The sequence below is a fragment of the Vulgatibacter sp. genome, assembly GCF_041687135.1.
Lineage (GTDB): Bacteria > Myxococcota > Myxococcia > Myxococcales > Vulgatibacteraceae > JAWLCN01.
Genome location: NZ_JAWLCN010000004.1, coordinates 1 through 222,021, shown reverse-complemented (window position 1 = coordinate 222,021; position 222,021 = coordinate 1). Strand labels below are relative to the sequence as shown.

At 70.7% G+C, this 222,021-nt stretch carries 223 protein-coding genes and 1 tRNA gene (1 of these 224 only partly in view); 138 read left to right on the top strand and 86 right to left on the bottom strand.

What is annotated here, in order from left to right:
* A protein-coding gene (locus ACESMR_RS12090) for a metallophosphoesterase (RefSeq protein ID WP_373047334.1) crosses the window boundary here: on the bottom strand, nt 1-1,186 show its 5' portion. It extends 47 nt beyond the left edge of the window; the window shows 1,186 of its 1,233 coding nt (coding positions 1-1,186); its start codon is at nt 1,184-1,186; the stop codon falls past the left edge of the window.
* Between the two features lie 94 nt (nt 1,187-1,280).
* Between ACESMR_RS12090 and ACESMR_RS12085 the strand changes: the two genes are divergently transcribed.
* A complete protein-coding gene (locus ACESMR_RS12085) occupies nt 1,281-2,282 on the top strand; it encodes an NAD(P)H-dependent glycerol-3-phosphate dehydrogenase (protein ID WP_373047333.1) in 1,002 nt (333 codons plus the stop codon).
* A complete protein-coding gene (locus ACESMR_RS12080; RefSeq protein ID WP_373047332.1) occupies nt 2,282-3,919 on the top strand; it encodes a choice-of-anchor D domain-containing protein in 1,638 nt (545 codons plus the stop codon). Before ACESMR_RS12085 ends, ACESMR_RS12080 begins: the two co-directional genes overlap by 1 nt.
* Here the strand turns inward: ACESMR_RS12080 and hflX are convergent.
* Nucleotides 3,838-5,667: a GTPase HflX gene (hflX, locus tag ACESMR_RS12075; RefSeq protein ID WP_373047637.1), complete on the bottom strand. Its 1,830-nt coding sequence runs from the start codon at nt 5,665-5,667 to the stop codon at nt 3,838-3,840. The two genes, ACESMR_RS12080 and hflX, sit on opposite strands and share 82 nt — an antisense overlap.
* Before the next feature lie 116 nt (nt 5,668-5,783).
* Here hflX and proB point away from each other — a divergent pair, with 116 nt between their 5' ends.
* Nucleotides 5,784-6,896, top strand: a complete 1,113-nt coding sequence (gene proB / locus ACESMR_RS12070; RefSeq protein ID WP_373047331.1) for a glutamate 5-kinase — start codon at nt 5,784-5,786, stop codon at nt 6,894-6,896.
* On the opposite strand, the gene ACESMR_RS12065 is transcribed toward proB, so the two are convergent.
* On the bottom strand, nt 6,893-8,800 hold the full coding sequence (locus tag ACESMR_RS12065) for an ATP-binding protein (RefSeq protein ID WP_373047330.1): 1,908 nt from the start codon (nt 8,798-8,800) through the stop codon (nt 6,893-6,895). The two genes, proB and ACESMR_RS12065, sit on opposite strands and share 4 nt — an antisense overlap.
* A 111-nt stretch (nt 8,801-8,911) precedes the next feature.
* Here ACESMR_RS12065 and ACESMR_RS12060 point away from each other — a divergent pair, with 111 nt between their 5' ends.
* From ACESMR_RS12060 to gpmI, 4 genes are all read left to right on the top strand, one after another.
* A complete protein-coding gene (locus ACESMR_RS12060) occupies nt 8,912-10,180 on the top strand; it encodes a glutamate-5-semialdehyde dehydrogenase (protein ID WP_373047329.1) in 1,269 nt (422 codons plus the stop codon).
* A 124-nt stretch (nt 10,181-10,304) separates the two neighbouring features.
* Nucleotides 10,305-11,000, top strand: a complete 696-nt coding sequence (rsfS, locus tag ACESMR_RS12055) for a ribosome silencing factor (RefSeq protein ID WP_373047328.1) — start codon at nt 10,305-10,307, stop codon at nt 10,998-11,000.
* Nucleotides 10,997-11,464 (top strand): 23S rRNA (pseudouridine(1915)-N(3))-methyltransferase RlmH, encoded by a 468-nt coding sequence (gene rlmH, locus ACESMR_RS12050; protein ID WP_373047327.1) that lies wholly within the window; start codon nt 10,997-10,999, stop codon nt 11,462-11,464. The genes rsfS and rlmH overlap by 4 nt, the downstream gene beginning before the upstream one ends.
* A gap of 30 nt (nt 11,465-11,494) precedes the next feature.
* A complete protein-coding gene (gene gpmI / locus ACESMR_RS12045) occupies nt 11,495-13,054 on the top strand; it encodes a 2,3-bisphosphoglycerate-independent phosphoglycerate mutase (protein ID WP_373047326.1) in 1,560 nt (519 codons plus the stop codon).
* Nucleotides 13,055-13,105: 51 nt separating this feature from the next.
* Here gpmI and ACESMR_RS12040 read toward each other — a convergent pair whose 3' ends face one another.
* Entirely contained in the window at nt 13,106-14,422 is a 1,317-nt protein-coding gene (locus tag ACESMR_RS12040; protein ID WP_373047325.1) for a hypothetical protein, read from the bottom strand.
* Nucleotides 14,423-14,538: 116 nt separating this feature from the next.
* Between ACESMR_RS12040 and ACESMR_RS12035 the strand changes: the two genes are divergently transcribed.
* Nucleotides 14,539-15,516, top strand: a complete 978-nt coding sequence (locus tag ACESMR_RS12035; protein WP_373047324.1) for a hydrolase — start codon at nt 14,539-14,541, stop codon at nt 15,514-15,516.
* 46 nt (nt 15,517-15,562) lie between these two features.
* Here ACESMR_RS12035 and ACESMR_RS12030 read toward each other — a convergent pair whose 3' ends face one another.
* On the bottom strand, nt 15,563-17,038 hold the full coding sequence (locus ACESMR_RS12030) for an NAD(P)-binding protein (RefSeq protein WP_373047323.1): 1,476 nt from the start codon (nt 17,036-17,038) through the stop codon (nt 15,563-15,565).
* A gap of 75 nt (nt 17,039-17,113) precedes the next feature.
* Nucleotides 17,114-17,680, bottom strand: a complete 567-nt coding sequence (sigZ, locus tag ACESMR_RS12025; RefSeq protein WP_373047322.1) for an RNA polymerase sigma factor SigZ — start codon at nt 17,678-17,680, stop codon at nt 17,114-17,116.
* A 157-nt stretch (nt 17,681-17,837) separates the two neighbouring features.
* Here sigZ and ACESMR_RS12020 point away from each other — a divergent pair, with 157 nt between their 5' ends.
* The 18 genes from ACESMR_RS12020 to ACESMR_RS11935 all read left to right on the top strand — a co-directional run bounded on the left by ACESMR_RS12020 (nt 17,838) and on the right by ACESMR_RS11935 (nt 37,305).
* A complete protein-coding gene (locus ACESMR_RS12020) occupies nt 17,838-18,215 on the top strand; it encodes a hypothetical protein (protein WP_373047321.1) in 378 nt (125 codons plus the stop codon).
* 60 nt (nt 18,216-18,275) lie between these two features.
* Nucleotides 18,276-18,995, top strand: a complete 720-nt coding sequence (locus tag ACESMR_RS12015; RefSeq protein WP_373047320.1) for a ComF family protein — start codon at nt 18,276-18,278, stop codon at nt 18,993-18,995.
* Nucleotides 18,996-19,148: 153 nt separating this feature from the next.
* Entirely contained in the window at nt 19,149-22,853 is a 3,705-nt protein-coding gene (locus ACESMR_RS12010; RefSeq protein ID WP_373047319.1) for a DUF3857 domain-containing protein, read from the top strand.
* A 167-nt stretch (nt 22,854-23,020) separates the two neighbouring features.
* Nucleotides 23,021-23,767: a hypothetical protein gene (locus ACESMR_RS12005; RefSeq protein ID WP_373047318.1), complete on the top strand. Its 747-nt coding sequence runs from the start codon at nt 23,021-23,023 to the stop codon at nt 23,765-23,767.
* 111 nt (nt 23,768-23,878) lie between these two features.
* Nucleotides 23,879-24,097 carry a translation initiation factor IF-1 gene (gene infA / locus ACESMR_RS12000; RefSeq protein ID WP_373047636.1) on the top strand — a complete coding sequence of 73 codons (219 nt, stop codon included), beginning with the start codon at nt 23,879-23,881 and terminating at the stop codon, nt 24,095-24,097.
* 234 nt (nt 24,098-24,331) lie between these two features.
* Nucleotides 24,332-24,982, top strand: a complete 651-nt coding sequence (locus tag ACESMR_RS11995) for a cytochrome c3 family protein (RefSeq protein ID WP_373047317.1) — start codon at nt 24,332-24,334, stop codon at nt 24,980-24,982.
* The gene (locus ACESMR_RS11990; protein ID WP_373047316.1) at nt 24,979-27,873 is read left to right on the top strand and encodes a 4Fe-4S dicluster domain-containing protein; all 2,895 of its coding nucleotides are present in this window, start codon (nt 24,979-24,981) and stop codon (nt 27,871-27,873) included. The genes ACESMR_RS11995 and ACESMR_RS11990 overlap by 4 nt, the downstream gene beginning before the upstream one ends.
* Nucleotides 27,873-29,276, top strand: coding sequence for an NrfD/PsrC family molybdoenzyme membrane anchor subunit (nrfD, locus tag ACESMR_RS11985; protein ID WP_373047315.1), 1,404 nt, complete (start codon nt 27,873-27,875; stop codon nt 29,274-29,276). The genes ACESMR_RS11990 and nrfD overlap by 1 nt, the downstream gene beginning before the upstream one ends.
* The gene (locus ACESMR_RS11980) at nt 29,266-29,793 is read left to right on the top strand and encodes a DUF3341 domain-containing protein (RefSeq protein ID WP_373047314.1); all 528 of its coding nucleotides are present in this window, start codon (nt 29,266-29,268) and stop codon (nt 29,791-29,793) included. Before nrfD ends, ACESMR_RS11980 begins: the two co-directional genes overlap by 11 nt.
* Nucleotides 29,790-30,398, top strand: coding sequence for a c-type cytochrome (locus ACESMR_RS11975; RefSeq protein ID WP_373047313.1), 609 nt, complete (start codon nt 29,790-29,792; stop codon nt 30,396-30,398). The genes ACESMR_RS11980 and ACESMR_RS11975 overlap by 4 nt, the downstream gene beginning before the upstream one ends.
* Entirely contained in the window at nt 30,395-31,552 is a 1,158-nt protein-coding gene (locus tag ACESMR_RS11970) for a hypothetical protein (protein ID WP_373047312.1), read from the top strand. Before ACESMR_RS11975 ends, ACESMR_RS11970 begins: the two co-directional genes overlap by 4 nt.
* Complete coding sequence (locus ACESMR_RS11965) at nt 31,549-31,908, top strand: hypothetical protein (protein ID WP_373047311.1); 360 nt, start codon at nt 31,549-31,551, stop codon at nt 31,906-31,908. The genes ACESMR_RS11970 and ACESMR_RS11965 overlap by 4 nt, the downstream gene beginning before the upstream one ends.
* A complete protein-coding gene (gene coxB, locus ACESMR_RS11960; RefSeq protein WP_373047310.1) occupies nt 31,905-33,026 on the top strand; it encodes a cytochrome c oxidase subunit II in 1,122 nt (373 codons plus the stop codon). The genes ACESMR_RS11965 and coxB overlap by 4 nt, the downstream gene beginning before the upstream one ends.
* Complete coding sequence (locus ACESMR_RS11955; RefSeq protein ID WP_373047309.1) at nt 33,023-34,606, top strand: cbb3-type cytochrome c oxidase subunit I; 1,584 nt, start codon at nt 33,023-33,025, stop codon at nt 34,604-34,606. Before coxB ends, ACESMR_RS11955 begins: the two co-directional genes overlap by 4 nt.
* A 1-nt stretch (nt 34,607) precedes the next feature.
* Entirely contained in the window at nt 34,608-35,252 is a 645-nt protein-coding gene (locus ACESMR_RS11950) for a cytochrome c oxidase subunit 3 (protein WP_373047308.1), read from the top strand.
* Nucleotides 35,249-35,566, top strand: a complete 318-nt coding sequence (locus tag ACESMR_RS11945) for a cytochrome C oxidase subunit IV family protein (protein ID WP_373047307.1) — start codon at nt 35,249-35,251, stop codon at nt 35,564-35,566. The genes ACESMR_RS11950 and ACESMR_RS11945 overlap by 4 nt, the downstream gene beginning before the upstream one ends.
* 200 nt (nt 35,567-35,766) lie before the next feature.
* On the top strand, nt 35,767-36,369 hold the full coding sequence (locus ACESMR_RS11940; protein WP_373047306.1) for an RNA polymerase sigma factor: 603 nt from the start codon (nt 35,767-35,769) through the stop codon (nt 36,367-36,369).
* 54 nt (nt 36,370-36,423) lie between these two features.
* Entirely contained in the window at nt 36,424-37,305 is an 882-nt protein-coding gene (locus ACESMR_RS11935; protein WP_373047305.1) for a tetratricopeptide repeat protein, read from the top strand.
* A gap of 9 nt (nt 37,306-37,314) precedes the next feature.
* Here the strand turns inward: ACESMR_RS11935 and ACESMR_RS11930 are convergent, their stop codons facing one another.
* The 4 genes from ACESMR_RS11930 to ACESMR_RS11915 form a co-directional block, all read right to left on the bottom strand.
* A complete protein-coding gene (locus ACESMR_RS11930; RefSeq protein ID WP_373047304.1) occupies nt 37,315-37,932 on the bottom strand; it encodes an MBL fold metallo-hydrolase in 618 nt (205 codons plus the stop codon).
* Between the two features lie 138 nt (nt 37,933-38,070).
* Nucleotides 38,071-38,730 carry a 2OG-Fe(II) oxygenase gene (locus ACESMR_RS11925; RefSeq protein ID WP_373047303.1) on the bottom strand — a complete coding sequence of 220 codons (660 nt, stop codon included), beginning with the start codon at nt 38,728-38,730 and terminating at the stop codon, nt 38,071-38,073.
* Nucleotides 38,731-38,780: 50 nt separating this feature from the next.
* Nucleotides 38,781-39,194, bottom strand: a complete 414-nt coding sequence (locus ACESMR_RS11920) for an acyl-CoA thioesterase (protein ID WP_373047302.1) — start codon at nt 39,192-39,194, stop codon at nt 38,781-38,783.
* Between the two features lie 11 nt (nt 39,195-39,205).
* Nucleotides 39,206-40,384: an acyl-CoA dehydrogenase family protein gene (locus ACESMR_RS11915; RefSeq protein ID WP_373047301.1), complete on the bottom strand. Its 1,179-nt coding sequence runs from the start codon at nt 40,382-40,384 to the stop codon at nt 39,206-39,208.
* 200 nt (nt 40,385-40,584) lie between these two features.
* On the opposite strand from ACESMR_RS11915, the gene ACESMR_RS11910 reads away from it, so the two are divergent.
* From ACESMR_RS11910 to ACESMR_RS11890, 5 genes are all read left to right on the top strand, one after another.
* On the top strand, nt 40,585-41,493 hold the full coding sequence (locus ACESMR_RS11910) for an aldo/keto reductase (RefSeq protein WP_373047300.1): 909 nt from the start codon (nt 40,585-40,587) through the stop codon (nt 41,491-41,493).
* 132 nt (nt 41,494-41,625) lie between these two features.
* Nucleotides 41,626-43,653 (top strand): WD40/YVTN/BNR-like repeat-containing protein, encoded by a 2,028-nt coding sequence (locus ACESMR_RS11905; RefSeq protein ID WP_373047299.1) that lies wholly within the window; start codon nt 41,626-41,628, stop codon nt 43,651-43,653.
* Nucleotides 43,654-43,747: 94 nt separating this feature from the next.
* Nucleotides 43,748-45,436, top strand: coding sequence for an ABC1 kinase family protein (locus ACESMR_RS11900; RefSeq protein WP_373047298.1), 1,689 nt, complete (start codon nt 43,748-43,750; stop codon nt 45,434-45,436).
* A gap of 100 nt (nt 45,437-45,536) precedes the next feature.
* Nucleotides 45,537-45,995 (top strand): hypothetical protein, encoded by a 459-nt coding sequence (locus ACESMR_RS11895; RefSeq protein WP_373047297.1) that lies wholly within the window; start codon nt 45,537-45,539, stop codon nt 45,993-45,995.
* A gap of 71 nt (nt 45,996-46,066) precedes the next feature.
* Nucleotides 46,067-47,182 carry a GTPase gene (locus ACESMR_RS11890; protein ID WP_373047296.1) on the top strand — a complete coding sequence of 372 codons (1,116 nt, stop codon included), beginning with the start codon at nt 46,067-46,069 and terminating at the stop codon, nt 47,180-47,182.
* A gap of 88 nt (nt 47,183-47,270) precedes the next feature.
* Here the strand turns inward: ACESMR_RS11890 and ACESMR_RS11885 are convergent, their stop codons facing one another.
* Nucleotides 47,271-48,290: an NAD(P)/FAD-dependent oxidoreductase gene (locus tag ACESMR_RS11885; protein WP_373047295.1), complete on the bottom strand. Its 1,020-nt coding sequence runs from the start codon at nt 48,288-48,290 to the stop codon at nt 47,271-47,273.
* 27 nt (nt 48,291-48,317) lie between these two features.
* The gene (locus ACESMR_RS11880; protein ID WP_373047294.1) at nt 48,318-50,054 is read right to left on the bottom strand and encodes an ABC transporter ATP-binding protein; all 1,737 of its coding nucleotides are present in this window, start codon (nt 50,052-50,054) and stop codon (nt 48,318-48,320) included.
* Nucleotides 50,055-50,087: 33 nt separating this feature from the next.
* On the opposite strand from ACESMR_RS11880, the gene ACESMR_RS11875 reads away from it, so the two are divergent.
* Complete coding sequence (locus ACESMR_RS11875; protein WP_373047635.1) at nt 50,088-51,461, top strand: phosphatidylglycerol lysyltransferase domain-containing protein; 1,374 nt, start codon at nt 50,088-50,090, stop codon at nt 51,459-51,461.
* Nucleotides 51,462-51,529: 68 nt separating this feature from the next.
* Entirely contained in the window at nt 51,530-51,718 is a 189-nt protein-coding gene (locus ACESMR_RS11870; protein ID WP_373047293.1) for a hypothetical protein, read from the top strand.
* Nucleotides 51,719-51,752: 34 nt separating this feature from the next.
* Here ACESMR_RS11870 and ACESMR_RS11865 read toward each other — a convergent pair whose 3' ends face one another.
* Nucleotides 51,753-52,358 carry an isochorismatase family protein gene (locus ACESMR_RS11865; protein ID WP_373047292.1) on the bottom strand — a complete coding sequence of 202 codons (606 nt, stop codon included), beginning with the start codon at nt 52,356-52,358 and terminating at the stop codon, nt 51,753-51,755.
* Nucleotides 52,359-52,602: 244 nt separating this feature from the next.
* Nucleotides 52,603-52,983 carry a hypothetical protein gene (locus ACESMR_RS11860; protein ID WP_373047291.1) on the bottom strand — a complete coding sequence of 127 codons (381 nt, stop codon included), beginning with the start codon at nt 52,981-52,983 and terminating at the stop codon, nt 52,603-52,605.
* A gap of 224 nt (nt 52,984-53,207) precedes the next feature.
* Here ACESMR_RS11860 and ACESMR_RS11855 point away from each other — a divergent pair, with 224 nt between their 5' ends.
* The 11 genes from ACESMR_RS11855 (at nt 53,208) to ACESMR_RS11805 (ending at nt 67,488) form a co-directional block, all read left to right on the top strand.
* Nucleotides 53,208-55,058: a M2 family metallopeptidase gene (locus ACESMR_RS11855; RefSeq protein WP_373047290.1), complete on the top strand. Its 1,851-nt coding sequence runs from the start codon at nt 53,208-53,210 to the stop codon at nt 55,056-55,058.
* A gap of 145 nt (nt 55,059-55,203) precedes the next feature.
* Nucleotides 55,204-56,385, top strand: coding sequence for a hypothetical protein (locus tag ACESMR_RS11850; protein ID WP_373047289.1), 1,182 nt, complete (start codon nt 55,204-55,206; stop codon nt 56,383-56,385).
* A gap of 186 nt (nt 56,386-56,571) precedes the next feature.
* The gene (locus tag ACESMR_RS11845) at nt 56,572-57,354 is read left to right on the top strand and encodes an SDR family NAD(P)-dependent oxidoreductase (protein ID WP_373047288.1); all 783 of its coding nucleotides are present in this window, start codon (nt 56,572-56,574) and stop codon (nt 57,352-57,354) included.
* Nucleotides 57,351-57,785 (top strand): RidA family protein, encoded by a 435-nt coding sequence (locus ACESMR_RS11840; RefSeq protein WP_373047287.1) that lies wholly within the window; start codon nt 57,351-57,353, stop codon nt 57,783-57,785. The genes ACESMR_RS11845 and ACESMR_RS11840 overlap by 4 nt, the downstream gene beginning before the upstream one ends.
* The gene (locus ACESMR_RS11835; protein WP_373047286.1) at nt 57,782-58,624 is read left to right on the top strand and encodes an enoyl-CoA hydratase family protein; all 843 of its coding nucleotides are present in this window, start codon (nt 57,782-57,784) and stop codon (nt 58,622-58,624) included. Before ACESMR_RS11840 ends, ACESMR_RS11835 begins: the two co-directional genes overlap by 4 nt.
* Before the next feature lie 3 nt (nt 58,625-58,627).
* Nucleotides 58,628-59,758, top strand: coding sequence for an acyl-CoA dehydrogenase family protein (locus ACESMR_RS11830; RefSeq protein ID WP_373047285.1), 1,131 nt, complete (start codon nt 58,628-58,630; stop codon nt 59,756-59,758).
* A gap of 169 nt (nt 59,759-59,927) precedes the next feature.
* Nucleotides 59,928-61,490 carry a benzoate-CoA ligase family protein gene (locus ACESMR_RS11825; protein ID WP_373047284.1) on the top strand — a complete coding sequence of 521 codons (1,563 nt, stop codon included), beginning with the start codon at nt 59,928-59,930 and terminating at the stop codon, nt 61,488-61,490.
* A 212-nt stretch (nt 61,491-61,702) separates the two neighbouring features.
* Complete coding sequence (locus ACESMR_RS11820) at nt 61,703-64,639, top strand: choice-of-anchor D domain-containing protein (RefSeq protein ID WP_373047283.1); 2,937 nt, start codon at nt 61,703-61,705, stop codon at nt 64,637-64,639.
* A 167-nt stretch (nt 64,640-64,806) separates the two neighbouring features.
* On the top strand, nt 64,807-65,553 hold the full coding sequence (locus tag ACESMR_RS11815; protein WP_373047282.1) for a creatininase family protein: 747 nt from the start codon (nt 64,807-64,809) through the stop codon (nt 65,551-65,553).
* 3 nt (nt 65,554-65,556) lie between these two features.
* Entirely contained in the window at nt 65,557-66,471 is a 915-nt protein-coding gene (locus tag ACESMR_RS11810; protein ID WP_373047281.1) for a LysR family transcriptional regulator, read from the top strand.
* Between the two features lie 48 nt (nt 66,472-66,519).
* Entirely contained in the window at nt 66,520-67,488 is a 969-nt protein-coding gene (locus ACESMR_RS11805) for a COX15/CtaA family protein (RefSeq protein ID WP_373047280.1), read from the top strand.
* A gap of 33 nt (nt 67,489-67,521) precedes the next feature.
* On the opposite strand, the gene ACESMR_RS11800 is transcribed toward ACESMR_RS11805, so the two are convergent.
* The 3 genes from ACESMR_RS11800 to ACESMR_RS11790 all read right to left on the bottom strand — a co-directional run bounded on the left by ACESMR_RS11800 (nt 67,522) and on the right by ACESMR_RS11790 (nt 71,313).
* Complete coding sequence (locus tag ACESMR_RS11800; protein WP_373047279.1) at nt 67,522-69,189, bottom strand: HNH endonuclease; 1,668 nt, start codon at nt 69,187-69,189, stop codon at nt 67,522-67,524.
* Between the two features lie 107 nt (nt 69,190-69,296).
* Complete coding sequence (locus tag ACESMR_RS11795) at nt 69,297-70,487, bottom strand: vWA domain-containing protein (protein ID WP_373047278.1); 1,191 nt, start codon at nt 70,485-70,487, stop codon at nt 69,297-69,299.
* A 7-nt stretch (nt 70,488-70,494) separates the two neighbouring features.
* On the bottom strand, nt 70,495-71,313 hold the full coding sequence (locus tag ACESMR_RS11790) for an AAA family ATPase (protein ID WP_373047277.1): 819 nt from the start codon (nt 71,311-71,313) through the stop codon (nt 70,495-70,497).
* Between the two features lie 34 nt (nt 71,314-71,347).
* Between ACESMR_RS11790 and ACESMR_RS11785 the strand changes: the two genes are divergently transcribed.
* Complete coding sequence (locus tag ACESMR_RS11785) at nt 71,348-72,442, top strand: saccharopine dehydrogenase family protein (RefSeq protein WP_373047276.1); 1,095 nt, start codon at nt 71,348-71,350, stop codon at nt 72,440-72,442.
* Between the two features lie 4 nt (nt 72,443-72,446).
* On the opposite strand, the gene cyaY is transcribed toward ACESMR_RS11785, so the two are convergent.
* A complete protein-coding gene (gene cyaY, locus ACESMR_RS11780; protein WP_373047275.1) occupies nt 72,447-72,779 on the bottom strand; it encodes an iron donor protein CyaY in 333 nt (110 codons plus the stop codon).
* 57 nt (nt 72,780-72,836) lie between these two features.
* Between cyaY and ACESMR_RS11775 the strand changes: the two genes are divergently transcribed.
* The 5 genes from ACESMR_RS11775 (at nt 72,837) to rsgA (ending at nt 77,311) form a co-directional block, all read left to right on the top strand.
* Nucleotides 72,837-73,679 carry a lysophospholipid acyltransferase family protein gene (locus ACESMR_RS11775; RefSeq protein ID WP_373047274.1) on the top strand — a complete coding sequence of 281 codons (843 nt, stop codon included), beginning with the start codon at nt 72,837-72,839 and terminating at the stop codon, nt 73,677-73,679.
* A gap of 47 nt (nt 73,680-73,726) precedes the next feature.
* Nucleotides 73,727-74,110: a Co2+/Mg2+ efflux protein ApaG gene (apaG, locus tag ACESMR_RS11770; RefSeq protein WP_373047273.1), complete on the top strand. Its 384-nt coding sequence runs from the start codon at nt 73,727-73,729 to the stop codon at nt 74,108-74,110.
* 85 nt (nt 74,111-74,195) lie between these two features.
* A complete protein-coding gene (gene yedA, locus ACESMR_RS11765) occupies nt 74,196-75,212 on the top strand; it encodes a drug/metabolite exporter YedA (protein WP_373047272.1) in 1,017 nt (338 codons plus the stop codon).
* Between the two features lie 129 nt (nt 75,213-75,341).
* A complete protein-coding gene (locus tag ACESMR_RS11760) occupies nt 75,342-76,166 on the top strand; it encodes a PhzF family phenazine biosynthesis protein (RefSeq protein ID WP_373047271.1) in 825 nt (274 codons plus the stop codon).
* A 119-nt stretch (nt 76,167-76,285) separates the two neighbouring features.
* Nucleotides 76,286-77,311: a ribosome small subunit-dependent GTPase A gene (gene rsgA / locus ACESMR_RS11755; protein ID WP_373047270.1), complete on the top strand. Its 1,026-nt coding sequence runs from the start codon at nt 76,286-76,288 to the stop codon at nt 77,309-77,311.
* Nucleotides 77,312-77,318: 7 nt separating this feature from the next.
* Here the strand turns inward: rsgA and ACESMR_RS11750 are convergent, their stop codons facing one another.
* A complete protein-coding gene (locus ACESMR_RS11750; protein WP_373047269.1) occupies nt 77,319-77,891 on the bottom strand; it encodes an Lrp/AsnC family transcriptional regulator in 573 nt (190 codons plus the stop codon).
* Nucleotides 77,892-77,980: 89 nt separating this feature from the next.
* Here ACESMR_RS11750 and ACESMR_RS11745 point away from each other — a divergent pair, with 89 nt between their 5' ends.
* The 9 genes from ACESMR_RS11745 to murJ all read left to right on the top strand — a co-directional run bounded on the left by ACESMR_RS11745 (nt 77,981) and on the right by murJ (nt 87,917).
* Nucleotides 77,981-79,165, top strand: a complete 1,185-nt coding sequence (locus ACESMR_RS11745) for a trans-sulfuration enzyme family protein (RefSeq protein WP_373047268.1) — start codon at nt 77,981-77,983, stop codon at nt 79,163-79,165.
* A 119-nt stretch (nt 79,166-79,284) separates the two neighbouring features.
* Nucleotides 79,285-79,761 (top strand): Spy/CpxP family protein refolding chaperone, encoded by a 477-nt coding sequence (locus ACESMR_RS11740; protein WP_373047267.1) that lies wholly within the window; start codon nt 79,285-79,287, stop codon nt 79,759-79,761.
* Nucleotides 79,762-79,767: 6 nt separating this feature from the next.
* Nucleotides 79,768-80,496 carry a response regulator gene (locus ACESMR_RS11735; protein WP_373047266.1) on the top strand — a complete coding sequence of 243 codons (729 nt, stop codon included), beginning with the start codon at nt 79,768-79,770 and terminating at the stop codon, nt 80,494-80,496.
* Entirely contained in the window at nt 80,493-81,815 is a 1,323-nt protein-coding gene (locus tag ACESMR_RS11730) for a sensor histidine kinase (RefSeq protein ID WP_373047265.1), read from the top strand. The genes ACESMR_RS11735 and ACESMR_RS11730 overlap by 4 nt, the downstream gene beginning before the upstream one ends.
* Before the next feature lie 41 nt (nt 81,816-81,856).
* Nucleotides 81,857-82,441 (top strand): YqgE/AlgH family protein, encoded by a 585-nt coding sequence (locus tag ACESMR_RS11725; RefSeq protein ID WP_373047264.1) that lies wholly within the window; start codon nt 81,857-81,859, stop codon nt 82,439-82,441.
* Between the two features lie 94 nt (nt 82,442-82,535).
* Complete coding sequence (locus tag ACESMR_RS11720; protein ID WP_373047263.1) at nt 82,536-84,020, top strand: HD domain-containing phosphohydrolase; 1,485 nt, start codon at nt 82,536-82,538, stop codon at nt 84,018-84,020.
* Between the two features lie 202 nt (nt 84,021-84,222).
* The gene (locus tag ACESMR_RS11715) at nt 84,223-85,977 is read left to right on the top strand and encodes an LTA synthase family protein (protein ID WP_373047262.1); all 1,755 of its coding nucleotides are present in this window, start codon (nt 84,223-84,225) and stop codon (nt 85,975-85,977) included.
* 42 nt (nt 85,978-86,019) lie between these two features.
* Nucleotides 86,020-86,262 (top strand): DUF1450 domain-containing protein, encoded by a 243-nt coding sequence (locus tag ACESMR_RS11710; RefSeq protein WP_373047261.1) that lies wholly within the window; start codon nt 86,020-86,022, stop codon nt 86,260-86,262.
* Nucleotides 86,259-87,917: a murein biosynthesis integral membrane protein MurJ gene (murJ, locus tag ACESMR_RS11705; protein WP_373047260.1), complete on the top strand. Its 1,659-nt coding sequence runs from the start codon at nt 86,259-86,261 to the stop codon at nt 87,915-87,917. Before ACESMR_RS11710 ends, murJ begins: the two co-directional genes overlap by 4 nt.
* On the opposite strand, the gene ACESMR_RS11700 is transcribed toward murJ, so the two are convergent.
* A complete protein-coding gene (locus tag ACESMR_RS11700) occupies nt 87,886-88,506 on the bottom strand; it encodes a hypothetical protein (RefSeq protein ID WP_373047259.1) in 621 nt (206 codons plus the stop codon). The genes murJ and ACESMR_RS11700 overlap by 32 nt on opposite strands.
* A gap of 11 nt (nt 88,507-88,517) precedes the next feature.
* Nucleotides 88,518-89,198 (bottom strand): hypothetical protein, encoded by a 681-nt coding sequence (locus ACESMR_RS11695; RefSeq protein ID WP_373047258.1) that lies wholly within the window; start codon nt 89,196-89,198, stop codon nt 88,518-88,520.
* A 71-nt stretch (nt 89,199-89,269) separates the two neighbouring features.
* On the opposite strand from ACESMR_RS11695, the gene ACESMR_RS11690 reads away from it, so the two are divergent.
* From ACESMR_RS11690 to ACESMR_RS11630, 13 genes are all read left to right on the top strand, one after another.
* Nucleotides 89,270-90,136: a phosphatase PAP2 family protein gene (locus ACESMR_RS11690; RefSeq protein ID WP_373047257.1), complete on the top strand. Its 867-nt coding sequence runs from the start codon at nt 89,270-89,272 to the stop codon at nt 90,134-90,136.
* Nucleotides 90,137-90,227: 91 nt separating this feature from the next.
* Complete coding sequence (locus ACESMR_RS11685; RefSeq protein ID WP_373047256.1) at nt 90,228-90,863, top strand: DNA-3-methyladenine glycosylase; 636 nt, start codon at nt 90,228-90,230, stop codon at nt 90,861-90,863.
* The gene (locus ACESMR_RS11680) at nt 90,860-91,486 is read left to right on the top strand and encodes an RNA polymerase sigma factor (protein WP_373047255.1); all 627 of its coding nucleotides are present in this window, start codon (nt 90,860-90,862) and stop codon (nt 91,484-91,486) included. The genes ACESMR_RS11685 and ACESMR_RS11680 overlap by 4 nt, the downstream gene beginning before the upstream one ends.
* Nucleotides 91,483-91,725, top strand: a complete 243-nt coding sequence (locus ACESMR_RS11675) for an anti-sigma factor family protein (RefSeq protein ID WP_373047254.1) — start codon at nt 91,483-91,485, stop codon at nt 91,723-91,725. The genes ACESMR_RS11680 and ACESMR_RS11675 overlap by 4 nt, the downstream gene beginning before the upstream one ends.
* Nucleotides 91,722-92,759 (top strand): radical SAM protein, encoded by a 1,038-nt coding sequence (locus ACESMR_RS11670; RefSeq protein ID WP_373047253.1) that lies wholly within the window; start codon nt 91,722-91,724, stop codon nt 92,757-92,759. Before ACESMR_RS11675 ends, ACESMR_RS11670 begins: the two co-directional genes overlap by 4 nt.
* 290 nt (nt 92,760-93,049) lie before the next feature.
* Nucleotides 93,050-96,145 (top strand): response regulator, encoded by a 3,096-nt coding sequence (locus ACESMR_RS11665; protein ID WP_373047252.1) that lies wholly within the window; start codon nt 93,050-93,052, stop codon nt 96,143-96,145.
* Complete coding sequence (locus ACESMR_RS11660; protein WP_373047251.1) at nt 96,145-96,963, top strand: CheR family methyltransferase; 819 nt, start codon at nt 96,145-96,147, stop codon at nt 96,961-96,963. The genes ACESMR_RS11665 and ACESMR_RS11660 overlap by 1 nt, the downstream gene beginning before the upstream one ends.
* A complete protein-coding gene (locus ACESMR_RS11655; protein ID WP_373047250.1) occupies nt 96,960-98,759 on the top strand; it encodes a chemotaxis protein CheB in 1,800 nt (599 codons plus the stop codon). Before ACESMR_RS11660 ends, ACESMR_RS11655 begins: the two co-directional genes overlap by 4 nt.
* A gap of 261 nt (nt 98,760-99,020) precedes the next feature.
* The gene (ahcY, locus tag ACESMR_RS11650) at nt 99,021-100,499 is read left to right on the top strand and encodes an adenosylhomocysteinase (RefSeq protein ID WP_373047249.1); all 1,479 of its coding nucleotides are present in this window, start codon (nt 99,021-99,023) and stop codon (nt 100,497-100,499) included.
* Nucleotides 100,500-100,680: 181 nt separating this feature from the next.
* The gene (locus tag ACESMR_RS11645) at nt 100,681-101,997 is read left to right on the top strand and encodes a M18 family aminopeptidase (RefSeq protein WP_373047248.1); all 1,317 of its coding nucleotides are present in this window, start codon (nt 100,681-100,683) and stop codon (nt 101,995-101,997) included.
* A 182-nt stretch (nt 101,998-102,179) separates the two neighbouring features.
* Nucleotides 102,180-104,468 carry an aldehyde dehydrogenase family protein gene (locus tag ACESMR_RS11640; RefSeq protein ID WP_373047634.1) on the top strand — a complete coding sequence of 763 codons (2,289 nt, stop codon included), beginning with the start codon at nt 102,180-102,182 and terminating at the stop codon, nt 104,466-104,468.
* A complete protein-coding gene (locus ACESMR_RS11635) occupies nt 104,449-105,804 on the top strand; it encodes a M20/M25/M40 family metallo-hydrolase (protein WP_373047247.1) in 1,356 nt (451 codons plus the stop codon). The genes ACESMR_RS11640 and ACESMR_RS11635 overlap by 20 nt, the downstream gene beginning before the upstream one ends.
* A 36-nt stretch (nt 105,805-105,840) precedes the next feature.
* Nucleotides 105,841-106,263 carry an HIT family protein gene (locus ACESMR_RS11630; protein ID WP_373047246.1) on the top strand — a complete coding sequence of 141 codons (423 nt, stop codon included), beginning with the start codon at nt 105,841-105,843 and terminating at the stop codon, nt 106,261-106,263.
* A 102-nt stretch (nt 106,264-106,365) separates the two neighbouring features.
* Here the strand turns inward: ACESMR_RS11630 and ACESMR_RS11625 are convergent, their stop codons facing one another.
* The 3 genes from ACESMR_RS11625 to ACESMR_RS11615 all read right to left on the bottom strand — a co-directional run bounded on the left by ACESMR_RS11625 (nt 106,366) and on the right by ACESMR_RS11615 (nt 108,619).
* Complete coding sequence (locus tag ACESMR_RS11625) at nt 106,366-106,674, bottom strand: putative quinol monooxygenase (RefSeq protein WP_373047245.1); 309 nt, start codon at nt 106,672-106,674, stop codon at nt 106,366-106,368.
* Entirely contained in the window at nt 106,671-107,483 is an 813-nt protein-coding gene (locus ACESMR_RS11620) for a helix-turn-helix domain-containing protein (protein ID WP_373047244.1), read from the bottom strand. Before ACESMR_RS11620 ends, ACESMR_RS11625 begins: the two co-directional genes overlap by 4 nt.
* Nucleotides 107,484-107,638: 155 nt before the next feature.
* A complete protein-coding gene (locus ACESMR_RS11615; protein WP_373047243.1) occupies nt 107,639-108,619 on the bottom strand; it encodes an AraC family transcriptional regulator in 981 nt (326 codons plus the stop codon).
* A gap of 34 nt (nt 108,620-108,653) precedes the next feature.
* Here ACESMR_RS11615 and ACESMR_RS11610 point away from each other — a divergent pair, with 34 nt between their 5' ends.
* The gene (locus ACESMR_RS11610; RefSeq protein WP_373047242.1) at nt 108,654-109,772 is read left to right on the top strand and encodes an alkene reductase; all 1,119 of its coding nucleotides are present in this window, start codon (nt 108,654-108,656) and stop codon (nt 109,770-109,772) included.
* A gap of 22 nt (nt 109,773-109,794) precedes the next feature.
* Here the strand turns inward: ACESMR_RS11610 and ACESMR_RS11605 are convergent, their stop codons facing one another.
* Nucleotides 109,795-110,664: a zinc-dependent peptidase gene (locus ACESMR_RS11605; RefSeq protein WP_373047241.1), complete on the bottom strand. Its 870-nt coding sequence runs from the start codon at nt 110,662-110,664 to the stop codon at nt 109,795-109,797.
* A gap of 58 nt (nt 110,665-110,722) precedes the next feature.
* Here ACESMR_RS11605 and mutM point away from each other — a divergent pair, with 58 nt between their 5' ends.
* The 4 genes from mutM to ACESMR_RS11585 all read left to right on the top strand — a co-directional run bounded on the left by mutM (nt 110,723) and on the right by ACESMR_RS11585 (nt 114,293).
* Entirely contained in the window at nt 110,723-111,541 is an 819-nt protein-coding gene (mutM, locus tag ACESMR_RS11600) for a bifunctional DNA-formamidopyrimidine glycosylase/DNA-(apurinic or apyrimidinic site) lyase (RefSeq protein ID WP_373047240.1), read from the top strand.
* Between the two features lie 242 nt (nt 111,542-111,783).
* Entirely contained in the window at nt 111,784-112,278 is a 495-nt protein-coding gene (locus ACESMR_RS11595) for a hypothetical protein (protein WP_373047239.1), read from the top strand.
* A gap of 12 nt (nt 112,279-112,290) precedes the next feature.
* Nucleotides 112,291-113,166 (top strand): phage holin family protein, encoded by an 876-nt coding sequence (locus ACESMR_RS11590; RefSeq protein ID WP_373047238.1) that lies wholly within the window; start codon nt 112,291-112,293, stop codon nt 113,164-113,166.
* Nucleotides 113,163-114,293, top strand: coding sequence for a hypothetical protein (locus ACESMR_RS11585; RefSeq protein WP_373047237.1), 1,131 nt, complete (start codon nt 113,163-113,165; stop codon nt 114,291-114,293). Before ACESMR_RS11590 ends, ACESMR_RS11585 begins: the two co-directional genes overlap by 4 nt.
* Before the next feature lie 95 nt (nt 114,294-114,388).
* On the opposite strand, the gene ACESMR_RS11580 is transcribed toward ACESMR_RS11585, so the two are convergent.
* Genes ACESMR_RS11580 through ACESMR_RS11560 form a run of 5 tightly spaced genes read right to left on the bottom strand, consistent with a single transcriptional unit; the run spans nt 114,389 to nt 119,263 of the window.
* Entirely contained in the window at nt 114,389-115,189 is an 801-nt protein-coding gene (locus ACESMR_RS11580) for an inositol monophosphatase family protein (RefSeq protein WP_373047236.1), read from the bottom strand.
* On the bottom strand, nt 115,186-115,743 hold the full coding sequence (locus ACESMR_RS11575; RefSeq protein ID WP_373047235.1) for a TlpA family protein disulfide reductase: 558 nt from the start codon (nt 115,741-115,743) through the stop codon (nt 115,186-115,188). The genes ACESMR_RS11580 and ACESMR_RS11575 overlap by 4 nt, the downstream gene beginning before the upstream one ends.
* Nucleotides 115,740-117,188 carry a UDP-N-acetylmuramate--L-alanine ligase gene (locus ACESMR_RS11570; protein ID WP_373047234.1) on the bottom strand — a complete coding sequence of 483 codons (1,449 nt, stop codon included), beginning with the start codon at nt 117,186-117,188 and terminating at the stop codon, nt 115,740-115,742. Before ACESMR_RS11570 ends, ACESMR_RS11575 begins: the two co-directional genes overlap by 4 nt.
* Nucleotides 117,189-117,206: 18 nt before the next feature.
* Nucleotides 117,207-118,418 (bottom strand): serine hydrolase domain-containing protein, encoded by a 1,212-nt coding sequence (locus ACESMR_RS11565; protein ID WP_373047233.1) that lies wholly within the window; start codon nt 118,416-118,418, stop codon nt 117,207-117,209.
* Complete coding sequence (locus ACESMR_RS11560; protein WP_373047232.1) at nt 118,415-119,263, bottom strand: LD-carboxypeptidase; 849 nt, start codon at nt 119,261-119,263, stop codon at nt 118,415-118,417. The genes ACESMR_RS11565 and ACESMR_RS11560 overlap by 4 nt, the downstream gene beginning before the upstream one ends.
* Nucleotides 119,264-119,459: 196 nt before the next feature.
* Here ACESMR_RS11560 and ACESMR_RS11555 point away from each other — a divergent pair, with 196 nt between their 5' ends.
* On the top strand, nt 119,460-119,960 hold the full coding sequence (locus tag ACESMR_RS11555) for a cupin domain-containing protein (protein ID WP_373047231.1): 501 nt from the start codon (nt 119,460-119,462) through the stop codon (nt 119,958-119,960).
* Here the strand turns inward: ACESMR_RS11555 and ACESMR_RS11550 are convergent.
* Nucleotides 119,957-120,418: a hypothetical protein gene (locus tag ACESMR_RS11550; protein WP_373047230.1), complete on the bottom strand. Its 462-nt coding sequence runs from the start codon at nt 120,416-120,418 to the stop codon at nt 119,957-119,959. The genes ACESMR_RS11555 and ACESMR_RS11550 overlap by 4 nt on opposite strands.
* Nucleotides 120,419-120,581: 163 nt before the next feature.
* Nucleotides 120,582-122,381 (bottom strand): phosphoenolpyruvate carboxykinase (GTP), encoded by a 1,800-nt coding sequence (locus tag ACESMR_RS11545; RefSeq protein ID WP_373047229.1) that lies wholly within the window; start codon nt 122,379-122,381, stop codon nt 120,582-120,584.
* 253 nt (nt 122,382-122,634) lie between these two features.
* Here ACESMR_RS11545 and ACESMR_RS11540 point away from each other — a divergent pair, with 253 nt between their 5' ends.
* The 5 genes from ACESMR_RS11540 to ACESMR_RS11520 all read left to right on the top strand — a co-directional run bounded on the left by ACESMR_RS11540 (nt 122,635) and on the right by ACESMR_RS11520 (nt 126,764).
* The gene (locus ACESMR_RS11540) at nt 122,635-123,132 is read left to right on the top strand and encodes a DUF4920 domain-containing protein (protein ID WP_373047228.1); all 498 of its coding nucleotides are present in this window, start codon (nt 122,635-122,637) and stop codon (nt 123,130-123,132) included.
* Complete coding sequence (locus ACESMR_RS11535; protein ID WP_373047227.1) at nt 123,113-123,637, top strand: GNAT family N-acetyltransferase; 525 nt, start codon at nt 123,113-123,115, stop codon at nt 123,635-123,637. Before ACESMR_RS11540 ends, ACESMR_RS11535 begins: the two co-directional genes overlap by 20 nt.
* Before the next feature lie 42 nt (nt 123,638-123,679).
* Nucleotides 123,680-124,846: a small ribosomal subunit Rsm22 family protein gene (locus ACESMR_RS11530; RefSeq protein WP_373047226.1), complete on the top strand. Its 1,167-nt coding sequence runs from the start codon at nt 123,680-123,682 to the stop codon at nt 124,844-124,846.
* 102 nt (nt 124,847-124,948) lie between these two features.
* Nucleotides 124,949-125,677 (top strand): dienelactone hydrolase family protein, encoded by a 729-nt coding sequence (locus ACESMR_RS11525; protein ID WP_373047225.1) that lies wholly within the window; start codon nt 124,949-124,951, stop codon nt 125,675-125,677.
* A 34-nt stretch (nt 125,678-125,711) separates the two neighbouring features.
* Nucleotides 125,712-126,764: a zinc-binding dehydrogenase gene (locus tag ACESMR_RS11520; protein WP_373047224.1), complete on the top strand. Its 1,053-nt coding sequence runs from the start codon at nt 125,712-125,714 to the stop codon at nt 126,762-126,764.
* Here the strand turns inward: ACESMR_RS11520 and ACESMR_RS11515 are convergent.
* The gene (locus tag ACESMR_RS11515; RefSeq protein WP_373047223.1) at nt 126,745-128,532 is read right to left on the bottom strand and encodes a sensor histidine kinase; all 1,788 of its coding nucleotides are present in this window, start codon (nt 128,530-128,532) and stop codon (nt 126,745-126,747) included. The genes ACESMR_RS11520 and ACESMR_RS11515 overlap by 20 nt on opposite strands.
* A gap of 176 nt (nt 128,533-128,708) precedes the next feature.
* Here ACESMR_RS11515 and ACESMR_RS11510 point away from each other — a divergent pair.
* Nucleotides 128,709-128,785 (top strand) — tRNA-Pro (locus ACESMR_RS11510).
* Nucleotides 128,786-128,810: 25 nt separating this feature from the next.
* Here ACESMR_RS11510 and ACESMR_RS11505 read toward each other — a convergent pair.
* The 17 genes from ACESMR_RS11505 to ACESMR_RS11425 all read right to left on the bottom strand — a co-directional run bounded on the left by ACESMR_RS11505 (nt 128,811) and on the right by ACESMR_RS11425 (nt 136,165).
* Nucleotides 128,811-130,013 (bottom strand): tyrosine-type recombinase/integrase, encoded by a 1,203-nt coding sequence (locus ACESMR_RS11505; RefSeq protein ID WP_373047222.1) that lies wholly within the window; start codon nt 130,011-130,013, stop codon nt 128,811-128,813.
* A 5-nt stretch (nt 130,014-130,018) separates the two neighbouring features.
* Nucleotides 130,019-130,351, bottom strand: coding sequence for a helix-turn-helix domain-containing protein (locus tag ACESMR_RS11500; RefSeq protein ID WP_373047221.1), 333 nt, complete (start codon nt 130,349-130,351; stop codon nt 130,019-130,021).
* Nucleotides 130,348-130,755: a hypothetical protein gene (locus tag ACESMR_RS11495; RefSeq protein ID WP_373047220.1), complete on the bottom strand. Its 408-nt coding sequence runs from the start codon at nt 130,753-130,755 to the stop codon at nt 130,348-130,350. The genes ACESMR_RS11500 and ACESMR_RS11495 overlap by 4 nt, the downstream gene beginning before the upstream one ends.
* Nucleotides 130,748-131,059, bottom strand: coding sequence for a hypothetical protein (locus ACESMR_RS11490; RefSeq protein ID WP_373047219.1), 312 nt, complete (start codon nt 131,057-131,059; stop codon nt 130,748-130,750). The genes ACESMR_RS11495 and ACESMR_RS11490 overlap by 8 nt, the downstream gene beginning before the upstream one ends.
* Nucleotides 131,056-131,280 (bottom strand): hypothetical protein, encoded by a 225-nt coding sequence (locus ACESMR_RS11485; RefSeq protein WP_373047218.1) that lies wholly within the window; start codon nt 131,278-131,280, stop codon nt 131,056-131,058. Before ACESMR_RS11485 ends, ACESMR_RS11490 begins: the two co-directional genes overlap by 4 nt.
* The gene (locus ACESMR_RS11480) at nt 131,277-131,567 is read right to left on the bottom strand and encodes a hypothetical protein (protein ID WP_373047217.1); all 291 of its coding nucleotides are present in this window, start codon (nt 131,565-131,567) and stop codon (nt 131,277-131,279) included. Before ACESMR_RS11480 ends, ACESMR_RS11485 begins: the two co-directional genes overlap by 4 nt.
* The gene (locus ACESMR_RS11475) at nt 131,560-131,949 is read right to left on the bottom strand and encodes a hypothetical protein (RefSeq protein ID WP_373047216.1); all 390 of its coding nucleotides are present in this window, start codon (nt 131,947-131,949) and stop codon (nt 131,560-131,562) included. Before ACESMR_RS11475 ends, ACESMR_RS11480 begins: the two co-directional genes overlap by 8 nt.
* A complete protein-coding gene (locus ACESMR_RS11470) occupies nt 131,942-132,541 on the bottom strand; it encodes a hypothetical protein (RefSeq protein ID WP_373047215.1) in 600 nt (199 codons plus the stop codon). Before ACESMR_RS11470 ends, ACESMR_RS11475 begins: the two co-directional genes overlap by 8 nt.
* On the bottom strand, nt 132,534-132,857 hold the full coding sequence (locus tag ACESMR_RS11465) for a hypothetical protein (protein ID WP_373047214.1): 324 nt from the start codon (nt 132,855-132,857) through the stop codon (nt 132,534-132,536). Before ACESMR_RS11465 ends, ACESMR_RS11470 begins: the two co-directional genes overlap by 8 nt.
* Nucleotides 132,835-133,044 carry a hypothetical protein gene (locus ACESMR_RS11460; RefSeq protein WP_373047213.1) on the bottom strand — a complete coding sequence of 70 codons (210 nt, stop codon included), beginning with the start codon at nt 133,042-133,044 and terminating at the stop codon, nt 132,835-132,837. Before ACESMR_RS11460 ends, ACESMR_RS11465 begins: the two co-directional genes overlap by 23 nt.
* A gap of 5 nt (nt 133,045-133,049) precedes the next feature.
* A complete protein-coding gene (locus tag ACESMR_RS11455; RefSeq protein ID WP_373047212.1) occupies nt 133,050-133,310 on the bottom strand; it encodes a hypothetical protein in 261 nt (86 codons plus the stop codon).
* Nucleotides 133,307-133,981: an ERF family protein gene (locus ACESMR_RS11450; protein WP_373047211.1), complete on the bottom strand. Its 675-nt coding sequence runs from the start codon at nt 133,979-133,981 to the stop codon at nt 133,307-133,309. Before ACESMR_RS11450 ends, ACESMR_RS11455 begins: the two co-directional genes overlap by 4 nt.
* A complete protein-coding gene (locus ACESMR_RS11445; RefSeq protein ID WP_373047210.1) occupies nt 133,981-134,229 on the bottom strand; it encodes a hypothetical protein in 249 nt (82 codons plus the stop codon). Before ACESMR_RS11445 ends, ACESMR_RS11450 begins: the two co-directional genes overlap by 1 nt.
* Nucleotides 134,226-134,519: a hypothetical protein gene (locus tag ACESMR_RS11440; protein WP_373047209.1), complete on the bottom strand. Its 294-nt coding sequence runs from the start codon at nt 134,517-134,519 to the stop codon at nt 134,226-134,228. Before ACESMR_RS11440 ends, ACESMR_RS11445 begins: the two co-directional genes overlap by 4 nt.
* Nucleotides 134,519-134,947, bottom strand: a complete 429-nt coding sequence (locus ACESMR_RS11435; protein WP_373047208.1) for a DUF4406 domain-containing protein — start codon at nt 134,945-134,947, stop codon at nt 134,519-134,521. Before ACESMR_RS11435 ends, ACESMR_RS11440 begins: the two co-directional genes overlap by 1 nt.
* Nucleotides 134,944-135,225 (bottom strand): hypothetical protein, encoded by a 282-nt coding sequence (locus ACESMR_RS11430; RefSeq protein ID WP_373047207.1) that lies wholly within the window; start codon nt 135,223-135,225, stop codon nt 134,944-134,946. Before ACESMR_RS11430 ends, ACESMR_RS11435 begins: the two co-directional genes overlap by 4 nt.
* A 496-nt stretch (nt 135,226-135,721) precedes the next feature.
* Nucleotides 135,722-136,165: a helix-turn-helix domain-containing protein gene (locus tag ACESMR_RS11425; RefSeq protein WP_373047206.1), complete on the bottom strand. Its 444-nt coding sequence runs from the start codon at nt 136,163-136,165 to the stop codon at nt 135,722-135,724.
* 30 nt (nt 136,166-136,195) lie between these two features.
* On the opposite strand from ACESMR_RS11425, the gene ACESMR_RS11420 reads away from it, so the two are divergent.
* The 34 genes from ACESMR_RS11420 to ACESMR_RS11255 all read left to right on the top strand — a co-directional run bounded on the left by ACESMR_RS11420 (nt 136,196) and on the right by ACESMR_RS11255 (nt 162,743).
* Complete coding sequence (locus tag ACESMR_RS11420; RefSeq protein ID WP_373047205.1) at nt 136,196-136,504, top strand: helix-turn-helix domain-containing protein; 309 nt, start codon at nt 136,196-136,198, stop codon at nt 136,502-136,504.
* A gap of 119 nt (nt 136,505-136,623) precedes the next feature.
* On the top strand, nt 136,624-136,911 hold the full coding sequence (locus ACESMR_RS11415; protein ID WP_373047204.1) for a hypothetical protein: 288 nt from the start codon (nt 136,624-136,626) through the stop codon (nt 136,909-136,911).
* Entirely contained in the window at nt 136,908-137,558 is a 651-nt protein-coding gene (locus ACESMR_RS11410) for a hypothetical protein (protein ID WP_373047203.1), read from the top strand. Before ACESMR_RS11415 ends, ACESMR_RS11410 begins: the two co-directional genes overlap by 4 nt.
* The gene (locus ACESMR_RS11405) at nt 137,555-138,100 is read left to right on the top strand and encodes a DNA N-6-adenine-methyltransferase (protein WP_373047202.1); all 546 of its coding nucleotides are present in this window, start codon (nt 137,555-137,557) and stop codon (nt 138,098-138,100) included. The genes ACESMR_RS11410 and ACESMR_RS11405 overlap by 4 nt, the downstream gene beginning before the upstream one ends.
* Nucleotides 138,097-138,897, top strand: coding sequence for a Bro-N domain-containing protein (locus tag ACESMR_RS11400; protein WP_373047201.1), 801 nt, complete (start codon nt 138,097-138,099; stop codon nt 138,895-138,897). Before ACESMR_RS11405 ends, ACESMR_RS11400 begins: the two co-directional genes overlap by 4 nt.
* Before the next feature lie 72 nt (nt 138,898-138,969).
* Nucleotides 138,970-139,221, top strand: a complete 252-nt coding sequence (locus ACESMR_RS11395) for a hypothetical protein (RefSeq protein WP_373047200.1) — start codon at nt 138,970-138,972, stop codon at nt 139,219-139,221.
* A 43-nt stretch (nt 139,222-139,264) separates the two neighbouring features.
* Nucleotides 139,265-140,386, top strand: coding sequence for a hypothetical protein (locus ACESMR_RS11390; protein ID WP_373047199.1), 1,122 nt, complete (start codon nt 139,265-139,267; stop codon nt 140,384-140,386).
* Nucleotides 140,383-141,090, top strand: a complete 708-nt coding sequence (locus ACESMR_RS11385; RefSeq protein ID WP_373047198.1) for a nucleoside triphosphate pyrophosphohydrolase family protein — start codon at nt 140,383-140,385, stop codon at nt 141,088-141,090. Before ACESMR_RS11390 ends, ACESMR_RS11385 begins: the two co-directional genes overlap by 4 nt.
* A 26-nt stretch (nt 141,091-141,116) precedes the next feature.
* A complete protein-coding gene (locus ACESMR_RS11380; protein WP_373047197.1) occupies nt 141,117-141,857 on the top strand; it encodes a hypothetical protein in 741 nt (246 codons plus the stop codon).
* Between the two features lie 224 nt (nt 141,858-142,081).
* A complete protein-coding gene (locus ACESMR_RS11375; protein ID WP_373047196.1) occupies nt 142,082-142,444 on the top strand; it encodes a hypothetical protein in 363 nt (120 codons plus the stop codon).
* Entirely contained in the window at nt 142,444-144,276 is a 1,833-nt protein-coding gene (locus tag ACESMR_RS11370; protein ID WP_373047195.1) for a hypothetical protein, read from the top strand. The genes ACESMR_RS11375 and ACESMR_RS11370 overlap by 1 nt, the downstream gene beginning before the upstream one ends.
* A gap of 12 nt (nt 144,277-144,288) precedes the next feature.
* Nucleotides 144,289-144,930 (top strand): hypothetical protein, encoded by a 642-nt coding sequence (locus ACESMR_RS11365; RefSeq protein WP_373047194.1) that lies wholly within the window; start codon nt 144,289-144,291, stop codon nt 144,928-144,930.
* Between the two features lie 3 nt (nt 144,931-144,933).
* A complete protein-coding gene (locus ACESMR_RS11360) occupies nt 144,934-145,539 on the top strand; it encodes a hypothetical protein (RefSeq protein WP_373047193.1) in 606 nt (201 codons plus the stop codon).
* Nucleotides 145,536-145,790, top strand: coding sequence for a hypothetical protein (locus tag ACESMR_RS11355; RefSeq protein WP_373047192.1), 255 nt, complete (start codon nt 145,536-145,538; stop codon nt 145,788-145,790). Before ACESMR_RS11360 ends, ACESMR_RS11355 begins: the two co-directional genes overlap by 4 nt.
* A 50-nt stretch (nt 145,791-145,840) precedes the next feature.
* A complete protein-coding gene (locus ACESMR_RS11350; RefSeq protein WP_373047191.1) occupies nt 145,841-146,164 on the top strand; it encodes an HNH endonuclease in 324 nt (107 codons plus the stop codon).
* Between the two features lie 169 nt (nt 146,165-146,333).
* Entirely contained in the window at nt 146,334-146,852 is a 519-nt protein-coding gene (locus ACESMR_RS11345; RefSeq protein ID WP_373047190.1) for a phage terminase small subunit P27 family, read from the top strand.
* Nucleotides 146,853-148,592 carry a terminase large subunit gene (locus tag ACESMR_RS11340; protein WP_373047189.1) on the top strand — a complete coding sequence of 580 codons (1,740 nt, stop codon included), beginning with the start codon at nt 146,853-146,855 and terminating at the stop codon, nt 148,590-148,592.
* Nucleotides 148,589-148,768: a hypothetical protein gene (locus ACESMR_RS11335; protein ID WP_373047188.1), complete on the top strand. Its 180-nt coding sequence runs from the start codon at nt 148,589-148,591 to the stop codon at nt 148,766-148,768. The genes ACESMR_RS11340 and ACESMR_RS11335 overlap by 4 nt, the downstream gene beginning before the upstream one ends.
* Nucleotides 148,768-149,979, top strand: a complete 1,212-nt coding sequence (locus ACESMR_RS11330; protein ID WP_373047187.1) for a phage portal protein — start codon at nt 148,768-148,770, stop codon at nt 149,977-149,979. The genes ACESMR_RS11335 and ACESMR_RS11330 overlap by 1 nt, the downstream gene beginning before the upstream one ends.
* 21 nt (nt 149,980-150,000) lie before the next feature.
* Entirely contained in the window at nt 150,001-150,948 is a 948-nt protein-coding gene (locus ACESMR_RS11325) for a S49 family peptidase (RefSeq protein ID WP_373047186.1), read from the top strand.
* An 86-nt stretch (nt 150,949-151,034) separates the two neighbouring features.
* Nucleotides 151,035-152,294 carry a phage major capsid protein gene (locus ACESMR_RS11320; protein ID WP_373047185.1) on the top strand — a complete coding sequence of 420 codons (1,260 nt, stop codon included), beginning with the start codon at nt 151,035-151,037 and terminating at the stop codon, nt 152,292-152,294.
* A 29-nt stretch (nt 152,295-152,323) separates the two neighbouring features.
* Nucleotides 152,324-152,536, top strand: coding sequence for a hypothetical protein (locus ACESMR_RS11315; RefSeq protein ID WP_373047184.1), 213 nt, complete (start codon nt 152,324-152,326; stop codon nt 152,534-152,536).
* A 3-nt stretch (nt 152,537-152,539) separates the two neighbouring features.
* The gene (locus tag ACESMR_RS11310) at nt 152,540-153,085 is read left to right on the top strand and encodes a head-tail connector protein (RefSeq protein WP_373047183.1); all 546 of its coding nucleotides are present in this window, start codon (nt 152,540-152,542) and stop codon (nt 153,083-153,085) included.
* Nucleotides 153,085-153,429 carry a phage head closure protein gene (locus ACESMR_RS11305; protein WP_373047182.1) on the top strand — a complete coding sequence of 115 codons (345 nt, stop codon included), beginning with the start codon at nt 153,085-153,087 and terminating at the stop codon, nt 153,427-153,429. Before ACESMR_RS11310 ends, ACESMR_RS11305 begins: the two co-directional genes overlap by 1 nt.
* Nucleotides 153,426-153,959, top strand: a complete 534-nt coding sequence (locus ACESMR_RS11300; RefSeq protein WP_373047181.1) for an HK97 gp10 family phage protein — start codon at nt 153,426-153,428, stop codon at nt 153,957-153,959. Before ACESMR_RS11305 ends, ACESMR_RS11300 begins: the two co-directional genes overlap by 4 nt.
* Nucleotides 153,956-154,375 (top strand): DUF3168 domain-containing protein, encoded by a 420-nt coding sequence (locus ACESMR_RS11295; protein WP_373047180.1) that lies wholly within the window; start codon nt 153,956-153,958, stop codon nt 154,373-154,375. The genes ACESMR_RS11300 and ACESMR_RS11295 overlap by 4 nt, the downstream gene beginning before the upstream one ends.
* Before the next feature lie 11 nt (nt 154,376-154,386).
* Nucleotides 154,387-154,806 carry a phage tail tube protein gene (locus ACESMR_RS11290; protein WP_373047179.1) on the top strand — a complete coding sequence of 140 codons (420 nt, stop codon included), beginning with the start codon at nt 154,387-154,389 and terminating at the stop codon, nt 154,804-154,806.
* A 5-nt stretch (nt 154,807-154,811) separates the two neighbouring features.
* Nucleotides 154,812-155,249, top strand: a complete 438-nt coding sequence (locus ACESMR_RS11285) for a hypothetical protein (RefSeq protein ID WP_373047646.1) — start codon at nt 154,812-154,814, stop codon at nt 155,247-155,249.
* Entirely contained in the window at nt 155,210-155,527 is a 318-nt protein-coding gene (locus ACESMR_RS11280) for a hypothetical protein (RefSeq protein ID WP_373047633.1), read from the top strand. Before ACESMR_RS11285 ends, ACESMR_RS11280 begins: the two co-directional genes overlap by 40 nt.
* A gap of 3 nt (nt 155,528-155,530) precedes the next feature.
* Nucleotides 155,531-157,744, top strand: coding sequence for a hypothetical protein (locus ACESMR_RS11275; protein WP_373047178.1), 2,214 nt, complete (start codon nt 155,531-155,533; stop codon nt 157,742-157,744).
* A 2-nt stretch (nt 157,745-157,746) separates the two neighbouring features.
* On the top strand, nt 157,747-158,556 hold the full coding sequence (locus tag ACESMR_RS11270) for a hypothetical protein (protein WP_373047177.1): 810 nt from the start codon (nt 157,747-157,749) through the stop codon (nt 158,554-158,556).
* A gap of 1 nt (nt 158,557) precedes the next feature.
* Nucleotides 158,558-159,424 carry a hypothetical protein gene (locus tag ACESMR_RS11265; RefSeq protein WP_373047176.1) on the top strand — a complete coding sequence of 289 codons (867 nt, stop codon included), beginning with the start codon at nt 158,558-158,560 and terminating at the stop codon, nt 159,422-159,424.
* A 2-nt stretch (nt 159,425-159,426) separates the two neighbouring features.
* The gene (locus ACESMR_RS11260; protein WP_373047175.1) at nt 159,427-161,955 is read left to right on the top strand and encodes a hypothetical protein; all 2,529 of its coding nucleotides are present in this window, start codon (nt 159,427-159,429) and stop codon (nt 161,953-161,955) included.
* The gene (locus tag ACESMR_RS11255) at nt 161,955-162,743 is read left to right on the top strand and encodes a hypothetical protein (protein WP_373047174.1); all 789 of its coding nucleotides are present in this window, start codon (nt 161,955-161,957) and stop codon (nt 162,741-162,743) included. Before ACESMR_RS11260 ends, ACESMR_RS11255 begins: the two co-directional genes overlap by 1 nt.
* Here the strand turns inward: ACESMR_RS11255 and ACESMR_RS11250 are convergent.
* A complete protein-coding gene (locus tag ACESMR_RS11250) occupies nt 162,740-163,315 on the bottom strand; it encodes a hypothetical protein (protein WP_373047173.1) in 576 nt (191 codons plus the stop codon). The two genes, ACESMR_RS11255 and ACESMR_RS11250, sit on opposite strands and share 4 nt — an antisense overlap.
* Before the next feature lie 83 nt (nt 163,316-163,398).
* On the opposite strand from ACESMR_RS11250, the gene ACESMR_RS11245 reads away from it, so the two are divergent.
* Genes ACESMR_RS11245 through ACESMR_RS11230 form a run of 4 tightly spaced genes read left to right on the top strand, consistent with a single transcriptional unit; the run spans nt 163,399 to nt 165,125 of the window.
* Nucleotides 163,399-163,938, top strand: a complete 540-nt coding sequence (locus ACESMR_RS11245) for an N-acetylmuramoyl-L-alanine amidase (protein WP_373047172.1) — start codon at nt 163,399-163,401, stop codon at nt 163,936-163,938.
* The gene (locus ACESMR_RS11240; protein WP_373047171.1) at nt 163,935-164,282 is read left to right on the top strand and encodes a hypothetical protein; all 348 of its coding nucleotides are present in this window, start codon (nt 163,935-163,937) and stop codon (nt 164,280-164,282) included. The genes ACESMR_RS11245 and ACESMR_RS11240 overlap by 4 nt, the downstream gene beginning before the upstream one ends.
* A complete protein-coding gene (locus ACESMR_RS11235; protein WP_373047170.1) occupies nt 164,279-164,605 on the top strand; it encodes a hypothetical protein in 327 nt (108 codons plus the stop codon). The genes ACESMR_RS11240 and ACESMR_RS11235 overlap by 4 nt, the downstream gene beginning before the upstream one ends.
* A 55-nt stretch (nt 164,606-164,660) precedes the next feature.
* Nucleotides 164,661-165,125, top strand: a complete 465-nt coding sequence (locus ACESMR_RS11230; RefSeq protein ID WP_373047169.1) for a hypothetical protein — start codon at nt 164,661-164,663, stop codon at nt 165,123-165,125.
* On the opposite strand, the gene ACESMR_RS11225 is transcribed toward ACESMR_RS11230, so the two are convergent.
* The 8 genes from ACESMR_RS11225 to ACESMR_RS11190 all read right to left on the bottom strand — a co-directional run bounded on the left by ACESMR_RS11225 (nt 165,122) and on the right by ACESMR_RS11190 (nt 174,177).
* A complete protein-coding gene (locus ACESMR_RS11225; RefSeq protein ID WP_373047168.1) occupies nt 165,122-165,889 on the bottom strand; it encodes a hypothetical protein in 768 nt (255 codons plus the stop codon). The two genes, ACESMR_RS11230 and ACESMR_RS11225, sit on opposite strands and share 4 nt — an antisense overlap.
* Before the next feature lie 98 nt (nt 165,890-165,987).
* Nucleotides 165,988-166,227 (bottom strand): YHYH domain-containing protein, encoded by a 240-nt coding sequence (locus ACESMR_RS11220; RefSeq protein WP_373047167.1) that lies wholly within the window; start codon nt 166,225-166,227, stop codon nt 165,988-165,990.
* 45 nt (nt 166,228-166,272) lie between these two features.
* Nucleotides 166,273-166,743: a hypothetical protein gene (locus tag ACESMR_RS11215; protein WP_373047166.1), complete on the bottom strand. Its 471-nt coding sequence runs from the start codon at nt 166,741-166,743 to the stop codon at nt 166,273-166,275.
* 358 nt (nt 166,744-167,101) lie between these two features.
* Nucleotides 167,102-167,611 carry a hypothetical protein gene (locus ACESMR_RS11210; protein ID WP_373047165.1) on the bottom strand — a complete coding sequence of 170 codons (510 nt, stop codon included), beginning with the start codon at nt 167,609-167,611 and terminating at the stop codon, nt 167,102-167,104.
* Complete coding sequence (locus ACESMR_RS11205; protein WP_373047164.1) at nt 167,608-168,108, bottom strand: ImmA/IrrE family metallo-endopeptidase; 501 nt, start codon at nt 168,106-168,108, stop codon at nt 167,608-167,610. Before ACESMR_RS11205 ends, ACESMR_RS11210 begins: the two co-directional genes overlap by 4 nt.
* A 488-nt stretch (nt 168,109-168,596) precedes the next feature.
* Nucleotides 168,597-170,006 carry an efflux transporter outer membrane subunit gene (locus ACESMR_RS11200; RefSeq protein ID WP_373047163.1) on the bottom strand — a complete coding sequence of 470 codons (1,410 nt, stop codon included), beginning with the start codon at nt 170,004-170,006 and terminating at the stop codon, nt 168,597-168,599.
* Complete coding sequence (locus ACESMR_RS11195; RefSeq protein ID WP_373047162.1) at nt 170,003-173,170, bottom strand: efflux RND transporter permease subunit; 3,168 nt, start codon at nt 173,168-173,170, stop codon at nt 170,003-170,005. Before ACESMR_RS11195 ends, ACESMR_RS11200 begins: the two co-directional genes overlap by 4 nt.
* A gap of 5 nt (nt 173,171-173,175) precedes the next feature.
* Nucleotides 173,176-174,177 carry an efflux RND transporter periplasmic adaptor subunit gene (locus ACESMR_RS11190; protein ID WP_373047161.1) on the bottom strand — a complete coding sequence of 334 codons (1,002 nt, stop codon included), beginning with the start codon at nt 174,175-174,177 and terminating at the stop codon, nt 173,176-173,178.
* A gap of 234 nt (nt 174,178-174,411) precedes the next feature.
* Between ACESMR_RS11190 and ACESMR_RS11185 the strand changes: the two genes are divergently transcribed.
* Both ACESMR_RS11185 and ACESMR_RS11180 read left to right on the top strand, forming a co-directional pair.
* Nucleotides 174,412-175,860: a sensor histidine kinase gene (locus tag ACESMR_RS11185; RefSeq protein ID WP_373047160.1), complete on the top strand. Its 1,449-nt coding sequence runs from the start codon at nt 174,412-174,414 to the stop codon at nt 175,858-175,860.
* Nucleotides 175,861-175,883: 23 nt separating this feature from the next.
* Nucleotides 175,884-177,242, top strand: a complete 1,359-nt coding sequence (locus ACESMR_RS11180) for a sigma-54-dependent transcriptional regulator (protein WP_373047159.1) — start codon at nt 175,884-175,886, stop codon at nt 177,240-177,242.
* Between the two features lie 248 nt (nt 177,243-177,490).
* On the opposite strand, the gene ACESMR_RS11175 is transcribed toward ACESMR_RS11180, so the two are convergent.
* Genes ACESMR_RS11175 through ACESMR_RS11160 form a run of 4 tightly spaced genes read right to left on the bottom strand, consistent with a single transcriptional unit; the run spans nt 177,491 to nt 180,720 of the window.
* Nucleotides 177,491-177,892: a hypothetical protein gene (locus ACESMR_RS11175; RefSeq protein WP_373047158.1), complete on the bottom strand. Its 402-nt coding sequence runs from the start codon at nt 177,890-177,892 to the stop codon at nt 177,491-177,493.
* Nucleotides 177,889-178,686: an ExeA family protein gene (locus ACESMR_RS11170; RefSeq protein ID WP_373047157.1), complete on the bottom strand. Its 798-nt coding sequence runs from the start codon at nt 178,684-178,686 to the stop codon at nt 177,889-177,891. The genes ACESMR_RS11175 and ACESMR_RS11170 overlap by 4 nt, the downstream gene beginning before the upstream one ends.
* Complete coding sequence (locus ACESMR_RS11165) at nt 178,686-180,047, bottom strand: DDE-type integrase/transposase/recombinase (RefSeq protein ID WP_373047156.1); 1,362 nt, start codon at nt 180,045-180,047, stop codon at nt 178,686-178,688. The genes ACESMR_RS11170 and ACESMR_RS11165 overlap by 1 nt, the downstream gene beginning before the upstream one ends.
* A gap of 52 nt (nt 180,048-180,099) precedes the next feature.
* On the bottom strand, nt 180,100-180,720 hold the full coding sequence (locus tag ACESMR_RS11160) for a hypothetical protein (protein WP_373047155.1): 621 nt from the start codon (nt 180,718-180,720) through the stop codon (nt 180,100-180,102).
* Nucleotides 180,721-181,800: 1,080 nt separating this feature from the next.
* On the opposite strand from ACESMR_RS11160, the gene ACESMR_RS11155 reads away from it, so the two are divergent.
* Nucleotides 181,801-183,990, top strand: a complete 2,190-nt coding sequence (locus ACESMR_RS11155) for a chitobiase/beta-hexosaminidase C-terminal domain-containing protein (protein ID WP_373047154.1) — start codon at nt 181,801-181,803, stop codon at nt 183,988-183,990.
* A gap of 70 nt (nt 183,991-184,060) precedes the next feature.
* Here the strand turns inward: ACESMR_RS11155 and ACESMR_RS11150 are convergent, their stop codons facing one another.
* Together ACESMR_RS11150 and ACESMR_RS11145 are read right to left on the bottom strand one after the other, a co-directional pair.
* Nucleotides 184,061-184,558: a methylated-DNA--[protein]-cysteine S-methyltransferase gene (locus ACESMR_RS11150; RefSeq protein WP_373047153.1), complete on the bottom strand. Its 498-nt coding sequence runs from the start codon at nt 184,556-184,558 to the stop codon at nt 184,061-184,063.
* The gene (locus tag ACESMR_RS11145) at nt 184,555-185,901 is read right to left on the bottom strand and encodes an Ada metal-binding domain-containing protein (RefSeq protein WP_373047152.1); all 1,347 of its coding nucleotides are present in this window, start codon (nt 185,899-185,901) and stop codon (nt 184,555-184,557) included. Before ACESMR_RS11145 ends, ACESMR_RS11150 begins: the two co-directional genes overlap by 4 nt.
* A gap of 213 nt (nt 185,902-186,114) precedes the next feature.
* On the opposite strand from ACESMR_RS11145, the gene ACESMR_RS11140 reads away from it, so the two are divergent.
* Nucleotides 186,115-186,972: a bile acid:sodium symporter family protein gene (locus tag ACESMR_RS11140; RefSeq protein ID WP_373047151.1), complete on the top strand. Its 858-nt coding sequence runs from the start codon at nt 186,115-186,117 to the stop codon at nt 186,970-186,972.
* A 16-nt stretch (nt 186,973-186,988) separates the two neighbouring features.
* Here the strand turns inward: ACESMR_RS11140 and ACESMR_RS11135 are convergent, their stop codons facing one another.
* From ACESMR_RS11135 to ACESMR_RS11110, 6 genes are all read right to left on the bottom strand, one after another.
* Nucleotides 186,989-187,465 (bottom strand): MgtC/SapB family protein, encoded by a 477-nt coding sequence (locus tag ACESMR_RS11135; RefSeq protein WP_373047150.1) that lies wholly within the window; start codon nt 187,463-187,465, stop codon nt 186,989-186,991.
* A gap of 9 nt (nt 187,466-187,474) precedes the next feature.
* Complete coding sequence (locus tag ACESMR_RS11130) at nt 187,475-187,912, bottom strand: MgtC/SapB family protein (protein ID WP_373047149.1); 438 nt, start codon at nt 187,910-187,912, stop codon at nt 187,475-187,477.
* A gap of 88 nt (nt 187,913-188,000) precedes the next feature.
* Nucleotides 188,001-190,367: an arylsulfatase gene (locus ACESMR_RS11125; protein WP_373047148.1), complete on the bottom strand. Its 2,367-nt coding sequence runs from the start codon at nt 190,365-190,367 to the stop codon at nt 188,001-188,003.
* Nucleotides 190,368-190,494: 127 nt separating this feature from the next.
* Nucleotides 190,495-190,881: a type II toxin-antitoxin system VapC family toxin gene (locus ACESMR_RS11120; protein ID WP_373047147.1), complete on the bottom strand. Its 387-nt coding sequence runs from the start codon at nt 190,879-190,881 to the stop codon at nt 190,495-190,497.
* Complete coding sequence (locus ACESMR_RS11115) at nt 190,878-191,096, bottom strand: type II toxin-antitoxin system Phd/YefM family antitoxin (protein ID WP_373047146.1); 219 nt, start codon at nt 191,094-191,096, stop codon at nt 190,878-190,880. The genes ACESMR_RS11120 and ACESMR_RS11115 overlap by 4 nt, the downstream gene beginning before the upstream one ends.
* Before the next feature lie 18 nt (nt 191,097-191,114).
* Complete coding sequence (locus ACESMR_RS11110; protein WP_373047145.1) at nt 191,115-192,176, bottom strand: GlxA family transcriptional regulator; 1,062 nt, start codon at nt 192,174-192,176, stop codon at nt 191,115-191,117.
* A 305-nt stretch (nt 192,177-192,481) separates the two neighbouring features.
* Here ACESMR_RS11110 and ACESMR_RS11105 point away from each other — a divergent pair, with 305 nt between their 5' ends.
* Complete coding sequence (locus tag ACESMR_RS11105; RefSeq protein ID WP_373047144.1) at nt 192,482-193,357, top strand: MBL fold metallo-hydrolase; 876 nt, start codon at nt 192,482-192,484, stop codon at nt 193,355-193,357.
* A gap of 45 nt (nt 193,358-193,402) precedes the next feature.
* Here the strand turns inward: ACESMR_RS11105 and ACESMR_RS11100 are convergent, their stop codons facing one another.
* A complete protein-coding gene (locus ACESMR_RS11100) occupies nt 193,403-194,032 on the bottom strand; it encodes a carbonic anhydrase (protein WP_373047143.1) in 630 nt (209 codons plus the stop codon).
* Nucleotides 194,033-194,153: 121 nt separating this feature from the next.
* On the opposite strand from ACESMR_RS11100, the gene ACESMR_RS11095 reads away from it, so the two are divergent.
* The 5 genes from ACESMR_RS11095 to ACESMR_RS11075 all read left to right on the top strand — a co-directional run bounded on the left by ACESMR_RS11095 (nt 194,154) and on the right by ACESMR_RS11075 (nt 199,445).
* On the top strand, nt 194,154-195,071 hold the full coding sequence (locus tag ACESMR_RS11095; RefSeq protein ID WP_373047142.1) for a bestrophin family protein: 918 nt from the start codon (nt 194,154-194,156) through the stop codon (nt 195,069-195,071).
* A gap of 302 nt (nt 195,072-195,373) precedes the next feature.
* Nucleotides 195,374-196,618, top strand: a complete 1,245-nt coding sequence (locus ACESMR_RS11090) for a glycosyltransferase family 2 protein (RefSeq protein WP_373047141.1) — start codon at nt 195,374-195,376, stop codon at nt 196,616-196,618.
* A 15-nt stretch (nt 196,619-196,633) separates the two neighbouring features.
* Nucleotides 196,634-197,743 (top strand): hypothetical protein, encoded by a 1,110-nt coding sequence (locus ACESMR_RS11085; protein WP_373047140.1) that lies wholly within the window; start codon nt 196,634-196,636, stop codon nt 197,741-197,743.
* A complete protein-coding gene (locus tag ACESMR_RS11080; protein ID WP_373047139.1) occupies nt 197,740-198,813 on the top strand; it encodes a hypothetical protein in 1,074 nt (357 codons plus the stop codon). The genes ACESMR_RS11085 and ACESMR_RS11080 overlap by 4 nt, the downstream gene beginning before the upstream one ends.
* Nucleotides 198,814-198,872: 59 nt before the next feature.
* Nucleotides 198,873-199,445 carry a hypothetical protein gene (locus ACESMR_RS11075; protein WP_373047138.1) on the top strand — a complete coding sequence of 191 codons (573 nt, stop codon included), beginning with the start codon at nt 198,873-198,875 and terminating at the stop codon, nt 199,443-199,445.
* Nucleotides 199,446-199,449: 4 nt separating this feature from the next.
* Here ACESMR_RS11075 and ACESMR_RS11070 read toward each other — a convergent pair whose 3' ends face one another.
* A complete protein-coding gene (locus ACESMR_RS11070) occupies nt 199,450-199,794 on the bottom strand; it encodes a translation initiation factor (protein WP_373047137.1) in 345 nt (114 codons plus the stop codon).
* Between the two features lie 118 nt (nt 199,795-199,912).
* Between ACESMR_RS11070 and ACESMR_RS11065 the strand changes: the two genes are divergently transcribed.
* Nucleotides 199,913-200,635, top strand: a complete 723-nt coding sequence (locus ACESMR_RS11065; RefSeq protein ID WP_373047136.1) for a c-type cytochrome — start codon at nt 199,913-199,915, stop codon at nt 200,633-200,635.
* Nucleotides 200,636-200,733: 98 nt separating this feature from the next.
* Here the strand turns inward: ACESMR_RS11065 and ACESMR_RS11060 are convergent, their stop codons facing one another.
* The 9 genes from ACESMR_RS11060 to ACESMR_RS11020 form a co-directional block, all read right to left on the bottom strand.
* Nucleotides 200,734-201,540, bottom strand: a complete 807-nt coding sequence (locus tag ACESMR_RS11060; RefSeq protein WP_373047135.1) for an SDR family oxidoreductase — start codon at nt 201,538-201,540, stop codon at nt 200,734-200,736.
* A 34-nt stretch (nt 201,541-201,574) separates the two neighbouring features.
* Entirely contained in the window at nt 201,575-202,321 is a 747-nt protein-coding gene (locus tag ACESMR_RS11055) for a ZIP family metal transporter (RefSeq protein WP_373047134.1), read from the bottom strand.
* A gap of 314 nt (nt 202,322-202,635) precedes the next feature.
* Entirely contained in the window at nt 202,636-202,893 is a 258-nt protein-coding gene (locus tag ACESMR_RS11050; RefSeq protein ID WP_373047133.1) for an acyl carrier protein, read from the bottom strand.
* Nucleotides 202,890-204,026 carry a dihydrolipoamide acetyltransferase family protein gene (locus tag ACESMR_RS11045; RefSeq protein ID WP_373047132.1) on the bottom strand — a complete coding sequence of 379 codons (1,137 nt, stop codon included), beginning with the start codon at nt 204,024-204,026 and terminating at the stop codon, nt 202,890-202,892. The genes ACESMR_RS11050 and ACESMR_RS11045 overlap by 4 nt, the downstream gene beginning before the upstream one ends.
* The gene (locus ACESMR_RS11040) at nt 204,019-205,011 is read right to left on the bottom strand and encodes an alpha-ketoacid dehydrogenase subunit beta (RefSeq protein ID WP_373047131.1); all 993 of its coding nucleotides are present in this window, start codon (nt 205,009-205,011) and stop codon (nt 204,019-204,021) included. Before ACESMR_RS11040 ends, ACESMR_RS11045 begins: the two co-directional genes overlap by 8 nt.
* Nucleotides 205,008-205,982 carry a pyruvate dehydrogenase (acetyl-transferring) E1 component subunit alpha gene (gene pdhA / locus ACESMR_RS11035; protein WP_373047130.1) on the bottom strand — a complete coding sequence of 325 codons (975 nt, stop codon included), beginning with the start codon at nt 205,980-205,982 and terminating at the stop codon, nt 205,008-205,010. The genes ACESMR_RS11040 and pdhA overlap by 4 nt, the downstream gene beginning before the upstream one ends.
* Nucleotides 205,979-207,718 carry an acetate--CoA ligase gene (gene acsA, locus ACESMR_RS11030; RefSeq protein ID WP_373047129.1) on the bottom strand — a complete coding sequence of 580 codons (1,740 nt, stop codon included), beginning with the start codon at nt 207,716-207,718 and terminating at the stop codon, nt 205,979-205,981. Before acsA ends, pdhA begins: the two co-directional genes overlap by 4 nt.
* An 86-nt stretch (nt 207,719-207,804) precedes the next feature.
* Complete coding sequence (locus ACESMR_RS11025; protein WP_373047128.1) at nt 207,805-208,635, bottom strand: DUF4397 domain-containing protein; 831 nt, start codon at nt 208,633-208,635, stop codon at nt 207,805-207,807.
* Nucleotides 208,636-208,658: 23 nt separating this feature from the next.
* Nucleotides 208,659-210,227, bottom strand: a complete 1,569-nt coding sequence (locus tag ACESMR_RS11020) for an AbgT family transporter (RefSeq protein WP_373047127.1) — start codon at nt 210,225-210,227, stop codon at nt 208,659-208,661.
* Nucleotides 210,228-210,331: 104 nt separating this feature from the next.
* Between ACESMR_RS11020 and ACESMR_RS11015 the strand changes: the two genes are divergently transcribed.
* Genes ACESMR_RS11015 through ACESMR_RS11005 form a run of 3 tightly spaced genes read left to right on the top strand, consistent with a single transcriptional unit; the run spans nt 210,332 to nt 212,054 of the window.
* Nucleotides 210,332-210,826, top strand: a complete 495-nt coding sequence (locus ACESMR_RS11015; RefSeq protein ID WP_373047126.1) for an RNA polymerase sigma factor — start codon at nt 210,332-210,334, stop codon at nt 210,824-210,826.
* Nucleotides 210,823-211,374 (top strand): hypothetical protein, encoded by a 552-nt coding sequence (locus tag ACESMR_RS11010; RefSeq protein ID WP_373047125.1) that lies wholly within the window; start codon nt 210,823-210,825, stop codon nt 211,372-211,374. Before ACESMR_RS11015 ends, ACESMR_RS11010 begins: the two co-directional genes overlap by 4 nt.
* Nucleotides 211,375-211,412: 38 nt before the next feature.
* Complete coding sequence (locus tag ACESMR_RS11005; protein WP_373047124.1) at nt 211,413-212,054, top strand: hypothetical protein; 642 nt, start codon at nt 211,413-211,415, stop codon at nt 212,052-212,054.
* On the opposite strand, the gene ACESMR_RS11000 is transcribed toward ACESMR_RS11005, so the two are convergent.
* Entirely contained in the window at nt 212,051-212,806 is a 756-nt protein-coding gene (locus ACESMR_RS11000) for an acetoacetate decarboxylase family protein (protein WP_373047123.1), read from the bottom strand. The genes ACESMR_RS11005 and ACESMR_RS11000 overlap by 4 nt on opposite strands.
* A 245-nt stretch (nt 212,807-213,051) precedes the next feature.
* On the opposite strand from ACESMR_RS11000, the gene ACESMR_RS10995 reads away from it, so the two are divergent.
* Nucleotides 213,052-215,274 carry a hypothetical protein gene (locus ACESMR_RS10995; RefSeq protein WP_373047122.1) on the top strand — a complete coding sequence of 741 codons (2,223 nt, stop codon included), beginning with the start codon at nt 213,052-213,054 and terminating at the stop codon, nt 215,272-215,274.
* Between the two features lie 67 nt (nt 215,275-215,341).
* Here ACESMR_RS10995 and ACESMR_RS10990 read toward each other — a convergent pair whose 3' ends face one another.
* From ACESMR_RS10990 to ACESMR_RS10980, 3 genes are all read right to left on the bottom strand, one after another.
* Nucleotides 215,342-218,065: a cation-translocating P-type ATPase gene (locus ACESMR_RS10990; RefSeq protein ID WP_373047121.1), complete on the bottom strand. Its 2,724-nt coding sequence runs from the start codon at nt 218,063-218,065 to the stop codon at nt 215,342-215,344.
* An 81-nt stretch (nt 218,066-218,146) separates the two neighbouring features.
* Entirely contained in the window at nt 218,147-219,649 is a 1,503-nt protein-coding gene (locus ACESMR_RS10985) for an SLC13 family permease (protein WP_373047120.1), read from the bottom strand.
* A 64-nt stretch (nt 219,650-219,713) separates the two neighbouring features.
* Nucleotides 219,714-220,619, bottom strand: coding sequence for a methyltransferase (locus tag ACESMR_RS10980; protein ID WP_373047119.1), 906 nt, complete (start codon nt 220,617-220,619; stop codon nt 219,714-219,716).
* A gap of 187 nt (nt 220,620-220,806) precedes the next feature.
* On the opposite strand from ACESMR_RS10980, the gene ACESMR_RS10975 reads away from it, so the two are divergent.
* Complete coding sequence (locus ACESMR_RS10975) at nt 220,807-221,634, top strand: hypothetical protein (RefSeq protein ID WP_373047118.1); 828 nt, start codon at nt 220,807-220,809, stop codon at nt 221,632-221,634.
* Nucleotides 221,635-222,021: the final 387 nt, after the last annotated feature.

The following is a 222,021-nucleotide window of genomic DNA, read 5'->3' as shown; positions in this document are numbered from 1 at the left end:
CGACGTTGCGGAGTCGCAAGGTCGGGCCGTCGAAGTCGAGGAGCACCGAGCCGTGCTCCTCGCGGTTGACCACGTTGAGCGGGTGGTCGAAGTCGCCCCCGGTGCCCCGCCCGCCGTGGCCGGCGGTGACGTAGATCGTGCCCGGGCCGCCGCGCTCCTTCTCGTAGGGCGCCTCGCCGTCGAGCACCTCCGCCTCCAGCGCCGGCGTGGCGTAGGCGCCGCGGATCAGCGCCGTCCGCTCGTAGCCGTGGGAGTGGCCGGTGAAGACGAGGTCCACGCCTGCAGCCTCGAGGATCGGCAGCGCGTTCTCCCGCATCGCCGTGGGGCCCTTCTCCGTGTCGGAGTCGTGGCTCCCCTTCGAATAGGGCGGGTGGTGGAAGACGGCGATGGTCCAGGTGGCGTCGCTGCTCGCGAGATCCGCGCGCAGCCACTCGAGCATCGGCCCGTCGGAGGCCTTCGAGGATTTCGAGGAGTCGAGGACCACCCAGTGGGTGTCGCCTGCGTCGAAGGAGTAATACGCCTCGGTTCGCGAGGGCAGGCCGCCTGCCTCGCCTTTCGTCGGCAGGGTGAACGCGTCGAACCAGGGGCCGCTGCCCTTCGCTGCGTCGACGCTCTTCGCTTCGTGGTTGCCGAGGGCGGGCCACACCGTGAGGCCCGGGAGCTGCTTGCGGTAGGCGTCGAAGAAATGCTCCTGCATCTCCTCCTCCGTCCCGCTCTCGTAGGCGATGTCGCCGACGTGGACGAGGAGGTCTGCAGGCTCCTCGCCCAGAAAGTCCACCATCGCGTCGCGCACGTTCCGCTGGGCCCAGCCGCCGGTGCCCGAGTCGCCGAGGACCCAGACCCGGAGCGCGCCGCCGTCACCACGCGCAGGCAGGGTGCGGAAGCTGCCCTCGGCCCAGCCGCCGTCCGGATTGCGGACCCGGTACCAGGCGCGGGTGCCGGGCGCGAGCCCGTCGAGGCGGACCACGTGCTTGCGGGAGACGGTGCCGTCGCCGGCGACGCGGTCGTAGACCCCGGGGGCGAGGCCCCACTCCACCCGGCGGGCGGTCATCGGGGCGGTGTGCCAGCTCACCAGCGTCGAACGCTCGGTGGTCTGCTGGAGCATCGGGCCGCGGACCACACCCGTGGGCGCGGAGCAGCCGGCGACGAGGGCGCCGGCCAGCGGCGCGAGAACGAGAAGACGCATGCCATTTCCCCAAGGCGGCATTTGACCATGCCTCTGCACGGCCGTACGCTCGCCTCCTTCCAGACTCGAACCCGTGTGGGCGGGGTACTTATTCATGCGCGCAGCGGTCATCGGTGCCGGCAGCTTCGGCACCGCGCTCTCCTACATTCTCGGCGGCAAGGGCATCGACGTTCGCCTCTGGGCCAGGGAGGAGGCGGTCTGCACCGGGATCAACGAGCAGCACCACAACCCGCACTACCTCACCGACGTCCGGCTCCCGGACACGATCGAGGCCACCTCCTCGTTCCAGGAGGCCCTCGAGGGCGCGGAACTGGTGGTCTCGGCGACGCCGTCGCAGGTGGCCCGGCAGGTCTTCGAGCACGCGGCCCCCTTCCTGCCGAGGGACGTCCCGATCGTCACCGCCTCCAAGGGGATCGAGGAGGAGACCCTCCGCACGCCGACCGAGGTGCTGGAGGACGTGCTCCCGCCCCACTACCACCCCTACCTCGCGGTGCTCTCCGGCCCCTCCTTCGCCAAGGAGGTGGTCCACGGCGCCCCCACCGCGGTGACCGCCGCCGCCAACTGGATCCGCGTCGCCGAGCAGGTGCAGGAGGCGTTCTCCGCCCCGACCTTCCGCTGCTACACCTCCCACGACGTGGTCGGCGTGCAGCTGGGCGCGGCGCTCAAGAACGTGATGGCGATCGGCAGCGGCATCGTCGACGGCCTCGGTTTCGGCCACAACGCCCGGGCGGCGCTGATCACCCGCGGCCTCGCCGAGATGACGCGGATGGCAGTGGCCCACGGCGCCAACCCGATCACCTTGATGGGACTCGCCGGCCTCGGCGATCTGGTGCTGACCTGCACCGGCGAGCTCTCCCGCAACCGCACGGTCGGCTTCGAGCTCGGCCGCGGCCGCAAGCTCCCCGAGATCCTCGAGTCCCTCGGCCAGGTCGCCGAGGGCGTGAAGACCTCCCGCTCGGCGCTGGCCCTGGCGCGGAAGCTCGGCGTCGATGCGCCGATCACCGAGCAGGTCCACGCCATCCTCCACGAAGACAAGGACCCGCACCAGACGGTCGTCGAGCTGATGACGCGGGTGCCCAAGCCGGAGTTCCGATGATGAAGCGATTGGTCGTTGCCCTCTTCCTGGCGCTGGCTGCAGGTGGTTGCAGCTGCGGCGGCGAGAAGACCGCCGTCCTCGAGTCCGAGCTGGCGGTGAGCCCCGCCTCCCTCGCCTTCGGCGAGGTGACCATCGGCGCCACCTCCGATCCCAAGAGCTTCGTCGTCTCCAACGCAGGCTCCGGCCCCCTCTCGGTGCAGGTGGCGAGCAACGAGGCGGTCTTCGCGGTGCAGCCGGAGGGCGCTTCGGTGCCGCCGGGCGGGCAGGCCACCTTCGAGGTCACCTTCTCCCCCGAGGCGCTCAAGGAGATCACGGGCACGATTCTCGTCACCTCCAACGCCGGCGAGGCGAGCATCACCCTCTCCGGTGAGGGCATCGCCGCCTCGGTGGTGGTGAGCCCGAAGAGCGGCATCGATTACGGCGACGTGGCCCGGGATCGCCTGGATACGCCGAAGGACGACCGCACCCGCGCGGCGCCCAAGGAGACGATCCGCGTGACCAACGCGGGCAACGACGTCTTCGAGGTGCTCGCCGCCGAGGTGATCGAGTCGGCGGACGGCGCCTTCGAGGGGGACCTCTCCGGCCTCCTCGGCACCTACGCCAAGGCCGAGGCCCGCGAGGCGGAGGTCTCCTTCGATCCCGCCGTCCTCGGGCAGCTCGAGGGCGCGGTGAAGATCACCACCAACTCGCCCGCGAACCCCGAGTTCACGATTCCGCTCACCGGCCGCGGCGTGGCGCCGGTGATGAAGGCCTGCAGCTCCTTCGACGACGCCCCCGGCGAGGAGGTCTGCACCCCTGAGCTCCCGAACGCAGGGCAGGGGAGCGCGAGCTACCCGGGCTGGGAGTTCGGCTTCTTCCCCGAGCTCCAGGGTCGCAGCGGCAGCCTGGTGATCCACAACGAGGGCAACATCCCCCTGCAGATCACCACCTTCAGCTACCAGCCCAGCTCCCCGGACGTGCGCTTCTGGCGCAACCCGGAGCGCACCGACGCGCTGCCCTTCGGCGAGTTCCAGCCGGTGATCTGCCCCGCCGGCGTCGAGGACGAGTCCTGCACCCATACCTCGCCGATGACCGTGTGGGTCGACTACATCGCCCGCGGCTCGCTCTGCTGCAGGGACGGCGTGCTCGAGTGCACGGAGCTGGCGCCGGAGGGTGATTGCTCGCAGATGGCCAACAGCGACGTAGGCCAGCTCAACGTCCTCACCAACGACAAGATCTGGAGCTCCTTGAGCCTCGTCGGCCGCGGCCGCTCGCAGATCGGCGTGGCCAACGTTGGCGACTACAGCGGCTCCCGCTACCAGGGGGACACGGTGCGGGTGCGCATCTCCAACGTGGGCGGCGCGGTGCTCACCGTCGATTCCCTCTTCCTCGCCGACCCGGACGACACCTCCTGCGGCGCTGCGCCCTGCGCCTGCGGGCCCACCAGCGGCGGCAGCTGCGCGGCCTTCCAGATCGATCCGGGGCTCGATCTGCCCTTCAGCCTCGAGCCCGACGAGGAGGGGAGCGTCTACCTCGACTACCTCGACGGCGAGATCACCACCCACGAGATCGACCTCTACTGGCTGACGGACGATCCGATCCAGCCGCTCCGGCAGTCGGTGATCCACGTGGTCGGCAACGGCACCATCACCGAGTAGCCGCGGGGCCTCGAGGAACGAAGAAGGGGCCGGTCGGGATCGACCGGCCCCATCGCTGTGATCCGGCCCCGCGAGCAGGGCGACCAGGTGGTCCTGGCGTTGGCGGCGGCGCGCTCCTTGGCGCCCTCCGCCCAGAGCACCTTGTCGGCCCTCACCAGCAGCTCGTCGAAGCCCTGCCGCGTCAGCGCCGAGACCAGCACCGCGTCGTGCAGGTGCGCGCCGCCGTCGCCCATGCCGGCGCCCAGCTTGTCCGCCTTGTTGAAGACGAGGATCTTCGGCGTCTGCGAGAGCCCGAGACCGTCGAGGATCTTGTCGACGGCGGCGATGTGCTCGTCGCGCTCCGGATCCGCCACGTCGACCACGTGGAGGAGGAGGTCCGCGTCCTCGAGCTCCTCGAGGGTGGCGCGGAAGGCGGCGACGAGATCCTTCGGCAGGTCGCGGATGAATCCCACCGTGTCGGTGATGATCACCTCGCGATCCATCGGGAAGCGCAGGCGGCGGCTGGTGGGGTCGAGGGTGGCGAAGAGCTTGTTCTCCGCGAGCACCTCGCTCTGGGTGAGCCGGTTGAGCAGCGTCGACTTGCCGGCGTTGGTGTAGCCGACGATCGAGATCACCGGCAGGCCGCGGCGGTTGCGCTCCTTGCGCCGCACGCTGCGGCTCGAGGAGAGCGCGTCGATCTTCCGCTCGAGGAACGTGACGCGGTCGCGGACGCGGCGGCGGTCGGTCTCGAGCTTGGTCTCACCGGGGCCGCGGCCGCCGAGCCCGCCGGCGAGGCGCGACAGGCCCGGATCGGCGCGGGTGAGCCGCGGCATCATGTATTTGAGCTGCGCCAGCTCGACCTGGAGCTTGCCCTCGGCGCTCTGCGCCCGCTGGGCGAAGATGTCGAGGATGAGCTGGGTGCGATCGAGGATCTTGAGCGAGGTCGCCTCGGCGATGTGGCGCGCCTGCGAGGGCTGGAGATCCTTGTCGAAGACGATCATCGTCGCGCCCATCTGCATGGACTTGAGCACGATCTCCTCGAGCTTGCCCTTGCCGATGAGGAACTTGGGGTCGTGCTCGCGGCGGAGCTGCAGCACCGTGTCCAGCACCTGGACGCCGGCGGTGGCGGCCAGCTCCTCGAGCTCGCGCAGCGAGGACTCGGCGCGGGAGCGGTTGCCACCCACCGAGACGCCGACGAGGATCGCCCGCTCCCCGTCCCCGACCTCGCGGGCGGAGGTAGTGGCGGCGAGCTGCTCCTCGAGGGCGCGGATCTCGGCGCCGAAGTCGTAGTCGAGCTCGTGGACGCTCCTGGCTTCCTCGATCTTCCAGAGGTCGCCCTTGGGGTTCTCCGGGAGGAGATAGGCGAATTGGAGCGAGCCCGGGAGCCCGTCGCCCTGCGCCTGGACCTCGCAGACCATGTCGAGCCGGAGCAGCGCGAGGTCGGTGAGATCGTCCTTGGTGAGGGGCTCGTCGCGCAGGTGGGTGTGGACGAGGCGCAGGCCACGGAGGCGCACCTGTCCCGCACGGGCGCGGCCGATGTCGGGGAGCTCGAGCTTGTGGGCATCGCCGACGATCACGTGCTCCACCTCGCCCTTGCGGGAGAGGAGGACGCCGACCTGGCGGCCGATCTCGCGGCTGATCTCGGTGAGGTGGCGGGCGAGCTCGGGGCTCACCACTTCGTTGGCCCGCAGGCGGCGGCGGTAGGTGTTGCGAAGCCGCTGCAGCTGCGAGGGCTTGAGGCCCAGGGTGTTGCCGTGGATGTCGTGGATGACCGTATCCCTCCGGTATTGCTTTGCCTCTTCGCCCCGAGTTTAAGACCGGGGCAGGCTGGGGACAAACACAGAAAGCGGGCGGAAGTTTCCCCCCCCCCGCTGCAGGGTGATCCATGGAACGGAGCGGCCTCGCCGGGGCCCGCAGGGTGGTGGTGAAGATCGGCTCCGGCGTGCTGGCGCCGGCCGGCCGCTTCGACAGGGCCCACCAGCAGGCGCTGGCCCGCGCGCTCCTCGCGGTGGGTGAGCGGCGGGAGCTGATCGTGGTCTCTTCCGGCGCCATCGCCCTCGGCGTGGAGCGCCTCGGCTGGCGGAGCCGCCCGAAGGACATTCCCCGCAAGCAGGCGGCTGCTGCGGTGGGCCAGGCCCTGCTCATGCGCACCTGGGACGAGGCCTTCGGCGATCGGGTGGCGGGGCAGGTCCTCCTCACCGGCGAGGTGGTCGGCGACAGGCGGCGCTTCCTCCACGCCCGCCACACCTTCGCCGCGCTCCTCGCCGCAGGGGCGATCCCCGTGGTCAACGAGAACGACACCGTTGCGGTGGAAGAGATCAAATTCGGCGACAACGACGCCCTCGCCGCGCTGGTGGTCCAGGTGGTCGACGCCGACCTGCTCGTGATCCTGAGCGACGTCGACGCGGTCTACGACGCCGATCCCCGCAGGAACCGGAACGCCCGGCCCCTGCGCACCGTGCGCCGGGTGACGCCTTCGATCCTCGAAGCGGCAGGGGGCGCCGGGAGCGCGGTGGGCACCGGCGGCATGGTGACCAAGCTCCGGGCAGCCCGCCGTGCAGGGCAGCTGGGCGTTCCCTGCGTGATCGCCTCGGGGCGCGATCCCACCACGCTCGCCAGGCTCTTCGGCGGCGAGGAGGTGGGCACGCTCTTTTCGCCCAGCGATCCGCTCCGGGGGCGGCGCCGGTGGATCGCCCACGCAGCGAAGCCGAAGGGCAGGCTCCTCGTCGACGAGGGGGCGGAGGCGGCCCTCGTCCGCGGCAGGAAGAGCCTCCTCGCCACCGGGCTCGCAGCGGTGGAGGGGCGCTTCGCCGTGGGGGACGTGGTGGAGATCGCCGGCCTCGACGGCACGCCCTTCGCGCTGGGGCTCGCCCGCTACGGCGCCGACGAGGCTGCTCGGATCGCGGGGCTGCGCACCGCGGCGATCGAGGCGGCGCTGGGCTACAAGGACAGCGACGAGGTGGTGCACCGGGACGACCTGGTGCTGCTCGAAAATTAAGTGGGCCGTGCTGCCGCGGGGTCGTGGCGGGGCAGCTCGACGCTGAAGACGGTGCCGCGCTCCCTGCCGTTGCGGACCGCGATTGTCCCGCCGTGGGCCTCGACGATCTGCCGGGAGATGTAGAGGCCGAGGCCGAGGCCGCCGGCGTGGTTGCGCTCGCCGAGGCGCTCGAAGCGCGCGAAGAGGCGCTGCCGATCGGCGACGGTGATCCCGGCGCCGCGGTCGGCGACGTGGACCCGGACCCGTCGTTCGTCCCCCTCCACGTGGAGCTCCACCGGCTCGCCGCCTCCGAACCGGAGCGCGTTGTCGAGGAGGTTGGTGAGGACCTGCTCGATGCGGAAGCGATCCCAGGCGCCACGCACCTCGCCGTCGGTCCGCAGCACGATCGCGGGCCCGGTGCCGTCGAGGTGGCTCTCGAAGCGGTCCGCCACCTCCCGGGCCACCTCCGCGAGGTCCGCCGGCTCCACCTCGAGGTGGAGCCGGCCGGCGCTGATCCGGGTCACGTCGAGGAGCCGATCGATGAGGCGGCCGAGGCGGTCGAGCTGCCGCTGGATGGTGTCGATGCGCGCGCCGATCTCCCGGCCCGAGAGGCCCGCGGCGCCGGCGCGCAGCTGCGCCCTGGCGAAGAGCTGGACCTGCATGCGCAGGCTGGTCAGCGGCGTCTTCAGCTCGTGGGAGGCGATGGAGAGGAACTCCTCCCGGATCCGGACCGCTTCGTTCGCCTCGCGGAAGAGGCGGGCGTTGTCGAGGGCCAGCGCCGCCCTGCGGGCGATCTCCTCGCCGAGGGGAACGTCCGCAGGGCCGTAGCACCGCCGCGCATCCGAGATGCAGAAGGTGAGCACGCCGAGGACCCGGCCCTGAGCCCGCAGGGGCAGGAGGAGCGCCGAACGTGGCCTGGTGACGTCGAGGAGGCGGCGGTGCTCCGGCGTGAGCGCCGCCCGATCGAGCCACGCGTCGTCGATCGCCGGGACGAGCAGGGTCTCGCCGGCGAAGACGCGGAGGATCGGGCTCTCCAGCCCCTCGGGCACGAAGCTCTCGAGGCGGCGCAGTTGCTCCTGCCGCACCGGATCCACGTGGGCCGCGGCGATGCGGCGGACCTGCCCCTGCTCCAGCACGTCGACCACGCAGCTGTCGGCGAAGCGGGGGAGGGTGAGGCTCGAGACCGCCTGCAGCGTCGTCTCGAAATCGAGGGAGGAGCCGAGGATCTCGCCAGCCTCCGCGAGGAAGCGCGCGCCCCAATCCGCCCGCTCCTGCTCGGTGCGATCGGTGACGTAGAGCGCCAGCCCCTGCTGCGAGGGGTGGGCGCGGATCTCGAGGCGCCTGCCCTCTGCGCCCTCCACCCGCAGGGTGCAGGTGGCGTCGCTGCGCAGCGCCGCAGCCAGCGAGGGGATCGCGGCGGAGCCGAGCACCGCGGCGGCATCGGCGCCGAGGAGGCTCTCGGCGCCATGGCCGAAGAGCCGCTCCGCCTCGCCGTTGACGAAGCTGAAGCGGAGATCGCGGTCGAGGCCGGCGAAGCCGTCGGTGATGCTGGCGAAGACCGCGGCGAGGCGGGCGGCGCTCTCCTCCGCTGCGGTCCTGGCGCTGCTGGCGCTGCTGGCGAGCTGCGCCACGGCGAAGCCGGTCAGCGAGAAGAGGACCGCGATGAGGGCACCTTCCGGCTGATCGAGCTCGACGCCGTAGCGTGGGGTGAGGTGGAGGAAATGGGTGCCGGTGCCGGTGAGGAGCACGGTGAGGAGCCCGGGCCCGCGACCGGCGAAGAGGCTGATCACCACCACCGCCAGCGTCACCAGGAGGAAGGGGGCCCGGGCGAGGACGGGCCAGGCCACCGTCTGCAGCCCCAGGATCAGGGCGGACGTAGCCACGGCGAGGGCGTAGCGGGTCACCGGCAGGCGGAGCAGCTTCATCGAAGGGGCGCTCGAGCGAGAGGGGTCCCCGATGGTCGCACGGAAACGGTGAAGCCTTCCACTCGCAGCGAAATGCCGCCGCGCGCCCCTCAGCGCCCTTACGATACGGGGATGGATCGCGCCGAAATGCTCGCAGCCGAATTGACCGCCAGGGCCCGGGTCGCAGCCCGGCGCCTCGCCACCGCCCCCACCGGAAAGAAGGACGAGGCCCTTCTCGTCACCGCAGCGCTGCTGCGGCAGCGGCGGGAGGCGATCCTCGCCGCCAACCGCGAGGATCTCGAGGCGGGCAGGGCGGCGGGGCTCGGGCCGGCGCTCCTCGATCGCCTCGCCCTCGACCCGGCGCGGATCGAGGGGATGGCGCAGGCGGTGGAGGCGATCGCGCGCCTGCCCGATCCCGTCGGCGAGGTGGCCGCGGTGTGGCGCAGGCCCAACGGCCTGCGGGTGGAGCGGGTGCGGATCCCCCTCGGCGTGATCTTCGAGATCTACGAGGCCCGGCCCAACGTCACCATCGACGCTGCCGCCCTCTGCCTGAAGAGCGGCAACGCCTGCATCCTCCGTGGCGGGAAGGAGGCGCTGCGGAGCAACCTCGCCCTGGCGGAGATCCTCGTAGAAGCGCTCGCCACCGCGGAGCTCCTGCCGGACACGGTGCAGATCCTCGACCGGCCCGATCGCGAGCTGCTGCTGGCGCTGCTGCAGCGGAGCGGCGGGATCGACCTCGCCATTCCTCGCGGGGGCGAGGGGCTGATCCGCTTCGTCTCCGAGAACGCCCGGGTGCCGGTGATCCAGCACTACCGCGGGGTCTGCCATCTCTACCTCGACGAGAGCGCGCCGCTGGATCGCGCGGTGGCCCTGGCGGTGAACGGCAAGTCGCGTCCCGCCGCCTGCAACGCCACCGAGACCCTGCTGGTCCACGCCGGCGCCGCGGCGCGGCTGCTGCCCGAGGTGGGCAGGGCCCTCGCTGCAGCGGGGATCGAGCTCCGCGCCGACCCACGGGCCCTTGCGATCCTCGCCGCCGCCGGGATCGATGCCCGCGCCGCACTGGCCTCGGACTTCGGCAACGAATTCCTCGCTCCCATCCTCGCGGTGCGGGTGGTGGACGGCTTCGACCAGGCCCTCGAGCACATCGCCACCTGGGGCTCGCTCCACACCGAGGCGATCTGCACGTCGGACACCGACGCGGCGCTGCGCTTCCAGCAGGAGGTCGACGCCTCCTGCGTGGTCGTGAACGCCTCCACCCGCTTCAACGACGGCGGCGAGCTGGGGCTCGGCGCGGAGATCGGCATCTCCACCAGCAAGCTCCACGCCTTCGGTCCGATGGGGCTCGAGGCCCTCACCACCCTGCGCTTCGTGGTGGTGGGGCAGGGGCAGATTCGCCCCTGAGGGGAGCTGCAGCCACGGGCCGCAAGGGCCAAAGAGGCGATCCCCGCGGAGAACCCTGTGCTAAGTTCCCCGCGATCGGCGGCCCAGCCGTGCAAGAGACGAGGGCCGGCCACGAGGAGTTACCTTGGCTTCCCGCAAGACCGCAGCGACCGACAAGCCCGCCACCCGCACCACCGCGAAGAAGGCGGCAGGCTCGGCAACGACGAAGAAGGCCCCGGCCCGCAAGAGCACCGCCGCAGGCGGCGCCCGTGCCTCCGCCTCGCGCAGCAGCACCGCGAAGAAGGCGCCGGCGAAGAAGGTACCGGCCAGGGGCGCGAAGCCCGCGGCGAAGAAGCCCGCGGTGCGCAAGAGCGCCACGACCGCAGCCGTGAAGGCGAAGGCGGTCGCCGCGATCACCGGCAAGCCGTCGGCCCGCGCCTCGAAGAAGGTGCTCTCCACGCCGGCCCGGGCGCCGAAGAAGGAGGTCGCCCTCGAGCACGGCGCCTCCTTCGAGACCGCGAAGATCGCCGCCAACGCCGCCCTCGACAAGAAGGCGGAGAACGTCGTGATCCTGGACGTGCGCGGGCTCACCTCCTACGCCGACTACTTCGTGGTGGCGAGCGGCAGCTCCGACCGGCAGGTCACCGCCATCGCCGACTCCATCGAAGAGAAGATGAAGAAGAGCGGCCACCGCACCATCGGCGTCGAGGGCTACACCCGCGGCCACTGGGTGCTCCTCGACTTCGGCGACGTCGTGGCCCACGTCTTCTACGAGGAGGCCCGCGCCTTCTACGACATCGAGGGGCTCTGGGCAGACGCCCGCCGCATCCCGATGGAATGAAGGTTCGCGTCCTCGCCATCGGCACCGACAAATCGGGCCTCTTCGAGCCGGCGATCGCCGAGTACACGAAGCGAATCGGCAGATATGCCCAGCTCGAGCTGCTGGAGCTGCCTCCCTCGAAGAAGGGGGGCAGCGACGCGCTCCGGGCGAAGGAAGAGGAAGGCCAGTCCCTCCTCGGCAAGCTCAAGGGCACGGAGCTCGTGGTGGTCCTCGACGAGCGGGGCGAGGATCTGACCTCCGAGGCCTTCTCCAGGCAGGTGGTCCAGGAGGCGATGAACCGGGGACGGGATCTCGCCTTCCTCATCGGCGGCGCCGAGGGGCACGCCGATGCGGTGCGCCGGAAGGCGGACCGGGTGCTGGCCCTCTCCCGCATGACCCTCGCCCACAGGCTCGCGCGCCTGGTGCTGGTGGAGCAGATCTACCGGGCCTTTGCGATCGCGCGTGGCGAGCCTTACCACAAGTGACGCGTCCGCCCGGGACGCCCGGAGAACGTGATGGCAAACGGCAAGGTGAAGCCCGTCCTCCTCTGCATCCTCGACGGCTGGGGCCTGCGCGAGGAGCGGGAGAACAACGCGATCAAGCTCGCGCCCACGCCATCGGTCGACCTCTTCGACGAGCGCTTTCCCCACACCGCGCTGCGCACCTCCGGCCTCGCGGTGGGCCTGCCCGAAGGGCAGATGGGCAACAGCGAGGTGGGCCACACCAACCTCGGCGCCGGCAGGATCGTCTACCAGGATCTGGTGCGCATCAACCGCGCCATCGAGGACGGCTCCTTCTTCCGCAACGAGGTGATCTGCGGCGCCGTCTCCCAGGCGAAGCACAACGGCAGGGCGCTCCACCTCCTCGGCCTCGTCTCGCCGGGCGGCGTGCACTCGCAGCAGGCGCACCTCGAGGCGCTGATCAAATTCGCCGAGAAGGAGGGCGTCGCGCGGATCTTCGTCCACGCCTTCCTCGACGGCCGCGACACCCCGCCCCAGAGCGGCCTCGAATACGTCGAGAACCTCACCCGCTTCCTCCAGCGCGAGGCGCCCCACACCCAGGTCGCCACCGTCATCGGCCGCTTCTACGCGATGGATCGCGACAAGCGCTGGGATCGGGTGAAAGCCGCCTACGACGGCATGGTGCGGGGCGAGGGCTACGGCGCCCCGTCTGCCATCGACGCGGTGAAGCAGGCCTACGAGCGCGGCGAGACCGACGAGTTCGTGAAGCCCACCGTGATCAAGGACGGCACCGGCAAGCCGCTGGGCTGCATCCGCGACGGCGACGCGGTCTTCTTCTTCAACTTCCGCGCCGACCGCGCCCGCGAGATGACCCAGATGCTCGCCTTCGACGAGGCGCCGCCCGAGTCCGAGCGCGGGGCGCGGCCGCACCTCTCCTTCTACGGCACGATGACCCAGTACAAGGCGGAGTTCGGCCTGCCGGCGGCGTTCCCGCCGGAGCAGCCCGCGGAGATCCTGCCGCAGCTGGTGAGCGAGAAGGGGCTGCGGCAGCTCCGCTGCGCCGAGACGGAGAAATACGCCCACGTCACCTTCTTCTTCAACGGCGGGCGCGAGGTGGTCTTCCCCGGCGAGGAGCGCGAGCTGGTGCAGAGCCCGCGCGACGTGAAGACCTACGACGAGAAGCCGGAGATGGCGGCGCGGGAGGTGACCGACAAGCTGCTCAAGGCGATCGCCTCGAAGCAGTACGGGCTCATCGTCTGCAACTTCGCCAACCCCGACATGGTGGGCCACACCGGCAGGCTCCAGCCGACGATCGAGGCGATCAAGGTGGTCGACGAATGCCTCGGCAAGCTGCAGCGCGCCTGTGCCGCTGCGGGGATGGCGATGCTCGTCACCGCCGATCACGGCAACGCCGAGCAGATGGTCGATCCGCAGACCGGCCAGCCCCACACGGCGCATACGCTGCTGCCGGTACCCTTCTGGCTCCTCGACGAGGATTTCAAGGGCGTGAAGCTGCGGGAGGGGATCCTCGCCGACGTGGCGCCGACGGTGCTCCAGGTGATGGGGCTGCCGATCCCGAAGGAGATGACGGGCAAGGGGCTGGTGATCGGCTGATCCACCGGCGTGTGCCGGCGCCCCTCGCGAGGCGCCGGCAGCGCGCAGTGGCTACTCGGCGGTGACGTCGAGCTCGTAGAACCTGCCGCTCTGCACCCAGCCGACGTGGCTGCCGTCGATCGCGACGACCTTCTCGTCGTCCCAGGGGAGCGACGCCATCGAGCGCTCGTCGATCACTGGCTGCCAGCATCCCTCGGCGCTGGCGGCGACATAGCCGTCGTACGCGAGGACCACCGCTGCGCCGGGGCCGGTGGGGACGATGACCCGCCCGAAGTCGTGGGGCGGAGGCCCCGCTTCGGTGCGGAGCTCGCTGCCGTCGAAGTGCACGAGCTCATCGCCGGCGAAGCCGAAGACGTCGTCCCAGCCCAATCCCGCCAGGCTGGAGACGTCGACGCCGGGAAGGACGACGAAGCCGTCGACGTCGGGCCCAACCACCGTCTCGCCGCTGCAGGTGCCGTAGAAGCCGCGCTCGCCCAGGGGGCCGCGCACGACGCAGGCCTGGGTCCCGGTGGTGCGGTCTGGCAGGCGCTCCACCGTGAGGTCTTCCTGCACCACCGCTTCGCGCGTCGCGCCGCCGCTCAAGGTAAGGCGCCCGTCGCCGTCGACGAACCAGGTGTGGACGCGATCCTCGAGGTCGCCGGACTCGACGCTGCCGTCGCGGAGGCGGTAGAGCCTGCCGTGGAGCGGGCTGGCCCATTCGTCGAGGACGTTGGCGAGCACGAAGAGATCCGTTCCGACGCCGATCATCCCGGAGCGCGGTGCCGTGGTCGGGATCGAGAACGAGGTCCAGCTGCCGTCTGGCCTGCGCTGGTAGACGCGGTCGGAGTCGTAGTTCATCCACCAGGTCGAGCCGTCGGTGGTCCGGGTGTGCCAGTCGGCGGAGCCGAGCTGCGGCACCGCATCGTCACGGACGACGAGCCGATCGATGGTCGGGAGCGAGGTGCGCACGCAGACGGCAGTCTCCTCGCAGCCGTCGAGCTGGCAGCTGAAGCCGGCGGGGCAGCTGGTCTCGTCCGCGGCATCGCAGGCGACGGTGCAGTAGGCCTTTCCTTCCGCCGGATCGTTCGCATCCCAGAGGCAGAGGCTGCTCTCGCAGGCTTCGGTGGAATCCATCAGGCAGAGCGCCAGGTTCGAGCCGGCGGTGCAGGCGGAGCCGAGGTCTTCCGGGAAGGGATCGACCGGCCATTCGCAGGCGCCCGGCTCCGAGCCGCCGCTCCCGCCGGCGCCACCCGAGCCGCCGCTGCCACCGCTGCCACCGCTTCCGCCGGCGGCGCCGCTTCCACCGCTGCCGCCCCTGCCTTCCGCATCACCGCCGCCGCAGGCCACGAGCCCTGCAGCGAGCCACACGATCATAGCGAGCTTCTTCATCCCCACCGAAGGATCCTCCCTCTTGCCCGGCAGCCGGGCCAGGCGAGGGACGGCGGCGCAGCGCCTCTATTCACGGCCCGGTTGCGGGAGGCTGCGCCCCACGGTAGGCAGCAGGCGTGGATCCCCGCTCGATCAGCTTCTCGCCCGCCCGCGGCCTCGCCTCGCCCCACGCGCAGACGATCTTCGCGTCGTTCTTCCGGCCGAAGCAGACGCCGCCGCTGGTGCGGCAGCGGATCCTCACACCGGACGGCGACTTCCTCGACCTCGATCGGCTCATGGCCGACAGGCACGCGCCGCACCTGCTCGTGCTCCACGGCCTCGAGGGTTCCTCGAAGGCGGGCTACGTGGCGGCGATCCTTCGCGGCGCCGCAGCGCGGGGGTGGGGCGCCGTGGCCCTCAACTTCCGCTCCTGCAGCGGCGAGCTCAACCGGCAGCCGCGCTTCTACCACTCGGGCGAGACCGGCGACGCGCTCCACGTGCTCGCGCAGCTCCGCGAGGAGATCCCGGGCCCATGGGCGGGGGTGGGCTTTTCACTGGGCGGCAACGTGCTCCTGCGCCTCCTCGCGGAGACCGGCCCGGAATCGCCGCTCGTCGCGGGTGCCGCGGTGAGCGTGCCCTTCGACCTCCACCGCTGCGCCCGCGCCCTCGACGCGCCCGGCAGCGGGATGATGGCGATCTACCGCAGGGTCTTCCTGCGATCGCTCAAGGCCAAGGCGATCGCCAAGGCCCGCTGCCACCCGGGCGCCCTCGACGTGCAGCGGATCGCAGCGGCTCGAGGGATCGAGGCCTACGACGACGCGGTGACCGCGCCGCTCCACGGCTGGTCCTCCGCTGCGGCCTACTACGCCGCCTGCTCCTCCGCACCGGTGCTCGGCCGGATCGCCAGGCCGACGCTCCTGCTCTCCGCGATCGACGATCCGCTCGTCCCGCCGGCGTCGCTCCCCGCCGACGCCTTCGAGAACCCGCAGCTCACCGTGGTGCGCACGGCGCGGGGCGGCCACGTCGGCTTCGTCGAGGGCTCCATCACCCGCCCCCGCTACTGGGCGGAGGAGCGGGTGATCGACTTCCTCGCACCGCATCTCGCCTCTGCTTGAGCCGCCACGGGCTCGCAGCTGCAGCCTCGTGGCAGCGGGAGGCGGATCATGCGGCAGCGCAGCAGGACGATCGGGCTTCCGCCGTCGGGGGCGCGTCGCAGCAGGGCGCGCCGGCGGGCACCGTGTCGAGGGGCCGGCAGCAGCGCCCCGCGGCAAGCTCCGCGGGACCCGCGGGGTTGCAGCAGGTGGCGGGCTGACCGGCGATAACCTCGGCCTCCGCCTCGTCGTCGATCGTGGCGTCGGCCTTCGCCGCGCAGCAACCGCCCACAGAGCCGATACCGCAGACGCCGGTCTCGGGCAGGTCCAACTCCACGGCGCGCGCTGCAAGCTCGTCGCCCGCGATCGCCGCTGCGATCGAGCGCACCTGCTCGTAACCGGTGGCGAGGAGGAAGGTCGGCGCCCGCCCGTAGCTCTTCACGCCGGCGATGTAGAAGCCGCGCTCCGGGTGGCGCAGCTCCGCCTCGCCGTGGGGGCGCACCGTGCCGCAGCTGTGGACGTTGGGGTCGATGAGCGGGCCCAGCGCCGCTGCGCTCTCCAGCGCCGGATCGAGGGCGAGGCGCAGCTCCGCGAGCGGGCGCAGATCCGGCCTGCCGCCGGTGGCGCCGATCACCTCGTCGACGGGAGCGAGCTCGACCGCCGCTCCGTTGCGGCTCCCGCGGAGGCGGAGCGCGCCACCCTCGCGCTCGATCGCCTCGAGCCGGAAGCCCGCCTCCACCTCCACGACGCCCGCCTCCACCGCAGCACGGAGCCTCGCGCCCAACGCGCCGCGGGCGGGCAGGGCGTCTGCTGCACCGCCACCGTAGGCAGTGGCGGGATCGCCGCGGCGCAGGATCCACACCGCCGTGGTCGCAGGCACCGTGTCGGCGAGGGCGACCAGATCGAGCAGCGCGTTCAGCGCCGAATGGCCGGCGCCCACCACGGCGGTGCGGCGGCCGGCGTAGCGGGTGCGATCACCGCCCCGGACGTCGGGGATCCCCGCGAATATCCGATCCTGCGCCTCTGCCTCGCCGATCGCCTCGAGCCCGTCGGCGCCGAGCGGCGAGGCCCGGACACCGGAGGTGTCGATCACCGCGCTGGCGAGCACCCGCCGCGTCGCGCCATCCGGGCCGCGGACCTGGAGCGAGAAGGGCGCCTCGCTCCTGCCCGCGTCCTTCATCTTGTCGAGGCGGTGCCTGCCGACGGCCACCACCCGGCTCCTGGTGTGGAGCCGCCCGGCGATCGCCGGGAGGGCCGCCAGCGGCGTGAGGTAGCGATCGAGGAGCTCGCCGCCGGTGGGCAGATCGTCCGCCGCCGGCGCCTGCCAACCGTGCCGCTCGAGGAGCCGCGCCGCCGCGCGGTCCACGTCGTAGCGCCAGGGCGAGAACATGCGCACGTGGCGCCACCTGGCGATGCCGGCGCCCGCCCGGTCCCCTGCCTCGAAGAGGATGGGCTCGAGCCCGCGCTCGAGCAGGTGGGCTGCTGCGGCGAGGCCCACGGGCCCAGCGCCGATGATCGCTACGGGAAGGTGCTGCTTCGTCTCCATGACCGTTCCTCCGGCGGGCCCTCGGATGGCCTCGCATCCGGGATGACGGAGGGGTCTGGAAAAGGACGCAGGTGATCAGCAGGTGGTGCTGCAGAAGCCGCAGCTGCCCTCGGTGCGCTCCATGGCGGTGAGCTGGCCCCGGTGGTCGAACTCGAGGTGGCAACACCGCTCGAACATCCGCCGCAGCTGCTGCCGCCCCCGCTGCACCCGGGATTTCGCGCCGGAGAGCCCGAGGCCGAGGCGCTCGCCCACCTCCCGCTGCGAAAGACCCTCGATCTCCGAGAGGCGCACCGCCTCCCGGTAGCCCTCCTCGAGCCGTTCGATCATCGGGCCGAGGCAGCTGACCAGATCGTCGCGGAGGGGATCGCGCTCCGCCGCCGGAATCGTCGTCGCATGTGTTTCGTCGAGGGACGCGGCAGCGCCCTTTCCGCGGCGGAGGTGGTCGACCCAGACGTTGCGGGCGATGCGGTGGATCCAGCCGGCGATCCGCTCCTCGTCCTCCACCTGCCCGAGGCGCTGGTGCACGCGGAGGAAGACGTCCTGCACGAGATCCTCGGCGAGCGCCGCATCGCGGGTCCGCGCCAGGAAGAAGCGGAGGAGTCCGTCGTGGAAGCTGCTCCAGAGAGGGCCGATGTCGCTCATCACCGCTCCATAAGCCGCGGCCGCGGCGCGGGCAACTCGCGGTCCCCGGGGGGCTCCACCGGAGGCGGACCGTGCGGCGGGGCGCCGCTTGCCCGGCGAGCGCCCGCACGAACCTTTGGCCCGCTGGCGGCGCCCTTCGCGCCGGAAGGGGGAACGAATGGAGCGGCATCTCTGGTGCGGAATCCTGGCGGCGGCCCTGGCGACGGGCTGTGCGAGCGCGCAGAAGAACGAGCGGACGGAGACGATCCTCACCGCAGCGGGCTTCGAGATGCGGCAGGCCGATACACCCGAGAAGGAAGCGCACCTGCGGCAGCTGGAGCAGCGGCGCCTCGTCGAGCACATGCAGGACCACATCCCCTTCTACGTCTACGCCGACGCGGAGGGCTGCAACTGCATGTACGTCGGCGACGAGGCGGACTACCGCAACTACCAGCAGCTCGCGGCGCAGGAGGAGCTCGCCGAGGAGCGGCGCGAGGCGGTGCAGGCGGAGCAGGCGGCGGCGATGGATTGGGAGCTCTGGGGCCCCTGGTGGTGACGCCGTCCATCCGCCACCTGGCCGATGCCGGCGGGCCGCTGCCGCTGCTCGGCTGGGCGGATGTTCGCAGGCCTCTTCGAGCTCCTCTTTCCCCGTAGCTGCTGCGCCTGTGGGGCGCGGCCTGCCGCCGGCCCCTTCTGCGGCGACTGCAGCTGCCGCCTCGAGGTGCCGCCGCAGTGGCGGTGCCCGCGTTGCGGCGGACCGATTGCGCTTCCACCGGCGCTCCGCGGGCTCGCGCCCGGCGCCGACGAGCGCCCGGCGCCCTGCGCGGCTTGCGAGGCGGCAGCCTACGATTCGATCCGCGCGCCCTTCGTCCACGGCGGCGCCGCGTCGGAGGCGGTGCATCGCCTCAAATACCGCGGCAGGCGGGAGATCGCCCGGCTCCTCGCCCCGCTCCTCGCCACCGCCGCCCGAAGCTGCGCGCTCGCCGCCGACGTGATCGCGCCAATCCCGCTCCACCCGCTGCGGCGCAGGGAGCGCGGCTACGACCAGGCGGCCCTCCTCGCCAGGGCCCTCGCCGGCTGCCTCGGCCTCCGCCACGACGAGCGCCTGCTCGAGCGCCTGCGCCCCACCACACAGCAGGTGGGCCTCGACAGGCCCGCGCGCCTTCGCAATCTCGAAGGTGCCTTCCGTGCTGCGCCGCGGGCGGAGGGGCGACAGGTCCTCCTCGTGGACGACGTGGTCACCACCGGCGCCACCGCCGGCGCTGCTGCCAGCGCCCTCCGCGACGCAGGCGCACACGCGGTGCACGTGATCGCCGTGGCCCGGGCGGGTTTCTAGCCCGGGAAGGGGGGCGCTCCACCGGCGATTGTCCCTCGCCCCTGCAGCCGATTCGCCGCAGACTCGGCCGGTACGCCGTCCGCTGCGAAGAACACGGCGCTCGTCCACCAACGGGCCGGGAATCCTCCCGGTCACCGAACGTTCTCTGTCTCGATGCGAAGCCCCTCCTGCACCTTCCGCCCGCCGCTCCTCCGCCTGCTCCCCGTGCTGCTCGCGGTGGCCCTGGCAGCTCCCTCGATCGCCACCGCCGCGGAGACCGACCCGGTCCCCGCTGCGCCCGTCGGCTTCGACGCGCGGCTCCAGTCGGTCCGTTCGCGGATCCTCTCGAGCTTCGGCTCACCCGCCCTCGCAGCCGACCTCTACGAGTACGAGGAGCTCGTCCGCGTCGGCGGCTCCCTCGAGCGGGCGGCGGATACCCTCCGCCAGGTGGCCCGGAGCGGCAGGAACGGTCCCGAGGTCCGGGCGCTGGCCTGGCGGCTGCTCGCCGACGTGGAGCGGCAGCGGGGCAGGCTGCCCCGCATGGACGAGAGCCTCGACGCCATCGGCTCGATCCGCGAGGTGGCGCTGATCGGGCCCTTCGACGACGAGAACAAGAGCGGCTACGACATCGCCTTCGGACCCGAGGTCGACCTCGATCTCGCGAAGAAGCACCCCGGCCTGCGCGGCGAGGTGCAGTGGCGCGTCGCCGAGGGGATCGGCCGCACCGGCACCCTCGTCCTCCACCAGGCGATCCGCCCGGCGAGCGAGGTGATCGCCTACGCGCTCGTCACCCTCGACGCGCCGTCTGCGACCAACGCGCAGCTCTACCTGGGGACGCCGGGCGCCACCAAGGCCTGGATCAACGGCAAGCCGATCCTCGCCGACCCCGACTACCACCCGGCCGCCTTCGATCAGCGCTCGGTGCGGCTCCCGTTGAACCGCGGGCGCAACGTCCTCCTCCTCAAGGTCGCCGCAGGCACCTCGGGCCCCTTCGAGCTCCATGCCCGCGTGGTGGGCGCCGACGGCAGGCCGGTGCGCGGCCTGCGCATCACCGCGCCGACGGCAGGCAAATTCGCGCAGCCCGCGCCCATCGCCGCCGGCAAGGTGATCCGCGGCGCCAGGCCCATCGTCGACGTGCTCGAGAAGCAGGGGAACGCGCTCTACGCCTGGGCCCGCGTGCTCGCCGAGCGCCATCCCTTCGACGAGAGCGCGAAGCTCCACGAGGCGGCAGCGGCGAAGGCGGCGAAGGCGCTGCCCCGTAGCGTCGACGCGCAGATGCTCGCGGCCCGCACCGCGGACGACGGCAACGAGCGCCGCACCTTCCTCGAGCAGGCCGCCGCGGTGGAGCCGCCCGGTGAAGCCCGCGCCCACGCGGCGCTGGCCCGCTTCTGGCTCGGCCGCGGCGACGCCACCCGCGCCCTCCAGATCCTCGGCAGGCAGGCAGCAGGCGCCCCTGCGGACTGGCCGGCGCAGCTCGTCCTCGCCGACGCGCTCGACGCCCAGGGCTTCCAGGCCCGCTCCCTCGCGCTGGTGGAGCAGCTCACCCGGGATCGCCGTGACGAGCCGCGCCTCCTCGAGGCCCTCGCCCGCCACAAGCGCCGCGACCAGCGGGTGGACGAGGCGGTCGACCTCTACCGGGTGATCCTCGGGCTGCGCCCTGCCTCCCGCGACGCCGCCGCGGCGCTCGCCTCGATCCTCGTCGATCGAGGCCGGATCGAGGAGGCCGACCGCGTTCTCGTCAACGCCTTCCGCCTCGGCGAGGTGGACGTGAGCCTCCTCCTCCGCAGGGCCGACCTCCTCGCCGCCAATGGCAGGGCGAAGGAGGCGCGGGTGCTCTACGAGAAGGCGGCGGCGCTGGCTCCCTACGAGGGAGAGGTCTTCGAACGCGCCGGCAAGAGTGTGCTCCGCGACGGGGACCACGAGGGGGCCCTCGCCTTCTTCCAGCGCTCCCTCGAGGTCCATCCGCAGAACGCCCGGCTCAAGGAGCTGGTGCAGGCGCTGCGCCCCGGCGCCACCTCCTTCGCCGCGCCCTTCCTCCACGACCTGCGCGAGGCGGCGGCAAAGGCCGGCGCCCACGAGGGGGAGGATGCGGTGAAGCTCGTCGACCTCGCCGCCACGCGCGTCCTCCCGTCGGGACAGGCCTCGCGCACCCTGCAAACCATCGTGCGGGTCCAGAACCAGCGCGGCGTGGAGCGCTACCGCTCCTTCCCGATCCGCTACGCCCCCGACCGCGAGGAGATCCAGGTGGAGCGCGCCCGGATCCTCAAGGCGGACGGCACCATCGTCGACGCCCACAACGAGGGCGAGCGCTCGATGAACGAGGCCTGGTCGGGGATGTTCTTCGACACCCGCACCCGCGTGGTGAGCTTCCCCTCGCTGGCCCCCGGCGACACGGTGGAGCTGGTCTACCGCACCGACGACGTGGCCCGGGACAACCTCCTCGGCGACTACTTCGGCGACGTGGACTACGTGCAGGACACCGTGCCCACCGAGCATTGGGAGTACGTGCTCCAGATGCCGGCGGGGCGGCAGATCTTCGCCAACCGGCTGCCCGGCGCGCAGCACGAGGAGACGACGGTGGAGGGCGGCGCCACGCTCCACCGCTGGACCGCAGGCAACGTCTCGAAGCTCGTCCCCGAGGCGGGCATGCCCGGCTGGTCGGAGGTGGCGAGCTACCTCCACGTCTCCACCTACCGCGACTGGGAGAGCGTGGGCCGCTTCTGGTGGGGGCTGATCCAGGATCAGATCCAGCCGACCCCCGCCGTCGAGCAGGTGGCCCGGGAGATCGTCGCCGGCATCCCCGCAGACGACACCGAGGCCCGGGTACGCGCCGTCTACAACTACGTGGTGAAGAACACCCGCTACGTCGGTCTCGAGTTCGGCATCCACTCCTTCAAGCCCTACAAGGTGGAGCAGGTGCTGCGGCGCCGCTTCGGCGACTGCAAGGACAAGGCCTCGCTCACCTACGCGCTGCTCGCGTCGATCGGCATCGACTCGAAGATGGTGCTCCTGCGCATGCGCCACCTCGGCGAGATCGGCGAGGTCCCCGCGAGCCTCGCGGTCTTCAACCATGCCATCCTCTACGTGCCCGGCCTCGACCTCTGGCTCGACGGCACCGCCGAGTGGTCGGGCTCCCGCGAGCTTCCCGATTCCGACCGCGGCGCCGAGGTGCTGGTGGTGGAGCCGAAGGGCGGGAGCGTCTTCCGCCAGATCCCCGAGGCCCCCGCGTCGCTTTCGATCAACGACTCGCGCCACGAGATCGTCCTCGCCGCCGACGGCGCCGCGACCATCGACGGCAAGAGCACCATCGGCGGCCTGCCCGCACCGGGATACCGCCGGGCCTACGCCTCGCCCAACGGACGGAAGTCCTCCTTCGAGCAGGCCTGGGCCCGGACCTTCCCCGGCGTCTCGGTGACCCGGCTCGAGATGAACGACCTCACCGAACTCGAGGAGGACGTCCGCCTCGACTTCGGCCTGCAGGTGCCCGGCTACGCCGAGCGGCTCGGCGGCGGCCGCCTCGGCTTGCGCCCCTTCGGCGCCAACGCTTCCTGGGTGGAGGGCTACGCGCCGATCTCCTCGCGGCGCCTGCCGCTCGTGCTCAAGCACGCCTTCGAGAATCACTTCGACTACCGCTACACGCTGCCGGCGGGCTACGAGGTGGAGCGGCTGCCCGAGGCGAAGCGGATCGAGTCGCCCTTCGGCACCGCCGCGCTCACCTTCGAGCGGGACGGGGCGAAGCTGGTGGCGAAGGGATCGATCGCCCTCACCAGTCCGCGGGTGGAGCCGGCGGATTACCCCGCCTTCCGGGCCTTCCTCGGAAAGGTCGACGACCTCTTCGGGGCGAAGATCGTCCTCGCCCCGGGGGCGCCGGAGACCTGACCTGCCTGGGGCGTCGGCCCCCCGACGCTCCAGACCTCCGAAATCATTGGCTTCCTCGGCCCCTCGGTCCACCGCAGCACACGACCCCCCTCCTGGCCGGCGGCCAATGTCGGTGCCGCCGGTAGAATCCGCCTTCGGTCCGGAATCCGGGGACCTGAGGAGGGCGCATGTCGGCGGTGCCGAAGAAGGGGACGAGGGTTCGTTTCCAGGTGGAGACCGAGGAGCAGGTCGAGGGGGTCACCGGCGTGGTGACCTACCAGCGGGGGAGGACCATCCGCCTCGTCGACTCCCACGGCCGCCGCTACACCAACGCCCGCTCCAAGGGCGCGAACATCGCGCTCACCGCGGTGCGCCCGATCCGCTTCGGTCTCTTCGTCTTCGACACGCGCCTCGATCGCTCGCTCGCCTCGCAGCGGCAGGCGGGACGCTTCTGGCAGGAGTATTGCGACTGCGCGGGATGGAGCCAGGGCTCCGAGCGCGTCCACTCCCTCGAGGATCTGCGCTACTTCCTCGGCCGCGCCATCCCCGGCGACGTGCTCATCTTCTCCGGCCACGGCCACGAGAGCCGCGGCTTCCGCCTCTCCAACGGCGAGCTCCTCGACGGCAGGAAGAAGCTGGAGATCAACCCGGCCAACCACGACAAGGTGGTCCTCTTCTCCTCCTGCCAGGTGGGGCGGACGGAGAAGATGGCGCAGCGCCTGCGCGAGTCGCTCCAGGCCAGGGCGATCATCGCCTACAGCACCGACGTCCTCGACGACATCGCCTTCGTGGCGGAGCCGCTCCTCCTCCAGCTCCTCGCCGCGGGGAAGTCGCCGACGGTGGCCACCGAGATGGTCGCCGCCGCGCTCGATCCCTGGAAGACGCTCAACCAGCGCAGGGCCCGCCGCTTCCCGCTGGTCTGCTACGAGCGGTAGGGCGGGACAGGGGGCCGACCGGCCGGGTCATTGCTTGCAGTCTGGGGCCGATGCGTGCATTTTCCCGGCGAACTTGCGGGTACTGCACCGCACGTCCTGAAGGAGGACCCTCTGGCTCGCGAAGATCTCATCGAACTCGAAGGCACGATCACCGACGTGCACCCCGGCGGCCTCTTCACGGTCAAGCTCGACCAGGGCCCCGACATCCAGGCGCGCGTGGGCGGCAAGATGCGCCAGCACTTCATCCGCATCGTGCTCGGCGACCGCGTGAAGGTCGGCGTCTCGCCGTACGATCCCACCCACGGGATCATCACCTACCGCACCAAGTAGTCTCCGCCGCAAGGCGCTGCCCCGCAGCGCCCCGACGCGGATCTACCAACGAACGGCGGCTCGCCCGTCGAGCCGCGGGGCGGTCGTGTGTGCAGCGCTCCCGGCGCGCGCCCCTGCCCCCGACCCACCAGCCAGCCGGCAGCCAGACCCACCGGGGTCATTCGATCCAGCGGTAGCGGTGCCTATGGTCGCTCCTTCGACCACGACTGCACCTCTTCGGGAGCCGCCGCGCCGATGCGTGCCCTCTTTCCCCGCTGGAGCAACTCCGCCCTTCCGGCGGTGTTGATCCTCGGGGCCGTCGGGCTCCTCGGCGTGCCGATCGCGCTGATGACCTGGGTCCGCACGCCCTATTCGACCGACCGCCTGGCGCCCGTCGAGCAGCCGGTGCAATTCGATCACCGCCACCACGTGATCGACGACGGGATCGACTGCCTCTACTGCCACTACACCGCAGGCGAGGCGGCGACGGCCTCGGTGCCGCCCACCGAGCTCTGCATGAACTGCCACGCGCAGATCTGGAACGAGAGCCCGCTCCTCGAGCCGGTACGGCGCAGCATGTTCACGGGCAGGCCGATCCCCTGGAAGCGCGTTCACGACCTGCCGGACTTCGTCTTCTTCCACCACGCGGTCCACGTGCGCAAAGGCGTCGGGTGCTCCTCCTGCCACGGGCAGGTGGAGACGATGCCGGTGGTCTACGCGGTGGAGTCGATGTCGATGGGCTGGTGCCTCGACTGCCACCGTCGCCCCGAGAAGCACCTGCGCCCGCCGGAGCGGGTCACCGACATCGCCTGGCGACCGCCTCCCGATCAGGAGGCGCAGGGGCGGCTCCTGGCCGAGCGGCTCCAGGTCGCGCCGCCGACCCATTGCACGGGGTGCCACCGATGAGCGAAGGCCACCAGCTCCCGCTCCTCGGCGACGAGAGATGGAGCCGCCGCGGCGTCCTGCACCTCCTGGGGCTCGGCGCGCTCGCAGCCTGCCAGCCGCCACGGGAGCGGATCCTGCCCTATACGGTGCAGCCGGCGGAGGTGGTGCCGGGCAAGCCGCTCTTCTACGCGAGCTCGATGACCATCGACGGCTACGCCACCGGCCTGCTGGTGGAGAGCCACGTGGGCAGGCCGACCAAGATCGAGGGGAACCCGGAGCACCCGGCGAGCCTCGGCGCCACCGGCCTGCAGCACCAGGCCTCGATCCTCGAGCTCTACGACCCGGCGCGGGCGCGCTACCCGCGGAACCGCGGCGGCCCTGCGGGCTGGGCGGAGTTCGTCCGGCTCTTCGGGCCGCTGCCGCCTGGTGCCGGTGTCACTGGGGCGGGGTTGCACTTCGTGCTCGAGCCCACCTCCTCGCCCCTCACCATCTCGCTGATCGAGGCGGTGCGGCGGCGCTTCCCCGAGGCACGCTTCCACTTCCACGCGCCGCTCCACGCAGTTGCAGCCGACGAGGCGTCGCGCCGCACCTTCGGGCGGGTGCTCGCCCCGCAGCCGCGCTTCGACCGGGCGGCCCGGGTCCTCTCCGTCGACGGCGATTTCCTCGGTGACGGCCCCTTCGGCGTACGCTGGGCCCACGACTTCGCCGCGCGGCGCCGGGTTCGCTCGGCCGAAGCGGAGATGAACCGGCTCTACGTGGTGGAGCCCGCGGTGAGCATCACCGGAGCCGTGGCCGATCATCGCCTGCGGGCGCGGCCCTCCGAGGTGCCGCTGGTGCTGGCTGCGGTGGCGGCAGCGGTGGTGGAGGGCGCGCCTGCTGCACCGGAGGCGCTGCGCCGCATCGTCGGAGCCCTGCCTGCAGCGCTGCCCCACCGGGCCTGGGCCGAGGCGGTGGCGCGGGATCTGCTGGCCCACCGGGGCGAGAGCCTGGTGATCGCCGGGGCGGCCCAGCCTGCAGCGGTGCACGTCCTCATCCACGCGCTCAACGACCTCCTCGGCAACGTCGGCGCCACGATCGACTACACACCACCTGCGCTCTACGAGGCGGGGGAGGCGTCCCACGGTCTGGGGCCGCTGCTGCGGGCGATCGACGCGGAGGAGGTGGGCACCCTGGTGCTCCTCGACGTCGATCCCGCCTACGATTGCTTCGCGGAGGATCGCTTCGTGGAGCGGCTCCGCACCGTGCCGCAGTCGGTCTGCGTATCGCTCCACGAGACGGCCACGGCGAAGGAGGCCGGCTGGTTCATCCCCGGCCTCCATTGGCTGGAGCAATGGGGCGATGCCCGCGCGTACGACGGCACGCTCTCCTTCCGCCAGCCGCTGATCCGGCCGCTCTTCGACGGGCACGGCGCCCTGGAGGTGCTCGCGGTCTTCGGCGGCGCAGCGGATCCCGGCCCGCACCGACTCCTCCGCGCGCTCTACCGGGAGCGGGAGGGGATCGCCTTCGAGCAGGCGCTGCAGCGCGGCTTCCTGCCAGGCACCGCCTTCGAGCGGGTGGAGACGACGCCGCGCGAAGGGGCTGTCGCTGCAGCGGTCGATGCGCTGGCTGCCCTGGCGGCGCAGCCTGCAGCGCCTGGGCTCGAGGTCAGCCTCCGTCCCGACCCGAAGCTGCGCGACGGCCGCTTCGCCCACAACGAATGGCTGCTCGAGCTCCCCGATCCGATCACGCGGATCAGCTGGGACAACGCCGCGCTGCTCGCACCCGCCACCGCCGAGCGCCTCGGCCTCGGGGCCGGCGACGTGGTCGAGCTGCGCGTGGGCGAACAGCAGGTGACGACGCCGGTCTTTCCCCATCGCGGTGTCGCCGCGGAGACCATCGCGGTGGCGCTGGGGTGGGGTGGCTGGCAGACGCGGGATGGCGAACCGGTGGGCGCCGACTTCTTCGCGATCCGCTCCAGGCAGTCGCCCTGGCGCCGCGAGGGGGCGTCGCTGGAACGCGCGCGCCGGACGACCGACACCGGCGAGCAGGAGTGGGCGCGGGCCGAGCTCGCCTCGGGCCAGCCGCACATCGAGATGCACGGCAGGCCCATCCTCCTGCACGGCACCCTCGAGGCCTTCCGGAAGAAGCCCGACTTCGTGGAGCCGCACGATGCGCCGCGCCCCTCGATCTACGGCGACCCGTGGCCAGCCGCGGGGCAGCAGTGGGGCATGAGCATCGACCTCGGCACGTGCACCGGCTGCGCCACCTGCGTGATCGCCTGCCAGGCCGAGAACAACGTCCCGACGGTGGGGAAGGTCGGCGTGGCCAGGGGGCGCGAGATGCACTGGCTGCGCATCGATCGCTATTTCCTCGGCACCGACGAGGAGACGGTGCAGCTGCTGCCGCAGCCGATGCTCTGCCAGCATTGCGAGAAGGCGCCGTGCGAGTACGTCTGCCCGGTCAACGCCACGGTCCACAGCCCCGACGGCCTCAACGAGATGATCTACAACCGCTGCGTCGGCACGCGGTTCTGCTCGAACAACTGCCCCTACAAGGTCCGGCGGTTCAACTACTTCGAGTACAACGACCCGCCTGGCGAGACGCAGAAGATGCAGAAGAACCCCGAGGTCACCGTGCGGGCGCGGGGCGTGATGGAGAAGTGCACCTATTGCGTGCAGCGGATCCGCACGACGCAGATCGAGGCACGGATCGAGGGGCGGCAGGTCCGCGAGGGGGAGGTGCGGACCGCCTGCCAGGCGGCGTGTCCCACCGGCGCCATCGTCTTCGGCCTCGTCTCCGATCCGGCGAGCGAGGTCTCCCGCCTGCACGCGGATCCCCGCTGCTACGGCGTGCTCCAGCACGAGCTCGGGACCGCCCCGCGGACCCGCTACCTGGCCCACCTCCGCAACGTGAACGAAGAGGTCCCGGCCTGATGGATCGGCGCGCGGCGGCGGCGGCCTACGCCAGGGCGATCGACGAGCCGCCGGTGCTGCGCACCAGCGCGCCGGACGGCCCGATGACCCGCAGGCTGCTGCGGCCGATCTGGGTGGGCGGCCCGACCTGGAAAGTGCTCTTCGCGCTCACCGCTTTCGGCACCGCCTCGATGGCGACGGCGATGCTCTATACCGCGGCGGCGGGCATCGGCGTCTGGGGCAACGACGTGCCCGTGGCGTGGGCGTACGCGATCACCAACTTCGTCTGGTGGATCGGCATCGGCCACGCCGGCACCTTCATCTCGGCGATCCTGCTGCTCCTCGAGCAGCCCTGGCGCACCTCGATCAACCGCTTCGCCGAGGCGATGACGCTCTTCGCGGTGATCAACGCGGCGCTCTTTCCCGTACTGCATCTGGGCAGGCCCTGGTTCGCCTATTGGCTCTTCCCCTATCCCTCGACGCTGGAGCTCTGGCCGCAGTTCCGCAGCGCGCTCCCCTGGGATGCAGCGGCGATCACCGCCTACGGTACGGTCTCCTTCCTCTTCTGGTACCTCGGCCTCGTCCCCGATCTCGCCGCAGCCCGGGACACCGCGCCGACCCTGTGGAAGCGGCGGATCTACGGGATCTTCGCAGGGGGCTGGCGCGGCTCCTCGCGCCATTGGAGCCACTACCGGGTCGCCTACGGCCTGCTCGCGGGGCTGGCGACGCCGCTGGTGATCTCGGTGCACACGATCGTCAGCTTCGACTTCGCCACCTCGAACCTGCCCGGCTGGCACTCGACGATCTTCCCGCCCTATTTCGTGGCGGGCGCGATCTACTCGGGCTTCGCGATGGTGATCACGCTGATGGTCCCGATCCGCAGGCTCTTCCGGCTGGAGGACGTCGTCACCGCGCGCCACCTCGACGCGGTGGCGAAGATGACCCTCGTCACCGGATCGATCCTGATCTACTCGTACATCGTCGAGAGCTTCCTCGCCTGGTACGGCGGCAGCGAAGCCGAGATCTACGTGGTCCTGCGGGACCGGCTCACCGGGCCCTACGCATGGATGATCTGGACCGTCTACGCGGTCAACCTCGTGGTCCCGAACCTGCTCTGGTTTCGGCGCATCCGGCGCAGCCCCTGGATCCTCTTCGCCCTCTCGATCGCCATCAACGTGGCGATGTGGCTGGAGCGCCTCGGGCTCATCATCACCTCGCTCCATCGGGATTACCTCCCGTCGAGCTGGGGCCTCTACCTGCCGACCTACGTCGACGGCGCGATCTTCGTGGGCACGCTCTCCTTCTTCTCGTTCCTCTTCCTCCTCTTCCTCCGCTTCGTGCCCTTCGTCCCGATCTCGGAGCTGAAGGAGCTGCGCCACGAGCTCGACGCCGAGGCTGCAAGGGAGTCGGGCGATGGGGCCTGATCTGCTCGTCGAATTCGGGGCTGCCGACGCGCTCCTCGATGCGGTTCGCGCCTGCAGGGCGCTCGGCCTCCGGCGCCTGGAGACCTTCACCCCCTATCCGATCCGCGACGTGCAGGAGGCGCTCGCGCTGCCGCGCTCCCGGATCCCCTGGCTCTGTCTCGTCGGCGGTCTCGTCGGCGCGTCGCTGGCCTACCTCGCCCAATGGTGGATGAACGGCGTCGCCTGGCCGCTCAACGTAGGCGGCAGGCCGCTCCACTCGGCGCCTGCCTTCGTCCCGATCACCTTCGAGAGCGGCGTCCTCGGCGCAGCGCTGGGGGCGGTGGTCTCCTTCCTCGCCTTCGCCGGCCTCCCCCGGCTCTGGCATCCGGTCTTCGAGGTGGAGGGCTTCGAGCGCGCCAGCGTCGATCGCTTCTTCCTGCACGTCGATGCGGCGGAGGTCGATGCACCGGGGCTCCGGGAGGCGCTTCGGCGCGCACGGGCGCTGCGGATCGTCGAGATGCAGGAGGGCAAGCGGTGAGCATTCGCCGCCACGCCCTCGTCGCTCTGCTCGTCGCCGGATGTGACGACCGGGACAACCTCGTGCCGCCGGATTGGGACCTCAACCGGATGATCGAGCAGCCCCGCTACGATCCCTTCGAGCGGAGCCCCTTCTTCGCCGACGGCAGGACGATGCAGGCGCCGCCGGCGGGGACGGTCCCCAGGGAGCGGGTCCTCGGCCCGCCGGCGCGCACCCTCGGCCTGGTGGACGGCGAGCCGGTGGAGACGATCCCGCTGCAGCTCACCGCCGATCTCCTCGAGCGGGGCAGGAAGCAGTACGGCGTCTTCTGCGCGCCCTGCCACGGCGCCGACGGCAGCGGCGAGACGGTGGTCGCCGACAACATGCCCCTGGTGAAGCCGGTCTCTTTCCACTCGCCGACGATCCGCGCCAAGCCACCGGGACACCTCTACCGGGTGGTGAGCGAGGGTTATGGCATGATGCCGCGCTACGCCTACCAGCTCGACATCGAGGAGCGCTGGGCCGTCGTCGCCTACATGCAGGCGCTCCAGCGCAGCCGATCCGTGCGCCTCGCCGATCTGCCATCCGATCTCCGCCGCAAGGCGATCGAGGAGCTGCCGCCGTGAGCAAGCGCTGGATCCCGGGATCTGCTGCAGCGCTCGCGATCGGCGTGCTCCTGCTGGCGATCGGCCTCGCCCTCGAACCGCGCCGCGCCCTCTTCTCCTGGCTCGTCGCCTGGCTCTTCGTCGTGACCACCGCCACGGGAAGCCTCGTCCTCCTCATGGTGACCCACGCAGCCCGGGCCCGGTGGTTCGCCGTCGTCCGCCGCCTCGCCGAGGTGGCGGCCTCCGCGCTTCCCGTCCTTCTCCTCCTGGCGGCGCCGATCTTCCTCGGCGTTGGGGAGCTCTATCGCTGGGCAGCGCCGCTCGACGGCCTCGGCGCCGAGGAGCGGGAGCTGATCGTCCACAAGCGCCCCTGGCTCGACGAGCCGCTCTTCGTGGCCCGGGCGATCTTCTTCCTCGGCAGCTGGTCGATCGCCGCGTGGCTCCTCGGGCGCTGGTCGCTGGCGCAGGACCGCACCGGCAGCGCAGCGCTCCAGATCCGGATGCAGCGCTTCTCCTCGGGCATGCTCCCGTTCATGGCGCTCTCGGTGACCTTCGCCTCCTTCGACTGGGCGATGTCGCTGCAGCCGAGCTGGCTCTCCACCGTCTTCGGCATCTACTTCCTCGTCGGCGGCTTCGTGGCGGCGCTGGCCCTGCTCTGCGCCGCGGCGATCGTCGCCGGGCGGCGCCCCCTCGACGAGGTGATCTCCACCGCCCACCGGCACGCCCTCGGCAAACTCCTCTTCGCCGCTGTTGTCTTCTGGGCCTACATCGCCTTCGTCCAATTCCTCCTCCAGTGGATCACCGACATGCCGCGGGAGGTCGAGTTCTGGCTCCACCGCACCGAGGGGGGCTGGCGGACCGTCACCCTGCTGCTCGTGGCGGCCCACTTCGTCGTGCCCTTCTTCTTCCTCCTGCCCCGGCGGACGAAGCGCCGCCCCCTTCCCCTGGCAGCGGCGGCGGCGTGGCTCCTCGCGGCGCATTGGCTCGACCTCTACTGGCTGGTGATGCCGGCGCTCTCGCCCCACGGCCCCATGCCCCACTGGCTCGATCTCGCGGCGCTGCTCGCCACCTGCGGCGCCACCTCGCTCTTCGTCGCCCTGCGCTGGAGGAACCGTCCCCTGCTCGCCACGGGCGACGTCCACTTCGAGCAGGCGCTCCGGTACCGCGGGTCATGAGCGAGCCCCGTCGCCCAGCGGTGCGCCTCGCGGAGGATCACGTCCCGGCCAGGGTGGCCTACGGCGCGCTCGCGTTCGTCGTCGTCTTCGGCGCGCTGCTCGTGTTCTGGGCGTGGATCCTCTACAGCGGCTCGCTGCGCGAATTCCGCGCCGAGCGCGATCTGCCCGCAGCGCCTGCGCGGCGCTCCGCGGTGGGCGAGCGGCTCTTCGGCACGAGCGGGTCGGGATGGGAGCGGCTCCGCCTCCAGGAGGAGGGGCTCTCGCGCTGGCGCTGGGCGGACCGCGAGGCGGGAATCGTGGACATGCCCATCGAGGAGGCGATGCGGCTCCTGGTCGAGGAGGCCGAAGGGCGATGAACGAGTTCCTGCGCATCCTCCTCTTCCTGCCGGAGCAGGGTTCGACCGTCGCCGACGAGGTGGACCGTCTGCATTTCGTCGTGATCGCCACGACGATGATCGGCGCCACCGCCGTCTTCGCGGTCGCGCTCTGGTTCACCTTCCGCTACCGCCGCAGGGACGAGGCGGCGCTCACGCCGCGGGTCACCGCACCCACCGTGATCGAGGTCGGGGTCGTCCTCGGCCTGCTCTCGCTCTTCCTGCTCTTCTGGGTGGTCGGCTTCCAGCAATACATGCGGCTGCGCGTCGCGCCGGCCGACACGATCGACGTCTACGTCACCGCCAGGAAGTGGATGTGGTCGTTCGCCTATCCCGACGGGAAGCGGAGCAACGCCGTGCTCGTGGTGCCGGCGGGAAAGCCGATGCGGCTGATCATGACCTCCCGCGACGTGATCCACAGCTTCTACGTCCCGGCGTTCCGGCTGAAACAGGACGTGTTGCCCGGCCGAACCACCACCCTCTGGTTCCAGACCACCGCCCCCGGCGTCTACCGGGTCTTCTGCGCCGAATATTGCGGCACGAGCCACTCGCGGATGTGGGCCGACGTGGTGGCCCTGGCGGACGAGGGCTGGGAGGAATGGCTCGCCGGCGAGGAGCCGCCCAACCTCGTGGCGGGGCTGCTCCGCGGCGAGGCCGGGGACCGGGGCAAGTCGAGCCTGGTGGCGGTGCGCGAAGCGCCGCGCGGGGTCGCGGAGACAGGGGAAGTGCAGTCGCTGGCGGAGCAGGGGCTGGAGGTCGCCGCGCGCAGGGGCTGCCTCTCCTGCCACAGCCTCGACGGCCAGCCGCATCTCGGCCCCTCGTTCCGCGGGCTCTACGGGAGGTACGAGCAGCTGCGCGACGGGAGCGTCTTCGTCGACGAGGCCTACCTCACCCGGTCGATGATGGAGCCGATGGCGGAGGTCGTCGCCGGCTACCAGCCGATCATGCCGACCTACCAGGGGCAGCTCCAGCCCGCGGAGGTCGGCGCGCTCCTCGAGCTGATCAAATCGCTGCGCCAGCCGCTGGCAGTCCCGCAGCGCATCGACTACCCACAGCTTCCCCCCAGGCAAGCGCCCGGCCCGGACGCGGAGGCGCCATGAAGAGCTACCTCGACCACCGCACCACCGTCGGCTCCTGGCTGGGCACCACCGACCACAAGCGGATCGGTCTGATGTTCCTGGTGGCGACTGCGGCGATGCTGCTCCTCGGCGGCGCCTTCGCCATCCTGCTGCGGCTCGAGCACCTCACCCCCGGGCCCACGATCATGGGCGCGCCGGCCTACAACCGCGTCTTCACGCTCCACGGCGTGATCATGGTCTGGCTCTTCATGATCCCGTCGATCCCGGCGACCTTCGGGAACTTCCTGCTCCCGGTGATGCTGGGTGCGCGGGACGTCGCCTTCCCCCGCCTCAATCTGGCGAGCTTCTACATCTACCTGCTCGGCGCCGCGATCACCCTGGGCGGCGTCGTCGCCAGCGGCGCGGACACGGGTTGGACCTTCTACGTTCCCTACTCGTCCACGACCTTCACGCCGGTGATCCCGATCCTGATCGGTGTCTTCATCCTCGGCTGGTCGACGATCATCACCGGGATCAATTTCATCGCCACGACCCACACGCTGCGCGCCCGCAACATGGGCTGGATGGACATCCCGCTCTTCGTCTGGGCGATCTACGCGACGAGCGTGATCCAGGTGCTGGCGACGCCGGTTCTCGGCATGACGCTGCTGCTCGTCACCATGGATCACGGCTTCGGCTGGGGCTTCTTCGATCCGGCGAAGGGGGGCGACGTGGTCCTCTTCCAGCACGTCTTCTGGTTCTACTCCCACCCTGCGGTCTACATCATGATCCTTCCCGCGATGGGGGTGGTGAGCGAGGTGATCTGCACCTTCGCCCGCAAGGATCCCTACTCCTACGTCGCCATCGCCGCGTCGAGCGTCGGCATCGCCTTCACCGGCTTCCTCACCTGGGGCCACCACATGTTCACCGCGGGGATGTCGACCCTCGACGCGGGGATCTTCGGCGCGCTCTCGATGTTCGTGGCGATCTTCTCGGCCATCAAGGTCTTCACGTGGACGGGCACGCTCTACCGCGGCCAGATCCAGCTCCGCTCGCCGCTCGCCTACGTCTTCACCTTCCTCTTCCTCTTCGTCTTCGGCGGGATGACCGGCGTCGCCGTCGCCACCACCAGCCTCGACGTGCACTGGCACGACACCTACTTCGTCGTGGCGCACTTCCACTTCATCATGGTGGGCGGCACGCTCACGACCTACCTGGCGGCGCTCAACTACTGGTGGCCGAAGATCACCGGCAGGCTCTACCCGGAGAAATGGGCGATGGTGGCAGCGGTGCTCACCTTCTTTGGCTTCTTCTCCACGTTCTTTCCGCAATTCCTGCTGGGGAACGGGGGCATGCCGCGCCGCTACTACGACTACGCGGAGCAATTCCAGGCGCTGCACCTGATCTCGACCGGCGGCTCGTGGATCCTCTCGGCGGCGTTTCTGGTGACGATCGCCTACCTGGGGTGGTCGCTCGTCTACGGCGAGAAGGCAGGTCCCAATCCGTGGGGTTCGCGGAGCTACGAGTGGTTCACCAGCTCGCCGCCACCGCCCCACAACTTCGAGGAGACACCCGAGTTCCGGCACCGGCCCTACGACTACCACGAGCGGATCGGGACCTGAGATGTACGAGCCCGCGCTCGAGGAGCACTTCGACGATTTCGCCAGGCAGCGCCACGCGGCGCGCTTCGGCATGTGGATCTTCCTCGCGAGCGAGCTGCTCCTCTTCGCGGCGCTCTTCGTCCTCTACTTCGGCTACCGCGCCCACTACCCGCAGGTCTTCAGCGAGGGCGTGGGGCACAACGCCAGGGCGATCGGCACCCTCAACACCTGCATCCTGCTCCTCGGCAGCATCGCGGTGGCGCTGGCGGTGAACGAGCTGCGGCGGAGCAGGACCCGCAGCGCCGTCCTGCTGCTCGCCGCCACCACCCTCGCCGCGATCGCCTTCCTGATCCTCAAGGGCTCCGAATACGCCGCGCATCTCCAGGAGGGGATCCGGCCCGGCGGGCAGGGACATTTCTTCCTCGAGCACCAGGAGCCGGGCTGGCCGATCTTCTTCACGCTCTACTTCGCGATGACGGGGCTCCACGCGATCCACGTGGCGGTGGGCGGCGTGCTGCTCGGGGGGATGACGTGGTGGGTCGCCAGGCGCCGGGTGGGCGCCGCCGGCGCCTACCGCGTCGAGATGGGCGCGCTCTACTGGCACCTGGTCGACCTGATCTGGGTCTTCCTCTGGGCGATGTTCTACCTGATGGGAGGGCACGGATGAGCGAGCGGCCGCAGCCGACGGCGCTGCTCCTCGTGGTGGGGGCGCTGGCCCTCGCCCTCGTCGGGCTGAGCTGGCTCCTCGCCGGGCTCGATCTCGGGGCCTGGGGGACGCCAGTGGCCCTGGGCATCGCGGCGATCAAGGCGCTGCTCATCGCCTGGTATTTCATGGAGCTGCGGGAGGCGCGGACCTCGCTGCGCGTGGCGGCGCTCGCGGCGCTGCTCCTCTTCGTGCTCCTGGTCGGCCTCTCCACCGTCGACGTCGCCACCCGGGAGCCGCCGCCCCCGGCGCCGGGAGAGCCCCGGGGCTTTCCGTAGGGGCGCGCCCATCGAGGGCATCGGGATTGCCGCGCCGGCGCCTCGCCGCTGCGCTACTCTGCTCGTTCCGCGCGCCACCCCTATCCAAAAAGGGGGAGGGTCGAACTCTTGCCTCCCGCACGTGTGTGGTTGGCGTACCGTTTCCTGCTCGTCCGAACCGATGTAGATCCGTCCTGGCTCTCGTACCTCCGGTGAAACGCTTGCCCGCCCCCTCCCTCATCGCCCGCTGCCTCGCCAACGACTCCGCCGCCTGGGCCGAGCTGGTGGGCCTGCACCGTGCGCTGGTGCTGCGGGTGCTGGTCCGGACGGTTGGGGTGGACGGCTGCGTGGGGCTCGAGGACCTCGAGCAGGAGGTCTGGAGCAAGCTCCTCGCCAACCGGGGGGAGGCGCTGCGGGGGCTGGTCGAGGCCGAGCCGCCGGCGATCCGGGCCTTCCTCTACCGCACCGCGCTCAACGTGGGCCGGGACCACGGGCGGCGGCTCTCCGTCCGCAAGGTGGTCCACCCCGGTCCCCTCGAGGAGATCGCCGGCAACGTGCCCGATCCCGCGGAGCCCCTGGAAGGGGCCTACGAGCGACTCGAGCGTCGGCAGTCGATCTTCGACGCCCTCGAGGAAGTCCTCACCCCGCCCCACATCGAGCGGGATCGGCTCGTCTTCCGGGCCCACTACGTCGACGGCCTCACCGCGGGAGAAATTTCGGCGATGGGGGTGGGCCTCGCCCCCAAGGGTGTGGAAACATTGCTGCTTCGCATGGTCCAGAAGGTCCGAACACTCCTCCACTCCAGAAAGGAGGATGCCGCTTGAAGGGTTTTTCCGAGCTCGTGCGTCCTCCATGTGTGGAATGGGGAGGAACCCTCCGTGACTGACGCCTGCGTGCCCTACGAGTCCCTGGAGCGTTACGCCACCGGCGTCGCGTCCGCCGTCGAGCGGAGCGCGGTGGAAACCCACGCGGCGGGCTGCGAAACCTGCCGCCTCACCCTCGCCGCGGTGGGCCTCGCCTTCGAACCAGGCTCCGCGGAGGAAGAGGCCCTGGTGGCCTGGATGGCGAGTGCGCGGCCCGTCTCCGCCCTCCTCGCCGACCTCGGGGTCCACGCCGGCTCCCAGCCCGAGCCCATCCCCGGCAAGCCGATGCGCCCCCACCGCGATCGGGGCGGCAGCCGCAGCCGCTGGGCAGCGGTACGGAGCTGGCGGGTGGTGGCAGGAGGGGCGGTGGTCGCCCTCGCCGCCTCGCTGGCGCTGCTCCTTTTCGTCCCGGCCGAAGGCCCTCTGTCGTTGCCGCACCGCTCGCTCCAGGGCAGGCCCGCAGCGCTCGTCCACCACGCCCCCTTCGTCGCCATCCGCGGCAGCGGAAGCGTCGGGGGCTGGGAGAAGGTCGAGGCCGCGCTGGCGACCGAGGGCAAGGGGGCGGGTCCGGTGGCGGTGCTTCTCGCCCGCGGCGGGCCCGGCGACTGGGAGCGGGCGGAGATGCTGCTGGCCGAGGAGGCGGATGCCGCGGTGCGTGCCAACGACCGCGGCGTGCTCCTCCTCGCGGAGGGCCAGGCTGCCGCTGCGCTCCGTTCCTTCGAGGAAGCGATGCGGCTCGACGCCGGGCTGGTGGCGGCGCGCTTCAACCGCGCCCTGGCCCTCGAGGCCCTCGGCCGCAAGGGCGAGGCGCGGAAAGCGTGGGAGGCCTACCTCGGCGCCGCAGGTGAGGACGATGCAGGCTGGCGCGAAGAGGCCCGCCGCTACCTCGTTCCGTAAGGCCGCCGCTTACAACTGCAGGCCGGCGCCCAGGTGCTCCGGGTCCTCCGCGAGGGCCCGTTCCAGCGCGCCCCTGCCGTCGTTGCAGATCGGCATGCCGTGGGCGAAGCAGACGACCTCGATCGGCAGGTGATCGACGAGGCGCTGCACGCTGGCGCGGGTGCGCTCGGGCTGCTCCTGGAACCGCGATGCGACGAAGCGGGGCGTTCCCTCGCCGTCGTGGGTGAGGATGTCCGAGAGGAAGACCACGCTGCGGGGCCTGTCGAGCCAGAGGGCGAACATCGCCTCGGTGGGGCCCGGCGTGTGGAAGGCGGTGAGCCCGTTGGGGAGCGCGTCGCCGCCGGTGTAGCGGTAGTCGGGCTCCTCTTCCAGCTGGCCGGGCTCGCTCCCGACGCTCGGTCCCTCCGGTGCATAGACCGGGGCGCCCAGCGATTTCCGGAAGCGCCACGCCGAGCGCTGGTGGTTTGCAGCGGTGAGGATGATCGAGGTCACCCGGCCCAGCTTGCGGATCTCGTTCTCGTCGATGGGCAGCGGATCGATCAGCGTGACCCGACCCTCGTTGACCACCGCGTAGGCGTCGCTCGATCCGCCTCCGATGCGATCGTCATGCACACGCCACCGGTGCACGGTGGGCACCACCCGGATGATTTTGCGCGCAATTCCGCTCGGCTCGCTCATGCGCAAACGATGGTCACGCCCCGGCGTGCGGGCGACCCCTGTCCTCCCGGCCCGTCCCCACCCGATCCGGGGAGGTGCGCGCGGGTGCTACCGGGGGAGATCCTCGCGGCCGTAGAACCACGCGGTCACCGCCAGGCGCTCCGCCCAGGAGGGGCAGACCTCGTGCTCCAGGTCGGCGCTGCGGAAGACCACGAGGCGGTCGAGCAGCGGCGCCAGCTCCAGCGGCTCCCGCCCCGTGGGGAAGAGGCGGAGGGCGCCGCCGTGGGCGGGGATCCAGCCGTCGTTCAGGTAGTAGATCGCGGTGAGGGTGCGGTTGGGGCCGCCGGGAAAGGCGTCCCGGTGCCGCACGTAGCCGGCGCCCCGGTCGTAGCGGGCGACCTGCACCTCGTAGCGTCGCAGCCCGAGGTAGGCGCCGCGGTTCACCTCGTCGCGCACCGACTCGAGGCGTCCGAGGAAGGCGCGCAGCGCCGGCGGCGATTCCTGTGGATCGAGCCAGGCGATCTCGTCGCCGCGGGCGGCGCGCTCGAGGCGGAGGGCGTCGCCCCGCCCCAGGCCGGCTGGGCGGAGCGTCCCTGCGTGGGAGAGGGCGAGGGCCTCGCCGCGGATCGCGAGGGCGGCCTCCGTGCCGAGGAAGCCGTCGACGACGAAGAAGCCGTCGCTGCCGAGGCGCTCGATGCGCTGGTCGTCGAGGAGATCGAGCGCCGGCTGGCGCTGCTCGATGGGGCGGGGGGCCGGTGGAGGCTGCATGCGGCGACGAAGCTACGTCGGCGCCGCATCCTTGGTGTAGCAAGCGACCTTCAAATTCCGGGGTAGCGGGCGAGGGCTTCCCGGACCACCTGCGGCAGCTCCATCGACTCCAGCCGGTCGAGCTGGGTGGTCACCGAGGTGATCTCCGCCACGCAGCAGAGCCTGCCCTCGGTGCTCGCCTCGTAGCGGGCGACGATCGAGCTCCTGCCCACCTTCGGGAAGCTCACCGCCACCTCGACCGTGTCGCCGTAGCGCAGGGGGGAGCGGAAGTCGGTGTCGATGTGCACCGTGGGCCAGCCGATCCGCCGCTCCTTGATCCACACGTGGTAGGGCGTGCCCGTGGCCGCGCCGAAGAAATCCTCGAAGGCCATGTGGAAGTAGTCGAAGAAGCGGGGATAGTAGACGATCCCCGCCGCGTCGATCTCGTTGAAGCGGACCGGCAGCCTGGTGACGTAGCGGCTCATCGATACCGCGCCTAGCCGAACGCCGGGATCCCGGTGAGCTCCTTGCCCAGGATCAGGGTGTGGATGTCGTCGGTGCCCTCGTAGGTGTAGACCGACTCGAGGTTCGTCATGTGGCGGATCACCGGGTAGTCGTCGGTGATGCCGTTGGCGCCAAGGATCTCCCTGGCGACGCGCGCCGCCTCCAGCGCCACGCGGACGTTGTTCCGCTTGGCGAAGGAGATGTGCATGTAGTTGGCCTGGTCGAGATCCTTGAGCTGGCCGAGGCGCCAGTTGACCAGCTGCGCCTTCACCAGCTCGCCGTAGATGTCGGCGAGCTTCTTCTGCACCAGCTGGAAAGAGGCGATCGGCTTGCCGAACTGCACGCGGGAGAGGGCGTACTCCCGGGCCGACTCGAAGACCGCGCGGTGGGCGCCGGTGGCGCCCCAGGCGATGCCGTAGCGCGCCTGGTTGAGGCACATCAGCGGCCCTTTCAGCCCCTCGATCTTCGGCAGCACGTTGGTCGCGGGTACGCGCACGTCGTGGAAGGAGAGCTCGGCGGTGACCGAGGCGCGCAGGGAGACCTTGCCGTGGATCTCGCGGGCTTCGAAGCCCGGCATCCCCTTCTCCACGAGGTAGCCGCGGATCGAGGAGGCGCCGCCCTCGTCGGTCTTCGCCCAGACCACCGCCACGTCGGCGACGGTGCCGTTGGTGATCCAGAGCTTGGTGCCGTTGAGGACGTAGTGGTCGCCGTCCTTCCGGGCGCGGGTCTTCATGCCGCCCGGATCCGAGCCGTGGTCCGGCTCGGTGAGGCCGAAGCAGCCGATGAGCTTGCCGGCTGCCATGCCGGGGAGCCACCGCTCCTTCTGCTCCTCGGAGCCGAAGGCCCAGATCGGATACATCGCCAGCGAGCCCTGCACCGAGCAGAAGGAGCGCAGGCCGGAGTCGCCGCGCTCGAGCTCCTGCATCGCGAGGCCGTAGCTCACGTTGTCGGTGCCGGGGCAGCCGTAGCCCTGCAGGTTCATGCCGAGCAGGCCCATCTCGCCCAGCTTCGGCGCGAGCTCGGTGGGGAAGGTTCCCGCCCGGAAGTGCTGCTGCACCGTGGGGAGGAACTCCTCGTCCACCAGGCGGGCCACCGCGCGGCGCATGAGCTTCTGCTCGTCGGTGAGGAGATCGTCGAGACGGTAGAGATCGGTGCCGAGCAGCTCGCCCACTTGTGGCCTCCCGCCGCGCGCTCCTGCGCGCCCCACGTTGATGTCGAAGGCGTTTGGCGTAGCACGCGCCGGAGCGGGCGGGCAAGGCGGCTCGTAGCGACGCGTGGTGTCAGATTGGATCCGGCGGAAGGGGCCGGCCTGCCCCGCCGCCAGGTGGACGGGGCGTTTGCCTCCACCGCCCCAGGCGATAGGAGTGGGAGATGAAACTCGCATCGGCGCTGCCTTCCTTCACCCCCCGGCGCGCGCTCGGTCGCACCGGCTTTCACGCGACCGTCCTCGGGATCGGCGACCTCGCCGACCGCTCCCAGCCGCTGGAGAGCTGCGTGCGCACCGTGCGCCGGGCCCTCGACGCCGGCGTGAACCTCATCGACACGGCGCCCGCCTACGAGAACGGCTACGGCGAGGAGATCGTCGGCGCCGCGCTGCAGGGCAGGCGGGAGGGGATCTTCGTCATCGACAAGATCGACGACCTCCGCGACCCGGTGGCGCCGCAGGTGGAGGCGAGCCTCGGGCGGCTGCGGATGGAGCGGGTCGATCTCATCGCCTTCCACGACGTCTCCCGGATGGACGATTGGGAGGCGATCGCCGCGCCTGGCGGCGGAATGGAGCAGCTCGCCGCGTTGGTGCAGGCGGGGAAGGTCTCTTTCCGGGGGATCTCGAGCCACCGCCCGGACGTGCTCGCTGCGGCGATCCGCTCCGGGCTCTGCGACGTGGTGATGCTGCCGGTCGGCCCCTTCGTCGACCTGCGCTACGTGGAGGAGATCCTCCCGCTCGCGAAGGCGCTCGGCGTGGGCACGGTGGCCTTCAAGACCTTCGGCGCAGGCAAGCTGCTCGAGGACACCAGCGGGTACAACGAGCCGCTCCCCGGCGCGGTGCCCGGCAAGCCACGACTGCCCCGGCTCTCGGTGGAGGAATGCGTGCGCTACACGCTCACCGTCGATCCCGACGTGGCGCTGCTCGGCCTCAGCCGTAACGAGGAGCAGGACGCCGCCTTCGCAGCGGCCCACGCCTTCGCGCCCCTCTCGCCAGCGGAGATGGAGGAGGTCCGCAGCAGCGCGGAACGGGCGGTGGCGGGCAAGGGCGCCTGCTGGTGGAATCCCCCGGCGTAGCGCTTCCCCGGTGCGGCAAGGCCTGTTCGGGGGTGTGCGGAAAACCGCACCTGCCGCCGGGCAGCGAATCTGTTGCAGATGGAGGAGCCGCTCCCCGGAGGCCCCATGCTGCGACACGGTTGGATCCCGTTGTTGACCCTCTTGGCCTGCACGTCCGAGCCGCCTGCCGCTGGCGGCGGTGGCGAGGCGGCCTCCTGCTCGGCGCAGCGGCCCTGCGCCGAAGGCTTCGACTGCATCGAGGGGCGGTGCGTCGAGGAGACGCGCACCCCCGAGCCCCTCACGTGGCTGCCGACCGAAGGACCCGAGGGGCTCGGCCTCCTCTCCGCGCTGCTGGTCGACGAGGAGCGGATCTTCCTTGGGGGCTACGGCAGCATCGCCGTCTCCGCGGATGGTGGCTCCACCTGGCGCGAGTCGGAGCCCCTGGCCCGCGTCGAGGAGTTCGTACAGGCGGGGAGCGCGGTCTTCGCCCGCACCATCGACGGCGTGCTCTCGGTGACCCGGGACGGCGGCAACGGCTGGAACGCGCCCGTCGTCCCGCTCACGGTCTCCAGCGTGCACGCGGACGGCACCACGGTCTACGTCGTCGGTTTCGACGGGACGGGCAGCTTCTCCTTCCTGCGGGGCAGCAACGGCGGGCTCTCCTGGGAGGCGATCCCGGACCTCCTCCCGTCGCACCTCGCGGTGGGCGAGGGCTGGCTGGTGGTGCAGGCGCAGGACGGCAGGCTCCTCCGCTCCGAGGATCGCGGCACGACGTGGGAAGAGCTCTCCGATCCGCCCTTCACCAGCGCCGGCTCCGACGTGGTGCTGCAGGCCTGGGGGGAGGCGGTGGTGGCCCTCACCGACAGGCCCCTGCAGGCCTTCGTCTCCCTCGACCGCGGGGCGACGTGGAGCTCGCAGGTCCTCGACGACGCCTCGTTCGCCTCCCAGCGCTGGCTCCTGCCCGCGGCGGACGGCCTCTTCGCCGTGACCAACGGCGGCGCCTTCCACCGCCTCGCGACGCCGGACGGCAGCTGGCAGGAGGTGGAGGAGGGGCTTCCCGCCGGGGCCTTCGTCGAGGCGGCGTCCGGCGGCAGCGCCGGGGCCTGGGTCGCGTACCAGGGGATGCTCTACCGCTTCGACCCGGCGACCTCTGCCTGGGCGCCCGGCTCGTTCCGCGCGGTGCGCACCACCGTGGACGCGGTGGCGGTGGACGGCGAGACCGTCTGGGCCCTCGTCGAGGGCAAGATCGTCCACCGCTCGGACGACGGCGGCAAAAGCTGGGAGCGGGTCGCTTCGCCGGGCGCCGACGTCCTCGCCATCCGCTCCATCGCCGCCGGCGACGGCAAGGTCTGGATCGGTACCTGGTACCACGGGGTCTTCCGCTCCGACGACGGCGGGGCGAGCTGGATCGCGCTCGACTCGTTCCCCAGCATGATCGGCCAGCCCGGCGTGCAGCCCTGGGGCGTCGAGGATCTCCTCTACAGCGAGGGCACGCTCTACGCCGGCACCTGGGCGATGGTCTCGATGGGCGGCGACGACGGCAACTTCGCCTATGCGGGGATCGGCCTCGCACGCTCCGGCGACTTCGGAGCGAGCTGGACCATCGGCGACGGGGGGCTTCCCTCCATCGGCAGGGACTCGCGGGGCGAGACGCTGCGCGACGGCGTCAACCGAATCGTGAAGGCGGACGGCAAGCTCTTCCTCTCCACCTACGGAAGCGGGCTCTTCCGCTCGAGCGACGACGGCGCGACCTGGGAGCCGGCGAGCAGCGGCCTGCCAGGCGGCGTGCTCGACGCCACCGCCTTCCTCGTCGATCTGGTGGAGCAGGATGGCGTGCTCTTCGCGGCGGTCGGCGTCGCCCGGGACACGGCGAGCGGCGTCGTCGAGTCGCGGGACGGTGGGCTCACCTGGCGTGCCCCCGCCTCGGTGCCACCCGGCGCGTGCAGCGCCCGCGCCCTCGCTCGCGTCGGCGACCACCTGGTCTTGAGCTGGGACCGCTTCGGCGAGATCGAGGCGAACGAGGGGATCTGGGTGAGCAGCGACGGCGCCGGTACCTGGGAGCGTCTCGGCACCGGCCAGCCCGCACTCCCTGCGGACAACCTCACCGCGACGGGCGACGCGATCCTCGCGGGAACCGAGCGCAACGGCGTCTGGCGCCTGCCCACCGGGCTGCTCGAGTAGCGCACCGGGCACAAATGCGCGGCCCGCAGGGTTCCCTCGCCAGTCGCTCGCCGGCGGAGTAGGGTCGGCGCGAACTGCCCGGGGTGAAGACGTCTTGCCGCTCGTACGCACCGCAGCCCGCACCGCCATGGGCGCCCGCCAGGTCGTCAAGGACCTCGGGCGCCTCCAGCAGATCGTCCAGGTCCTCGCCCGCCACGGCCTCGGTTGGCTCGTGGCCCGGATCGAGGTGCCCGGCATCGGCCTGCTCCGCAAGGCGCCCGCTGCAGGCGAGACGGAGAGCGCTCCGACCCCGGACCGCCTGGCCGCGGTGTTGCGCGAGCTCGGGCCGACCTTCGTCAAGATCGGCCAGATGCTCTCCACCCGGGCGGACATCATCCCCGCCGCCTACGCGGAGGCCTTCCAGTCGCTGCAGGACGACGTGGGCCCGATCCCCTTCGCCGAGGTGGAGGAACAGATCCGCGCTGCCCTCGGCGCAGGGCCCGACGAGCTCTTCTCGCAATTCGAGCGGGAGCCACTGGCCACCGCCTCGATCGCGCAGGTCCACCGGGCCCGGCTCCCCTCCGGCGAGGAGGTGGTGGTCAAGGTGCAGCGCCCCCGGGTGCGGGAGCTGATCTACACCGACCTCTCGCTGCTGCAATTCATCGTGCGGCAGGCGGAGGCGCAGGTCCCCGAGGTGAAGCTCGTCGACTTCCCCGGGATCCTCGGCCAGCTCCGCAAGGCGATCGGCGACGAGACCGATTTTCGGGTGGAGGCGGGGCACCTCGAGCGCTTCGCCGAGAATTTCGCCGGCAACGACCACATCGTCGTGCCTGCGGTCTTCGCCGACTATTGCAGCGAGCAGGTGCTCACGATGGAGTACCTGGCCGGCGTGAAGATCAGCCGCGCCCGCGCCGCCGGCTGCGACATGCGCCAGGTCGGCGAGCGCTACCTCCAGGCCGCGTTCCAGATGCTGCTGGAGGACGGCTACTTCCACGGGGATCTCCACCCCGGCAACGTGCTCGTCCTCCCCGGCAACCGCCTCGGCCTCCTCGACTTCGGGATGGTGGGGCGGCTCACCGAGGAGATGCGCGAGAACCTGGTCACCCTCTTCTTCGCCATCCAGCGCCGCGACTTCCGCACCATCGCCCGGGTCTATTGGGAGATCGCGATCAAGGGCGAGCACATCGACTACGGCGGCTGGGAGGCCGACGTGCAGGAGATGATGGAGCGGCAGGTGGTGGGCCGCTCCATGGCGGAGCTGCACCTCGAGGATTTCGTCCGGGAGATCACCGAGCTCGCCTTCAAGCACAAGGTGCGGATGACGCCGGCCTACACGCTCTTCTTCAAGGCGGTGATCACCACCCAGGGCCTGGCCAAGCAGCTCATCCCCGAGGTCGATCCCCTCGAGGAGATGATGCCCTACGTGCAGCGGATGACCCGCGAGCTCTACAGCCGCGAGCGCATGCAGGAGGAGATGTTCTACCAGCTCACCTCCCTGCGCTACACGCTGCGCCGCCTGCCGGTGGTGGTGGGGCAGGCGGTCTCGGATCTGCAGGAGGGCAAGCTGCGGCTCAAGCTCCTCGCCGACGAGGCGCCGGAGGTGCGGGCCCGCCGCGACCTGCAGATCAACCGCGTGGTCCTCGCCGTGCTCTTCCTCGGGCTGGCGGTAGCCTCCAGCGTCGCGCTCCATGCGCCGGGGCCGACCCTCCTCGGCTTCCCGGCGCCGGCGACCATCGGCTTCGTCCTCGCCTTCGGCGTGCTGGGGCTGGCGCTCCGCGGGATCTGGCGCAGCGGGGGGCGCTGACGTCCGCCCGCTCGCTTCGGTCCTGCCCGGCTGCCGTTCATAACTTTCCCGCAAGTCGGGCCGTGGGCATTCCCGCGCCCGAACCACGAGGGAGGCTTCGATGGTGACCCAGCCCGATTCGATCCGGCTCTTCTTCGAGGCGCTCGAGCGCCACGACATCCGGGAGGCGATGCGCTGGACGGGTGAGGGCTTCTCGGTGGAGGCGCCCGGCCATTTCCCGCTCTCCAACAAGGATTTCTGCGCGATCCAGCAGGCGGTGTGGCGGGCCTTTCCCGACCTCCGCTACGACGCCGAGGCGATCCGGCAGAGCCTCTCCCTCGGGGAGGCGACCGTGCGGATCTCCGGCACCTTCCTCCACGACCTGGCCCTTCCCTGGCCGGAGATCCCGGTGATCGTGGCCACCGGCGAGCGGATCGCGCTCCCGCCGGAGCGGCTCGGCTTCACCCTGGAGTGGGGTGAGATCCTCACCGTGCGCACCGAGTCGCTCTCGGCGATGGGGCTCCTCGGCGTGCTCCAGCCGGTTGGAGTGACGGTGCCGCCGCCGGGTATCATGGGCTGATTCCGGAAGGCGCGGCGCGAGCCGGCGGTTGTCCGGACCCTTCGGGCAGGTTCGAAGCCCGGGAGCAGCCAATGGTCTCCGAGCAGGCACTGGAAGAGGTCCTCGCCGACGTGCGCCGCAAATTCGAAGAGAAGCCGAGGGTCGCCTTCGCCGGCTTCGGCAAGGCCGGGAAGTCCTCGCTCTTCAACGCCATCTACGGCGAGCAGATCGCGCGGGTGAGCATGCGCACCGACGAGACGGTGGCGCCCGATACCCGCGAGCGCTTCGGCATCGACTTCACCGATACGCCGGGGATCGGCACCGCGCGCTTCTCGCTCGAGAAGGTGCTCGAACTCCACGTCTTCGAGAAGCAGCACCTGGTGATCCACGTGCTCAACGGGACCGCGGCGATCAGCGCCGAGGACGAGGCGCTGCAGCGCTTCCTCGAGGAGAAGCGGGTCGCGCGGATCACCGTGGTCAACAAGGTCGATCTGCTCGACGACGGGGAGAGGGCCGAGTTCGCCGAGACGCTGCGCGAGAAGCTGGGGATCGGGGCGGAGGGGTTCCTCTTCGTCTCGGCGAAGCGCGGCGCCGGCGTGGGTGAGCTGGTGGAGCGGATCGCCGACCGGCTCCCCGCGGCGATGCAGGACGCGTTCGTGGCACAGCAGCAGGCCTCGGTCGAGTCCAAGGACGTGCGCGTCCGCAAGCTCATCTATTCGAAGGCCACCGTCGCCGCAGCGGTGGGGGCGGTGCCGCTGCCCTTCGCCGATGCGGTGGTGATCATGCCGCTGCAGGTCTCGATGGTCGCCTCGATCGGCTACTTCTACGGCGTCGAGGTGACCCGGGAGCGGGCGCTGGAGCTCCTCGCCACGCTGGGCGCCGGCTACGGCTTCCGCGAGGGGGCGCGGCACCTGGTGAAGCTCATCCCCGGCTACGGATCGGTGGTCTCCGCCGGCGTCGCCTTCGCCGGGACGGTGGCCCTGGGCGAGGCGGCGCGGGCGTGGTTCCGGGGCAAGATGGAGGCGAGCCCCGAGGATCTGCGCGAGACCTTCAAGAAGGCCGCTGCCCGGGCGAAGGAGGAGTTCGCCGGGGGCAAGGCGGTGCGCCACGCTGCAGCGGTGGCGGCGCTGCGCAAGATGCTCGAGTCGGGCGAGATCACGCAGGAGGAGTTCCAGCGCCGAATCGCCCGACTGGACGAGGCGGCCTGATCGCGGCGCGCCACGAGAATTACAGAGGTGGCTTGTAAACTCTGCTTAGCTGCCGATAGTTCGGCAGCGGCATGGGGCCTGGCTGCCGTCACCCAAGCAATGCGGCGAGGCGGCGGCCGGAGAGGAAGGCTGCCTCGACGCCGCCCATCGGCGCGAAATTCTCGCCGCAGATGCCGATGCGGGCGCCGCCGGGGAGGGTGAGGAGCGTGGGCTCGGCCTGCTCGGTGCCGGGGACCGCGCGGGCGTAACACCAGCGGTGGGCCTGCTTCCACCGGGGCCGCGCCACCCACGGGCCGACCTGCGCCGCCGCTGCGGCGAGGAGCTCCTCCGACCAGGCGTGCGGATCCGTGTGGAGCCTGGTGCGGGCGAAGGCGGGGTTCGACTGGATCACCAGCACCCGCATCGCGGGGCCCACGCGTTTGCTCGAGTCGACGAAGATCGACTGGATCGGCCCCGTCTCGCTGGGGTGCAGCGCCTCGAAGTCGACCGCCGTTCCCTCGAGCGGATAACCGGCGAGGACGGTGAGCGAGGGATCGGTGCCCACCCGCAGCGCGAGGCGGCGCAGGGGATCGATCGGCGCTGCCGGTGGCAGGGCCTTCAGCAGCTTCCACACCTGATCGAAGGCGAGGGCGAAGACGACGGTGCGGGCGCGCAAGGTGCGTGGGGCGGTGGTCCGGCCCGCCACCTCGAGCCCGACGTGGTCGTCGCCCAGGGCGATCGCGCGCACCTTGCTGTCGAAGCGGACCTCGAGCCCTTCGGCAAGGCGCCGGGGCAGGGCGGCGACGCCCTCGCTCGGGACGACGCGCGTCTCGCCGTCGGTGTAGGCCCGCGGCTGGCACGGCGGACCGCTGCCGACGATCCGGCGGGGCCAGCCGCCGTACGTGCCCGGCAGCGACTCGAGCAGCGCGACGAAGTCGGGATCGCTGCCGTGGAGGAAGCAGGCGCCGTGGTCCACGGGTTGCCCGTCGACGTGGCGGGTGGCGCAGCGGCCGCCCACCCGCAGCGCACGTTCGAGGATCACGGCCTCGCGTCCTGCGTCGCGCAGGGCGCTGGCGCAGGCGAGGCCGGAGACACCGGCGCCGACGATCACGATCTCGTTGTTGTCCACGGCGGCGACGCTACCACGCTGGCGCGATCAGGCTGCCGCGAACTGCCGCTCCACCAGCCGCTTGTAGAGGCCGTCCGCCTCGAGGAGTTCGGCGTGGGTGCCCGACTCCACCACGCGGCCGCCCTCGAGCACGAGCACGCGATCGGCGTCGCGCACCGTGGAGAGCCGGTGGGCGATGATGAGCGTGGTGCGTCCTTCGAGGAGCCGGTCGAGGGCCTCCTTCACCAGGTGCTCGCTCTCGGCGTCGAGGGCGCTGGTGGCCTCGTCGAGGATGAGCAGCTTCGGATCCTTGAGCATGGCGCGGGCGATGGCGATCCGCTGCTTCTGGCCGCCGGAGAGCTGCACGCCCCGCTCGCCCACCTCGGTGTCGTAGCCGTCGGGGAAACCCTCGACGAAGGTGGCGGCGTTGGCTGCCTGCACCGCTGCGCGCACCTGCGCGTCGGTGGCCTCCGGCCTGCCGTAGCGCACGTTCTCCGCGATGGTGGTGGAGAAGAGGAGCGGCTCCTGCGCCACCACGCCGATCTGCCGGCGGAGCCAGGCGGGATCGAGCTGGCGCACGTCGATGCCGTCGATGCGGACCACGCCCTCGCCCGGATCGTAGAGGCGGCCGAGGAGCGCGGCGATGGTGCTCTTTCCCGCGCCGGAGGGACCCACCAGCGCCACCCGCTCGCCGGGGCGGATGGCGATATCGATCCCCTGCAGCACCGGCACGTCCGGCCGCGAGGGGTAGGTGAAGGAGACGTGATCGAGGCGGACCTCGCCCTCGACCGCCACCGGCGCGAGGCCGCCGCGGGGCGGGATCGCCGGCGCGCGGTCGATGAGCTCGAAGATGCGCTCGCTGGCGCCGGAGGCCCGCATGAAGTCGGTGAAGAGCTCGCCGAGGGCTCCCAGCGAGAAGGCCACCAGCAGCGAGTACATGAGGAAGGAGGTGAGCTCGCCCACCGTCATCGTGCCGCCGAGCACGAGGCGGCCGCCGTACCAGAGCACCGCCGCCGCTGCTGCGTAGGCGGCGAACGACGCGCCGCCGAAGAAGAGCCCCGCCACCTTCGCCCGGCGCCGGGCCACGTCGAAGGAGGCCTCCACCGCTGCGCCGTAGCGGGCCACCTCCTTCTCCTCCGCGGTGAAGGAGCGCACGGTGCGCACGCCGGAGAGGCTCTCCTCGGCGACTTCGCTCGCCTTCGCCAGCGCGTCCTGCACCTCGCGCGAGAGCTTGCGCACCCGCTTGCCGTAGACCACGGCGCCGAGGGCCACCGGCGGCACCACCGCCAGCATCAGCCCGGTGAGCAGCGGCGAGGTGGCGAAGAGGAGGACGAGGCCGCCCACCACACCGGCGCCGTTGCGCAGGAGCATGGAGAGGTTCGCGCTCACGGTGTTCTGGAGCACGGTGGTGTCCGAGGCGAGGCGCGAGGTGAGCTCGCCGGTGCGCCGGAGATCGAAGAAGGCGATCTCCTGATCCAGCAGCCGCGCGAAGAGATCGGTGCGGAGCCGCGCCACGATCCGCTCGCCGGCGGTGGTGAAGAGCACGTAGCGCAGCGCCACCGCCGCGCCCTGCACGAGGAAGAGCGCCGCCATGATCAGCGCGGCCCTGTCGAGGCCGCTGCCGTCGCCGCCGGCGAGGGCGTCGTCGATCAGCACCCGGACCAGCTGGGGCCAGGCGAGCCCCGCAGCGGAGCCGACGAAGAGGCACAAGGTGCCGACGAGCAGGGTCCGCCGCTCGGGACGGGCGAGGGCGAGGAGGCGGCGGAAGGGGATGGGGCTGCGCATGGTGGCCCCGTGTATAACGCTTCGCCCGTGTCGATGCAGAACGAGCCGCCAGCCGAGCGCCTCCGGGCCCGCCAACAGGCGCGGGTGCTGGGGCTCTTGCGCCGCTACGGCTGGAACGCCACCTCGTTCCAGGTCCTCGAGCCGGGGCTCCGCTACTGGTTCTGCGGTGCCGACGCCGCCGTCGCCTACGTCGATACCGGCAGGGCCTTCGTGGTGGCGGGGGCGCCGATCGCGCCTGCGGCGCGGGTCGGCGAGGTGGCGGCCCGCTTCGGTGGGTTTGCCGCCCGCTGCAGGCGGCGGGTGCGCTTCTTCGCGGTGGTCGATCGCTTCCTCGAGGCGGCGCCCTTCGACGCGGTGCAGGTCGGCGAGCAGCCTGCCTGGGATCCGGGGGAGTGGCCCCGGATCCTGCGGGAGAGCCGGAGCCTGCGCGAGCAGCTGCGGCGGGCCCGGGCCAGGGGGGTGGTGGTGCGGCAGCTCGCCGAGGCCGAGGCGGCGGAGGGGCCGGTGCGCGCCCACGTCGAGGCGCTCGTCGCGCGGTGGCTCGGCAGCAGGCACATGGCGCCGATGGGCTTTCTGGTCGAGGTCCATCCCTTCGGCTTCGCCTCCGAGCGGCGCTACTTCGCCGCGGAGCGCGACGGCAGGATCGTGGGCTTCCTCGCGGCGGTGCCGATCTACGCCAGGGGCGGCTGGTTCTTCGAGGATCTGCTCCGCGATCCCGCCGCTCCCAACGGCACCGCCGAGCTCCTCGTCGACGCGGCGATGCGGGCGGTGGCGGCGGAGGGGAGCCGCTACGTCACCCTGGGCCTCGCGCCGCTCGCCGGTGTCTCCGGGTGGCTCGCCTCGGCGCGTCGCCTCGGGCGGCGGCTCTACGACTTCGCCGGCCTCGCTTCGTTCAAAGCGAAGCTCCGGCCCCAGGCGTGGGAGCCGATCCACCTCGCCTATCCGCGGGGCGAGCGGGGGATCGTGGCGCTGGTCGACGCCCTCGCCGCCTTCTCGCGGGGCGGCCTCTTCCGCTTCGGGCTGGAGACCCTGCTCCGCGTGCCCACGGTGGTGATCGAGGCGCTCGCGGTGGCGCTGGTGCCGTGGACGATCGCGTTGGCGCTCACCGACCACCGCTGGTTCCCGGCGCCGTGGATGAAGTGGTTCTGGGTCGCCTTCGACGTCGGGCTCTTCGTCGGCCTGCTCGCGCTGGCGAAGCGCTGGCGCCACGGCCTCGCCACCGCGCTGGCCGTGCTGGTCACCGCCGACGCCGTGGTGAGCTGGGTGCAGGCGCTCGTCTTCAACCTGCCCAGGCTGCGGGGCGCAGGCGATGCGGTGGTGGTGGCCGCCGGCGTGCTCGCCCCGACGCTCGCTGCGGTGCTCCTCTGGCGGGCGCGCTGGCACCGGCGCCGCTATCTGCCGCGCTGATCCCGGGGCGCGCTGATCCTGGCCGGGGCGCTCCTTACGTTTGGCTCAGGTCGACGCGAGGAGGAGCGATGGCACGGGAGAAGTACGAAAAGGCGGGCGAGAACGAGGAGAAGCTGGAGTACGAGCGCACGCATCCGGGATGGCTGCAGGACGTGCCGGCTGCACCGCCGGAGGTGACCGCGAGCCAGTACGAGCATACCCGGCCCGAGGAGGCGGGGCACCTGCCGGACGAGGAGCGGGGGCCCGAGCGCAAATGATCACGGGGTGCCGCCCGGGCCGCCGGCGGCGCCCTCAGAAGCGGGCCTCGCCCGCGCTGTAGAGCGCCATGATCGCCTGGCCCGAGGAGACCACCTCGGCGCCGGCGAGGCGAACACGGGTCAGGGTCTCGAGCCCCGCCCGCACGTCGAGGGGCGCGATCCCGTCCTGCACAACCGAGACCTCGAGGCCGCGGCGCAGCGCGTCCAGGGCGGTGGCCTGGATCTCCCGCTCGGTGGCGATCCCGCCGAGGAAGAGGTGGCCGACGTGCTCGTTCGCCAGGAGCTCGGCGAGGGAGGCGCCGTGGCGATCCACCGCGCGGAACGCCGACGGGCCCACCTCCCGGGGATCGCCGTTGCGGAAGACGAAGCGCGCCCGCCGCGAGAGGTGGAGATCGCGGTGGAAGGCGGCGCCCTGCGTGCCCGCGACGCAGAAGGGCCGGAGATCGCCGCCCTGCCCGGTGAAGTAGCCGCTGCGATCGCTGTGCCATTCGCGAACGGCGACCACCAGGCCGCCAGCGTGATCCACCGTGTTGGCGAGAAACGAGAGGGGGCCCGCGACTTCGTCCCCGTGGGCCACCGCTGCGGCGCCCCCCGGGCAGAAGTCGTTCTGGACCCCGACGATCACCATCGCTCTGCGCATCGGTCCCCCGTGGTCGGGGATCGCGAGCGCCCGCCCCCCGGACGCACCGCCCCCGTCCGCGGAGGGTGGACACCGCCCGACGGCGCTGCCACCTCTCGGCTCGTTGGGCTCGGGTCGCCATCTGAACGGTAGCAGTCCGATGGTCGATCTCCTTTGCGGCTCGGCAGCTCGTCTCGACCGATACACGGGATTGCCCGGGGCGACGAGCCCGGCGCCGGGCCGTGTCGCCTGCCGTGCGATCGATTCACGGACACGCCGGCAGGCCAACCAGCTGGACAGGGGCCCACGTCGGCGGCGGCGGGGGCGCCTCTTCCGTGGGGCAGAAGGCGAGGGTCTCGTTCCCGAGCCAGAAGAATCGGTAGCCGGGATCCATCGCTTCCGCCGCGAAGAAGACCGCATCGTCCTGCCCGGGTAACTCCACCACCGCTGAGACGCGAGCATCCCCGAGGGCGCCGCAGTCGCTCTTCCAGAGGACGACGGCTCGCAGGCCGTCCGGCGCGGGAATCCGCGCCGCGACCCATCGATCACACATCCCCGAGAAGATCGAGAAGACTACGACCAGCCCCAGGGCGGAGAGGGCAAGCGATACGCCCACGGACAGCAGCAGGCCGACGTACCAACGCATGTCTGCGTGGACAGCAAGCGCAGTGCCAAAGGCTCGGAGGATGCGCTGGAGGCCGGTTGATCGCCGAGCGGTGCGTAGCGCCGTCCGCGCGGCGCGGCCGCTTTGCAACGCCGGGAATGGCTCGCCCTCCGAGCGCCTTTCCCTCCATCGTCAGCTTTTTTCAGGCAGCTCTGGCCCGGCTTCCTGCTTGGGTCACGCGCCGCCATCCCCTAGGATGCCCGCCCATGATTCGCAACCTCCTGCAGAAGCTGCCCGCCGTCGCAGCCAGCCTGGCGCTCCTCGCACCGGGCGCGGCCCTCGCCGGCGAGACCTCGAAGACCACCGTCGCCTCGAAGGCGAAGCCCACCGCCGCCGAGGCGAAGGCCTTCGCCACCCGGGTGAACGACGAGCTCAAGGCCCATTGGATCCGCTCCTCCACCGCCGAGTGGATCAAGAGCACGTACATCACCGACGACACCGAGCGGAACGCCGCCCTCGCGAACGAAGCGCTGATGGAGTACCTGTCGCGCACCATCCGCGAGAGCCGCCGCTTCGACGGCGTCGAGGCCGATCCAGAGACCAGGCGCATGCTCTCGCTGCTGCGGCTGGCGAGCTCGCTGCCCGCCCCCAGCGACGAGAAGAAGCGCGCGGAGCTCGCGGGCATCGCCGCGAAGCTCGAGGGCATGTACGGCAAGGGCAAGTGGTGCGGCGAGGACGGCAAGCAGAAGTGCCGCGATCTCGGTGAGCTCTCCGAGACCCTGGCCCAGAGCCGCGACTACGACCAGCTCCTCGACGCGTGGACCGGCTGGCGCTCCATCTCCCGCGAGATGCGCCCGCTTTACCAGCGGCAGGTCGAGCTCGCCAACGAGGGCGCGCGCGAGGTGGGCTTCTCCGATCTCGGCGAGCTCTGGCGCGCCGGATACGACATGAGCCCCGCCGCTTTCGAGGCGGAGACCGAGCGCCTCTGGCAGCAGGTGAAGCCGCTCTACGAGGACCTCCACTGCTACGTCCGTGGCAAGCTCGCCGAGAGCTACGGCGAGAAGCGGATCCCGGAAGACGGCGCCATCCCGGCCCACGTGCTCGGCAATATGTGGGCGCAGGAGTGGACCAACGTCTACCCGCTGGTGGAGCCGTACAAGGGCCAGCCCTCGCTCGACGTCGACAGCGCGCTCAAGAAGCAGAAGTACGACGCGACGCGGATGGTGAAGCTCGGCGAGAGCTTCTTCACCTCGCTCGGCCTCGATCCGCTGCCGGCCTCGTTCTACGAGCGCTCGCAGTTCGTGAAGCCCCGGGACCGCGACGTGGTCTGCCACGCCAGCGCGTGGGACGTGACCCTCTCCAACGATCTGCGCATCAAGATGTGCATCAAGCAGACCGAGGAGGATCTGGTCACGATCCACCACGAGCTCGGGCACAACTACTACTTCATGTACTACTGGCAGAAGCCGGTGCTCTTCCAGAACGGGGCACACGACGGCTTCCACGAGGCGATCGGCGACGCCATCGCCCTCTCGATCACGCCGGGCTACCTGAAGCAGGTGGGCCTGCTCTCCGAGACGCCGAAGGACGACAAGGGGCTCATCAATTTCCAGATGAAGATGGCGCTCTCCAAGATCGCCTTCCTGCCCTTCGGCAAGCTCATCGACCAGTGGCGCTGGGACGTCTTCAGCGGCAAGGTGAAGCCCGCCGACTACAACGCCCATTGGTGGAAGCTGCGCGAGCAGTACCAGGGCGTGAAGGCGCCGGTGGCACGGAGCGAGAAGGATTTCGATCCGGGCGCGAAGTTCCACATCCCCGGCAACACGCCCTACACCCGCTACTTCCTCGCCCACGTGCTGCAGTTCCAGATGCACAAGGCGATGTGCGACGCAGCGGGCTTCGAGGGCGACCTGTCGAAGTGCTCGATCTACGGCAGCAAGGAGGCCGGAAAGAAGCTGCAGGCGATGCTGGCGATGGGCTCGAGCAAGCCCTGGCCGGACGCCCTCGAGGCGCTCACCGGCAGCAGGCAGATGGATGCCACCGCGATGCTCGCGTACTTCGCGCCGCTGCGCACGTGGCTGAAGGAGCAGAACGCCGGCCAGAAGTGCGGCTGGTAGCTTTCGCTTCCGCCTCATGCTTCCCGGACCCCGGTGCTCCCCGCGAGCGCCGGGGTTTTTTGTGGGCCGCGGCGCATTGCCCGGGGGCTGCGCTCCCGCATATCGTTCGCTTTTCACATCGGCATCGGTGACTGGGAGGGAACCCATGGTGGCAAAGCGCGTGCTCGCCGCACTCTCTGCAGCAGCACTCCTCTGGGCTTGTGGTTCGTCCGACGGGGGCTCGGGCGGCAGCGGCGGCAGCGGGGGGGTGGGCGGTTCCGGGGGAACCGGCGGCGCAGGTGGCGCGGGTGGCGCCGGCGGCATGGGGGGCGCTGGCGGTGCGGGGGGCGCAGGTGGTGCCGGTGGCGCTGGCGGCGGCGGCGGGACCCTGCCCGAGCCCGATCCCTTCCCGCATGGCGCGTGCGACACGCCGCGTCCCACCGAGACCCCCTTCACCGAGACGGCGGAGGTGATCGCCAACCAGGGCAGCCGCTTCACCGCTGCCGGCGCCGACTCGAAGGGCAACTCCTATTACGCGACCGTCCTCGGCAAGGTGGTGTGGCGCAAGCCCGACGGCAGCTTCACCGTGCTCGGTCAGTTTGGCAACGGCATGTCCCAGGTCCGCGGCCTGACCATGGTGGGCGATACGGCGTGGGTCTACGCCGGCGACACCTTCGGAGCTGGCTGGCTCCTCAAGATCGTCGACGGCGTGCCCACGCCCCACGATCCGCAGAAGAGCGTGATGGGCATCTTCCGCGACCGGGAGGGCCGGGCCACGGCGCAGCTCTGCACCGGCGTCGACCAGTGCGCCTTCTACCTGCTCGGCGACGACTTCTCGGTGGAGGAGACCACCGGCTACGAGGCGTCGCTCGGTTCCTGCACGATCCTCGAGGCCTTCGATCGCTACGGCTTCGCGGCGCGGTGCTGGCGCGGCGGCGAGCAATATTTCGCGGTGGGCGACGACGCCGCCGACCTGAACGAGATCGCCGTGGGCGAGCGAATCGACATGGCCCGCTTCCACGGCCGCGATCCCGAGGACATCTGGGCCTTCGAGCAGATCGAGTCGGGGGTCTACGGGCTCTCCCATTGGGACGGCACGGGCGAGTGGGTGATGGAGTCGGTGGAGCGCCTCAACGGTGGCGGCATCCACGCGTTGGCGCCGGCGGAGGCGGTGGTGATCACCCCGGACATGACGTGGCGCTTCGACGGCAGCTGCTGGGCGCAGATGATCCCCGAGGGCGTGCTCGTGCCCGTCTTCGACCACGAGTCGGCCGGGCCGGTGCGGCTCGGCGCGAGGAAGCTCGGCTGGCTGCGGGGCACGACGTTCACCGAGCTCGAGATGCCTTGATCGGCCGCTGGCCGCTGCGGGGTCCGGCGCCGCATCGTTCGATTCGACGCGATGCGGCGGGACGGTGTCGTTGACCGCGTGGGAAGCCGCTCGGTACCGTAAGGGCTTCATCGTCGCTCGAACGCCGCAAGAGGTCTGTGCGCAGCGCATCCCGCGCCTGCAGGCGGCGCGCATGGGGAGGGCTGCGTGGCAGGTACGCTCGACGGGCAGGTGGCATTGGTCACCGGCGCCAGCAGGGGCATCGGCAGGGCGTGCGCGGAGGCGCTCGGCGCCGCAGGCGCTGCGGTGGCGGTCTGCGCCAGGGATCTTCCCGCATGTGGCGAGGTGGTCGCGGCCATCCACGCCGCAGGGGGAAGGGCGCAGGCCTTCCGGCTCGACGTGGCGGATCCCGCCTCGGTGCAGGCCTGCGTGGGCGCGGTGACCTCCGAACTCGGCGCCGTCGACATCGTCGTCAACAACGCCGGCATCTCCTTGAGCGCGCCGATGCACCGCACCTCGCTCGACGATCTGCGGCGGGTGATGGACGTGAACCTGACCGGCGCCTTCGCCGTCACCCAGGCGGTGCTCGGCGGGATGCTCGAGCGCAAGCGCGGCCGGGTGATCAACATCGCCTCCACCGCGGGGCGCACCGGCTTCCGCTACACGACGGCCTATTGCGCGAGCAAACACGCGCTGGTCGGCCTCACCCGCGCGCTGGCCCACGAAGTGGCGGGGAAGGGGATCACGGCCAACGCCGTCTGCCCGGGCTGGACGGAGACCGACATGCTCGACGCCTCGGCGAAGAAGATCTCCGAGGTGACCGGGCGCTCCTACGACGAGGCGGTCGATTCGCTGGCGCGGATGAACCCGATCGGCAGGCTGATCCGTCCCGAGGAGATCGCGCGGATGGTGGTCTTCCTCGCCGAGCCTGCTGCTTCCGGGATCACGGGCCAGCTCTTCAACGTCGACGGCGGCGAGGTGATCGCGTGAGCCTGCTCCAGGTGATCCAGCCCGAGGGGTGGAAGCGGCCGAAGGGGTACAGCAACGGCGTCATCGCCGAGGGGCGGATGCTCTTCGTCGGTGGGCAGATCGGCTGGGATGCGGACGAGGCCTTCCACTCCGACGACTTCGGCGCGCAGTGGGACCAGGCGCTCTCCAACGTGCTCGCGGTGGTTCGGGCCGCAGGCGGCGGGCCGGAGCACATCGTGCGAATGACCATCTACGTCGTCGACAAGCACGAATACCTGGGCTCGATCGCCGAGGTCGGTGCTTCGTGGCGCCGGTGGATGGGCAGGAGCTACCCCGCGATGGCGCTGGTGCAGGTCGCCGCGCTGGTGGAGGATCGCGCCCGCGTGGAGATCGAAGCGACGGCGGTTCTGCCGCACGTCTCGCGCGACCTCTCGGGCGGCGGCAGCGGATGAGCATTCTTTTCATGGAGACGGTTCCGATGCAGCAGGCGAGGCCCGCACCGAAGAGCTTCCGTTACGACGAGCGCGACGACGGGGTCGCGGTGATCACCCTCGACCGGCCCGACAAGCTCAACGCGCTCACCTTCGAGGTCTACGCGGAGCTGCGGGATCTCTTCGCCGCGCTCAGCTTCCGGGAGCCGGTGCGGGCGGTGGTGATCACCGGCAGCGGCAGGGCGTTCTGCTCCGGTGGCGACGTGAACTCGATCATCGGCGAGCTCTTCGCCCGCGACACGCGGGGGCTGCTCGAGTTCACACAGATGACGTGCGACCTGGTGCGCAACATGCGGCGGCTGAAGAAGCCGGTGGTCGCCGCTTTGAACGGGACAACCGCCGGTGCAGGGGCGGCGATCGCGCTGGCCTCCGATCTCCGGATCGCGGCGGCGGGCACGAAGATCGCCTTCCTCTTCGCGAAGGTGGGCCTCGCCGGCGCCGACATGGGCGCCGCGCACCTGCTGCCGCGCTACGTCGGCCTGGCGAAGGCCACCGAGCTGTTGATGTTCGGCGACGCGGTGGTCGCCGAGGACGCGCTGGCGATGGGGCTGCACAACGCGGTGGTACCCGTGGATGAGGTGCTGCCCACGGCGATCGCCTGGGCTTCGCGGCTCGCTGCCGGGCCGACCTTCGCGCTGGGCGTCACCAAGGAGCTGCTCGACGAGGAGCAGGACGGCTCGCTCTTCTCCGCCCTCGACAACGAGGCCCGGGCGCAGGCGATGTGCATGCAGACCAGCGATTTCCGCGAGGCCTACGACGCCTTCGTGGAGAAGCGGCCGGCCCGCTTCACCGGGAGGTAGGTCTTGTTCCTCGAAGAACGGCATGTGGCGCTGGGCCGTGCGGTCCGCGCCTTCGGCGACGAGGTGCTGGCGCCGATCGAGCACCGGGAAGACGGCGTCGACGATCTGGCGCGCTCGATTCTGCGCAAGCTGGGCGAGGCGGGCTTCACCCGGCACGCGGTGCCTGCTGCGTGGGGCGGGGTGAGCGAGTCGCTCGACGTCCGTTCGCTCTGTGCGATCCGCGAGGCGCTGGCGTGGCGGATGGGGCTCGCCGACTTCTGCTTCGCGATGCAGGGCCTGGGCAGCTACCCGATCGTGCTGGCAGGCAGCGAGGAGCAGAAGCGGCGGTTGCTGCCTGGCGTCGCGTCGGGTGAGCTCGCCGCCGCCTTCGCCCTCACCGAGCCCGATGCGGGCTCCGACGCTGCGGCGCTCTCGTGTTCCGCACGCCGTGTCGGCGACGAGTGGGTGGTGAACGGCAGGAAGCGCTTCATCTCCAACGCGCCGATCTTCGGGGTGATGAGCCTCTTTGCTCGCACCGGCGAGGGGAACCGGGGCGTCTCGGCCTTCGTGGTCGAGCCGGGGACGCCGGGGGTGCGGGTGGAGGCGCAGGAGCCGATCTCGCCCCATCCGATCGGCGAGGTGATCTTCGAGGACGCGCGGCTGCCTTCGTCGGCGTTGCTCGGCGCCGAGGGGACGGGGTTCAAGGTGGCGCTCGGGACGCTGGACGTCTTCCGCACCACGGTGGGCGCCGCTGCACTCGGGATGGCGCAGCGGGCGCAGGACGAGGCGGTGGCCCACGTGAAGGGGCGTAAACAATTCGGCGCACCGCTGGCGGAGCTGCAGGGCGTGCAATTCCTGCTGGCCGACAACGAGGTGGAGCTCGAGGCGGCGCGGCTGCTGGTGCACCGGGCGGCGTGGGTGAAGGACGGCGGCGCGGCCCGGGTGACGCGGGAGGCGGCGGTGGCCAAGCTGGTGGCCACGGAGAACGCGCAGAAGGTGATCGACCGGAGCCTGCAGCTGCACGGTGGTCTCGGGGTGATGCGGGGCACGCCGGTGGAGCGGCTCTACCGGGAGATCCGGGCGCTGCGGATCTACGAGGGCGCGACCGAGGTGCAGAAGCTGGTGATCGCGCGGGAGCGGCTCAAGGAGGCGTAGGGCGGCGGGGTTCCTGGGGCGGGGTTCTGGGGCGGGGTCGCGGTCGGGTCGGTCGGGCAGTTCGGCGATTGGGCTTTGCGGGTCCGGGCGGCGCGGGGTGGCCGGCGTGGCGCGGATTCCACCACGAATATCGGCCGCGAGCTTTGCCGCGGCGTTGCTGGGGGTGCGAATGGCAGCGATCGAGTTTCCCGAAGCGCTCAACCTCTGCGTGGAATACGTCGACCGGAACGTGCGGGAGGGGCGCGGCGACTCGGTAGCGCTGCTCTACGGGGACGAGCGGTACACCTACCGCGAGGTGCTCGACCACGTGTGCCGAGCGGCGAATCTGCTCGAGCGGATCGGCGTGCAGCAGGAGCAGCGGGTGCTGCTCGCCCTCTCCGACCACCCCGAGTTCGTCTTCTTCTGGTTCGCCGCGGTGCGGATGGGCGCGGTGGTCTCCGCGGTCAATCCCGACTGCAAGGGGGAGGAGCTCGCCTACTACCTCGACTACACCCGTTCGCGCGTCGTGGTGGCAGAGGAGCGGCTGCTGGGCGACACGCTCCAGCCGGCGGCGGCGCCGTGGCTCCGCGCCGCGGTGGTCTGTCGGGGGGGCGGGTCCGCGGCGCTCGGACCGAAGGTGGTGCGCTGGGAGGACGAGCGGGCGTCCCTCTCGCCCGACCATTCGCCCGCGCCGACCCTGGCGGAGGACGTGGGGGTTTTGCTCTACACGAGCGGCTCCACCGGCTTTCCCAAGGCGGCGGTCCACCGGCACGTGGACTTCCTCTTCAGCACCCACACCTATGGGTTGCCGGTGCTGGGCCTTGCGCCCGGGGACGTGAGCGTTGCGGTCTCGAAGCTCTTCTTCGGCTACGCGCTGGGCAACAACCTGCTCTTTCCGTTCCGCGCCGGCGCGACGGTGGCCCTTTTTCCGGACAAGAGCACGCCCGAGCGCGTTCTCGACGAGGTGACCCGGCGGAAGGCGACGCTCCTCACCAGCGTGCCCACCGCGATCAACGCGATGGCCAACCTGGCGGTACCTGCCGGGCGTTGGGATTGGTCCTCGCTGCGGCTCACCACCTCGGCGGGCGAGGCGCTGCCGGCGGAGATGCACCGGCGGTACACGGAGCGCTTCGGCCACGAGGTCCTCGACGGGATCGGCTCGGCGGAGCTCTTCCACGTCTACATCACCAACCGGCCGGGCGACGTCACGTTCGGGTCGCTGGGCCGGGTGGTCGACGGCTACGAAGCCCGGATCTGCGACGACGACGGGCGGGAGCTGCCGCATGGCGAGCTGGGCTCGCTGTGGATCCGCGGGCAGTCGGTGGGCCTCGGCTACTTCATGCGGACCGAGGCGAGCCGGCAGAGCTTCCGGGGGGAGTGGTTCGTCTCCGCCGACAAATTCCGCCGCGATGGCGAGGGTCGCTTCTGGTACGGCGGCCGCACCGACGATCTGCTCAAGGTGGGGGGCCGGTTCCTTGCCCCGATCGAGGTGGAGAACTGCCTGCTCTCCCACCCGGCGGTGGCGGAGGTGGCGGTGGTCGGGTTCGAGGACGAGAAGGGCCTCGTCAAACCGCGGGCCTTCGTCGTGCCCCGTGCGGGGATCGTGCCCAGCGACGCCCTCGCCTCGGAGCTGCAGGAGCTGGCGAAGCGGGAGCTGCAGCCGTGGAAATACCCGCGGCAGATCGTCTTCCGCTCCAGTCTGCCCAAGAGCGATCGCGGCAAGGTGCTCAAGAAGGAGCTCCGGGCGATCTAGCTGCAGGGCTCCCGCCCCCCCCGGGGCGGCCCTTCGTGCTGTGCGCACCCCGTACCGTTGCACGAACGGGGCGGGGTGCTTCGTTCCTGCGCACCGCCTGCTTGTCCCCCGACGCCACCGCTCCCAACTTCTCCGGGACTGGGAGCGACGTCCGCCACCTCGGCACGCAGCTTGGGCTGCATCGGGGGCGGGCATCGGAGGTTGGCGTGGGCATGCGCAGGTGGTTCCCGAGCGTCTCCGCGACGCTCGCATTGTTGTTGGCCGGCTGTGGGACGGAAATGGTCTTTCCCGTCTCCGGCGTGGCGGAGGTCGAACCGGCGGTCCTCGATTTCGGGCGCGTCGCGCTCGGCTCGACCGCTACCCGCGAGCTGAAGGTCCACAACCGGGGACGCGCGCCGCTCCAGCTCAAGGAGATCGCGATCGAGGGCCTCGGTGAGGACATCGAGATCGTGAACCGGGGGACGGAGCAACTCGGTGCCGGGCAGAGCACGGTGCTGGCGGTGCGCTTCTCGCCACAGGAGGAGGCGATCCTCGAGCGGCAGCTCGGCCTCGAGCTCACCGATGAGGAGCGCCCCGAGGTGGCCGTGCCGGTGACCGGCATCGGCGTTCGTCCGCGGGTGTCGCTGGAGCCGGCGTCCCTCGACTTCGGCCGGATCGAGCTCAACGTCCCGGAAGACCGCACCGTGACGCTTCGGAACGAGTTCGACATGCCGGTCGACGTGCGCCTGGGGCGGCGGGGTGACGTCCAGTACTCGTACGGGTCGGGCGACGTGGTGACCGTGCCGCCGCTGGGGTCCCTCGACGTTCCGGTGACCTTCCTCCCCGAGCGCACCGGCAGGGCCGATGCCCAGGTGGCGGTGATGCCGTGCCCGACCTGCGTGGAGCAGGTGGTGCCGATGACCGGCGTGGGCATCGATCAGGCGCTGGTCGTCAACCCGCCGGTGATCGACTTCGGCTTCGTCCCCGTCGACCGGGGCGCCACGCGGCAGTTCACCGTGACCAATGCCGGCTCGAAGGTGCTCGAGGTGCGCTCGATGCAGCTCGCGAGCGAGGCCGCCGGGCGGGGGAGCGATTTCCGGATCGAGCCCAAGACCGCGCAGCTGGCGGAGGGCGAGCAGATCGCCGTCACCATCCACTTCACCCCGGGGTCGAAGGGCGAGCGGACCGATACGCTGCACATCGAGTCGTCGTCGGAGCGGATGCCGACCTCGGCGGTTGCCGTGCGCGGCGTGGGTGGCGGGCCCGAGATCAAGGTCACGGTCCGGGACGGCACCGATTGCATCGACTTCGGCCGGGTTCCTTTCGGATCGCGTCCCTACCGCTACATCACCATCAGCAACATCGGCGCCGATCCGGGGGCACCCGACCTCCAGGTGACCAACATCTTCCCGGTGCCGGGGGCCTCGCCGCTCTTCGGGACCGACGTGGAACTGCCCATCAACATCCCGACGGGGCAGGCCGTCGACGTGGCGATCTGGTACGAGCCCAACGAGCTGAGCATCGGCAACGTCGACGAGGGGATGATCGCCGTCACCTCGAACGACGGATCGCAGCCCGAGATCCGCGTCTGCACGAGTGGCACCGCCGGGGAGCCGCCGCCTTGCGACGGGCTGGAGATCACGCCCGGTGTGGTGGATTTCGGTTCCATGGACGAGCGCCGGGGCGCTGCGCTCAGCGTGAAGATCCGCAACGTCGGCAGCGATGCGTGCATCATCCGGGACCTGAACGTGGCGGAAGGGTCCGACCCGGTCTTCTGGACCACGCCGATTCCGAGCCACACCATCCTCGGCGGCACGTGGTTCGGCTGGGACGTCTACTTCGATCCGGCCCGGGCGAACGCGGGGCTCGGCGACTGGACGGGGGAGCTCGAGGTCTTCGCCATCAACCAGGGGAACACGCGGTATGCGGTTCCGCTCGTGGCGAAGAGCGCCGACGGCTGCCTGGTGCCGGAGCCGCGCTTCATCGACTTCGGCGACGACCCCGCCGGCTGCGGCACGCGCAGCGATGCGGTGACCTTCACCAATGTCTGCTCGGTGCCGGTGACCGTGACCGACATCTCCCTGGGGGAGCCGACGAGCGAGGACGAGTTCCAGATCACCGATGCGCCCGCGACACCCTTCGTGGTGGCGCCGACCGAGGGCTTCCCGGTGGCTGTCGAGTGGCTCAGCCAGAACCGCGGCCTGAACAGTGTTCCGCTCTACGTGAGCGAGGACAGCAGGGATGGTCCGCTGATGGTGCCGCTCCGCGGCGAGCTCACCGAGGAGGGCCGGGTGCAGGACGAGTTCGTCCAGCACGCTCCGAACAAGACCGACATCCTGCTCGTGGTCGACAACTCCGCGACGATGCGGGAGGAGCAGGGCCGGCTCCTGACCTCGGTGGGCACGCTGGTCGACGAGGCCGCGTTCCGCGGGATCGACTACCGCATCGCGGTGACCACCACCGGCATCCGGCCGCCCAGCGATCCGACGCTGCCGGCCTGCCCGGGCGGCGCCAACGGCGCGGAGGCGGGGCGCTTCTTCCCGGTGGACGGTTCGCGGCCGCGGATCATCACCGGGGCCACGCCCAACGGGCGGCAGGTGCTGGCGGAGAACACCCAGGTGGGTCTGTGTCACCAGCAGGAAGAGGGCATGCAGGCGATGCGGCTTGCGCTGACCGAGCCGCTGCGGAGCGGCAGCAACGCCGGCTTCCTGCGGGACGATGCGAACCTCTCGGTGATCTTCATCAGCGAGGAGGACGACCACTCGGGCTTCCCCGTGAACGAGTACGTGACCTTCTTGAACGGGCTGAAGGGCGTCGGAGGCGCGCGGGCCAACGCGATCGTCGACGTGAACAACCTCTGCTCCCAGACCTCGGGCGTGGCGCACCGCTACCTGCAGCTGGTGGGTGCGACGGGCGGGATCCCGTCGTCCATCTGCGCGCCCAACTTCGCCGGCACGTTCTCGGGGATAGCGACCCAGGCGTTCGCCCCGCGCGACGGCTTCACCTTGAGCCAGACGCCGGATGGGACGGGGCTCGAGGTGCTGGTCAATGGGGTGGTCAGCCCGCAATCCGCGTGGACGTACGATGCGGGTAGCAACACGATCCGCTTCGCGAATCCCCCGGCAGCGGGATCGCGGATCCGGGTGAACTACACCGCGACCTGCCGGTAGCTTCTGCCTCCGGGAGGCCGGGACGGGGAGGGGGCGGGCCTTCGGGCTTCGCCCCCTTCGCCTTTGCGGGCTTTCTCACGCCCGGCCGGTCGGTGGGCGTGGGGCACCTGCAAATGCTTGCGGCGCCGCTTGCACCGCCGGGGTGAACCGCGGTACCGCTTTCCGGCATGAGCCGCCTGTTTGCCGCCGAACTTACCTGGGAAGAGGCCCGGGATGCCGCCGCTGCGGGCGCCGTGGCGCTCGTGCCGGTGGGATCCACCGAGGCGCACGGTCCCCACCTGCCTCTCGGCACGGACGTGGTGATCGCTGCGGAGGTCGCCACCCGGGCCGCCGACAAGCTCGCGGCGGAGGGCCTTCCGGCCGTGATCTTCCCGCCCCTGGCGTACGGGGTGACGGAGTTTGCCGCCGGCTTCACCGGGACGGTTTCGGTGCGGGCCGAGACGCTGCGGGCGCTGCTCGTGGACATGGTCCGCTCGATCGCCGGGCAGGGCTTCGGGCCGGTGGTGCTGGTGAACCACCACCTCGAGCCCGACCACTTCGCGGCGCTGCACGCCGCCGCGGAGGAGGCGCTTCCGGCTCGGGTGATCGTGCCGGACCACCGCCGCAAGCCCTGGGCATTGCAGCTCGGGGAGGAGTTCTGCCGGGGTGGCAGCCACGCGGGCTGCTACGAGACCTCGCTCATGCTCGCCGCCGACCCGGCCCGGGTGCGGGTGGCACGGGGGGCGCTGCCCCGGTTCGAGGTCGACCTGGGGAAGGCGATCCGCGGCGGGGCGCGGACGTTTCGTGAAATTGGCGGCGACCGGGCCTATTTCGGCGACCCTGCCGCGGCGACCGCGGCGGAAGGGGAGGCGCTCTACGCGGCGCTGGCCGATCACGTGGTGGCGCTCGTTCGCGGCGACGCGCCGCAGGGGTGACCTGTGCAGCTCGAAACCCTCAAGGTCTTCTGCGACGTGGTGGAGACGCGCTCGTTCTCCAAGGCGGCGCGACTCAACCGGGTGACCCAGAGCGCGGTCTCGCAGCAGATCCGCACGCTGGAGAAACGCTACGACCGCAAGCTGCTCGACCGGGCGCCGCGGGCGATTCATCCGACGCCTGCCGGTGAGCGGCTCTACGAGGCGGCGCGCGAGGTGCTCGCGCGTTTCGACGACCTCGAAACCCAGATGCGCGAGGAGAGCGCCGACGCCGCCGGTCCGGTGACGCTGGCGACGATCCACTCGGTGGGCCTGCACGAGCTGCAGCCGCACCTCAAGGAGCTGCTCCGCCGCCACCCACGGGTCAACGTGCGGGTGGTCTACCGCCGAAGCGACCAGGTCTACGACGAGGTGGCGGCCGGCGATGCGGACCTCGGGATCGTGGCCTATCCCAAGGAGCGGCGCGAGCTGATCGGCATCCCCTTCAGCGAGGACCGCCTGGTGGTCGTGGTCGCTCCGGATCACGGATTCGCCAAGCGGCAGTCGGTGAAGCTCTCCGATCTCGACGGAATCAACTTCGTGGCGTTCGACCGCGACATCCCCACCCGCCGGGCCGTCGACAAGCTGCTGCGCGAGGCGGGGGCGCAGGTCCAGCTGACGACCGAGCTCGACAACGTCGAGACGGTCAAGCGCGCCGTGGAAATCGGCCTCGGTATCTCGATCCTCCCCCGGGCGGCGGTAATGCAGGAACTCAACTCCGGCTCGCTGGTGGCCATCCCGATCGCCGATGGCGTCTTCACCCGGCCGATCTCGGTGCTCGTGCGCAGGGGGCGATCGCTGTCGCGATCCGCGGAGGCGTTCCTCGATGTTCTGGGCGGCGACAAGGCGCTGCAGGCTGCTGCCGAGGGAAGCAGTCGCTAGCCGGTTCGCGGGGCGGAAAGGTTGGGGTAGATGAGCAGCAGGACGGCGGTGGCGGACGTGGCCGAGGGCGGCGTGAGCGCGGGGTTGCGTCGGTTCGCCTGGGCCAACGTGCTCTACAATCTCGCGGTGATCCTCTGGGGGGCGTACGTGCGCGCCACCGGGTCGGGTGCTGGTTGCGGGGACCACTGGCCTATCTGCAATGGGCAGGTGATTCCGCGGGATCCCTCCCTCGAAACGATCATCGAGTTCACCCACCGGCTCACTTCGGGCGTCGCGCTCGTCGGCGTCGTCGTCCTCTTCATCTGGGCGCGAAAGACCCTCCCGCGCCACCACCTGGTGCGCAGTGGCGCCAAGGCGTCCGTGGTGCTGATGATCATCGAGGCGCTGCTCGGGGCAGGACTCGTCCTCTTCCGACTCGTGGCCGACGACACCTCTACTGCGCGGGCGGTGGCCATGGCGCTTCATCTCGCGAATACGCTGCTGCTCGTCGGCGCGATGACGCTCACCGCGTGGTGGGCATCCGGTGGCAAGGCGATTCGACTCCGAGGCCAGGGCCTCGTCGGCGGCCTGCTCATCGGCGCCCACGCTGGCGTGATGCTCCTCGGAACCAGCGGCGCCCTGGCGGCGCTCGGGAGCACGCTCTACCCCGAGGTCGCTGGCCTCGAGGCACATCTCGCACCGACCGCTCACATCCTGCTCAAGCTGAGCGTCCTCCACCCGATGCTGGCGCTCGTCGTCGGCGGCTACCTGCTTGCTGCGGTTGTCATCGTTGCCCTGGCCCGCAATTCGGCTACGACCCGGCGGCTCGCTGCCGCCGTGATCGGTCTCTATCTGCTCCAGGTCGGAGCAGGCGTCACCAACATCTACCTGCAGGCGCCGGTCTGGTTGCAGCTCGTGCACCTGCTTCTTGCCGATCTCATCTGGATCGCGCTCGTGTGCCTTGCGGCGGACGCGCTGGCTCGCACCGAGGGCAGCGCTGCCCCCCACGAAGTGGTGCATCCGGTCGCCGCACTGTAGGCGCGTGCGCGGCGCAGGTTCGCGCGGGAGCGCTCAGCTCGGCCCCGCCTCTGGCGTCCGGCGGCCGCGCGGCGGGTGACCGTCCGGATCGGGCATCCGTGGCTCGACCTGGCCGGGGTCTCCCAGCAGGACGTTCGGACCATAGGTCGCGCGCGATACCGCACAATGCCACAGGCTCCACTCGGCTCTGGTGGCGTGGCGCGCCGGGATCGGCAGCGCAATCCCCTCGCCGCCGCCGTGCTCGAGGAGCCAGGCCATGAGCTCCTCGGAGGCATCACCGTTGGGGAGCAGCGGCGGCGCCTCCTCGATCAACTGGCCACGCGGATCGTAGAACCGAAACCGGCCGTCTTCGCGTCGGACCGAGCAGCCGCCCTCGTGCACCCACCAGTGGTGGTGCCCGCAGAGGAGGACGAGGTTGTCCACCTTCGTCTCGCCGCCTTGCGACCAATGCTGGGCGTGGTGGGCTTTGAGCCAGGCGTCGTGCGTGCAGCCGGGGAAGCGGCACCTGCCGTCGCGCATCACAAGCGCCCGCCGCATCGACTTCGGGATCACCCGGCTTCGTCTGCCGATGTCGAGCGCGTTGCCCTCGGCGTCGACGGCAACCGGAATGACGGCCGCGTCACAGCAGAGTCGCCGCACCGTATCGAGACCGAGCGGCGTTCCGTCCGCAAGCAACCCCGGTTCGTCGCTTCGGCCCGCCAGCGACTCTGCCGGCACCTGCACGATCACCTCGTGCGTCGTCTCGCCCTCCACCGGAACGGACGGGCGCTGCAGAAAGGCCGCAGCAATCGCGAGGAGCGCGTCCGCACGGTTGAACGTCGAGAGCTGCTCCTCCTCCGGCTCCGGGGCCGTGAGCGCATGGGCGAGTGCATCGACCTCGCCTTCCTCCACCGGCGTTCCCCGGAGGCCTGCCGCGACCACTTCTGCGACGGAGCCTGCCGCCGCCCCGTCCGCGCGGTGCTTCCCCGCAGCGAGACCCGCGGCACACGCCGCCGCCAGCTCCCGCTCCCGGGCGCTGCCTTCGCTCCGGTGCACGAGCCACGACAGTCGCATGGCGAGGAGGAGGTCCGCCCCCTCGTCGGCGTGGAACTGGCCCTCGACCCGGACCATGCCGTTCTCGGCATCCACGATGCGGAAATAGCGTGTCTCCCGGCGAGCGAGCTCCGTCCGGCCCTCGATGACTTCGAGCGCGGTTCGCCGGTGCTTCCTCGAGCGACGTTCGACTTCGTGGGCCGACTGCGTCGCCGCGAGCGTGAGCAGCTCCGCCTCGTTCTCCGGCGTCGCCAGCCGCGTCAGCGCGCGGACCTTGGTGTAGCTGATCGTCCCCTTCCGCAGCGCCTCGGCCATCTGCGGCAGCCGCCCCAGGGCGCGGGCTACCCGCACCCGCTCGCGTGCCACGATCACCGACAGCCCGATCCGCCACGCGAGCCACGCCGCCGTGCTCGTGTGTGTGGTGACCTTCCAGCCGCGCTTCTCGTCGAACTCCCGCACCAGGATCAGCTGCTGGTAAATCGCCGTCGATTCGATCGCCGCGAACCGCGCCACCTCTCTTTCCAGTCGCTCGACAACCGCCCGCAATGCCCGCTTCTCGGCGGCCTCGTCCCCTTCGCGCTCCCCAACCCCTGTCGATGTCTGGCTCTCGGTGGTGTCGCTCGTGACCGGGGCGGGAAGCACGCCATCGGTGCTCCCGTCCGCTGCCATGTTCACTCCCCTCCTGACCACGCGAACGTAGCAGAGGGGTCTGACATTGGCTCAAATCCTTGGTAACCACGGGTGCTTACGATGCATCCCACACGGCGGCGCCTCGCTCAGGCCGCCGCAGCCCCGTGCCCGCGCAGCAGCCGCCGCACCGCGCGCTCGAGCCCGTCGAGCGTCAGCGGAAACATCGGGAAGTGCCGTCCGAGCAGCTCCGCCGTCAGCGTCTGCGCCCAATACGACGGCGGCTCCGGGTTGAGCCACGCCCGCCTTGGGAAGTGCTCCGCCAGCTCCCGCATCCACTCGATCCCCGGGCGCTCGTTCTGATCGTAGAAGTAGATGTGGCCGCCCGGCTGCAGGAGCTCCGCCGGGTGCATCGCCGCATCACCCACGATCACCAGGATCTCGTCCCGATCGCTCGAGCCCAGAAGCTGCGGCAGCGGCACCGGTCTGCGGAAGCGCGCGTCCTCGTAGACCGCCTCGTAGACGCAATTGTGGAAGTAGTAGGGGCGAAAGCGCGCGAAGCGTCCGGCCCGGGAGGCTGCGCTGAAGAGCTGCTCCACCAGATGCGCATGCGGATCCATCGATCCGCCCACGTCCATGAGCAGCACGACCTTCGCCCGGTTCCGCCGTCGCGGCCGGACGACCACCTCGAGCTCGCCCGCGTTGCGCGCGGTCTGCTCGATGGTGGCGTCGATGTCGAGTTCCTCCGGCGCACCCTCCCGTCCGAGGACCCGGAGCATCCGCAGCGCCACGTCCATTCGGCGCACGTCGAGCACGCGATCGGTGCGGTAGTCGCTGTAGCGCCGCTCGTGCGCCACCTGCATCGCCGACCGCCTTCCGCCGTCGCCGATCCGCACCCCCGAGGGATGGTAACCGCCGCTCCCGAAGGGCGAGGTGCCCCCGGTGCCGATCCACTTCGAGCCGCCCTCGTGCCGCTTCTTCTGCTCCCGCAGCCGCTCCTCGAAGAGGCGCCGGAGCTCCTCGAGATCGAGCCCCTGGAGCATCGCCCGCTGCGCCGGGGTGAGGCCCTCGAGCTGGCGGGGGTTGGCGAGCCACGACTCCAGCGCCGCCGTGAAGGCGAGACCGTCCTTCTCGATCCCTTCGAAAACCGCAAGGAACGCAGCATCGAATGCGTCGTAATGCGCAAGATCCTTCACGCAGATCGCGCGGGCGACGTCATAGAAGCCATCGAGTGACGCCTCGTGCAGGCCCAGCGCGAGCGCCCGCATCAGGGTCATCCACTCCTGCAGTCCCACCGGCACCCGCCGGCCGCGCAGCTCGAAGAAGAAGTCGAGAAACACGTTCCCTTCAAGCCTTCGCGAACCGCGCGAGGTCCTGCTCCGTCTTGAGCAACGTACCGAGGAAGGGGATCCCACCCGCAGCCCGGGAGATGTCGACACCGCTGCGCCGCAGCGCGCTCAGCCAGTCGATCAGCTCGGAGGTGGAGGGGCGCTTGCGCAGGCCCTGGACCTCCCGCAACCCGTAGAACGTCTCGAGCGCCTGATCCACGATCCGCGCCTCGAGGTCGGGGTGGTGGACCCGCACGATCTCCCGCATCAGCTCCCGCCCGGGGAACTCGATGTAGTGGAAGATGCAGCGGCGCAGGAAGGCGTCCGGGAGCTCCTTCTCGTTGTTCGACGTGATCACCACGAAGGGGCGCTCGCGGGCCGCGACCTCCTCGCCGGTCTCGGCGATCGAGAAACGCATCGCGTCGAGCTCGTGGAGCAGATCGTTGGGGAACTCCACGTCCGCCTTGTCGATCTCGTCGATGAGCAGCACCTTGCGCTCCGACGAGGCCAGCGCCACACCGAGCGGCCCCAGCTTGATGTAGCGGGAGACGTCCTGGACGTCGCCGTCCCCGAACCGGCTGTCATGGAGCCGCTGCACCGCATCGTAGACGTAGAGGCCATCCTGGGCCCTGGTGGTCGATTTGACGTGCCACCGGATGAGCTCGAGCCCCAGCGCCCGCGCCACGTGCTGGGCGAGCAGCGTCTTGCCGGTGCCCGGCTCGCCGCGGACCAGCAGCGGCCGCTCGAGGGCGAACGCCACGTTTACCGCGTGACGGAGCTGCTCGGAGGCGATGTACTCATCGGTTCCCTGGAACTGATCGAACGTCGGGTTGCGCATCGGGGCGGACCTTAGCACAGCATCGGGAGAGCAGATGGCAGGCCCCTGGATGATTTACGGCGCCAACGGCTACACCGGCAGACTCATCGCCCAGGAGGCGCTGGAGCGCGGCCACAAGCCGATTCTCGCCGGCCGCTCCCGCGATGCCGTCGAGCAGATGGCCACCGCGCTCGGGCTCGAGTGGCGCGCGTTCGGTTTGCAGGACGAGGTCGCGCTCGCCCGCGCGATCCGCGGAATCGACCTCGTTGTCCATTGTGCCGGCCCCTTTGTCCACACCAGCGCGCCGATGGTCCGGGCCTGCCTGCGCACGAAGGCCCACTACGTCGACATCACCGGCGAGATCCCGGTCTTTCAGAACACCTTCGCCCACGACGAGCAGGCCCGCAGCAGCGGCGTCGCGCTCCTCTCCGGTGCCGGCTTCGACGTGGTCCCCTCCGACTGCCTCGCCCGGCACGTCGCCAGCCGCTGCCCCGAGGCGAGCCGCCTCGGCATCTTCATCGCAGGCGGCGAGCGCACCAGCGCCGGCACCACCCGCTCGATCATCGAGTTCCTGCCGACCGGTGGCCTCGCCCGCCGTGCCGGCACGCTCATGCCGCATCCGCTCGGCCACGGGGGAAAGACGGTCCGCTTCCACGACCGGGAGCGACACGTGATCCCCATCCCCTGGGGCGATCTCGAGACCGCGTACCGTTCCACCGGGATCGGCGACATCACCACCTACATGGCGCTGCCGCCAGGCGCCGATGTCCTCCTCCGCCTCTTCGGCGGATCGCTGCAGCGGGCCCTTCGGAGCGACCGCTTCCGCAACGCCGCCGCCCGGCTGGCAGGCGATCTCGCCCGCCCCCCGGACGCCGGGGAGCGCCGCACCGGCCGCTCCCACTTCTATGCCCGGGCGAAGAATGCGCGGGGCCACACCGTCGAGGCCTGGCTCGAGGCGCCGGAGGCCTACGGCCTCACCGCCGCAACCGCGGTCCGCAGCGCCGAGCGCATCCTCGCCATGCAGCCAAAGGGCGCCCTCACGCCCTCGATGGCCTTCGGCGCCGACTTCATCCTCGATATCCCCGGCGTCCGCCGCTACGACGAGCTGCCCGGCGGCGGCCCGGGCACAACCGAGGACGAAGAGGCCTGAGCAACTACAGCCGGATCGTCGCCCCGGCGTTCTCCTGCACGATCCGCTGCAGCAGCCCGAAGAGATCGTCGCCGCTGCCCTTGTCGTCCATCCACTTGCCCGCGCCCTCGTCCCACGAGAAGTGCCAGGCCCGGGCCTTCGCCGCGAGCCAGATCTGCCGGGCGGGCCGCTGCGTGTTGATCACGCACTTGACCCCGTTGGCGAATCCGATGGTCAGGACGTCGCCGTTGAACTCGTAGTCGGCGTCGTCCGGATCCACCGGCTCCAGCGCATCCTGGATCCGGCGGAAGGCCTGGTCGGCGAGCTTCAGGTACTGCGGTTCGGTCAGATCGCTCATGGCCGCGGAAGATAGCGGCAGGCCCGGGTGCGGGCCACCATGGTAGGAAGGGAATCCGTGCGCAATCCCCACCCCACCGTCACTGCCCTGGTCGAGGCACTCCTCCCCCACGAGGAGCTGGAGCGGATCCGCAACCTTCCCCTGCGGGACGAGGGCTTCGGTTACGACCCCTACGGCATGGAGCGCGACCACATCGCCCTCGGCATCGCCCTCACCCGGCCGCTCTACGAGAAGTACTTCCGGGTGATCTCCTCCGGCGCCGAGAAGGTCCCCGGCTCGGGACCCGCCATCCTCGCCGCGAACCACTCCGGCACGCTCCCCTTCGACGGCGCGATGCTCTGGGCCGACGTGGTGCGGAAGGTGCACCGGGTGCCGCGCCCGGTCGCCGACTTCTTCGTCTCCAACCTCCCCTTCGTCTCCACCCTCTTCACCAGGGGCGGGGTGGTCGGCGGCGCCCGCGGCAACGTCCGCAGCCTCCTCGAGGCAGGCGAGCTGATGATGATCTTCCCCGAGGGCGTGCCCGGCATCGGCAAGCCCTTCTCCGAGCGCTACCAGCTCCAGGAGTGGCGCGTCGGGCACGCGGAGCTCGCGATCCGCCACCGCGCCCCGGTGGTGCCCGTGGCGATCATCGGCGCCGAGGAACAGATGCCCCAGCTCGGTCGCCTGCGGCGCCTCGGCCGCCTCTTCGGCGCCCCCTACGTGCCGCTCACCCTCACGCCGCTCCCCCTTCCGGTGCGCTACCACATCCACTACGGCGCCCCGATCCCGCTCCACGAGGATTACCGACCCGGCGATGCCGACGATCCCGAGCTGGTGAAGGAAGCCGCCCGCCGCGTCCGCGATGCGGTCGAGGAGCTGATCGAGAAGGGCCTGCGCGAGCGCAAGAGCGTCTTCGCCTGATCTCCACCCTTTGCGCCGAGGCCGACACCCGGTTAGAAGGCCCACCCATGTCCGTCGCCACCACCGAAGGGATCCGCGTCGAGGTCCAGCCCGAGTACTGGGAGGAACGCTCCGCCCCGGAGCAGGGCCGCTTCGCCTTCACCTACAGCGTCACGATCTCCAATACCGGCAGCGAACCCGCCCAGCTCCTCCGCCGCCACTGGAAGATCCAGGACGGCACCGGCGAGGTGCAGGAGGTGGAAGGGGAGGGTGTCGTCGGCAAGCAGCCGCGCCTCGGCCCCGGCGAGTTCTTCGAGTACACGAGCTGGGTGCCCCTCGCGACGCCGATCGGCACCATGCGGGGCACCTTCCTCATGGAGCGACCCGATGGGACCCAGTTCCGCGCCGAGGTGCCCGAGTTCGTGCTCACCGTGGCCCACGCGCTCCACTGAGCAGCGCGGGCCCGAAGAGCCGCTGGCTACCCCTGCAAGGCAAGTCGTGCTACGAGGCGCGCCGCAGCAAGCGGTGAGGTAGAAGATGGTCTCGCAGCAGCACGTGCAGGCGTCCCGGTGGCAGGTCGCGTTGGCCCTCGCCCTGGTCTACGTCGTCTGGGGCTCGACCTACCTCGCCATCCGCTTCGCCGTGGAGACCCTCCCGCCCTTCGGGATGGCCGCAGCCCGATTCCTCGTTGCAGGCGCGGCCCTCTACCTCTGGGCCCGCGCCCGCGGCGCCGCCCGCCCCACCGCCGGACAGTGGCGCAGCGCCGCCACCGTGGGCCTGCTCCTCCTCCTCGGCGGCAACGGCGCGGTGGTGTGGGCCGAGCAGGCGATCCCTTCGAGCCTCGCCGCGCTCCTCGTCTCCACCGTGCCGCTCTTCATGGCGCTCCTCGAGTGGCTGCACGCAGGCCAAAGGCCCACCCTCCCCGTGGCTGCAGGCCTGCTCGCCGGCTTCGTCGGCGTCGTCCTCCTCGTCGATCCCACCGGCCTCGCCGGCGCCAGCGTCCCGCTCGTCCCCGCCCTCGTCACCACCGCGGCGGCGCTCTCCTGGGCAGCGGGCTCCCTCTACGCCCGCAAGGCGCCCGCCCCGGCCTCGCCCCTGCTCGGCAGCGCGATGCAGATGCTCGCCGGTGGCGTCGCCCTCCTCTTCGTCTCTGTCGCCTCGGGAGAGGCCGCCCGCTTCGATCCCGCGGGATCGTCCGCGCAGTCGGTGGCGGCGCTGCTCTACCTCGTGGTCTTCGGCTCGCTCATCGGCTTCACCGCCTACGCCTGGCTCCTGCGCAACGTGCAGCCCGCCCTCGCCTCGACCTACGCCTACGTGAACCCGGTGGTGGCGGTGCTTCTCGGCTGGGCGCTCGCCGGCGAGGCGGTCGGGCCGCGCACGCTCTTTGCCTCCGCGCTCATCGTGGGCGGGGTCGGCCTCATCACCGCGATGAAGGGCCGCAAGCCCGCCAAGGTCGAGGAACCTGCCGCCTCCTGGCCGGTCCTGCCCGGGATCCACGCCGAGGGCGAAGAGGTGGAGGCTGCCGAGGCGCTCCCCGTCACCCGCAGCGCCTGACACCGGGCGCAGCTCCGCGCTGCGTCGCTGCAGCGGCGCGTCCGACCCGAGGGCGTTAGGACCGGGACGGAAAAAACGCTTCCGCGGATCGTCCCCCCCTGCCCGATCGGGGAAGCGAGGAGCCAGCGCATGTCCCAGCCGATCCACGTCGTCGACGCCTTCACCTCCGCCCCCTTCCGTGGCAATCCCGCCGCGGTCTGCCTCCTCGACGCGCCGGCGGAGGCGCCCTGGATGCAGCAGGTCGCCGCGGAGATGAACCTCTCGGAGACCGCCTTCGTCCATCCCGCAGGCCCCCCCGGCACCTGCGGCCTGCGCTGGTTCACCCCGACCACCGAGGTGCCGCTCTGCGGCCACGCCACCCTCGCCGCCGCCCACACCCTCTGGGCCGAGGGCTGGCTCCCGCAGGAGAGCCCGGCCCGCTTCGAGACCGCGAGCGGCCTCCTCACGGCGCAGCGCCACGGCGGGAAAATCGAGCTCGACCTCCCCGCCCTGCCCGTCGAGCCCGCCCCTCTCCCGGCGGCCCTCACCGCCGCGCTCCAGGACCTGCAGCCCGTCGCCTCCGGAAGGAGCGGCGCCCATTGGCTCGTCCAGCTCGCCACCGCAGCGGACGTCCGCGCCTTCCGCCCCGACCACGCCGCGCTCCGTCCCCTACTGCCCGAGCTGCTGATCGTCACCGCGGCGGGGCAGGGCGATCCGGAACCCGCCCCCGACATCGTCTCCCGCGTCTTCGGCCCCGCGATCGGCATCGACGAGGATCCGGTCACCGGCGCCGCCCATTGCATCCTCGCCCCCTGGTGGTCCGAGCGCCTCGGCAAGGAGATCCTCCTCGCCCACCAGGCCTCCGCCCGCGGCGGCGAGCTCGAGGTCGAGCTCCGTGGCCCCCGCGTCCTCCTCCGCGGCAGCGCCGTCACCGTGCTCCGCGGCGCCCTCACCCCGCAGGCCGCAGCAGGCTGACGAGCCCCGCGGGCAGTCCCGGCCGCAACGGTGCGTTGTCGTGGCGATCGACCGGGCCTGCGCGGTACATAGGCTGCGCCCGCGAAAGACGAGCCGCCCTGGGAGGAGCGAGGAGGCGCATGCCGGATCTGGCGCACTACGGTTGGGACGAGGAGCTGGCGGAAGCTTTCCGCGCGAGCAAAAGCACGGGCACCGCCCCGGGCCGCATCGCCGTCGACTACGCCCAGGACTTCCTCGTGATCACCGGCGGGGGCGAGGTCCGCGCCGAGCCCACCGGCCGCCTCCGCCGCGCGGTGCAGCGGGGCGAGGCCCTCAAACCCGCTGTCGGCGACTGGGTCTCCGTGGAGATCCTCCAGTCCGGCCGCTCCGTCGTCCACGGCGTCCTCCCCCGTCGCTCCAAGCTCTCCCGCAAGGTCCCCGGCCGCACCACCGAGGAGCAGGTGGTCGCCGCCAACGTCGACGTGATCTTCCTCGTCGCCGCCGCCACCGGCGACGTGAACCTCCGCCGCCTCGAACGCAACCTCACCCTCGCCTGGGAGAGCGGTGCGGCGCCGGTGGTGGTGCTCACCAAAGCGGATCTCTGCCCCGATCCCGTCCAGGTCGGGGAGGCGGTCCGCGGCATCGCCGGCAAGGCCCCGGTCCACCTCGTCAGCAACAAGACGGGCCACGGCCTCGACGATCTGCAGCAGCACCTCGCCCCCGGCCGCACCGTCGTCCTCGTGGGCTCCTCCGGCGTGGGGAAGTCGAGCCTCGTCAACCGCTGGCTCGGCACCGAGCGCCAGGTGATCGCCGAGGTCCGCGAGGCCGATCAGAAGGGCCGCCACACCACCACCCACCGCGAGCTCTTCATGCTTCCCGGCGGCGCGCTGGTGATCGACACCCCCGGCGTGCGCGAACTCGCCCTCTGGGAAGCGGAGCAGGGGATCGCCGACACCTTCCCCGACGTGCTCGAGATCGCCCGGACCTGCCGCTTCCGCGACTGCGTCCACGAGCAGGAGCCCGGCTGCGCGGTGCGCGAGGCTGCCGCAACCGGCGCCCTCGACCCCGAGCGCTTCGCCGCCTACCGCAAGCTCGCGGCGGAGCTCGCGGCGATCGAGAAGAAGCAGGCCGAGCGCAGCCGCAAGAGCCCGCCCCGCCGCCGCTGAAAGAGCCCTACCGCCGGCGCACCCGCTTGCCCGCCGCCGCAGCAGCAGGCTTCCTCTTCCGGCGCGGCGCAGCTGCAACAGGGGCAGGCACAGCAGGCAGAGGCGCCTCCGGCAGGTAGAGCGGCATCTCCGGCGCCCGCGCGTGCTCGAAGACCAGCGACGTCTGCAGATGCGCCACCTCGTCCCGCCGCGTGAACGCGTCGAGCGCCAGATCCCGCAGGTGGTTCGCGTCCCGCACCACCACGTGCACGAGGAAATCGTCCGCCCCGGCCACGTGGAAGAGCGAAAGCACCTCGTGCAGCGAGAGCACGTGCTCCCGGAACGACTCCACCAGATCCCGCGAATGCTGCTTGAGCCGCACCGCGATCAGCGCCTGCAGCCCCACCCCCACCGCCGCAGGCTCGAGCTCCGCGTGGATCCCGCGGATCACCCCGATCGCCCGCAAACGCCGCATCCGCTCGTGGCAGCTCGAGGGCGCGAGCCCCACCGCGGCGGCGAGCTCCTTGTTCGAGAGCCGGCCATCCTTCTGCAGCGCGGCCAGCAGGGCGCAGTCGATTCGGTCGAGGTCGGTCTTTGCCATGGTGCTCCGAAGTCTATTCGGAACACCGAAGCCCACGCCAGCGCGAGAATGGGAAACGGCAACGAATCACGAACGAGGTTCGACACACCATGCGCCCCCACTTCGAGACCCTCGCCGTCCACGCCGGCCGCGACGACCTGGCAGCCCTGGGCGTCCACGCGCCGCCCCTCGATCTCTCGACCACCAACCCGCTCTCCGATCCGGAGGCAGGCGGCGAGAGCCTCGAGGCCATGGCCCTCGGCGGCACGCCGCAGGGCAGCGCGGTCTACGCGCGCCTCCACAACCCCACCGTCGCCCGCTTCGAGAGCGCCCTCGCCCAGCTCGAGCAGGCAAAGGCCGCGGTGGCCTTCGGCTCCGGCATGGCGGCCCTCTCCGCAGCGCTCCTCGCCGCCCAGCAGCGCGCCACCAAACACGTGGTGGCGGTACGCCCGCTCTACGGCGGCTCCGACCACCTCCTCGCCAGCGGCCTCCTCGGCACCGAGGTGAGCTGGGCCAATCCCGGGACCATCTCGCAGCACGTGCGCCCCGACACCGGCCTCGTCCTCGTCGAGACCCCGGCGAACCCCACCCTCGATCTCCTCGACATCGAGGACGTCGTCCGCCAGGCGGGCAGGGTGCCCGTCCTCGTCGACTCCACCTTCGCCACGCCGGTGCTCCAGCAGCCCCTGCGCCACGGCGCCACCCTCGTCCTCCACAGCGCCACCAAATACCTCGGCGGCCACGGCGACGTGCTCGGCGGCGTGATCGCCACCGCGGACGAGGAGTGGGCGAAGCTCCTGCGCCAGGTCCGCATCGCCACCGGTGCGGTGCTCCACCCGCTCGGCGGCTACCTCCTCCACCGCGGCCTGCAGACCCTCGCCCTGCGCATCCACGCCGCGCAGGCGAATGCCGAGCAGATCGCCCGCAGGCTCGCCGACCACCCGGCGATCGAGGTGGTCCACTACCCCGGCCTGCCTGGCGGCGATCCGAAGGGCCTGCTCGGCAAGCAGCTCGCGGGTCCCGGCGCCATGCTCTCCTTCGTGCTGAAGGGCGGCTACGAAGCGGCGGTGAAGCTCCTCGGCACGGTGAAGCTCTGCACGCCGGCGGTGAGCCTCGGCTCCGCCGACACGCTGATCCAGCATCCCGCCTCGATGACCCACCGCGTGGTCGACGCGGCCGCCCGCGACGCCCACGGGATCACCGCCGGCCTCGTCCGCCTCTCGGTAGGCGTCGAGCACGAGGCGGACATCTGGGCGGACCTCGCCCGGGCCCTCGACCGCGCCGGCACCCCGTAGCTACATACTTCTTCACGAGCGGCCAAAACCCGAGCAACGTGGCCGACGCATCCTCACCCTCGCCACCCACTGCCGGGTGGCGAAGGCCTGCACGCAACCAGGCCAAAGGAGATGCGCAGATGAAGAAGAACAAGCTCGTGGTCCTGGTCGGCCTGGCGGTCGCCTCCTTCCTGCTCCTCACGGGCTTCCGCCACGCCGGCGGCCCCCACCATGGCGCCTTCCTCGACAAGAAGATCGAGCGGGCCCTCGACGAGATCGAGGCGACCGAGGAGCAGCGCGCCCAGATCCTCGCGATCAAGGAGCGCGTCGTCGCCAGCATGCAGGCCCGCAAGGGCGAGCGGCAGGCGATGAAGCAGGAGATGCTCTCCATCTGGACCGAGGAGAATCCCGATCCGGCGAAGGTGCACGCGAAGGTCGACGAGCGCCTCGACGCCCGCCGCGCCGCAGCCCACGAGATGGCGGACGCGATGATCGAGGTCCATCGCATCCTCACGCCCGAGCAGCGGGCGGAGCTGGCGCAGCTCATCGAGAAGCGCCACGAGAAGCGCGGCAAGCGCCACGGCTACGTCAAGGAAGGCGCCCCCGCGCAGGAGTGATCCCCGATGTCCGGCACCGAGCCCACCATCACCGCGCTGCTCATCGAGGACGACGACCGCCTCGCCTCCCTGCTCGCCGAATACCTCGGCGGGCACGGGGTGGTCGTCGCCCGCGAGGCGGACGGCCTGCGTGGGCAGCGCGAGGCCCTCGCCCGCCCCTGGGACGTGATCCTCCTCGACCTCATGCTCCCCGGGCGCGACGGCCTCACCATCTGCCGCGAGATCCGCGCCCGCTCGGACGTGCCCATCATCGTGCTCACCGCCAGAGGGGAGGAGGCGGATCGGGTGATGGGGCTCGAGCTCGGCGCCGACGACTACCTCTCCAAGCCCTTCTCGCCCCGCGAGCTGCTCGCCCGGATCCGCGCGCTGCTGCGGCGGGCCCGGGGCCAGGCGGGCCCCGCGCAGCGCACCATCGAGGTCGGCCCCCTGCGCCTCGATCCCGGCGCCCACCGCGCCACCCTGGGCGGCACCGAGCTCGAGCTCACCGCCTACGAGTTCACCCTGCTGCGCGTCTTCGCCGAGCGGGCGGGGCGTGTCCTCGCGAGGGAGCAGCTCCTCGATCTCGCCAGGGGAAGCGCGGAGGAGGCCTTCGATCGCTCCATCGACGTCCACGTCTCCCGCCTGCGCCAGAAGCTCGGCGACGACGCCCGCCACCCCCGCTGGCTGAAGACGGTCCGCGGTGTCGGCTACCTCTTCGCAGCGCCGGAAGCCGACACGTCGGACGAGACCCGATGAAGCGCGGCACCTTCTGGCGGGTCTACCTCCACGGCCTGCTCCTGCTCCTCCTGGTGGCGCTCGCCATCTTCGCCGTGGGCAAGGCCTTCGGCCGCCCGCCGCACCAGCCCGAGCGCTTCGCCGGCTGGCTCGCCGCGAGCCACGCGCCCTACCTCCACGACCGTGCCGCCCTGCAGCGTGAGCTCGACGCCACCTTCGAAACCTTCGGCATCGACATCGCCATCTACGCCAGAGACGGCACCCGCCTCGCCGCAGCCGGCGAAGATCCGCCGGCCCTCCCGCCCCACCACCGCGGCCCGATGCGCCCCCGCCACCTGCGCAAGGCCGATCTCCTCGTCGCGCCGATCGGCCGCCCCCCCGAGGCCTTCCTCGTCGCCCGCCGCCCGCGCTGGAGCGGCGATCTCACCAGGCCCGCCGCGATCCTCGGCGCGGTCCTCGCCGCCCTCGCCCTCGGCTCGATCCCACTCGCCCGCTCGATCGCCTCGCCCCTCGAGCGACTCACCGGAACGGTGCGCCGCTTCGGCGGCGGCGATCTCTCTGCCCGCACCGGCCTCGCAAGAGGCAGGCGCAGGGGCAGCGAGGTGATCCAGCTCGCCGCGGCCTTCGACGAGATGGCCGACCGGATCGAGACCCTGATCCGCAGCGAGAAGGAGCTCCTCGCCAACGTCTCCCACGAGCTGCGCACGCCGCTCGCCAGGATCCGGATCGCCCTCGAGCTGGCGGAGGAGGGCGACACCCGCGGCGGCCGCTACCTCCGCGAGATCGAGACCGATCTCGCCGAGCTGGAGGCGATGATCGGCGACGTCCTCACCGTCGCCCGCCTCGACCTCACCGCCGCAGCAGGCGCAGCCCCCTCCGGAACGCCGCCGCTGCGCCGCGCCCCCTGCAGCGGTGACGCGCTCGTGGAGGCGGCGGCGGAGCGCTTCCGCGCGCTCCATCCCGATCGCCACCTCGACGTCGAGATCACGCAACCCCTGCCGGCCATCGACTGCGATGCCGCCCTCGTCCGCCGCGCCCTCGCCAACCTCCTCGACAACGCCGTGAAATACTCGGACGAGGCGATCCTGCTCCGGGCGCTGCCCCGCGAAGGCAACCTCGTCGTCGAGGTGATCGACCGCGGCATCGGCATCGAGCCCGAGGATCTGCCCCGGCTCTTCACCCCCTTCTTCCGCACCGACCGCAGCCGCGCCCGCGGCACCGGCGGCGTGGGCCTCGGCCTGCTCCTCGCCCGGCGCATCGTCGAAGCCCACGGCGGCAACCTCGCCGTGCAGAGCGAGCCGAACCGGGGAACCACCTTCCGGCTCACACTCCCTGCCTGACCCGGGGATGCACCTCGGGGAAGTCGGGTTACTATCGGGACATGGCAACGCAGTCGCTCGCTCCCACGCTTCTTCTCGCCGCACCGCGCCTGGCGGATCCGAACTTCGAGCGGCGGGTCGTCCTGCTCGGCAAGCACGAGCCGGACGGCGCGCTCGGTTGGGTCCTCAACGGTCCCGCCCTCGATCCGGTGGGCCAGCTGCTCCAGGCGGCGGACCTGGTGCCGGCGGGGGTGCAGGTGCCCAGGACCGCACCCTTCCGCAAGGCGGCGCGGGTCGGTGGACCCGTCACCCCGGAGAGCGGCTGGCTCATCTACCCCAACGGCGGCCCCCGCTTCGACGGGGAGATCGAGGTGGGCGAGGAGCTCCTCGTCTGCTCCAATGCCGCGGCCCTCGATGCGGTGGTGCGGGGCAGGGAGCCCAGGCAGTTCCGCCTCGTCCTCGGCTACGCGGGCTGGGACGCAGGGCAGCTCGAGGCGGAGCTGCGCGAAGGCGTCTGGCTCCCCGCGGCCCTCGAGCCCTCCCTCGTCTTCGAGACCGACCCCGATTCACTCTGGGACGTCGCCTTCCAGCAGGCCACCGGCGGGATGGCGACCACCTTCAACGGCAAGACCTGGGGGCTCGCCTGAGCGCGAGGTAGCAGGCGAGCAGACGCCTGCGCCTATCTGCCCACACCCATGGGCATGGTATGGCTTCGTGTCCCGCTGGACGAATGGAGACGGAGTGTACGGCCGCCGCGTCGCAAAACTGACCTCGATCCTCGACGTCGCCAAGGCGATGATCGCCGAGCGCGATCTCGACGCCCTGCTGCGGATCATCGTCGGCGAGGCCGCCGAGGTGGTCGACGCGGACCGCTGTTCGCTCTTCCTCGTCGACCGCGACCGGCGCGTTCTCTGGTCGAAGATCGCCCAGGGGATGATCGGCGGCGAGGAGATCCGCGTCCCGCTCGACAAGGGGATCGCCGGCTGGGTCGCCACCAGCGGCGAGGTGATCAACCTTCCCGACGCCTACGCCGATCCCCGCTTCCACCGCGAGGTCGATCAGGCCACCGGCTACCGCACCCGCGCCCTGCTCTGCGTGCCGATGCGCAACACCCGGGGCGAGGTGGTGGGTGTCCTCCAGGCCCTGAACAACCGCTCCGGTGGCGCCTTCTCCGACGAGGACGCCGAGCTCCTCGAGGTCCTCGGCGGACAGGCCGCTGGCGCGGTGGAGAACGCGCTCCTCCACGACGAGATCCAGCGCCTCTTCGAGGGCTTCGTGAAGGCGGCGGTGGTGGCGATCGAGTCCCGCGACCCCAGCACCGCCGGTCACTCCGAGCGCGTCGCCCACCTCACCCTCGGCCTCGCCGACGCGGTGGAGCAGGGCGGCCGCGGTCCCTGGGCCGGGATCCGCTTCACCGGCGACCAGCGCATGGAGATCCGCTACGCCGCGCTCCTCCACGACTTCGGCAAGGTCGGCGTGCGCGAGCACGTGCTCGTCAAGGCGAACAAGCTCTACCCGGAGGAGCGGCGCACCCTCGAGCAGCGCGTCGCCTACGCCCGCAAGAGCATCGAGGCCGACTCGCTCAAGAGGCGCCTCGACATCCTTCTGCGCGGCGGCGCCAAGGCCGATCTCGAGCGCGAGGAGCTCGCCTGCGCCCAGCAGATCGCCGCGCTCGACGAGGCCTGGGAGTTCGTGCTGCGCTGCAACAAGCCCACCGTCCTTCCCGCCGGCGGCTTCGAGCGTCTCGCCGAGATCGCGCAGCGGACCTTCCCCGGCGTCGCCGGGACGCCGGAGCCGCTGCTCACGCCGGACGAGGTGCGCGTCCTCTCGATCCCCCAGGGATCGCTCTCGCCGGAGGAACGGCAGGAGATCGAGAGCCACGTCGAGCACACCTTCCGCTTCCTGAGCCAGATCCCCTGGACCCGGGGCCTGCGCGGCGTGCCGCACATCGCCGGCGCCCACCACGAGAAGCTCGACGGATCGGGCTACCCGAACCGCCTCCGCCCCGACGAGATCGGCGTCGAGGCGCGGATGATGGCGATCGCCGACATCTACGACGCCCTCACCGCCAGCGACCGCCCCTACAAGAAGGCGGTGCCCCACCAGATGGCGCTCACCATCCTCGGCGACGAGGTGAAGTCGATGAAGCTCGACGGCCACCTCTACGAGCTCTTCGTCGAGGCGGACATCGCCGCCCGGGTCCACGCCCCCGCCCGCGCCCGCTGAAATTGCGCCTTCCGGTCGGTAGCGATTCGATGGCGGCCGTGTTGCGACCTGCGCCCCGCCGTGTTAGCCACGGGACATTCGGGCCCGGCGCGGTGGCCGTGGCCGACTGCTGCCGGGCGCCACCTTGACCCCCCCAAGAATTGATTTCCTGCGGCCAGGCCTCTACTTCGCGGTCCTCACCGCCAAGCAGATCGTCGTAGCCATGCAGCTTGGAAGCGCCGCCCTCCATGGCGCGCGCTTCGTCCTGGCGACCGCCGGCACGAGCCTCGTCCTCGTCGGCATCGCCACCCTGGCCACCGGCCGTTCGCAGCGCTTCCTCTTTGCGGCGCTCGACCTCGCGCTGACGCTGCTCCTCTGCGTCGATCTGCTCCACTTCCGCGCGTTCGGCGATCTGCCCACCGTGGCGTCGCTGCGCTTCGTGGGGATGGCGGCTGCAGTGGGCGGGGCGGTGGTCGACCTCTTCCGCCCGATCGATCTGCCGCTCTTCGCGGGCCTGCCCCTTCTCCTCCTGCCCCCGGGCACCGGCAGGCGCAGCTCACCCCGGGCGGCGATCGCCCTGGCCACCGTCGGTGTCGTGCTCCTCCTGGCGACCTTCGCCACCGCCAAGCACCGGCGCCGCTACAAGGGCAACGCCTGGTTCGCTTCCTACGTGGGGTTCGCGGGCTACCACGCCACCGATCTCCACGCCTACGCCAGCAAGCTCTCCCGGCGGCTCGCCGGCAGGGAGGAAGCGGCAAACCGCGTGCGCGAATTCCTTGGCGCCCGTACCGCGCAGCCGCTGTCCGAGCGCTGGGCCGCCGCCGCCGGCAGCAATGTGATCGTGGTGCAGCTCGAGTCCTTCCAGGGATTCGGCGTTGGAAGAACGGTGGGCGGCCAGCAGGTCACGCCCCACCTGGACGCCCTCGCCCGCGAGAGCGTCCACTTCACCGGGTTCTTCGAGCAGACGGGGTTCGGGCGCACGTCTGACGCGCAGTTCACCGCCAACTGCTCGCTCTTCGCGGTGCGGGACGGCGCCGTCGTCTTCGAGTACCCCCAGAACGACTTCCGCTGCCTGCCTTCGGTGCTGAAGGAGGCGGGCTACCACACCGCGCTCTTCCAGCCGCTGGGTCGCGACTTCTGGAACTCGGCGGTCTTCGATCCCCGCCTCGGCTTCGAGGAGGTGGTAAGCGCCCGGGACCTCGAGCCCGACGAGATCATCGGCCTCGGGCTCTCCGATCGCGCCTTCTTCCGGCAGCTGGCGTCGCGGCTCGAACGGCTGCCCGAGCCCTTCTACGCCTTCGCCCTCAGCGTCACCAGCCACACGCCCTACGCGGACCGGAAGCTGCCCCGCTCACTCGAGCTGGGCGAGCTCGAGGGGACGCGGGTGGGCTGGTACCTGCACGCGCTCCACTACACCGACGCGGCGTTCGGGGAGCTGGTGGGCGCGCTGGGCCAGAGCGGGCTGCTCGACCGCTCGCTCCTCGTGGTCTACGGCGACCACGACGGCGTTACTCGCCAGACCGGCAACCTCGGGGACCTGCTGCCGCTGGCAGACGACGACGCCTTCGCCTGGGCCCGCGAGGAGCAGCGGGTGCCGCTCTACGTGCGCCTGCCCGGCGGCACGGTGGTGGAGCAGCGGGACGAGGCGGGCGGGCAGCTCGACCTCGCGCCCACGATGCTGGGCCTGCTCGGCGTGCCTGCAGACGGCACGGTCTTCCTCGGCACCGATCTCTTCGCCCCGGTTGCCGGCACGCGCAGCGTCGCCTTCCTCGACGGGTCGGTGATCACCGCGGACAGGCTGGCCGTGCCGGGGGGGGACTGCTATGGACCCGGCACGGCCTTGCGCAGGGAGGAATGCGCCGGGCTTCTCTCCACCTGGGAGCCGATGCTGCGGGCCTCGGCGGAGATCCTCGACAGCAACCTCGTCCCCATGCTGGTGGAGCGCCAGGAGCTGCTCGTCGACGCGGAGGCCGAGTAGGCGAGCAGCCGGGCGCACGCTCGTGGCGATGCGAAGCGCGCCGTGGCAGACTGCGCCGCCGTGAAGGCCCAGCTCTGCAAGACCAACCTGATGCGCCTCGGTGGCGCCGCCGCCAAAGCGATCCTCGATGCCTGCAAGGGCGCCGGGATCGAGGTCGAGCGCCGCGACTGCCTCCAGCGCTGCCCCCAGTGCAACGTCGCCGCCATCGCCATCGTCGACGGCATGCCCGTCGGCGCCGCCACCGGCGAGGAGCTCGCCGAGCAGATCGCGAGCCTCACCCCTTGAGCGAGCAGCCGCAGCGCAAGCTCCTGCCGGACGCCCCAGCGCCGCCCCTCGCCGCAGGCACGCCGCCGCCGAAGACCGCTGCGCCGAAGATGGGCGCCCGGGCGCTCCTCGTCTCCGCGGCGACGATGCTCTCCCGGATCCTCGGCCTGGTGCGCGAGCAGATCTTCGCCGTGCTCCTCGGCGCCTCGGCCTTCGCCGACGCCTTCGTCGTCGCCTTCCGGATCCCGAATCTCCTCCGGGATCTCTTCGCCGAGGGCGCGCTTTCCGCCGCCTTCGTCCCGACCTTCACCGACGCGATGAGAAACCGGGGCCGCGAGCAGGCGATCCGCCTCGCCAACGTGGTGATCGGCGCGCTGCTCCTCATCGTCGGCGCGCTCACCCTCCTCGGCATCGTCTTCGCCCCGCAGCTCATCGCCTTCATGGCGCCGGGCTTCGAGCAGGTGGCCGGCAAGCAGGAGCTCACCGAGCTCTGCACCCGGATCATGTTCCCCTTCCTGCCGCTGGTCTCGCTGGCGGCGGTGGCGATGGGGCAGCTCAACGCCCAGGAGAAGTTCGCAGCGCCAGCGCTGGCCTCGGCGATGTTCAACGTGGTGGCGATCGCAGGCGGCGCCTTCCTCTTCCTCGCCGGCTTCCGCGAGGAGCAGGCGGTGATCGGCTGGTCGATCTTCACCCTGCTCGGCGGCGCCGCGCAGCTCGGCGTGCAGCTCCCCTCGCTCTTCGCCACCGGCTTCTCGTTCCGGCCGGCGCTCGACTGGGCGGAGCCGGGCCTGAAGCGCATCGGCCGCCTCATGGGCCCTGCGACCATCGGCCTCGCCGCCACCCAGGTGAACATCTTCGTCAACACCATCTTCGCCTCGCAGGTGCCCGGCGCCCCCTCCTGGCTCAACTACGCCTTCCGCCTGATGCAGCTGCCCATCGGCGTCTTCGGCGTGGCGGTGGCCACCATCGCCACCACCAGCCTCGCCAAGCGCGCCGCCGAGCGGGATCTGCCGGGCATGCAGGCGACGCTCTCGAGCGGCCTGCGCCTCGTCGCCTTCCTCACCGTGCCGTCGATGGTGGGGCTCGCGGCGCTGGCGGTGCCGATCGTGCGGCTCCTCTTCCAGCACGGCGCCTTCCTGCCCACCGACACGGTCGCCACCGCCTGGGCCACGCTGATGTACGCCACCGGCCTCTACGCCTACGCCGCGGTGAAGGTGGTGGCGCCGGCCTTCTACGCCCTCGACCGCTCGCGGATCCCGCTCTACGGATCCCTCGCCGCGGTGGGCGGCAACGTCTTCCTCAACGTCACGCTCTTCCCCTACCTGTCGTACAAGGGCCTCGCCCTCGGCACGGCGGCGGCGGCGACGCTCAACTTCGGCGTGCTTCTCTTCATGTTCCGGAAAGTCGCGGGCGCCCTCGACCTCCCCGGCCTCGTCACCCACTTCCTGCGGGTGCTCGCCGCGGCGGTGCCCTGCGGCCTCGCCGCCTACGTGGTCAACGAGCAGCTCGCCCAGCGCCTCGGCACCGAGACGCTCCTCGCCCGGATCCTCGAGGTCGGCCTCGCCGTCGCAGCGGGCGGCCTCGTCTACCTCGCCCTGTGCCGGCTCTTCCGCGTCGCCGAGCTCGACGAGGTGCTCGCTTTCGTCAAGCGCCGCCGCGCCCGCCGCCGCGCCTGATGCGGCGACGCAGCGCCAGGAGCACGACCACCGCACCCGCGAGCGTCAGCCCCCCGCCCCCCACGCTGCAGCCGACGCCTTCGTCGTGGACCCGGAACGGCTCGCTCGGCGGGCCGCGGTTGCCGGCCTCGTCCACGGGCACGAGGCGCAGCTGGAAGTCGAGAACCTCGTCGTCGTCTTCCTCGTGGAGCGGCAGGACGAGCGTCTCGCCACTCCACTCGTCCAGGACGAAAGCCGGCTGCGGCAGGACGAAGCTCCCAGGCACGCGCCCGCTCACGTGCTCCACCTCGTAACCGATCGCGTGGACCGGGCTCCGGTCGTCGGTCGCCGGCGCGACCTCGACGCGAATGCTGCCGCCGACGCCGCCTCCGACGGCGCAGCCATCGAGCCTGTCGCCGAAGACCGGCTCGATCCGCCGGCGCACCTCGACCTTCCGGACCGACGTGCCGGTGGGCGCGACGTGGTCGATCTCGGCCAGCGCCGGATTTTCGCGGTAGGTCTGCGGCAGCGCGTCGGAGCAGGCAGCGGCGCCGCGAGGCACCAGCAGTCCGACGAGCGCAATCGAGAGAGCGAGGAGCAGCGTGTGCATCGACACACCTCTTAGCGGAAGGAAGGCTGCGTCCCGAAGCTGAAGGCGAGACCGAAACGGTGGTGGGCGTAGAGGGTGTCGAGCTCCACGGTGGTGGAGGCGACCGGTTGCACGGAGAAGGTGTCCGCCACGCGAAGGTAGAGTCCGAGGCCGCCCCCGGCGGCGGGGCTGTGGCGCAGCTCGCTCGAAGCCTCCTCCTTCGCAGCGAGCCAGCCCACCGAGGCCTGTGGCACCAGCACCAGCCACGGTGCCACCACCACGTCCGCCAGCACCGGCAGGTGCACCTCGCCGCCGAAGCTGGGCGCCGTCCGCCCGAGCCACGACATGCTGGCGCCAGGTGCAACCGCGAGGTCGATCGCGCCGCCGCGGTAGAGCTCGACCTTTACGTCGGCGCCGAGCGTCCCCGGCAGCCCGAGATCCAGCACCAGCTCGGTACCTGGCGCGAGGCCGCGGTTGTGCCGGAGGTGCGGGGCGACGAACGAGGTCACGTCGGCCTGCTCCATCCCCGGGGCTGTCGCCAGCATCGCGTCGAAGGTGACGGAGGTGTTGGCCTCGCCCGCCGGCAGCGTCCGCGCCGTGCCGTAGCGGTTCATCGAGACGCAGCCGCACAGGAGCAGCAGCGGAAGCAGGAGGCGAAGCGGCATCCCCGGATGGTCGCAGCTCACCTGCTCGCCGGGCAAGCGACGAGGCATACGCTCCGTATTCCGCCAGGGATACGGCAAGTCCGTCGCCCTCCGCCCCCCCGCAGCCCGAGCGCCCGCCGATGCGCACCTTGAGCCCCATGGGGATCACGAGGCGCAAAGACCACGCACCCCGCCGCTGGTGGTTCTGGCGAACCGGCCTGCCGGGGCATCTCGAATTCCTGCCGCTGAAGCATGGCGTGCCCCTGCTCGCCTGCACGGCGATCTGGCTGGGCACCCACTTCTGGCGCGTCCGCCGGCCGCCGATGTCGGTGGTCTGGAACGAGGTCGACGAGCACGGCGCCGAGCGGGTGAACGACGCCGACCGCTGGGCCCGCCGCACCCTCAAGTGGAACGACACCCTCCGGGCCCGCCACCTCTCCAACGTGCTCGCCCACGGCGTGGTCCCGGGCGGGACCCTCTCCCTCGCCGTGCTCGCGGGCCTCAAGGGCGGCGGCGGCCCCTTCGCCGACGTGCTCGTCGCCAACGAGGCGATGGTCTACGCGGGCACCTTGAGCCAGATCGCCAAGCTCCTCTTCCGGCGCCAGCGCCCCTTCGGCCGCTTCGCGCCCCAGGGCTCCACCGCGCCCGCCCGCCAGCCGGACGACGACAACCTGAGCTTCTTCTCGAGCCACACGGCGACCACCACCGCCTTCGCCTTCGCCGCCGCGGAGATCGTCACCCGAAGGGCGGTGCGCACGCCGCTGGTGCTGCTCATGGCCATCGCTGCCGGCGCCACCGGCTACCTGCGCATTGCCTCGGACCGCCACTACCTCACCGACGTGCTCACCGGCTACGCGGTGGGCGCGGCGGTGGGCACGCTCACCCCGCGGCTCCTCCACCCGGTCCGCACGCCGAAGCGCAGGCTCGACCGGTTGCGCCGCCGCCTGCTGCGCTGGGAGGCGGAGCACAACCCGAGCTGGTACCCCGCCGCGCTCCTGCCGGTGTGACGCCGCCGCAACCGACCGTGCCCTCCCGCATCTACTCCGGGCAAACCGCAAACCCCGGCAGGAGGAGCGAGGCTGTGCTGTTCTCGTGGGGATGAGCCACGAACCCCTCCCCAGAGACTTCTACGACCGTGACACCGTGCAGGTGGCCAGAGACCTGCTCGGCTGCAGGATCTACCGGCACGTGGGCGAAAGGCTCTACGTCGCCCGGGTGGTGGAGACCGAGGCCTATTGCGGCCCCCACGACCTCGCCTGCCACGCGTCGAAGGGACTGACGCCCAGGACCGAGCCGATGTACGGCCCGCCGGGGCACGCCTACGTCTATTTCATCTACGGCCTCCACCACTGCCTCAACGTGGTGACCGAAGGGCCGGGCATCGGCTCGGCGGTCCTCATCCGCGCCCTCGAGCCGATCGGGGGCTTCGCGGAAGCCACGAGGACCGACGGTCCGGCGCGGCTGACGAAGGCCCTGTCGATCGACAGGGCCCAGAACAAACTCGATCTCACCAGCGGCACCGACCTCTGGTTCGCCGGTCCGGAGCGGCCCGCCGGCGAGATCTCCACCGGAAAACGCATCGGCGTCGACTACGCCGGTGAATGGGCAGAGCGACCATGGCGGTTCTGGCTTCACAGTCCCTGCGTATCCGTCCAGCCTCGCCGGAGGCGGAGCGCCGTGCTAGAAGGCACCCCCACCCGGCCCACCGGAGGGGAGGGCACCCGAGGCCTATGAGCACTGAAGCCGCCGCCAAGCTGCACTCCGACGACGAGCTGGTCGCCCGGTTCCGGGATGGGCAGGACCGCGCCTCCTTCGAGGAGCTCGTCCGCCGCCACCGGAACCGCGTCTTCGCCCTCGCCCTGCGCATGGTGAAGAACGAGGAAGAGGCGCTGGAGATCGTCCAGGAGACCTTCCTCTCCGCCTTCCGCAAGCTCCCCGACTTCCGCGGGGAGGCCCAGTTCGGTTCCTGGGTCCACCGCATCGCCGCGAATTTCGCGCTGATGAAGATCCGCCACCAGAAGGTGGTCGACGGGGTGGAGGAACCGATCGAAACCACGGACGGCAAATTTCGTCCGGATGGCCATTGGGACGTCTACCCGACCGGCATGTGGGGCCGGCGCGCGGACGATCTCGTTCTCGATTCCGAGCTCCGGGACCGCCTCGTCAGCGCGGTCGAAAAGCTCCCCGAGGTCTATCGGGCCGTGTTCATGCTCCGCGACTTTGACGGGCTCTCCTACGATGAGATCGCCAACACCTTGCAGACCACCGTCCCCGCGGTGAAGAGCCGCCTCCACCGCGCCCGTCTCGCCCTCCGCGAAGACCTCTCCTCCTACTTCGATGCGAAGGAGGGCGCATGAGCTTCCACGGCGTCTCCTGCAAGCATTGCGTCGATCTCCTCGTCGACTACCTCGAGGGCCAGCTCGCCCCCGAGCACGAGAAGGCCCTGGACGACCACTTCATGGCCTGTCCGCCCTGTCTCGATTTCCTCGATCAGTACCGCGCCTCCTCCCGGCTCTGCCGCCGGGCGCTCGAGACCGAGATCCCGCAGGTGATGGCGGACAAGCTCGACGAGTTCCTCTCCAAGCACTGCAAGTGAGCACCGGGCCCCTCATCCTCAAGAACCTTCCGGAGCCCCGCGCCCTGGAGGTGCTGGGTTCCTTCGGCGCCTCCGAGAAGGAGGCGCGGCGGATCTGGGCGGCGTCGGTGAAGAACCGGGCCCACGTCCACGAGCTCAAGGGGCTCGAGCAGATCCGCCGGGTGGTGATGGATCAGGTGCAGGCGCGCTGCGAAGCGCCGCGCCTCGAGGTGGTCACCCGCCGCACGGATCCGGCGGACGGCTTCACCAAATACCTCTTCGCCCTGCCCGACGGGCAGCGGGTGGAGACGGTGCGGATCCCGATCTTCGACACCCACTACGTGGTCTGCGTGAGCTCGCAGGTCGGCTGCGCGCTGGCGTGTGATTTCTGCGCCACCGGCCGCATGGGCTTCAAGCGCAACCTCGAGCCCTGGGAGATCGTCGAGCAGGTCCTCGCCGTGCGCGAGGAGGCAGATCGGCCGGTGCGCGGCGTGGTCTTCATGGGCATGGGCGAGCCCCTGCTCAACTACCGCAACGTCATCGCGGCGGCGCAGATCCTCTCCCATCCCGCCGGCGGGGCGATCGACGCCAAGGCGATCACGATCAGCACCGCGGGCTGGGTGCCGATGATTCGCCGCTTCACCGAGGAGGGGCACAACTTCCGTCTCGCGGTGAGCCTCACCTCGGCGATCCCGGAGAAGCGCGTCGAGGTGATGCCGGTGGAGAGGCGCTGGCCTCTCGATGAGCTCATGGCCGCGGTGCGCGATTACGCCGCCAGCCGCAAGACCCGCGCGATGCTCGCCTACGTGGTGATCAAGGGCTTCAACACCGGCCGCGAGGACGCGGCGGCGCTGAAGGAGCTCATCGGCGACGTGCCGGTGAAGATCGATCTCATCGACGTCAACGACGCCACCGGCACCTACCTGCCGCCGGACGCCGACGAGCTCGAAGCCTTCCGGGATCACCTCCAGATCCTCGGCTGCCCGGTGGTGCGCCGCTACAGCGGCGGCAAATCGATCGAGGGCGCCTGCGGCATGCTCGCCAACGTCGGCTGAAGCTCCGACCGCCCGTGCGGCGAGCTGGCAGAATATTGTCGGGTGCTTATCTTCGCTTCTATGCACGTCGTGATCGGGGGGCGCCGCCGACACGGCCGCTCCGGGCGCGATCAGTCGCGGCGACCCCGTGCATTTCCGAAGATTCGACAGCAAAACCGCTCGGAATGAAGGCCGGCGCGCCCCGGGCCCGCGCCGAGTGTTGACCGCCAATCCTCCCGCAACGCCGCGATCGCCCAGCCCTACCTCATCCGGGTTGCGTGCAGGTTCACTCCCGGGCGATTCCTACGCCCATGGTCTTCCGCCCCGCCACCGCGCCGTCGAAGCAGGAGCGCTTCGGGACCGATCCCCGCGTCCTCGTCGCCCTCGCCCTCTTCCTGCCGGCGATCTTCATCGTCGATCTCGAGGTGCCGCGCGGCTTCTCGGCCTGGGTCCTCTATCTGATCCCGGTGGGGCTCGCCGCCTTCAGCAGGCTGCCGACGGTGCCCCTCGTCACCGCCCTGGTCGCCTCTGCCTGCATGGTCACCGATTTCTACTTTTCGGCGAACTCGGACGTGCCGCTCGACAAGGCGACGATCAACCGCTCCACCGGCTTCGTCGCCCTCTGGTTCGTCGCCGGCATCGGCTACCTCTTCGCCCGCACGCGGCAGGCGCTCCACCGCCGCGACTGGCTGCAGACCGCGCAGGCCTCCCTCGCCACCCGCCTGCAGGGTGGCCAGGCGGTGGGGCCCCTCGCCCGCAACACCCTCGATTTCATCGGCGACTACCTCGACGCACCGGTGGCGGTGCTCTACGTCACCGACGGGGCCCAGGGCCTCGAGCGCAGGGCGACCCGCGGCATCCTCCCCGAGGATGCCGCCCCCGCCTTCTTCCGCCTCGGCGAGGGGCTCGTCGGCCGCGCCGGCGCGGAGCGGCAGATCCTCCCCGTGCGCGACGGCGCGACCGACTACCGGCAGATCGCCTCGGGCCTCGGATCGATGCAGCCCCGGGAGCTGGTCCTCGTGCCGATGGCGATCGACGACGAACTCCAGCTGGTGGTCGAGCTCGGCTTCGTCCGGCCGGTGGAAGCGGACGATCTCGAGCTGCTCGAGCGGCTGCGGGGCAATATCGCCGCGTCGATGCGGGCAGCCCTCGACCGGACGCGGCTGCAGGAGCTCCTCGTCCAGAGCCAGCGGCAGGCCGAGGAGATGCAGGCGCAGCAAGAGGAGCTCCGCGCCGCCAACGAGGAGCTCGAGACCCACTCCCGGGCCCTGAAGGAGTCGCAGGAGCGCCTCGAGCAGCAGCACACGGAGCTCGAGCAGAGCAACGAGCGCCTCGAGGCGCAGCGCGACGAGCTCGCCCGCGCCCGCGCCGATCAGGAGACCAAGGCGGCGGAGCTGGAGCGGGTGAACCGCTACAAATCCGAGTTCCTCGCCAACATGTCCCACGAGCTGCGCACGCCGCTCAACAGCTCGCTCATCCTCGCCCGGCTCCTCGCCGACAACCGGCGCGGCAACCTCAGCGAAGAGCAGGTGAAGTATGCCGAGACGATCTACAGCGCCGGCAACGACCTCCTCGCGCTGATCAACGACGTCCTCGACCTCGCCAAGATCGAGGCGGGCAAGCTCGATCTCCGCCCGGCCCACGTGCCGGTGCAGAGCCTCCTCCGCGATCTGGAAGCCAGCTTCGCGCCGGTCGCCGCCGAGAAGGGGCTGCAGCTGCGCATCGACGCCACCGCCGCCCCGGCTGCGTTGCTCACCGATCGCCTCCGGCTCGAGCAGGTCCTCCGCAACCTCCTCTCCAACGCCTGCAAATTCACCGAGGCCGGCTCCGTCTCGCTCACCCTTCGCGACGAGCCCGACGGCCGGGTCTCCTTCGCGGTGCGCGACACGGGGATTGGAATCGCCGCAGACCAGCAGGACGTCATCTTCGAGGCCTTCCGCCAGGCGGACGGCACCACCAGCAGGAAGTTCGGCGGCACCGGCCTCGGCCTCTCCATCTCCCGCGACCTCGCCCAGCGCCTCGGCGGCGAGCTCCTCCTCGAGAGCGCGCCGGGCAGGGGCAGTTGCTTCACCCTCGTGCTTCCCCGGGAGCTCGGGCTCGGCGAGGAGCCCATGCCTGCAGCGGCCGCCCCGGCTCCCGCCCCCGCGCTCCCGCCAGCAGCGATCCCCGAGCCGGCCCCGGCGGCAAAGGAGAAGGACGATCGCGGCAGGTTGCAGCCGGGCGATCGCGCGGTGCTGATCATCGAGGACGATGCCGTCTTCGCCGCCGTGCTCCAGGAACTCGCCCGGGAGCTGCAGTTCGCCACCCTGGTCGCCAACGCCGCGGACACGGGGCTCGAGCTGGCGCGGAAGTTCCGGCCCAACGCCGTGCTCCTCGACGTCGGCCTGCCCGATCACAGCGGCCTCGCCGTCCTCGACCGGCTCAAGCGCGACCCCGAGACCCGCCACATCCCGGTGCACGTCCTCTCCGTCGAGGATCACACCAGGGAGGCGCTCTCGATGGGCGCGGTGGGCTACATGCTCAAACCCGTCCAGCGCGAGATGCTCGTCGAGGCCTTCCGCCGCCTCGAGAGCCAGTTCACCGAGCGGCTCCGCACCGTGCTCGTGGTCGAGGACGATCCGCGTCAGTGCGAGAGCGTGCGCAGCCTCCTCGCCACCGCCGGGGTGCAGACCCTCGCCGCCACCTGCGTCGCCGAGGCGATGGCCGCCCTGCGGGCGCAGCGCTTCGACTGCATGGTGATGGATCTCCGCTTGCCGGACGGCACCGGCTTCGATCTGCTCGAGGGGATGATGGGCGAGCTGGAGGGCGGCTTCCCCCCGGTCATCGTCTACACCGGCCAGGAGCTGGGCGTGCAGGAGGAGGAGCGGCTCCGCCGCTATTCCAGCTCGATCATCATCAAGGGGGCCCGCTCCCCGGAGCGGCTCCTCGACGAGGTGACGCTCTTCCTCCACCAGGTGGAGACGCGCCTGCCGGCGCAGCTGCAGCGCATGCTCTCCGAGGCCCGGAGCCGCGACGCGATCCTCGAGGGCCGCCGCATCCTCGTGGTGGAGGACGACATCCGCAACGTCTTCGCCCTGAGCAGCATCCTCGAGCCGCAGGGCGCGAAGGTGGAGATCGCCCGCAACGGCGTCGAGGCCCTCGCCCACCTCGCGAAGAACGAGGCGGTCGACCTGGTGCTCATGGACGTGATGATGCCGGAGATGGACGGCCTGCAGGCGATGCGGGCGATCCGCGCGCGGCCCAACCTGGCGAAGCTGCCGATCATCGCCCTCACCGCCAAGGCGATGCCCGACGACCACGCACGCTGCCTCGAGGCAGGCGCCAACGACTACGTGGCCAAGCCGATCGACGTGGAGAAGCTCCTCTCGCTCATCCGGGTCTGGATGCCAAGGCGCGAGCGGGTCTGATGGAGCCGTCGTTCGCAGAGCTGGAGCTCGATCTCTTCCTCGAGGCGATCCTGCGCTCCTACCAGCACGACTTCCGGGGCTACAGCCGCGCCTCCCTGCGCCGGCGGATCGAGCAGGCGCTGCTCCTCCACGAATGCGCCACCATCTCCGAGCTGCAGGGGCGGATCCTCCGCGACCCGGCGCTCTTCGCCAGGCTCGTGCCGCAGCTCACCGTGCAGGTGAGCGAGATGTTCCGCGACCCGAGCTACTTCCGATCGATCCGCGAGCAGGTGGTGCCGGTGCTCCGCACCTATCCCTCGCTGAAGGTCTGGGTGGCGGGCTGCAGCACCGGCGAGGAGGCCTGGTCGCTCGCGATCCTCCTCCAGGAGGAAGGCCTGCTCGAGCGCACCGTCCTCTACGCCACCGACATCAACCACGAGAGCCTCGAGCAGGCGGAGCGGGGCATCTACCCGATCGACCGCATCGCCTCCTTCAGCGCCAACTACCGCGCCGCCGGCGGCAGGGGCTCGCTCTCCGACCACTACACGGCGAGCTACGGCGGCGCCCGCTTCGACAAAAGGCTCCGCCAGCGGATCGTCTTCTCCGACCACAGCCTCTCCACCGACAACGTCTTCGCCGAGGTGCACCTCGTCTCCTGCCGCAACGTGCTCATCTACTTCGATCGCGCGCTGCAGGATCGGGCCATCTCGCTCTTCGACGAGTCGCTGGTCCGCAGGGGATTCCTAGGCCTCGGGTCGAAGGAGACCCTGCGCTTCTCCGCCCACGCCGATACCTTCGAGGAGTTGGTCCGTGTGGATCGGATCTACCGCAAGAAATGAGCGCCCTTCCTCTCGATAGCCGCCTCGCCGGCGTTCGCATCGCCGCCATCGGCGCCTCCGCCGGCGCGATCGACGCCCTCGTCTCGCTGCTCCCCGCGCTACCCCGCGGCCTGCCGTTTCCGGTGCTCCTGGTGGTCCACGTCGCCGCCGACCGGACCAGCCTGCTGCCGGAGGTGCTCGCGCGCCACTGCGCGCTGCCGGTGGTCCATGCGAGCGGCGGCGAGCTCCTCTTGCCGGGGAAGGTCTACGTCGCGCCGCCGGCCCACCACCTCCTCGTCGACGCAGGGGGCCGGGCCGTGCTCTCGGACGCGCCGCCGGTCCGCTTCGCCCGCCCCGCCGTCGATTCGCTCTTCGAGTCGGTGGCGCGCTGCTACGGGAAGGCGGCGCTGGGCGTGGTTCTCACCGGCGCCAACACCGACGGAGCGAAGGGGCTCGCCGCCATCGCGCGCAGCGGCGGCGTAACGGTGGTCCAATCTCCCGACGAGGCGGCGGTGGACTCGATGCCGAACGCCGCCATCGCCGCTGCCAACCCCGACCGCGTGCTCCCGCTCGCGGGGATCGGCCGCCTCCTCGCCACGGCGGGGAGCTCCGCCGCCACCCCGCTGCGGCACCGGCCGCGCCTGCTCCTCGTCGACGACATCCCGGAGAACCTGGTGGCGCTCGAGGCGCTGCTCGGCGAGGAGGACGTCGAGATCCTGCCGGCGCGATCGGGGCGGGAGGCGCTCGAGCTGCTCCTCGCCCACGAGGTGGCGCTGGCGCTGGTCGACGTCCACATGCCGGAGCTGGACGGCTTCGAGCTCGCGGAGCTGATGCGGGGCAGCGCCCGCACCCGCAACGTCCCGATCATCTTCGTCACCGCCGGCGCCAGGGAGCAGGCCCGGATCTTCCGTGGCTACGAGGCGGGGGCGGTCGACTACCTGCTCAAACCGATCGAGCCGCTGGTGCTGCGCAACAAGGTCCGCACCTTCCTGCAGCTCTACCGGCAGCGCCAGCAGCTGGGCGAGCAGGTCGAGCAGCTGCAGCGGGCCACGGCGGAGAAGCAGCGGCTGGTCGAGGAGCTCAGCGAGACGCTCCGCCTGAACGAGCTCTTCCTCGCTGCCCTGGGCCACGATCTGCGCTCGCCGATCACCGCGATCTCGGTCTCCGCCCAGCTCCTCGGGCGGGCCTCGAAGGAGGAGCAGACCCGGCGCATCGCCACCCGGATCGGCTCGAGCAGCAAGGTGATGACCCAGATGATCGAGTCGCTCCTCGACGTGGCGCAGGCTCGGAGCGGCGGCGGTCTGCGTCTGCGTACCGAGCGGCTCGATCTCGGGGCCGTGGCCGACGCGGCGCTCGGCGAGGTCCGGGCCGCAGCAGCCGATCGGCAGGTCGAAGTGCATGCCACCGGATCGCTGGAGGGTGTCTGGGATCCCTCCCGCATCCACCGCGTGCTCTCCAACCTCCTCGGCAACGCCCTCCGCCACGGCGCCGCCGACGCACCCGTGCGCCTCGAGCTCGACGGCGCCGCGGCGGACCGTGTGGCGGTGCGGGTCCAGAACGGCGGCGCGATTCCGCCGCCACTGCTGGCGACCCTCTTCGACCCCTTCCGCACCAACGAGCGGGGCGAGGGGTTGGGGCTCGGCCTCTACATCGTCCGGGAGATCGCCTTGGCCCACGGTGGCGCGGTCACGGTGCGGTCGACGCCGGAGGAGGGCACCTGCGTCGAGGTGACGCTCCGGCGTGCCGTCGCCGGCCACGGCGAGGCGGCTGCAGCGGAGGACGCCGACGAGCGGCGGCCCGCCATCACCACCACCTAGACTTTCCCGTCGGTCCCGAGGCCTGAGCCGCAAAGGATTTCGATGGGGGAAGGCTTCCCGGGCGGTGGAGGCCCAAAAGGGGCATTCCTGCCCCGATGCCCCACCCGAACCGGGGGAAAGCGGAAGGAAATCGGGAACGGGGGCGAGGCGGCTCCTGTTGCGCGGGGAAGCCTCCCGCGCTATCCCCTCCGCCCGAACACACGTCCTACGGGGTTCCCGAAGATGACCACGCCCGCCGCAAGCGCCCAGATGCCCACGTTCATGAACACGGGTCTCCCGCTGATCTCCGACCTGCCCTACAAGGTCCGCGACCTCTCCCCGGAGTCGGTCCGCTTCGGCCGCAAGGAGATCGAGCTGGCCGAGCACGAGATGCCGGGCCTGATGGCCATCCGCAGGGAGTACGCCGCCCAGCAGCCGCTCAAGGGCCACCGGATCATGGGCTCGCTGCACATGACCATCCAGACCGCCGTGCTCATCGAGACGCTGGTGGAGCTGGGCGCGGACGTGCGCTGGGTCTCCTGCAACATCTTCTCGACCCAGGACCACGCCGCCGCCGCGGTGGTGGCAGGCCCTGGCGGCACCGCCGAGGAGCCCGCCGGCGTCCCCGTCTTCGCCTGGAAGGGCGAGACCCTCGAGGAGTATTGGTGGTGCACCCTGCAGGCGCTCCGCTGGCCGGACGGCAAGGGCCCCACGCTGATCGTCGACGACGGCGGCGACTCGACCATGCTCGTGCACAAGGGCTACGAGGTCAGCCAGACCGGCAAGACCGTCGATCCCTCCTCCACCGAGGTGGCCGAGGAGCAGATCTTCTTCACCCTGCTCCGCGACGTGCACGCGCTCGATTCGAAGTTCTGGAACGCGATCGCCCCCGGTATCCAGGGCGTCTCCGAGGAGACCACCACCGGTGTGCACCGCCTCTACGACATGCAGCGCGAGGGGACGCTCCTCTTCCCCGCGATCAACGTCAACGACTCGGTGACCAAGTCGAAGTTCGACAACCTCTACGGCTGCCGCCACTCGCTGGTCGACGCGATCATGCGCGCCACCGACGTGATGATCGCCGGCAAGAAGTGCCTCGTCCTCGGCTTCGGCGACGTGGGCAAGGGCTCGGTGCAGTCGCTCAAGGGCCAGGGAGCCCGCGTGGCCGTCACCGAGATCGATCCGATCTGCGCGCTCCAGGCCTGCATGCAGGGCCTCGACGTGGTGACCATCGACGACGTGGTCGCCGACGTGGACATCTTCGTCACCGCCACCGGCAACAAGGACATCATCACCGCCGCCCACATGGCGCAGATGAAGCACAACGCCATCGTCTGCAACATCGGCCACTTCGACAACGAGATCGACATGGCCGGTCTCGAGAAGATGCGGGCGAAGGGCGAGGTCGAGAAGATCGAGATCAAGCCCCAGGTCCACGAGTGGAAGTTCAAGGCAACCGGCCGCTCGATCATCGTGCTCGCCGAGGGCCGCCTCGTGAACCTCGGCTGCGCCACCGGCCACCCGAGCTTCGTGATGTCGAACTCCTTCGCCAACCAGGTCCTCGCCCAGATCGACCTGGCGAAGAACGGCAAGAGCTACGGGAAGGAAGTCTTCACGCTCCCCAAGGCCCTCGACGAGAAGGTCGCCGAGCTCCACCTCGCCGCCTTCGGCGCCAAGCTGACGAAGCTCAGCGCCGACCAGGCGAAGTACATCGGCGTGCCGCAGAACGGCCCCTTCAAGGCCGACCACTACCGCTACTGATCGGCAGGTAGAGCAGCACCGGGGGCCCTGTGCCGGATCGCGCCGCGATCCGGCCCGGGGCCCCTTCGCTTTTCTCGAACGACGTCGCCCGATGCGATTCCCGACGCAGCTGCGCTGGGATAGCTTCGGGGGCGGATCGAGCAACCCTTTGCGCCGCACCCTCCGCGGGCATGGAGTGAATTTGAGCCTCCTCTCCCAGGCAACGAAGGCCCATTCCACCACCCTCGACCTGCTCGACTTCATCGGCGCGAGCCCGACGCCGCACCATTGCGTCGCCGAGGCCAGGCGCCGGACCGCGGAAGCGGGCTTCGTCCACCTCGACGAGTCGGAGACCTGGAAGCTCGAGGCGGGCAGGGGCTACACGGTCGAGCGCGGCGGCGCGCTCCTCGCCTTCCGGGTCGGTACCGAGGCCCCTGCGGAGGCGGGCTTCCGGATCGTCGGCGCCCACACCGACTCGCCCAACCTGCGGATCAAGCCCCAGCCCGACGTGGCGAAGGAGGGCTACCTCCAGCTCGGCGTCGAGCTCTACGGCGGCGTGCTCCAGTACACCTGGTTCGATCGTGACCTCGGCCTCGCCGGCAGGGTGATGCTCCGGGGCGAGAAGCCCGGCCAGCTCGAGCACCGGCTGGTGCGGATCGACCGGCCGCTGCTCCGCGTGGCCTCGGTCGCGATCCACCTCAACCGCGAGGTGAACAAGAAGGGGCTGCAGCTCAACGAGCAGAACCACCTGCCGCCGCTCCTCGGCCTCTCGGCCAATCCCACCGAGGAGAGCCTCAAAGCGCTGCTCGCAGCGGAGCTCGGCACCGACGCCGCGGCGATCCTCGCCTGGGATCTCTCGCTCATGGACGTGGTGCCCCCTGCGGTCGGCGGCCTCCACGGCGAGTTCATCTTCGCGCCGCGCCTCGACAACCAGGCCTCCTCCCACGCCGCGCTCACCGCGCTCCTGCGGGCGCCGGCAGCGAAGGCGACGCAGCTCGCCTGCCTCTTCGATCACGAGGAGGTCGGCTCCGGCTCCACCGCCGGTGCAGCGGGCTCGCTCGCCGAGGACGTGCTCCAGCGCCTAGCCGAGGTGGAGGGCCCCGGCGCGAAGCCGGGTGCGCTGCCCCGCGCCATCGCCCGCTCCTGGCAGGTCTCGGCCGACATGGCCCACGCCGTCCACCCGAACTACGCCGACAAGCACGAGCCGCAGCACATGCCGCGGCTCAACGCAGGGCCGGTGATCAAGATCAACTCGCAGCAGCGCTACGCCACCGACGCAGAGGGCGCGGCGCTCTTCGAGTCGCTCTGCCAGGACGCCGACGTGCCAGTGCAGAAGTTCGTGAACCGTACCGATCTCGCCTGCGGCTCCACCATCGGCCCGATCTCCTCGGCCCGCCTCGGCGTGCGCACCGTCGACGTGGGCAATGCGATGCTCTCGATGCACTCGATCCGCGAGCAGGCCGGCGCCGAGGATCCGGAGCGGATGGTCGCGGTGCTCACCCGCTTCTACGGCGTCTGAAAAGCACGTGACCGCCGGCCACCGGGCCCGCTGCTGCAAGGCAGCGGGCCCTTTCTCGTTCGGGCGGAGGCGCGCCCGCCGGCGGGATGGGCTGCTCGCGCGGACGCGCGGGGTGTGCGCTGGTCGAAACGCCCCACCCGAACGGCGCTTCCTTCCGCGGCGCACCGATCGAATCCTTGCCGGTGCGCCTTTGGGACGGCGTCGGGAGGAATCGGCCTCCCCCGGCGCCGGCGCACCGTACAACTCCGCAGGAGGCTCCGCCGACCGTTCCGCTCGATCCACCTACCGCGTACGGCCTCTCGGCGCTGCTGGTCCTCCTCGGCCGCCCCCTGGTGCAGGCGGGACGGGGCCCCGCTGCCTTCAAGGTGGCGCTCGCCTTCGCGGTCTTCTTCGCCCTCTCGGTGCAGCCCTTCCTCTTCGGCTGGCCCGACTGGATGTACGCCTACGCGCTGCCTGCCACGGAGCTACCCCCAGCGGCGGTGGCGGTGCCCTTCTTCGTGGCGGTGGCGGGCGCCGGCGCGGCGGGGGCGTACGTCTCGCTCCAGCTCGTCCGCGGCGGGCGCACGGGCCTCGCCACCCTCAACGTGCTCTTCGGCATCGGCCTCTGGCTCGCCACCTGGGCCGCGACCTGGGAGCAGTACTTCCACATCGGCACCTGGGCCGAATGGCAGCAGGGGATCGCCACGCCGCTCGCAGAGGCTGCGTCGTTCCAGCTGGCGATGAACGTCGCCGGCGCAGCACAGGGCGCAGCCGGGATCGGCCTCGCCGCCTGGGTGATCGTGGCAGGCCGGCGCGCGAAGCGGCGCGGCCGGATCCAGCCCGATCCCACTGCCGGCGACTGGCGCTCTCTGCTCGATGCACCCGCATGCGCGCCGGCGCCGTCGGTGATTGCAGGGGAGCAGATAGGCGGCGCGCGGCCCGGCGACGGCGCGCCTCTCGAGGCCGTCGCCTGCACGCCGGCGGATGGGATCCCCGCGCTCCTCGAGAGCGCGCGGTCGGCGCAGGCGGCGTGGGCCGCGGTCGCCGTCGAGGAGCGGGCCGCGGCGCTCGTGCGGCTCCGCCGTCGTTTCCTGCGCCACGCCGAGGCGCTCGCGCGTCTGCTCGAGGAGGAGAACGGCAGGCCGCAGGCGGAGAGCTGGATCACCGAGATCGTCCCCAACGGCGACCTCTTCGATCATTGGGCCCGGCGCGGTCCCGCGCTGCTCCAGGCTTCGCCGGTGTCGCTCGATCCGACGATGTTCGCGGGCAAGCGCGGCGTGATCGAGACGCTCCCCCGCGGCGTCGTCGGCCTGATCACGCCTTGGAATTTCCCGGTGGCCCTGCCGCTGCGCACCATCGTGCCGGCGCTCCTCGCGGGCAACGCGGTGATCTGGAAGCCCTCCGAGCACGCGGCCCGGAGCGCGGCCCTCGTCCATCGGATCCTCGCGGCGGAGCTGCCACCGGATCTGGTGACGCTGGTGCAGGGCGGCGCCGAACAGGCGCGCCGGCTCGTCGGCGCAGGCGTCGACCAGGTGGTCTTCGTGGGCTCGCCGCAGACGGGACGGGCGGTGGCCCGCGCCGCAGCGGAGCGCCTCACCCCCGTGGCCCTGGAACTCGGCGGCAAGGACGCGGCGCTGGTCCTCCACGACGCGGACATCGAGCGCACCGCCAACGGCGTGCTCTGGGGGGCGCTGGCCAACGCCGGGCAGAATTGCGCGGCGATCGAGCGCTGCTACGTCGACCGCCGCATCGCCCCGGCCTTCGTGGAGAAGCTCCGCGATCGGATCGCCTCCCTGCGACCGGGGGAGGACGTGGGCCCGCTCACGACGGAGGCGCAGCGGGCCCGGGTGGAGGCGCAGCTCGACGAAGCCCGCGCCCGCGGCGTGGCCGTGGAGGCGCAGGGTGAGGGCCAGTGGCTTCGCCCCGTGCTTCTCGTCGATCCGCCGGAGGATCTCGCCCTGCTCCAGGACGAGACCTTCGGTCCGCTGCTGCCAATCGTCGCGGTGGACGGCGAGGAGGAGATGGTCCGCCGGGCCAACGACTCGGCCTATGGCCTCACCGCGAGCATCTGGTCGAAGGACACGGCGCGGGCCGAGGTGCTGGGCCGCAGGCTGCACGCCGGCGTGATCACCGTGAACAACCACGGCTTCACCGGCGGCCTGCCCCAGGCGCCGTGGAGCGGCGTGCGTGGCAGCGGCGGCGGGATCACCGGCGGGCCGCAGGGCCTGGCGCACCTCACCCGCCCACGCTTCGTCCTCGTCGACAGGAGCCGGGCCGCGCGCGAGCTCTGGTGGTACCCCTACGACGCGTCGGTGGTGCGCCTCGCCCGTGGCCTCGCGCGGCTGCGCTCCGGCGCTGGGCTCGGGGCGATCGGCGAGGTGATCGGCGGCTTCCTCGGCGCACGGCGGCGGGGCGGCGCGCCGGTGGACGCGGCGTGGCCACGGGGCGCGCCGCGCGTGAAGGAGGCACGGGATGCGAGTGGCAATGGCTGAGGCCCGGCCGGAGGCGCTGCCGGCCTCCTTCGTCGACGAGGCGCAGCGGCTCCTCGCCGACCTCGTCCGCATCGACACCTCCAACCCCGGCGGCTGCGAGCGCCCGGCTGCCGAGCGCTGCGCCGAGGAGCTGCGGCGCGACGGCCTCGAGCCGCTCCTCCTCGAGGCCCGGAAGGATCGCACCAACCTCGTCTGCCGCCTGCGCGGCAGCGGGGATCTCCCGCCGCTCCTCCTCACCGCCCACCTCGACGTGGTGCCCGCAGGCGCGGGCTGGAGCCACCCGCCCTTCGGCGCGGAGATCCACGACGGCTTCCTCTGGGGCCGCGGCGCGGTGGACATGAAACACCACGCGGCGATGTCGGTGACCACGCTCCGGGCCCTGGCCCGGGAGGGCAGGCGGCTGCGCCGCGACGTGATCCTCGCCCTCACCGCCGACGAGGAGAGCGGTTGTGATCTCGGCGCCACCTGGCTCGTGGACGAGCACGCCGAGAAGGTCCACGCGGAATATGCCCTCGGCGAGGTGGGCGGCTTCACCCTCCACCTCGAGGGACGGCGCTTCTATCCGATCCAGATCGCGCAGAAGGGCGTGCTCTGGCTCACCGCCCGGGCGAAGGGCGAATGTGGCCACGGCTCGATGCCCCGCCAGAAGAGCGCGGTGGGCACCCTGGCCGCCGCCGTGGCGAAGGTGGCCTCCACGCCGCTTCCCTTCCACCGCCCCGAGCCGACCCGGGCCTTCCTCGAGGTGGTGCGGCAGACGCTGGGCTTTCCGAAGGGGATCGCGCTGGGCGCGCTCCTCCAGCCGAAGATCGCCCCGCGGATCCTCGCGGCGCTGCCGGATCGCGCCTTGGCCCGGACCTTCCACGCGGTCCTCGCCAACACCGTCTCGCCGACGGTCTTGCGGGCAGGCGACAAGGTGAACGTGATCCCCGGCCTCGCCGAGGCGGAGCTCGACGGCCGCACGCTGCCGGGCAGCGACGGCGAGAAGCTCCTCGCTGAGCTGCGGGCGCTGGTGGGGCCGGAGGTGGAGCTCGAGGTGCGGCGCCGGCTCCCTGCGGTGGAGGCACCGGCGGACACGCCGCTCTTCACCGCTCTCGGTGAGGCGGTGCGCCGTGGGGATCCGGATGGGATCGCCGTGCCCTACATGGTGCCCGGCTTCACCGACGCGCTTGCCTTCTCGCGCAACGGGACCACCTACTACGGATTCGCGCCGGTCGGGCTTCCGCCCGGGATCAAGTTCGCGGAGCTCTACCACAACGTGGACGAGCGCATTCCGGTGGAGGGTTTCCGCTGGGGCATGCGCGTCCTCCACGATGCGGTGCGATCCTTCGCCGGCTGATCGAGCGGCGCCGAACCGAACGCACGGAGATACGAGATGCCCACGCTCTTCACCCGGATCATCGACGGGGAGCTTCCCGGCCGCTTCGTCTGGAAGGACGACGAGGTCGTGGCCTTCATGACCATCGCCCCGGTCAAGCCGGGCCACGTGCTCGTGGTGCCGCGGCAGGAGATCGATCACTGGATCGACATGCCGGAAGCCCTCGCCCACCGGGTGATGACCGTCTCGCAGATCGTGGGCAAGGCGATCGAGAAGGCCTTCTCGCCCGAGCGCGTCGGCGTGATGGTGGCGGGCCTCGAGGTGCCCCACGTCCACATCCACCTCATCCCCATCGACGCCATCGCCGACCTCGACTTCTCCAAGCAGGATCGCAGCCCCGATCCGGCGCAGCTCGATCAGGCAGCCGAGAAGGTCCGCGCCGTCCTCCGCCAGATGGGCCGCAAGGAAGTCGCCGCCTGAGCCGATCGGCACGATGTTTCCGCTGCGTAGTCGCTGGTCGGAACGAACTTGCGATGATCTGTTTCACGTCCTGCCAGGCGGGCGCCCGCAGCGCGCGATGGGTCACGCCGCCCGGTCGCTGCGAAGCGGCGTCCAGACGGAGATCTTGCGCTCGCCTTTGAGCAGCTCCGGCAGCGCCGCATGCCACTCCTGGCGATAGGGCCGGGCGAGCTGCACCGTGAGCACGTCCTCATGGCTCTGCCAGGTCTCGTGCAGGAGGAAGCGGTTGTCGTTCTCCGGATCGGCATGCAGCGTCGCGCCGACGAACATCGCCTCGTGGCGCATGGCATCCAGTACGCCGTTGAGCAGGCGCAGGAAGCGCTCGCGCTCGCCGGGATTCACGTCGAACTCGATCAGGTAGGTGACGCTCATCTCTCGCTCTCCTTCTCTTGCTGCACGAGGGCCGCCCGCGTCTTCGCGTCGGCTGGATGGAAACACTCCAGCGCCAGTTCCGAGAGGGTGACGCTGGTGGCGGTGCTGAACACCGTGGTGGTGGAGATGAACCGCAGGACCCGGTCGCTTCCCGGCATCCGCAGTTCCAGGGGCACCGCGAGCAATGGATGCGCACGGTTTCCCTTTGGTGGAGGCGGCGCGGGGTAGGCGGAAAGCTCGGCGTGGAGCTCGGCCAGGAAACGATCCCCCGAACCCTCCAGGTGCACCCGCAGCCGCTCCAGCACGTGATGGCGCCATTCGGCCAGGTTCACGATCCGCGGCGCGAGTCCCTGCGGATGAAGGCTCAGCCGCAGCACGTTGAGCGGTGGCGCCAGCATCGCCGGATCGATCCCTTCGAACAGCGCCGCGGCGGATGCATTCGCCTGCAGCAGGGTCCAGCGGCCGTCGACCGCGATGGCGGGAAAGGGCAGGTGACCGGTGAGGATCGCCTGCACGGTCTGGCGGATCTCCTCCAGCTCCGGCGCGTCGAAGGCGGCCTCGGTACGGACGGGCGCATAGCCGGCGGCGAGCATCAGGCGGTTCTGGGCGCGCGGCGGCATGGCAAGCCGTTCCGCGAGCTTGAGCAGCAGCTCGCGGCTTGGGGACGCCCGGCCACTTTCGACGAAGCTCAGGTGGCGGGCGGAGATCTCCGCGTCGAGCGCGAGGCCGAGCTGGCTCATGCGCCGGCGGCCGCGCCACTCGCGCAGCACGGCGCCGACGGTGACCTGGGTCGCGGGTGCGGTCGTCATCGTGTCTCCCTGGGTCATTAACCGACCCCTTTAATCGGACGAGCGGCGGAAGACGATTACCTCCGAGGTAATCGGCCCGCGCTGCCGGACCGGCCAGGCAGGCGGGTGATCGCCCAACGGAGCACGACCGCTGCGCGCCGATGTTCGAGGAGCGTTCAGCTCCGACGGTGTTCGCGCCGGTACGCCCCGGGCGCGAGCGCTGCCCAGCGCTTGAAGGCCCGATTGAACGAGGCTTCGTTCTGGTAGCCGATGGCCATCGCGACCTCGCCCAACGAAAGCGCGCTCTCTCGAAGGAGTTGGGCGGCCTTCGTCATCCGCCACTGCGCGAGATACTCGAGCGGTGGCTTGCCTACGAGCGTGGTGAAGCGGGCGGCGAAGCCGGAACGGGAGACCCCGACTGCCGATGCGAGGCCCTCGACGGTCCATGCGGCGGCAGGTTTTGCATGGATGAGCGAGAGGGACCTTCCAATCTGGGGATCCGCGAGTGCGCAGAGGCCATGGTCCCGGCACTGGCCTGACGCGATGTGCGCCCGCAGGGCCTGCACGAGCAGGATGTCCGCGAGCCGGCTCATGACGACCGTCGCCCCCGGGCTGGAGTTGGCACTCTCTGCGACGAGCAGTTGGGCGGTCGATGCCAGCGACGGGGCGATCGCCGGATCATCCGCGGCCAGGTGGACGAGGCGGGGCAGCTGCTCGAAGAGGAGCGTGCGCGGCGCTGCGCCGAGCCGGAAGGAGCCCGCGACCAGGGTGGCGCGTTCGCCATCGCCTCCGAGCCGCATCGGTCCCACCCCCTGGGTTCGCTGGCATTCACCCTGTCCCAGGAGGTGGAACGGACTTCCTTCCCGGTCGCGGAGCGTGTGCGCTCCGCCGTGCGGAAACAGGGCTACGTCTCCGGCCGACAGGGTGACCGCATCGTCGACTCCCTCGGCTTCCAGGCGAGCGCGTCCCCGCGCGAGCACGACGATGTGCGCGGCAGGCCACTCGCAGAACCGGATCCCCCAGGGCGCGCGCAGCTCGAATCGGCCGTAGACGACAGTCGAGAGGCGCATCGTGTCCAGCACGTCAGCGAGGACGTCCGAGGCCTGCACGTCCTGCGGTATTGGACGCCCTGCAAATTCATTTGGAGTCGGTGACATGGTGCGTCCATAGCCGCGGCCCTAGCTACTGGCCATGCGAAATCATTCGAATTTGCTCTCCCGCTTTGGCCTCCCCCCTCTCGAACTCAAGAACCGCATGGTGATGGCGCCCATGACACGCAGCAGGGCGCTGCTCGACGGCAACGTGCCGAACCCCCTGGCGGCGCTCTATTACGCGCAGCGTGCCTCCGCAGGGCTCATCATCACCGAGGCCACCCAGGTCAGCCCCCAGGGCGTCGGGTACATCCGCACGCCTGGCATGCACTCGCCCGCGCAGGTGGCGGGCTGGAGAAAGGTGACGGAGGCCGTCCACGCTGGGGGCGGCGTCATCTTCGCGCAGCTGTGGCACGTCGGGCGTGTCTCGCATCCGGATTTCCACGGCGGCTCCTTGCCCGTCGCGCCCTCGGCGATCGGATACGAAGGGGAGGTCTTCACGTTCGAGGGGAAGAAGCGCGTCGTGACGCCGCGGGCACTCGAGACGGAGGAGATACCCGGCATCGTGGAGCAGTTCCGGCACGCTGCCGAAAACGCCCGCGAGGCGGGCTTCGACGGCGTCGAGCTGCACGGCAGCAACGGCTATCTCCTCGATCAGTTCCTGCGGGACGGCGCCAACCAGCGCGCGGATCGGTACGGGGGCAGCATCGAAAACCGGGCTCGCTTCCCGCTGGAGGTGGCGCGGGCGGTGGCGGGCGTCTGGGGCGCGGAGCGGGTGGGGTACCGGCTCTCGCCGCAATCCTTTCCCTACGCGGGTCTGACGGATTCGACGCCTTCCGAGACGTTCACGCATCTGGCGCGCGAGCTGGGCCGATTGGGCCTCGGCTACCTGCACGTCACCGAGGCGGTGTCGGGCCAGGACGTGCCGAGCCCGGAGCAGCGCATCTCCCCGCTGTTGAGGAAGGCGTTCCAGGGAGCGTTCATCGTCAATGGTGGCTACGACGCGCCAACGGGCGAGGCGGCGCTTGCGATGGGCGACGCCGATCTCGTGGCCTACGGCGTGCCGTTCCTCGCGAACCCGGACCTGCCGGAGCGCTTCCGGCACGGGGCTCCCTCGAACCCGGTCGACGCCTCCACGTTCTTCACCGGCGAAGAGAAGGGCTACACGGACTACCCGACGCTCTCCGACGTCTCGACGCGCGCGAGGACGGCGTCGTAGGTCCCGGCATCCGAATTTGCGGTCAGACCGACGCGGGATCCTGCGCGAAGAATTGCGCGAGCGCCTCGTAGAGCTGCGGGCTCTTCTCCCGCAGCTCCCGCGGCGCCTCGAAGAATTGCTCCACCGCCACCGCGAAGAGCTCGGCCTCGCTCGAGGCGGCGTAGTCCCGCAGCGCCGACTCGCCGGTGAAGATCCGATCCCGCTCCCGGTGGAGGAGGCGAAGCCACGGACCTACCGCCCGCGGGGCGAGCTGCGCCGGCACGCCGTCGGCGCGGGCCTGCTCGAAGTCGAGGGCGTGGGCGAGCTCGTGGAGCGCCACGTTCTCCCCGTCGCCTGGATCGGCGAAGCCGTGGCGCAGCGAGGGCACGGAGAAGATGAGCGGCCCCTGCCCGTGGGCCTGCCCGAGGATCGGGCCGCCCGTCGCCACGTAGCGCTCGTCGAAGGAGCCCGGGTAGAGGAGGATGCTCCTGCCGGCAGGCAGCTCCCACCCCGGCCTGCCGTGGAGCAGCATCGCCGCTGCAGCCGCGACGAGGAGGCGGAGCTCGTCGGTAGCCACCACGCCGTCCACCCCCTCGAATCGGTGCTCGGCGAGGACGAAGCGCACGTCGTCCTCGAAGCGGCGCCGGCCCGCCCCGTCGAGCCGCTGGTAGAAGGGCACCTGGGCCTCGAGGACCTCCCGCCATCGCGCGGGAAAGGGGGCGCGCACGAGGCGGGCGCGGCGCAGCGGCCGGCGCAGGGCGAAGAAGGCGAAGACGATCGCGGCGCCGCCGCCCACCGCCCAGACCAGCGGATCGCCGCTCTCGACGAAGACCCAGCCGGTGAACAGGATCCACGTTGCGAGGAGGCCGAGCTTCCAGCGGAGCTCGAAGGGACCGTAGGCACGCATCACCATGGAGCCTGCGCATCCCGGCGCTTGCGTGCGTCTCCCGGCACAGTTAGGGATCGCCGCCATGCCCGAGCTGCCGGAAGTCGAGTTCGCCGCCCGCACCCTGCGCCGCTGGCTGGAGGGAAAGCGCATCGAGGCCGCCGAGGCCTCGCTCACCCGGATCTTCCGGGGCAGCGACGCCAACGCCTTCGCCAGCGAGCTCCCGGGCAAGAAGCTCGAGTGGATCGAGCGCCGGGGCAAATACCTGCTCCTCGCCTTCACGAAGAACGTGGGCCTCCTCGCCCACCTGGGGATGACGGGGAAGTGGATGCGGATCGGGCGCACGGACGAACGCCCCTCCCACGTGCGGGCGAGCCTCACCCTGGAGAAGGACGGCGTGGTGCTCTACCGCGATCCCCGGCTCTTCGGGCGCATCGCCGTCCACCCGGCGGATCGCCTCTTCGAGCTGAAGGAGATCCGCGCCCTCGGCCCCGATCCGCTCGTCGACGGCATCGACGAGAAGCGGCTCCACGAGCGGCTCCACCGCACCGGGCGGGCGGTGAAGGTGGCGATCATGGACCAGGCGGTGATCGCCGGGGTGGGAAACATCCAGGCCACCGACGCGCTCTTCCACGCGCGGATCCACCCGGCCCGCGCCGCCTCGAGCCTGGGCCCGAAGGAAGTGCGCGCCCTCGCAGCGGGGATCCGCAAGTCGATCGACTACACCCTCGGCCTGCAGGGCGAGGGCGACGCGATCGAATACGTCGAGGATCCCGGCGCCGAGAATCCCTTCGTGATCTACGGCAGGGCGGGGCACACCTGCCCGCGCTGCACCGGCACCCTCGAGAAGCTGGATCTCGGCGGCCGCACCAGCGCCTTCTGCCCCCACTGCCAGCCGGCCTGACCCTTCGTCCGACGGGCTCGCCGGACCGCGAGCAAAATCGCGCTCTCGCGCCGTTCACGCCGGCCCGGCCATGCACCGAGGCCTCGTGGCTCGAGGGCAGCGCTCCCCGTGCGCGCTCCGTGCGCCGCGCCGGCCGTGCATTCCGACTGCACATGCCGCGTACCTAGCTTCGATCCAGCAACGCAATTCCCGAAGCAGGGATGCAGCGGCCGTGCAGCTTTCGGCGGCCTGGGAGGTAGCGCATGGAGGAGAGGACGAGCACCGACTTCCCGACCGTGGGTTCGCAGCCGAGCGGTCTCTCGCAGCTCGAGGCGACCGATCGCGGCGACACCCTGGGCACCGGCGAGGAGGGCGGCGTGAAGGAGAAGGTCAGCGGCAAGGCCCACGACTACGCGGCGCAGGGCAAGGAGCAGGCCCGCAAGCTCGGCGGCGTCGCCAGGGAGCGCGCGATCAAGAGCGCCGACAGCCGCAAGAGCCTGGTCGCCTCCGAGCTCGACAACTTCGCGGGCACCCTCGAGGAGGTCTCGCGGACGCTGGAGAGCCGGGGCAACGAATCGCAGCGCAAGCTCGTCGACCGCGGCGCGAAGCTCGTGCGGCAGGCGTCGCACCAGCTCCGCGACAGGCCCACCGAGGATCTGCTCGACATGGCGCAGGAGCAGCTCCGGGCACGTCCGGGCGCTGCGATCGCGGGCGCCTTCGCCCTCGGGTTCCTCGGCATGCGGCTGCTGCGAAGCTAAGGAGGATGGAGCATGGCGAACGAGACCTGGAACGAGCGGGGCCGCGGCAACGGCCCTGCCGACACGGGCTGGAGGCCGGTGATCGAGACGGATCGGGAGGGCTTTCCCGTCCGCTACGACCAGTTCCGCGAGGAGGGCACGCGCAGGACGCGCGGCTACGGCGCGGACGTCGGCGCCGGCATCGACACCCGTCGGCGGCGGGCCTTCGTGGAGACCGGCGAACGCCGGCTGGACACGGGGCGCGAGGCGCGGATCGACTACCCCGACTCCGAGCTCCGCGAGGCGGAGTGGAACGACCGCCGCGAGGCTTACGGACGGGAGGCGGAGCGGCGCCAGCTGGTCGAGCGGGAGCACGATCGGGAGATCCACGAGACCCGCGAGGATCGGCAGGCCCGCAGGGAGCGGGAGGAGCGGGAGCATCGCGAGACGCTGCAGCGCAGGCGCCGCGACATCGAGCACTCGGTCCGCAGGGAGAGCACGGCGACGCTGGTGCGTGACCTGCTGGGCGAGGCGCAGTTCCTCGCTCGAGAGGAGCTCCGCCTGGCCAAGGCCGAGTTGCGCGACGAGGCGAAGAAGACGGGCAAGATCGCAGGAGAAGCGGCGGGCGGCGTCGGCGTCGGTGGCCTCCTCGCTTTCGTGGGCGTGCTGGCGCTGACCTGCGCGGCGATCGTCGGCCTCGCCTTCCTCATGCCGCTGTGGCTGTCGGCGCTGCTGATCGGCGCCGTGATGCTCCTGGTGGGCGGCATCCTGGCGATGGGCGGCCTGGCCAAGCTCAAGCAGCTCAGCGCACCGACGGTGGACGAGACAACCGAGACGCTCAAGGAGGATCGCGAATGGGCGAGCGAAACGATGCGCGGCGTTCGATCGAGGCGTCGCGGGCACGCATGAGTGTGATTGCAGACGAGTTGGCCAGGCGCAGCTCCCCGGACTACGTCCGCGAGCGCGCCAGGGAGGCAGCGATGGCGAAGGCAGGACAGGTGCGTGACCGCGCCAGCGAGGTGGGCCACCGGGCCTCCGAGAGCAGGCGCACGCTGGGGACGCTCGGGGCGATCCTCGGTGGTCTGGGCGGTGTGGTTCTCGCGAAGCAGATGCGCGAGCGGCACGAGCACGAGACGGAAGGGTACTACCGGGGCGGCGGCTTCCGCACCGGCGGCGCATGGGTCTCGCGCGAGTACGTGGCGCAGCCCGCCTACGTGCCGCGCTACGGCGCACCCGATTACACGACCTCGCCCGAGGTGAGCGCCTACGGTGCCGAGAGCTGGTCGGAGCCCTACCGCACCGAGCCGCCCTACTACCGCTCCGGCACGGCGGCGGAGTCCTGGGAGAGCGCGGAGCCCTCGCGCGGCGAGCGCCTCAAGGGCAAGGCCTCGGACATCAAGGAGCGCGCGAGCCACAAGGCCTCGGAGTTCAAGGAGCGCGCCAGCCACAAGGCCTCGGATTTCCGCGAGCGCGTCTCCGAGCAGCGGGAGCACGGTTCCGAGCGCGCGAGCCGGCTGCGCTCGCAGGCCTCGCACCTGCGCGAGCGGGTGCCCTCCGGCTCCGAGATGCGGCAGAGCGCCCGGGAGCGTCCGATCGGCGTGATCCTCGGCGGTATCGCCCTCGGCGCCATCGCCGCCTCGCTCCTGCCGCTGAGCGGCCGCGAGCAGCGGGTGATGCACCCGGCCAAGGAGCGTGCCCGCAGCCAGCTCGACGAGCAGATGAGCAACCTCAAGCACAAGGCCGAGGAGCGCTTCCACCTCGGCGGCAACGGCAGCGACACCAGCGAGGAGAGCTTCTCCTCCACCTCGGAGGGCGGGGGCTTCTCCGGCAGCAGCCGCTTCGAGGGCGGCACCTTCACCTCGACCACGTCGTCGAGCGGTCCGACCTTCACCTCGACCGCCGGCTCCCCGAGCGGCGATACGGGGCTCGGCTCCAGCGAGGATCTCGGCCTGCGCTCCGAGGGCGACCAGCCCTACCGCCAGCCGAGCTTCGAGGAGCAGCTCGAGGGCGGCCCGGATTCGAACAAGCTGCACTGACGGCTCGGTTGTTACCGGTGGGCAAGCGCGCCCACCGGGCCGGACGGCGGACGTCCCCATTGGGTGAGGGCGTCCGCCGCGTCGTTCCTGCGCAGCTACCAGCCGCTGCGCGCGGCGTCCGCCACGGGCACGAGGAGCGGGTGGAGCGCGGGCCCGGCGGCGAGGGTGTCGCCCCCCTTCATGTCGAAGGGGCCGCCGTCGAAGGCGCTCACCACGCCCCCTGCCTCACGCACCAGCACCACGCCGGCGGCGACGTCCCAGGGCTTGAGCTTCAGCTCGAAGAAGCCGTCGTAGCGGCCCGCGGCGAGCCACGCGAGATCGAGCGCCGCGGCGCCGAAACGGCGCACGCCCTGCGCCCGCCGGAGGAACGCGCCGAAGAGGGCGAGGACCTCCTCGGGCCGCTCCTGCACCCAATAGGGAAAACCGGTGGCGAGCACCGCGCGATCGAGCCGGTCCACGTCGGTGACCTGCAGCCGCTTGCCGTTGCAGAAGGCGCCGAGCCCGGTGGCGGCGGTGAAGCGCTCGTCCCGCATCGGATCGACGATGGCGCCGACGGCGAGCGCGCCGTCCACCTCGCACGCCACCGACGTGCAGAAGTGGGGGATGCCGTGGGCGTAGTTGGTGGTGCCGTCGAGGGGATCGACGATCCAGCGGAAGCGGGAGGCGCCGCTCGCGCCCTCCTCCTCGGCGAGGATCGCGTGGTCGGGGAAGCGCTCGCGGATCACCGCGAGCACCGCCTCCTCCGCAGCCTGGTCGGCGTCGGTGACCAGATCGATGTGGCCCTTGTGCTCGATCCGCCGCTCGCCGCCGAAGCGCTCTGCGAGGACCGCGCCGCCTGCCTCCGCCGCCGCCAGCGCCGCTGCGAGGAGCTCTTCGTTCGATGGGGTCTGGATCATGGCGCGCACCTTGCCAACGGCGCCTCGGCCTTGCACGACGATTCGCCGCGCAGCTTCTCGACCTCCGCTGCGACCTCGTCGATCACCTGCGGCCCGGCGAAGCCCTCGTGCACGTGGCGCACCAGGCCCTCGCAGTCCACCACCAGCGTCGCCGGCACCACGCCGGAGAGCGGCACCGCCGTGGAGATCTGCTGGGCGAAGGGATCCCAGAGCACCGGCAGGGAGATGCCGTGCTTCTGCGCGAAGTCGATCGGCGCCTGCCGCTCGTCGTCGATGGAGACTGCGAGGATCTCGATCCCCTTCTCGTCGGCGAGGCGGCTCCAGAGCGGCAGCGCCCGAACGCAGGGCGCGCACCAGGTGGCCCAGAGCTCCACCACCTGCACCGAGCCTGCGGTGCCGAGCGCGGTGCGATCGCCGGTGGAGGCGCAGCGCACCTCGGTGCCGGCGAGGCTCGGCCCTGCTGATTCGATCGCCGCAGCGGCGGTCGCCGGCTGCGTCGAGGCACAGCCGCTCCCGGCCACGAGCACGGACGCCGCGAGGAGGAGGCGAATCACCGCTGCTCCAACGCAGCCAGCACCTTGCCGACGAAGCCGCCGAAGGCGCCGTTCGACATCGAGAGCACCACGTCGCCGGGCCGCGCGATCGCCCTCACCCGCTCCACGATCTCGTCGGGGCCGGGAAAGGCCTCTGCAGGAACGCCGTTCGCGGCGATCGCCTCGGCGAGCCTGCCCACGTCGAGGCGCTCGTGCTCCGGCACCATGTCGCTCTTCACCGGCGTGGAGAGCAGCGCCAGCGCCGCGCCGCCGAAGGAGCGGGCGTATTCGGCCTGGTGGAGCGAGCGGCGGCTGGTGTTGGAGCGCGGCTCGAAGACCGCGATCAGCCGCCGGCCCGGGTTGCGTGCGGCCACGGCTGCGATCGTCTCCCGCACCGCGGTGGGGTGGTGGGCGAAGTCGTCGATCACCTTGATGCCGTTCGGCTCGCCGCGGAGCTCCTGCCTGCGGCGCACGCCGCGGAAGGCCTCGAGCCCCTGCGCGATCGCCGCCGGCGCGAGGCCGCGGTTCACCGCAGCGGCGATGCAGCCCAGCGCGTTCTCGACGTTGTGCCTGCCGCCGAGCGGCAGCGTCGTCTCCAGCACCGGCGCGCCGTGGTGGAGGGCGGTGAAGCGGGTGCCGCTCTCGTCGGTGGCGTGGATCCGCGCGGTCCAATCCGCCGCCACGCCCTCCATCGCGCTGTAGGTCTCGACCCTGCAGCGGGCGTGCGCCTTCGCGATCCGCGGCGGCGCCTCGGTGCTGGCGCAGGCGGCGACGTAGCCGTCCTCCGGCACCAGCGCCATCAGCTTCTCGAAGGAGGACTCGTAGTGGGCGAGGTCGCGGTAGATGTCCGCGTGGTCCATCTCACACGAGGTGAAGATCACCGTGCGCGGCCGGTAGTGCCAGAACTTCGGCCCCTTGTCGAAATAGGCCGTGTCGTATTCGTCGCCCTCGACCACGAACTCGGGGCCCTGCCCGAGGCGGAAGTTGCCGCCGAAATTGCCGGCGACGCCGCCCACCAGCAGCGAGGGGGCGCGTCCCGCCGCCGCGAAGATCTGCGCGGCGATCGAGGTGGTGGTGGTCTTGCCGTGGGTGCCGGCGACCACCACCGCGTGGCGCTCCTCGAGGAAGAGCTGCCCGAGTGCCTGCGGGAAGGAGACGTGCGGGATCCCGCGCTCCCGCATGGCGGTGGCCTCGGGGTTCACCCGGCGGATCACGTTGCCCACCACCACGAGATCGGGGCGCGCCTCGTCGAGGTTCTCCGGCCGGTAGGGCGTGAGCGCGGGGATCTGCCAGTGGGCGAGCATGTCGCTCATCGGCGGGTAGACGTTCTCGTCGGAGCCGGTCACCTCGTAGCCCGCCGCCTTGAGCAGCGCGGCGAAGGCGCCCATGCCGGTGCCGGCAACGCCGAGGAGGTGGATGCGGCGAACGCCTGCGGGGATGCGGTCGAGAGGCTGTGCCTCGGACATGACGAACTGACTCCTGCTTCAGGCCCCCTCGAGGGCCTCGATCACGGCGTCGTGGAACGCCGGACGGAAGAGGCGGATGCCCGCCTCGTTGCTGCGCGTGGGATGGACGCGGTTGGTGAGCAGCGCCACCGTGAGGCCGCGCTCGAAGTCGATCCACACCGAGCAGCCGGTGAAGGCAAGGTGGCCACGGGTGGCCGCTTCGCCCATCCGCGTTCCCGCGCTGGAGCGCGGGCCGCTCGGCATGTCGAAGCCCAGCGCCCGCGGCGGTCCCTCCGGATGTGGATCGGGCGCGAGCAGCGTCCCGAGCACCGCCGGATCGCCGAGGCGCCTGGCGCCGGCGCGGTCGGCGCGGATCGCGTCGCCCCACCGGGCCACGTCCACCGCGGTGGAGAAGAGGCCGGCGTTGCCGGAGATGCCGCCCATCGCCCAGCAATTGTCGTCGTCGACCTCGCCGGCGTCGTCGCGCTCGCGCTGCGGCGGGATCTCGAAGAGACCTTCCTGGCCCCGGGCTGGTTCTCGTGGCCTGGTGCGGCCGGTGGCGGCGAAGGCGCCGGGCTCGCTCGTCCCCACCGGGCGGTAGCCGGTGGAGGTGAGGCCGAGGGGGTTGAAGATCCACTGGTCGCAGAAGCGATCGAGCCGCATCCCCGCGCGTTCCGCGGCGAGCTCGCCGAGGAGGATGAAGCCGAGATCGCTGTAGACGCAGACGCGGCTAGGCTCGTGCTCGAGCGGCGCCAGGGCCGCCTCCTCGATCACGCTGCGCCGCGCCCTGGCGAAGAGGGCGGTGCGGGATTGGCGCCGCACCTCCGCCGGCAAGACGGCAGGCTCGGGGCCGCCGGCGTCGGGGTAGATCGCCCGCAGCGCCGGATCGGCGAGGACCTTCGCGAAGAGCGGCCGCCACGCAGGCAGGCCACCGGTGTGGGCGAGGAGATGGCGCACCGTCACCGCCCGCTTCTCGCCCTGGGCGAAGGGCTCGAAGAAGGTGCCCGCCGGCTCGTCGAGATCGAGGGCGCCGCCGGAGGCGAGGATCCAGACGGCGGTGGTGGTGGCCATCACCTTGGTGAGGCTTGCCACGTCGAAGCGGGTGGCCTCGTCCACCGGCGGGCCGGTGAGGCTGCGCCGCCCGGCGCTGCCGGAGAAGAGCAGGGCGCCGTCGCGGATCACGCAGGCCTGCGCGCCGGGGAAGGCGCCGTCCGCGACGCCGCGCTCGAGCAGCGCCTGCAGCTCCTTCACGAGCGCCCCTCGTCCTGCAGGCCTTCGTCGAAGTGCAGCGTCCCATTCTCGATCCGCGCAGCTGTCCCCAGCGGCACGGCGAGGTGCACGTCGCCGTGGCCGATCGGAAAACCGGCGAGGGTGGGCTTTCCCGCCGCAGCCACCAGCTCGGCCATCAGGGTCTGGGCATCGACGCTGGCGTCGTCGCAACCGGTGAAGTCGCCGAGGACGAAGCCGGCCACGCCGTCGAGCAGGCCGGTGAGCTCGAGGTGGGACCAGATCCGATCGAGGCGGTAGGGCCGCTCGCCCACGTCCTCCACGAGGAGGAGGCAGCCCGCGAGCGACGGCATCCACCGGGTGCCGATGAGCCGGGTGAGCACCGAGAGGTTGCCGCCGAGGAGGCGGCCCCGGGCGCTGCCCGGCACCAGGGTGCGGCCCTGCAGCGGCGCGGGTGCTTCGCCCGCCAGCAGCGCGAAGAGGCGATCGAGCGCTTCCGGCGGCTCCTCGCCGAGGCGGGTCACCACCGGCCCGTGCACGCTCCGCGCCCCGGCTTGCTGCAGCGCGAGGTGGAGGGCGGTGACGTCGGAGAAGCCCACGAGCGCTTTGCGGCTCGCGGCGATCGCGGCGACGTCGAGGCCGGGGAGCAGGCGCATCGCCCCGTAGCCGCCGCGGGCAGCGAAGACCGCCCGGACTTCGGGATCGGCGAAGGCGGCGTGCAGGCCGGCGAGGCGCTCCTCGTCCGTGCCGGCGAGGTAGCGGTGCGGGGCGGAGGGGAGGAACTCCTTCACCCGGAAGCCGCGGGCCTCGAGGACCGCGCGGCCGCGTTCGTAGCGGTCGGCGGGAAAGGGCCCGGAGGGCGCGACCACCGCGACCGCATCGCCGGGCCGAAGCTGGAGCAGAGGAGAAGACACGTTGGGGGCGTAGCGTACCGAGCCCCACGGCACCGGGGCAACAAGCGAGGCGGCGGGATGCGGCCTTTGTCGCGGGCGCGTCGCCGCCGGCAAAAGGTGCGGTGCGGTCTCACCCGCGCCGGATTAGCCTCGGGACACGAGGAGGCGAGAGATGGCCGATCGTCCGCATGGCGTGGTGAACGAGCGCGAGATCCCCTGGGCCGAGCAGCAGCACGGCGAGCGCTTCGAGGTGCGCCGCAAGCAGCTCGGCGCTGCAGCCGGCGGCGAGAAGCTCGGCTGCAGCCTCTTCGAGATGCCCCCGGGCAAGAAGGGCTGGCCCTTCCACTACCACCTGGCCAACGAGGAGGCGCTCTACGTCCTCGCCGGCAGCGGGACCTTACGCCTCGGCGAGCGCGAGGTGCCGGTCGGCGCCGGCGACTACGTGGCGCTGCCGGTGGGCGCGGGCCATGCCCACCAGCTGATCAACACCGGGGCGGAGACGCTGCGCTACCTCGCCTTCTCGACGATGATCCAGCCCGACGTGATGGTCTATCCCGACTCCGACAAGATCGGCGTCTTCGCCGGCGCCGCGCCGGGCGGGCCGAAGGAGGCGCGGACCTTCGGCGCCTTCCTTCGCAACGAGCCCGTCGATTATTGGGACGACGAGGTTTAAGCCGGCCCCACGTCGTCGGGCCAGCAGATCACCTCGTCCTCCTCGCTGCAGGCACAGATGCAAAACCCGTCGGAGAGGGTGCCGTCGAAGCCGGTGCAGCTCGAGCAGAGCCGCGCCGGGCAGCCGGCGAGATCCGATTCGTCCGCCTCGCAGACCCAGCCCTCGTCGCCGCAGCGATCCCCCGGGGCGGCGACGCCAGGGCAGCGCGCGCTGCAGACGCTCGTCGCCGTCAACGGCACCGGGCAGCCCCATTTGCCGAGGGCGCAGACCGGATCGCTCAGCGTGCCGCCGTCGCAGCTGGTGGTGCAGCGGAAGGTCTGCGGATCGTCGCAGGTGGCGATGCCGCCGCCGCCACCGCTTCCGCCGAGCCCCTTCCCATCGGATCCGGTGTCGTCGCTGCCGCCGCAGGCGACGAGCAGCGCAAGGCCCAGGGCACAGGCGAGGGGAAGGAGCCGCATCGGAGCACCTCGAAATTGCTGTGGGTGAGCCCCGGATCGTCGCCCAGCCACCAGCCGCGGGCAAGCTGCGACCGGAAAGCCAGCGTCGGATAACGCGCAGGAACGAGAGCGGCCCGCCACCTCGGGGAGGTGGGCGGGCCGTTCGTCGATCACCTTGCGCCGATTACTTCGCGAGGTTCTCGAGGCGATCCATCAGCATCTCGCGCTGGAGCTTGAGCTGCTTCGGCATCGTGGCCTCGAGCTTGTCGAAGAGCTCCTGCTGGAGCTGGAACTCCTCGCGCCACTCCTCGGGCTTGATCGCGGTGGCCTTGTCGAACTCCTCGGCGGTGATGTCGAGCTCGGAGAGGTCGATGTGACCCTCGCGCGGCACCCAGCCGAACGGCGTCTCCTGGCCACCGACGCGGCCCTCGGCCCGGTCGAGGATCCACTTGAGGACGCGCATGTTCTCGCCGAAGCCCGGCCAGAGGAACTTGCCGTTCTCGTCCTGGCGGAACCAGTTCACCTGGAAGATCTTGGGCGGGTTGGCGATCTTGCCCTGCATCCGGAGCCAATGGGCGAAGTAGTCACCCATGTTGTAGCCGGCGAAGGGGAGCATGGCCATCGGGTCGCGGCGGACGACGCCGACCTTGCCGGTGGCTGCAGCCGTGGTCTCCGAGCCCATGGTGGCGCCGAGGTAGACGCCGTGGGCCCAGTTGAACGACTGGAGCACGAGCGGAACCGTGGTGCTGCGGCGGCCGCCGAAGATGATCGCCGAGATCGGCACGCCGGCGGGATCGTTCGCCTCGGGGGCGAGCACCGGGTTGTTGGTCATCGGCGAGGTGAAGCGCGCGTTCGGGTGGGCAGCGGGGGTGCCGGACGCAGGGGTCCAGTCGTTGCCCTTCCAGTCGACGAGGTGCGCGGGGGGCTCCTTGCTCATGCCCTCCCACCACACGTCGCCGTCGTCGGTGAGCGCGACGTTGGTGAAGATGGTGTCGCGCTCGGTGCACTTCATCGCGTTCGGGTTCGACTTGGCGTTGGTGCCCGGCGCCACGCCGAAGTAGCCGGCCTCGGGGTTCACCGCCCAGAGGCGCCCGTCCTCACCGACCCGCATCCAGCAGATGTCGTCGCCGATGGTGGTGACCTTCCAGCCCGCGAAGTGCTTGGGCGGGATCATCATCGCGAAGTTGGTCTTGCCGCAGGCCGACGGGAACGCCGCTGCGACGTAGCGCTTCTCGCCCTGGGGGTTCTCCACGCCGAGGATGAGCATGTGCTCGGCGAGCCAGCCCTCCTTCTGGCCGAGGTAGCTGCCGATGCGGAGCGCGAGGCACTTCTTGCCGAGGAGCGCGTTGCCGCCGTAGCCCGAGCCCACCGACCAGATCGTGTTGTCCTGGGGGAAGTGGCAGATGAAGCGCTTCTCGGGATCGAGCTCGTGGGTGCAGTGCAGGCCACGGTTGAAGTCGTTGGAGCCGCCGAGCTGGTCGAGGGCGACCTTACCCATGCGGGCCATGATCCGCATGTTGAGGGCGACGTAGACGCTGTCGGTGATCTCGATGCCGACCTTCGCCATCGGCGAGCCGACCGGGCCCATGATGTAGGGCACCACGTACATGGTGCGGCCCTTCATAGAGCCTTCGAAGAGCTTGCCCAGCTTGGCGTAGGCCTCGTCGGGCGCCATCCAGTTGTTGGTGGGGCCGGCCTCTTCCTTCTTCGGGGTGCAGATGAAGGTGAGGTGCTCGACGCGGGCGACGTCCTGCGGGTTGGACCGGTGGAGGTAGCAGCCGGGCCGCTTCTCCTGGTTCAGGGGGATGAGGATGCCCTGGTCCACGGCGTACTGGGTCAGGCGCTTCTTCTCCTCCTCGGAGCCATCACACCAGACGACCTGATCCGGCGTGGTGAGCCGTGCCATCTCTTCCACCCAGCCGAGCAGGTGCTGGTTCTGGGTGAGGGCGCTTCCGTTGGAAGCGGCTGCTGCCATTGCGCTCATCTCTGGGTCCCTTCGCTGTGATTTCACCCGGTCCATCCGGCGTTGCTCCCCCTGAGAGGCGGGGGAAGCTACCACACGCATCCCGGCTTCCAGCCAGCGACGCATGGTATGCTCGGATTGCGTGTTTTCCCCCGAACACCGACGCTTACATGCCGTCCCAGGGGGCAACGCTGCGCACCGCTCCTCTAGGTCGGCAACGACCTGTGATGCAAGTCCGTCGAGCAATGCTAATGCGCTGGAAAGGTTCTCGCTCATGACGCGCAAGGTCACGTTCCTGCTCACCGCTCTGGCCCTCTCCATTCCCGGCGCTGCCCTCGCCGAGGCCCCCGCCAGGGAGGCGAAGCCTTCGGAATCCGTGAAGAAGGCGGAGACCTTCGGTGCACCGATCACCGCCGGTGAAACGCTCCCGCTGGAAAAGATTCTGGCCAGCCCCGACGCGTTCGCCGGCAAGCAGGTCCGCATCACCGGCCAGGTCCGCAGCGCCTGCACGAAGAAGGGCTGCTGGATGGAGCTCGCCACTCCCGAGGGGCAGGGCCCCGGCTGCCGCGTCACCTTCAAGGACTACGGGTTCTTCGTGCCGAAGGATTCCGCCGGCGCCCAGGCCCGCCTCGAAGGCGTGGTCCAGGTGAAGACCCTGGCCAAGGCCGAGGTGGATCACCTCGAGGCAGAGGGCGGCCGCTTCGCCAAGGCCGCGGACGGCACGGCGAAGGAGATCCGCATCGTGGCGACCGGTGTCGAACTCACCCGCTGAATCGCTGGTCACGAGGCGGCTGCGCCTCGTGCCCTGCGACGCTGCCACCGCCCGCACCGCCATCCAGGATCCCGAGCGGCTCTCCACGCTCCTCGGGCTCCACGTCGATCCCGAGTGGCCCTCCGAGGATCTGCTCGAGGTGCTCCCCGGCTACGCCGACGCCCTCGAGCTCGATCCGGCCCTGCAGCGCTGGGGCTTCTACCTCGTGGTGGAGCGGCGGGGCGGGCGACTCGTCGGCGACGCAGGCTTCAAGGGCCCGCCCGACGAGGAGGGCGCCGTCGAGATCGGCTACGGCATCGTCTCTCCCCGCCGCGGCAGGGGCTTCGCCACCGAGGCGGTTGCGGCCCTGCTCGAGGCGGCGCGCCGGGATCCCTCGGTGCGATCGGTGCGCGCCACCTGCTACGCGAGCAACGGCGCCTCCCGCCGCGTCCTCGAGAAGAGCGGTTTCCGCCTCGTGGGCAAGGAGGGCGGGCTCCTCGACTGGGCGATCGATCTCGACGCGTGATCCGAAGGCCCGCGCGGCGCCGGTTGTTGTAGCTTGGCGCCGATGGATCCGATCGTACGAGAGCTGGAGACGAAGTGGGTTCCCGCGCTGATCGCCGCCTGGCGGAAGGCGCGCAAGACCAAGGGGCCCGAGGACCGCCTGACGCCTGCCGAGGTGAAGGAGGTGGGCGCTGCGGTCAAGCGGCTCTCCCACGGCCTCACCCGCGAGCGCGAGCTCGCCGGCGCGAGCTACATGGACGATCCGCGCCTGCTCGGCGCCTATCTCCTCTTCTATTGGCCGGTCTCCTACGCGCAGGGGCGCCACGCGCTCCGCGAGCTGCCCCGCAAGCCGCGCACCGTGCTCGATCTCGGCGCGGGGCCTGCGCCCCTGGCCCTCGCCGCGGTGGACCACGGCGCCGCCGAGGTCACCGCCGCCGATCGCTCCCAGCCCGCCCTGGAGATGGCCCGCACCATTGCGGGGCAGGGCGGCGAGGGCCTGCGGGTGCGCACCTGGGACGGCCTGCGCGAGGGCGGCGAGCCGCCCGAGGGTGAGTACGATCTCATCTCCCTCGGGCACGTGATCAACGAGCTGTGGAGCGGCGAGCCCGGGGCGGTGATGCGCCGCACCGATCTGCTCGAGCGGCTGCTGCAGCGGGTGAAGCCGAAGGGATCGTTGCTGGTGGTGGAGCCCGCGCTGCGCGAGACCACCCGCGGCCTCCTCCAGGTGCGCGATCTGCTCGTGGCCCGCGGCTACGCGATCCGCGCGCCCTGTCTCTACAAGGGCGCGTGCCCCGCGCTGGAGAAGGAGAGCGACTGGTGCCACGCCGAACGCCCCTGGCAGCCGCCGCGGCTGGTGCAGGAGATCGCCAGGGCTGCGGGGCTGCACAAGGAGGCGCTCAAGATGAGCTACCTGCTGGTGGCGCCGAAGGGCGAGGACTGGCCCGAGGTGCAGCCCGGCAAGCGGCTCTTCCGCATCGTCTCCGAGCCGCTGCAGAGCAAGGGGCGGCTGCGCTACATGGGCTGCGGTCCCGAGGGGCGGGTGGGGCTCGCCCTGCAGGAGAAGCACGTCAACAAGGGCAACAAGCCCTTCGCCTACCTCCACCGCGGCGACGTCATCTCCGTGACCGAGACCGCGGAGAAGGGCGACGGCTTCGCGCTGGGCGAGACGAGCACGGTCGAGGTGGTCGCCGCTGCGGGAAAGCCCCTGCCCGAGCCGTGGGAGTGGAGCTGACGCGCTTGCGTGTCGGGTGCCGCACAGCGCGCCGAGACGCTGGTTGAAAGGCCCATTCGCCCGATCGAACCTCCGGACTTCCTGTTCACAGCGGAGGGTCCGATGGAGATCAGCTTCAAGCGCCCCGATGGCAAGGAAGCGCGCGGGTATCTGGCCATGCCGGAGGACGGCGAGAAGTCGCCGGCGATCGTCCTCATCCACGAGTGGTGGGGCTTGAACGACCAGGTTCGGCACACCGCCGATCGCCTCTCCGAGGAGGGATTCCGCGTCTTCGTGCCGGATCTCTACGGCGGAAAGAACGCGAAGATCGGCGACGTGCAGGGCGCCACCGCCCTGATGCAGCAGCTCGACATGGACGACGCCGTCGCCCAGACCGTGCGCGGCGCGGTGCAGCACTTGAAGCACCGCGGCGGCGAAGGGACCCGCTGCGCCGTGGTCGGTTTCTGCATGGGCGGCGCCGTCGCGATCAAGGCGGCGGTCGAGGTCCGGGAACTCGACGCGGCGGTGAGCTTCTATGCGGTGAAGCCCAACGAGATCGCCGACGTGCGGCAGATCCGCGTGCCCTTCCAGGCCCACGTCTCGCGGGTCGACGAGTTCACGCCGCAGGAGCAGATCGACGCCTTCGAGCGCAACCTGAAATCGGGCGGCGTCAACTTCGAGTTCCACCGCTACGGGGCGCAGCACGCCTTCATGAACGAGCAGCGCCCCGACAAACACGATCCGGTGGCGGCCCGCGCGGCGTGGGACGCGACGCTCCGCTTCCTCGAGTCGACCATCGGCGGCCACGCCGCCACCGGCACCTCGCGCCCGGGCCACGCGCCGATTCCCTGAGGCGCTTTCGCACGCCTTGCGATAGGAGGCGGGCATGCCCTTCGACTGCGTCGTCTCGCGTTCCGGTGGTCCCGACGTGCTGGTGGTGCGGGACCGCCCGCCTTCTCCTCTCGGCGCCGGCCAGGTGCGGGTGCGGGTGGCCTACAGCGGCGTCAACTTCGCCGATCTGGCCGCCCGCGCCGGCGTCTACGGACCTGCGCCCAAACCTCCCTTCGCTCCCGGCTTCGAGGTCTCGGGCGTCGTCGCCGAGGCCGATCCCGCCACCGGCTTCTCGCCGGGCGACCGTGTCCTCGCGGTGAGCCGCTTCGGCGGCTACACCAGCGAGCTGGTCACCGAGGCGGTGCGGGTGCGGAAGATCCCCGCCGACATGCAGCTCGACGAGGCCGCGGCGCTGCCTGCCCAATACCTCACCGCCTGGCACGCGCTCACCGAGCTCTGCCGCGTGCGCAAGGGCGAGTCGGTGCTGATCCACGCTGCTGCCGGCGGCGTGGGCACCGCCGCGGTGCAGATCTGCCGCGAGCTCGGCCTCGACTCCTACGGCACCGCCTCCACCCGCGAGAAGATCGCCTACGCCACCTCGCAGGGCCTGCGTCACGGCATCGTCGCCAGCGAGGAGGACTTCGTCTCCGCGACGAAGCGCCTCACCGGCGGGCGGGGCGTCGACGTGGTCCTCGACGCCAACGGCGGCTCGTCCTTCGCGAAGTCGTTCGATTGCCTCGCCCCCGGCGGCAAGCTCGTGGTCTTCGGCGCGGCGCAGGCGATGCCGCGCTCGCTCAAGGCGCTGGGCGATCTGCCGAAGACGGCGCTGGCGCTGGCGCAGCAGAAGAAGTGGGGCGCCTTCGAGCTGATCGAGAAGAACGCCAGCGTGATGGGGCTGCAGATCCTGCTGCTCTGGGATCAGGTGGAGCTGCTCAGCAAGGAGCTCGACTCGCTGCTCTTCCTCTGCAGCACCGGACGGATCCGGCCCGTCGTCGACAGGATCTTCCCGCTGGCGGAAGCCGCCGAGGCGCACCGCTATCTGCACGCGCGGCGCACGAAGGGCAAGGTGCTGCTCCGCTGCGATCCGCCTACCGGCGCGGAAGGCTGATCGTGAAGGTGGTGCCCTCGCCCTCTTCGGAATGGAGGTCGATGGTGCCGCCGTGCTGCTCGACGATGTTGCGGGTGATGTAGAGGCCGAGGCCCAGGCCCGCCGAGTCGGAGCTGCCCCGGGCGAAGGGGCGGAAGAGCCGGCCCCGTTCCTCGGCCGGAATCGGCGCGCCGGTATTGTGCACCGTGAGCGTTACCCCGTCGGCTTCGCTGGTGGCGCGCACCGTGACCGGGCAGTTCGGCGCGCCGTGGCGGAGCGCGTTGCCCACGAGGTTGGAGAGCGCCTGGGCGAGGCGGTCCGCGTCCCAGCAGCCCGCGAGATTTCCGTCGGTGGTGACGACGACGCGTTCGGGATGGGAAACGGAGAACTCCTCGCCGATCCCCTCGAGCACCTCGGCGAGATCGCCCGGAGCGCATTCCACCGGGATCCCGCCGCCGTACTCGGCGCGGGTGTAGTCGAGGAGGGCGGCAATCATCCGCTCCATGCGTTCGGCGCTGCGCTGGATCCGCGCGAGCACCGGGCGGGCCCGCTCCGGCAGCTCCTCGAGGCTCGCGACCCGGTGAACGCCGAGAAGGATGGTGGAGAGCGGGTTGCGCAGATCGTGGCCGACCACGCCGATGATCCGCTCCTGCAGCTCCTCCACTTCCTTGCGCCGGGTCACGTCCCGGAAGAAGGCGACCATGCCGCCCTCGCGCGTCGGGTAGGCGGTGACGCCGGTCCAGATCCCCGTCGGCGCGTAGTACTCGTCGAACGCCACCTCTGCGCCCTCCTCGAGGACCCGGTGGTACTCGGTCCAGTAGCGGCTGCCGGGCTTCGCCTCGTTGGCGTAGGCTTCCCACAGAATCTGGCCCAGGCTCTCCTCGCGGGGGCGCTGGGCGAGGCGCTCCTGCGTGGCGTTCACGTAGACGATCCTGGCGTCGGCGTCGGTGATGAAGACCGCATCGCCGCGCTCCAGCGCCTCCAGCGTCCGCGCCCGCTCGCGATCCTTCTCGAGCCGCTCGGTGATGTCGCGGAAGTAGATCGAGAGGCCGCGGGGACCGGGAAACGAGCGCACCTCGAAAAAGCGGTCCCAGGGCTCGAAGCGGGTGGTGATCTCGAAGGGCTGCTGCGACTCCATCGCGGCGCGGTAGCGCCTGCCGATCTCGGTGTCCGCCGATCCGGGGATCGCCTCCCAGAGGAGCCGGCCGCGCGCTTCCTCGTGCCGGAGCCCGAGCATCCGCTCGCCTGCGGGGTTGATGAAGATGAAGCGGAAATCGCTATCGAGGCGGAAGTAGCCGTCGGTCATCGCGGCGAGCGCCTCCTCGTATTGGAGGCGGGCGTCCTCGGCCTCCTCGCGCAACTGGCGCATCCGCTCGTCGCGGCGCTCGCTGAAGACCAGCGCCGAGAGGACCTGGGTCTGGTCGAGGGCCTGGTGGAGGAGCTCCCTCTCCTCGAGCGGGAGCTCGCCGCCTGCGGCGAGGACCTCGTCGACGAGGATCGTCCGGAACCAGCTCGTCTCGAGGAGGAGCTCGGCGAGCTCGTAGCCGATGGCGTGGCGGTTCTCGGCGTGGGCGCGGGCCGGCTCCTCGAGGCGCCTGAAGTCCGACTGTCCGCTCTCGAGTACCGTGACCACCGCGTCGAGCACCTTCGGCTGGTGGTCGATCAGAGCCGCGTCCGGCAACCGGGCCCAGCGCGTGGTGCGAAGCCGGGCCAGCCAGCGCGCGAGGATGCGTTCGCGCCGCGCTCGGACCAGGAGCGCCACCTCGCTCTGTCGCTGGCCCACTTCCATCCGCTTCCTCCGGGGTGTGGATGGAGATAGGCCCTGGGGCGGGCAGGTGCCACCGGGGAATGCGACGAGGCCGCCGAACGTCGTTGACAGGGCGACGACCCATCAGCTAGATCGTCGCCCGTTCTTGCCGTCCCCGAGCGGTTTCGACCGCAGCGGCAGGAGTCCGGTAGTGATGCCGGGGAGTGGCTCAGCCTGGTAGAGCACCTCGTTCGGGACGAGGGGGTCGCAGGTTCGAATCCTGTCTCCCCGACCAAGGAAGGCCCCGTAAGTCGAAAGATTTACGGGGTTTTTTCTTTGGCCCGCAGCGGGGTAACGACGGGGTAACGAGCCGCATCGCTGATTTGCAGGGAAACCTTGGCGATCGCCTCGCAGAGGGTGCGCCACCGCAGGGTGGTGTAGCTCGCCACGATGTCGGCGCTCGCGGGCGTGTGGGTGATCCAGCGAAGCACCTCGGGGCTGGCGCCGTCGTCCTGGGCGAGCGAGATCATGGTCCGCCGCAGGTCGTGCAGGCGGCGCTGCCGCAGGCCCAGCCGCGCGAGGTCATCGTGCAGCCGGCGGAGGGCGCGCACCCCGGACCGAAGGCGCACCTCGTCCTCCTCGCCGAGCTCGCGCGAGGGCACGATCCAGTCGTCGGCCTCCGGCTGCCGCCCCACCATTTCCTGCCAGCCGTGCAGCTTCCAGCCGGCGAGCACCGCGGCCAGGGTGGGGTGCACCGGGACGTGGCGCACGGCCCCGGTCTTCGTCTTGCCCACGGTCCCCCGGTGGCGCGAGTGCGCCGCCGAGATCGTGAGCCTGCCGAGCGGCTCCGAGCTGGGGTCGTAGGACCGCCAGCGCAGCGCCGCCACCTCCCCCCACCGCAGGCCTGCGGCGCCGGCCAGCGCGTAGATCACGCGCCGATCCATCGGCACCTCGGGGGAGGAGATGAGCAGCTCGAGCTCCGCCCGGGTGAACACGGCGCCTCCGCGCCACTCCGGATCCTTGTCCGCGACGCTGGGTAGATCGCCGCGCCCCAGGTCGCAGGGGTTCCGCTCGATCAGATCCTCCCGGGTGGCGTCCGCCATCAGCTGGCGGAGGGTCCCGTAGATGTGCCGCACCGACCGCGGGGCGAGCTTGCCGCCCATGGCGCTGGGGCGGGTGGACATCAACTCCACGAACCGGCGGACGTGCCGCGTCTTCAGCTCATCGAGGCGCATGGCGCCCAGCTCCGGCAGGATGTAGAGCCGCAGCCGCTGCTCGTCGGCCTTCGCCATCGAGAGGCCGCGCGCCTTCCGGCGCTCGATCCACTTCGGCGCCCAGCCCGCGATCGTCGCCTCGTCGAGCCCCAGCTCGGTCTGCGAGGCGATCGCGTCCTCCACCTGGCGCAGCATCCGCTCGGCGGCCTGCTCCTCGCCGAGCGGCAGGCCGGTGGCGTCGCTGCGCCACCTGCCCTTCGCGTCCTTGTAGCGGATGTAGAGACGGCCCTTCTTGCGGTAGACGCCCATGGCGATCACCCCCTCGCGCGGCGGATGATCTCCACGGTGCGATCGCGCAGGTCAACCGGCTGGGGCCCGCTCGGCCGCTCGGAGAGCACCCGATCCAGGTCGTCCCGGCTCACGCGGTAGTGCCGCCCGGCCTTCCGGCGAGGGAGGCGACCGCTGGCGATCCAGTCGCGGATCGTCTCGGCGCTGACGCTGGCGTACTTGGCCGCCGCGGGGACGGAGAGGTAGCCGTCGCGAGAGGGCGGGGCGGCAGCCGGCGCAGCCTGGGCCGCGCGCAGCTCCTCCCGGATGATCTCCCGCAGCTCGTCGGCGGTGATGGTGATCACCCGGACTGCGCTCATCCCTCGCCTCCTCTCGGGCTGCGCCGCCGCAGCCCCACCGCTTCGTCGATCACCTGCATGGCCTCGTCGACCGAGCGGACGATCGCGTAGATGCCGCCCTGCTCGAGCACCTTCTCCTCGAACTCGCGCTGGCTCTTGCTCTGGACCCCGCCGTCCGGCCGCTTCGCCTCGAGCGCGATGAACCGGCCGCCCCGGGTGACGCCCAGGAAGTCGGCCGATCCCTTGTGGCCGTACCGGATGAAGCGGTTGCCCTTCGTCGGCTTGTAGGCCCCGGTGTTGTTCCGCCAGGCGTAGATGTCGGTCCGCCGGCGGAGCATCCGCTCGATCGCTCGCACCACCGGGCCCTCGGTGGGCGCCGGCGGCGCGGGCCGCTTCCGCAGCGGGCGCCGCGTCGGCTCACGCATCGCAGCGGCCTCCACCCGTCTCGGCCTTGATCTGCTCGTACTGCGCGAGGATCGAGGGGCGTCCTTCGGCGAGCACCGTCGCCTCCCACGCTCCGGTGCCGGCGAGCACCAGCCCCAGCGCGAGCTGGGAAGCGCCCGGGCGCCCATCGGTGATCGCGCGATCGAGCATGGCGAGGATGTCCTTCCGCTCCGGCGCTTCTTCGACCGACTCCAGCGAGGCCAGCAGGTTCCGGAGGGCGGCGCAGGCGATCACGTTCGCCTGGTGCGTAGAGAGGTCCAGGTACTTCGGTTTGCGCTTCTTCATGGTCGCACCTCGCCCATCCCCAGCTCGGCACGCCAGGCGGCGAGCGCCTCGCAGTGCGAGCAGGGGCAGTCGGGCCACGTGGGGGCGCAGTCGATGCGCCGCCGGTACAGGGTCGTGGTGCCTCGTGGGTCGGAGTAGCCGACCAGGACGATGCGGCCCTGATCGTCGGCCTCACGAAAGACCGTTTCGGTGAAGTTGCAGGCGTAGGAGCAGCCGCTCACGACTCGGCGTCCTCGAGCTCGCGGCGCAGCTGCGCGATGAGCGCCTCGGCGCGCACCAGGCCCTGCCGCAGGATGTAGAGCTGGCGCTCGTAGGCCTCCGGCACCGTCGGCGCCGGCTCGCCGGCCATCTTGCGGACGGCTTCCGCCGCCTCGCTATGGAACCGCTGCCGCCGCTCGGCGTCGTAGTCGTAGCCGCCGACGCGCGGGCGATCCCGCAGCACGGCGGCCTCGATCGCGAGCGCCTCGTGCCACAGCGCGATCCGCTCGTAGGGCGACAGCTCACCCATGGGCCACCGCCTTCCCGGCATTGGCCTTCCGCTGCTTCTTCGGCTTCGGCTTCGGCGGGGCGGCTGCGAGCGCCGAGTCGCAATGGAGGCAGTGTCCGAACGGCTGCTTCCCTCCGCGGTTGATCCGGCGCCCCTCCCAGCCGCAGCCGCCGCACTCCACGCGGACGCTCTTCGTGCCGTGGCCCGGCAGAACGACGCGGTTCGAGCCGCGGCAGACGAAGCCGCGAACGCCCTTCGGCGGCGCATGCGGGGAGACGCTCCAGCGCGGCACCAAGCCGTAGCCCTCCCGGTCGGCCGACTTCACCGGCGCCGCCCAGACCTCGCGGCGGCAGTGCGGGCAGGGGACCTTCGAGGACTCGCGGATCTCGATGACTTCAGCCATCGCCCACCTCCTCGCCCTTCTCGTCGGGGGCCAGCACGATGGCGACGGAGCGGTCTTCCTCGAACCCCTGCACGCGCTGCGCCTTGCACCACTCGTTGAGGAAGTCCTGCAGGCGCCTGCGCTCGGAGCGCGGGATGTCCAAGCCGGCGTCCTCGTACCAGCCATCGAGCGCGTTCTCGATGATGTCGTCGGCGTCGAGGGTGAAGACCATCGGCCTGGTTGCCCAGACGTAGGGAGGAGGCTCGATGCCGTCGGCGTCGCACTCGTCGCGCACGTCGCCGACCTCGTAGAAATAGCCGTCGCCGCAGTTGCCGGCGATGCCCTCGCAGAAGACGGGACCAGACCACTCGCCCTCGGGGACCTTCTTCGCCTTCGCGAAGGCGGCCGCCTCCCGCTCTTCTTCACCCTTGCGACGGCACGATTTGCAGACCGTCCAGCCCGCCGCACGCTCCTCGCCGCACTCACAGAGCTTCGGCACGCAGCACTGCCTGGCCATTTCCTCGCCATGCGCCACGACCTTGCAGGCCGGGCAGGCGACAGCAACCACCTGATCCGTGCCGCGGATGGTGAGCTCGAGGATCGGTTCAGCCATCTCGACCCTCCTTTGCGACCGCGGCGTCGAAGGTAGCGAGCGACTCGAGGGCCCTACGGAAGCTCGCTGCGCCCTCGGCCTCCTCGTCCGAGCCGCTCTCATCCGCCCAGGCTTCAGCCATGCCCGCGACGTCGTGGGCAGTCGCGGCTTCGATCACCCGCTCCAGAAGGGCCAAGCGCAGGCGCATGACCGCCGCGGCCCCCTCGGCGCGGAGTGCCGCCTCAACAAGGTCCGTCGGATCCGGCTCGTCGCCCTGGATCCGCGACAGCTCGGACAGAAGTCCCTTCGCCCGCTCACGGGCCGGCATCGTTCCCATTCTCGAATCTCCCCCAGCGCTGCCAGTGCTGCTCGAGCAACCGGCGCAGCTGGAATTTCAGGTCTCGAAGAGCCCGGAGGTGGTCAGGGCTGCGAGAGGCGAAGAACCGCTCCTCGGCCTTCAGCAGCTGCCCGCTCACCCGCGCGATCCTGCGCAGGGTGGTGATCTCCAGGCGGTCACCGTTCATCACCGCTACGCCGCGCCCTTCTCCTGCTCGTCGTCGGCACCGGGCCGCCGGAGGAGCGCCTCCACCAGCGTCGACGTGCGATCGAGCTCCGCCTCCACCAGCTCGCCGCCGGCGGCGGCGCGGGGGAGCACGTCGCCGAAGTCCCGCTCGATCCGCTCGTCGGCGAGGGTCCGCCGCAAGTGCGCGACCGTCTGCCGGTGCCGCAGCAGCTCGAGCTGCAGGGCGTCGATCTCCGGCGCCTCCTGGATTGGGATGCGGGGCCTCACGCCGCGAAGGCCCTCTCGTCCAGCTTCTTCAGGCGCGAGGCGAGCTGCGGCCGCACGTGCTGGCGCACCGGGTGGCGCTCGTCCGGGTACTGGACCTTGAGCGCCTCGAGGTAGTCGCGGAGCGTGGGCGAATCCTCGATCTCCTCGATCCGCGCGATGATCTGCGCCACCTCGGAGACCTGCTCGACGGAGAGCTCGGGCAGCGCGGCGGGCTGCTGGCGCTGCTGCTCCTGCCGTGGCCGCTCCTGCTGCTGGCGGGGCTGCTGCTGCGCCTGCTGGCGCCGCTTGCCGGAGGCGAGATTGCCGTCGTCGTCCAGCCCGATCGCGAGACCGCACGCCCGGGCGAGGCAGACGCGGTGCGCCTGCGTGGCCGCCGACTCGAAGCGGTGCGACCCCTGCTTCGGATCGGAGCAGATGGGGTTGGAGTACTCGAGGACTTCGTTGCCCCGGCGAAACTCGGTGATCGACCAGTAGGCGCCGTGCTCGAAGCGCACCTTCTGGCCGTAGTGGATCCCGTACTTGGCAAGCGCCGGACTCACCGCGTCATGCACGGCCGCCTGGTCGGCGTAGCTCGATCCGAACTCGGGGTTCACTGCGTTGCGCTTTGCCGGGGGCATCTCGGAGCGTGCTGCTGCGAGCGCGTCGGCGAGCTTGAGTCGCTTGGATTCCATCAGTGCCTCCTCGAGCGCTCGTCGCGCGGGGTGGGGGCGGTGCCGGGGATGAGCCGCAGGTTCGGCACGCGCATGTGGTGGTGGGGGTCGGAAGCCAGGGGGAACCAGCGCCAGAGGCCGCTGCTGCACTTGCGGCAGAGACGTTCGTGGTAGAGGCGGCGCGCGCCTTCCCGGAGCCGACGGAAGAGGCGGGGCCCGCGGCGCGGGGCGGCGAGCTCGTGGACGTAGGCGGGGCGGTGGCGGATCACGCGGCACCCCCGTCGATGCGGCGGAGCACCTTCTCCGCGCGGCAGGAGGCGCAGACGTAGCGCTTCTCGTCGTTGCACCTGCACCCCTCCCGCTGCAGCCGCAGGTGGTCGCGGAGCGCCTCGGCCAGCTCGGGGGCGGCGGCGAGGAGCTCGGCCGCCTCGCGGTCGCCCGGCAGGTGGTTCTCGTCGCCGGTGAGGCAGACGAGATCATAGTCGGCGGCGTACACCGCGAAGCCGAACGGGTCTTCCTCGACACGCCAGGGGCGCGGGTAGCTCGTGGGAGCGGCCATCACGCAGCCTCCTTCCGCTCGCTCGAGCGGCGACGCTCCCGCAGTAGGCGGAGCTGGGCGAGGTCCACGCACTCGACGTACTCGAGGATCCGCTTCGCCTGGTCCGCGGTGGCGGTGGGCCAGAAGATCGGCAGGCGCAGCTGCTCCGCTTCCTCGAGCTCGCCGCGGGTGCCGGTCGACAGCTCCCAGCCCGGGAGCAGGGCGAGCGCATCGCAGCGGCGCAGCAGCTCCTTCGTGCCCTCGAGGAAGAATGCGTCGTCGAGGCAGCCGTCGAAATGGCGGTACATCGTGTGAGGGATGACCGGGACGATCCGGCCGGCGCCGTGGCGGGCGAGCTCGAGGCCCCGCTCCTCCGCGGTGCGGATGTTGCGCTCCACGTCCCAGCGGGTGGGCGCGCGGTATGGGCCGGCGACGTACACGAGGATCACGCCGCACCCCGCGCTTTCCGGCCGATGCGAAGAGCCTGCTTGCCGAGCTCGGTGGCGATGCAGCCGAAGTAGGGCTGCCGCATGTGCCCCGGCGGCTTCTCCATCGCGTCGACGATCTTGACCAGGCCGCGCTGCTCGAGCTGCCGGCAGAGCCGTGCGTCGGGCCGGCCCCAGACGTCGGCGCCGTTCCGGACGTCCTTCAGCAGCTGCAGCTCGGCCTCGGAGAGCTCCGCTTCGGGGACGGCCGCCGCCACCGCAACCGGCAGCAGACCAGCCACCGCCCGATAGGCGGTCTCCTCGCAGTTGCGGCTGCAGCAACCGCTGTGCGCGGCGCTGCCTGCCTCTCGCTCGCAGACCGGGCAGTCTCCCGGGCCGCGGGCGCACCTCTCCTGCTGCGCGTCAGCGACGCGCGACGATACATGCGACATGGGTTCCCCTCTCGCTGAACTAGCGTGCGGCCTGTTGCTAGGTCGTACGCTTCGAATCGCTGGCGAGAGTACGGAACTCCGTACGATGTGTCAACTCGAGCCGTGACGAAACTTCGTACACTGCCCGGACGCGCTCGGCGGCCGCAGCGTTCGCTGCCTCACTGCCGAGGTCTGGAACCACCACCAAGCCATTGGGCAGGAGCCAGCCGCTCGATCCCCCCAACGAACCCACCACGACGAAACCCCTACCCACAGCGGGTGCATGCGCTCGATCACTCATCGTGCGGGGGTTATACCTGAACGGACTGACAGTGGCGTAGGCGGAGGGCGCAAGTCCCCGAGATGCTTAGATCAGCCCCGCTCGGCGCGCCTTGATCAGGTGGTGCAGCGCTTCCGGGTTGGGCGGCACGTCCAGCCAGAAGACGGACGAGAGCGAGCGCAGCCAGGCGAGATCCTCTGGCTGGGGCCGGGGCTGCAGGTAATCCGCCCACTTAGACGCCAAGAACTCGGAGAGCGCGCTCTCGAGGGGCGTCGTCCCATGGGGCGGCAGCTCGGCGCCGGGCTCCTTCAGCAGCGCATCCGTCGGCCGCCCGAGGGCCTGGGCGAGCTTGCGCGTGGTTTCGACGGAGGCCTCGGGCGAAGCGCCGGAGAGGATGCTCGTGATGGTCGAACGCGGCACCCCGGAGAGGCGGGAAAGCCACGTCGGCTTCTTCCCGAGCTCCTCGAGGATGCGAGCGAGATTTCGCCCTACGACACCAGGTGTCGGCTTTTCATCGCCTGCTTTGGCCACGACGGGACCATATGCAGCTTCCGCTCCCGTGTGGCGTACGGCATTCCGTGCGCACCCTGCTTGACGAGAGAGTACGGACTTTCGTACTTTGCGCCGGTGAGAAAGCGAACCACTGCAAGCAGTCTCGGCGAGCGGATCCTCTCGCTCCGCACCGATCTCGGGCTCTCCGTCCGGGATGTCGCGAAGCGCGGCGGGGTCTCTCACAGCATCGTCCACGGGCTTGAGCGTGGATGGCAACAGAGCACCTCTGTCGAGCGTCTGAATCGGATCGCGAAGGGACTCGGCGTCACGTTGGCGGTCCTCATTGGCGTGGAAGAGGGCGACCGAATCGCTTCGTAAGCCGCCCAGGCGAACGGGCTCCATGCCCAGAAAAACGCGGCAGGGCGCAATCAGCCTTCAGGCACCAGCCCGGCCCTGTCCGCCACCAATCACAAGCCCGCTTTCACGGGAGGGGAACCGTGCAGGGAGAAGTACGTTCGCAGTCCGACGCGCAGGTCACCGAGCGCCAGCTCGAGGTGCTCCGCGTCGTCGACGATCTGCACCGGGCCGAGGGCCTGCCGCCGGCGGTGCGGCAGCTCGGCGCCGTGCTGGGAATCGCCTCGACAAACGGGGTGATGGACCACCTTCGGGCCCTGCAGAAGAAGGGCCTCCTCGAGCGCCGGCCGAAGGTCTCGCGCGGCCTCTTCGTCACCGCCGCGGGGCGGCAGCTCCTCGACGCGGCGACCGCGGAAGCCGGCCTGCCGTGAGCACTCTCACCGACCGGATCTTCGGCCTTCTGCCGGCGGACGGACGCCCTTCGCCGTCCGAGCTGGACCGTCCAATACCGATCGATTTCGTGGCCCAGCACCGGGCGCTGAACTGCCTCTTCTACGCCGACTGCCTGGACCGCGCCTGCAACGAGGGATGGCAGTCCTGGAGCTGCAGCGGCTGCACGATCGGCGGCCTCCCGCCGGCGAAGCTACCCGAGGCACCCGAGGATGAAGCCGCCCCGCCGCGAAGCGCCCGCGTGCTCGAGGTGCTGCACGGTGCGCCGCGGAAGTGGACCCCCGAGCAGCTCGCCGACGAGCTGGGTCTGGACGATCCCGGCGCCATCTCGAACGACCTCGGCAAGCTGGTGCAGCGCGGGGCGGCGATGCGCGTGGGGCAAGGCGAGTTTGGGCGCCCGGGCCTCGAGCCGGCGCCCGCCCCGCCGCGGGCGCCGAGCCTCTGGGCGCGCGCCCTCGAGGTGATCGCCGCCGGCGACCGGGTGTGGACCGCGCCCGAGCTGGCCGGGCGCCTCGAGGAGGACAACACCGGCCGCGTGGCCAACGCGCTCCGCGACCTCGCCCACGAAGGGAAGATCCGCCGCGTCGCCCGCGGCTTCTACGCAAGGCAGAAGGGAGAGACCCGATGAACGCAGCGGAGGGGAACGCCGCGGTCGACGTGACCGCAGCAGCAGAGCCGCGCGAGCGGACGAACAACGACCTGACGACGCCCATCGACTTCCTCGAGCCGCTCGCCGAGCTCGGGAAGGTCTACCTCGATCCCTGCAGCAACGAGTGGTCGATCGTCGGCGCCGAGGTGGAGCTCGACGGCAGCTCGCCGGAGAGGGACGGCCTCTTCGCCGACTGGAAGGCGATCGCCGCGGGGCGGCTGGTCTTCGTGAACCCGCCCTACGGCCGCGGCCACCTGCGCCCGTGGGCCCGCAAGATCGTGCAGGCCGCCGCCGCGGGCTGCGAGATCGTGGTCCTGATCCCGGTTTCGCCGTCGACGCTCTGGTGGCAGACGCTCCGCCAGAAGGCCGACGCGATGGTCTTCCTCCACCAGCGCCTTTCGTTCGGCGGCGGCAAGCACGGCACCGGGCAGTTTGACTCGGCCGCCTTCTACTTCGGCCGCCGGCCCTACCTCTTCGCCCACGCCTTTCAGCAGCGTGGAGACGTGGTGGTGTTTCGATGAGCCTCCCCGCCAAGATCGAGTCCGCCTTCGAGGGGCAGACCCTCGTGACCTTCACGGTCAACGGCCGGCCCTGCTGGATCGCCCGGGACGTCGGCGCGCTCCTCGGCTACGCCGACGACGGCCGCCGCCTCCCGAGCAAGATCGCCGGCGACTGGAGCGAGGAGCTGATCGAGGGGCAGGACTTCGCGATCCTCACCGGCTCGGAGCTCGAGGCCTTCAAGCAGGCGGCACTCGACACCGAATCGGTGCCGAGTCGCGCGCCCTCGCTCCTGCTGCTCTTCGAGACCGGCCTGCACCTGGTCTGCTTGAAGACCCGTAGCGAGGTGGGGCGGAAGCTGCGCCGCTTCCTCGCCGACGAGGTGCTGCCGCAGCTGGTGCGGACGGGCGAGTACAGCCCCGAGGTGAGCCTCGCCGACGAGGAGCGCCGGACGAAGCGCGCCGACCTGCTCTTCGCCATCGTCGGCAAGCTCGAGCAGCACGGCAACCTCTCCCCCGCCAGCAAGGCCGAGCTCTACGCCCGCTGCTACCGGGAGGCGACCGGAGAGGACGCCCCGGCGCTCCTGCCCGTCGTCGACTCCCACCCGCACACCTGCACCAGCGTCGGCGCCGCCCTGGGGATCTCGCACATCAAGGTGGGGAAGATCGCCCGAGAGATCGGGATCTGGAACCGCGCGCCCTACTGCGAGGTGCGCCTCTCGAAGAGCCGGCACAGCGACCGCCAGGTGGAGCAGACCTTCTTCAGCGAGGACGGCAAGCGGCTGATCGAGGCAGCGCGCCGGGGCAGGGGGGCGGCATGAGTTGGGCAGCGAACGGCCGCGCCGTCGGGGTGTGCTACATCAAGGGCCCCGCCAACCACCCGGAGGTGAGCCATGCAGAAGCAGCACGAAGGGAAGCCCTCGATCGGCGCGAAGGCCGCCCGGTCGTTCATCGACTTTTGGGACCACGAGCAGAAGCTGACGGCGAGAAACCCGAGCGAGGAGATGGCGCCGTCGATCTGCGACTTCGCCGCCCACCTCGGCATCACGGTCGAGGAAGGCCTCGAGGCTTGCCGCGAGGCGGAATCGTTCGGGCTCATCCTGATCTCGGAGCCCGGCTTCCTGTCGCTGCCCGCGTCGAAGTAGGTCCCGCGACGGCCGGCGGGCCCTCCCTCGGGAGGGCTACGCCATGAAGTGGTACAAGCAGGACGGCAACAGCGACTCGAACCCGAAGATCCAGCGCGCCGGCTTCTGGGGCGCCCGGGTCTACGAGTGCCTCTGCCGCATCAGCGCCGACTTCGAACTCGACGGGACGGTCCCCGCCCACTACGTCGATCCGACCTACCTAGCCCGCCGGATGATGGCCACCGACGTCCTGCCGCTCGAGCAGGCGGAGGCGGCGATCTCCAAGGCCCTGGCGAAGCTCGCCGACCCCGAGCCGAAGTGGCAGCTGATCGCCATCGACGAGCAGGGCGACGTCACGATCATCGGCTGGCGCAGGGCGGAAGAGCCGCAGTCGTCGACTGAGCGGAGCCGGAACCACCGCAAGGTGAAGGAGCTCGAGGCCCAGCTCGCCGAGCTGCGTGCGCTCCTCCCCGCCGACGCGCCGCCCGAACCTCCCCCGGAACCAGCGAAGGACGCTCGCAACGGCGATGCAACGCCGCGCAACGTTCGCAACGGTGCAACGGGAGAGGAGAGGAGAGGAGATCAGACCAGAGAAGAAGATCCTCCCCCTTCCCCCTCCGGTGCCGCGGAGGGGCTGCCGGCCGGCCTGACGGCGACGCAGCTCGCGGAGCGCTGGAACGCCGAGGTGGCGGACGCGGACTCGGAGAAGGGCAAGGTCCGGATCCCGCTCTCCAAGGGCATCGCGAAGCGCACGAAGGAGCGCCTCGCGAGCCGCCCAGCCTGGGAGGATTGGGCCCCGGTCTTCGAGAGGGCCCGCCAACTTCGACGCGAGGCGGGCTGCACCTGGCTCGATTTCCCCTGGCTGATCGAGAACGACCTGAAGGCGCAGCACGTGCTCTCCGGCCGCTACGACTTCAAGCTCGAGCAGGCCCGGGGGGCGGCACCGATCCCCTTCCGCGCTCGAGCGCCGGTGGGCGGCCTGCCGCGCCTCGAGCGGCCCGAGCGACCGCCGCTGAAGCCCGGCGATCGGGACATCGTGATGTGCCGCGGCTGCGCGTCCCACTTCCCGGCGACCTTCGACGGGCAGAGTTGGACCCTGGAACCCCACGACTCGATGGGCCTGCCGTGCGAAGCGGCGCCGGCCCCGGGATGGTGCGCCGACGAAGGCGCGAGGAGCTTCGCGTGAACTGGACCGAGTATCAGAACGCCGCCGAACGGACCGTGCCCTCGTCGCAGGGGCGATCCTCGCGTTTGAGCAACTTCGCCCTGGGCCTCTGCGGTGAGGCAGGCGAAGCCGGCGAGCTCGTGAAGAAGCACCTCTTCCACGGCGCCGAGCTCGACGTCGAGCGGCTGCGGAAGGAGCTGGGCGACGTGCTCTGGTACGTGGCGACCCTCGCCACCACCGCGGGGCTGCAGCTCGAGGACGTGGCCGCCGGCAACATCGAGAAGCTCCGGGCCCGCTACCCCGACGGCTTCACCGCCGCGGCCAGCGCCGCCCGGATGGACGAGGCTGCGCCGCAGCCGGCACCGAAGGCGACCGACGAGCGCCCGACCTGGGACCTGGTGATCGAGGCCGCGCGCCGGCTCTACCTGCTGAACGGTGCGCCCGAGCTGCGAAGCGCCGCCGGCGAGAAGGTGATCGAGCGCATGCGCGCCCGAGATCGCGCGGGCCGCGAGAAGTACGGGACGCCGCACCAGGCGGGCAACGGACGGGACCACCACCGCGATCTCCTCGAGGAGGTGCTCGACGGGGCCTGCTACGCAACCGCCGCCGCGGTGATCGACGACGAGGCCCTCCGCTCGCTCTACAGCTACGTGCAGCAGCAGCTCCTCCACTGCGCGCTCCTTCTCGAGGCGGGCGGGTCGTGGCGCGATGTGCGGCGGGGCTGATCGACAACCAGGACCAGGGAGGGACGATGCTGGTACGAGACCCACAGCTTGCGAACGACGGCCTGCTGATCCGCGTCTTCAGGGACGAGCCGGCGCGGCTGTCGATCTCGGAGAACGGCACCGAGCGGCTCATCGGCGGCCGCAGCGGCGAGGCGGCGGCGTGCGCCTTCTACCTCGAGCACCGCCAGGGCCCGCGCGGGCGCTCGCTCTCCGACATCGAGCCGGTGATCGGGCGGTCCCTCTCGTCGATCGACATCGAGGGCACCGTCCAGGAGATCGAGCTCGCGATCGAGGCGGCGCTCCCGCGCGAGTGGCGGGCGCCGGTGGTGGTGGCGGCGGGCTGGGGCCTCGGCGTGGTGAAGCTCCGCAGCGGCGTCTTCCAGCGCAGGGCGGGGCTGCCGGACGAGCTGCCGCCCGAGCTCGAGCAGCCCCGCGTCCCCGAGGCCGCGCGCTCGCTGCGGCGCAGGGTGACGATGCTGCGCGAGGAGCTCATCGCGAAGCGCCTGGTGGAGAGGGCCTCCGCGGTGGAGCTCGGCGACGGCCGCCCGCCGGCACGGCACTTCCCCGCGGTGGCGGTGGAGGAGGGCGGCGAGCAGCAGCTCGTGGGTTGGAAGGCGATCGCCGCGCTGCTCGGCGTGAGCGAGGACACGGCCCGCAGGTGGGCGGAGAGCTTCGGCCTGCCCATCTTCCAGCCGGCCCCGGGCTTCAGCCCCATCGCGTTCCCCTCGCGCCTGCGCGCCTGGATGATGGGCGGGGCGGCGGAGTAGATCCAAACGTGTGCGGCAATTTGCCGGTCGGTGCGGGTGGCAGTTGCGCTCTGCCCCCGGTCTACTGGCCACGCTGAACGCAGCACGATGAAGCCCGCCGGGACCCACCCCCTCCCCTCGGCGGGCTTCGTCGTTCCTGCGCCTCTTCGCACCGCCCGCGCGCAAGCCGCCCCACCTCCAGCGGACAGCGCAGCACCGGGCGGTGCACTTCTACGGAGACGACGATGCGCAACCGCCGCCTTTCGCTCGTGGCCATGCTCGGCGTGGTCGCGGCCGCCCTCGTTTGCCCGCCGCCGGCGGAGGCCCTGCCTCGCCAGTACAAGACCACCGGGCGCATCAAGCGCGCCTGCCCCTCGAGCGGCGCCAGCACGGCCGCCACGCTGCAGCCGGGCTACTACCTCTTCGTCGCCAGCGGCGCGCGCACCTGCCTGTGTCAGGGCACCGCCACCTGCGCCGATACCGAGGCGAAGTCGCCGCTCTGCTTGCCGCCCGATGCAGGCATCGAGATCCGGATCGCCTCTCCCACCGTCATCTCCTGCTGGTCCGAAGGCTCGGGCAACGCCGAGCTGAACCCCTGGGTGCCCTGATGCGCTTCGTCGCTGCTCTGTGCCTGATCTTCGCTGCGCAGCCTGCGGCTGCGTTCGAGCTCGGTGCGACGGGCTCGACGCTCGCCTTCGGGAAGCCCGGCGTAGAGCTTCCGCCGCCGGCCTTCGAGGCCGACCTCTGGTACGCCGGCGAGGTGCCACCATGCACCACGGCGGACGCGTGCGTCCTGGACTGCTGGGCGGACGGCGCGGGCAGCTTCGACTGCACGGACGGGAGCGCCGCGGCGGTGGCGGTGACGCCTGGCGTGGGCGCGACCACGGAAGACACGCCGTGGCGCACCGCGGCCGGCGTGGATTTGAAGGGCACTACCGCGACCACCACGACCGCCGCTGCCACGGTGAACTTCGAGCCCGCACGCGCCGCGCTGGGAGGCGACCACACGCTGATCGTGGTGTCCCAGCCGCGGGTGCCTGGTTCGGCGGCGGCTCCCGCGCAGATTCTGGACGCGAACAACACGGGCCTGTTCCTGCAGTTCACCGGCGGCGGCGGCACGCCGGAATGCAAATGGCGGCAGGAGGCTGACAATGGTGGATACACCGCGATCAGCAGCCAGTCGGGGATCGACGTGTGGGGCGTGGGTGCGTGTCGCCGGCAGGGCACCACGTACACCGCGCGATGGAACGGCACCGCTTCGTCTAAGACCTGGGCAGGCTCCCCGCTTCCTGCCGTCGGCACCCCGCTGACGATCGGCAAGTCGGGCAGCACCCCGGCGAACGGGCCGGTGCTGAACGTCCGCCTGTACAACGTCGGCAAGTCGGACACCTTCCTGGCCCAGTACGAAGCGCAGATCGCCGGCACCTGGGCCGCGCGCCCGGGCGTGCCCGTCACCGTGGCGCGGAGCACCCCGCGCCCCGCGCAGGACGACGAAGGGAACTGGCACGTGCTGGGACCCAACATGGGCAGCGTGAACCGCGAAGGGCTGGGCGTGTGGGAGTCGGCCACCAGCTACTGGCCCAACAGCACCACGCCCAGCCTGTGGGCTGATAGTGCGTCCACGCCGACCGTGAACGGAACGGAGATCGTGGACGACAGCACCACCGACATGGAGGGCAAATTTCGCATCGTCGGCGTGTCCTCTCCCGGGCCATGGACGATCACGTGCCTTATGTCGGCCGGGTCCATCGATCGCGGAATGCTGCGGCTTTACACCGACGAAGCCGGAAAGGCTGTCACGTGCAACGTGGGCGGGCTGACCAGCGAAGCAAGGCCCCACAGCTGCAGCACCACCCTGACCACAGCCACCTACGTGCAAGGGTTGGTGTGGCCTGGGCAGGGCAGCGCCGACACGGGATCGATCCGTGTCGAACAATGCCAGCTGACGCCCACCGCCAAGCCCACCGCCCGGGTGGACTGCGGCAGCAGCGTTCCCTGCACCGCCGCCGCCGAAGCAGCAACCGTGCCGACGACGAACTGGCCGGCAACACCAGGCACCGCCCTGCTGACCTACACACCCACCGTGCCGCTGGACCTGTCGAAGTCGTATTTCCTGCTGTCCGGTGAGGCGTACCCCACCACCGGCTGGTCCACTTACGTGCGCAACGGCGACTCGCAGGCGACGATCATCCCGACCGGCACGGCGGCCAACGTCGCCATGGGGTCTTCGCTGGCATGGGTGCCTGGCACGCCCTACGTGCTGCGGCACGAATGGGGCGGCACATCGCTGAACCAGTGGCGTGACGGGGTGCAGAACTACAGCAGCTCGTCTTTCAGCCAACCGCTTGCGCCGCTGCCGGCTGTCGGCTGTATCGGCGGGCGCGCCCCCACCTGCGGGCAGGTGGCGAATGGCAGGCTTCGGAACATCCGGCTGCACTAAGGAAAGGGCCCCATGCCCCCGACGACGAAGACGATAAGCGTGGCAGCCGCGGTGCTGCTGGCTGCAGCTGCCGGGGTAGCCGGCGGCATGGGCGGCGACGACACACAGCTGGCGGCGGGCGGTGTCGGCGGCACGGAGGCCACCGTGCCCACCTGCTACGGCATGGCCGTGCACATGGACTGCGCCAGCGTGAAGTCGCTGCCCGGCGGCGATGCGTACCAATGCGACGACGGCGCCATGTTGGGCGTGGCAGTGGAAACGAAGGTGGAATCAGGTACGACGTGGCCCACGCTTCCCGGCGGTGAGAGCGCGCGATTGGTGGTGCACGGCCCGGCGACGGCGCCGATCGACTGCGCCAACCTGCAGCACCCCGACGAACCCGTGGCTCTGGTGCCGCCGGAGTCGCACCCCGGCAGCTGCCTAGTGGGCCAGGTCCACGACGCTGGCCAGCCAGCGGTGGGCGACCTGCCGGCGGTGCCGCCTCGGGACTTCGACGGGCGATGCTGCGGGCCGACGTGCAGCGTGCGCGAGGGCGGCGTGGCGGCGCACGTGATTGGCTACGAGCTCGCAGGCGCCGAGACCTGGCGCGACACCTTCTGCCGCATCCTGCCGGACTCGGACGGCTGCACCTCGCAGGACGATCCGGAGCTCTAGCGCATGCACCAGCCGTCGCCCTCCTTCCCGCCGCGAACCGGCGGGAACGGGAGAGCTGCGGCCTCGGCGCTGCTCCTGGTGCTCTGCGGCTGCTACTACGGCTCGGCGTGCTTCCCGGAGAGGGAGCGTGACGTTCCCGACGAGGAGCTGCCGCCCTTCGCCGTCTTCTACGGCGCCCATGCCTACGAGGAACTCCCGCTATACCTCGCCGATTGTGGCGAGGCGCTCGGGGGCTTCACCGCGCGGCGCGCGTCGGTCGACTTCTACCCGTCCATCGAGGAGACCAGCCGGCGCTGCTGGTACGACCCCGCGACCTTCCCGGTGGCTGGCTGCTGGATCGACGGCTTCTTCTCGGTGCCGATGCTGCCGCATCAGCCGGCCAGCTACTACGGTTTCGCCGACGCCTCCCTGGTGGCGGACGCGGATCACCTGGCCGACACCGCCCTCTGCCACGAGCTGGCGCACCGCGAGCTCTACTACCGGAGCGGCGGCGACCCCGACTACCACCACCGCAGCCCGCTCTTCCAGGCGGCCGATGCGGTGGGCGAGCCCGCAGACGTGATGCTCGCGACGATCAGATGCGGCCTCGCCGCGACGGAGCACCCATGAATCCGCAGCCCGCTCCCATCGACCCGCTCCGCGAGGTCCGCCGGCAGATGGAGGACCACGAGGAGCGCCTGCGCCGCCTCGAGCGCGAGCGCGCGACCGACGAGCGGATCGCCGCCATCGAGCGCAGGCAGCAGGCCACCGAGGTCCAGCTCGCCAAGCTCTGGGTGATCTGCTCGGGGGCCAGCTTCATCGCCTCCGCCATCGCCTCCACGCTGGCCGCGCTGGCGGTCCGGACGCTGGCGGGCGGCTAATGCCCTCGGCAGCTCCGAGACCATGCTCGAAGCCGGGCTGCCGAGAGCTGGTGCGCAAGGGCTCGCGCTGCCCAGCACACGAGCGCGCCGGCTTCCTCGAGCAGGACGAGCGGGCCCGCTACGACCGCCAGCGCGGGACCGCAGCTCAACGCGGCTACGACGCTGCGTGGCGGCGCCTACGCGACGGCGTGCTGCGCGAGGAGCCGCTCTGCCGCGCCTGCGAGGGCGAGGGCAGGGTCGCGGTGGCAACGCTGGTCGACCACATCGAGCCCATCTGGAAGGCGCCGCGCCTTCGCCTGGTGCGCTCGAACCTGCAGCCGCTCTGCGACGCGCACCACGCGGCCAAGACGCGGCAGGACGGCAGCTACGGCTGACCGGAGGGCGGGCGCGGGCGAGCAAGGGGCGGGGGAGGGCGGACCCACCCCCCGGGCGAAAGTTCGGCGGGTTGGCGCCCGAGACCGCACTGGCAGCCTTCTTTTTTCGCGGACCGAATCAGAACTTTTTTCTGCCGGCGCCGGGTGGCGCTGGTTTTCACGGTGGGTGATGGGGCAGGGACGCAAGCCGGACCCGCCGAAGCTGCGGGCGCTGAAGGGCGGCAAGGCCGAGGCGAAGGCCAAGGCCAAGACCGCCGCGCGCAAGGCGAAGGCCGCGGCCGCCCTCAAGGCGCCGGCACGGATCCCGGCGCCGCCGCCCGAGCTCGACGAGGAAGAGCGCGGGTACTTCGACCTGATCGTGGGCCGCCTGGTGGAGGAGGAACTCGCTTCCTCCTCGCACACCGAGGTGATCGCCATCGCTGCCAAGCGGATGGCGGAGATCGTCGCCCTCTCGGCGGAGATCAAGGAGAACGGCTTCACCTATTGGGCGGAGAGCTCAAGTGAGGACGGGGCGCCGCTGCTGAAGGCGAACCCCGCGGTCCGCATGCGGAGCGAGGCCCAGCGCCACCTGCACTCGCTGCTGGTGGAGCTCGGCCTCACCCCGGTGGCGCAGAGCAAGGTCGGAGCGGGGGTGCCGAAGGGGAAGCCCGACAACCCCTTCGCGCGATTCCTCGGGGCAGGCCGATGAATGGGGCACGCACACCCGCACGTCGAGAAGGCGCACCGCTACGCGCGTGACGTGGTGGCGGGGAAGATCCCCGCGTCGAAGTGGACGCGCCTCGCCTGCGAGCGCCACCTCCGCGACCTGCAGCGCTCGAAGTACTCGGGCAGCCCGTTCCGCTTCGACCCGAAGCTAGCCGAGCGGCCCTGCCAGTTCGCCGAGCTCCTGCCGCACGTCAAAGGCGATTGGGCGCGCGGCATCCCAGGGGATCCGGAGAGCACGCTCATCCGGCTCGAGCCGTGGCAGTGCTTCATCCTCTGCTCGATCTTCGGATGGGTGAACCGGAAGACCGGCCTGCGCCGCTTCCGGAAGGTCTACATCGAGGTCCCGCGAAAGAACGGCAAGTCGGTCATCGCCGCGGTGATCGGCCTCTACATGCTCGTCGCCGACGGCGAGGTGGGCGCCGAGGTCTACTGCGGCGCGACGAAGGAGAAGCAGGCCCTCGAGGTCTTCAAGCCGGCGCACGCCATGGTGCGCAAGACACCGGACCTGGTGGAGGCCTTCGGCGTCGAGCACCCGAAGTCCCAGCTCCTGGTGCCTGGCACGGAGAGCCGCTTCGAGCCGGTGGTGGGCAACCCGGGTGACGGCGCCTCGCCGAGCTGCGCGATCGTCGACGAGTTCCACGAGCACCGCGACGAGAAGCTCTACAGCACCATGCTCACCGGCATGGGTGCTCGTCGGCAGCCGCTGCTCCTGGTGATCACCACCGCCGGCTACAACATCGAGGGCCCCTGCTACCAGCTGAACCGGGACGTCCGGGAGATCCTCGAGGAGCGGGCCGAGGGCGAAGAGACCTTCGCGATCATCTACACGATCGACGAAGGCGACGACTGGACCTCGGAGGAAGCGCTCAAGAAGGCGAACCCCAACTTCGGGGTCTCGGTCTACGCCGAGTTCCTCCGGAGCGAGCAGAGGGAAGCGGAGCTCTCCGCCCGGAAGGCGAACGCCTTCAAAACGAAGCACCTCAACGTCTGGGTGGCCTCGAGGGCGGGCTGGATGAACATGCAGGCCTGGGCCGCCTGCGGCGATGAGAAGCGGACGCTGGCGGACTTCAAGGGCAAGCCCTGCTTCATCGGCGTCGACCTCGCGCACAAGCGCGACATCGCCTCGCTCGTCTTCGTCTTCCCCGAGCTCCGGCCGGCGAGCCGGAAGGGCAAGGAGACGCACGAGCCGCACTACGTGGTTTTCGGGAAGTACTTCCTCCCCGAGGCCCAGGTGCGCGACCCGGCGAACAAGCGCTACCTCGCGTGGTTCGAGGCCGGCCTCATCATCGAGACGGACGGCGACGCGACCGACTACGAGACCGTGGAGGAGGAGCTCCTCGCCGCGCTGGCCTTCGAGATCCAGCAGGCAGCCTTCGACCCGTGGTCCGCGATGCAATTCTCGCAGCGGATGGAGAAGGCCGGGATCCCGATGGTGGAGCTCGGCATGAACGCGAAGAACCTCTCCGAGCCGATGAAGACCCTCGAGGCGCTCGTCTTCTCGAAGAGGCTCCACCACAACGGCGATCCCGTCCTCACCTGGCAGATGTCGAACGTCGAGGTGAAGGAGGATGCGCGCGGGAACATCTACCCGCGGAAGCCCCGGGCCGACTCGAAGATCGACGGCGCCGTGGCGCTGATCACCGCGATGAACCGCGCGCTGCTCTACGAGCCGCCGCCGCCACTGCTCATCAACTCGTTCACCGAGGAAGACCTGATCCTATGACGACGCCCCCGCGGCCGCCGCCGGCCTTCGACCTGCACGACCTCGTGGCGCTGCTGGGGCTGATCCTCTTCGCCGGCGGCCTCTGGTGGATCTACCCGCCGCTCGCCCTGGTGGTGGTCGGCGCGCTGCTGATGGCGGCCGCCTTCTTCGGCACGGCTCGCCGCGGGGTGAAGTGATGGGCTTCCTCTCCAGCTTCCTCGGATCGTCCGAATCGATCCGGCTCTCCGACCCGAGCGCGCTCGAGCGCCTTCGGCTCTCCGGCCGCACGCACGCCGGCGCGTCCGTCGACGAGTACTCGGCCATGGCGCTGCCGACGGTCTTCGCCGCGATCGGCATCATCGCCGACGCGATTGCCCAGCTCCCGCTCGACGTCCGGCAGAAGCTGGCCGGCGGTGGCAGCCGGGAGGCGACCGAGCACCCGGCGCACCAGATGCTGCGCGCGGAGCCGAACGACGACATGACGTCGTTCGCCTTCCGCAACACGGTCACCGGCCACGCCGTGGGCTGGGGCAACGGCTACGCCGACATCGAGCGCAACGGCCGCGGTCAGGCCGTCGCCCTCTGGCCGCTGCTGCCGGATCGGACCCGGCCGCGGAAGGATCCGAACACCGGCGCCCGCGACTTCCTCACCAGCGTGAACGGGCGCGCGGTGGCGCTGCGGCCTGACGACGTGCTCCACATCCCGGGCTTCGGCTTTGATGGCCTGCGGGGCTACTGCCCGATCACCCTCCATCGTGAAGCGCTGGGCCTCGCCCTCGCCACGCAGGAGTTCGGGGCGAAGTTCTTCGGCCAGGGCGGGCGGAGCGGCGGCGTCATCGAGCTGCCGCCGGGGACCACGCCCGAGGCCGCGAAGCTGATCAAGAAGGTCTGGACCGAGCAGGAGGGCCTCGAGCACTCGCACCGAGCGAAGGTGCTGCCCGACGGCGCCAAGTACACCGCGACCGCGGTGCCGCCCGAGGAGGCGCAGTTCCTCCAGACGCGCGAGTTCCAGATCGCCGAGATCGCCCGGATCTTCCGCGTGCCCCTGCACATGCTGCAGGCGCAGTCGAAGTCGACGAGCTGGGGCTCTGGCATCGAGCAGATGTCGCTCGGCTTCGTCCGCTACACCCTCGCGCCGTGGATCGCCCGGTGGGAGCAGGAGCTGAACCGCAAGCTCTTCACGCCCCAGGAGCGGCTCGACGGCTTCTACGTGAAGTTCAACGTGAACGCGCTCCTCCGTGGCGATGCGAAGAGCCGCGCCGAGTTCTACAAGCTGGCGATCGATGCCAGCTGGATGGAGCCGAGCGAGGCCCGCGAGCTCGAGGATCTGGACCCGATTCCGGGCCTGAACGAGCGCCCCCGGCATGGCGCCGCTCCCGGGGCGCGAGCCGGCGCCCGCCGCGCCTGACGACGAAGAGGAGCCGACCGAATGAAAAGCTACCCCCGGACCGTGGCGGCCGTGCTGGCCGAGCCGTGGGCGATCCTCCCGGAGAAGCTCGAGGCGATCGCCGAGCTCATCCAGCTGAAGGCCGACGGCGTGATGCTCTCCGACGAGCAGATCGAGGCGCGGCTCGCAGGCTCGAAGGTCGCCTCGGTGGCCCGCCGAGCTGGCGACGTGGCGGTGCTCCCGGTCACCGGCGTGATCTCCCAGCGGATGAACCTGCTGACCGAGTTCTCGGGCGGCACCTCCACCGAGAAGCTCGCAGCGAACCTCCGCAGTGCGCTGGCCGACGACTCGATCAAGGCGATCGTCCTGGACGTCGACTCCCCTGGCGGCGCGGTCTCCGGCGTCGAGGAGCTCGCCGCCGAGATCCAAGGGGCGCGGGGCGGCAAGCCGATCATCGCCTCCATCAACTCGCTCGCCGCCTCGGCCGCTTACTGGATCGCCAGCGCGGCCGACGAGGTGACCATCACCCCGGGCGGCCAGGCGGGGAGCATCGGCGTCTACACCATGCACGTCGACCAGTCGGTGGCCCTCGAGACCGCCGGCGTGCGGCCGACCCTGGTGAGCGCCGGCAAGTTCAAGACCGAGGGGAACCCCTTCGGCCCGCTCTCTGAAGAGGCCCGCAACGCCATGCAGGCCCGGGTCGACGAGTACTACGGCCTGTTCGTCGACGCGGTGGCCCGCGGCCGCGGCGTGCGCTCGAGCGACGTTCGCAGCGGCTTCGGCGAGGGCCGGACCGTGGGCGCGAAGGAAGCCGTCGCCCAGGGCATGGCCGACCGGATCGAGACCCTGCAGCAGACGCTCGCGCGCCTGGGCGTGCGCGGCGGTCTCGGGGTTCGTGGGCCCGCGCGCGCCGAGGAGACGCAGCCCGCACCCCGGGCGACGGCGTTCGGCCGCTTGCGCCGCCAGATCGAGCTCGACGACGAGATGTAGCCCGCGCCTGCGCGGAAAGCCTGCCGACCCCCTCCCGCCGGTGTGGGGATGCGCGGCTCACGAACCGGCGATTGCAAGGACGGAAGATGAACCTCCAGACGATGCGTGAGAGCCGCGCGAAGAACGCGGACGAGATGAAGGCGATCCTCGCCACGGCGGAGAAGGAGGAGCGCGAGCTCACCGCCGAGGAGGCCGCGCGCTTCGACGCCCTGAAGGCGACGAACGCCACCCTGAAGGCGAACATCGAGCGCGCCGAGTACTCGGCCGCCGAGCAGGCCGACCTCGCCGCGGTGCGCCCGAGCGTCGGCCGCCTGGGCGCTGGCTTCCGCGGTGCGGAGGCGAAGCGGGAGTTCGAGAGCTTCGGCGAGTTCATGCACGCCGTGCGCTTCAACCCCAACGACCAGCGCCTCCAGTTCGGCGCCATGGACATGGATGGCGGCGCCGGCCCCGGCGAGAACGGTGGCTTCGCGGTGCCGAAGCAGTTCCGGGGCGAGCTCCTGAAGATCGACCCGAAGGCTGCCACCATCCGCCCGCGCGCCACGGTGCTGCCGGCCGGCACCCCGCCGGACGCCGAGATCACCATGCCGGCGCTCGATCAGACCAGCACGTCGAACGTCTACGGCGGCGTGTCGGTGAGCTGGATCGCCGAGGGCGCGGCGAAGCCGCAGACGGACCTCGCGCTGAAGGAGGTGAGCCTCAAGCCGTTCGAGGTGGCCGGCCACATCGTGGTGACCGACAAGCTCCTGCGGAACTGGGGCGCGGCCAGCGCGCTGATCGAGGCGCAGTTCCGGGCGGCGATCGTCGGCGCCGAGGAGACGGTCTTCTTCTCGGGCAACGGCGTCGGCAAGCCGACCGGCCTCCTCGCGGCGGCCAACGGTGCGGCCCTCGCCGTCAACCGCGCCACCGCCAACACGATCACCTACGCCGACACGGTGGCCATGCTCGCCGTCTTCCTCGGCTCGCAGGGCGTGTGGATCGGCAGCCGCGCGGCCCTGCCGCAGCTCATGCAGATGCGCGACGAGGCCGGCAACCTGGTGTGGTCGCCGGACGCCCGCAGCGCCATCCCGACCACCCTGCACGGCTTCCCGGTGATCATCGACGATCGCCTCGCCGCCGCCCTGGGTGCGAAGGGCGACTTCGGCCTCTACGACCTGTCGAAGTACCTCATCAAGGACGGCTCCGGCCCGTTCGTCGAGGCTTCGCCGCACGTCAAGTTCACCGAGAACAAGACGGTCGTGAAGGCCTTCTGGAACGTCGACGCGAAGCCCTGGCTGACCGAGCCGATCACCACGGAGGGCGGCACCGAGGTCTCGCCGTTCGTGGTCCTCGACATCCCGGCGGCCTGATCCCCGGTAGGGCAGAAGGAAGGTGACGCATGTACCAGGTGATCAACGAGTTCGTGGACCGCTCCACCGGCAAGCGGGTGAGGCCGGGCGAGAGCTTCGAGCCCAGCACCAGCGAGCAGGCGGAGCGCCTCCTGCGAGCTCGGTGCTTGGTGCGCGTCGCCCCGGAAGGCGGCGCGGCGGAGAGCTCCTCCACCGCGTCGCCCCCGCAGACGAAGAAGCGGCGCCGCCGCAGCGAGGGGTGATCGATGGCGCTCCAGGTCGTGAACGCCGGGGCCTCCCCGGTCACCCTCCAGGAGGCGAAGGACTACCTCCGTGTCGACGGCGCCGATGAGGACTCGACGATCCAGCGGCTGATCGACAGCGCGGTGGAGTACTCGCAGGAATACACGGGCCGCCAGCTCTGCACGGCGACGCTGCGGCTGGTGCTCGACGCCTTCCCGTGCGGCCGCGAGCTCGAGCTGCCGCGGGCGCCTCTGCGGTCGGTCACCTCGGTGCAGTACTACGACGAGGCCGGCCAACTGCAGACGCTCGAGGCGGCGGCCTACCACGAAGATACGGTGACGATGCCCGGGCGCCTGGTGCTCGCGGCGGGGCAGAGCTGGCCCGCCACGCAGTGCCGGCCGGGCGCGGTGCGGATCGACTTCGAGGCTGGCCACGGCGAAGCAGCCGCGGTGCCTGCCCGGATCCGCTCCGCGATCCTGGTGGAGCTCGAGAACGGCTACCGGGAGCGCGGCGACCGCGACAACAGGGGCACGGTGACCGACCTGCTCCGTCCCTTCAAGGTGTGGTGATGGGCATCGCAGCGGGGCGGCTGGACCGCCGGATCGTCATCGAGCGGAGTGCCGAGACCGAGCTGGACGAGTACGGCCACCCGAAGCCCGGCGCCGGCGCGCGCTGGGTGGAGCATGCGGCCGTCTGGGCGGAGGTGAAGGAGACCGCCGCCCGGGAGCGCACGGCCTCGCCGCAGGTGCTCGCGAAGCGCGCGGCGACCATCACCATCCGCTGGCGCTCGGACGTCACCACGCACATGCGTGTCGCCTACGGCGGCTCGCACTGGAACATCCGCGGCCTCGCCGAGATCGGGCGCAGGGAGGGGCTGCAGCTCGCCGTCGAGGCGATCGAGGTCCCGACGTGAGCGAGGGTCCCATCCGCGGCGCGAAGGAGCTCTCCAAGACGCTGAAGGAGCTGGGCCCGAAGATCGAGAAGCGGGTGATGCGCCAGGCGGTGACCGCCGGCGCGAAGGTCTTCCGGGACGAGGTGCGCAAGCACGCCGCCAGCGTCCCCATGAAGGCGGAGGCGAAGCGCCGGCTGCGGCGCGCGATCCGCCACAAGCGCAGCCGGGGGAAGCCCGGCGAGGTAGGCGCCGGCCTCTTCGTCGCCTCGATCCCGAAGAAGGGGAAGGGCGAGGACGAGAAGGGCAGGCCGGTCGACGATCCCCGCGTCTGGTCCGTCTGGTTCGACAAGGGCACGAAGCCTCGGTTCCGCGGCGGCCGCAGCAAGGCGAAGAAGGCCCTCGCGAAGCTGATGGGGAAGAAGGGCTTCAGCGGCCAGATCCAGGCGCACGAGTACTTCTCGAAGGGCTTCGAAAGCGGGGCGGCGAAAGCCATCGAGGCGGTCGCAGACGACGCCCACAAGCGCGTCGAGAAGGAAGCGAGCAAGCCATGAACGTGGACGCAGGCCTTCGGCTGCACCTGGTGAACGACCAGGCGGTGGCGGCGCTGGTGCAGCCGGCAAGCATCGTCTGCGGCGGCGACCTCCCCGAGGCCGCGACCTACCCGGCGATCATCTGCGCGATGCCCAACTCGATCCCGCAGGTCACCCTCGGCGGCCCGACCGGACTCAACGAGACGGGCATCGAGCTCGAGGTGCTCGCCCCCGACTCCGAAAGCGCGAACGCCCTCGATCGCGCGCGGCAGATCGCTGCGGCCGTGGTGGCGGCGCTCCATGGCTGGCGCGGCACCTGGGGCGACCAGGAGGTGCAGGGCGTCTTCCTCGAGGCGCAGGCAGACCTGGAAAGGGACGAGGAGACGCAGCTCGCGGGCGTCTCCCTGGAATTCACCGTCTGGCACAGCCGGGCGTAAGGAGAGAGCAGATGGCGAAGATCGGCTACGGAACCACCGTCGGCGTCGAGAGCGGCACCACCCCGGGGACCTTCATCCCCATCGGCGGGATCACCGGATTCACCCCGCCGCAGGGCTCGACGGAGGAGGTGGACGTCACGACCATGGAGTCGCCCGACGCCACCACGGAAAGCATCCCGGGGATGCGCACCTACGCGGCGGCCTCGCTCACCGTCCTGGCCGACCCCGCCGACCCGGGGCAGATCCGGATGGACGAGGTGGCGGTCACCCGCGAGGTCGTGAACTTCGAGGGCGTGCTCTCCAACGGCGAGACCTACACCTTCTCCGGCTTCGTCCCCCAGGACGGCGTGTCCGAGGTGACGATGGGCGGCGTGATCACCAAGACCTACTCGCTGAAGCCGAGCGGGGTCGTGACCAAGACGGCGGCCTGATCCAGATGAACAAGCCCAGCAAGAGGCCCGGGAGCCGGGCGATCACGATCCCGCTCGATCGGGAGCGCAAGCTCGCTTTCGACATGAACGCGATGTGCTACCTGGACGAGCATTGCGGGATCAACGCCCTCGAGGGCATCGACTTCTCGCAGTTCGACACGCCGCGGCGCATGCGCTCCCTGCTCACGGCATGCCTTCAGACCGACGCGATGGACCACGGCGAGGAGCTCACCGAGCAGCAGGTCGGCGCGCTCTTCTCGCTGGGCCAGCTCGTCGAGTTCACCTCCTCGCTCGATCGGCTCGTCGAGGAGAGCCTGCCGGGCAAGAAGGAGAGGACGGCCGATCCGGTCCCTCCGGAGGCGCGCGAGGGCTCACCTGGACAGAGCTCTGGGCCGTCGCGCGCATCGACTTCGGACTCTCCGACGACGAGTTCTGGCGCCTGACGCCACGCGAGCTCGCCGCGCTCGACGAGCGCCTCACGCTGCAGCGCCAGCGCGAGGACCTCCGGGCCGGCGTGCTCGCGTCGGTGATCGCCAACGTGAACCGGGACCCGAAGCGGCGCTCGAAGGCCTGGGAGCCGGCGGATTTCTTCGACCTCCCGGGCGCCACCGCGGAGCGCGGCCCTGGCGACCCGATGCCTCCCGAGCAGATCGAGGCGGCGATCCGTTCGTTCGCGGCGATCAGCAAGGCGCTCACCACCACCCAGCAGAAGAAGAGGTAGGCCATGGCCGCCAAGGTTGGATCGCTGCTGATCGACATCCACGCCAACGTCGGCAAGATCCAGGCGGACATGGCGAAGGTGCAGGGCACGATGAACGGTGCCCTGAACAAGATGTCCGGGATGCTGAAGGGCTTCGCGGGTGCGGCCGCGGCCTATTTCGGCACCAAGGCGATCATGGGCTTCGTCGACTCCGCGATCGACGGCGCCGATGCCCTCGGCAAGATGGCCACGCGGACGGGCGCCTCCGTCGAGGCGCTCTCCGCGCTGCAGCACGCGGCGAACCTCTCCGACGCCAGCATCGACGACGTGGGCCGCGGCCTCGGCATGCTCTCCCAGAAGATGGTCGACGCCATCAATGGGAGCACCGAGGCGGCCCGCGGCTTCCAGCAGCTCGGCATCGAGTTCAAGAACGCCGACGGCAGCATGCGGAACAGCGACGAGGTTCTGATGGACCTCGCCGACCGTTTCAAGGGCATGCCGGACGGTGCCGCGAAGGCCGGCCTCGCGATGAAGCTCTTCGGCGAGGCGGGCACGAAGCTGATCCCCATGCTCAACAACGGGCGGGACGGCCTCGATGCGCTGAAGAAGGAGGCCGAGGATCTGGGCCTGGTGATCGGCAACGACACCGCCCGGCGCTCGGAGGCCTTCAACGACAACATGTCGCGGCTCTCCGACGTGCTGAAGGGGGTCGCGAACACCATCATCGAGGTCGCGCTCCCGTACCTGCTGGAGATCACCGACTGGCTGGTGGACGCGGCGAAGAAGGGGGGCGGCTTCAAGGACTCGATCCAGGCGGGATTCAAGATCGTGGCGACCGCGGTGCAGGTGGTCGCCGGCGTCTTCGAGCTCCTTGGCAAGCGGATCGGCGCCGTCGCTGCCTCCATCGTCGAGGTCTTCTCCGGCAACTTCCGGCAGGCCTGGGAGATCCAGAAGGAATCGGCGAAGGAGTCGTTCGCCATCGTCGCCGAGCGGGCGGAGGCGATCGGCGACATCTGGACGAAGAGCCCCGAGCCGGTGGTGGAGGCCGCGGGCAAGACGAAGCGCGCGGTGCAGACCATCCCGCCGGTCCTGGCGAAGGCAGGCGAGGCGGCCAAGAAGATGGCCGAGGCGATCGCCGGCTCGCTGCAGCGTACGGCAGCGCTGCAGGCCAGCCTGACGAAGAGCCAGACCGACGACATCGAGGCGCAGTACGCCGCGCAGGTCGATGCGCTGAAGGCCAAGATGGCCAACGAGAAGACCGCCGAGGCGGAGAGAGCCGCCTACAAAGACGAGCTCACCGCGCTCGAGGCGAAGCGGGATGCCGACCTCCTCGAGGCCCAGCTGAACGAGCAGCGCGCCGCCGAGCGCCGGAAGATCGACGTCGAGCTGGAAACGAAGGCCATGAGAGCCGAGCTCACGAAGTCGGAGCTCGACGACCTCGAAGCGAAGCACGAGCAGCAGATCGAAGCCCTCCGCCGGCGGCTCGAGGAGGAGCAGATCACCAAGGCCGAGTTCGACGAGCAGGAGAAGCTCCTCGAGCAGCAGAAGACGCAGGCGATCACGGCCGCCGTCCAGGCGGAAACCGAGAAGCGCACCGCGGCGCAGACGCAGGCGATGCAGCAGCTTGCGATGCAGTTCTCGAACGTCTGGGCCGACCTGGCCTTCGCCCCGCTCGAGGACGGGCTCGGTAGCGTCGAGGACATCCTGCAGAACCTCGGCAAGATGGTCATCGACCTGGGCAAGCAGCTGGTCGTGGCGGGGATCTTCAAGCTGATCACGGGTGGTGCGACGGGCGGCATCGGCGGCGGACTGCTTTCGCTCCTGGGCTTCTCGGAGGGCGGCGAGGTAGTCGGGCCTGGAACCGAGACGAGCGACAGCATCGTCGCGCGCCTCTCGAAGAAGGAGTTCGTGATTAAGGCCAGCTCGGCCAAGCGGCTCGGCCTGCCGATGCTCCACTACCTCAACAGCCTGGGAGATCGCCCCGGGGCACGGCTGCCTGGCTTTGCGCGGGGCGGCCTCGTCGGCGGCGGTGATCTGTCCGCCAGCCAGATCCACGGGGCGGCCGGCGCGGTCACCGTCTCGCCGACGGTGGTGCTCAACTCGAACGGCGGGCTTCTCCATCGCGAGCTCCTCGCGCGGGAGATGGGACCGGCGCTGCGCCAGATGGCGATCGAGCAGGTGGACTCGATCATCCGCCAGCTGAACCTGAAACCGGCGGCCGTCTCGGCCCGGGGGTAACGATGGCGCTCGCTGCCTACTCGGCAAAGAACATCCTGGCGGCCGCGACGCAGTGGATTGGGGTGACGGCCACCGTGCCGTGGAACCTCGCCGCCAGCACGTCGGCCGTGGATCCTGCCTTCGCTGCCCAGAACGTGGCGAAGGGCAGGGCGGGGATGGTGTGCCGCGCGAAGAACACGGCCCCATTCCAGCTCGGCGTGAACCTCGCTCTGCCGGCCGCTGCCAGCGTCTGCGCGCTCGTGAACCACAACCTCCGCCCCACCGCCGAGGTCTGGCTTGCCCACGCCTCGAGCCAGTCGGGGCCGTGGACGTGGATCGAGGTGCCGATCACCGAAGGAGCCTGCTGGGTCCCGCTCGCGCTCGCCTCTCGTCGCTACTGGCGCCTGATCGTCGAGGGCGTGCAGACCGTCGACGGGCGGCCGGTGCAGATCGGCGAATGGTGGCTCGGCGAGCTCGTCGACCTGCCGCCGTTCGTGTGGGGCGCGGAGCTCGGAGAGGCGACCACCGACGCCTTCGGCGAGTCCGAGTACGGGGTGCCCAACGCACACTTCCTCTCGACGCGCCGCACCTTTGCCGGCTCGTTCTCGAAGGCGCTGCCCGAGGCCTCCGCGGTGGCGGTTGAGGCCTTCAAGCGGCAGGTGCAGGGGCGCGTGAAGCCCTTCCTCTTCACCCCCGACAAGGATGACCGATCCCGCGTGATGCTCGGGCGCCTGGCCGACGCATCGTGGCAGCGGCAGCTGGTGCTGCCCGGGCGCGTGGACGGGGCCGATTTCGCCTTCCGGGAAGACCCGTGGGGCAAGACGGGAGCATGACTTGGCAATCGCAAGCCTCGACGAACTCGCTGCAGCGCTTCCCCGAGGGCAGTCCCTGCCCTTCCGGAAGGCCGCCGTCGGCCACCTCGCCTACGGCATGACGGACCTCTTCCTCGTCGCCGGTGTCCCGGGCGCCGGCAGCATGGCCGGGGTGACGCTCGACGGGGAATTCCCCTCGAGTGCTACAGCCGGCGCGCTGCCGCTCCGCGACCCGGTGGCTGGTGACGACGTGCAGATCGGCAGGCTCACCGCCACCTGCAGCGAGGCGGGCGCCGTCGTGATCTACGACCGCATCTGGCACAACCGGATCGCCGCCTTCGACACGGCGGAGAAGGTGATCGCCTGGCCCGCCGGCACGCAGCGCTATTCGGACGGCGAGGGCGTGGAGCTCTACGCGGTGATCACCGAGGAGCTGGCCGACACCTCGCCGGCAACGTGGACCGTGGACTTCACGGACCAGGACGGCGCGACGGCCACGGCCACCGCGGCGTTCGACACCTCTGGCACGGTTGGCCGGATGATCCCCTTCGAGCTCCCTCCTGGCAGCTCCGGCGTGCGGTCGGTGCAGAGCTTCCAGTCGTCGGTGGCGCAGGCCTCGGGCGCGCTCGCCCTGGTGCTGGTCCGCCAGCTCGCGGACCTGCCCGTCGCCATCGCCGGCCAGCGCGTCGCGCAGGACGGGATCGCCCTCGGGCTGCCGTTGGTGATGCCGGGGGCGTGCCTCTGCTTCGCCGCCGCGCACGGCGCCGACACCAGCAGCGGGATGCTGATGCTCGCCAAGGCGCTGGGCATCCAGCCCGACGACCTCGTGGACAACGCCGGAGCGGCGATCGGCCTGATCGCCGGGCGCGTGAACCTGATCCAGGGATAGCCATGACCTACGACCTCCGCCCCAGCAAGAAGCCGATGCAGGCGCTCGGTGCGGGCGCCTTCCGGGCCGACCTGGACGTGCTCACCAGCGCGACCAACCCGCTCCGCGGCGAGGTGGAGGCGAAGGCGCTCGACGCCCCGCTGAAGGACCTGATCAAGACGGTGGCGTGGGGAAACGTCGCCCGCGGCTACCTGGCGAGCTTCGACGGGATCGACCGGCACAGCTACTTCCAGGACTTCGACTTCTCCGACCGCTACGGCTGGGTCCGGGAGCTGGGCGACGACATCAAGCTCAAGCTGCCGCAGGCGGAGGGCGAGCCGGAGGAGCCCTTCCTCCACGTGATCCTCACCCACTACACGGAGAGCGGAGCGCCGGAGGTCTACCACTACAGCGACATCGATCGGCCGGTGGGGCGTGGGGCGGAAGCCGCCCAGCTCGACGGCCGCGTGATCGAGCTCGGCAGCTGCGGCCGCCGGTTCTCGGTGGGCAGCGGCCTTGCGCGGATGCAGACCACGATCCGGCTCCGGAACGGCGACGCCGAGCTGAATCGACTCTTCCGCGAGCCGCGTTTCCTCCGCTCGACGATCGACATCAAGGTGGGCTTCCGGACGATCCCGCCGAGCATGTACCGCCGGATCGGGCCCGTCTGGAAGGTCGACCGCGTGAACGGCTTCACCGCGCAGCACGTGGAGCTCGCGCTGATCGATGCCACGGAGGGGCTGCTGGGGGTGATGCAGCAGCCGCCCACGAAGTCGGGCCTGAGGCACCAGCTCGGCATTCCGCAGCCGAAAGAGGCCGACGACGAGCCCAACATCGAGACGCCCTTTGGCGGCGAGTGGATCCGGGCGTTCCCCCTCGACGAGGGCCGCACGGTCTACCTGAACCGTGGCGAGGTGACGTTCACACGAGAGGCGCACCGGATCTGCCTGGGGGTGACCAAGAACCGGCTGGCGATCCCCGCGGCGGATGGGTGGACGATCTCGCGGGGCGGATCTACCGCGAACCCCTGGCAGGTGGGTTGGCTGAATCCCGACGAGGAGGCGACGCGCTCGATCAACCTGCTGATCGGCCCGGGGTGCACCGCCTTCCCGCAGTCGGGCAAGGTGCGCTTCTACTCCTTCCCGGTGCAGCTGCCGAACTTCGACGTCTGGCACGCGGCCATCCTCGAGGCGGAGTACGCGCCCTCGGGGGGCGACATCGAGAACTGGACCTTCGCCGACAAGCTCTTCCGCCTGGCGAAGGAGGGGCGGCTCTGGGTCCGCTGGCCGCACGGCGCCGAGGGCTCCACGGAGGTCAACGGCTACCCCTGGCGCGGCAAGCACGATCCCGCCAGCCTCATGCAGCACATCGCCCGCTACTACATGGGCCACAACGCCCACCACCTCCTGCACGGCCCGTCCTTCGAGGCGACCCGGCGCTCCTTCGGGACGAAGGGCAACGGCCGCTGCGGCGGGACGTTCGTGCCGGGGGAGGACGGCGGCACGACGCTCGGGAAGATCGCCGCCAGCTGGAACCTCGATCTCTGGTGGGGTGCGGATGGCCTCCTGCACTGCTCCCCGCAGCGCTTCAGCCAGGACGAGCTCGCCAAGCAGGCTGCCACGGCCATCGTCTACGACGCCGAGTGGGACGTGGTTCGCGACTCGTGGAGCGAGTCGATCCCCCTGGGCTCGGAGCGCTGGGGCCTCGCGAACACGTGCAAGCACAGCGACCTGAAGGACTACACGCGGGTCGGCTTCGCCGCGGAGCTGGGCATCGAGGAGAACTACTCGGCGCTGATGGATTGGGGGAGGCGCCTCGAGTACGACGCCTCGTGGACCTGGGTGGTCTCGGCCTACGTCTTCAACAACGGCCAGCCGATCTTCCAGCCCGAGTTTCGCGACGACCAGAGGCTCACGCAGCGCACCGTCGCGCGGTTCCGCGCTCCTCTCTTCGCCCTCGAACTCGAGTGCGGGGACCTGATTCGCCTCTCGCACTTCGCCGGCACGCAGGCGGACGGCGGCTACGAGCGGCGACTCTTCCGCGTGGAGGAGGTGACGCTCGAGTGGTCGACCAAGACGGTGACGATCGCCGCGGTCGACATGGACTCCGACGAGCAGATGCTCTCTGCAGCCTTCGACAAGTCGGCCAACTGGAGCCGCTTCCGCCGGCAGGTTGCCGACGCGGTGCACCGTGTGTCCTTCACTGCCGGCAGCCAGCTGGTGGAGCTGCAGGGGCCGCTCTTCGCCGACGCCGGGGTCAAGGTCGGCGACCTGATCCTCTTCGACGACGACGAGGCCGGCATTCACCTGAACCTCGAGGTCAGCGACGTGAGCCAGCTCTCCACCTCCGGCCAGGTCTCGGTCGACCTCCCGGCGGACGTCTCGCTCACCACCGGCGTCTTCAACGTGCAGCGGACGAAGCTCGACCCGCCCACCGATGCCGAGTTCCCGGGGCAGTACCCGCTCGGCAGCGGGCACTACTTCTGTGCCTGCGAATCGGCCACGGGCACCTTCACCAACGGGATTCCCGGCTTCCGAGCAGGGGGGCGCTGATGCGCATCGCGTACAGGCAGATCCGCAGGAACCAGGTGGTCGGCGACGAGGAACTCGGGCTCCTCTTCGAGAACGACCGGAAGCTCGACGAGGCCCTCGACTCGGCGGTGGCAGACGCAGGGCGCAACGCGGAGGCCATCGCCGCCCACGACACCCGGCTCACCGCCGCCGAGGCTGCCGTGGTGGCTGCGCAGGCCCGGGCGGATCAGGCGTGGGACCACGCGAACGATGCCGGCTTCGCGGCAACGCAGGCCTCCACCGCCGCCCAGGACGCGCAGCTCGCGGCGACCGCGGCGCAGTCGACCGCCACCACCGCGAACACGGCCGCGCAGGCGGCGCAGACGGCAGCGGACAGCGCACAGACCACGGCCACCGCGGCCCAGGGGACGGCGAATAGCGCCCTGGCGGTGGCCAACGGGCACACCCCCACGCTCAACAACCACGAGGCGCGGCTCGTCTCGCTCGAGGGGGGCGGTGCCGGCCTCGAGGCGAAGGCCTTCGCCCAATACTCGTGGGACGGCAGCAAGTACACGCGCCAGGGAGGATCGCCGAACGGCCGGCTTCCGAGCACCTGCCCGGACTACGGCTTCGGCGCCGCGGACGTCACCTTCGACGAGCCGCTCGACGACGAGTTCTACGGCGTCGCCGTCTTCCCGCTGCGGTCGACCGACAACGGCCCGGCGCTCTTCGGCTGGAACAAGAAGACGAAGGAGCAGCTCGTGATCGACTTCTTCGGCCTCGAGCTCGGCCAGTGCGCGGCCACAGGCTTCACTGTGGTGATCTTCTAGTCGCCTGCATTGACGATCAGCACGATGGCCAGCACGGTGACGCCGGTGCCCAACAAGCCGCCGGCGAGCGCCGAGCCGACGCGGCGGCTTCGGACCTCGTTGCGGTAGGTCTCGCTGTAGCGCCACTGATCGTCGGCCGTCCATCGGCGGTCAGGCGGCGGCGAGTCGATCGAAGAACCAGACGCGACGGCCGTGCTGATGGCGGTCCCGATGAGCCCCAGGAAGAGCCCCGAGGCGAAACCCGTCCCGAACCAGGAGTCGCCGTGAAGGTCGGCGTCATGCATTGCCTGGCGACGGGGTTCTGGAAGGATCATCGTCGGCGCCGATAGACGAAGGTCACCGATTGGGCCGCGGCGCCCGTTGGTGAGCCGAACCCGCTGCGGGGCTGCTTCCTCCGCGGGGACCTCGCCGTCCGGCCGGCAGTGCTCCTGAACGTCGCCGTCGGATCCAAGCATCTGGACGCAGACCATGCCGTCGCGCTCGACGAAGCGCGGGTACGACTGCTCCGCAAGAGCTACGGCGGGCGCGGCGATTTGGGCGGCCGCCAGCGCGGCGGCGATCGGCTTCAGCATTTCAGGCCCCCTCCTCAGCCATCACCTACCAAACGCACCAGCCCCGGGAAACCCTTCAGGGCGGGGCTCGGAAAGGCCCTCCCATGCTCAAGAAGAACCTCCCCGCCTGGCTGATCGTCCACGAGTCGGTCTCGGCCTGGGGGACCGCTGCCGACATCAATCGCTGGCACCTCGAGCGAGGCTTCCAGGCGATCGGCTACCACTACGTGATCGGCAGCGCCTACCCGAGCGCCGCCAGCTTCCGCCTGAAGCAGCCGGTCCCGGACCACGACGGCGCGCTGCTCCTCGGGCGCGATCTCGACGGCGATCGCGACGTCGACGAGGAGATCGGCGCGCACTGCCCCGGCTACAACTCCAACAGCCTGGGCGTCTGCCTGATCGGCGAGGGCGGCAACTACAGCGAGAAGCAGCTCGCCACGCTCTACGCCTTCCTCGCCTCGAAGGTCCGCCAGCACGGGATCCCCGTCGAGCGGATCCGCGGCCACTGCGAGACCGACAACGGCCGCCGGCAGGGGAAGAAGTGCCCCTCCCTCCCCATGGACCAGGTGCGCGCCGCGGTGCGCGCCCGCCTCGAGCTCGAGGACGAAGCGCGGGCGACGCTGCCCGCAGGAGCGACGCGATGAACGAGACCCCGACCCCTGCCGGCCCCCCGCAGCCGTGGCGGCCGCCGGCGCGTGATCGTGCCATGGGCGAGACGGCGCCGAGCAAGTCGGTGCCCCTCGCCTTCCGGATTCCGTTGGTGATCAACAGCGGCGGCCGGCCGGACTTCATCCTGACCTACGGCGTGCTGCCCACGATGCTGATCGGCGCCTTCCTCTTCGCCTTCGGCGGGATGAACCTGAACCTCGGCAGCTTCTTCAACGGCCAGCTGCCGAAGCTCGACGCCGCCGGCGTCGGCCTGGTGATCACCACCGCCACCACCTACGTCTTCCGCCGGCGCGACGCCGCGAAGGGCGGCGCGGCGTGAGGCTCTGGCACCTGATCGTCGGCGCCGTCGCGGGGCTGCTGGCGCTGCTCGGCCTGCGCCGCAGCACGCCGCCGCCGGCGCCACCGGACGGCGAGGCCCACCGGATCCGTGAGCAGGGCGGGCGCGAGGCGGAGGAGCTCCGCCAGCGCCACGCCGCGGAGCAGGCCCGCCTCGAGGAGCAGAGGCAGCAGCGAGACCACGAGATCCGCCAGGCGGCGGAGAAGGAGCAGCGGCGCGATGCGGTTGACCGTGCGAACGATGAGCTCGATGCGATGGGCTGGCGCCCTCCTGGCGCTGGCGGTGGCCCTTCCCGCGGCGGCTGATGGGCTGGCGGTCGGTTCCTCTTTCGTCCCATCATTCGAGGGGGGAAAAGAGGAAGTGCCCGGCTGGATCGAGCCGGCCCGTCTCCAGCTCGAGGAGGCGGAGCGGGGTTGCCTGCGGACCGACGGCCTGGTGCTCTGCTGGGGCGAGGCCTTCGACCTCCTCCAGGACCGGCGCCTCGAGCTCGCCACCGACCTTGCGATCGCCCAAGCGCACCTGCAGGACGCGCAGGAGGATCTGCGTCGGGAGCGGGACCTCGCGCAGGAGCTCGCCGACACCGCGGCCCGGGCGGCGCGCGCGGAGGTGGAGCTCTGGCGAGACCACGCGGCGGCCGTCGCTCCCACCTGGTGGGATCGGCACCGCGGGGTCTTCGGCTACGGATCGGGGGTGGTAGGGACCGGGGCGGCCGCCGGCGGCGCCTGGGTGCTGGCGCAGGGCGGCGATCCCGCGGTGGGGGTGGGGCTGGTACTCGGGGGGCTGGGGCTCGATGTGATCGGCTACCTGCTGGCCCGACCTCCCTAGTTGCCGGCGAGCTCGACGAGTCGCGGATATGCGGATCCGCCGAGGGCGGCGTGCGCCATCGCCACGTTGGCCATCGCCTTCCGCTGGGCAGACGAGAGCGTGAAATCCTTGCGGTACTGGTCACCCTCGTAGCGGATGATCGTCTTCTTCGCCCTGAGCATGGCTTCTACGGCCTTCGTGCTCTGGTCATTGAGGGCCGCGTCGGACCATTCCCAGACCATGCCGCCGTCGTGGTCGCGCTTGCCGTCGAACGGCAACTGGAAGACCTGATCGTCTGCCTTGATCGTGACGCGCTTTACGAAGAGCCAATCGTCGCCGTAGTACTGGAAGACGATTCGGAGCGGCGTCACGCGGTCGCTCTGGGTGCCGAAGTACAGATGGACCTGGTTCCCCAGGGCGCGAGTCGAGCGGTCCTTGTACCAGGCGATCTCCCGAACCTCGTCCCGCTCCACCTTCATCGCCGCGGTCGCTCGCTTCCGCTCGAGCTCCCTCCGGCGCGCTTCCTCCGCGGCGCGCTTGGCCTGGGCCGCTTCCCGCTCCGCCTTGGCGGTCTCGAGCTTCGCAAGAATCGCCTTGGCCTCAACTGCACTGGGTGCGTCGGGGTGGCGCTTGAGCAGAGCCTGAAGCGCGTCGGTGGCGACGTCGTAACGCTCCTCGGCGAGCGCACTATTAGCCTTCGCAAAGAGCCGATCCGCGCCGAAGCGGAGGTCGTCCACCTCCTGCTTCAGCGCGACCACCTGCTCCTTGAGCTCGGCGTTCTCCATCCGCAGCCGAGCTGCTTCCGGATCGCTGCACCCGACGACCACTGCCGCGGGCAGCAGCATCAAACCCAGCGTAAGGACAGCTCCCCGCATTGTCTGCCTCACAGCTTGAGTGCGTCGGTGTCGGCGTCGCCGGTGGTTGGCCGCTTCTGCTCGTCCGGCTTCTTGGCCTTGGCGGGCTTCGCCTTCGACTTCGCCTGGTTCGAGAAGCACGGCTCGCGATGGCAGTGGTACTCGCCCGTCTTGCGGTTGTGGTGGCCGCCATTGCCGTCCAGGCCGCCGCCGTGAGCCCCGGCGGCCAGCGGCAGCAGGGCGATGATCGTTCCAAGTGCAAGGCGCATGGATCCCTCCCTCCACCGTAAGACGCACCAGCCAGGGAAAACCCTTCAGGTTGGCTGGGCGGCGACGGCGAGTACAGCTTCGATCACGACGAGCACGGCGCTCTTCCTGCCGATCCGCTCACCCGGGACGGGGACGCGCTCCGGGTCCGGGTCCTTGCCCTTGAAGGTCCCCTTTGCCAAATCGAAGTCGAGCGGGACGTCGACAACGCGCTCCAGCTTGTCCATTGCACTCAGGCGGAACAGATCGAACCTGTTCGAGCGCTGGTGGTAGGCGACCATTAGGCGTTGCTCCGCCAAGAGTCCCAAGCTGAACCGCACGGCGAGGTGGTTTTCCTCAACCCGGCGGATGCGAACCTCTCCCTTTATCTGCGGGAACGAAGCCTCGAGCTCCGTCAGGTCGTTAAACAGTTGGGCCGCAGCCTGCGCACGCTCGGTGGAGAAGGCCTCGGGGTTCCGTTCCAGCGCGGCTGCACCGAGCAGCCGCACCGCTTCCGACTTGTCGATTGTTCCGGTCATGACGTGTAGGACGCGGCAGACTGGAAAAACCCTTCAGGCGATGTGCAGGAACGACGAAGCCCCGCCGCAGCGGGCCCTGAACGGCCTACCGATCCATCGGAACGGCGCTCAGGAACGTGGCGCAGGCGGGGCAGTAGAGCAGCAGGACGGTCCCTGCCACTGTTGCCGCCAGCGTTCCCGGGGGATTTGCGACCGATGCGCCGCACTTCGGACACGTAGGCATGGTGCCTCCTTGTTGGGCCCTGCCGACAAGGACGCACCAGGCCGGGGAAACCCTTCAACTCGGACGCAGAAACAGCGAGGCCCCGCCGGAGCGGGGCCTCGCTGCTGGTCACTGTGACGGGCGGTGCGCCGGGGGCTACTTCTTCAGCGCGGTGACGAGTACGTCCTTGAGATCGCCTAGCGTGTTGGTCACGGCGCTAACAGGCGTTTTGATCCCCAACATTGCGCGGATGAAGTCCACATCGCGCACGTCGCTGACCCACCAGTACGGCAACGCCATGCGCTCGCCCGCTTTGACGATCTGGTAGAGAAAGAAGACGAGCGCGAAGGTGATCGTGCCGTGCGCTCCCAAACGGATGCAGAGGTGCACCAGGTCGGTGTCCGCATCCATCCACTCGGTAAGGTACGAGTCGGCCTTCAGCAGGGCGATACCAAGAACAGCGAGAATTAGGCCTGACCCCACCCACGACATCGCGTAGCCGGCACGGCGTCGGAACTGACCGATCGCGATTCGGTCCTTGATCGCAGGCTTCTTGCTGGCCTTGCCGCGGGCGTCATCGGCGCCCGGCTGGCGAACAACCTTCAGCTTTTCACCGTCGCCGCCGAGTGGCGGCGGCGGCGTACTGCCCGCCTCCGGCTTGCTCACGCGAGCCGGCCCAGCCTGATGCGCATGGCGCCCTTCGACACGCCGAAGAGCTGCGCGAGCGTCATCGCGTCTGCACCGTGCTCCATTACCAGCGGATCCAGCATCCAGAGCGGCATCAGGAGCGACGCTGCGAAATCGTTCGCCTCGTACTCCTGCTTGGGGGTGCCGTCGTACTGATCGACGCCATCGTTCGACGCAACGACGCGGTCGCGGAAGGCGACCTTGCGCACGGGATGGAGCAGCAAATGCCCGAGCTCGTGCGCAATTGTGAAGCGCTTCCTCGCAGGCACCTCGTTCGCCTGTACCCAGATGACAGGCGTCTCGCCACGCATGTCGAGCGCACCCGACCAGCCAGGCTGGACGGTCTCGCGGACCTCGATTCCCATCGACGTGGCGATGGCCTCAACGTCGACGGCGGGCTCACTGATGCCGAAGTGGCGCAGGAGGTCGTTGGCGCGGTAACCGGCGTCCTTCATCTGCTTCCAAAGCGTCGGCATGGCTCCCCTCCCTTCGGCTCGTAGCCTCGGCCCAATTGGCCCAGACTGTCAATCAGGCGCGCCTCGTATCAGCCCAAAGGCCTGCGGGCAATTAGATGTGCACGCGGACGAGACGGCGCACTGCCTGCACTCTGACAACGCCCAAGTCGCTCGACTACTTCCCGTCCTGCCCCACAGGCAGAGGTTCGGTCGACCGATTCACTACTGGCCATCCCGGTCGGCCAGCCTCGTTACCCTCGTTACCCCTCCCCGCTACCCCCGCCCGCAGTGACCACGCCGCCCCCGAGAAAACCCGGTCTAGCCCCCGCCACACCGGCATCCGCCCCGCTCAATCGAGGGTTGGGATCCCGCTTCGAATCCTGTCTCCCCGACCAAAGGAAGACCCCGTAGAGCTTCGGCTTTGCGGGGTTTTTTCTTTTCGGGGCACGGCGCAGCGGGCCGCCCGACGACCTCGGTGAGCGAGTGCGCCCACAGTGGGGAGACGACCCTCAACGCCACCCGCCGCCGAGCGCCTTGTAGATCTGCACGGTGGCGAGGCGCTCACGCCGCTGGGCCTCGATGAGCTCCAGATCGGCTTCGAGCGTCGCCTCCTGCGCGAGCAACACGTCGAGGTACGTGGCCTTCGCCGCCCGGTAGAGGAGGTCGGCCGTCTCCACGGTTTGGAGCAACGCTGCCTTCTGCTCCTCCTTGCGTCCGAGAAGTTCCCGGGCGGTATCGAGGTTCGACAGCGCGTCGACCACCTCGGTGTACGCCGTGAGGATCGCCTTCTGGTACTCGTAGAGCGCCTGCAACTGCACCGCCGAAGCCGCCGAGAACGTCGCCTCGAGGCCCGCACGGTTGATGAGCGGTGCGACCAGGCCTCCGGCGATGCCGTAGGTGATCGACTCGGGGGTCGAGAACAGGAAGCGCGGGTCGAAAGCCTGGTAGCCGACGTCGGCGGTCAGAACGATCGACGGAAAGAACGCTGCCCGCGCCGCCGCCACGTCGAACTCTGCCGCTCGCAGCCTCTGCTCGGCCTCCCTGACGTCGGGCCGGTTCTCGAGCAACGCCGAAGGGATTCCGGAACCCACGGATGGCGGCGGTGCGAAGAGGGCGTTCGTCGAGCGCGGAACCGGGCGGGGATAGCGTCCCAGGAGGAGGTTGATCCGGTTCTCGACCTCGACGATCTCCTGCTCGAGCGCCGTGGCCAGGCCTCGGGTGTCGAAGAGCTCGGCCTCGAACTGCTGCACCGCGAGCTCGGTGCCACGCCCCGCCTCCTTCTGCAGCCGCACGATCTCGAGGGCAGCCTCGCGCTGTTCCACCGCGCGAGCGACCACGTCACGGGCGAGATCGACTGCGAGCAGCTCGTAGTAGGTGGCGGCCACCTCGCTCACCAGCGATGCGAGGACGGCGTGCGTCCCCTCGACCGCGGCGAGGTGGCCCGCGAGCGCCGCACGCCGCTGGTTGCGGAGACGCCCGAAGAGATCGACCTCCCACGAGGCGGTGAGTCCCACCGAGTAGTCGGGGAGGACCTCGGGAACCACCTGGCCAGGGCGGATCTCGGTCGTGGAGTTGCCGGCCCATTCCGCGGTGTACTGGCCGTAGCGGCGTACGCCGGCAGAGGCCGTGGCGGCGACCTGCGGAAGGAGGGCACCGCCCGAGGCCCGCACGGCGGCGCGTGCGATTTCGATCCGCTGCGCCGCTGCGAGCAGGTCGAGGTTGCCGCCGACCGCCTCGGCGATGAGGGAACGGAGCGCCTCGTCGGTGAAGAACTCCTGCCAGGGGAGCTTGGCGACGGTGTCGCCACCGCCGTTCTCGAAGGCCTCCGGCAGCGGGCGGTCGGGGACGACCATGGGGTCGGGTGCCGAGCACGCCGCGAGCAGCAGCATCGTGGAAACGGAGACGAGGGTCTTCCTCACGCCGCCACCTCCGTCTGCACCGGACCTTCCGCCGGCTCGGCGCTCTTCCGGCGGCGCCGGAGGAGCGCCGGGAGGCCGGCGGCGATGACGTAGAGACCGGGAACGAGGACGACGCCGACCGCCGTGCCCACCAGCATGCCGCCTGCTGCCGTCGTTCCGATGGTGCGGTTGCCGGCCGCGCCGGCCCCCGTGGCGAACACGAGGGGCAGAAGACCCGCGATGAAGGCGAAAGAGGTCATCAGGATGGGCCGCAGCCGGAGCCGGGAAGCATCGATGGCCGCCTGCACGATCGAGGCGCCGCCGGCGCGCAGCTGCTCCGCATACTCGACGACGAGGATGGCGTTCTTGCCGAGAAGTCCGATGAGCATGACGAGCGCGACGTGGGTGTAGAGGTTGTTCTCCAGACCGGCGACCAGCACGAAGAAGAAGGCTCCGAACACGCCGGGGGGTAGCGAGAGCAGCACCACCAGCGGAAGGACGAAGCTTTCGTACTTCGCCGAGAGCACGAGGTAGACGAAGAGCAGGCAGATCCAGAAGACCACCAGGCCCTCTGCGCCTGCCTCGATCTCGTCGAGCGAAACCCCGGCCCACGCAATGCCGAACCCTCGCGGCAGCTTCTCGCCGGCGACCTCCTGCACGGCCTGGAGCACGGCTCCCGAGCTGACGCCAGGTGCACCTTCGCCGTTCAACTCCGCAGAGGTGTACATGTTGTATCGCGTGACCTGGTCCACGCCTGCGCCCTGGCGGAGCGTTGCGAACGCCGCGAAGGGCACGAGCTCACCGTCTTCGCTCTTGACCCGGAGCTCGAGCAGATCCTCGGGGGCAGCCCGGTACTCCGGCAGTGCCTGCACCATGACCTTGTACATCTGCCCGAACCGGATGAAATTGGTCGCGTACTCGCTACCGAGCATCGTCTGCAAGGTTCCCATGGCTGCGTCCACCGAGACGCCTTTCTGCGCGGCTTTCTCGATGTCGACGTCCACCACGTACTGCGGGTAGCCGGCATCGAAGATCGTGAAGGCGCTCTCGATCTCCGGGCGCGCCTGGAGGTCCTGGACGAACTGGTTCACGACCTCCTGCATCGCGGCGAAGTCGCCGCTGCCGGTCTTGTCGAGAAGACGCAACTCGAAACCGCTGGCATTGCCGTAGCCAGGGACCGGCGGGGGCGGAAAGAACTCGATGCGAGCGTCCTTGATGTGCCGGGTCCTCCTCGCGAGCTCCTCCATGATCTCCTGGTCGGACACGTCGCGGTCTTCCCAGGCCTGCAGGTTGACCAGCGCCGTTCCATAGCTCGCGCCGGTGCCGTCCGAGAGCACGTTGGTGCCAGCGAGCGTCGCAATGCTCTCCACGCCGGGAAGGTCCTGGCCGGCCTCCCGGATCGCGTCCACTACTTCTTTGGTTCGCTCGAGCGTCGCGCCGGGCGGCGCGGTCACGCTCGCGTAGAAGAGGCCCTGGTCCTCCTGGGGAATGAAGCCCGTGGGGGTGATCACCGAGACGGCCCCGGTGCCCAGGATGAAGACTGCGAGCAACCCCAGCGTGACGACGCGCCGACACGCTGCCGCGGTAAAGACCCGCACCGCCCGTCCCTCGAGGGCGTCGTAGCGTGCATTGAATCCGGCGAAGAAGCGGCCGAGCCAGGAGGGCCGCGAAGCGCCATGGTGCGGCTTCAGCCACTTCGCGCACAGCGCCGGGGTCAGGGTGAGGGCCACGACGCCGGAGAGCGCAATGGCGACCGCCATCGTCAGCGAGAATTGCTTGTAGAAGATACCGGAAGCGCCGCCGATGAAGGACACGGGCAAGAAGACCGATGTCATCACGAGGGTGATCGCAACGATGGCTCCCCCGATCTCTCGAACGGCGGCGACCGTCGCCTCGCGGGGGGAGAGGCCGGTTGCTTCCATCTTGGCGTGGACCGCCTCGACCACGACGATGGCGTCGTCGACGACGATGCCGATCGCGAGAAGCAGCGCAAAGAGCGTGATCAGGTTGAGAGAGAAGCCGAGCAGCAGGACCATGGCAAAGGTGCCGACGAGGGACACCGGTACCGCGGCGAGCACGATGGCGGTGCTGCGTCGGTCCTGGAGGAAGAGGAAGACCACGAGGCTCACGAGCAGCAGGGCCTCCAGGAGCGTCTGCACGACCTGGCGGACCGAGGCATCGAGGAACCGACTGACGTCGAAGCTGACGCGGAACTCCATGCCCGGGAGGAAGGCCTCGCGCTGCAGCTCGGCCAGGCGGGCTTTCACCGCGGTGATCACGTCGCTCGCGTTCGAGCCTGGCAGCTGCTTGAGCATGATCGCGGCTGCAGGCCGACCGTCGAATTTGGCCTCGACATCGAAATAGCTCGTGCCGAATTCCACCTCCGCCACGTCGCGGATGCGGAGGATGCTGCCGTCGATCCGCGAGCGCAGCGGAATGCTCGCGTATTGTTCCGGGGTGTTGAACTTGCCCGAGTACCTGACGGTGTACTGCAGGGGGGTGCTTCCGCGGTCGCTGTTCTCGCCGATCTTCCCCGGGGCAGCCTCGACGTTCGCCAGCTCGAGCGCCTCGATGACGTCGTCGGCGGAGAGCCCGTACGCGACCATGCGGTCCGGCTTGAGCCAGATCCGCATCGCATACTCCTTGGCGCCCAGGATGTCGGCGTAGCCCACGCCCTGGATGCGCTTGAGCTCTCCGAGCACGTTGATGTCCGCGAAATTGTAGAGAAACTTCTCGTCGTGCTCGATGTTGTCACTGAAGATGCTCAGATACATGAGCATCGCGTTCTCTTCCTTGCCGATCTTCACGCCGTTCTTGATCACCTCCGACGGAAGCTCGCCCATCACCGCGTTGACGCGGTTTTGCACGTTGATCGCGGCGACGTCGGGATCGGTGCCGGTTTCGAAGATGACCTGGACCACGCCGACACCGTCGTTGCCGGCATCGGAGCTCATGTATTTCATCCCGGGCACGCCGTTGATGGCGCGCTCGAGCGGAACGATCGCCGCCTTGGTCACCGTCTCGGCGTTGGCGCCTGTGTACTCCACCGTGACGTTGACCTCGGGAGGGGCGACGGCGGGGTAGAGCGTTCTGGGCAAGCGCGCGAGGCTGATGAGGCCGAGCAGGCAGATGAGGATGGAGACCACCACCGCGAGCACGGGGCGTCGGACGAATTTCGTGAACATGCTTGTCAATTCCCCGCGGCGAGAGCGACGGGCCGGGCGGCGATGCGATCGCCCTCCCTCACGTGCTGGAGCCCCTCGACGATGAACTTCTCGTCCGGACCGAGGCCCGACCGCACGACGAAGAACTCCCCCAGGCGGCTCACTGGCTCGATGCGCCGTGCGCGGGCCGCCCCGTCGGCATCCAGGGCATAGACGTAGATCTGATCCTGCACCTGGAAGGTGCTCTTCTGGGGCACGAGCAGCGCCTCGCCCAGTGGCACCTTCACGGAAACCGTGCCGCTCCCGCCGTGCAGGAGCACGCCCGCCGGGTTGGGAAAGCGAGCCCGCAGGCCGATGCTACCGGTCCCCGTGTCGATCTCCGTCTCCATCGCGTCGATCGTGCCGGCCTGGCTGTAGATCTGACCATCGGCGAGGCGGAGGTGCACCTCGCGCACCGGCTCGCCGCGTCCTGGGGCCCAGGCTGCGAGGTACTCCTGCTCCGAAAGCCGGAAGTAGGCGAGCATCTCGGAGGTGTCGGTGATCGTCGTCAGGAGCTCTCCTTCGTCCACCGTGGCCCCCAGCTTGTGCGGAATTCGGTTCACGACGCCCGCGAAGGGAGCCCGCACCCGCGAGTATCGAGCGGCGAGGTCTGCCTGGCCCTCGACGGCGCGGGCCTCGTCGAGGCGGGCGCGCGCCGCCTGGAGGCGGGCATCGGCGAGGGCGAGCTCACTCTCGGAGACGATGTTCCGCTCGTGCAGCATCGAGGTGTTGTTTCGCTCGACCCGCGCAGCCTGCAGCTCTGCCTCCGCGCTCTTGCGCGCAGCCCGCGCCTTCTCGAGCTCGTGTTCGAGCTCGCCGGCGCTCACGACGAACAGGAGATCCCCCTCCTTCACGGCCTGCCCCTCGTCCACGTGGACCGCCTCGACGATCCCGCGCGCGCGGGCGCGGACCTCGGTACGCCTGCGGGCGCTCAGATTCGTGACGTAGCTGCGCTCGTACGTCGAGGGAGCCAGGCGCGGCGTCGCCACGGGGAAGGAATCGCTCTGCTCCGGTGCGGCGGGCGGAGCGGAACAGGCCACGGCAGTGGCCAGGACGAGTGGGAGCAGGCGGTGCTTTGGTGTCATGCCGGGCTGGCCTAGCAATCGCAGGGCCAGCGGGAACTGCCTTGATATCCCGGTAGTTCTTGGCGATTGCTCCCCGGCGGGGTCGCTTTTCGCGACTGGGAAAGTCGCAAAATACGACAATGCGAGGACGGCACGCCCTTGAAGCTCACGACGCGAATCACCGCCAGCATCGGCATCGCAGCCACCGTGTTGTTCGGTCTCGGCGGAGCGCACCTGCTCGCCACCGAGGCCAGCGAGCTGCGCACCGTCGCAGAAAAGGAGAGCATTCTCCTCGGCCGCACGCTCCAGACCGCGATCGAGAACGCGCTCCGGGATCGCCAGCTCGAGGACGTGAAGGAGACGGTGCAGGCGCTCGCGACCATCGACCCTGCGGTCGGCATCTTCATGATCGAAGCAGGCGGAACGCTCGTCGGCGTCTCCCCGGGGGCCCGAGCGAGCGCCGGCACGCTGGAGATGGCGAGGAATGCGGTCGGCGAGGTCAGGCCCCTCATCTCGTTCGAGGAGGGGGAGCCCGGGCTGCTCCGGCTCGGCCTCGCGCTCCGGGAGGAGCAAGGCGCTCGCGCGGCCTCAGCGCTCGTCCTCGAGAAGCCGCTGTGGGAACTCGAGCGTGATCTGGCTGCGACCCGCCGCGGCGTTGGGGCGACGGTTGCTCTTTTCATCTTGGCGGCCACCGCCTTGACCTGGTTGCTGACACGGCGGTACGTAGGCCAACCCGTGGGAGAGCTCGTGGCCGACATGGAGCGCGTACGCTCTGGCGATCTGTCCAGCTCCGTCCTGCGACTCCGAGCGGACGAACTCGACGCGGCGCGCAGTGCATTCGATGCGCTGGTGACCGACCTGCGCGCCGCGCACGATCGCGCGGATCTCGAGTCGGAGGCCCGTCGCAGGCTGGAGCGAGCCCTCCAGAATGCCGACAAACTCATCACGCTCGGGCAGCTTTCCGCCGTTGTCGCCCACGAGATCGGATCGCCGCTCCAGGTACTCGAGGGGCGGGCGCGCTGGGTCCGCAAGCACGCGGCGGAGCAGGAGAAGGTACGCAGCGCCGCGGAGACGATCGTCGAGCAGGCACGCCGGATCACGCGGCTCGTAGAACAGATGCTCTCGATCACGCGTCGCAGGCCGGCCGCTCGTGTCGAGTTCGACGGGGAGAACGCGGTCCGGGCGGTGCTAGAGCTCCTCGAACTCGAGGCCGACCGCGGCAGGGTCCGCCTCACCCTCCGCCGCGATGGTGCGACACGTGTCTATGCCGACCCGGACCGGTTGCAGCAGGTCGTGCTCAACCTCGTACGCAACGCAATGCAGGCCTCGCCACCGGAGTCGATCGTCACAGTCACGATGGGCGGTGATGCGGACTGGTTCACGCTCGATGTGGAGGACCAGGGGGGCGGCGTCGCGCCGGAGGTGCTTCCGCACCTCTTCGAGCCCTTCTACACCACGCGCACCATGCAGGGAGGGAGCGGACTCGGGCTGTCGGTCGTGCACTCGATCGTGCAGGAGCACGGTGGCACCGTCCGCTTCGAGGAGACCGGGCCCAACGGGTCGCGTGTTCGAGTTCGACTGCCGCGCACCCCGGAGGTGCACACATGACGATGGCTCGGCCGAAGGTCCTGGTGATCGACGACGATCCCGGCGTGGTCTCGTGGCTCGTGGACTCGCTCCCGGATGAGGGCATCGACGCGGTCGGCGAGACCTCCGCGCTGCATGCGCTCGAGTTGGTGCAGGCCGGTTCGTTCGACCTCGTGGTCTCCGACGTCGAGATGCCGGAGCTCCGCGGGATCGATTTGCTCCACAGGATCCAGTCCGTCCGATCGCAGCAAATGGTGCTGCTCATCACCGCGTTCGGATCGATCGATACGGCAGTCGAGGCCGTTCGCGCCGGTGCCGTGGACTTCCTTGCGAAGCCTTTTCCCATCGAGGCCCTCGCACTCGCCATCCGGCGCGCTCTCCGCGAGCGGCAGCTCCGTCGTGAAATCGTTCGCCTCCGCGCCTCCTCTTCCTCCAGCGACGAGGTCGCGACCGGGATCGTGGCGCGAAGCAAGGCGATGCTCCAGGCGCTCGACCTCACGACCCGCGCCGCACGATCACACCTGCCGGTGCTGCTGACAGGCGAGAGTGGCGTTGGCAAAGGAGCCCTCGCGCGGTTGATCCACGCTCGGAGCGATCGCGCTGCCAGTCACTTCGTCCAGATCAACTGTGCGGCGCTGCCCTCCGGAATCGCGGAAGCAGAACTCTTCGGCGTCAGGCGCGGGGCCTTCACCGATGCGCGGGAGGACAGGCCCGGCGTCTTCGAGCAAGCGCACCAGGGAACGCTTTTCCTGGACGAGGTGGGCGAGCTTCCACTCGATATACAGCCCAAGCTGCTGCAGGCCCTCGAGTCGAATCGGGTGCGGCCGGTGGGTGGGACGACGGAGCTACCGGCCGACGTCCGTATCGTCGCGGCGACCAACGTCGAGCTCGAGAGCGAAATCCGCGAGCGCCGTTTCCGGGCGGACCTCTACCACCGCTTGAACGTCGTGCGGATCCACATTCCGCCGCTCCGAACGAGGGTGGAGGACATCGAGCCACTCGTCGATCTCGTCCTGCAGCGGATCGGGGAGCGCAGCGGAGGGGGGCCCATCGGCATCTCGGTCCAGGCGCTGCGTTGGCTCGAGGGTCGGCCCTGGCCGGGGAACGTGCGCGAGCTCGTGAACGCAATCGAGAGGGCGGCGGCCCTGACGGAACACGAGGTGCTCACGGTCGGCGATTTCGAGGTCGCACCGTGTCCGGCAGGCGCTGGCAGCTTCCTGGACGATGCTGCGCGCGGCGAGCTCACGCTCGCCGATCTGGAGCGGGCCTACGTCAAGCACGTTCTGGGTCTCACCGCGGGGCACAAGGCGAGAGCAGCCGGGATCCTCGGCCTCGATCGTCGGACGCTCTATCGCAAAGCGGCCGAGCTCGAGGCCGGCGGCGCTGAGGACGACCTGAAGTGAAGGGTCCACGGCGCCCTGGCTGGTAGTGAAGGTAACGACGATGAAGGCGGTCCGCCCGTCCACCACTGTTGGTTCCCGCGCTCTCCCATCGGCAATTTCTCGATCGAGCCCACCGACATGGATGGAGCAGTTCTCACAATCGAGGCTCCGGTGAATCGCCCGATGTTGGGGGCGTGCAGTGAGAACGGAATCGGGGGCACGCCGGCGGCATAGGCCGCGCGACTGCCCCCGAGGCAGGCTGAGCATCATCAGAGCAGGCGGAGTTGCCTGCCTGGATCGGGCGGTACCATCCGGCGGAGCTGCGCACGATAGCTCGGAATCCGCTGCATCCGAGCCAGCAGCGCAGCAATTGCCGAAGAGCGCCCGGCGGAGATCCCCGCGGCGAGACGCAGCGGCTCGACGAGCGCGCGCGAAACCGTCCAGACGGTGAGGCCGCTCGCGATTGCGACTCGACCGATCGAGTCCTCGCGGAGCAGCGTATCCGGCAGGAGCATGTCGGCGACACCGACGGCAACGAGCCAGGCGACAAGGCCCTCCCGTGCGTCCTCGGTGCGCGGCACCTTCACGGTTTGGACGCGCCCGTCGCTGCCGACGACCGCAGCGACGAGCGCGCGCGGCCCCATCCACAGCCCGCACGCCCCGCCGTTCATGACACCTCCGCCACCGCCGCCTGCATGTGCTCGATGGTGACGGTCCGCTCCTTGGCGAACGTCGCCGCGATCAGCGCGTGGTGGCAGAGGAGGTTCACCTTCCGTGGCAGCCCGTTGGTCGCCTGGTAGATCGCCTCGATGGCCGCCGGCTCGAAGAGCGGCAACTCACAGCCGGCGAGCCGCAGTAGGTGCGCGAGGTACTGCGGCAGCTCGTCGCGCGAAAGGCCAGGCAGGTGGTAGCGCATGATGATCCGCTGCCCGAGCGCCTCGTGGACCGCCATGGTGAGGCGGCGCCGGAGCTCCGCCTGGCCGACCAGCAGCAGGCAGAGCCGATTCTGCGAGTCCATCGCGTAGTTTGTGAGGAGGCGCAGCTCCTCGAGCAGATCGTTGCGGAGATGCTGCGCCTCGTCGACGACAAGCACGGCCCGGATCTTCGACTCCTCGCTGAGGCGTGTGGCTTCTGCGCGGATGGCTCGGTACAGGCCAGCCCGGTTTCGCTCAACGGGAAGGCCCATCTCCCAGGCGATCGACTTGTAGAGATCCATCGCGTTGCCGGTCGACAACGGCACGTAGAAGACCTTGTACCTGCCGCTGTGGAGTGAGGTCGCGACCTTGCGGCAAATCGTGCTCTTGCCGCTTCCACTCTCGCCGGTGACGAGGCCGATGCCTCGCAGTTCGAGGAGGTGTTCGAGCCGCGCCTCGAGCTCCTTTGAGCCGGCGGAGGCAAAGAGCTCGTCGGTGGCGATCTCCTTGCTGAAGGGGTGGCGGGTAAGGCCGAAGTGCTTGCGGTACATCAGCCCTCCTCCCTGTCGGCCGCCGCCGCGTAGCGGATCGTCGATGCGGGCGCGGTCGGTGCGGCGATCACCTCGGTGACTTCGTCTTCGACCACGAGCTGGCGCGAGGGCCGGTCGCGCTTCACGAAGCAGTTGGCGTAGGTGTCGACGATCTTCGCGTCCTGCACCTTCTTGCCGCCAGCCCAGACCTGCACCGGTCGGCCGGGGCGCGCAGGGTCGTAGCGCAGCGTGACCGACTCGCCGACGAGCGTGGCGTCGACCTCGTAGACGGCGCCGTCGAGGCTGACCGTCCGATCCTTGTGTACCTTGCGCTTCGCCTCGAACAGGCAGATGTCGTCGAGGTCGACGCCGGGGCCCGGGTACTTCACTTCGTCGGCGGTCTTGCCCCACCTGTCGAGTGGCGTCTCGCCGTCAAGGCCGCGATGCGGCGCCTGGTGGTACTCGCCCTCGACGTACGCCCAGAGGCGCCGGTTCAGCGCGTCGAGGCTGCTCGTGTCGTTCGGAGAGAGCAGCGGCAGCAGCTGCGTCCGCACGGTACGAAACCAGCGCTCCTGCTTGCCCTTCGCCTCCGGGTGGTAGGCGCGGGCGTGGATGAGGCTGATCCCCAGCTTGGCGCAGACCAGCGCCAGCTGGTGTGAGCGATACGCGGCGCCGTTGTCGACGAAGAGGCGCTGCGGGATCCCGCGACGCATCACCGCCTGCTTGAGCACCGGGAGAAACGCCGTGGTGTTCTCCGAGGTCGCGAAGGCGGAGAACGGGATCACGCGGGTGGCGTCGTCGAGGAAGGCGATGAGGTACGTCTTCCGCTTGCCCTTGCCCGGCACCATGACGGCCGGGCCGTGCATCACGTCGCTCATCCAAAGATCGCCAGCCTTCTGGAAGGCAAAGCGGCGGTGGTCCTTGCCGGCCGCAGGCTTTTCGAGCCGGGCCGCGTGCGCATGTCGTGCGAGCAGGCGGTGCACGGTCGAGTATGCGAGCGGCAGTTCGGCAGGGACGAGTCCCCGATCGCGCGCGAGATCGATCACCTGCTGGATCGTGAGGGCGGCGTTCTCCTCCCTGAGCAGGAGGAGCTGGTCGACGACTTCGCGTGGAATCGCCCGTGCGGAGCCGGCGTCGCGGCGATGTCCGGGGACGAGCGCATCGAAGCCGCCTCGACGGTAGAGCTTGATCCAGTCGCGGATGGTCTCCGCCGCGACCCGCGTGCGGTTGGTCCCGGGGATGTTGAAGTCCTCCTCCGCTCGCTTCGCGATCAGCGCGTACAGACCCTTCGTGCCGGGCCGCAGGCGCACGAGGTCTGCGATCACACCGTGCCGAAACACGGCAATCTCCTCGGCCAGTTTCTTCTTCTCGTTTTCGTCCATCCGGCTCCCTCGCTTACTCGCCCACCGTGAAGTCGGTGGCTGCGGGCAAGCGTCACCGGTCGACGCTCGGCGGGTCTGGCCCCGTTTCCTGTTGGGAGGGACACGGCGAGGGCCACCGGGGCTCGAGCCGGGGCCCGAATCCGAGCGGCGGTGGGAGCGCGTGAAGGCGCGCGGCGGCGTGCTCACGCAACACGGGGAGCGCAGGCTCGACGCCGAGGCGGGAGCGCAGCGAGGAGATCGTGGGCTCGCATCCAGCGAGGAACTCCGGCAGCAGGCCGACGAGGATGGCGAGCACTCCGAGCGCGGTCTTGCTGCGGCGCCTGGTCCAGCGCACGGCGCCCGGTAGCTGGATGTCCGGCCGCGCCATGTCCGCCGCCGCCTCCATGCCCTGGGCCCCTTCGACCAGCGCGGCGACCTGCTCCACCTCGGCGAGCGAGCCACGCAGCCGCGAGGAGAGGCAGTCCGGCAACAAGCTGAAGGTCTTGCGCGCCTTTGGGCAGTACCAGCGGGCGATCCTGCAGCCCGGCGGCTCGACCCTCGTGTACGCGGTGTGCCGTGCGAAGCCGCAGCCACCCTCAGGGTGCTCGGGACAGCGCTCCAATGTTGCGAAGCGCCACCCCTCCTGCGTAACGTATTCCTCACTGGTGAGCCGGGTTCCGAGCCGCAGCTGCACCAGTCATCGGCCCGCACGGTTGCACCCGTGGCGGGCCTTCTTTCATCCGGTGTCGGGCGGGCCCCATGCCCACCGCGCGGGAATCGTCGCGCCGGTGGCAGAGCGGGGGAAATTTCTGGCCGGCACTCTCAGAGACGGGCACCGGTCCAGCCGATCAGGCGGTGGCGAATCCTGGTGCTGTAGCGGCGGTGGTCAGCGACGAAGCGCGGGAGCTAACACACCACCACCTCTGAAGGAGCTCTTGGCGCGCTTGGTCGCGAGAGAGCCGGGCCGTTTCAGTGGACGCCCGGAGTCCGTCTACACGAGCTCGACGGGACTCTGACTGTCGATGGTCGGGAGGTTCGGGGCAGCTGACGTTCTTCGAGTGCTGCAGTCCGCTGGGCTGACGGGACCCTCGCACTGGGCCGCCAGTCGCTGACTGGCGGGGCGGGGAGTGCCAGGGAGCGCCGGTGTTGGCCAACCACTGGGAAGATCGAGTAGACGAGGTTGATGAAGCCAGACCAAGAGAGAGGCTTCGTCTTGTCGATAACGTGGTCGACGATCGCTCTGTTGGTTGCGGACACGGTCTTGCCTGCCGGCACAAGGACGAAATGGCTGACGTCGGTCGCGGGGTGCACGAGGGTTGGCTACAACGCCCGCGCCCGCTCCGCCCACTCGCGCAGCCGGTCGGCCAAGTCCTCCGGCGCCGCGTCGGCGAGGGCGATGGCCTCGGCGATGAGGCTCTCCGCGGTGTCGGCAGCGGGCTTGCTACCCGTGTCACCCGCCCACGGAACTCGGCCCGACTCGGGGCAACCAGCCGGGACCGGAGAAGCAGACCGAACCCATGGAAATTACTGGCCCTGTGTCGTTCCGCCGCTCTCGGGCCCACCCGCTGCAGGCAGGTTCGAATCCTGTCTCCCCGACCATAGGAAACGCCCCGCAAGGTTTCGGCTTTGCGGGGGTTTTTCTTGTCTCCTGCACGGCGTCCTGTCCGCGTCCGGCCTCTTGCTGTCCCCACCTAGTGCAGTTTTTCGCCACTCCCGGTGCGCTCGACCCCGGTGGTAGCAGGCCGCCTTCGCCCATCGCGGGCGGGAGGCGAACATGACGCGACAGCTTTGGATTCTGGCAGCGGCCTCGGTGGCCCTGGCTGCGTGCGGCGATTCGGACGGCAAGGGGCGCTCGCGGACCTGCGGGGCGGGAACGCACGAGGTGAACGGGCAGTGCCTGCCGGATCGGCCCGATGACGGCACCGCGCCCACGGTGGCGCTCTCGCCGGCGGCCGGCACCTACCGCGAACTGCCCTGGGTGAAGCTCGAGGCCGACGAGGCGGCCTTCATCTACTACACCACCGACGGCTCCACGCCCGCGGTGGGCGGCAACGGCACCGTCCGCGCCGGCAGTCCCGCGTGGATCCGCGACCTCGCCGGCGCGACCAGCGTGCGTTACTTCGCCGTGGACCTGGCCGGCAACGCCAGCGAGATCGAGGAGGCCACCTTCGTGGTGGACGCCAGCGGCCCCGAGGCGCCCGCAGCTTTCGCCGCCGCGGTGAATGACGGCGCGCTGCCCTCGGTGGAGCTCGGCTGGACGAACCCGGCCGCCGACTTCCACCACGTGATGCTCGTCCGCTTCCCTTCGCTCGAGCCGGTGGTCCCCGCGCCGGTCGCAGGCGAGGACTATGTCGAGGGCGGCGCCTTCGGCGACGGCGTAATCGTCTACGCGGGAACGGCCGAGACCTTCTCCGACGCCGCGGTGGTGGGCGGCTTCTCCTACGCCTACCGGCTCTTCGCAGCCGACGCCGTCGGCAACTGGAGCGCCGCCGCGGCCACCTCGGCCGCGCTTCCGGTCACCTGGACCGCCGAGCTCGTGCTCGGCGAGATGGACGGCGAGCCGCATCCCCTGCCGGCCACCACAGGCACCGCGTTGGGCCTGTCCGGCAGCTACCGCTTCGACGCCGACAATGGCGCCATGATCGTGAACGTCGCGATCCGCAACGACGCGGGCCGCCTCCTTTTCAACCCGAAGATCGCCGTGGCCATCGACGGCTCCGCAACCGTGGCCAACGCCGACGGCACCATCGGCGAGCGGTCCTTCTTCCACTACGGCCCGCAGGCCACCGCGCCGGGGGCGACCACCGCCGAGCGGGAGTGGCTGCTCGCCGACGTCGACGGGCCGGTCACGCTCGGCCTCGAGCTCCTCACCCACCCGATGCTCTACGTGACGCCGGGCACGTCCAGCCTGGGCTACGAGGCGATCGACACCGGCACCAACCAGCACGTGGGCGGCGTCCAGGGCGAGTTCGACGGCTGGTTCGCCACCCTGCTGCCCGAGCAGGGGCGCATCGTCCAGAGCGCGCCCTACGACGGCAGGCTGACCTTCTTCGACCTCGCCGCCTTCGACTGGGAGCGCTTCGTCGTGCCCTCGAAGGGCGTGGCGGATCCGGAGGCGACCGCGCGTGTCGGCGGCCAGGCGCTCTCGCCGGACGGCAAGCGGCTCTACGTGGCGGGCTCCCGCGACAACGGCGACCAGACGTACACCATCCTCCTCTACGAGTTCGACGCCGCCACCGGCGTGGAGCTGCGCCGCGCGGAGGGCGATACGCTCACGATCGAGGACAACGTCGGCGCTGCCGCGGTGCGCGCCCTCGCCATCGATCCCGCCGGCACCCGCGCCTGGCTGCCGATCTTCCGGGCGGGCCGGCTCGCCGGCTTCGATCTCGCCACCATGGCGGCGATCGATCTGCCCGGTGACGAGGAGACGGAGCTTCTCTCCCTTTCGCTCGGTGAAGGCTTCGAGCTGCCGGCCGGCATCGCCGTCGATCCCGCAGGCGCCGCCGCCTGGATCGGCTTCGGCTGCGCCTCCAACGTCTCGTCGCTGCTGCGGGTGGACCTCGCCACCTTCGCCATCACCGAGATCGCGACCGAGACCGAAGGCTGCGGCAGCGGCCCGAACCTGCGCTTCGGCCCCGACGGCCGGCTCTTCGTGCCGCGCGTGGGCTACGATCACGTCGCCGAGGGCGCCAACGCGATCAGCGTCTTCGACCTCTCGGCCGACCCGATCACCGAGACCTATGTGGTGGTGAAGAGCAGCGACGACAACAACGACGTGTGGGACGTGGTCTTCCACCCCGCTGGCCACACCGCCTACGCGATGCTCTCGGATCCGGGCTCGATCTTCCTCTTCGACCCGGTAACCCTGGAGGCGATCGACGCCGACGGTGACGAGGCCAACGGCCACACGAACGTCGACGTCGAGGGCCGCTACGGCTCGGGACTCGTGATCACCCCCTGGTAGACCGCGACGGGGCCCGGGCAGAAGCATCGCCCGGGCCCGCCCCCACAGCCGCTCGGCCTGCACGCCGCCGTCAGGTGAGCAGCGCCCTCTCGTGGGCGAGGAGCCAGCGCTTGCGCTCGATGCCGCCGGCGTAGCCGGTCAGCCCGCTGCTTGCTCCGACGACGCGATGGCAGGGGATGGCGATCGACACCGGGTTGCGCCCGCAGGCTGCGCCGACCGCCCGCGAGGCCTTCGGTCGGCCCAGCCGCCGAGCGAGGTCGCCGTAGGTGGTGACCTGCCCCGGGGGGATCTCGCGCAGCGCCGCCCAGACCTGCTGCTGGAACTTCGTTCCGCCGGGCTCGACGGCGATGCCTTGCAATGCGTGGAGGTCGCCCGCGAGGTAGCCACGCAAGCGGGTGCTGAGCCCTGCGGGATCCGCCGCCGGCACGAGCCGCTCGTCGCCGAAGCGCCGCCGCAGATCGACGACGAAAGCCTCGAGGTGATCCTCGTAGCCGAGGGCGCAGAGCAGGCCCGAGCGCTCGACCAGGAAGAGACGCCCCGCGGCACTGTCGATTCGGTCGATGTTCATCTGCTTCCTCCCAGCGAGCTCCAGAGATGCATGGCGGCGTAGGCCCTCCACGGCCGCCAGCGCTCCACGTCGGGCAGGGTGCCGCCGCACGCCTTGCGCAGGCCGAGATCACCCGACGGAAAGGCGTCGGGGTCGCCGCTGCGCATCGCGACGTAGGCCGCGGTCCACGGGCCAATCCCGCGGATCCCCAGGAGCACCTCCGCCCCGGTGAGATCCCGTCCTTCGACCGCGGCCCTGGCGAGGCCGCGGATCGCCTCCGCACGCGCCTCCGGCATTCCCTCTGCCCTGAAGTCGACGAGCACTGCCGGCGCAGGGAAGAGCCAGCCTGCGCCCTCCGGCGTCCCGTAGCGCCGGACCAGCCTGCCGGCGAGCGTGGTCGCCCCCGCGACGCTCACCTGCTGCCCGAGGACGGCCCGCACCGCCAGCTCGAATGGATCCCACGCGCCGGGAACCCGAAGCCCGGGGCGCTGCGCCACCATCGCACCGAGGAGCGGATCCGCTCCGAGCGCCTCTGCGATGGGAAGGGGATCGGTTCGCAGATCGAAGACCCGTTTGACACCTTCGACGATGGGGAGAAGCTCCCGCGACGAGCAGCCCTCCACGCGGAGCAGGAGGGCCCCTTCCACCGCCGAGACCTCGATCGCGCCGCCGGGCATCGTGCGTCGCCAGCTCTCGCTCACCTCCTCGACACCGGGGATGGCTCTCGGCTGCAGGAAGGCGAGCATCGCGCGCCAGTCGAACGGTGGCTTGTAGGGGAGCCGGAGCCGCACGCCCGCTTCGCGTGCAGGCACGGCTCGCCCGCGTAGCTGCGTCGGCGTCCTGCCGAAGGCGGAGCGCATTGCGTCGTTGAAGCGGCGAACGCTGCCGAACCCGGCAGCGAATGCCACCTCGGATGCCGAAAGCCCGGTCTCCTCGAGCAGCTTGCGGGCGAAGTGGAGGCGGCGGGTCCTGGCAACGGAGGAGGGCGAAGCTCCGAGGTGGGTGGCGAAGAGCCGTCGGAGGTGGCGATCGCCGATGCCGAGGCGGCCAGCGAGGGCCGGGATGCTGGAAGGCGCGAGGGGAGACTCGCCGATCAGGCGCATCGCCCGACCGACGGTGGAGGATGTGCTTGCGAGGTCTGCGACGCGATCCGGTCTGCAGCGCAGGCAAGCGCGAAAACCCTGCTCCTCCGCCGCGGCCGCGCTGGGGAAGAAGCGCATGTTCGCTCGGAGCGGCATGCGTGCGGGGCAGCCGACCCTGCAGTAGATCCGGGTGCTGGTAACCGCCAGGACGAACCGGCCCTCGAAGCGGCGGTCGCGGCTCGTGACGGCGCGGTAGCAGGTCTCTTCTTCGATCGTCTCCATCGGTCCCAAGGGTGGCACAGGGCTCGGCCTGCGTCTGGCCAGCTTCGGACCTCGACCCCAAAGCACCTCGCCTACGGGGCTCTTTCTCGTCCGGCGCCTCGTCCTTCGACCGGCAAACGGCTGGGAGAAGCAACGCCTGCTTGCGCCGGCCGCCGCGCCTTGCGGAGCCGCGGGCGCGGCGTGAACTTCGAGCGAGGAGGCAGGGACGCCGCGATGGCCGGATTCTTCCGAGAGCTTGCGAGCATTGCGGTGCTGGCGTTCTCGGTGAGCACGATGCTCGCCGCGGGCCTCGGCCACACGCTGCACCACCTCTTCACCCCGATGCGCGACGCCCGCGCGGTGATCCGTGCGCTGCTCGCGAATTTCGTCCTGGTGCCGTTGCTCGCGCTCGCCACGATCCGCGCGCTGCCGCTGTCCCCCTCGTACGCGAGCGGCGTCATGCTTCTCGCCACCGCGGCAGGCGCCCCGATCCTGCTCAAGCTCACCAGAGCGGCGCACGGCAACGTCCCTTTGAGCGCCTCGCTGCTGATGCTTTTGCTCCCCATCACCGTGTTCTACATGCCGTTCGTGGTGCCACTGGTCGTGCCGGGCGCCAGGGTGAGCCCGATCGCGGTCGCGCTCCCGCTGCTCGTCACGATGCTCCTTCCCATGGCCGCCGGGTTGCTGCTCCGGGCGCGCAAGCGGGCCCTGGCGGAGCGGCTGCAGCCCTGGGCAGGCAGGGCCTCGACGGTGGCCCTGGTGACGGTGATCCTAGCGACGGTCGCCGCGAGCGCCAGGGGATTGGGGCGCTTGATCGGCGAGGGGGCGATCCTGGCGCCGCTCGTGGTGATCCTCGGCGCCTTCGCGATCGGCTACTTGCTGGGCCGCGAGTACCGCGGCGGGGACGTGGTCCTGGGCTTCGGGACGGCACAGCGCAACATCGCTGCGGCGATGGTCGTCGCCACCCAGGGGCTCGGAGATCCGGACGCGGTGCTCATGCTCGTCGTCGCGTCGCTGCTGCAGTTCGCCCTTCTCTTCCCGCTTGCCTGGATGCTCAAGCGAACGGGCGTGAGGCGCGTCGCCCGCACGTGACGCTTTGCCTGCGCGTCTATCGCTCCCTGTCGATCGCCGGAGCTGTGCGCGCGAGCCTGCCGGTGAAGGAGATGACGAGCAGGGCGGTGAGCGCCAGCACGACCGCGAGCGAGTAGTAGCCGTGCGCGACCGAAGCGCCGATCGCGCCCGTCGTCCAGATGCTCGCAGCGGTGGTGACCCCGACGACCCCGCGTACGCCCCTCGCGTGTTTGAGGATGGCGCCGCCGCCGATGAAGCCGATGCCGGTCATCACCGCTCGCATCGCGCGTGCGAGCCCATCGGCGTCGAAGATCCCGCTCTCGTAGACGAAGCGGCTCAGCAGGAGGTAGGCGCAGGTCGCCACGGAGACCAGCGGCATGGTCCGCAAGCCGACCCCACCCGTTCCCCTGGCCTTTCGCTCCCAACCGAGCGGGAGCGCGAGCAGATAGGCCGCGACGAGCGCCAACGCGACGTCGCCGCCGTGCTGGTCGGGGGTGGTGAGCGCGCCGAACATCGCGGGACTTCACCTTCCCTTTCCGCGTGCGTGCGCCGAGCGGTCGGCGCCGAATGCGCGCAGGATCCATGGCACGCCTTCGAGGATGAAGAGGCTGACGGCGCAGAGCGCGACCGCGAGGACGTAGTAGCCGTAGGCCACGGACGCCCCGATGGCGCCGGTGGCCCAGACGGCAGCCGCCGTGGCGAGGCCGTGGGCTTCCTCGTCGTCCTTGACGATCGCACCCGCGCCGATGAAGCCGATCCCGGCCATCAGGCCGTGCAGCACGTAGCCCTGCGAAGTGGAATCCTCGCCGGCGAAGACGAGCCGCCCGAGGATCACGAAGATGCACGCGCTGACCGAGACGAGCGGCAGGACCCGCAGCCCCACGACCGCTTCCGACACGGTCTTCCGCTCCCATCCCAGTGGAAGCGCGAGCAGAAACGAGACCGCGATCGCGAGCAGCAACTGGAGCAGCTCGTGCAGGCCGAGGCTCTCGACGGTCATGGCGCAGGCGGCCTTGCGGGGACCTCGTGAAACGGGCCGGATCGACACATCAGTCGCCCCTCAGGTGCTCCTCGAGGAGCTCCCCGGTCGTGCGCTCCGCCGCGTCGCCGAGCTCGAGCCGCACGTTCTCGATCCGGCCGCGGAAGACGAACGGCAGCCGGGAGCGATAGCCGGGCCACACGGGAGAGCCGCTGTCCCTGCCCACGTCCAGGCATCCGAAACCGCCGAAGTTGCCGCGGACCTGGCGCTCGATGCGGCCCTGTGCCACCGGCGTACCATTGCAGGAGAGCCGGACCGTCGCGGGGCCGCCGGGGCTGCTCGCGGCGTCGCAGACGAAGTCGAGACGGATCTCCGCCCGGCCACGGGGGAGCGGCCCGTCCGCGACGACGTCGTACCGGTCGATGTCGTACCGGTTGTAGTGGTAGCGCAGCCTGCCGCCGTCCACGAAGAGCGACCAGCCGGCGCTGTCGCCGCCCATGGCGATCAGCACGCCCTCCGCACCCTCGTCCGGGACGTCGACGGTCACGACCAGCGTGTGGTCGACGTTGCTCAGCTTCGGCGCGCTCCCCTCCGGGAGACGCGTGAGCGTGCCGGGAAGCACGATCTCCCTGCGGCCGGTGAACCAATTGCCGCGAAGGGTCACGTCGGTGCGCGCGGCGAAGCGATCATCGAGGGGCAAGACGTCGTATTTCGCCGCTTCCACGAGGAAGAGTTCCTGCAGCGCCCGCAGCTTCTCCGGGTACCGCTCCGCCAGGTCCTCCGACTGGCTGAAGTCGTCCGCCACGTTGTAGAGCTCCCAGCGATCCTCGTCGAAATCCGCGCTGCCCGTCGTGACCCAGGGCAGCCTCCCGTGCCGGCAACTGGCGATCCAGCCGTCGCTGTAGAGCGCGCGGTTGCCCAGCATCTCGAAGTACTGCGTCGTTCGCGTGCTGGGCGCGTCGGCGTTCTCGCGATCGAAGGTGTACGCCATGCTCGTGCCTTCGATCGGCTTCTGGGCGACGCCGTCGATCATCGTCGGCTCGCTGATCCCGGCCACCTCGAGGATGGTCGGCACCACGTCGATCACGTGGTGGAACTGGAAGCGCTTGGCGCCCTTGTCGGCGATCCAGGCGGGCCACGAGACGACGAGGCCGTTGCGCGTCCCCCCGAAATGCGACGCCACCTGCTTCATCCACTGGAAGGGCGTGTCGCCCGCCCAGGCCCACCCCACCGCATAGAGCGGCGTGGTCCCGGGCAGGCCGATCTCGTCGATGCGGGCCAGTGCCGTATCGAGGGGGTAGGCGACGCCGCTCATGCCCGCCACCTCGTTGAGCGTGCCCTGCAGCCCCCCCTCGGCGCTCGAGCCGTTGTCTCCCAGGATGTAGAGGAAGAGCGTGTTCTCGAACTCGCCCAGCTCTTCGAGAGCGGTGACGAGCCTGCCGATTTCGTGGTCGGTGTGCTCGTGGAAGTCGGCGAAGTTCTCCATCTGCCGGGCGAAGAGCCGCCGCTCGTCGTCGCCGAGGCTCTCCCACGCGGGGACCTCGGCGGGCCGCTGCGTCAGCTTCGTGCCGGGCGGAACCACGCCCATCTCGAGCTGCCGCCGGTGGACCTCCTCGCGGTAGCGATCCCAGCCCCCGTCGAAGCGGCCGGCGTTGCGGCCCCGCCAGTGGAGGGGCGGCTGGTGGGGGCCGTGGGCCGCAACCGGCGCGAAGTGCACGAAGAAGGGGCGCTCTGGCGCCATCGCCTTCTGGTTGCGCATCCAGGCGATGCAGTCGTCCGCCAGGTCGGTGGTGAGGTGGTAGCCCTCCTCCGGCCGCTTTCCGACCTCTACCGGCGCGTTTCCGCGGAAGAGCAGGGGATGGAAGTTGTCGGTCTCGCCGCCGAGGAAGCCGTAGAAATAGTCGAAGCCACGTCGCAGCGGCCAGTTGTGGAACGGTCCCGCGGGCCCTTTGGCGTTCTCCGGGACGTTGTGGTTCTTGCCCCACCAGCCGGTGGCGTAGCCGTTCTGCGACAGGATCTCGGAGACGAAGGCCGTGCTCCTCGGGATGATCCCCGCATACCCCGGGAACCCGGTCGCCATTTCGGCAACGACGCCCTGGGAGACCGAGTGGTGGTTGCGCCCGGTGAGCAGCGCGGCCCGCGTCGGCGCACAGAGCGCGGTGGTGTGGAACTGGCAGTACTGCAGGCCCGCTGCAGCCAGCTTCTCCGCGGTCGGCGTCCGCACCAGCCCGCCGTAGGCGCTGGCGACGCCGTAGCCGGCGTCGTCGAGCAGCACCACGACCACGTTCGGCGCTCCGGGCGGCGCCTGCTGCATCGGCGGGTAGTCGGGGGTCGAGTCCTTCCAGGTCCTGCCGATCTTCGCCCGGGAGAAGCGATGCCCGGGGGCCGGGTAGACGTTCCGCTGCACGCGCGGGGGCAGATCGGTCTTCCGTGCCATCTGGCGCCTGCCTTTCGTGGAGCGACGCGCACCGTGCCGAGCGGCGCGGCGCCGCCCCGACCATTTGCTGCCCCGCGGGGTGACCCGCAACGCCCTGTTGGTGTCGGTGGGCTTGCTCCCCGCCAGCTCACCAGACGAGCTGGACGCCGAAGCCCCGCAGCGCTTCGTCCCGCCCGATCACCGGTACCTGCTCCACGACGCTCTGGGCGGCGATGATCCGGTCGAAGGGATCGCGGTGCGGCTGCGGGAAGCTACCCGCCCGCTGCGCGTGGAGCAGGCCGATCGGCAGCTCCGAGAGCCCGGCCTTCTGAACCCAGCCGGCGACGTCCTGCAGGAGGACGGCAGCTGCGGCAAGCCGCCCGAGGCGGTGCTTGGTCGCAATTTCCCAGGCACTGGCGCTCGAGACGTAGACGACGTTGCTGCGGTCGGCGATGAGCGCCCGGGCGGTCGGGGAGAGCTCGGGGGCATCGAAAGCCCACCACAGGAAGGCGTGGGTATCGAGCAGGTACTTCACTTCTCCCAGGCCTCGAGCTCGTCCTCCGGCAGCGGCTCGAAGAAGCGCGAATCGACTTCGCCCCGAAGGAAACCAGGCTGGCGCGGCGGGGGCGACTCGAGCGGGCAGAGGCGCGCGTAGGGCTTGCCGCCTTTCGCGATGACGACCTCTTCACCTGCATGCGCGCGCTCGAGCAGCCTGGAGAGCTGGGTCTTGGCCTCGTGCACGTTGACCATCGCCTTCATCCGCAAAAATTAGCCATGTGGCTTGGCTAGATCAACCAACAGGCCACCGCGGGGGCCGGCTGCCCCGGCCCGGGCCGGCCTGGTGGCTACCGGGCCGAAGCGCTCGCGGTAGGTTGCGGGAGGCACGCCCAGCCGGCGCAGGAATGCGCGCCGCATCCGCTCTTCGTTCGCGAAGCCGCAGAGGTAGGCGATCTCCTTGATCTCGAGGCTCGGCTCCTCGAGATGCCTGCAGGCCGCCTCCACCCGGAGGTCGTGCACCAGCCTGGCCGGCGTGCCGCCATGGGTCCGTGCGAACGAGCGCGCGAAGGTTCTGGGCGCCATGCCGACAGCGCGCGCAAGCGCTTCGACGCCGAGATCCGCCTGCAGGTTCTCCATGATCCAGCTGGGGAGCTCGGCGAGCCTGGAGTCCGGCGGGAGCGTGCCGAGTCGGGTCTGTGCTGCGAGCGCGCTGCTGAACTGCGCCTGCCCGGCAGGCCGGCGCAGGAAGACGACGAGCTCCTTTGCCACCGCCAGGCTGAGGCGGCGGCCGTGGTCCTCCTCGAGCAGGGCCAGCGCGAGATCGATCCCGGCGGTCATCCCCGCAGACGTCCAGATCGGCCCGTCCTGGAGGTGGATCGGATCGAGCTCCACGCGCACCTGGGGATAGGCGGCCCGGAGCGCCTCGACCTCGCACCAGTGGGTGACCGCGCGCCTTCCGTCGAGCAGGCCGGCAGCCGCCAGGAGGAACGCGCCGTTGCAGATGCTGCAGGTGCGGCGCGCGAATCCGGCGGCGTGCTGGATCCAGGCGACGAGCGGCGCGGCGGGGCCGATGGCAGCTACGTTTCGTCCGCCGGAGACGAGGAGGGTGTCGAGTTCCGCCGGGTCGAGCGACGCAAGCGCACGTGTCTCGAGGACGATGCCGCTGGAAGCGCGGATGGGACCTCCCGCTTCCGAGAGGAAGAGGATGTCGTACGCACGCTCGGCCGGGCCCGCCAGCAGATTGGCCAGGGCGAAGACCTCAGCGGGGCCGCTGACGTTCAACGCAGCCACGCCGTCGAAGAGCACGAAGCCGATGGTCCTTCGCTTGCGCACGCGAACCCTCCACGCAGGATTGAACTCGTCTCGAGATAATCGCCGCGACGCCCCGGCGCGAGCCGATCGGGCAGCTGCTCCCGAGACCGCTGCCCGGTTTGGCAGAAAACGAGGGCGCTATGTCATAGCTGGCGAGCGACCCGCCCCCTAGCCTCCGTTCGTCCCCGCTGCAGCGAAGGCTGCAGGGCTGGGCGAAACCAACGAATCGGAGCACGAGCGTCATGATGCGAGTTCTGACGGGTTTGTCCTTGTCGATGGTCCTTTCCCTGGCCCCGGGCGCTAGAGCCGATGGGCCACTGGACCACGTGGAGATCGAGACGGTGCCCGTCGCTGGCGGCGTCCACATGCTGGTCGGCGCCGGTGGGAACATCGGCTTGTTCGCGGGGAGGGATGGCGTCTTCCTCGTCGACGACAAGTACGCCGTCCTCAACCAGAAGATCCGCGCAGCGGTGGGAGCGATCCACCCCGGCCCGATCCGGTTCGTCGTCAACACCCACTGGCATTCCGATCACACGGGCGGAAACGAACTCCTTTCCAGCGCGGGCAGCGTCGTCCTCGCGCACGACAACGTACGCAAGCGCATGTCGAACGAGCAGCTCAATCCCTTCTTCGGTTTTCCGCGCGAGAGGGGACCCCAGAAGCGCATGACCGAGCCTGCGCCTGCCGGGGCGCTGCCGCCGGTCACGTTCGACGGCACCCTGACCTTCCATTGGGACGAGGAGGAGATCCGCGTCTTCCACGTCGAGCACGCGCATACGGATGGCGACGCCATCGTGCAGTGGAAGAAGGCCAACGTCTTCCACATGGGCGACGTCTACTTCGAAGGCGGATTTCCGCTGATCGACGTGATCTCCGGGGGATCGGTCGACGGGGTCATCGCTGCGGCGGACCTGGTCCTCTCGCTGGCGGACGAGAAGACGAAGATCATCCCGGGCCACGGCCCCGTGGCGACGAAGAAGGAGCTGCAGCGGTACAGGGAGATGCTCCAGACGATTCGCGACCGCGTCCAGGCCGCCATCGCCGCAGGGAAGACCCTCGAGCAGGTGCAGGCGGCGCGTCCGACCCGGGAGTGGGACGAGAAGCTGGGGAAGGTCTTCGTCAGCAGCGACTGGCTGACGGCGTCCATCTACACGAGCTTGACGGGCGAGCGGTCGACGCCGGCCCGTGCCGCGACGCGATGACGCCGGGTAGGGCCGCGCGAGTCGCCCGGCGCCGGCCCCACCGCTTCAGCGTTCGTCGAAGAAGTCCACCTTCCCCGTCTCGAGGGAGTACTCGGCGCCGACCACCTTGAGTCCGTCGTCGCGGATCAGCTGCTCGAGGAGCCGGCTGCCGTGGCGGAGGTGATCGCAGGAGTTGCGGACGTTGGCGCGAATCGACTCGTGGAGGAGGGCCCGTTCGTCGCTGCCGCTGCCGACCGCGCTCACCACCGTCTCCACCGAGGCGCGGCAGCGCTCGACGATGTCGCGGATGTTGTCCGAGGGGGCGGCGACGCCGTGGCGGACCGCATCGAGGGTCGCCTTGATCGCGCCGCAGCTGCTGTGGCCCATCACCACCACGAGGCGGGTGCCGAAGGTTGCGGCGGCGAACTCGGCGCTCCCCACCAGCGAGGGGGCGACGACGTTGCCGGCGACGCGGATCACGAACAGGTCGCCGAGGCCCTGGTCGAAGACGAGTTCGGAGGGCACCCGCGAGTCGGAGCAGGAGAGGACGATCGCGAAGGGATTCTGTCCCGCGACCAGCTCCTTGCGCGCGCTCGGCCCCAGCGCGGGCTCGGTCTGCTTGTTCTGTACGAAGCGCTGGTTCCCTGCGCGGAGCCGCGCGAGTGCCTCGTCGGCACTTACCCTGGTGTCGCTCAAGGAGCCCTCCTCGTGGCGGTACAAGATGCCCGCCCGCTCCGATGACGTCTACCGTTCGTGGGGGGGCTGTTCGGCGTTGCGGATGCTCCACCCCATCCGAACCCTTGGGACGATGGGTTCCGTGGTACTCGAGCGCGAGCGCGCCTTCTGGAAGGACGTCTTCACCTGGGCGGGCTCGGTCACCCCGCTCGTGGTGCCGCGCATCCTCGGAATGGCCGTCTACGGCCTGCTGGTGGGGCTCGTGCACCAGGTCTTCGCCTGGGAGCGCCTCGGCGCCGTGCCCGCCCAGTTCACGGCGGCGATGCTCGTGCTGCTCCTCGTCTTCCGCACCAACGCGAGCTACGACCGCTGGTGGGAGGCACGCAAACTCTGGGGCGGCATCGTCAACCAGTCGCGAAACCTCGCCATCGCAGGCCTCACCTGGGGGCCGCCGGACGCGCGGTGGCGGGAGGCCTTCACGCGCTGGGCCGCCGCCTTCCCCCACGTCTGCCGGCGCAGCCTGCGGGGCCAGCGCGTCGCCCCGGAGCTGGAGCGGCTCCTCGGCGCCCAGCAGGCCCGCGCCATCCTCGCTTCCCAGCACATGCCGACGTTCACCGCCGGCCGGATGGCGGCCCTGCTGCGCGACGCAGTCGACGCCGGCGGCATGGAGCGCTTCGCCTTCCTCGGCGCCGAGAACGAGCGGGCGCGGCTCATCGATCACCTGGGCGGCTGCGAGCGCATCCTCAAGACGCCGCTGCCGTACATCCACACGGTGAAGCTCCGCCGCTTCGTCATGCTCTATCTCTTCTGGCTGCCGTTCGCCGTGGTGGGGGACGCCATCTGGCTGCCGGCGGTGATCACGGCGCTCGTCGCCTACCCGCTCCTGGCGATCGACGAGATCGCGGTCGAGCTCCAGGATCCGTTCTCCGAGAGCAACCTGAGTCATCTGCCCCTCGAGCAGATCTGCAAGACGATCGAGGGCAACCTGCTGGCGCTCCTGGCGGAGCCGCCGCCGGCGCCCGAGCGGATCGAGCCGGCACCTGGCGACCAGCTCGTCTGAGAAGTCCGGCCGACGAACGGGCAGCCCACTTGCGCAAGCGGTGGCCCGTATCCCACCCGCTCGGCTCCGAGCCGGCGCGCTTCTTGCTGTCATCCCCCCGACAGCCTGCCGCTCCCGGGGCACGTCGCCCCCGCCGTTGGCGTTGGGCCCGCCGGCGGCTTCCGTCGGGCCCTTTGACATCGAGCGGCAAATTGTGTTGAACGCGCGGCAGATTTTTGAGGGTGCCGCAAAAAATCGGGCGTGGATGGCAGGGGGAGAAGGGTGGTTCGGGTGGTGAGCCTCGGAACGGGCAGCAGGTCCTGATGGTCGTCGTCTTCGTCCACCTGCTGGTCCTCCTCGTCTTCGTGAATCGCTACTTCCTGGGCCGCTGGCTCCGGCGGATTCGTGGCGCGAGCTTCGACGAGCGCATGGAGATCGAGGGCCGCGAGCCTTCGGTGGCCATCGTCGTGCCGATGTTCAATGAGGGCGAGGGCATCTACCGCACCATCCACTCGCTGCTCGCGCAGGACTACCCTGCCGACCGCTTGCGGATCGTCGTCGTCGACGATTGCTCCACCGACGACAGCCACAGCTGGGCCTGGAGGGCGGCGCGGGAGAGCGACCGCGTCACCGTCCTCCGCAACCCGGAGAACATGGGCAAGCGCCGCTCGATCAACCACGCGGTCCGTCGCACCGAGGCGGAGATCATCGTCTCGGTCGACTCGGACGTCGTGGTGGACCAGAAGGCGGTGCGCGAGCTCGTGGCGCGCTTCACCGATCCGAAGATCGCCGCGGTGGGTGGCCGCGTCCACGTGATCAACGTGAACGAGAACTGGCTCACCCGCATGCAGGCGATCAAATACTGGTTCGGCTACGAATACCTGAAGGAACTCGAGCGCGTTTTCCGCTCGGTGATGTGCCTCTCCGGTTGCCTCACCGCCTACCGGCGTCACGTGCTGCTCGAGCTCGAGCCGATCCTCGAGGACCGCAGCGTCCTCGGCGTGCCGATCAAATACGGCGAGGATCGCTTCCTCACCCGCCAGATCGTCAAGGCGGGCTGGCAGACGGTGATGACGCTGGACGCGGTGAGCTACACCGTGGCGCCGCCCACCCTCACCAAATACTTCTCGCAGCAGCTGCGCTGGCGCAGGTCCAACCTGATCGACTACATAGGCGGGCTCTCGCATGCGTGGAAGCTCCACCCGGTGGTCGCGATCCACTACTTCGCCACCTTTGCCATGCTGGTCGCCTATCCGGTGATGGTGGTGGAGTCGCTGGCGTCGCAGTCCTTCTGGCCGCTCACGATGCTGCACGCCGGGATCCTGGCGCTGCTCGGCACCATCTACTGGCTGAAGACGCGCGACATGCCGCCCGAGATGCGGGTCTCGCCGATCTGGTTTCTCTCCATGGCCGCCCTGATGCCGGTGACCTACCTGCTGCTCACGCCGCTGGCGTTCTTCACCCTCGACTCCGGTAGCTGGGAGACGCGGGGCAAGCCGGCGCCGGCCGAGCAGGAGCAGGAAGAGCAGGCCGCCGTCGACCGACTCGACGTGGGCCCCGCGACGTAACGAGGCAAGACCCCGATGGCTGGAAAAACGTACATCCGCTCGTTCAACGAGCTGGCGGTCACCGCCTACAAATTGGTCGGCTTCGCGGCGCTCACCGCGATCCTCGTGGGACTGCTCTCGTACTTCGCGATCAACGCCTTCTACCTGGTGAGCACCGGCTGGCTCGCGCCGGCGATCGTCTCGCCGACGGACGAGCGCGTGCTGCAGCTGAGCGCGCAATTCGCCCAGCAGAACCACGCCAGGGAGACGCTCCTGGCGGAGAAGCTCGGCCTGGAGGAGGAGCTCGAGGACGCGAAGCGGACGGCGGAGCTGGAGGAGGGCTTCCAGCAGGACTTCGCACGGTCGCTGGAGTCGGAGCTCAACCGCGCGCGTGCCGATCTGGGCAGGTACACGAAGCTGGTTCGTAGCTACGAGCAGTCGTCGCGCGAGATCGCCGGCTCGGCGGAGGCCTACCAGAGCCTCTCGCGGGCCGACCTTGACCGTGCCTACGAGGCGAAGGTCCTCCCGAAGGACGAGTACGTCGAGAACGCCTACCTCCTCGGCCAGATCTCGCGGAGCAACCTCGGGCTCGGGCAGACCGGTGCGGACCTGGTCTCGCGCCGGAACGAGCTGCAGGGGCAGGTCTCGGCCCTCGAGTCGGCGAAAAAGGCGATCGACTCGGGCAAGCCGGTGGCCGGCGTCTCGTCGAGCCAGGAAGTGATGATGCAGCAGCGCCACTTCCTCGACTCGCAGCGGGCAGCCGCCGCTGCGCGGGGACGCATCCGTGCGATCGAGCGCCGGATCGAGGCGACGGATCGCTCCCTGGCGCAGTTCGACAAGATCCTCCAGACGATCCAGGACTCGCCCTACCTCAAGGCGATCGACGAGAAGACCACCATCGCCTTCGTCCCCTACGAGAACCTCGGCTCGGTGACGCCGGGCTCGACGATCCACGGGTGCAGCCTGGCGATCGTCTGGTGCCGCCGCGTCGGCAAGGTGGTCCGGGTCCTCGAGGGCGAGGTGGTGGTGAAGCACCCGCTCAGCAACCGCCTGATGCGCGGCCTGATGGTCGAGCTCGATCTGCGTGAGCCCCGCTGGGCGGAGGAGCAGGTCCTCCACGCGGGCCGGGCGCCCCTCTTCCTATGAGAATCCTCACCTTTCTCGCAGCCACTGCCTTGCTCGCGGCGGCCCCGGCGTCGGCGCATGCCGACGATCCCTACTGCTCCTACGTGGACAACATCGCCGCTGCGCAGGCGGCGGTCCTCGTCGCCCCCGAGCTCTTCGGCAGCGCGGGGCTGGTCAATGCCGGCTCGGAGCTGACGGGCGACTCGAACGTCGCCTTCGAGACCGGCCTCCGGGTCACCGTGGGCCTTCGCTACGACTTCGCCGACCTCTATCGGGGGCTGGTCACCGACGACGCCGCCGCAGCAGATTGCAGGCGGTACCTGGCGCTCCAGCACCTCGAAGCCTACCTCGACGCCGGACGCGAGGCCGGGGTCGGGGCGGCCGCTGCCGCGCAGCTCCAGGTGCTCGACGAGCTACTGCCGCAGGCGGAGGCCCGGTTGCGGGAGGTTCGCGACGAGGTGGAGGCGGGGCGCGCCGGCCTCGAGGAACTGAACGCCACCCAGTTGCGCGTGGCCGATTTGCGCAGCCGCGCCGCCGATGCGAGGCTCGCCGCAGAGCGGGACAACGCGCCGGACAGCGGAGGTCGGTCCCTCGGCGAGCTGCGGCGCACCTTTCTCGAGGCGGACGCCGCCCTGGCTGCGGCGGAAGCCGACGTACGGGAGGCGACGGCGTGGGAGGTCGGGATTCGCGGCGGCTACGATCAGGTCATCGGGGACGCGCGGGAGGTTCCGATCTTCGCTCTCCTCTCGGTGGGCTGGAGCTTCGGTCAGCCCTTCCAGCGAGCGGCCCACAACAGGGCGGCGGATGCCCGCAGGGCGTGGGTGGCTTCCGGAGAGGGCGGTACCGCCGGCCGTGCGGAAGAACTTCGCCGGGAGCTGATCGCCGTGCGCGGTGTGGAGCGGCAGCGCCTCGCCGAGGCGCAGGTGCTCCTCGCGGACCTGCAGGCGCGCCAGGAGGCGGTGCAGGATCTCGAATCCTCGCGCCTTCGCCGCTTTGCCGACGCCCTCTGGTTCGAGTGGGCACGGCTGCGGGTGGAGGAGGCGGGCCTCGCGGCGCGGCTCGCCGCGCTGGATGGGCTGCTGGGCTCGTAGCGCTCGCCACTGCGCTTCTATCCGGCTGCGGCACGATCGACACCGCTGCAGCTGGGCCGGTGGTCGAGGCCGAGCGGAGATGGCTCGACCTGGCGGCGCTCGACGTGACCCTCGGTACGATCGATGAAACCGCGGACGGTTCGCTGCTGATCCGGGATCCCAAGGTCCGTGCTGTCTCCCGAGGGCCGGCCGGCGACGACGCGCAGCTCGTCTTTCGCTACCTGGGGCCCACGCCGCAAGAGGCGCCCCTCGCCTCCGGGCAGCTGCGCCGGCAGATCGGGCTCAAGCTCCGCGCGCTGGATTCCTGCAACCTTCTCTACGTCGTGTGGGAGGTCGCCCCGACGCCTGCCATTCGCATCCTGCGGAAGACCAACCCGGACGCGAGTCGGCACGTCGACTGCGGCGTCGACGGCTACGAGGAGCTGGCCCCACCTTTCACGGACCTCCCGCCGATCGAGCCTCGAGACGGCGAGCACGAGCTTCGCGCAGCGCTCCATGGAACGCTCTTGAAGGTGTGGGCGGACGGGGCGCTGGTATTCGCCGGCGAGATCGCAGCGGCGGCAGACCTGCACGGGCCCGCCGGGCTCCGCTCGGACAACGGGCGCTTCGAACTCCACCTCGGCTTGAGGTAGCCGCTCAGCCCTTCACCGTCTTGAAGCCGTGCTTCGGCAGAACCTCGCGGAGCTTCTCCCGCTGATCGCCCTGGATCTCGATCCGGCCCGCGCCTGCGGTGCCGCCGACGCCGCAGGCCTTCTTGAGCTTGCCGGCGAGCTCCTTGAGCCACGCGGGATCGTTGGGCAGGTCGAAGATCACGGTGACCGCCTTGCCGCCGCGCCCCGACTTCTCGAGGCGGAGCTTCGCCACGGTCGGCGGCTCGACCACCTTCGGCGTCGGCGCGCAGGTGCAGGAGATCTCGAGCTCCTTGCACCGCGGGCAACGCGCCTGCAGCGCAGGGTCGGTCGAATAGACGATCTTGCTCATGGGCGGTACCTCGACTCCCGATGCCTCGCGTACCCTGCGGAGGCCGCGCGAGGGTAGCAGACGATGGCGCAGCCTGCGGCAGGGTCTAGGCCGCTACCGTAGACGCAAGGAGCCCCCCGTGATCCGACGCATCACCTTCGTCGTCCTCGCCCTCGGCGCCTTCGCCTGCACCGCGAGGTACGTCCGCGAGGTCTCGCTGGCGCCGATCGAGGCCAGCGCCGCCCGGATCGAGCGGGGCCGCTACCTCGTCGACCACGTCGCCGCCTGTGGGGCCTGCCACACCAGCAGGCCGGAGGGCGACATGCTCCTGCCCCCGCGCCACGACGGCTACCTCGCCGGCGGCAACTGGATGCAGGACGGCAAGCTCGGGGTCTGGATGCCCAACCTCACCGCCGACGTGGAGACGGGCCTCGGCGCCTGGAGCGACGACGAGATCGTCCGCGCCATCCGCGACGGCGTCGGCCGCGACGGCAGCTTCCTCCTGCCGGTGATGCCCTGGGGCTCCTACCGCCATCTCTCCGACGAGGACGTGCGCTCGATCGTCGCCTACCTGCGCACGGTGCCGGCGGCGAAACCCGCCACCCCGCGGCGCGAGAACGACGTGCCCTTCATGATGAACCTCGCCCTCTCCCTCGGCGCCGGCCGCGAGGATCCGGTGGAGAAGGTGCCCGAGCCGGACCGCGCCGACCCGGTGGCCTGGGGCGCCTACCTGGCGGAGGTCGGCGGCTGCAACGGCTGCCACGCCCGCGGGCGCATGGGCGTCCGGGACCGGGACGACGAATACCTGGGCGGCGCCACGGCGCCTGCCCGCCTCGCAGGCGCCTTCCTGCGGAGCCGGTGATCTCGTACGTTGCCCACTTGCCCCGCTGGCGCGGGGCGAGCGGACAAGGTGGCGCGTTGCGCGCGCAAGACGGCTTTGCGTTTTGAGACCCGGGGGGCTCAGCCCGAGCGCGGCGCGAACTTCCGGACCTGGGAGCGGAGCACCTGCGCGTAGAGGCGCCGCGGCGCGAGGCGCTTGAGGAACCACGCGGCCCGTCCCTCGCCGTGGGGCAGCACGTAGAACGCCCCGGCTTCCACCGCGCGGAAGGTCTGGTCGGCGATCTGCGCCGCGGTGAGGGGCGAGCGCGCCAGCATCTTTCGCATCACCGGCTGGAAGGCGGGATCGGGCGTGCGCAGCGCCTCGTGGAGGTTGGTCTCGAAGAAGGAGGGGCAGACCACCGTGACGCCGATCCCCTCGTCGACGAGCTCGTTCTGCAGCGTCTCGGAGAGTGAGACGACGGCGGCCTTGGTGGCGTTGTAGCTGCTCATGTACGGCACGTCGAGGAGCCCCGCCATCGAGGCGACGTTGACGAAATGGCCGCTGCGCTGCCGCTTGAAGAGCGGGGTGAAGACCCTGCAGCTCCGCACTACGCCGAGCAGGTTGATGTCGAGGATCCACTGCCAATCGTCGAGGGCCACCTGGTCGATGGCGCCGGCCATCGCCACGCCGGCGTTGTTGATCACCACGTCGACGCCGCCCCAGCTCCTCTCCAGCCGGTCCCGCGCCGCGACCAGCTCGGCCTCCTGCCGCACGTCGCAGCGCAGGAAGATCGCCTCGGTGTCGCGCTGGAGTGCGGCAAGGGTCTCCGCGCCGCGGGCCTCGTGGATGTCGCCGATGCAGACCCGCCAGCCCGCTTGCGCGTAGCGCTCGGCGAGCGCCCTGCCGAAGCCGCCGGCGCCACCGGTGACGAAGACCCTCTTTTCCACGCTGCTCCTCCTGCGCCCGGAATGGCGGGGGATTCTAGCCGGATGCGAGCAGCCGGATCGCCAGGAGCAGACCGAGTCCCGTGGCGAAGGCGGCGAAGTGGAGGAGGTTGATCTGCCAGCGCTCGTGGCGGTTGACCTCGGGGATGAGATCGGACGCGGCGATGTAGACGAAATTGCCTGCGGCAAAGGGGAGCAGCAGCGCCACGTCGAGCTGCCGGGCGAGGAGCCAGGCCACCACCCCGCCGACGAGGAAGGTCAAGCCCGAGAGCAGGTTGTAGAGGAGCGCCTTGCGTGGCCCCCAGCCGCCGTGGACGAGGACGCCGAAGTCGCCCAGCTCCTGCGGGATCTCGTGGGCCGCCGCTGCGAGCCAGGCGCCGATCCCGACGCGCACGTCGATGACGAAGGCGCCGGCCACCGCGAGGCCACCGATGAAGTTGTGGAGGCCGTCGGCGACGAGCAGGAGGTAGTTGAGCGGCTCGGTGTGCTCCGAGAGGCTGCGGTGGCAGTGGTGCCAGCGGATGAATTGCTCGAGTACCAGGAAGAGGCTGAAACCCACGGCGAACGAGAGATAGACCGCAAGTCCGTTGCCCAATTCGTCGATCGCCGCGGGGAGCAGGTGGAAGAGGCTGCCACCGAGGAGCGAGCCTGCGGCGAGCGCGACGAGGGGAAGCACGAGCCGCCGCATCGTCGCTTCGCTGAGAAAGAGGGTGACGCTTCCCACCAGCGCGATCGCCGACATCGCCAGCCCACCGCCGAGGATCCACGCAAAGCGGTCGTCCACGGCTCAGCACCGCCCTGCTGCAGCAACGGACCCGCTGCATAGATTCCACAGGAAAGGGGGAGAAGCGCGATGCATTGGCGTTGTTCGGGGTGCGGAGGCTATTGGGATTACCCGCCGGGACCGGGCCTGGGAGGGGGCCACTGGTGCCCGCCCCAGGCGGTCGTTCCGTCGCAGGCCGCGCCGCCGCAGGCAGGACCGGCAGGCGACACGGCGGCGCTGCACTCGGCCCTCGCGGGGATCGGCGAGCAGATGCAGCGCATCTCCGAGCGGCTCGAACGCCTCGAGGCTAAGACGGGCCGGTAGCCGCACGGAGATCATCCGCTGGCCGTGGCGGCGGCGAGGTAGCGGACCAGGCCGCCCAGGGTCTGGAGCTGCGGGTAGTCGGCCTCGGGGATCTCCACCTGCAGCTCCTCGCTCAGCCGCACCAGCAGGTTGAGGAAGTCGTAGGAGTCGATGTCGGCTTCCTCGCGCAGCGGCGCGTCGTCGGGGATGTCGGCAGGCTCGATCTCCGGCGCGATCGCCTGCAGGTGCCGGGAGACGAGCTGCCGCACCTCCGCCTCGTCCCGTTTCACAACGCCTCCGGTCGTTGGAGCAGGCGATCGATCGCGGCGAGGAAGCGCGCGCCCTGCACGCCGTCGCTCACCCGGTGATCGGCTGCGAGGGTGGCCACCACCGCCTGCCGCGCCACCACGCCGCCCTCGACGCAGAAGGGCCTGGGGCCGATCCTGCCGAAGCCGACGAGGGCCACCTGCGGCGGGTGGATCACGCCGTAGACGGTGGGCACGCCGAGGTCGCCGAGGCTGGTGACGGTGAGCGTCGGATCGGCGAGCTCGGAGGCGCGGATCGTCCCGGTGCGGACCCGGGCGATGAGATCGCCGAGGGCCGCCATCAGCTCCGCCGGCGTCTTCCGATCCGCGTCGTGGATCGCCGGCGCCACGAGGCCGCCGCCGCGCAGCGCGATCGCCGCGCCGAGGTGCACGCCTTCGCCGGGCCGGAAGGCGTCGTCGACGTAGAAGCCGTTCATTGCCTTCATGTCACGTGCGGCGAGGGCCACCGCCTTGAGGAGCAGCGCCACCGGCAGGAGCCGATCGCGGATCGGACGCCCGCGGTTCTGCTCCTCGAGCCAGGCGAGCGCGGCGGTGAGCTCGATCTCGGTGGCCAGGTAGTAGTGGGGGATCTCGCGCTTGGAGCGGGCCATCGAGGCGGCGATGGCCCGGCGCATCGCTGCCGTCTTGTCCGGCGCAGCTGGAGCGGGAGGCGGCGCTGCAGCGGCGGCACGCTCCACGTCCTCGATGGTGACCGCGCCGCCGGGACCGGTGCCCTCGAGCGTCTCGGGATCGATGCCATGCGCTGCAGCATGTTTGCGCGCAGCAGGGGAGATGCGCTTGCGGTGCGCGGGACGCGGCGGCGCAGACGCAGGCGCAGGTGCAGCCAGAGGCGCAGGTGCGGGTGCAGGGGCCGGTGCCTTCCCCTCACCCCGGATCCGCGCCAGCGTCGTCCCCACCGGCACCTTCGTCCCGGGCTGCACGTCGATCGCCTCGACGGTGCCGCTCTCCCAGATCTCCACCTCGATGAGGCCCTTGTCGGTCTCCACCGACGCGATCACCTGGCCCCGCTCCACCCGATCGCCGGGCTGCACCTTCCACTCGACGAGGGTGCCCGCCTCCATGTCGGCGCCGAGCGAGGGCATCCGGAACTCAGCCATGGCCGATCCCCATCTCCTCGACCGCAGCGACGATGCGCTCCACGGTGGGAAGCGTCGCCTCCTCCAGATGCCGCGCGTAGGGCACCGGCACCTCCAGGCTGCACACCCGCGCCACCGGCGCGTCGAGCTCGTAGAACGCGTTCTCCATGATCCGCGCGCTCACCTCCGCAGCGAGGCTGCCGCTGCGCCAGCCCTCGTCGATCACCACCGCCCGGCGGGTCTTCGTCACGCTCGCCAGGATGGCGTGGGTGTCCAGGGGGCGCAGGCAGCGCAGATCGAGAACCTCCGCCTCCACGCCGCGCCCGGCGAGCTGCCCCGCCGCCTCCAGCACCCTCGGCAGGGCGCCGCCGTAGGTGACGAGGCTCACGTCCCTGCCGGGCCTGCGCACCGCGGCGCCTTCGAGCGGCACCGCGCCCGCGTCGACGGCGAGATCGCCTGCCGTCGGATAGAGCCGGATGCTCTCGAAGAGCAGCACCGGATCCGGATCGGCGAGCGCCGCTGCGAGCATGCCGCGGGCGTCCTCGAGGGTCGCCGGCACCGCGACCTTGAGACCGGGGATGTGGGCCAGCCAGCCCTCGAGGCTGTGCGAGTGCTGGGCGGCGAGCTGCCTGCCGGGCCCGGTGGCCATGCGGATCACCAGCGGCACGCCCAGCTGCCCGCCGGACATGTGCCGCAGCAGCGCCGCGTTGTTCACGATCTGGTCGAGGGCGAGAAGGGCGAAGTTGACGGTCATCACTTCGACGATCGGTCGCATCCCCGCCAGCGCCGCGCCGATCCCGGCGCCGACGAAGGCCGCCTCCGAGAGCGGCGTGTCGCGGATCCGCTCCTCGCCGAACTCCGCCAGCAGCCCCTTGCTCACCGCGAAGCAGCCGCCGTACGCGCCCACGTCTTCGCCCATGAGGAAGACCCGCGGATCCCGCTGCAGCGCCTCCCGCAGCGCCTCGCGCACGGCCTCCCGGTAGGTGATCCGGCGGGTCGTGCTCATGGCGTCACCGGCTCCGCGTAGAGGTGTCGCTCGAGAGTGGCGGGATCCTCCCACGGCGATTCTTCCGCGAACGCCACCGCCGCTTCGATCTCCGCCGCAGCCCCCTCCTCGATCCCCCGCAAGGTCTCGTCGTCGAGGAGCCCTTCGTCGCGCAGCCGTGCCACGAAGCGCACGATCGGATCCCGCTTGCGCCACGCCTCCACCTCGGCCTTCGGCCGATAGAGCTCCGGGTCGAACATCGAATGGGCGCGGAAGCGGTAGGTGTGCAGCTCGAGGAAGGACGGCCCGCCGCCGCCCCGGACCCGTGCCACCACACGCCGCGCCGCCTCCTCCACCGCGACGACGTCCATCCCGTCGACGCTCTCTGCCGGCACGCCCTGCGCCCGCGCCTTCACGCAGACGTCGGTCTGCGACTGGGAGCGGGAGAGCGCGGTCCCCATCGCGTAGAGGTTGTTTTCGCAGACGAAGAGCACGGGGAGCTTCCAGAGCGCTGCGAGGTTGAGCGACTCGGAGAACGTGCCCTCCGCCGCACTCCCTTCGCCGAAGAAGACGGCGGTGACGTCGGCGCGCCCCTGCATCTTGTCACCGAGGGCGAGGCCGGCGGCGATGGGCAGGCCGCCGCCGACGATGGCGTTGCCCCCGTAGAGCCGGGCGCCGGTGCAGAAGAGATGCATCGAGCCGCCCCTGCCGCCGCTGCAGCCGCCCGCTTTGCCGAACATCTCGGCCATCACCGCGTCGGCGGAGATCCCGCGCAGCAGCGCGTGGCCGTGTTCGCGGTAGGTGGCCACCACCGGATCGCCGGGCTGCAGCGCGGCGATCACCCCGGCGGCCACCGCCTCCTGGCCGATGTAGAGGTGGAGGAAGCCGCGGATCTTCTCCGCCTGGTAGAGCTCCGCGGCGCGCTCCTCGAGGCGGCGGATCCGCATCATCGAGCGAAGCAGCTCCAGCGCGTGGGCGCGGTCGAGGCTCACGGCGCCGTCTCGAGGGTGGAAGTGTCGCCCTCGGGGAGCCCCAGCTCCCGCGCCTTGAGGAGGCGGCGCATGATCTTGCCGCTCCTGGTGCGCGGCAGAGGCGTGAGGAAGTCGATCTCCTTCGGCGCCACCGCTGCGCCGAGGCGCTTGCGGGCGTGGCCGATGAGCGCCGTTCGCAGCGCCTCGTCGGGCGCCCAGCCGTCGTGGAGCGAGACGAAGGCCTTCACCACCTCACCGATCATCGGATCGGGTTTGCCGATCACCGCTGCCTCGGCAACCGCCTGGTGTTCGAGGAGCGCGCTCTCCACCTCGAAGGGCCCGATGAGATGGCCCGCCGATTTGATCACGTCGTCGGCGCGGCCCACGAAGAAGAAGAAGCCCTCGTCGTCCACCCGGGCGAGATCGCCGGTGAGGTACCAGCCGCCGGCGAAGGTCTTGCGGTAGCGCTCGTCCTCCCCGAGGTAACCGCGGAACATCGAGGGCCAGCCGGGACGGATCGCCAGCTCCCCCTGCTCGCCGGCCTTCACCTCCTCGATCGATCCGTCGGGCAGGCGCCGCACGATCCCCGCATCGATCCCGGGCAGCGGCCGCCCCATCGAGCCCGGCTTGATCTCCATGCACGCGTAGTTGGAGACGAGGATCCCGCCGGTCTCGGTCTGCCACCAATTGTCGTGGATGGGCAGGCCCAGGACCTCGTCGCCCCAGATCACCGCCTCGGGGTTGAGCGGCTCACCCACGCTGGCCACGAAGCGCAGCGCCGAGAGATCGTGGGCGCGGGGCAGCTCGGGGCCCGCCTTCATCAGCATCCGTATCGCGGTGGGTGCCGTGTACCAGACGGTGATCTTCTGCTCCTCGAGGATCCGGTACCAGCGATCGGCGTCGTATTCGGCTTCGTCGACGATGCTGGTCACGCCGCACGTCGCGGGGGCGATGATCCCGTAGGAGGTGCCGGTGACCCAGCCCGGATCCGCGGTGCACCAGAAGACGTCGTCGTCGTGGAGGTCGAGGGCGATGCGGCCGGTGGCGTGGTGGGCGACCACCGCCTCGTGGACGTGGATGGCGCCCTTCGGTTTGCCGGTGGTGCCGCTGGTGAAGTGGAGCAGCGCCATCTCGTGGGGATCGGTGGGCGGGATGGTGAAGGTGGGCGAGCCGCCGGCGAGCAGCTCCTCGAAAGACAGTGTTCCGTCGAGGGCGCCGCCCACCAGGATCACGTGCTCGAGGCTGGGGAGCTCGCCGCGGAGCGGCGCCACCTTGCGGCGGTAGAGCGAGGGGGTGGTCACGAGGACCCGGGCCTTCCCGATGGAGAGGCGCGCGCGGATGGGCTCCGGCCCGAAGGCGGAGAAGAGGGGGCTGAAGACGCTCTTGTTCTTCAGGGTTCCCAGCGCCGTGACGTAGAGCGCCGGGACCCTGCCCAGGAGGCCGAAGACCGTGTCGCCCGCGCCGACGCCGAGATCGCGCAGGGCCGAGGCGAAGCGGTTGGTCCGTTCGGCGAGCGATCCATAGGTGATCGCCTCGGTCGTTCCGTCCCGGCCCAGCCAGCGCAGCGCGACGCGATCGCGCAGGGGACCTGCTGCGTGGCGGTCCACCGCCTCGTGGGCGATGTTCAGCCCCGCCCCGCCGGGGAGCCCGTCGAGCCAGGTGCGCGCCTCCGCCCAGGAGAAGCGGCGCCGGTACGACGCGTAGTCCTCCATGTTGGGAGCGACGCGCTGGTGCCCCTTCCGGATCCGCTCTCGCATGCTTCCCCCGTTCCCGCGGATCTAGGGGCGCTGCAGGCGGGGAAGAACCATGCGAACGGGTGCCCGCTCCCGGGCGCCCCAGGACGTCAGTCGGGGAGGGCGACGCTGCCGGCTGCCTCGACCACCCCGTCCTCCGCCTGCACCACGAGGAGTGGCGAGCCCGTCTCGTCGGTGACGGCGTAGACGTTGTAGTAGGTGGCGGCCTCCAGGGAGACGGGGGCATAGGCGATGTCGGCGACACCGTCGTCGTCCGTGTCGAGGCCGAACTCGTAGCTGGCCGCCTCGATCTCGAAGGGCTCGGTGAAGCTGCCGAAGGAGACGTCGTTCACCAGGGTCGAGGGCGTGGGCGCGAGCTTGAGGATGTCGACCTCTCCGACGCCGTCCGCTGCGTGCATGAGGCGCAGCCGCGCCCGCTCCGTGGGAAGCTCCTCCACCTGATCCGGGAAAGCGGCGCCGCCGGCGCTGAGGGCCGAGCCCACCGCCACCACCGTGTAGACGCCCTCCTCGAGGAGGCCGAGCTGGAGGTCGACGAGCGGCTCGGTGGCGCTGCCGCCGGTCTCCACGAAGGCGAAGGTGGTGGCGCCAGCGGGGACGAACTCGTACGGGCTGCCGTCGCCGAAGGCCAGGCCGGGAACGAGGAGCGTGACGTCGTTCGTGTAGAGGTCGAGCACCGGCCCGTCGCCGACCAGGTGGATCGCCCGGATCCGGGCCTGCGGTCCCACCGCGCCGCCCGTCCCGCCCGTCCCGCCGGTGCCACCGGTACCACCCGTGCCTCCGGTGCCGCCGACGCCGCCGGTTCCACCGGCGCCGCCCGTGCCGCCCGTGCCGCCCGTGCCGTCTGCGGCGTCCTCCGTGTCGCAGGCCAGCGTCGGCGCCGAGAGCAGCGCCGCGAGAAGGAGCCATCCGTACCGTCGCATCACGTGCCTCCCTTTCCCTTCGGTCACGACGCCTGCCCCTGCGGGAGGTAGTGCACGGGGGCATCGGGGCCGAGCGGGATGCCCAGCGAGATCCACACCACCAGCAGCACGACCCAGGCGATCGCCAGCGCGATCGAGTAGGGCAGCATCGCGGAGATCAGCGTGCCGAGCCCTGCCTGCGGGTCGTAGCGCCGCGCGAAGGCGACGATGATCGGGAAGTAGGGCAGGAGCGGCGTGATGATGTTGGTGATCGAGTCGCCGACGCGGTAGGTCGCCTGCACCGTCTCCGGCGAATAGCCGAGGAGCATGAGCATCGGCACGAAGACCGGCGCCATGATCGCCCACTTCGCCGAGGCGCTGCCGATGAAGAGGTTGATCCCCCCGGAGATCGCCACGAAGCCGATGAGCAGCGCGATCCCGGCGAGCCCCGACGCCTGCAGGAGCTCCGCCCCCTGCACGGCGAAGATGAGGCCGAGGTTGCTCCAGCCGAACCACGCCACGAACTGCGCCGCGACGAAGGCGAGGACGATGTAGGGCCCCATCGTCGCCATGGTGTCGCCGGTCATCTTCGCCACGGTCTTGTCCGAGCGGATCGTCTGGGCCACCACGCCGTAGGCGAGGCCCGGCACGAAGAAGGCGACGAGGATGAGCGGCACCAGGCTCGAGAAGAAGGGCTCGAGGCCGCCCGATGGCGAGCGGAGCACGCCGTCCGCCGGAAGCGTCATCGCCGCCGCCACCCCGAGCACCGCGAGGAAGGCGAGACCCGCGACGAGGAGGCCGCGCCGCTCCCGTGGCTCGAGGGTGCCGAGGCTCGCCTCGCCGCCTTCGTCCGCGCCGTTGCCGCTCCAGGTGCCGAGTCGGGGCTCGACGAAGCGGCCGGTGACGAAGGTGCCCACCGCCACCACGAGCACCACCGAGACCAGCATGAAGTAGTAGTTGGCGGTGGGCTGCACGACGTAGGCGGGATCGACGATCCGCGCCGCCGGCTGGGTGAGGCCCGCCAGCAGGGGGTCGAGCGAGGTGAGGAGGAGGTTGGCGGAGAAGCCCCCCGATACGCCGGCGAAGGCTGCGGCGAGGCCGGCGATGGGGTGGCGGCCGATCCCGGCGAAGAGCACCGCTCCCAGCGGCGTCAGCACCACGTAGCCCGCGTCCGCTGCCATGCTGCTCATCACGCCGGCGAAGACGAGCGTGGCGGTGAGCAACGACTGGGGCACCGCTGCCACCAGCCCTTTGAGCGCCGCTGCGACCAGCCCGCTCCGCTCGGCGACGCCGATGCCGATCATCGCCACGAGCACCGTGCCCAGGGGCGGGAAGGCGGCGAAGTTGGGGACGAGCTCGGTGGCGATGCGCCGCAGCCCCTCGGCGGAGAGGAGGTTGGTGGCGCTGATCGTCGCCCCGGTGCCGGGATGCTGCACCGAGACACCCGCCGCGGCCGCCAGCCAGGAGGCGACGAGGACCACCGCGCCGAGGATCACGAAGATGGTGAGGGGATCGGGCAGGCGGTTGCCGATCCGCTCGATCCGATCGAGCCAGCGCAGCGTGAACCCGCGGGGGGCCGGCGTCGCCGCCGCCGCCGAAGTGACCTCGGGCATGCGTCCTCCTTCTCCTTGGGTGAGAAGGCCGATCCTAAGCGCACGGGGCCGGAAAGCAGCGGAGGCCGTGTAAGGTTTCCGCTCGCCGGCGGACAGTAGGGGACATGACGGTCGACGAGCGACTCCAGCGCATCCTCCGCGACGAAGGCCCCGGGCTGGGCCGGGTCGCCGCCCTCTACGCCCGTTCGCGTGTGGAGGAGGAGGACCTGCGCCAGGAGATCGTCTTCGCGATCTGGCGCGCGCTGCCGGCCTTCCGCGGCGACTGCAGCGAGCGGAGCTTCGCCTACCGCATCGCCCACAACCTCGGCCAGAAGCAGAGCCTGGGGCGGCGGCGGCAGGTGGCGCTCGAGGAGGCGGAGCTGCCGCCTGCGGCGGAAGCCGATCCCGAGCGCTCGGCGGAGGCGCGGCTGCGCTACCGCAAGCTGCTGGCGGCGCTGGCGGGGATGCAGCCGTCGGCGCGGCAGGTGGTAGCCCTGGCGCTGGAGGGCTTCTCCCACGCCGAGATCGGCGAGGTGGTGGGAGCCAGCGCCGGCGCGGTGGCGGTGCGCCTCCACCGGGCGCGCGAGGAGCTGCGCAAGCGGCTGGAGGAGGCACGATGAGCGATTGGAATGAATGGCAGGCGGATTTCACCGGGGGCGGGGCAGCGATCCGCGAGGGGGAGCTGCGGCGCTACCGGCGCAGGCAGCAGCGCAAGCTGGCGATCGAGGTGGCGGCTGCAGCCGTGGTGATCGGCTGGTACGGCTTCCTCCTCTCCCGGAACCCGGCGCCGCCGACGGTGGCCCTGGGCCTCGCTTCGACGATCTTTCTCGGCGTCTACCTGACCTACCTCTTCCTCAACCGGCATGCGGCGCTGCGGGGCAGCGACGCCCCCACCACCGCGTGGATCGAGGTGCTGCGCCGGCGGGTGGAGGCGGATCTGCGCTGGAACCGCTTCCTGGGCCGGTCGATCGCGGGCGCTGCGATCCTCGGCGCGCTCTGGGCGCCGTGGCAGCTCGCGCATTTCTGGTCGACCTACCGCGCGGAGCCGATGCGTGCGGTGATCGGGATCGGCGGCTTCTACGCGATCCTCGGCGGCCTCTGGATCTTCCGGCGCCGGCAGCTGCGCCAGTTGCGGGCGCAGCTCGCCGATCTAGACGACGCCTCGTAGGTTGCATGGAGGCGCCGGGCCGGGGATCCTTGCGCCCCATGAGCATCCCGAAAGGCGCGCTTCCGGCGCTTCTCTTCGCCGCCGTCGCCTGTGGCGAGGGGGCCGCAGAGCCGCCGCCGCAGTTCGCCGCCAGCTGCCGCATCCTCGCCGCCAGCCCCATCGGCCCCCACGAAGCGCCGCTCGGCTTCTCCGCCGACGACGCAGCCCGGCTCGCGCCGGTGCGCGCAGGCTACCGCCTCCTCTACGGCTACGATCCCGCGGTCGATCCCGCGGTGGGCCTCGAGGTGGGTATCGAGGCGATCGATCCCGACCGCGTCTTCTTCATCGAGCGGTCGGTGGAGCTGGTGGGCGACGTGGAGATCCCCTGTCCCCAGGCGCTCACCTTCCCGGCGGTGGTCCGCTTCCGCAGCCTCGACGGCGCCTTCGACGAGGCACTTCCCGTCGATCTCTACGCCACCGGGCCCGCCGCCCATGAGTGGCTCGCCTTCGTGCCGCTCGGTTCGCTGCGGGGCGACTTTGCTCCGGTGGAGGAGCGGGGCTGGGTCCACCGCGGCGTGAGCTTCGGCGCGCGCTTCGAGAACGGCGCAGCGGTGGGCGGCGTCTCGCTCACCTCCGAGAACGGCGGCTCGACGCGGGTGGGAACGGTGGGCCTCTGGGGGGAGAACCCGCCGATGCGTTAGGCAGGTGGCTGCTCCTCGTGGAGATCCTCGTGGAGATCCTCGGGCAGCGGCGGCCGCCAGGCCCGGTGGGCGAGGATCCGCGCCACCCGCGGCGCGTCCATCATCCTGCCGCGCATGCCGGTGACGGCGACGCCGACGAGCGGATCGCCGAAGTCCCGCAGCCAGCCCAGGGGGCTGCCCGCCGGGACCTCGAACCGGATCCTCGCGAGGCGCTGCTTGCCGCGCATCTGCTGGGTGGAGACGAGGAGGAGCTCGTCCCGCAGCGTCGCCGCGCGCATCGGCGGCGAGGGGACCGGGAGCAGGCCCTGCCGGTAGCGGACGTGGACGAGGGGCCTGTCCGGATCCCCCACGGTGCAACGCCCCTCGACGCGACCGCCGCGCTTCCTCTCCTCCCAATCGAAGGGGAGGAGGAGCTTCGGCGCGCCGACCAGGGCCCCGCCGATCCGCGCCGGCTCGCTGTCGACCACCAGGGTGTGGTTCCAGACCGCCGGGACGCCGCCCACGTGGACGAGCGCCGGGTTGATGCCGAGCTCGTGGTATTCGAGGGTGGATCCGGGGCCGTAATCGCCGAGGAACGCCGTGGCCACGGTGCGGCCCGGGAGGACGGCGGCGATGGCGAGCTCCCGGGGCACGAGCGCCCGGACCGATTCGATCGGGACGATCCACGCCGCCGCCAGGAACGCCTTGTCGCCGACGGGCCGCCAGGTCTCACCGAGAACGGGGATGCGGCCGCGGGGTGCATCGATCGCCATGGGGGAGCGGTAGGCACCCATGGCCCGCCGGGCCAGCGCCGAAGACCCGCGCGGGGCCGCCGCCCGCGTGACGAGCGGCTTCTCCCTGCGTGAACGCGAGCGGAGCGGCCCGGAGGAATTCCGGGGGATTGGACCCGCTCGAAGCGTGCGGATTTCCGCACTATCGAGCCCACGGTTGGACGTGCAAACGCTCTTCCTTTCGAAAATCACCCGTTGCATGCGCAACGGAGGAAAGGACGGAACGGATGCACGCGAAGCGTGGGGGCACGGGGCGTCTTTTCGTGCTGGCAGGCGTTCTCGCCGCCGGCCTGCTTGCTGGCTGCAGCGACGGCAACGATCCCGCCGGGGGCGGCGGCACAGGCGGAAGCGGTGGAAGCGGGGGCACCGGCGGAACCGGTGGGACCGGCGGAACCGGTGGCACCGGTGGCACCGGTGGAACGGGCGGTAGCGGCGGTTCGCCCGGGAGCGCGAGCCTCGGCTCGGTGACCATCGGCGACCTCTCGCTCCTCGACGCTGCTGGGGCGGCGCTGGAGGAGGGGAGGATCCTCCACGACGAGCTCGAGAACGCCGGCAGCGAGCGCATGCCGACCGTCGAGATCGGCCTCGACGGCGATCTCGCCTCGGTGCAGGTCCACCTGGCCACCGCCGACGGGAGCCTCGTCGCCTTCGACGGCGAGGTCGCGGTGGAGGACGGCAAGGCGGTGCTGCCCATCGATGCCGAGCTCTTCGTGCACCTGCCCTACCGGCTGCAGATCGACGCAGGTGCCGGCAGCCTCGATCTCGACGGCGAGACGGTGGACGAGGTGCAGGCCTGCTTCTTCGTCGACGACGGCATCGCCGCAGCGGCGGATATGGGCGCGCCGGTGGTGAGCGCCATCGGCTTCGACGTGGAGCAGGTGGAGAGCGACGCACCCTTCCACGCGCTGGTGGCGATCGTCGATCCGAGCGGCGTGGCGGAGGCGAGCCTCGAACTCGAGTTCTTCAGCGACCTGGGCCAGAACCAGCGGGTCGAGGGCAGCCTCGCCTACGATCGCAGCAACTGCCTCTACGCCGGCGCGCTCTCCATCCCGATGGGCTACCAGGATGGCGAGTGGCGGGTGGGGCGGATCGTCGTGGCCGACGCTGCGGAAGGCGCCAACCTCCGCAAGCTCGAGCGGGGCAGCAGGGGCTTCTGGGGTGAGCTGGTCGACTCCTACCTGGGCAACTCGGTGGCGGTTCCGGTCACGACCATCGAGGTGACCAACCGCACGCCGGATCTCTCCTTCCCGGTGCTCGAGACCGTCCAGATCGCCTTCGCCGACGACGTGGCCGAGATCACCATCGGCGCCGGTGACGAGGGACTCGGGCTGGAGTCGGTCTTCGCGGGGCTGGGCAGCGACGCCGGCTGGCTCGATGTGAACCTCGAGCGCGACGACACCACCGGGGCGTGGAAGGGGAGCCTCCCCATCGCCGCGTGGCGTGAGAGCGCCACCTGGCACGTGGGTATGGTCATGCTCCGGGACGCTGCGGGCAATGAGCGCGCCTACAACGGCAGCGCCACCGAGCCCTTCTTCTACTACCACGAGACGACCTTCGATCCGGTCGAGACGCAGATCCCGCCCGCGGTCGTCACCCGCACCCCCGGCAGCGGCGACACCGATCGCCCGGTGCTCGTCTCGGCGGCGTTCGGCGCCGCCACCTACGCGGGCCGGGCAACGCCGACGATCCGGATCGGCGCCACCGACGCCGCCAGCGGCGTGGGCTCGATCCTCGGCACCGTCTCCACCTCCGACTGCGATCTCTTCGCGGTCGATGCGGTGCGGCGCGAGGTCGCCTTCGTGCAGCAGCAGGACGGCAGCTGGGAGGGGAGCTTCGAGATGTACTCCTCCGACGCGAGCGGCACCTGGAAGCTCTGCCAGCTCGGCGTGAGCGACGTGGCCTACAACTACGCCGATCTCTCGGTGGTGGACGGGACCTACCAGGACGTCTTCGCCGAGGTGGACACCGGCGTCGCGGTCGCCTCCTTCGAGTTCACCGGCACCGCCGCGCCGGTGGCGACCGACCTCGCCGCGGCATCGATCACGCCCACCGAGACCAGCGGCGGCGTCGCCGAGCTCTCCCTCGGCATCCGGGAGGGCACCTCGTCGGTGGCGCGGATCGAGGCGGGCTTCCATCGGCCCGCCGACGAGACCACCGGCTGGGTCGAGCTGCGCCCGGACTTCAGCAAGGTCGGCGTCGCCGACGGCGTGGCCACCTGGGAGGCGGTGCTCAACGTCCTGCCGGGCTACGACGAGGGCGAGTGGGTCCTCGAGCGGATCGAGCTGATCCACGAGGACGGCACCCGCTCCAGCTGGACCGCCAACCTCGTCACCGGCTTCTACGACGTGGGCGGCGGTGGTGGTGGCGGCGGGCCCCTCGGCGCGCTGCGGGCCAACCTCGCCGGCGAGCCGGTGCCCGTGGCGAAGCTGACCAAGGTGGCAGCGCAGTAGTCTGCGCTCGGCCGGGCGGTGGGTGGCGCCTGCGGGCGTTGGCCCACCGCCGGCCACCCTGCCCGGATCACGCGGCTCGCTGCCTGGCGCCCTCCACCCGCATCTCCTCTTCCAGCCGGGCGAGGGCAGGGCCCCGCAGCCGCTTGAAGAGATCGACCACCAGCACCAGCGAGAGGCCGAGGCCGACGAGGAGGAGCCAGGTCCGCAGGTCGACCGGCCGCACCTCGAGGACGCGGTTCACGCCGGGCGTGTACATCGCCGCGACGTGGATCGCGTGCGCGCCGAGGATGCTCACCGGCACCAGCCAGTTGCTGCGCAGCGGGATCCGGAAGCTGGAGATCCGCTCGGAACGCACGTCGAAGACGTGGGCGTTCTCGAAGAGCACCATGAGCAGCAGCAGCGCGTTGCGGGACTCGACCGCGCTCCAGCCGAGGATGGCGTAGAGCACGTAGAAGAGACCGAAGCCCACGCAGGCCATGTAGACCCCGGCGACCAGCGTCTGCTCGATCATGCGGCGATCGACGATTCCCTGCTGCGGCGGCCGGGGCTTGCGTTGCAGCACGCCGGGCTCTCCCCGCTCGAAGGAGATGGCCACGTGCTGCACGCCGTTGGTCACGAGGTTGAGCCAGAGGAGCTGCACGGGGCTCAAGGGGATCGGAACGTCGAAGAAGATCGCGAGAAAGAAGAGCAGCACCTCCGCCACGCCGGTGGAGATCAGTAGCCACGTGACCTTGCGCACGTTGTCGTAGGCGATGCGCCCCTCCTCGATGCCGCTGGCGATCGAGGCGAAGTTGTCGTCGGTGAGGATGAGATCGGCGGCGCGGCGGGCGACGTCGGTGCCGCTCCGTCCCATCGCCACGCCGATGTGGGCGCCGTTGAGCGCCGGCGCGTCGTTGACACCGTCGCCGGTCACCGCGACGAAATGTCCCTGCTCCTGGAGCGCCCGCACGATCGTGAGCTTCTGTTGCGGCTCGATCCGGGCGAAGACCCGGGCCTCCTCCACCCGCCTGCCGAGCGCTGCCGGATCGGCTTCGAGCTGCTGCAGCTCCCTGCCGGTGAGGGCCGCGGCGGGCCCCGCTCCCAGGCCGATGGTGCGCGCTATGGCCAAGCCCGTGGCGGGGTGATCGCCGGTGACCATGCGGACGTCGACGCCCGCCTGCTTGCAGCGCTCCACCGCGTCGGGAACCTCGGGGCGGATCGGATCGATCAGCCCCACCATCCCGAGGAAGCGCAGGCCCCGCAGATTCTCGTGGACGCAGCCCGCCTCCGCCGCGACGGGGCCGCCGGCGAGGGCGATGACCCGGTAGCCTGCAGCGGCGAGCTCCTCCTCCGCTGCGAGCTGCGCCGCCTCGTCCACGCCCTCGCACATCGGAAGGACCACGGAGGCGGCGCCCTTGACGTGGGCGTGGAGCACGCCGCCGGCGCGGTCGAAGCTGGCTGCGTATTTGCGCTCCGGCTCGTAGGGGAGGAAGTCGATCGGCTCGTGCTCCTCGAGGAGCAGCTCGCGGAACATGCCCCGCTTCGCGGCGAGGACGAGGAAGCCCAGATCGACCGCGTCGCCGGAGCGCTCCACCCGATCGTCGGTGAATTCGAGGTGCGCCTCGTTGGCGAGCGCGCCGCTGCGCGCGCAGGCATCGACCGCTGCGACGATCTCCGGCGGGGCCGGCGCGTCGCCGACGGTGAGGGCGCCGAACCGCGTGTCCGCACCGCCGCCGATCTCGACGTCGACACCCGCCGGTGTCCGCAGCCGCCGGGCGGTGAGCTCGTTGGCGGTGAGGGTGCCGGTCTTGTCGGAGGCGATGAGCGTGCAGGCGCCGAGGCCCTCGACGGCGGGAAGCCTGCGCACGATCACGTTCCGCTTCGCCATCCGCCGGGAGGCGATGGCCAGCGCCACGGTGATCGCCACCGGGAGACCTTCGGGGATGGCGGAGACCGCGAGGGCTACGCCGAGGAGGAAGACCTCGACGAGTGGCTCGCCCTTGGCGACGAGCACCGCGAAGAGGAGGATCACCGCGACGAGGACGGCGACGGCGATCATCGAGCTGAAGCGCCGCAGCCGCAGGACCAGCGGTGGGGGCTCGTCGTGGGCGGCGCCGAGCGAGGCGGAGATGACGCCCACCTCGGTCGCGGCGCCGGTCCTCGCCACCAGGCCGCGGGCGCGGCCCTGGGTGATCGAGGAGCCGGCGAAGAGCAGGTTGCAGCGATCGCCGAGGGGGGCGTCCGGATCGCAGAGGGTGTCGGCCCGCTTCTCCACCGGCATGGACTCGCCGGTGAGGAGCGACTCGTCGCTGCGCAGATCGTGGGCGAGGAGGAGGCGGAGATCGGCGGGGACCGCCTCGCCCGACTCGAGGAGGACCACGTCCCCGGGCACGAGCTCCTCCGCCCCCAGCTGGCGGACGTTGCCGTCGCGGAGCACGCGGGCGTTGATCCGCATCATCCGCTGCAGCGCCTGCGCGCTCGTCTCCGCGTGGGATTCCTGTGCGGTTCCGATCACCGCGTTGACGAGGAGAACGATTCCGATGAAGAGCGCGTCGGCCCATTCTCCTGCCCAAATCGCCACCGCTGCGGCGATGAGGAGCACGTAGATGAGCGGGCTGGCGAATTGGGAGAGGAAGAGCCGCAGGAGGGAGGCGCGCTTCTCCTCGGGGAGACGGTTGGGGCCGTAGCGCTCGCGGCGGCGCAGCACCTCCGCCTCGGTGATCCCCGCTTCCCCGCTCTCGAGGTCGGCGAGGGCCTGCGCCGTGGTGCGGGTCTGCCAGGGGATGCTGCCGAGCTGCTGCGGATCGAGCACCGTCTCTTCCCTCCTCGGCAGATTCTGACGCCGCGGGCGGTGGAGGAAAGATCAGGTCGCCGCCGAAGGGTCGGGAAACGTTCATCCGCCGAAGAGCGGGCGGGCGACGAACCAGGTGATCACGGGGATCACCACCGCAGCGGCGACGTTGACGAGGAGGCCCGCCCGGACCATCTGCCCCATCGTGATCCGACCGGAGCCGAAGACCACGGCGTTGGGCGGCGTTGCCACCGGGAGCATGAAGGCGCAGCTGGCGGCGAGGGTCGCCGGGATCACGAGGAGCCAGGGGGAGAGGTGGAGGCCGCCGGCGATCCCCGCGAGGATGGGGACGAAGGTCGCCGCGGTGGCGGTGTTGCTCGTCAGCTCGGTGAGCACCAGGACGAGCAGCGTCACCGCCACCACCAGCAGGAAGGGCGGGACGCCGTGGAGCGCCTCGACCTGCGCGCCGAGAAAGCGGCTCACGCCGTTGCGATCGAGCGCCGCCGAGAGGCTGAGGCCCCCGCCGAAGAGCAGCAGGATCCCCCACGGAAGCCTGGCTGCGTCCTCCCAGCGCATCACGAAGGTCGACGCCTTGCGATCGAGCGGGATCGCGAAGAGTGCCATCGCCGCCAGCATCGCGATCGCGGGATCGCTCAGGCGCGCGAAGACCCGGCTGCCGCCGATCGACACGTGGGTGAGCAGGGGCTGGCCGAGCCAGAGCGCGACGGCGCAGAGGAAGACGGCGAGGGTCGCCTTCTCGCCGCGGCCCAGGGGACCGAGGTGCCCCTCGTGCAGCGTGGCGGCGTGGGGCTCCCAGCCGTGGGGCATGGGGAAGCTCCAGCGCAGCCCGATCCACGTGAGCGGGAGGAGGACGAGGGCCATGGGCAGGCCGATGGCGAACCAGCGGACGAAGGAGAGCGTGGTGCCGAGGTGCGCCTGCGCATAGGAGGCGAGGAAGAGGTTGGGCGGCGTCCCGATCAGGGTGGCGACCCCGCCGATGCTGCAGCCGAAGGCCACCGCGAGCAGCAGCGCCGCCGCGAGGTTCCTTGCGCCGGGATCGGCGGAGTCCGTCGCCTCCTGCGTCCCCGTCATCCGCGCGATCACGCTGGTGGCGATCGGGAGCATCATCACCGCGGTGGCGGTGTTCGAGACCCACATGCTCAGGAAGGCGCTTACCGCGAGGAAGCCCGCGATCACGCGGCCGGGGCTGGTGCCGATCATGGCGAGCGTGCCGAGGGCGATTCGCAGGTGCAGGCCCCAGCGCTGCATCGAGAGCGAGATCACGAAGCCGCCGAGGAAGAGGAAGATGAGCGGGTTGGCATAGGGTGCCGCTGCCTCCTTCATCGTGGCGACACCGGTGAGCGGCAGGAAGACCAGCGGCAGCAGCGCGGTGGAGGAGACGTGGATCGCCTGGGTGAGCCACCACGTCGCCATCCACACGGCAAGCGCGGCGGAGGCCCGTCCCGCCGCGCTGAACGCCTCCGTTTCCCCTGCTGCGGAGCGGAAGCTCTCGGGCAGGGCGAGGAACACGAGGAGGGCGAGGAGCGGTCCGCCGAGGAGGCCGAGCCAGCGCACCGCCGTCCGGGAAGGAAGCCAGGGAACCATGCGCTGCAGATGGGGAGCCCTGCCGCCACCGCAAGACGCCGCAGCCCCGCGGAGGGGGGCCCGGCTATCGCGCGACGGCCTCGAGGGTCACCACGGCGATCCGCTCCACTGCAGCGTATCCAGGCTGCTCGAGCTCCTCGCCGAAGACGTCGGGGTCGAGCTCCTCGTAGCGCCAGTGTGCGGCTGCGGCGAGATGGGGCGCGAGTGCGGCGCGGAGCCGATCGGCGCCCTCGACCACCGGCGCCCCGGCGTAGAGGAGGAGCCTGCCGCCGGGGCGCAGCCGCTCCAGCGCTTCGCGGGTGATCCGAACGGCGAGGCCGGTTCCGAGCTCGCCGCCACCATCGCGGTAGGAGCGGCCCCGCGCGTCGGCCAGGTAGGGTGGGTTGGCGACGACGAGATCGAAGCTGCCCTCGACGCCTGCGAGAAGGTCGCTCTCCCGCAGCTCGACCACAGCCCCTGCGAGCACGGCGTTGATCCGGGCGAAGCGCAGCGCCCTGGCGTTCACCTCGCCGAGGACGACGCTGCCGCCGCGCGGGGCGAGGACGATGCCGCCGGCTCCTGTGCCGCAGCCCACGTCGAAGAGGCGCTCGAAGCCTTCGACCCGCCGCTGCAGCCAGGAGGCGAAGCGGTAGGTGTCGGGGCCGAAGAAGACGGCGTCCTTCGCCTCGGTGGGCCACCCGTCGTGGACGAAGAGGTGGGGGCCCAGCGAGGAGAAGCGCACCGCGCTGCGAAAGAGGGCGCCATGGGGCTGCAGCGCCTCGGCGCGAACGAGGAGCTGGTGGAGCGCCGGTGGCAGCAGTCCCGCGCGGAAGGGCCGGCTCCAGCCGAAGACGTCGCGGAGATCCGCCGCCTCCTCCTGCCGGCGCCGGAAGACGCGCTCGTGGGTGGCAGGGGTGACGGTGGTGAAGTGATAGCCGCTGGAGCGGAGGGCCTGCCCGAGCTCCACCAGGGCCCGATCGCGTTCTTCCACCGGTGGAAGCTGGGGATGGGCAGGTGGGGCGGCAAGCGCCAGCGCGTCAGAAATTCGATGGGGTGCGGGGCGAATCGATACGGGGTGGGACGGGCTGGGCAGGCGAAAGGGGCCGGCGACCGGGGGTGCAGGCACTACGGCTCGCTTCTTGCTGGCCGAGCGCGCAGGCGAGAGGGGGAGCCGCGAGATGCACCTGCAGCAGCGCAAGCTGGTCCTCGACCGCATCGGATCGCGAGGCTCCCGCGGCGATCTCCGCGAGCGCGTTGCCGCCGCAGCGTCTCGGCTCGAGGAGGCGCTGGAGGGCCTCCGCGCGAAGGGCGACGGGCGGGAGCAGCTGCTGCTCCTCACCTTCGCCGCGGTCGCCGACGCGCTCCTCGACAACGGCGCCGGTGCAGGGCGGAGCCTCGAGGAGGCGCGGGCGTCCCTCGGCGTGCTCGACGACCCGGCTGCGGCGGAGAGCGCGGCGCTCCTCGAAGGGATCCTCGAGCTGGCGCAGGCGCGGCTCCACGTCCAGGCGCTCCGGCAGGCGCAGCAGGGTGCCGGCAGCTGCCGGAACCCGAGGCGTGCCAGCGCGCTCGAGGAGCGCGCGCGGCTGCGGTCGCCCTCCGGCGCGACCGCTGCCGGTGTCGGGACGCTTCGCCTCCTCGATGCATCGGCCTGGAGGGAACCCGGAGCAGCGGCGGAAGCAGGCGCCGCGCTGCGAATCGGGCCGGACGGCAACTTCTTCGAGCTCCCCGGCGGCGCCCGCGCCGACCTGCGGCGGCGCGGGGCGATGCGGCGGATCTTCCTCGCCCTGGTCGAGCAGCGGCTCCTGGCCCCGGGCGAAGGGCTCTCGCAGCAGGCCCTCGCCGACCTCGGCTGGCCGGGGGAGGCAATCCTCCCCGACGCTGCCGCATCCCGGGTCTACACCTCGATCCGGACCCTGCGGGCGATGGGGCTCGGCGGGATCCTCCGCAAGCACGCCGACGGCTACCTCCTCGATCCGGACGTCGCCGTGGCGCGCGCAGGCTGGTAGCGCCGCAGCGGACCGAGCCATTCGAAACGTTGCTGCTCGGAAAAACAATTTCTGTGGGGACAAAATCATCACCTCCCCGTCCCGGTAGGTGGGGAAGACCGCACCACGTCCGCTTTCGGGGCCCCCTGCGGCAGCTCCGCGCCCCGGGCAGGGATCTTGCTCTCTGTCGCGGGTGCGACGACCCGGGGAGAGAACCGGGGCGCTTCAATCCCTGCAGGAGGCCTCGATGCGGATGGGCAAAGCAATCGTCCTGGCTCTCACCACGGCGGTGCTGGTGGCGGGCTGCGGTGAGAGGCTGTGAAAAAATCCCGGCGCGGGATCGACCGACGATCCCGGCGCCGGTACGCTGCACGGCATGAAGAAGCGCTCGCAGCCCACGCTCTTTCA

What these genes read in the sequence shown, in the direction of transcription:
- ACESMR_RS12085 (WP_373047333.1), top strand. Translation starts at nt 1,281, where the DNA reads ATGCGCGCAGCGGTCATCGGTGCCGGCAGCTTCGGCACCGCGCTCTCC.
- ACESMR_RS12080 (WP_373047332.1), top strand. Translation starts at nt 2,282, where the DNA reads ATGAAGCGATTGGTCGTTGCCCTCTTCCTGGCGCTGGCTGCAGGTGGT.
- proB (WP_373047331.1), top strand. Translation starts at nt 5,784, where the DNA reads ATGGAACGGAGCGGCCTCGCCGGGGCCCGCAGGGTGGTGGTGAAGATC.
- ACESMR_RS12065 (WP_373047330.1), bottom strand. Translation starts at nt 8,800, where the DNA reads ATGAAGCTGCTCCGCCTGCCGGTGACCCGCTACGCCCTCGCCGTGGCT.
- ACESMR_RS12060 (WP_373047329.1), top strand. Translation starts at nt 8,912, where the DNA reads ATGGATCGCGCCGAAATGCTCGCAGCCGAATTGACCGCCAGGGCCCGG.
- rlmH (WP_373047327.1), top strand. Translation starts at nt 10,997, where the DNA reads ATGAAGGTTCGCGTCCTCGCCATCGGCACCGACAAATCGGGCCTCTTC.
- gpmI (WP_373047326.1), top strand. Translation starts at nt 11,495, where the DNA reads ATGGCAAACGGCAAGGTGAAGCCCGTCCTCCTCTGCATCCTCGACGGC.
- ACESMR_RS12040 (WP_373047325.1), bottom strand. Translation starts at nt 14,422, where the DNA reads ATGAAGAAGCTCGCTATGATCGTGTGGCTCGCTGCAGGGCTCGTGGCC.
- ACESMR_RS12030 (WP_373047323.1), bottom strand. Translation starts at nt 17,038, where the DNA reads ATGGAGACGAAGCAGCACCTTCCCGTAGCGATCATCGGCGCTGGGCCC.
- sigZ (WP_373047322.1), bottom strand. Translation starts at nt 17,680, where the DNA reads ATGAGCGACATCGGCCCTCTCTGGAGCAGCTTCCACGACGGACTCCTC.
- ACESMR_RS12020 (WP_373047321.1), top strand. Translation starts at nt 17,838, where the DNA reads ATGGAGCGGCATCTCTGGTGCGGAATCCTGGCGGCGGCCCTGGCGACG.
- ACESMR_RS12015 (WP_373047320.1), top strand. Translation starts at nt 18,276, where the DNA reads ATGTTCGCAGGCCTCTTCGAGCTCCTCTTTCCCCGTAGCTGCTGCGCC.
- ACESMR_RS12010 (WP_373047319.1), top strand. Translation starts at nt 19,149, where the DNA reads ATGCGAAGCCCCTCCTGCACCTTCCGCCCGCCGCTCCTCCGCCTGCTC.
- ACESMR_RS12005 (WP_373047318.1), top strand. Translation starts at nt 23,021, where the DNA reads ATGTCGGCGGTGCCGAAGAAGGGGACGAGGGTTCGTTTCCAGGTGGAG.
- ACESMR_RS11995 (WP_373047317.1), top strand. Translation starts at nt 24,332, where the DNA reads ATGCGTGCCCTCTTTCCCCGCTGGAGCAACTCCGCCCTTCCGGCGGTG.
- ACESMR_RS11990 (WP_373047316.1), top strand. Translation starts at nt 24,979, where the DNA reads ATGAGCGAAGGCCACCAGCTCCCGCTCCTCGGCGACGAGAGATGGAGC.
- nrfD (WP_373047315.1), top strand. Translation starts at nt 27,873, where the DNA reads ATGGATCGGCGCGCGGCGGCGGCGGCCTACGCCAGGGCGATCGACGAG.
- ACESMR_RS11980 (WP_373047314.1), top strand. Translation starts at nt 29,266, where the DNA reads ATGGGGCCTGATCTGCTCGTCGAATTCGGGGCTGCCGACGCGCTCCTC.
- ACESMR_RS11965 (WP_373047311.1), top strand. Translation starts at nt 31,549, where the DNA reads ATGAGCGAGCCCCGTCGCCCAGCGGTGCGCCTCGCGGAGGATCACGTC.
- coxB (WP_373047310.1), top strand. Translation starts at nt 31,905, where the DNA reads ATGAACGAGTTCCTGCGCATCCTCCTCTTCCTGCCGGAGCAGGGTTCG.
- ACESMR_RS11955 (WP_373047309.1), top strand. Translation starts at nt 33,023, where the DNA reads ATGAAGAGCTACCTCGACCACCGCACCACCGTCGGCTCCTGGCTGGGC.
- ACESMR_RS11950 (WP_373047308.1), top strand. Translation starts at nt 34,608, where the DNA reads ATGTACGAGCCCGCGCTCGAGGAGCACTTCGACGATTTCGCCAGGCAG.
- ACESMR_RS11945 (WP_373047307.1), top strand. Translation starts at nt 35,249, where the DNA reads ATGAGCGAGCGGCCGCAGCCGACGGCGCTGCTCCTCGTGGTGGGGGCG.
- ACESMR_RS11925 (WP_373047303.1), bottom strand. Translation starts at nt 38,730, where the DNA reads ATGCAGCCTCCACCGGCCCCCCGCCCCATCGAGCAGCGCCAGCCGGCG.
- ACESMR_RS11920 (WP_373047302.1), bottom strand. Translation starts at nt 39,194, where the DNA reads ATGAGCCGCTACGTCACCAGGCTGCCGGTCCGCTTCAACGAGATCGAC.
- ACESMR_RS11910 (WP_373047300.1), top strand. Translation starts at nt 40,585, where the DNA reads ATGAAACTCGCATCGGCGCTGCCTTCCTTCACCCCCCGGCGCGCGCTC.
- ACESMR_RS11895 (WP_373047297.1), top strand. Translation starts at nt 45,537, where the DNA reads ATGGTGACCCAGCCCGATTCGATCCGGCTCTTCTTCGAGGCGCTCGAG.
- ACESMR_RS11890 (WP_373047296.1), top strand. Translation starts at nt 46,067, where the DNA reads ATGGTCTCCGAGCAGGCACTGGAAGAGGTCCTCGCCGACGTGCGCCGC.
- ACESMR_RS11880 (WP_373047294.1), bottom strand. Translation starts at nt 50,054, where the DNA reads ATGCGCAGCCCCATCCCCTTCCGCCGCCTCCTCGCCCTCGCCCGTCCC.
- ACESMR_RS11875 (WP_373047635.1), top strand. Translation starts at nt 50,088, where the DNA reads ATGCAGAACGAGCCGCCAGCCGAGCGCCTCCGGGCCCGCCAACAGGCG.
- ACESMR_RS11870 (WP_373047293.1), top strand. Translation starts at nt 51,530, where the DNA reads ATGGCACGGGAGAAGTACGAAAAGGCGGGCGAGAACGAGGAGAAGCTG.
- ACESMR_RS11865 (WP_373047292.1), bottom strand. Translation starts at nt 52,358, where the DNA reads ATGCGCAGAGCGATGGTGATCGTCGGGGTCCAGAACGACTTCTGCCCG.
- ACESMR_RS11860 (WP_373047291.1), bottom strand. Translation starts at nt 52,983, where the DNA reads ATGCGTTGGTACGTCGGCCTGCTGCTGTCCGTGGGCGTATCGCTTGCC.
- ACESMR_RS11855 (WP_373047290.1), top strand. Translation starts at nt 53,208, where the DNA reads ATGATTCGCAACCTCCTGCAGAAGCTGCCCGCCGTCGCAGCCAGCCTG.
- ACESMR_RS11850 (WP_373047289.1), top strand. Translation starts at nt 55,204, where the DNA reads ATGGTGGCAAAGCGCGTGCTCGCCGCACTCTCTGCAGCAGCACTCCTC.
- ACESMR_RS11835 (WP_373047286.1), top strand. Translation starts at nt 57,782, where the DNA reads ATGAGCATTCTTTTCATGGAGACGGTTCCGATGCAGCAGGCGAGGCCC.
- ACESMR_RS11825 (WP_373047284.1), top strand. Translation starts at nt 59,928, where the DNA reads ATGGCAGCGATCGAGTTTCCCGAAGCGCTCAACCTCTGCGTGGAATAC.
- ACESMR_RS11820 (WP_373047283.1), top strand. Translation starts at nt 61,703, where the DNA reads ATGCGCAGGTGGTTCCCGAGCGTCTCCGCGACGCTCGCATTGTTGTTG.
- ACESMR_RS11815 (WP_373047282.1), top strand. Translation starts at nt 64,807, where the DNA reads ATGAGCCGCCTGTTTGCCGCCGAACTTACCTGGGAAGAGGCCCGGGAT.
- ACESMR_RS11800 (WP_373047279.1), bottom strand. Translation starts at nt 69,189, where the DNA reads ATGGCAGCGGACGGGAGCACCGATGGCGTGCTTCCCGCCCCGGTCACG.
- ACESMR_RS11790 (WP_373047277.1), bottom strand. Translation starts at nt 71,313, where the DNA reads ATGCGCAACCCGACGTTCGATCAGTTCCAGGGAACCGATGAGTACATC.
- ACESMR_RS11785 (WP_373047276.1), top strand. Translation starts at nt 71,348, where the DNA reads ATGGCAGGCCCCTGGATGATTTACGGCGCCAACGGCTACACCGGCAGA.
- cyaY (WP_373047275.1), bottom strand. Translation starts at nt 72,779, where the DNA reads ATGAGCGATCTGACCGAACCGCAGTACCTGAAGCTCGCCGACCAGGCC.
- apaG (WP_373047273.1), top strand. Translation starts at nt 73,727, where the DNA reads ATGTCCGTCGCCACCACCGAAGGGATCCGCGTCGAGGTCCAGCCCGAG.
- yedA (WP_373047272.1), top strand. Translation starts at nt 74,196, where the DNA reads ATGGTCTCGCAGCAGCACGTGCAGGCGTCCCGGTGGCAGGTCGCGTTG.
- ACESMR_RS11760 (WP_373047271.1), top strand. Translation starts at nt 75,342, where the DNA reads ATGTCCCAGCCGATCCACGTCGTCGACGCCTTCACCTCCGCCCCCTTC.
- rsgA (WP_373047270.1), top strand. Translation starts at nt 76,286, where the DNA reads ATGCCGGATCTGGCGCACTACGGTTGGGACGAGGAGCTGGCGGAAGCT.
- ACESMR_RS11750 (WP_373047269.1), bottom strand. Translation starts at nt 77,891, where the DNA reads ATGGCAAAGACCGACCTCGACCGAATCGACTGCGCCCTGCTGGCCGCG.
- ACESMR_RS11745 (WP_373047268.1), top strand. Translation starts at nt 77,981, where the DNA reads ATGCGCCCCCACTTCGAGACCCTCGCCGTCCACGCCGGCCGCGACGAC.
- ACESMR_RS11740 (WP_373047267.1), top strand. Translation starts at nt 79,285, where the DNA reads ATGAAGAAGAACAAGCTCGTGGTCCTGGTCGGCCTGGCGGTCGCCTCC.
- ACESMR_RS11735 (WP_373047266.1), top strand. Translation starts at nt 79,768, where the DNA reads ATGTCCGGCACCGAGCCCACCATCACCGCGCTGCTCATCGAGGACGAC.
- ACESMR_RS11730 (WP_373047265.1), top strand. Translation starts at nt 80,493, where the DNA reads ATGAAGCGCGGCACCTTCTGGCGGGTCTACCTCCACGGCCTGCTCCTG.
- ACESMR_RS11725 (WP_373047264.1), top strand. Translation starts at nt 81,857, where the DNA reads ATGGCAACGCAGTCGCTCGCTCCCACGCTTCTTCTCGCCGCACCGCGC.
- ACESMR_RS11715 (WP_373047262.1), top strand. Translation starts at nt 84,223, where the DNA reads ATGCAGCTTGGAAGCGCCGCCCTCCATGGCGCGCGCTTCGTCCTGGCG.
- ACESMR_RS11700 (WP_373047259.1), bottom strand. Translation starts at nt 88,506, where the DNA reads ATGCACACGCTGCTCCTCGCTCTCTCGATTGCGCTCGTCGGACTGCTG.
- ACESMR_RS11695 (WP_373047258.1), bottom strand. Translation starts at nt 89,198, where the DNA reads ATGCCTCGTCGCTTGCCCGGCGAGCAGGTGAGCTGCGACCATCCGGGG.
- ACESMR_RS11690 (WP_373047257.1), top strand. Translation starts at nt 89,270, where the DNA reads ATGCGCACCTTGAGCCCCATGGGGATCACGAGGCGCAAAGACCACGCA.
- ACESMR_RS11685 (WP_373047256.1), top strand. Translation starts at nt 90,228, where the DNA reads ATGAGCCACGAACCCCTCCCCAGAGACTTCTACGACCGTGACACCGTG.
- ACESMR_RS11680 (WP_373047255.1), top strand. Translation starts at nt 90,860, where the DNA reads ATGAGCACTGAAGCCGCCGCCAAGCTGCACTCCGACGACGAGCTGGTC.
- ACESMR_RS11675 (WP_373047254.1), top strand. Translation starts at nt 91,483, where the DNA reads ATGAGCTTCCACGGCGTCTCCTGCAAGCATTGCGTCGATCTCCTCGTC.
- ACESMR_RS11665 (WP_373047252.1), top strand. Translation starts at nt 93,050, where the DNA reads ATGGTCTTCCGCCCCGCCACCGCGCCGTCGAAGCAGGAGCGCTTCGGG.
- ACESMR_RS11660 (WP_373047251.1), top strand. Translation starts at nt 96,145, where the DNA reads ATGGAGCCGTCGTTCGCAGAGCTGGAGCTCGATCTCTTCCTCGAGGCG.
- ACESMR_RS11655 (WP_373047250.1), top strand. Translation starts at nt 96,960, where the DNA reads ATGAGCGCCCTTCCTCTCGATAGCCGCCTCGCCGGCGTTCGCATCGCC.
- ahcY (WP_373047249.1), top strand. Translation starts at nt 99,021, where the DNA reads ATGAACACGGGTCTCCCGCTGATCTCCGACCTGCCCTACAAGGTCCGC.
- ACESMR_RS11635 (WP_373047247.1), top strand. Translation starts at nt 104,449, where the DNA reads ATGCGAGTGGCAATGGCTGAGGCCCGGCCGGAGGCGCTGCCGGCCTCC.
- ACESMR_RS11630 (WP_373047246.1), top strand. Translation starts at nt 105,841, where the DNA reads ATGCCCACGCTCTTCACCCGGATCATCGACGGGGAGCTTCCCGGCCGC.
- ACESMR_RS11625 (WP_373047245.1), bottom strand. Translation starts at nt 106,674, where the DNA reads ATGAGCGTCACCTACCTGATCGAGTTCGACGTGAATCCCGGCGAGCGC.
- ACESMR_RS11620 (WP_373047244.1), bottom strand. Translation starts at nt 107,483, where the DNA reads ATGACGACCGCACCCGCGACCCAGGTCACCGTCGGCGCCGTGCTGCGC.
- ACESMR_RS11615 (WP_373047243.1), bottom strand. Translation starts at nt 108,619, where the DNA reads ATGTCACCGACTCCAAATGAATTTGCAGGGCGTCCAATACCGCAGGAC.
- ACESMR_RS11610 (WP_373047242.1), top strand. Translation starts at nt 108,654, where the DNA reads ATGCGAAATCATTCGAATTTGCTCTCCCGCTTTGGCCTCCCCCCTCTC.
- ACESMR_RS11605 (WP_373047241.1), bottom strand. Translation starts at nt 110,664, where the DNA reads ATGGTGATGCGTGCCTACGGTCCCTTCGAGCTCCGCTGGAAGCTCGGC.
- mutM (WP_373047240.1), top strand. Translation starts at nt 110,723, where the DNA reads ATGCCCGAGCTGCCGGAAGTCGAGTTCGCCGCCCGCACCCTGCGCCGC.
- ACESMR_RS11595 (WP_373047239.1), top strand. Translation starts at nt 111,784, where the DNA reads ATGGAGGAGAGGACGAGCACCGACTTCCCGACCGTGGGTTCGCAGCCG.
- ACESMR_RS11590 (WP_373047238.1), top strand. Translation starts at nt 112,291, where the DNA reads ATGGCGAACGAGACCTGGAACGAGCGGGGCCGCGGCAACGGCCCTGCC.
- ACESMR_RS11585 (WP_373047237.1), top strand. Translation starts at nt 113,163, where the DNA reads ATGAGTGTGATTGCAGACGAGTTGGCCAGGCGCAGCTCCCCGGACTAC.
- ACESMR_RS11580 (WP_373047236.1), bottom strand. Translation starts at nt 115,189, where the DNA reads ATGATCCAGACCCCATCGAACGAAGAGCTCCTCGCAGCGGCGCTGGCG.
- ACESMR_RS11570 (WP_373047234.1), bottom strand. Translation starts at nt 117,188, where the DNA reads ATGTCCGAGGCACAGCCTCTCGACCGCATCCCCGCAGGCGTTCGCCGC.
- ACESMR_RS11555 (WP_373047231.1), top strand. Translation starts at nt 119,460, where the DNA reads ATGGCCGATCGTCCGCATGGCGTGGTGAACGAGCGCGAGATCCCCTGG.
- ACESMR_RS11550 (WP_373047230.1), bottom strand. Translation starts at nt 120,418, where the DNA reads ATGCGGCTCCTTCCCCTCGCCTGTGCCCTGGGCCTTGCGCTGCTCGTC.
- ACESMR_RS11545 (WP_373047229.1), bottom strand. Translation starts at nt 122,381, where the DNA reads ATGAGCGCAATGGCAGCAGCCGCTTCCAACGGAAGCGCCCTCACCCAG.
- ACESMR_RS11540 (WP_373047228.1), top strand. Translation starts at nt 122,635, where the DNA reads ATGACGCGCAAGGTCACGTTCCTGCTCACCGCTCTGGCCCTCTCCATT.
- ACESMR_RS11530 (WP_373047226.1), top strand. Translation starts at nt 123,680, where the DNA reads ATGGATCCGATCGTACGAGAGCTGGAGACGAAGTGGGTTCCCGCGCTG.
- ACESMR_RS11525 (WP_373047225.1), top strand. Translation starts at nt 124,949, where the DNA reads ATGGAGATCAGCTTCAAGCGCCCCGATGGCAAGGAAGCGCGCGGGTAT.
- ACESMR_RS11520 (WP_373047224.1), top strand. Translation starts at nt 125,712, where the DNA reads ATGCCCTTCGACTGCGTCGTCTCGCGTTCCGGTGGTCCCGACGTGCTG.
- ACESMR_RS11515 (WP_373047223.1), bottom strand. Translation starts at nt 128,532, where the DNA reads ATGGAAGTGGGCCAGCGACAGAGCGAGGTGGCGCTCCTGGTCCGAGCG.
- ACESMR_RS11505 (WP_373047222.1), bottom strand. Translation starts at nt 130,013, where the DNA reads ATGGGCGTCTACCGCAAGAAGGGCCGTCTCTACATCCGCTACAAGGAC.
- ACESMR_RS11500 (WP_373047221.1), bottom strand. Translation starts at nt 130,351, where the DNA reads ATGAGCGCAGTCCGGGTGATCACCATCACCGCCGACGAGCTGCGGGAG.
- ACESMR_RS11495 (WP_373047220.1), bottom strand. Translation starts at nt 130,755, where the DNA reads ATGCGTGAGCCGACGCGGCGCCCGCTGCGGAAGCGGCCCGCGCCGCCG.
- ACESMR_RS11490 (WP_373047219.1), bottom strand. Translation starts at nt 131,059, where the DNA reads ATGAAGAAGCGCAAACCGAAGTACCTGGACCTCTCTACGCACCAGGCG.
- ACESMR_RS11480 (WP_373047217.1), bottom strand. Translation starts at nt 131,567, where the DNA reads ATGGGTGAGCTGTCGCCCTACGAGCGGATCGCGCTGTGGCACGAGGCG.
- ACESMR_RS11475 (WP_373047216.1), bottom strand. Translation starts at nt 131,949, where the DNA reads ATGGCTGAAGTCATCGAGATCCGCGAGTCCTCGAAGGTCCCCTGCCCG.
- ACESMR_RS11470 (WP_373047215.1), bottom strand. Translation starts at nt 132,541, where the DNA reads ATGGCTGAACCGATCCTCGAGCTCACCATCCGCGGCACGGATCAGGTG.
- ACESMR_RS11465 (WP_373047214.1), bottom strand. Translation starts at nt 132,857, where the DNA reads ATGGGAACGATGCCGGCCCGTGAGCGGGCGAAGGGACTTCTGTCCGAG.
- ACESMR_RS11460 (WP_373047213.1), bottom strand. Translation starts at nt 133,044, where the DNA reads ATGAACGGTGACCGCCTGGAGATCACCACCCTGCGCAGGATCGCGCGG.
- ACESMR_RS11450 (WP_373047211.1), bottom strand. Translation starts at nt 133,981, where the DNA reads ATGGAATCCAAGCGACTCAAGCTCGCCGACGCGCTCGCAGCAGCACGC.
- ACESMR_RS11440 (WP_373047209.1), bottom strand. Translation starts at nt 134,519, where the DNA reads ATGGCCGCTCCCACGAGCTACCCGCGCCCCTGGCGTGTCGAGGAAGAC.
- ACESMR_RS11405 (WP_373047202.1), top strand. Translation starts at nt 137,555, where the DNA reads ATGAACGCAGCGGAGGGGAACGCCGCGGTCGACGTGACCGCAGCAGCA.
- ACESMR_RS11400 (WP_373047201.1), top strand. Translation starts at nt 138,097, where the DNA reads ATGAGCCTCCCCGCCAAGATCGAGTCCGCCTTCGAGGGGCAGACCCTC.
- ACESMR_RS11395 (WP_373047200.1), top strand. Translation starts at nt 138,970, where the DNA reads ATGCAGAAGCAGCACGAAGGGAAGCCCTCGATCGGCGCGAAGGCCGCC.
- ACESMR_RS11390 (WP_373047199.1), top strand. Translation starts at nt 139,265, where the DNA reads ATGAAGTGGTACAAGCAGGACGGCAACAGCGACTCGAACCCGAAGATC.
- ACESMR_RS11380 (WP_373047197.1), top strand. Translation starts at nt 141,117, where the DNA reads ATGCTGGTACGAGACCCACAGCTTGCGAACGACGGCCTGCTGATCCGC.
- ACESMR_RS11375 (WP_373047196.1), top strand. Translation starts at nt 142,082, where the DNA reads ATGCGCAACCGCCGCCTTTCGCTCGTGGCCATGCTCGGCGTGGTCGCG.
- ACESMR_RS11370 (WP_373047195.1), top strand. Translation starts at nt 142,444, where the DNA reads ATGCGCTTCGTCGCTGCTCTGTGCCTGATCTTCGCTGCGCAGCCTGCG.
- ACESMR_RS11365 (WP_373047194.1), top strand. Translation starts at nt 144,289, where the DNA reads ATGCCCCCGACGACGAAGACGATAAGCGTGGCAGCCGCGGTGCTGCTG.
- ACESMR_RS11360 (WP_373047193.1), top strand. Translation starts at nt 144,934, where the DNA reads ATGCACCAGCCGTCGCCCTCCTTCCCGCCGCGAACCGGCGGGAACGGG.
- ACESMR_RS11355 (WP_373047192.1), top strand. Translation starts at nt 145,536, where the DNA reads ATGAATCCGCAGCCCGCTCCCATCGACCCGCTCCGCGAGGTCCGCCGG.
- ACESMR_RS11345 (WP_373047190.1), top strand. Translation starts at nt 146,334, where the DNA reads ATGGGGCAGGGACGCAAGCCGGACCCGCCGAAGCTGCGGGCGCTGAAG.
- ACESMR_RS11340 (WP_373047189.1), top strand. Translation starts at nt 146,853, where the DNA reads ATGGGGCACGCACACCCGCACGTCGAGAAGGCGCACCGCTACGCGCGT.
- ACESMR_RS11335 (WP_373047188.1), top strand. Translation starts at nt 148,589, where the DNA reads ATGACGACGCCCCCGCGGCCGCCGCCGGCCTTCGACCTGCACGACCTC.
- ACESMR_RS11330 (WP_373047187.1), top strand. Translation starts at nt 148,768, where the DNA reads ATGGGCTTCCTCTCCAGCTTCCTCGGATCGTCCGAATCGATCCGGCTC.
- ACESMR_RS11325 (WP_373047186.1), top strand. Translation starts at nt 150,001, where the DNA reads ATGAAAAGCTACCCCCGGACCGTGGCGGCCGTGCTGGCCGAGCCGTGG.
- ACESMR_RS11320 (WP_373047185.1), top strand. Translation starts at nt 151,035, where the DNA reads ATGAACCTCCAGACGATGCGTGAGAGCCGCGCGAAGAACGCGGACGAG.
- ACESMR_RS11315 (WP_373047184.1), top strand. Translation starts at nt 152,324, where the DNA reads ATGTACCAGGTGATCAACGAGTTCGTGGACCGCTCCACCGGCAAGCGG.
- ACESMR_RS11310 (WP_373047183.1), top strand. Translation starts at nt 152,540, where the DNA reads ATGGCGCTCCAGGTCGTGAACGCCGGGGCCTCCCCGGTCACCCTCCAG.
- ACESMR_RS11305 (WP_373047182.1), top strand. Translation starts at nt 153,085, where the DNA reads ATGGGCATCGCAGCGGGGCGGCTGGACCGCCGGATCGTCATCGAGCGG.
- ACESMR_RS11295 (WP_373047180.1), top strand. Translation starts at nt 153,956, where the DNA reads ATGAACGTGGACGCAGGCCTTCGGCTGCACCTGGTGAACGACCAGGCG.
- ACESMR_RS11290 (WP_373047179.1), top strand. Translation starts at nt 154,387, where the DNA reads ATGGCGAAGATCGGCTACGGAACCACCGTCGGCGTCGAGAGCGGCACC.
- ACESMR_RS11285 (WP_373047646.1), top strand. Translation starts at nt 154,812, where the DNA reads ATGAACAAGCCCAGCAAGAGGCCCGGGAGCCGGGCGATCACGATCCCG.
- ACESMR_RS11275 (WP_373047178.1), top strand. Translation starts at nt 155,531, where the DNA reads ATGGCCGCCAAGGTTGGATCGCTGCTGATCGACATCCACGCCAACGTC.
- ACESMR_RS11270 (WP_373047177.1), top strand. Translation starts at nt 157,747, where the DNA reads ATGGCGCTCGCTGCCTACTCGGCAAAGAACATCCTGGCGGCCGCGACG.
- ACESMR_RS11260 (WP_373047175.1), top strand. Translation starts at nt 159,427, where the DNA reads ATGACCTACGACCTCCGCCCCAGCAAGAAGCCGATGCAGGCGCTCGGT.
- ACESMR_RS11255 (WP_373047174.1), top strand. Translation starts at nt 161,955, where the DNA reads ATGCGCATCGCGTACAGGCAGATCCGCAGGAACCAGGTGGTCGGCGAC.
- ACESMR_RS11250 (WP_373047173.1), bottom strand. Translation starts at nt 163,315, where the DNA reads ATGCTGAAGCCGATCGCCGCCGCGCTGGCGGCCGCCCAAATCGCCGCG.
- ACESMR_RS11245 (WP_373047172.1), top strand. Translation starts at nt 163,399, where the DNA reads ATGCTCAAGAAGAACCTCCCCGCCTGGCTGATCGTCCACGAGTCGGTC.
- ACESMR_RS11240 (WP_373047171.1), top strand. Translation starts at nt 163,935, where the DNA reads ATGAACGAGACCCCGACCCCTGCCGGCCCCCCGCAGCCGTGGCGGCCG.
- ACESMR_RS11225 (WP_373047168.1), bottom strand. Translation starts at nt 165,889, where the DNA reads ATGGAGAACGCCGAGCTCAAGGAGCAGGTGGTCGCGCTGAAGCAGGAG.
- ACESMR_RS11220 (WP_373047167.1), bottom strand. Translation starts at nt 166,227, where the DNA reads ATGCGCCTTGCACTTGGAACGATCATCGCCCTGCTGCCGCTGGCCGCC.
- ACESMR_RS11215 (WP_373047166.1), bottom strand. Translation starts at nt 166,743, where the DNA reads ATGACCGGAACAATCGACAAGTCGGAAGCGGTGCGGCTGCTCGGTGCA.
- ACESMR_RS11205 (WP_373047164.1), bottom strand. Translation starts at nt 168,108, where the DNA reads ATGCCGACGCTTTGGAAGCAGATGAAGGACGCCGGTTACCGCGCCAAC.
- ACESMR_RS11195 (WP_373047162.1), bottom strand. Translation starts at nt 173,170, where the DNA reads ATGTTCACGAAATTCGTCCGACGCCCCGTGCTCGCGGTGGTGGTCTCC.
- ACESMR_RS11175 (WP_373047158.1), bottom strand. Translation starts at nt 177,892, where the DNA reads ATGAACGGCGGGGCGTGCGGGCTGTGGATGGGGCCGCGCGCGCTCGTC.
- ACESMR_RS11170 (WP_373047157.1), bottom strand. Translation starts at nt 178,686, where the DNA reads ATGTACCGCAAGCACTTCGGCCTTACCCGCCACCCCTTCAGCAAGGAG.
- ACESMR_RS11165 (WP_373047156.1), bottom strand. Translation starts at nt 180,047, where the DNA reads ATGGACGAAAACGAGAAGAAGAAACTGGCCGAGGAGATTGCCGTGTTT.
- ACESMR_RS11155 (WP_373047154.1), top strand. Translation starts at nt 181,801, where the DNA reads ATGACGCGACAGCTTTGGATTCTGGCAGCGGCCTCGGTGGCCCTGGCT.
- ACESMR_RS11150 (WP_373047153.1), bottom strand. Translation starts at nt 184,558, where the DNA reads ATGAACATCGACCGAATCGACAGTGCCGCGGGGCGTCTCTTCCTGGTC.
- ACESMR_RS11145 (WP_373047152.1), bottom strand. Translation starts at nt 185,901, where the DNA reads ATGGAGACGATCGAAGAAGAGACCTGCTACCGCGCCGTCACGAGCCGC.
- ACESMR_RS11140 (WP_373047151.1), top strand. Translation starts at nt 186,115, where the DNA reads ATGGCCGGATTCTTCCGAGAGCTTGCGAGCATTGCGGTGCTGGCGTTC.
- ACESMR_RS11135 (WP_373047150.1), bottom strand. Translation starts at nt 187,465, where the DNA reads ATGTTCGGCGCGCTCACCACCCCCGACCAGCACGGCGGCGACGTCGCG.
- ACESMR_RS11125 (WP_373047148.1), bottom strand. Translation starts at nt 190,367, where the DNA reads ATGGCACGGAAGACCGATCTGCCCCCGCGCGTGCAGCGGAACGTCTAC.
- ACESMR_RS11115 (WP_373047146.1), bottom strand. Translation starts at nt 191,096, where the DNA reads ATGGTCAACGTGCACGAGGCCAAGACCCAGCTCTCCAGGCTGCTCGAG.
- ACESMR_RS11090 (WP_373047141.1), top strand. Translation starts at nt 195,374, where the DNA reads ATGGTCGTCGTCTTCGTCCACCTGCTGGTCCTCCTCGTCTTCGTGAAT.
- ACESMR_RS11085 (WP_373047140.1), top strand. Translation starts at nt 196,634, where the DNA reads ATGGCTGGAAAAACGTACATCCGCTCGTTCAACGAGCTGGCGGTCACC.
- ACESMR_RS11080 (WP_373047139.1), top strand. Translation starts at nt 197,740, where the DNA reads ATGAGAATCCTCACCTTTCTCGCAGCCACTGCCTTGCTCGCGGCGGCC.
- ACESMR_RS11070 (WP_373047137.1), bottom strand. Translation starts at nt 199,794, where the DNA reads ATGAGCAAGATCGTCTATTCGACCGACCCTGCGCTGCAGGCGCGTTGC.
- ACESMR_RS11045 (WP_373047132.1), bottom strand. Translation starts at nt 204,026, where the DNA reads ATGGCTGAGTTCCGGATGCCCTCGCTCGGCGCCGACATGGAGGCGGGC.
- ACESMR_RS11040 (WP_373047131.1), bottom strand. Translation starts at nt 205,011, where the DNA reads ATGAGCACGACCCGCCGGATCACCTACCGGGAGGCCGTGCGCGAGGCG.
- acsA (WP_373047129.1), bottom strand. Translation starts at nt 207,718, where the DNA reads ATGCGAGAGCGGATCCGGAAGGGGCACCAGCGCGTCGCTCCCAACATG.
- ACESMR_RS11025 (WP_373047128.1), bottom strand. Translation starts at nt 208,635, where the DNA reads ATGCGACGGTACGGATGGCTCCTTCTCGCGGCGCTGCTCTCGGCGCCG.
- ACESMR_RS11020 (WP_373047127.1), bottom strand. Translation starts at nt 210,227, where the DNA reads ATGCCCGAGGTCACTTCGGCGGCGGCGGCGACGCCGGCCCCCCGCGGG.
- ACESMR_RS11015 (WP_373047126.1), top strand. Translation starts at nt 210,332, where the DNA reads ATGACGGTCGACGAGCGACTCCAGCGCATCCTCCGCGACGAAGGCCCC.
- ACESMR_RS11010 (WP_373047125.1), top strand. Translation starts at nt 210,823, where the DNA reads ATGAGCGATTGGAATGAATGGCAGGCGGATTTCACCGGGGGCGGGGCA.
- ACESMR_RS11005 (WP_373047124.1), top strand. Translation starts at nt 211,413, where the DNA reads ATGAGCATCCCGAAAGGCGCGCTTCCGGCGCTTCTCTTCGCCGCCGTC.
- ACESMR_RS11000 (WP_373047123.1), bottom strand. Translation starts at nt 212,806, where the DNA reads ATGGCGATCGATGCACCCCGCGGCCGCATCCCCGTTCTCGGTGAGACC.
- ACESMR_RS10995 (WP_373047122.1), top strand. Translation starts at nt 213,052, where the DNA reads ATGCACGCGAAGCGTGGGGGCACGGGGCGTCTTTTCGTGCTGGCAGGC.
- ACESMR_RS10985 (WP_373047120.1), bottom strand. Translation starts at nt 219,649, where the DNA reads ATGGTTCCCTGGCTTCCTTCCCGGACGGCGGTGCGCTGGCTCGGCCTC.
- ACESMR_RS10975 (WP_373047118.1), top strand. Translation starts at nt 220,807, where the DNA reads ATGCACCTGCAGCAGCGCAAGCTGGTCCTCGACCGCATCGGATCGCGA.